Annotated in this window: 219 protein-coding genes, 2 tRNA genes, 1 other RNA gene, 3 pseudogenes and 3 riboswitches (2 of these 228 running past the window's edge); of the genes and pseudogenes, 122 read left to right on the top strand and 103 right to left on the bottom strand. The window is 75.3% G+C overall.

What is annotated here, in order from left to right:
• Both JIG38_RS07155 and JIG38_RS07160 read right to left on the bottom strand, forming a co-directional pair.
• Window positions 1–1,780: the 5' portion of a (Fe-S)-binding protein gene (locus JIG38_RS07155; RefSeq protein ID WP_199423081.1), read on the bottom strand. The gene continues 635 nt to the left of window position 1, outside the view; the window shows 1,780 of its 2,415 coding nt (coding positions 1–1,780); its start codon is at window positions 1,778–1,780; its stop codon lies beyond the left edge, outside the window.
• Between the two features lie 66 nt (window positions 1,781–1,846).
• Window positions 1,847–2,368 (bottom strand): mycothiol transferase, encoded by a 522-nt coding sequence (locus JIG38_RS07160; protein WP_199423082.1) that lies wholly within the window; start codon window positions 2,366–2,368, stop codon window positions 1,847–1,849.
• A gap of 299 nt (window positions 2,369–2,667) precedes the next feature.
• Here JIG38_RS07160 and JIG38_RS07165 point away from each other — a divergent pair, with 299 nt between their 5' ends.
• Genes JIG38_RS07165 through mnhG form a run of 6 tightly spaced genes read left to right on the top strand, consistent with a single transcriptional unit; the run spans window position 2,668 to window position 9,304 of the window.
• The gene (locus tag JIG38_RS07165; protein ID WP_199423083.1) at window positions 2,668–5,829 is read left to right on the top strand and encodes a Na+/H+ antiporter subunit A; all 3,162 of its coding nucleotides are present in this window, start codon (window positions 2,668–2,670) and stop codon (window positions 5,827–5,829) included.
• Complete coding sequence (locus JIG38_RS07170) at window positions 5,826–6,368, top strand: Na(+)/H(+) antiporter subunit C (RefSeq protein ID WP_199423084.1); 543 nt, start codon at window positions 5,826–5,828, stop codon at window positions 6,366–6,368. Before JIG38_RS07165 ends, JIG38_RS07170 begins: the two co-directional genes overlap by 4 nt.
• Entirely contained in the window at window positions 6,365–7,957 is a 1,593-nt protein-coding gene (locus JIG38_RS07175) for a Na+/H+ antiporter subunit D (RefSeq protein WP_199423085.1), read from the top strand. Before JIG38_RS07170 ends, JIG38_RS07175 begins: the two co-directional genes overlap by 4 nt.
• Window positions 7,954–8,547, top strand: a complete 594-nt coding sequence (locus tag JIG38_RS07180; protein ID WP_199423086.1) for a Na+/H+ antiporter subunit E — start codon at window positions 7,954–7,956, stop codon at window positions 8,545–8,547. The genes JIG38_RS07175 and JIG38_RS07180 overlap by 4 nt, the downstream gene beginning before the upstream one ends.
• Window positions 8,544–8,933: an MrpF/PhaF family protein gene (locus JIG38_RS07185; protein WP_199423087.1), complete on the top strand. Its 390-nt coding sequence runs from the start codon at window positions 8,544–8,546 to the stop codon at window positions 8,931–8,933. The genes JIG38_RS07180 and JIG38_RS07185 overlap by 4 nt, the downstream gene beginning before the upstream one ends.
• Window positions 8,930–9,304, top strand: coding sequence for a monovalent cation/H(+) antiporter subunit G (gene mnhG, locus JIG38_RS07190; protein WP_199423088.1), 375 nt, complete (start codon window positions 8,930–8,932; stop codon window positions 9,302–9,304). The genes JIG38_RS07185 and mnhG overlap by 4 nt, the downstream gene beginning before the upstream one ends.
• Window positions 9,305–9,344: 40 nt before the next feature.
• Here mnhG and JIG38_RS07195 read toward each other — a convergent pair whose 3' ends face one another.
• The 3 genes from JIG38_RS07195 to JIG38_RS07205 form a co-directional block, all read right to left on the bottom strand.
• Window positions 9,345–9,596: a DUF4235 domain-containing protein gene (locus tag JIG38_RS07195; protein WP_199423089.1), complete on the bottom strand. Its 252-nt coding sequence runs from the start codon at window positions 9,594–9,596 to the stop codon at window positions 9,345–9,347.
• Window positions 9,597–9,682: 86 nt separating this feature from the next.
• Entirely contained in the window at window positions 9,683–10,975 is a 1,293-nt protein-coding gene (locus JIG38_RS07200) for a cation:proton antiporter (protein ID WP_199423090.1), read from the bottom strand.
• 48 nt (window positions 10,976–11,023) lie between these two features.
• A complete protein-coding gene (locus JIG38_RS07205) occupies window positions 11,024–11,461 on the bottom strand; it encodes a hypothetical protein (protein ID WP_199423091.1) in 438 nt (145 codons plus the stop codon).
• An 89-nt stretch (window positions 11,462–11,550) separates the two neighbouring features.
• A riboswitch (TPP riboswitch) is annotated at window positions 11,551–11,669 on the top strand.
• A 79-nt stretch (window positions 11,670–11,748) separates the two neighbouring features.
• Here JIG38_RS07205 and JIG38_RS07210 point away from each other — a divergent pair.
• Genes JIG38_RS07210 through JIG38_RS07220 form a run of 3 tightly spaced genes read left to right on the top strand, consistent with a single transcriptional unit; the run spans window position 11,749 to window position 15,729 of the window.
• Window positions 11,749–12,858 carry a thiamine ABC transporter substrate-binding protein gene (locus tag JIG38_RS07210; RefSeq protein WP_199423092.1) on the top strand — a complete coding sequence of 370 codons (1,110 nt, stop codon included), beginning with the start codon at window positions 11,749–11,751 and terminating at the stop codon, window positions 12,856–12,858.
• 37 nt (window positions 12,859–12,895) lie between these two features.
• Window positions 12,896–14,581 carry an ABC transporter permease gene (locus tag JIG38_RS07215; RefSeq protein WP_199423093.1) on the top strand — a complete coding sequence of 562 codons (1,686 nt, stop codon included), beginning with the start codon at window positions 12,896–12,898 and terminating at the stop codon, window positions 14,579–14,581.
• On the top strand, window positions 14,578–15,729 hold the full coding sequence (locus tag JIG38_RS07220) for an ABC transporter ATP-binding protein (protein WP_199423094.1): 1,152 nt from the start codon (window positions 14,578–14,580) through the stop codon (window positions 15,727–15,729). The genes JIG38_RS07215 and JIG38_RS07220 overlap by 4 nt, the downstream gene beginning before the upstream one ends.
• A 96-nt stretch (window positions 15,730–15,825) precedes the next feature.
• Here the strand turns inward: JIG38_RS07220 and JIG38_RS07225 are convergent, their stop codons facing one another.
• The 3 genes from JIG38_RS07225 to JIG38_RS07235 form a co-directional block, all read right to left on the bottom strand.
• Window positions 15,826–16,347 (bottom strand): DUF1990 domain-containing protein, encoded by a 522-nt coding sequence (locus JIG38_RS07225; protein WP_307844658.1) that lies wholly within the window; start codon window positions 16,345–16,347, stop codon window positions 15,826–15,828.
• 147 nt (window positions 16,348–16,494) lie between these two features.
• Window positions 16,495–17,595, bottom strand: coding sequence for a GNAT family N-acetyltransferase (locus JIG38_RS07230; protein WP_199423095.1), 1,101 nt, complete (start codon window positions 17,593–17,595; stop codon window positions 16,495–16,497).
• Window positions 17,592–17,957, bottom strand: coding sequence for a GNAT family N-acetyltransferase (locus tag JIG38_RS07235; RefSeq protein WP_199423096.1), 366 nt, complete (start codon window positions 17,955–17,957; stop codon window positions 17,592–17,594). Before JIG38_RS07235 ends, JIG38_RS07230 begins: the two co-directional genes overlap by 4 nt.
• Before the next feature lie 199 nt (window positions 17,958–18,156).
• On the opposite strand from JIG38_RS07235, the gene JIG38_RS07240 reads away from it, so the two are divergent.
• Entirely contained in the window at window positions 18,157–18,894 is a 738-nt protein-coding gene (locus tag JIG38_RS07240) for an SRPBCC family protein (protein WP_199423097.1), read from the top strand.
• 55 nt (window positions 18,895–18,949) lie between these two features.
• Here JIG38_RS07240 and JIG38_RS07245 read toward each other — a convergent pair whose 3' ends face one another.
• Window positions 18,950–19,816 carry an LLM class flavin-dependent oxidoreductase gene (locus JIG38_RS07245; RefSeq protein WP_199423098.1) on the bottom strand — a complete coding sequence of 289 codons (867 nt, stop codon included), beginning with the start codon at window positions 19,814–19,816 and terminating at the stop codon, window positions 18,950–18,952.
• A gap of 231 nt (window positions 19,817–20,047) precedes the next feature.
• Between JIG38_RS07245 and JIG38_RS07250 the strand changes: the two genes are divergently transcribed.
• The 3 genes from JIG38_RS07250 to JIG38_RS07260 all read left to right on the top strand — a co-directional run bounded on the left by JIG38_RS07250 (window position 20,048) and on the right by JIG38_RS07260 (window position 22,964).
• A complete protein-coding gene (locus JIG38_RS07250) occupies window positions 20,048–21,277 on the top strand; it encodes an SPFH domain-containing protein (RefSeq protein WP_199423099.1) in 1,230 nt (409 codons plus the stop codon).
• A 186-nt stretch (window positions 21,278–21,463) separates the two neighbouring features.
• Window positions 21,464–22,621, top strand: a complete 1,158-nt coding sequence (locus JIG38_RS07255) for a TFIIB-type zinc ribbon-containing protein (RefSeq protein WP_307844660.1) — start codon at window positions 21,464–21,466, stop codon at window positions 22,619–22,621.
• A gap of 13 nt (window positions 22,622–22,634) precedes the next feature.
• On the top strand, window positions 22,635–22,964 hold the full coding sequence (locus JIG38_RS07260; protein ID WP_199423100.1) for a hypothetical protein: 330 nt from the start codon (window positions 22,635–22,637) through the stop codon (window positions 22,962–22,964).
• Between the two features lie 25 nt (window positions 22,965–22,989).
• On the opposite strand, the gene JIG38_RS07265 is transcribed toward JIG38_RS07260, so the two are convergent.
• The 6 genes from JIG38_RS07265 to JIG38_RS07290 all read right to left on the bottom strand — a co-directional run bounded on the left by JIG38_RS07265 (window position 22,990) and on the right by JIG38_RS07290 (window position 28,155).
• Window positions 22,990–23,976, bottom strand: coding sequence for a hypothetical protein (locus JIG38_RS07265; RefSeq protein ID WP_199423101.1), 987 nt, complete (start codon window positions 23,974–23,976; stop codon window positions 22,990–22,992).
• A 93-nt stretch (window positions 23,977–24,069) separates the two neighbouring features.
• Window positions 24,070–25,338, bottom strand: coding sequence for an RNA polymerase sigma factor (locus JIG38_RS07270; protein WP_307844662.1), 1,269 nt, complete (start codon window positions 25,336–25,338; stop codon window positions 24,070–24,072).
• Window positions 25,335–25,685, bottom strand: a complete 351-nt coding sequence (locus JIG38_RS20955) for a YciI family protein (RefSeq protein WP_199423102.1) — start codon at window positions 25,683–25,685, stop codon at window positions 25,335–25,337. The genes JIG38_RS07270 and JIG38_RS20955 overlap by 4 nt, the downstream gene beginning before the upstream one ends.
• Window positions 25,682–26,083, bottom strand: coding sequence for a YciI family protein (locus JIG38_RS07280; protein WP_199423103.1), 402 nt, complete (start codon window positions 26,081–26,083; stop codon window positions 25,682–25,684). Before JIG38_RS07280 ends, JIG38_RS20955 begins: the two co-directional genes overlap by 4 nt.
• Before the next feature lie 97 nt (window positions 26,084–26,180).
• Window positions 26,181–27,422 (bottom strand): sensor domain-containing phosphodiesterase, encoded by a 1,242-nt coding sequence (locus JIG38_RS20960; protein ID WP_199423104.1) that lies wholly within the window; start codon window positions 27,420–27,422, stop codon window positions 26,181–26,183.
• 133 nt (window positions 27,423–27,555) lie between these two features.
• Window positions 27,556–28,155 (bottom strand): YdeI/OmpD-associated family protein, encoded by a 600-nt coding sequence (locus tag JIG38_RS07290; RefSeq protein ID WP_199423105.1) that lies wholly within the window; start codon window positions 28,153–28,155, stop codon window positions 27,556–27,558.
• Between the two features lie 214 nt (window positions 28,156–28,369).
• Between JIG38_RS07290 and JIG38_RS07295 the strand changes: the two genes are divergently transcribed.
• The gene (locus tag JIG38_RS07295) at window positions 28,370–29,578 is read left to right on the top strand and encodes a VOC family protein (protein WP_233404603.1); all 1,209 of its coding nucleotides are present in this window, start codon (window positions 28,370–28,372) and stop codon (window positions 29,576–29,578) included.
• A gap of 103 nt (window positions 29,579–29,681) precedes the next feature.
• Window positions 29,682–30,608, top strand: a complete 927-nt coding sequence (locus tag JIG38_RS07300) for a DUF7916 family protein (protein ID WP_199423106.1) — start codon at window positions 29,682–29,684, stop codon at window positions 30,606–30,608.
• Between the two features lie 30 nt (window positions 30,609–30,638).
• On the opposite strand, the gene JIG38_RS07305 is transcribed toward JIG38_RS07300, so the two are convergent.
• Window positions 30,639–32,381 (bottom strand): lipase family protein, encoded by a 1,743-nt coding sequence (locus JIG38_RS07305; RefSeq protein ID WP_199423107.1) that lies wholly within the window; start codon window positions 32,379–32,381, stop codon window positions 30,639–30,641.
• A gap of 167 nt (window positions 32,382–32,548) precedes the next feature.
• Here JIG38_RS07305 and JIG38_RS07310 point away from each other — a divergent pair, with 167 nt between their 5' ends.
• The gene (locus JIG38_RS07310) at window positions 32,549–32,986 is read left to right on the top strand and encodes a VOC family protein (protein WP_199423108.1); all 438 of its coding nucleotides are present in this window, start codon (window positions 32,549–32,551) and stop codon (window positions 32,984–32,986) included.
• 16 nt (window positions 32,987–33,002) lie between these two features.
• On the opposite strand, the gene JIG38_RS07315 is transcribed toward JIG38_RS07310, so the two are convergent.
• From JIG38_RS07315 to JIG38_RS07330, 4 genes are all read right to left on the bottom strand, one after another.
• Window positions 33,003–34,682, bottom strand: coding sequence for a cutinase family protein (locus JIG38_RS07315; RefSeq protein ID WP_199423109.1), 1,680 nt, complete (start codon window positions 34,680–34,682; stop codon window positions 33,003–33,005).
• Between the two features lie 255 nt (window positions 34,683–34,937).
• Complete coding sequence (locus tag JIG38_RS07320) at window positions 34,938–35,762, bottom strand: ABC transporter permease (protein ID WP_199423110.1); 825 nt, start codon at window positions 35,760–35,762, stop codon at window positions 34,938–34,940.
• Entirely contained in the window at window positions 35,759–36,829 is a 1,071-nt protein-coding gene (locus JIG38_RS07325; RefSeq protein ID WP_199423111.1) for an ATP-binding cassette domain-containing protein, read from the bottom strand. The genes JIG38_RS07320 and JIG38_RS07325 overlap by 4 nt, the downstream gene beginning before the upstream one ends.
• A gap of 186 nt (window positions 36,830–37,015) precedes the next feature.
• Window positions 37,016–37,669 (bottom strand): PadR family transcriptional regulator, encoded by a 654-nt coding sequence (locus JIG38_RS07330; RefSeq protein ID WP_199423112.1) that lies wholly within the window; start codon window positions 37,667–37,669, stop codon window positions 37,016–37,018.
• A gap of 133 nt (window positions 37,670–37,802) precedes the next feature.
• Between JIG38_RS07330 and JIG38_RS21225 the strand changes: the two are divergent.
• From JIG38_RS21225 to JIG38_RS07345, 4 genes and pseudogenes are all read left to right on the top strand, one after another.
• Window positions 37,803–38,738 (top strand): annotated as a pseudogene (locus JIG38_RS21225) (DUF4118 domain-containing protein); the annotation flags it as partial.
• A 146-nt stretch (window positions 38,739–38,884) separates the two neighbouring features.
• Window positions 38,885–39,235, top strand: a complete 351-nt coding sequence (locus JIG38_RS21230) for a sensor histidine kinase (protein WP_372419877.1) — start codon at window positions 38,885–38,887, stop codon at window positions 39,233–39,235.
• Complete coding sequence (locus tag JIG38_RS07340) at window positions 39,232–39,933, top strand: response regulator (protein WP_199423114.1); 702 nt, start codon at window positions 39,232–39,234, stop codon at window positions 39,931–39,933. The genes JIG38_RS21230 and JIG38_RS07340 overlap by 4 nt, the downstream gene beginning before the upstream one ends.
• A gap of 150 nt (window positions 39,934–40,083) precedes the next feature.
• A complete protein-coding gene (locus JIG38_RS07345) occupies window positions 40,084–41,520 on the top strand; it encodes a TrkH family potassium uptake protein (protein ID WP_307844663.1) in 1,437 nt (478 codons plus the stop codon).
• A gap of 11 nt (window positions 41,521–41,531) precedes the next feature.
• On the opposite strand, the gene JIG38_RS07350 is transcribed toward JIG38_RS07345, so the two are convergent.
• Entirely contained in the window at window positions 41,532–41,936 is a 405-nt protein-coding gene (locus tag JIG38_RS07350) for a DUF6069 family protein (RefSeq protein WP_199423115.1), read from the bottom strand.
• A gap of 107 nt (window positions 41,937–42,043) precedes the next feature.
• On the opposite strand from JIG38_RS07350, the gene JIG38_RS07355 reads away from it, so the two are divergent.
• Window positions 42,044–42,499, top strand: a complete 456-nt coding sequence (locus tag JIG38_RS07355) for a MarR family winged helix-turn-helix transcriptional regulator (RefSeq protein WP_199423116.1) — start codon at window positions 42,044–42,046, stop codon at window positions 42,497–42,499.
• Between the two features lie 88 nt (window positions 42,500–42,587).
• Entirely contained in the window at window positions 42,588–43,343 is a 756-nt protein-coding gene (locus JIG38_RS07360; protein ID WP_199423117.1) for a DinB family protein, read from the top strand.
• A gap of 8 nt (window positions 43,344–43,351) precedes the next feature.
• Here JIG38_RS07360 and JIG38_RS07365 read toward each other — a convergent pair whose 3' ends face one another.
• Window positions 43,352–43,825 (bottom strand): type II toxin-antitoxin system RatA family toxin, encoded by a 474-nt coding sequence (locus JIG38_RS07365; RefSeq protein WP_199423118.1) that lies wholly within the window; start codon window positions 43,823–43,825, stop codon window positions 43,352–43,354.
• Window positions 43,826–43,982: 157 nt separating this feature from the next.
• On the opposite strand from JIG38_RS07365, the gene JIG38_RS07370 reads away from it, so the two are divergent.
• A complete protein-coding gene (locus tag JIG38_RS07370; protein WP_199423119.1) occupies window positions 43,983–45,005 on the top strand; it encodes a zinc-dependent alcohol dehydrogenase family protein in 1,023 nt (340 codons plus the stop codon).
• Between the two features lie 23 nt (window positions 45,006–45,028).
• Here JIG38_RS07370 and JIG38_RS07375 read toward each other — a convergent pair whose 3' ends face one another.
• The 6 genes from JIG38_RS07375 to JIG38_RS07400 all read right to left on the bottom strand — a co-directional run bounded on the left by JIG38_RS07375 (window position 45,029) and on the right by JIG38_RS07400 (window position 50,118).
• Window positions 45,029–45,670, bottom strand: coding sequence for a winged helix-turn-helix transcriptional regulator (locus tag JIG38_RS07375; RefSeq protein WP_199423120.1), 642 nt, complete (start codon window positions 45,668–45,670; stop codon window positions 45,029–45,031).
• Window positions 45,671–45,676: 6 nt separating this feature from the next.
• Window positions 45,677–46,111 carry a VOC family protein gene (locus JIG38_RS07380; protein WP_199423121.1) on the bottom strand — a complete coding sequence of 145 codons (435 nt, stop codon included), beginning with the start codon at window positions 46,109–46,111 and terminating at the stop codon, window positions 45,677–45,679.
• 141 nt (window positions 46,112–46,252) lie between these two features.
• A complete protein-coding gene (locus tag JIG38_RS07385) occupies window positions 46,253–47,908 on the bottom strand; it encodes a tetratricopeptide repeat protein (RefSeq protein WP_199423122.1) in 1,656 nt (551 codons plus the stop codon).
• 248 nt (window positions 47,909–48,156) lie between these two features.
• On the bottom strand, window positions 48,157–49,143 hold the full coding sequence (locus JIG38_RS07390) for an aldo/keto reductase (protein WP_199423123.1): 987 nt from the start codon (window positions 49,141–49,143) through the stop codon (window positions 48,157–48,159).
• 70 nt (window positions 49,144–49,213) lie between these two features.
• The gene (locus JIG38_RS07395; RefSeq protein ID WP_199423124.1) at window positions 49,214–49,738 is read right to left on the bottom strand and encodes a GXWXG domain-containing protein; all 525 of its coding nucleotides are present in this window, start codon (window positions 49,736–49,738) and stop codon (window positions 49,214–49,216) included.
• A complete protein-coding gene (locus tag JIG38_RS07400) occupies window positions 49,735–50,118 on the bottom strand; it encodes a hypothetical protein (RefSeq protein WP_199423125.1) in 384 nt (127 codons plus the stop codon). Before JIG38_RS07400 ends, JIG38_RS07395 begins: the two co-directional genes overlap by 4 nt.
• Before the next feature lie 142 nt (window positions 50,119–50,260).
• Between JIG38_RS07400 and JIG38_RS07405 the strand changes: the two genes are divergently transcribed.
• Window positions 50,261–51,130 (top strand): AraC family transcriptional regulator, encoded by an 870-nt coding sequence (locus tag JIG38_RS07405; protein ID WP_199423126.1) that lies wholly within the window; start codon window positions 50,261–50,263, stop codon window positions 51,128–51,130.
• Window positions 51,131–51,191: 61 nt separating this feature from the next.
• On the opposite strand, the gene JIG38_RS07410 is transcribed toward JIG38_RS07405, so the two are convergent.
• Complete coding sequence (locus JIG38_RS07410) at window positions 51,192–52,121, bottom strand: fructosamine kinase family protein (protein WP_199423127.1); 930 nt, start codon at window positions 52,119–52,121, stop codon at window positions 51,192–51,194.
• 327 nt (window positions 52,122–52,448) lie between these two features.
• Between JIG38_RS07410 and JIG38_RS07415 the strand changes: the two genes are divergently transcribed.
• Genes JIG38_RS07415 through JIG38_RS07425 form a run of 3 tightly spaced genes read left to right on the top strand, consistent with a single transcriptional unit; the run spans window position 52,449 to window position 55,308 of the window.
• On the top strand, window positions 52,449–53,348 hold the full coding sequence (locus JIG38_RS07415; protein ID WP_199423128.1) for a CPBP family intramembrane glutamic endopeptidase: 900 nt from the start codon (window positions 52,449–52,451) through the stop codon (window positions 53,346–53,348).
• A gap of 5 nt (window positions 53,349–53,353) precedes the next feature.
• Window positions 53,354–54,625 (top strand): sensor histidine kinase, encoded by a 1,272-nt coding sequence (locus JIG38_RS07420; RefSeq protein WP_199423129.1) that lies wholly within the window; start codon window positions 53,354–53,356, stop codon window positions 54,623–54,625.
• On the top strand, window positions 54,622–55,308 hold the full coding sequence (locus tag JIG38_RS07425) for a response regulator (RefSeq protein WP_199423130.1): 687 nt from the start codon (window positions 54,622–54,624) through the stop codon (window positions 55,306–55,308). Before JIG38_RS07420 ends, JIG38_RS07425 begins: the two co-directional genes overlap by 4 nt.
• A 66-nt stretch (window positions 55,309–55,374) precedes the next feature.
• On the opposite strand, the gene JIG38_RS07430 is transcribed toward JIG38_RS07425, so the two are convergent.
• Window positions 55,375–56,544: an FAD-dependent oxidoreductase gene (locus tag JIG38_RS07430; RefSeq protein WP_199423131.1), complete on the bottom strand. Its 1,170-nt coding sequence runs from the start codon at window positions 56,542–56,544 to the stop codon at window positions 55,375–55,377.
• Between the two features lie 60 nt (window positions 56,545–56,604).
• Between JIG38_RS07430 and JIG38_RS07435 the strand changes: the two genes are divergently transcribed.
• From JIG38_RS07435 to JIG38_RS07485, 11 genes are all read left to right on the top strand, one after another.
• Window positions 56,605–57,198 (top strand): TetR/AcrR family transcriptional regulator, encoded by a 594-nt coding sequence (locus tag JIG38_RS07435; RefSeq protein WP_199423132.1) that lies wholly within the window; start codon window positions 56,605–56,607, stop codon window positions 57,196–57,198.
• Between the two features lie 92 nt (window positions 57,199–57,290).
• Entirely contained in the window at window positions 57,291–58,307 is a 1,017-nt protein-coding gene (locus JIG38_RS20965; RefSeq protein WP_199423133.1) for a cold-shock protein, read from the top strand.
• A 128-nt stretch (window positions 58,308–58,435) separates the two neighbouring features.
• The gene (locus tag JIG38_RS07445; protein WP_199423134.1) at window positions 58,436–60,052 is read left to right on the top strand and encodes a hypothetical protein; all 1,617 of its coding nucleotides are present in this window, start codon (window positions 58,436–58,438) and stop codon (window positions 60,050–60,052) included.
• Window position 60,053: 1 nt separating this feature from the next.
• The gene (locus tag JIG38_RS07450) at window positions 60,054–62,060 is read left to right on the top strand and encodes a hypothetical protein (protein ID WP_199423135.1); all 2,007 of its coding nucleotides are present in this window, start codon (window positions 60,054–60,056) and stop codon (window positions 62,058–62,060) included.
• A gap of 4 nt (window positions 62,061–62,064) precedes the next feature.
• Entirely contained in the window at window positions 62,065–63,387 is a 1,323-nt protein-coding gene (locus JIG38_RS07455; protein ID WP_199423136.1) for a hypothetical protein, read from the top strand.
• A gap of 115 nt (window positions 63,388–63,502) precedes the next feature.
• Complete coding sequence (locus tag JIG38_RS07460) at window positions 63,503–64,075, top strand: hypothetical protein (protein ID WP_199423137.1); 573 nt, start codon at window positions 63,503–63,505, stop codon at window positions 64,073–64,075.
• Window positions 64,076–64,246: 171 nt separating this feature from the next.
• Window positions 64,247–66,112: a molecular chaperone DnaK gene (dnaK, locus tag JIG38_RS07465; RefSeq protein ID WP_199423138.1), complete on the top strand. Its 1,866-nt coding sequence runs from the start codon at window positions 64,247–64,249 to the stop codon at window positions 66,110–66,112.
• On the top strand, window positions 66,109–66,744 hold the full coding sequence (grpE, locus tag JIG38_RS07470; RefSeq protein WP_199423139.1) for a nucleotide exchange factor GrpE: 636 nt from the start codon (window positions 66,109–66,111) through the stop codon (window positions 66,742–66,744). Before dnaK ends, grpE begins: the two co-directional genes overlap by 4 nt.
• A gap of 43 nt (window positions 66,745–66,787) precedes the next feature.
• Complete coding sequence (locus tag JIG38_RS07475; protein WP_199423140.1) at window positions 66,788–67,795, top strand: DnaJ C-terminal domain-containing protein; 1,008 nt, start codon at window positions 66,788–66,790, stop codon at window positions 67,793–67,795.
• Between the two features lie 58 nt (window positions 67,796–67,853).
• Complete coding sequence (locus JIG38_RS07480; RefSeq protein ID WP_307844664.1) at window positions 67,854–68,282, top strand: heat shock protein transcriptional repressor HspR; 429 nt, start codon at window positions 67,854–67,856, stop codon at window positions 68,280–68,282.
• Window positions 68,283–68,373: 91 nt separating this feature from the next.
• Complete coding sequence (locus JIG38_RS07485) at window positions 68,374–69,006, top strand: hypothetical protein (RefSeq protein WP_199423141.1); 633 nt, start codon at window positions 68,374–68,376, stop codon at window positions 69,004–69,006.
• A 97-nt stretch (window positions 69,007–69,103) separates the two neighbouring features.
• On the opposite strand, the gene JIG38_RS07490 is transcribed toward JIG38_RS07485, so the two are convergent.
• Window positions 69,104–69,871 (bottom strand): hypothetical protein, encoded by a 768-nt coding sequence (locus JIG38_RS07490; protein WP_307844665.1) that lies wholly within the window; start codon window positions 69,869–69,871, stop codon window positions 69,104–69,106.
• Between the two features lie 269 nt (window positions 69,872–70,140).
• On the opposite strand from JIG38_RS07490, the gene JIG38_RS07495 reads away from it, so the two are divergent.
• Window positions 70,141–74,043, top strand: coding sequence for a sigma-70 family RNA polymerase sigma factor (locus JIG38_RS07495; protein WP_199423142.1), 3,903 nt, complete (start codon window positions 70,141–70,143; stop codon window positions 74,041–74,043).
• Between the two features lie 23 nt (window positions 74,044–74,066).
• On the opposite strand, the gene JIG38_RS07500 is transcribed toward JIG38_RS07495, so the two are convergent.
• Window positions 74,067–74,813 (bottom strand): SDR family oxidoreductase, encoded by a 747-nt coding sequence (locus JIG38_RS07500; RefSeq protein WP_199423143.1) that lies wholly within the window; start codon window positions 74,811–74,813, stop codon window positions 74,067–74,069.
• 108 nt (window positions 74,814–74,921) lie between these two features.
• Between JIG38_RS07500 and JIG38_RS07505 the strand changes: the two genes are divergently transcribed.
• Window positions 74,922–75,512: a DUF2238 domain-containing protein gene (locus JIG38_RS07505; protein WP_199423144.1), complete on the top strand. Its 591-nt coding sequence runs from the start codon at window positions 74,922–74,924 to the stop codon at window positions 75,510–75,512.
• Here the strand turns inward: JIG38_RS07505 and JIG38_RS07510 are convergent.
• Entirely contained in the window at window positions 75,445–76,188 is a 744-nt protein-coding gene (locus tag JIG38_RS07510; protein ID WP_199423145.1) for a glycosyltransferase family 2 protein, read from the bottom strand. The genes JIG38_RS07505 and JIG38_RS07510 overlap by 68 nt on opposite strands.
• 185 nt (window positions 76,189–76,373) lie before the next feature.
• Between JIG38_RS07510 and idi the strand changes: the two genes are divergently transcribed.
• The 10 genes from idi to JIG38_RS07560 all read left to right on the top strand — a co-directional run bounded on the left by idi (window position 76,374) and on the right by JIG38_RS07560 (window position 85,560).
• Window positions 76,374–76,910 (top strand): isopentenyl-diphosphate Delta-isomerase, encoded by a 537-nt coding sequence (idi, locus tag JIG38_RS07515; RefSeq protein WP_199423146.1) that lies wholly within the window; start codon window positions 76,374–76,376, stop codon window positions 76,908–76,910.
• The gene (locus JIG38_RS07520; RefSeq protein ID WP_199423147.1) at window positions 76,907–78,169 is read left to right on the top strand and encodes a polyprenyl synthetase family protein; all 1,263 of its coding nucleotides are present in this window, start codon (window positions 76,907–76,909) and stop codon (window positions 78,167–78,169) included. Before idi ends, JIG38_RS07520 begins: the two co-directional genes overlap by 4 nt.
• On the top strand, window positions 78,166–79,032 hold the full coding sequence (locus JIG38_RS07525) for a phytoene/squalene synthase family protein (RefSeq protein WP_199423148.1): 867 nt from the start codon (window positions 78,166–78,168) through the stop codon (window positions 79,030–79,032). Before JIG38_RS07520 ends, JIG38_RS07525 begins: the two co-directional genes overlap by 4 nt.
• A gap of 5 nt (window positions 79,033–79,037) precedes the next feature.
• Window positions 79,038–80,870, top strand: coding sequence for a phytoene desaturase family protein (crtI, locus tag JIG38_RS07530; RefSeq protein WP_199423314.1), 1,833 nt, complete (start codon window positions 79,038–79,040; stop codon window positions 80,868–80,870).
• On the top strand, window positions 80,867–81,220 hold the full coding sequence (locus JIG38_RS07535) for a lycopene cyclase domain-containing protein (protein ID WP_199423149.1): 354 nt from the start codon (window positions 80,867–80,869) through the stop codon (window positions 81,218–81,220). The genes crtI and JIG38_RS07535 overlap by 4 nt, the downstream gene beginning before the upstream one ends.
• The gene (locus JIG38_RS07540) at window positions 81,217–81,582 is read left to right on the top strand and encodes a lycopene cyclase domain-containing protein (protein WP_199423150.1); all 366 of its coding nucleotides are present in this window, start codon (window positions 81,217–81,219) and stop codon (window positions 81,580–81,582) included. Before JIG38_RS07535 ends, JIG38_RS07540 begins: the two co-directional genes overlap by 4 nt.
• Before the next feature lie 5 nt (window positions 81,583–81,587).
• The gene (locus JIG38_RS07545) at window positions 81,588–82,493 is read left to right on the top strand and encodes a prenyltransferase (RefSeq protein ID WP_199423151.1); all 906 of its coding nucleotides are present in this window, start codon (window positions 81,588–81,590) and stop codon (window positions 82,491–82,493) included.
• Between the two features lie 512 nt (window positions 82,494–83,005).
• Window positions 83,006–83,983, top strand: coding sequence for a methionine ABC transporter ATP-binding protein (locus tag JIG38_RS07550; protein ID WP_199423152.1), 978 nt, complete (start codon window positions 83,006–83,008; stop codon window positions 83,981–83,983).
• Entirely contained in the window at window positions 83,983–84,654 is a 672-nt protein-coding gene (locus JIG38_RS07555) for a methionine ABC transporter permease (RefSeq protein WP_199423153.1), read from the top strand. The genes JIG38_RS07550 and JIG38_RS07555 overlap by 1 nt, the downstream gene beginning before the upstream one ends.
• A 60-nt stretch (window positions 84,655–84,714) precedes the next feature.
• A complete protein-coding gene (locus JIG38_RS07560) occupies window positions 84,715–85,560 on the top strand; it encodes a MetQ/NlpA family ABC transporter substrate-binding protein (RefSeq protein WP_199423154.1) in 846 nt (281 codons plus the stop codon).
• A 74-nt stretch (window positions 85,561–85,634) separates the two neighbouring features.
• On the opposite strand, the gene JIG38_RS07565 is transcribed toward JIG38_RS07560, so the two are convergent.
• The 5 genes from JIG38_RS07565 to upp all read right to left on the bottom strand — a co-directional run bounded on the left by JIG38_RS07565 (window position 85,635) and on the right by upp (window position 92,450).
• The gene (locus JIG38_RS07565) at window positions 85,635–86,285 is read right to left on the bottom strand and encodes a hypothetical protein (protein ID WP_199423155.1); all 651 of its coding nucleotides are present in this window, start codon (window positions 86,283–86,285) and stop codon (window positions 85,635–85,637) included.
• Between the two features lie 89 nt (window positions 86,286–86,374).
• On the bottom strand, window positions 86,375–87,385 hold the full coding sequence (locus tag JIG38_RS07570) for a ribonucleotide-diphosphate reductase subunit beta (RefSeq protein ID WP_199423156.1): 1,011 nt from the start codon (window positions 87,383–87,385) through the stop codon (window positions 86,375–86,377).
• 93 nt (window positions 87,386–87,478) lie between these two features.
• Window positions 87,479–90,430: a ribonucleoside-diphosphate reductase subunit alpha gene (locus JIG38_RS07575; protein WP_199423157.1), complete on the bottom strand. Its 2,952-nt coding sequence runs from the start codon at window positions 90,428–90,430 to the stop codon at window positions 87,479–87,481.
• A 116-nt stretch (window positions 90,431–90,546) separates the two neighbouring features.
• A riboswitch (cobalamin riboswitch) is annotated at window positions 90,547–90,756 on the bottom strand.
• Window positions 90,757–90,947: 191 nt separating this feature from the next.
• Window positions 90,948–91,586 carry a winged helix-turn-helix domain-containing protein gene (locus JIG38_RS07580; protein ID WP_199423158.1) on the bottom strand — a complete coding sequence of 213 codons (639 nt, stop codon included), beginning with the start codon at window positions 91,584–91,586 and terminating at the stop codon, window positions 90,948–90,950.
• Between the two features lie 228 nt (window positions 91,587–91,814).
• Window positions 91,815–92,450, bottom strand: a complete 636-nt coding sequence (gene upp / locus JIG38_RS07585; protein ID WP_199423159.1) for a uracil phosphoribosyltransferase — start codon at window positions 92,448–92,450, stop codon at window positions 91,815–91,817.
• Window positions 92,451–92,680: 230 nt separating this feature from the next.
• Between upp and tadA the strand changes: the two genes are divergently transcribed.
• Window positions 92,681–93,112: a tRNA adenosine(34) deaminase TadA gene (gene tadA, locus JIG38_RS07590; RefSeq protein ID WP_199423315.1), complete on the top strand. Its 432-nt coding sequence runs from the start codon at window positions 92,681–92,683 to the stop codon at window positions 93,110–93,112.
• 22 nt (window positions 93,113–93,134) lie between these two features.
• Here tadA and JIG38_RS07595 read toward each other — a convergent pair whose 3' ends face one another.
• The gene (locus JIG38_RS07595; RefSeq protein ID WP_199423160.1) at window positions 93,135–94,013 is read right to left on the bottom strand and encodes an NAD-dependent protein deacetylase; all 879 of its coding nucleotides are present in this window, start codon (window positions 94,011–94,013) and stop codon (window positions 93,135–93,137) included.
• Between the two features lie 119 nt (window positions 94,014–94,132).
• Between JIG38_RS07595 and JIG38_RS07600 the strand changes: the two genes are divergently transcribed.
• The 5 genes from JIG38_RS07600 to JIG38_RS07620 all read left to right on the top strand — a co-directional run bounded on the left by JIG38_RS07600 (window position 94,133) and on the right by JIG38_RS07620 (window position 97,263).
• Window positions 94,133–94,474 (top strand): ArsR/SmtB family transcription factor, encoded by a 342-nt coding sequence (locus JIG38_RS07600; protein WP_199423161.1) that lies wholly within the window; start codon window positions 94,133–94,135, stop codon window positions 94,472–94,474.
• Window positions 94,471–94,752 carry a hypothetical protein gene (locus tag JIG38_RS07605; RefSeq protein WP_199423162.1) on the top strand — a complete coding sequence of 94 codons (282 nt, stop codon included), beginning with the start codon at window positions 94,471–94,473 and terminating at the stop codon, window positions 94,750–94,752. Before JIG38_RS07600 ends, JIG38_RS07605 begins: the two co-directional genes overlap by 4 nt.
• Before the next feature lie 41 nt (window positions 94,753–94,793).
• Entirely contained in the window at window positions 94,794–95,843 is a 1,050-nt protein-coding gene (locus JIG38_RS07610; RefSeq protein ID WP_199423163.1) for an NAD(P)-dependent alcohol dehydrogenase, read from the top strand.
• Between the two features lie 54 nt (window positions 95,844–95,897).
• Window positions 95,898–95,987 (top strand) — tRNA-Ser (locus JIG38_RS07615).
• 187 nt (window positions 95,988–96,174) lie between these two features.
• Window positions 96,175–97,263 carry a ScyD/ScyE family protein gene (locus JIG38_RS07620; RefSeq protein ID WP_199423164.1) on the top strand — a complete coding sequence of 363 codons (1,089 nt, stop codon included), beginning with the start codon at window positions 96,175–96,177 and terminating at the stop codon, window positions 97,261–97,263.
• Here JIG38_RS07620 and JIG38_RS07625 read toward each other — a convergent pair.
• Together JIG38_RS07625 and trhA are read right to left on the bottom strand one after the other, a co-directional pair.
• Window positions 97,241–98,032: a DUF8692 domain-containing protein gene (locus JIG38_RS07625; RefSeq protein ID WP_199423165.1), complete on the bottom strand. Its 792-nt coding sequence runs from the start codon at window positions 98,030–98,032 to the stop codon at window positions 97,241–97,243. The genes JIG38_RS07620 and JIG38_RS07625 overlap by 23 nt on opposite strands.
• A 91-nt stretch (window positions 98,033–98,123) precedes the next feature.
• Complete coding sequence (gene trhA, locus JIG38_RS07630; protein WP_199423166.1) at window positions 98,124–98,801, bottom strand: PAQR family membrane homeostasis protein TrhA; 678 nt, start codon at window positions 98,799–98,801, stop codon at window positions 98,124–98,126.
• Window positions 98,802–98,941: 140 nt separating this feature from the next.
• On the opposite strand from trhA, the gene JIG38_RS07635 reads away from it, so the two are divergent.
• Window positions 98,942–99,577 (top strand): malonic semialdehyde reductase, encoded by a 636-nt coding sequence (locus JIG38_RS07635; protein WP_199423167.1) that lies wholly within the window; start codon window positions 98,942–98,944, stop codon window positions 99,575–99,577.
• 56 nt (window positions 99,578–99,633) lie between these two features.
• Window positions 99,634–100,518, top strand: coding sequence for a hypothetical protein (locus JIG38_RS07640; RefSeq protein ID WP_199423168.1), 885 nt, complete (start codon window positions 99,634–99,636; stop codon window positions 100,516–100,518).
• Between the two features lie 12 nt (window positions 100,519–100,530).
• Here JIG38_RS07640 and crcB read toward each other — a convergent pair whose 3' ends face one another.
• Both crcB and JIG38_RS07650 read right to left on the bottom strand, forming a co-directional pair.
• A complete protein-coding gene (gene crcB, locus JIG38_RS07645; protein WP_199423169.1) occupies window positions 100,531–100,902 on the bottom strand; it encodes a fluoride efflux transporter CrcB in 372 nt (123 codons plus the stop codon).
• On the bottom strand, window positions 100,899–101,339 hold the full coding sequence (locus JIG38_RS07650) for a fluoride efflux transporter FluC (protein WP_307844668.1): 441 nt from the start codon (window positions 101,337–101,339) through the stop codon (window positions 100,899–100,901). Before JIG38_RS07650 ends, crcB begins: the two co-directional genes overlap by 4 nt.
• Before the next feature lie 97 nt (window positions 101,340–101,436).
• Between JIG38_RS07650 and JIG38_RS07655 the strand changes: the two genes are divergently transcribed.
• From JIG38_RS07655 to JIG38_RS07680, 6 genes are all read left to right on the top strand, one after another.
• Window positions 101,437–102,117, top strand: coding sequence for a TetR/AcrR family transcriptional regulator (locus JIG38_RS07655; RefSeq protein WP_199423171.1), 681 nt, complete (start codon window positions 101,437–101,439; stop codon window positions 102,115–102,117).
• Between the two features lie 34 nt (window positions 102,118–102,151).
• The gene (locus JIG38_RS07660) at window positions 102,152–103,099 is read left to right on the top strand and encodes an ABC transporter ATP-binding protein (protein ID WP_199423172.1); all 948 of its coding nucleotides are present in this window, start codon (window positions 102,152–102,154) and stop codon (window positions 103,097–103,099) included.
• Window positions 103,096–104,763 carry an ABC transporter permease gene (locus JIG38_RS07665; RefSeq protein WP_199423173.1) on the top strand — a complete coding sequence of 556 codons (1,668 nt, stop codon included), beginning with the start codon at window positions 103,096–103,098 and terminating at the stop codon, window positions 104,761–104,763. Before JIG38_RS07660 ends, JIG38_RS07665 begins: the two co-directional genes overlap by 4 nt.
• A gap of 67 nt (window positions 104,764–104,830) precedes the next feature.
• Window positions 104,831–105,418, top strand: a complete 588-nt coding sequence (locus JIG38_RS07670; protein ID WP_199423174.1) for a TetR/AcrR family transcriptional regulator — start codon at window positions 104,831–104,833, stop codon at window positions 105,416–105,418.
• On the top strand, window positions 105,408–106,196 hold the full coding sequence (locus JIG38_RS07675; RefSeq protein ID WP_307844670.1) for an ABC transporter ATP-binding protein: 789 nt from the start codon (window positions 105,408–105,410) through the stop codon (window positions 106,194–106,196). The genes JIG38_RS07670 and JIG38_RS07675 overlap by 11 nt, the downstream gene beginning before the upstream one ends.
• Window positions 106,193–106,966 carry an ABC transporter permease gene (locus JIG38_RS07680; RefSeq protein WP_199423176.1) on the top strand — a complete coding sequence of 258 codons (774 nt, stop codon included), beginning with the start codon at window positions 106,193–106,195 and terminating at the stop codon, window positions 106,964–106,966. The genes JIG38_RS07675 and JIG38_RS07680 overlap by 4 nt, the downstream gene beginning before the upstream one ends.
• Before the next feature lie 7 nt (window positions 106,967–106,973).
• Here JIG38_RS07680 and nhaA read toward each other — a convergent pair whose 3' ends face one another.
• Window positions 106,974–108,320 carry a Na+/H+ antiporter NhaA gene (gene nhaA / locus JIG38_RS07685; protein ID WP_199423177.1) on the bottom strand — a complete coding sequence of 449 codons (1,347 nt, stop codon included), beginning with the start codon at window positions 108,318–108,320 and terminating at the stop codon, window positions 106,974–106,976.
• A 224-nt stretch (window positions 108,321–108,544) separates the two neighbouring features.
• Window positions 108,545–108,654: riboswitch (SAM riboswitch) on the top strand.
• A gap of 199 nt (window positions 108,655–108,853) precedes the next feature.
• On the opposite strand from nhaA, the gene JIG38_RS07690 reads away from it, so the two are divergent.
• The 6 genes from JIG38_RS07690 to arsM all read left to right on the top strand — a co-directional run bounded on the left by JIG38_RS07690 (window position 108,854) and on the right by arsM (window position 114,660).
• Complete coding sequence (locus tag JIG38_RS07690) at window positions 108,854–109,915, top strand: methionine ABC transporter ATP-binding protein (RefSeq protein WP_199423179.1); 1,062 nt, start codon at window positions 108,854–108,856, stop codon at window positions 109,913–109,915.
• Entirely contained in the window at window positions 109,912–110,685 is a 774-nt protein-coding gene (locus JIG38_RS07695; protein WP_199423180.1) for a methionine ABC transporter permease, read from the top strand. Before JIG38_RS07690 ends, JIG38_RS07695 begins: the two co-directional genes overlap by 4 nt.
• A gap of 104 nt (window positions 110,686–110,789) precedes the next feature.
• On the top strand, window positions 110,790–111,740 hold the full coding sequence (locus JIG38_RS07700; RefSeq protein WP_199423181.1) for a MetQ/NlpA family ABC transporter substrate-binding protein: 951 nt from the start codon (window positions 110,790–110,792) through the stop codon (window positions 111,738–111,740).
• A gap of 35 nt (window positions 111,741–111,775) precedes the next feature.
• A complete protein-coding gene (locus JIG38_RS07705) occupies window positions 111,776–113,236 on the top strand; it encodes an LLM class flavin-dependent oxidoreductase (protein WP_307844674.1) in 1,461 nt (486 codons plus the stop codon).
• A gap of 102 nt (window positions 113,237–113,338) precedes the next feature.
• Window positions 113,339–113,746 (top strand): SRPBCC family protein, encoded by a 408-nt coding sequence (locus JIG38_RS07710; protein ID WP_199423183.1) that lies wholly within the window; start codon window positions 113,339–113,341, stop codon window positions 113,744–113,746.
• A 146-nt stretch (window positions 113,747–113,892) separates the two neighbouring features.
• A complete protein-coding gene (gene arsM / locus JIG38_RS07715) occupies window positions 113,893–114,660 on the top strand; it encodes an arsenite methyltransferase (RefSeq protein WP_199423185.1) in 768 nt (255 codons plus the stop codon).
• Window positions 114,661–114,695: 35 nt separating this feature from the next.
• Here arsM and uvsE read toward each other — a convergent pair whose 3' ends face one another.
• Window positions 114,696–115,682, bottom strand: a complete 987-nt coding sequence (uvsE, locus tag JIG38_RS07720; RefSeq protein WP_199423186.1) for a UV DNA damage repair endonuclease UvsE — start codon at window positions 115,680–115,682, stop codon at window positions 114,696–114,698.
• 68 nt (window positions 115,683–115,750) lie between these two features.
• Here uvsE and JIG38_RS07725 point away from each other — a divergent pair, with 68 nt between their 5' ends.
• The 4 genes from JIG38_RS07725 (at window position 115,751) to JIG38_RS07740 (ending at window position 120,146) form a co-directional block, all read left to right on the top strand.
• A complete protein-coding gene (locus JIG38_RS07725) occupies window positions 115,751–116,767 on the top strand; it encodes an Fpg/Nei family DNA glycosylase (protein ID WP_199423187.1) in 1,017 nt (338 codons plus the stop codon).
• A 48-nt stretch (window positions 116,768–116,815) separates the two neighbouring features.
• The gene (locus JIG38_RS07730) at window positions 116,816–117,766 is read left to right on the top strand and encodes a GNAT family N-acetyltransferase (protein WP_199423188.1); all 951 of its coding nucleotides are present in this window, start codon (window positions 116,816–116,818) and stop codon (window positions 117,764–117,766) included.
• 52 nt (window positions 117,767–117,818) lie between these two features.
• Window positions 117,819–118,586, top strand: a complete 768-nt coding sequence (gene fabI / locus JIG38_RS07735; RefSeq protein WP_199423189.1) for an enoyl-ACP reductase FabI — start codon at window positions 117,819–117,821, stop codon at window positions 118,584–118,586.
• Window positions 118,587–118,691: 105 nt separating this feature from the next.
• Window positions 118,692–120,146 carry a beta/alpha barrel domain-containing protein gene (locus tag JIG38_RS07740; protein WP_199423190.1) on the top strand — a complete coding sequence of 485 codons (1,455 nt, stop codon included), beginning with the start codon at window positions 118,692–118,694 and terminating at the stop codon, window positions 120,144–120,146.
• 27 nt (window positions 120,147–120,173) lie between these two features.
• On the opposite strand, the gene JIG38_RS07745 is transcribed toward JIG38_RS07740, so the two are convergent.
• Together JIG38_RS07745 and folE are read right to left on the bottom strand one after the other, a co-directional pair.
• Window positions 120,174–121,403 carry an NAD(P)/FAD-dependent oxidoreductase gene (locus JIG38_RS07745; protein ID WP_199423191.1) on the bottom strand — a complete coding sequence of 410 codons (1,230 nt, stop codon included), beginning with the start codon at window positions 121,401–121,403 and terminating at the stop codon, window positions 120,174–120,176.
• Window positions 121,400–122,053, bottom strand: a complete 654-nt coding sequence (folE, locus tag JIG38_RS07750) for a GTP cyclohydrolase I FolE (protein WP_307844675.1) — start codon at window positions 122,051–122,053, stop codon at window positions 121,400–121,402. Before folE ends, JIG38_RS07745 begins: the two co-directional genes overlap by 4 nt.
• 88 nt (window positions 122,054–122,141) lie before the next feature.
• On the opposite strand from folE, the gene JIG38_RS07755 reads away from it, so the two are divergent.
• Window positions 122,142–122,864, top strand: a complete 723-nt coding sequence (locus JIG38_RS07755; protein WP_199423192.1) for a helix-turn-helix transcriptional regulator — start codon at window positions 122,142–122,144, stop codon at window positions 122,862–122,864.
• Window positions 122,865–122,888: 24 nt separating this feature from the next.
• Window positions 122,889–123,845: an LLM class F420-dependent oxidoreductase gene (locus JIG38_RS07760; protein ID WP_199423193.1), complete on the top strand. Its 957-nt coding sequence runs from the start codon at window positions 122,889–122,891 to the stop codon at window positions 123,843–123,845.
• Here JIG38_RS07760 and JIG38_RS07765 read toward each other — a convergent pair.
• Together JIG38_RS07765 and JIG38_RS07770 are read right to left on the bottom strand one after the other, a co-directional pair.
• Complete coding sequence (locus JIG38_RS07765) at window positions 123,830–125,167, bottom strand: glycosyltransferase 87 family protein (protein WP_199423195.1); 1,338 nt, start codon at window positions 125,165–125,167, stop codon at window positions 123,830–123,832. The genes JIG38_RS07760 and JIG38_RS07765 overlap by 16 nt on opposite strands.
• A complete protein-coding gene (locus tag JIG38_RS07770; RefSeq protein ID WP_199423197.1) occupies window positions 125,122–125,652 on the bottom strand; it encodes a DUF4190 domain-containing protein in 531 nt (176 codons plus the stop codon). Before JIG38_RS07770 ends, JIG38_RS07765 begins: the two co-directional genes overlap by 46 nt.
• A gap of 188 nt (window positions 125,653–125,840) precedes the next feature.
• On the opposite strand from JIG38_RS07770, the gene JIG38_RS07775 reads away from it, so the two are divergent.
• Window positions 125,841–127,175 (top strand): uracil-xanthine permease family protein, encoded by a 1,335-nt coding sequence (locus JIG38_RS07775; protein WP_199423198.1) that lies wholly within the window; start codon window positions 125,841–125,843, stop codon window positions 127,173–127,175.
• 38 nt (window positions 127,176–127,213) lie between these two features.
• On the opposite strand, the gene JIG38_RS07780 is transcribed toward JIG38_RS07775, so the two are convergent.
• The 8 genes from JIG38_RS07780 to JIG38_RS07810 all read right to left on the bottom strand — a co-directional run bounded on the left by JIG38_RS07780 (window position 127,214) and on the right by JIG38_RS07810 (window position 133,578).
• Window positions 127,214–127,837, bottom strand: coding sequence for a GNAT family N-acetyltransferase (locus JIG38_RS07780; protein ID WP_199423199.1), 624 nt, complete (start codon window positions 127,835–127,837; stop codon window positions 127,214–127,216).
• A 6-nt stretch (window positions 127,838–127,843) separates the two neighbouring features.
• Window positions 127,844–128,518, bottom strand: coding sequence for a LytR C-terminal domain-containing protein (locus JIG38_RS07785; protein ID WP_199423200.1), 675 nt, complete (start codon window positions 128,516–128,518; stop codon window positions 127,844–127,846).
• Window positions 128,518–128,817 carry a type II toxin-antitoxin system VapB family antitoxin gene (locus JIG38_RS07790; RefSeq protein ID WP_199423201.1) on the bottom strand — a complete coding sequence of 100 codons (300 nt, stop codon included), beginning with the start codon at window positions 128,815–128,817 and terminating at the stop codon, window positions 128,518–128,520. Before JIG38_RS07790 ends, JIG38_RS07785 begins: the two co-directional genes overlap by 1 nt.
• A complete protein-coding gene (locus tag JIG38_RS07795; RefSeq protein WP_199423202.1) occupies window positions 128,814–129,554 on the bottom strand; it encodes a DedA family protein in 741 nt (246 codons plus the stop codon). Before JIG38_RS07795 ends, JIG38_RS07790 begins: the two co-directional genes overlap by 4 nt.
• 2 nt (window positions 129,555–129,556) lie before the next feature.
• The gene (locus tag JIG38_RS07800; RefSeq protein WP_199423203.1) at window positions 129,557–130,414 is read right to left on the bottom strand and encodes an ABC transporter permease subunit; all 858 of its coding nucleotides are present in this window, start codon (window positions 130,412–130,414) and stop codon (window positions 129,557–129,559) included.
• Window positions 130,411–131,457, bottom strand: a complete 1,047-nt coding sequence (locus JIG38_RS20115) for an ABC transporter ATP-binding protein (RefSeq protein WP_307844677.1) — start codon at window positions 131,455–131,457, stop codon at window positions 130,411–130,413. Before JIG38_RS20115 ends, JIG38_RS07800 begins: the two co-directional genes overlap by 4 nt.
• Window positions 131,458–131,459: 2 nt before the next feature.
• Window positions 131,460–132,476, bottom strand: a complete 1,017-nt coding sequence (locus JIG38_RS20120) for a hypothetical protein (protein WP_233404605.1) — start codon at window positions 132,474–132,476, stop codon at window positions 131,460–131,462.
• 100 nt (window positions 132,477–132,576) lie between these two features.
• Window positions 132,577–133,578 carry a DMT family transporter gene (locus JIG38_RS07810; RefSeq protein ID WP_307844678.1) on the bottom strand — a complete coding sequence of 334 codons (1,002 nt, stop codon included), beginning with the start codon at window positions 133,576–133,578 and terminating at the stop codon, window positions 132,577–132,579.
• A gap of 147 nt (window positions 133,579–133,725) precedes the next feature.
• On the opposite strand from JIG38_RS07810, the gene JIG38_RS07815 reads away from it, so the two are divergent.
• Window positions 133,726–134,286, top strand: coding sequence for a gluconokinase (locus JIG38_RS07815; protein ID WP_372419876.1), 561 nt, complete (start codon window positions 133,726–133,728; stop codon window positions 134,284–134,286).
• A gap of 25 nt (window positions 134,287–134,311) precedes the next feature.
• Here JIG38_RS07815 and JIG38_RS07820 read toward each other — a convergent pair whose 3' ends face one another.
• Complete coding sequence (locus tag JIG38_RS07820) at window positions 134,312–135,454, bottom strand: ADP-ribosylglycohydrolase family protein (RefSeq protein WP_199423204.1); 1,143 nt, start codon at window positions 135,452–135,454, stop codon at window positions 134,312–134,314.
• A gap of 145 nt (window positions 135,455–135,599) precedes the next feature.
• On the opposite strand from JIG38_RS07820, the gene JIG38_RS07825 reads away from it, so the two are divergent.
• The 4 genes from JIG38_RS07825 (at window position 135,600) to JIG38_RS07840 (ending at window position 140,841) form a co-directional block, all read left to right on the top strand.
• Window positions 135,600–136,481, top strand: coding sequence for an ABC transporter ATP-binding protein (locus tag JIG38_RS07825; protein ID WP_307844717.1), 882 nt, complete (start codon window positions 135,600–135,602; stop codon window positions 136,479–136,481).
• Window positions 136,482–136,550: 69 nt separating this feature from the next.
• The gene (locus JIG38_RS07830) at window positions 136,551–137,537 is read left to right on the top strand and encodes an ABC transporter substrate-binding protein (RefSeq protein ID WP_199423206.1); all 987 of its coding nucleotides are present in this window, start codon (window positions 136,551–136,553) and stop codon (window positions 137,535–137,537) included.
• Window positions 137,538–137,548: 11 nt separating this feature from the next.
• Window positions 137,549–139,666: an iron ABC transporter permease gene (locus tag JIG38_RS07835; RefSeq protein ID WP_199423322.1), complete on the top strand. Its 2,118-nt coding sequence runs from the start codon at window positions 137,549–137,551 to the stop codon at window positions 139,664–139,666.
• Between the two features lie 50 nt (window positions 139,667–139,716).
• Window positions 139,717–140,841, top strand: a complete 1,125-nt coding sequence (locus JIG38_RS07840) for a TolB-like translocation protein (protein ID WP_199423207.1) — start codon at window positions 139,717–139,719, stop codon at window positions 140,839–140,841.
• A gap of 198 nt (window positions 140,842–141,039) precedes the next feature.
• Here the strand turns inward: JIG38_RS07840 and JIG38_RS07845 are convergent, their stop codons facing one another.
• Window positions 141,040–141,336 (bottom strand): DUF4287 domain-containing protein, encoded by a 297-nt coding sequence (locus tag JIG38_RS07845; protein WP_199423208.1) that lies wholly within the window; start codon window positions 141,334–141,336, stop codon window positions 141,040–141,042.
• 47 nt (window positions 141,337–141,383) lie between these two features.
• On the opposite strand from JIG38_RS07845, the gene JIG38_RS21235 reads away from it, so the two are divergent.
• Window positions 141,384–142,106 (top strand): RHS repeat-associated core domain-containing protein, encoded by a 723-nt coding sequence (locus JIG38_RS21235; RefSeq protein WP_199423209.1) that lies wholly within the window; start codon window positions 141,384–141,386, stop codon window positions 142,104–142,106.
• Window positions 142,107–142,194: 88 nt separating this feature from the next.
• Complete coding sequence (locus JIG38_RS07855; protein WP_199423210.1) at window positions 142,195–142,578, top strand: hypothetical protein; 384 nt, start codon at window positions 142,195–142,197, stop codon at window positions 142,576–142,578.
• Between the two features lie 585 nt (window positions 142,579–143,163).
• Here the strand turns inward: JIG38_RS07855 and JIG38_RS07860 are convergent.
• From JIG38_RS07860 to JIG38_RS07870, 3 genes are all read right to left on the bottom strand, one after another.
• Complete coding sequence (locus JIG38_RS07860) at window positions 143,164–143,457, bottom strand: DUF4287 domain-containing protein (RefSeq protein ID WP_199423211.1); 294 nt, start codon at window positions 143,455–143,457, stop codon at window positions 143,164–143,166.
• Window positions 143,458–143,530: 73 nt separating this feature from the next.
• On the bottom strand, window positions 143,531–144,178 hold the full coding sequence (locus tag JIG38_RS07865; RefSeq protein WP_307844681.1) for a GyrI-like domain-containing protein: 648 nt from the start codon (window positions 144,176–144,178) through the stop codon (window positions 143,531–143,533).
• Window positions 144,175–144,834 (bottom strand): dihydrofolate reductase family protein, encoded by a 660-nt coding sequence (locus JIG38_RS07870; protein WP_199423212.1) that lies wholly within the window; start codon window positions 144,832–144,834, stop codon window positions 144,175–144,177. The genes JIG38_RS07865 and JIG38_RS07870 overlap by 4 nt, the downstream gene beginning before the upstream one ends.
• A gap of 140 nt (window positions 144,835–144,974) precedes the next feature.
• Between JIG38_RS07870 and JIG38_RS07875 the strand changes: the two genes are divergently transcribed.
• Both JIG38_RS07875 and JIG38_RS07880 read left to right on the top strand, forming a co-directional pair.
• Window positions 144,975–145,502: a DUF488 domain-containing protein gene (locus tag JIG38_RS07875; RefSeq protein ID WP_199423213.1), complete on the top strand. Its 528-nt coding sequence runs from the start codon at window positions 144,975–144,977 to the stop codon at window positions 145,500–145,502.
• 106 nt (window positions 145,503–145,608) lie between these two features.
• Window positions 145,609–146,451 (top strand): phytanoyl-CoA dioxygenase family protein, encoded by an 843-nt coding sequence (locus JIG38_RS07880; RefSeq protein ID WP_199423214.1) that lies wholly within the window; start codon window positions 145,609–145,611, stop codon window positions 146,449–146,451.
• 16 nt (window positions 146,452–146,467) lie between these two features.
• On the opposite strand, the gene JIG38_RS07885 is transcribed toward JIG38_RS07880, so the two are convergent.
• Genes JIG38_RS07885 through JIG38_RS07895 form a run of 3 tightly spaced genes read right to left on the bottom strand, consistent with a single transcriptional unit; the run spans window position 146,468 to window position 149,239 of the window.
• Window positions 146,468–147,340, bottom strand: a complete 873-nt coding sequence (locus JIG38_RS07885; protein WP_199423215.1) for an ABC transporter permease — start codon at window positions 147,338–147,340, stop codon at window positions 146,468–146,470.
• Window positions 147,333–148,181 carry an ABC transporter permease gene (locus JIG38_RS07890; RefSeq protein WP_199423216.1) on the bottom strand — a complete coding sequence of 283 codons (849 nt, stop codon included), beginning with the start codon at window positions 148,179–148,181 and terminating at the stop codon, window positions 147,333–147,335. Before JIG38_RS07890 ends, JIG38_RS07885 begins: the two co-directional genes overlap by 8 nt.
• Entirely contained in the window at window positions 148,178–149,239 is a 1,062-nt protein-coding gene (locus tag JIG38_RS07895) for an ABC transporter ATP-binding protein (RefSeq protein WP_199423217.1), read from the bottom strand. The genes JIG38_RS07890 and JIG38_RS07895 overlap by 4 nt, the downstream gene beginning before the upstream one ends.
• A 160-nt stretch (window positions 149,240–149,399) precedes the next feature.
• On the opposite strand from JIG38_RS07895, the gene JIG38_RS07900 reads away from it, so the two are divergent.
• Window positions 149,400–151,685, top strand: a complete 2,286-nt coding sequence (locus JIG38_RS07900) for a carbon starvation CstA family protein (protein WP_199423218.1) — start codon at window positions 149,400–149,402, stop codon at window positions 151,683–151,685.
• A complete protein-coding gene (locus tag JIG38_RS07905) occupies window positions 151,682–151,897 on the top strand; it encodes a YbdD/YjiX family protein (protein ID WP_199423219.1) in 216 nt (71 codons plus the stop codon). Before JIG38_RS07900 ends, JIG38_RS07905 begins: the two co-directional genes overlap by 4 nt.
• Here JIG38_RS07905 and JIG38_RS07910 read toward each other — a convergent pair.
• The 4 genes from JIG38_RS07910 to JIG38_RS07925 are packed head-to-tail and all read right to left on the bottom strand — an operon-like array spanning window position 151,824 to window position 157,701.
• Window positions 151,824–152,549, bottom strand: coding sequence for an ATP-binding cassette domain-containing protein (locus tag JIG38_RS07910; protein ID WP_199423220.1), 726 nt, complete (start codon window positions 152,547–152,549; stop codon window positions 151,824–151,826). The two genes, JIG38_RS07905 and JIG38_RS07910, sit on opposite strands and share 74 nt — an antisense overlap.
• 4 nt (window positions 152,550–152,553) lie before the next feature.
• Window positions 152,554–153,393 (bottom strand): ABC transporter permease, encoded by an 840-nt coding sequence (locus tag JIG38_RS07915; RefSeq protein ID WP_307844682.1) that lies wholly within the window; start codon window positions 153,391–153,393, stop codon window positions 152,554–152,556.
• Window positions 153,368–154,438, bottom strand: coding sequence for an ABC transporter substrate-binding protein (locus JIG38_RS07920; RefSeq protein ID WP_233404606.1), 1,071 nt, complete (start codon window positions 154,436–154,438; stop codon window positions 153,368–153,370). The genes JIG38_RS07915 and JIG38_RS07920 overlap by 26 nt, the downstream gene beginning before the upstream one ends.
• A complete protein-coding gene (locus JIG38_RS07925) occupies window positions 154,435–157,701 on the bottom strand; it encodes an FAD-dependent oxidoreductase (RefSeq protein ID WP_307844683.1) in 3,267 nt (1,088 codons plus the stop codon). The genes JIG38_RS07920 and JIG38_RS07925 overlap by 4 nt, the downstream gene beginning before the upstream one ends.
• Before the next feature lie 251 nt (window positions 157,702–157,952).
• Here JIG38_RS07925 and JIG38_RS07930 point away from each other — a divergent pair.
• The 3 genes and pseudogenes from JIG38_RS07930 to JIG38_RS07935 all read left to right on the top strand — a co-directional run.
• Window positions 157,953–159,149 (top strand): annotated as a pseudogene (locus tag JIG38_RS07930) (PAS domain-containing protein); the annotation flags it as partial.
• A gap of 152 nt (window positions 159,150–159,301) precedes the next feature.
• Window positions 159,302–159,418 (top strand): annotated as a pseudogene (locus JIG38_RS21240) (diguanylate cyclase domain-containing protein); the annotation flags it as partial.
• A 45-nt stretch (window positions 159,419–159,463) separates the two neighbouring features.
• Window positions 159,464–159,784: an EAL domain-containing protein gene (locus JIG38_RS07935; RefSeq protein WP_199423222.1), complete on the top strand. Its 321-nt coding sequence runs from the start codon at window positions 159,464–159,466 to the stop codon at window positions 159,782–159,784.
• A 17-nt stretch (window positions 159,785–159,801) separates the two neighbouring features.
• Here the strand turns inward: JIG38_RS07935 and JIG38_RS07940 are convergent, their stop codons facing one another.
• Window positions 159,802–160,671: a formate/nitrite transporter family protein gene (locus tag JIG38_RS07940; protein WP_199423223.1), complete on the bottom strand. Its 870-nt coding sequence runs from the start codon at window positions 160,669–160,671 to the stop codon at window positions 159,802–159,804.
• 96 nt (window positions 160,672–160,767) lie between these two features.
• Between JIG38_RS07940 and JIG38_RS07945 the strand changes: the two genes are divergently transcribed.
• The gene (locus tag JIG38_RS07945) at window positions 160,768–161,607 is read left to right on the top strand and encodes a sulfurtransferase (protein WP_199423224.1); all 840 of its coding nucleotides are present in this window, start codon (window positions 160,768–160,770) and stop codon (window positions 161,605–161,607) included.
• A gap of 82 nt (window positions 161,608–161,689) precedes the next feature.
• On the opposite strand, the gene JIG38_RS07950 is transcribed toward JIG38_RS07945, so the two are convergent.
• Entirely contained in the window at window positions 161,690–162,448 is a 759-nt protein-coding gene (locus tag JIG38_RS07950) for a class I SAM-dependent methyltransferase (RefSeq protein WP_199423225.1), read from the bottom strand.
• 78 nt (window positions 162,449–162,526) lie between these two features.
• On the opposite strand from JIG38_RS07950, the gene JIG38_RS07955 reads away from it, so the two are divergent.
• Window positions 162,527–163,375, top strand: coding sequence for an LmeA family phospholipid-binding protein (locus JIG38_RS07955; protein WP_233404607.1), 849 nt, complete (start codon window positions 162,527–162,529; stop codon window positions 163,373–163,375).
• Between the two features lie 19 nt (window positions 163,376–163,394).
• On the opposite strand, the gene JIG38_RS07960 is transcribed toward JIG38_RS07955, so the two are convergent.
• The 3 genes from JIG38_RS07960 to JIG38_RS07970 all read right to left on the bottom strand — a co-directional run bounded on the left by JIG38_RS07960 (window position 163,395) and on the right by JIG38_RS07970 (window position 165,979).
• Window positions 163,395–164,039: an NADPH-dependent F420 reductase gene (locus JIG38_RS07960; RefSeq protein ID WP_199423226.1), complete on the bottom strand. Its 645-nt coding sequence runs from the start codon at window positions 164,037–164,039 to the stop codon at window positions 163,395–163,397.
• Window positions 164,040–164,074: 35 nt separating this feature from the next.
• Entirely contained in the window at window positions 164,075–165,340 is a 1,266-nt protein-coding gene (locus tag JIG38_RS20970) for a glycoside hydrolase family 26 protein (protein ID WP_199423227.1), read from the bottom strand.
• Window positions 165,341–165,439: 99 nt separating this feature from the next.
• Entirely contained in the window at window positions 165,440–165,979 is a 540-nt protein-coding gene (locus JIG38_RS07970) for a hypothetical protein (protein ID WP_199423228.1), read from the bottom strand.
• A gap of 111 nt (window positions 165,980–166,090) precedes the next feature.
• On the opposite strand from JIG38_RS07970, the gene JIG38_RS07975 reads away from it, so the two are divergent.
• From JIG38_RS07975 to JIG38_RS07985, 3 genes are all read left to right on the top strand, one after another.
• A complete protein-coding gene (locus JIG38_RS07975) occupies window positions 166,091–166,783 on the top strand; it encodes a response regulator transcription factor (protein WP_199423229.1) in 693 nt (230 codons plus the stop codon).
• The gene (locus tag JIG38_RS07980) at window positions 166,780–168,108 is read left to right on the top strand and encodes a sensor histidine kinase (RefSeq protein WP_199423230.1); all 1,329 of its coding nucleotides are present in this window, start codon (window positions 166,780–166,782) and stop codon (window positions 168,106–168,108) included. The genes JIG38_RS07975 and JIG38_RS07980 overlap by 4 nt, the downstream gene beginning before the upstream one ends.
• A 98-nt stretch (window positions 168,109–168,206) precedes the next feature.
• Window positions 168,207–168,752 carry a hypothetical protein gene (locus JIG38_RS07985; protein ID WP_199423231.1) on the top strand — a complete coding sequence of 182 codons (546 nt, stop codon included), beginning with the start codon at window positions 168,207–168,209 and terminating at the stop codon, window positions 168,750–168,752.
• A 3-nt stretch (window positions 168,753–168,755) separates the two neighbouring features.
• Here JIG38_RS07985 and JIG38_RS07990 read toward each other — a convergent pair whose 3' ends face one another.
• Both JIG38_RS07990 and JIG38_RS07995 read right to left on the bottom strand, forming a co-directional pair.
• On the bottom strand, window positions 168,756–169,568 hold the full coding sequence (locus tag JIG38_RS07990) for a hypothetical protein (protein ID WP_199423232.1): 813 nt from the start codon (window positions 169,566–169,568) through the stop codon (window positions 168,756–168,758).
• Window positions 169,565–169,747, bottom strand: coding sequence for a hypothetical protein (locus tag JIG38_RS07995; protein WP_199423233.1), 183 nt, complete (start codon window positions 169,745–169,747; stop codon window positions 169,565–169,567). The genes JIG38_RS07990 and JIG38_RS07995 overlap by 4 nt, the downstream gene beginning before the upstream one ends.
• Before the next feature lie 192 nt (window positions 169,748–169,939).
• Between JIG38_RS07995 and JIG38_RS08000 the strand changes: the two genes are divergently transcribed.
• Window positions 169,940–170,332 (top strand): hypothetical protein, encoded by a 393-nt coding sequence (locus JIG38_RS08000; protein ID WP_199423234.1) that lies wholly within the window; start codon window positions 169,940–169,942, stop codon window positions 170,330–170,332.
• A gap of 111 nt (window positions 170,333–170,443) precedes the next feature.
• On the opposite strand, the gene JIG38_RS08005 is transcribed toward JIG38_RS08000, so the two are convergent.
• Together JIG38_RS08005 and JIG38_RS08010 are read right to left on the bottom strand one after the other, a co-directional pair.
• Window positions 170,444–172,750, bottom strand: a complete 2,307-nt coding sequence (locus tag JIG38_RS08005; RefSeq protein WP_307844685.1) for an exo-beta-d-1,3/1,6-glucosidase — start codon at window positions 172,748–172,750, stop codon at window positions 170,444–170,446.
• A 175-nt stretch (window positions 172,751–172,925) separates the two neighbouring features.
• Entirely contained in the window at window positions 172,926–173,372 is a 447-nt protein-coding gene (locus tag JIG38_RS08010; protein WP_199423235.1) for a ScoMcrA-related endonuclease, read from the bottom strand.
• 133 nt (window positions 173,373–173,505) lie between these two features.
• Here JIG38_RS08010 and JIG38_RS08015 point away from each other — a divergent pair, with 133 nt between their 5' ends.
• On the top strand, window positions 173,506–174,744 hold the full coding sequence (locus tag JIG38_RS08015; protein ID WP_307844686.1) for a BaiN/RdsA family NAD(P)/FAD-dependent oxidoreductase: 1,239 nt from the start codon (window positions 173,506–173,508) through the stop codon (window positions 174,742–174,744).
• Between the two features lie 27 nt (window positions 174,745–174,771).
• Here the strand turns inward: JIG38_RS08015 and JIG38_RS08020 are convergent, their stop codons facing one another.
• From JIG38_RS08020 to JIG38_RS08075, 13 genes are all read right to left on the bottom strand, one after another.
• Complete coding sequence (locus tag JIG38_RS08020; protein WP_199423236.1) at window positions 174,772–175,794, bottom strand: LLM class flavin-dependent oxidoreductase; 1,023 nt, start codon at window positions 175,792–175,794, stop codon at window positions 174,772–174,774.
• 7 nt (window positions 175,795–175,801) lie between these two features.
• Window positions 175,802–176,152 carry a Dabb family protein gene (locus tag JIG38_RS08025; protein ID WP_199423237.1) on the bottom strand — a complete coding sequence of 117 codons (351 nt, stop codon included), beginning with the start codon at window positions 176,150–176,152 and terminating at the stop codon, window positions 175,802–175,804.
• Window positions 176,152–177,423: a glycoside hydrolase family 32 protein gene (locus tag JIG38_RS08030; RefSeq protein ID WP_199423238.1), complete on the bottom strand. Its 1,272-nt coding sequence runs from the start codon at window positions 177,421–177,423 to the stop codon at window positions 176,152–176,154. The genes JIG38_RS08025 and JIG38_RS08030 overlap by 1 nt, the downstream gene beginning before the upstream one ends.
• 23 nt (window positions 177,424–177,446) lie before the next feature.
• The gene (locus JIG38_RS08035) at window positions 177,447–178,493 is read right to left on the bottom strand and encodes a LacI family DNA-binding transcriptional regulator (RefSeq protein ID WP_199423330.1); all 1,047 of its coding nucleotides are present in this window, start codon (window positions 178,491–178,493) and stop codon (window positions 177,447–177,449) included.
• A 37-nt stretch (window positions 178,494–178,530) separates the two neighbouring features.
• Window positions 178,531–179,925: a NosD domain-containing protein gene (locus JIG38_RS08040; RefSeq protein WP_199423239.1), complete on the bottom strand. Its 1,395-nt coding sequence runs from the start codon at window positions 179,923–179,925 to the stop codon at window positions 178,531–178,533.
• 29 nt (window positions 179,926–179,954) lie between these two features.
• The gene (locus JIG38_RS08045; RefSeq protein WP_199423240.1) at window positions 179,955–180,794 is read right to left on the bottom strand and encodes a carbohydrate ABC transporter permease; all 840 of its coding nucleotides are present in this window, start codon (window positions 180,792–180,794) and stop codon (window positions 179,955–179,957) included.
• Window positions 180,791–181,642: a carbohydrate ABC transporter permease gene (locus JIG38_RS08050; RefSeq protein ID WP_199423241.1), complete on the bottom strand. Its 852-nt coding sequence runs from the start codon at window positions 181,640–181,642 to the stop codon at window positions 180,791–180,793. Before JIG38_RS08050 ends, JIG38_RS08045 begins: the two co-directional genes overlap by 4 nt.
• Before the next feature lie 222 nt (window positions 181,643–181,864).
• Window positions 181,865–183,244, bottom strand: a complete 1,380-nt coding sequence (locus JIG38_RS08055) for an ABC transporter substrate-binding protein (protein WP_307844690.1) — start codon at window positions 183,242–183,244, stop codon at window positions 181,865–181,867.
• Between the two features lie 157 nt (window positions 183,245–183,401).
• A complete protein-coding gene (locus tag JIG38_RS08060; protein ID WP_199423242.1) occupies window positions 183,402–183,674 on the bottom strand; it encodes a metal-sensitive transcriptional regulator in 273 nt (90 codons plus the stop codon).
• Window positions 183,675–183,727: 53 nt separating this feature from the next.
• Window positions 183,728–184,123: a DUF302 domain-containing protein gene (locus JIG38_RS08065; protein WP_199423243.1), complete on the bottom strand. Its 396-nt coding sequence runs from the start codon at window positions 184,121–184,123 to the stop codon at window positions 183,728–183,730.
• Between the two features lie 10 nt (window positions 184,124–184,133).
• Window positions 184,134–184,250: a DUF8730 family Cys-rich protein gene (locus tag JIG38_RS21275; protein WP_504739348.1), complete on the bottom strand. Its 117-nt coding sequence runs from the start codon at window positions 184,248–184,250 to the stop codon at window positions 184,134–184,136.
• Between the two features lie 55 nt (window positions 184,251–184,305).
• Complete coding sequence (locus tag JIG38_RS08070; RefSeq protein WP_199423244.1) at window positions 184,306–184,668, bottom strand: rhodanese-like domain-containing protein; 363 nt, start codon at window positions 184,666–184,668, stop codon at window positions 184,306–184,308.
• Window positions 184,665–186,383, bottom strand: a complete 1,719-nt coding sequence (locus JIG38_RS08075; RefSeq protein ID WP_199423245.1) for an FAD-dependent oxidoreductase — start codon at window positions 186,381–186,383, stop codon at window positions 184,665–184,667. The genes JIG38_RS08070 and JIG38_RS08075 overlap by 4 nt, the downstream gene beginning before the upstream one ends.
• 101 nt (window positions 186,384–186,484) lie before the next feature.
• On the opposite strand from JIG38_RS08075, the gene JIG38_RS08080 reads away from it, so the two are divergent.
• Window positions 186,485–189,229 carry a cation-translocating P-type ATPase gene (locus JIG38_RS08080; protein WP_199423246.1) on the top strand — a complete coding sequence of 915 codons (2,745 nt, stop codon included), beginning with the start codon at window positions 186,485–186,487 and terminating at the stop codon, window positions 189,227–189,229.
• Here JIG38_RS08080 and JIG38_RS08085 read toward each other — a convergent pair.
• The gene (locus tag JIG38_RS08085) at window positions 189,226–189,408 is read right to left on the bottom strand and encodes a hypothetical protein (protein ID WP_199423247.1); all 183 of its coding nucleotides are present in this window, start codon (window positions 189,406–189,408) and stop codon (window positions 189,226–189,228) included. The genes JIG38_RS08080 and JIG38_RS08085 overlap by 4 nt on opposite strands.
• Before the next feature lie 152 nt (window positions 189,409–189,560).
• A tRNA-Ser gene (locus JIG38_RS08090) sits at window positions 189,561–189,645 on the bottom strand.
• A gap of 274 nt (window positions 189,646–189,919) precedes the next feature.
• Here JIG38_RS08090 and JIG38_RS08095 point away from each other — a divergent pair.
• On the top strand, window positions 189,920–195,421 hold the full coding sequence (locus JIG38_RS08095; protein WP_199423248.1) for a LamG-like jellyroll fold domain-containing protein: 5,502 nt from the start codon (window positions 189,920–189,922) through the stop codon (window positions 195,419–195,421).
• 132 nt (window positions 195,422–195,553) lie between these two features.
• Here the strand turns inward: JIG38_RS08095 and JIG38_RS08100 are convergent, their stop codons facing one another.
• Entirely contained in the window at window positions 195,554–195,781 is a 228-nt protein-coding gene (locus JIG38_RS08100) for a tautomerase family protein (RefSeq protein WP_199423249.1), read from the bottom strand.
• A 58-nt stretch (window positions 195,782–195,839) separates the two neighbouring features.
• Window positions 195,840–196,670 carry an IclR family transcriptional regulator gene (locus JIG38_RS08105; RefSeq protein WP_199423250.1) on the bottom strand — a complete coding sequence of 277 codons (831 nt, stop codon included), beginning with the start codon at window positions 196,668–196,670 and terminating at the stop codon, window positions 195,840–195,842.
• Between the two features lie 123 nt (window positions 196,671–196,793).
• Here JIG38_RS08105 and kduI point away from each other — a divergent pair, with 123 nt between their 5' ends.
• The 9 genes from kduI to JIG38_RS08150 all read left to right on the top strand — a co-directional run bounded on the left by kduI (window position 196,794) and on the right by JIG38_RS08150 (window position 207,251).
• Complete coding sequence (gene kduI / locus JIG38_RS08110) at window positions 196,794–197,642, top strand: 5-dehydro-4-deoxy-D-glucuronate isomerase (protein WP_199423251.1); 849 nt, start codon at window positions 196,794–196,796, stop codon at window positions 197,640–197,642.
• A 62-nt stretch (window positions 197,643–197,704) separates the two neighbouring features.
• Window positions 197,705–198,466: an SDR family oxidoreductase gene (locus tag JIG38_RS08115; RefSeq protein WP_199423332.1), complete on the top strand. Its 762-nt coding sequence runs from the start codon at window positions 197,705–197,707 to the stop codon at window positions 198,464–198,466.
• An 82-nt stretch (window positions 198,467–198,548) separates the two neighbouring features.
• Window positions 198,549–199,685 (top strand): sugar ABC transporter substrate-binding protein, encoded by a 1,137-nt coding sequence (locus JIG38_RS08120; protein ID WP_199423252.1) that lies wholly within the window; start codon window positions 198,549–198,551, stop codon window positions 199,683–199,685.
• A 158-nt stretch (window positions 199,686–199,843) separates the two neighbouring features.
• Window positions 199,844–200,785 (top strand): ABC transporter permease, encoded by a 942-nt coding sequence (locus JIG38_RS08125; RefSeq protein WP_307844692.1) that lies wholly within the window; start codon window positions 199,844–199,846, stop codon window positions 200,783–200,785.
• Complete coding sequence (locus JIG38_RS08130) at window positions 200,782–202,326, top strand: sugar ABC transporter ATP-binding protein (protein ID WP_307844694.1); 1,545 nt, start codon at window positions 200,782–200,784, stop codon at window positions 202,324–202,326. The genes JIG38_RS08125 and JIG38_RS08130 overlap by 4 nt, the downstream gene beginning before the upstream one ends.
• A complete protein-coding gene (locus JIG38_RS08135; RefSeq protein ID WP_199423253.1) occupies window positions 202,323–203,333 on the top strand; it encodes an ABC transporter permease in 1,011 nt (336 codons plus the stop codon). The genes JIG38_RS08130 and JIG38_RS08135 overlap by 4 nt, the downstream gene beginning before the upstream one ends.
• Before the next feature lie 64 nt (window positions 203,334–203,397).
• Window positions 203,398–204,897, top strand: coding sequence for an aldehyde dehydrogenase family protein (locus JIG38_RS08140; protein ID WP_307844695.1), 1,500 nt, complete (start codon window positions 203,398–203,400; stop codon window positions 204,895–204,897).
• Window positions 204,898–204,942: 45 nt separating this feature from the next.
• On the top strand, window positions 204,943–205,602 hold the full coding sequence (locus JIG38_RS08145) for a YcnI family protein (protein WP_199423254.1): 660 nt from the start codon (window positions 204,943–204,945) through the stop codon (window positions 205,600–205,602).
• Window positions 205,599–207,251 (top strand): copper resistance CopC/CopD family protein, encoded by a 1,653-nt coding sequence (locus JIG38_RS08150; RefSeq protein ID WP_199423255.1) that lies wholly within the window; start codon window positions 205,599–205,601, stop codon window positions 207,249–207,251. The genes JIG38_RS08145 and JIG38_RS08150 overlap by 4 nt, the downstream gene beginning before the upstream one ends.
• A gap of 9 nt (window positions 207,252–207,260) precedes the next feature.
• Here JIG38_RS08150 and JIG38_RS08155 read toward each other — a convergent pair whose 3' ends face one another.
• On the bottom strand, window positions 207,261–207,662 hold the full coding sequence (locus JIG38_RS08155; protein WP_199423256.1) for a VOC family protein: 402 nt from the start codon (window positions 207,660–207,662) through the stop codon (window positions 207,261–207,263).
• Window positions 207,644–207,946, bottom strand: coding sequence for an ArsR/SmtB family transcription factor (locus JIG38_RS08160; protein WP_199423257.1), 303 nt, complete (start codon window positions 207,944–207,946; stop codon window positions 207,644–207,646). The genes JIG38_RS08155 and JIG38_RS08160 overlap by 19 nt, the downstream gene beginning before the upstream one ends.
• 93 nt (window positions 207,947–208,039) lie before the next feature.
• Here JIG38_RS08160 and ffs point away from each other — a divergent pair.
• The 3 genes from ffs (at window position 208,040) to JIG38_RS08175 (ending at window position 210,435) form a co-directional block, all read left to right on the top strand.
• An RNA gene (gene ffs, locus JIG38_RS08165) (signal recognition particle sRNA small type) lies at window positions 208,040–208,136 on the top strand.
• Between the two features lie 134 nt (window positions 208,137–208,270).
• Window positions 208,271–209,062, top strand: coding sequence for an ABC transporter ATP-binding protein (locus JIG38_RS08170; protein ID WP_199423258.1), 792 nt, complete (start codon window positions 208,271–208,273; stop codon window positions 209,060–209,062).
• Window positions 209,059–210,435, top strand: coding sequence for an FtsX-like permease family protein (locus tag JIG38_RS08175; protein ID WP_199423259.1), 1,377 nt, complete (start codon window positions 209,059–209,061; stop codon window positions 210,433–210,435). Before JIG38_RS08170 ends, JIG38_RS08175 begins: the two co-directional genes overlap by 4 nt.
• Before the next feature lie 61 nt (window positions 210,436–210,496).
• Here the strand turns inward: JIG38_RS08175 and JIG38_RS08180 are convergent, their stop codons facing one another.
• The 3 genes from JIG38_RS08180 to JIG38_RS08190 all read right to left on the bottom strand — a co-directional run bounded on the left by JIG38_RS08180 (window position 210,497) and on the right by JIG38_RS08190 (window position 212,624).
• Window positions 210,497–211,327, bottom strand: coding sequence for a MerR family transcriptional regulator (locus tag JIG38_RS08180; RefSeq protein WP_233404681.1), 831 nt, complete (start codon window positions 211,325–211,327; stop codon window positions 210,497–210,499).
• A gap of 62 nt (window positions 211,328–211,389) precedes the next feature.
• Window positions 211,390–212,073, bottom strand: coding sequence for a DUF6766 family protein (locus JIG38_RS08185; RefSeq protein WP_199423261.1), 684 nt, complete (start codon window positions 212,071–212,073; stop codon window positions 211,390–211,392).
• Between the two features lie 83 nt (window positions 212,074–212,156).
• Complete coding sequence (locus JIG38_RS08190; RefSeq protein ID WP_199423262.1) at window positions 212,157–212,624, bottom strand: hypothetical protein; 468 nt, start codon at window positions 212,622–212,624, stop codon at window positions 212,157–212,159.
• Window positions 212,625–212,779: 155 nt separating this feature from the next.
• Between JIG38_RS08190 and JIG38_RS08195 the strand changes: the two genes are divergently transcribed.
• Entirely contained in the window at window positions 212,780–215,347 is a 2,568-nt protein-coding gene (locus JIG38_RS08195; RefSeq protein WP_199423263.1) for a DNA polymerase III subunit gamma and tau, read from the top strand.
• Between the two features lie 23 nt (window positions 215,348–215,370).
• Window positions 215,371–215,844, top strand: coding sequence for a P-loop nucleotide/nucleoside kinase family protein (locus JIG38_RS08200; protein ID WP_199423336.1), 474 nt, complete (start codon window positions 215,371–215,373; stop codon window positions 215,842–215,844).
• Window positions 215,845–215,847: 3 nt separating this feature from the next.
• On the opposite strand, the gene JIG38_RS08205 is transcribed toward JIG38_RS08200, so the two are convergent.
• Window positions 215,848–216,255 (bottom strand): MerR family transcriptional regulator, encoded by a 408-nt coding sequence (locus JIG38_RS08205; RefSeq protein ID WP_199423264.1) that lies wholly within the window; start codon window positions 216,253–216,255, stop codon window positions 215,848–215,850.
• A 96-nt stretch (window positions 216,256–216,351) separates the two neighbouring features.
• Between JIG38_RS08205 and JIG38_RS08210 the strand changes: the two genes are divergently transcribed.
• Genes JIG38_RS08210 through JIG38_RS08220 form a run of 3 tightly spaced genes read left to right on the top strand, consistent with a single transcriptional unit; the run spans window position 216,352 to window position 218,809 of the window.
• Window positions 216,352–217,587, top strand: coding sequence for an MFS transporter (locus tag JIG38_RS08210; RefSeq protein ID WP_199423265.1), 1,236 nt, complete (start codon window positions 216,352–216,354; stop codon window positions 217,585–217,587).
• A 9-nt stretch (window positions 217,588–217,596) separates the two neighbouring features.
• Window positions 217,597–218,196, top strand: coding sequence for a recombination mediator RecR (gene recR / locus JIG38_RS08215; protein WP_199423266.1), 600 nt, complete (start codon window positions 217,597–217,599; stop codon window positions 218,194–218,196).
• Complete coding sequence (locus JIG38_RS08220) at window positions 218,189–218,809, top strand: DUF5063 domain-containing protein (protein WP_307844700.1); 621 nt, start codon at window positions 218,189–218,191, stop codon at window positions 218,807–218,809. Before recR ends, JIG38_RS08220 begins: the two co-directional genes overlap by 8 nt.
• A 41-nt stretch (window positions 218,810–218,850) precedes the next feature.
• Here JIG38_RS08220 and JIG38_RS08225 read toward each other — a convergent pair whose 3' ends face one another.
• A complete protein-coding gene (locus JIG38_RS08225; protein WP_199423268.1) occupies window positions 218,851–219,351 on the bottom strand; it encodes an SSI family serine proteinase inhibitor in 501 nt (166 codons plus the stop codon).
• A gap of 166 nt (window positions 219,352–219,517) precedes the next feature.
• Here JIG38_RS08225 and JIG38_RS08230 point away from each other — a divergent pair, with 166 nt between their 5' ends.
• The 4 genes from JIG38_RS08230 to JIG38_RS08245 all read left to right on the top strand — a co-directional run bounded on the left by JIG38_RS08230 (window position 219,518) and on the right by JIG38_RS08245 (window position 224,457).
• On the top strand, window positions 219,518–220,801 hold the full coding sequence (locus JIG38_RS08230; protein ID WP_199423269.1) for an aspartate kinase: 1,284 nt from the start codon (window positions 219,518–219,520) through the stop codon (window positions 220,799–220,801).
• A gap of 2 nt (window positions 220,802–220,803) precedes the next feature.
• The gene (locus JIG38_RS08235) at window positions 220,804–221,877 is read left to right on the top strand and encodes an aspartate-semialdehyde dehydrogenase (protein ID WP_199423270.1); all 1,074 of its coding nucleotides are present in this window, start codon (window positions 220,804–220,806) and stop codon (window positions 221,875–221,877) included.
• Window positions 221,878–222,244: 367 nt separating this feature from the next.
• The gene (locus tag JIG38_RS20975) at window positions 222,245–223,714 is read left to right on the top strand and encodes a prealbumin-like fold domain-containing protein (protein ID WP_199423271.1); all 1,470 of its coding nucleotides are present in this window, start codon (window positions 222,245–222,247) and stop codon (window positions 223,712–223,714) included.
• A gap of 2 nt (window positions 223,715–223,716) precedes the next feature.
• Window positions 223,717–224,457, top strand: coding sequence for a GNAT family N-acetyltransferase (locus JIG38_RS08245; RefSeq protein ID WP_199423272.1), 741 nt, complete (start codon window positions 223,717–223,719; stop codon window positions 224,455–224,457).
• Window positions 224,458–224,512: 55 nt separating this feature from the next.
• Here JIG38_RS08245 and JIG38_RS08250 read toward each other — a convergent pair whose 3' ends face one another.
• On the bottom strand, window positions 224,513–224,887 hold the full coding sequence (locus tag JIG38_RS08250) for a DUF3592 domain-containing protein (RefSeq protein WP_199423273.1): 375 nt from the start codon (window positions 224,885–224,887) through the stop codon (window positions 224,513–224,515).
• Between the two features lie 122 nt (window positions 224,888–225,009).
• Between JIG38_RS08250 and JIG38_RS08255 the strand changes: the two genes are divergently transcribed.
• Window positions 225,010–225,257: the 5' portion of a GntR family transcriptional regulator gene (locus JIG38_RS08255; RefSeq protein ID WP_199423274.1), read on the top strand. It continues 157 nt past the right edge of the window; 248 of the gene's 405 nt are visible here — the first part of the coding sequence; the start codon lies at window positions 225,010–225,012; its stop codon lies beyond the right edge, outside the window.

A 225,257-nucleotide genomic window follows, 5' to 3' on the forward strand; every position in this document is an offset into this window, starting at 1 on the left:
CCTGCGCGAGCATCTGGAAGAGGAACTCGTTGCCCGCGCGGCGCGCCGGGTCACCCGTGCAGGACTCGCCGTCGCCCAGCACGGCGAAGCTCACGCCCGCGAGGTCGAGCAGCTCGGCGACCGCGCGCGTGGTCTTCTTCGCCCGGTCCTCGTACGCGCCGGCGCAGCCGACCCAGAACAGGTAGTCGACCTCGGACGCGTCCTCGACGTCGCGCCCGACGACCGGCACCGCGAACGGCAGGCCCTTCGCCCAGTCGAGCCGCTGGCGCGCGGGCAGGCCCCACGGGTTCGACTGCCGCTCGAGCTTGGTGAACATCGGGCCGAGCTCGTCGGGGAACGCCGACTCCATGAGCACCTGGTTGCGCCGCAGGTCGACGACGTGGTCGACGTGCTCGATGTCGACCGGGCACTGCTGCACGCACGCGCCGCACATCGTGCAGTCCCACAGCGCCTGCGGGTCGACGACGTCGCCCACGAGGGAGAGGACGTCGAGGTCGGCGTGGGCGTCGGGGGCGGGCGTCGGCGCGGCGCCCAGTGCCCACGGCACGGGCACGTGGCCTGTGGTCGCGGTGTGCCCGGCGGGCTCGGTCGACGCGTTGGCGGCGACCTGGAGCCACGGCGCCGTCGCGTAGGCGTGGTCGCGCAGCGCCGTGACGACGAGCTTGGGCGAGAGCGGTTTGCCCGTGTTCCACGCGGGGCACTGCTCCTGGCAGCGCCCGCACTCGGTGCACGTCGAGAAGTCGAGCAGGCCCTTCCACGTGAAGTCCTCGATGCGCCCGACGCCGAGCCGCGCGTCCTCGGGCAGCTCGTCGACCTTGTCGAAGTCGACCGCCTCGCCGCCGACGCGCACCGGCGGCAGCGGGCCGAGCGCGGGCCGACCGTCGACCTCGCGCCGCGCCCACACGTTGACCACCGCGAGGAACCGGTGCCACGAGACACCCATCGCCGGCCGACGCCCGACGACGACCATCCACAGCATCGAGGTGAGGATCTTCAGCAGCGCGACGACGACGATGGCGGTGCCGAGCGTGGCGGGGTCCAGCCCGGTGAACCACTGCCCGAACCACGCGGTCAGCGGGAAGTGGATGGTGGGCGGGACGATCGTGACCAACGCGAGCTCGGCCTCGGACGGCAGCGGCTCGTACGCGAACCAGCCGAACGTCGCCTGCTGCACCGCCAGCGCGTACTCGAGCCCGCGCAGCAGCAGCACGCACACGACGACGGCGCCGATGATCGCCTCGACGAAGTACGCCTGGCCGACGTTCGAGCCGAAGAACCGCGACGCGCGGCGCCCGGGCGGCGCCTCGTCGCCCACGGGCGTCGCGACCGCCGCGGACGGCCGGCCCGCGGCGGACCGCCCGCGTCGCGGGTGCTCGCGCTGCCGCACGACGACGAGCACCACGATGCCGAGCAGGCCGAGCCAGGCGAACACCTCGACGAGCCACTCGAACGGCAGGAGGTGCCCGACGACCGGCAGCACGAACGTCGGGTCGACGATCTGGCCGTACGCCGAGACCAGCGTGAGGAAGAGCACCGGGAAGCTGACCATGACGGCCCAGTGCGCGACGCGGACGAACGGGCGGTGCTGGAACCGCCCGTGGCCGAGCACCTCGCGCACCACGAGCCAGGTCCGGCGGCCCGGGTGGTCGGTGCGCCCGGCGGCGGGCCCGCCGCGGCGGACCGTCCGGACGATCGCGCGCAGGCCGAGCGTGAAGACCCACACCCCGACGACCGTCGCGACGAGGGCGAGCAGCAGCGCGACGATCTGGAGCGGGCTCACGGCGCCACGCTAGCCGCTCGGCCGACGCCCGCCCGGGACCGCCGCCGGGTCCCCGCGGGGCGTCCGTCAGGTGCGCAGCAGCAGCCCGCGCACGTAGGCGGCCTGACCCGCGTGCTGGAGGTCGTCCTCGATGACGCTCACCAGCCGGACGGCGAGCGTCACGGGCGGGTCCCACGACGCGTCGACGACGCGCGCGAGGTCGTCGGCCCCGACCCCGGCGACCAGCGCCACCGTCCGCGCGTGGACGGCGTCGTGGTAGCCGAGCAGGAGGTCGGCGGGCGCGCGCACCGCGAGGACGTCCTCGGGGCGCGCGCCGTAGCCCGTCGCGTCGCGCGGCAGGGGCAGGTCGAGGCGCTCGGCCCAGCCCTCGTCGGACCACACCTGGGTGCCGCCGAAGGCGTCCGCGACGTGGTCGTCCTGCACGCGCGTGAGGTGCCACACGAGCCAGGCGACGGTGTTGGCGCCGGGCGCGGGCGGCCGGGCGAGGTCGTCGGTCGAGAGGTCCGCCACCGCGGCGTGCACCGCGTCCCGGACGCGCCCGAACGCGTCCGTGAGCACCTCGGCCGTGGTCACCGTCGTCGTCGTCATGCCGTCGTCCCTCCGTCGTCGGTCACCCGTCGACGCTAGGCCGGGTCCTGGCGCCCCGCGCGCCGGCCGAGGTCCTCGGTCCGCCGTTCGTTTGCCAAGCGTTTGCCCAGCGCGGGGGGACGCCTGAGGCGGCCGGTAGACTGGGCCGCGTCCCGGGGTGCACCGCGCCCCGGGGGCAGGCGGGGCTCCCCGTCACCATCGACCGACACGACCGGCCCCGGCGGGCCTGCCCTCGCGCACCCGCTGCGGGCCTCCTGAACGACCGACCGACCACCCGCCCTGACAGGACGGAGCCGGACGTGCTGCTGCTGCTCGCGGTCCACCTGCTCGTGGCCCTCGGCGCGCCCGCACTGGCCCGGGTGCTCGGCCGACGGGTCTTCCTCGTGCTCGCCCTCGCGCCCGCGTCGGCCGCCGTGTGGGCGCTGAGCCACACGCGGGCCGTCATGGCCGGCGACGGCCCGGTCGAGGTGGTCGAGTGGGTGCCCCAGCTCGGCATGGAGCTGGCGTTCCGGCTCGACACGCTCTCGTGGCTCATGGTGCTGCTGGTCGGCGGGGTCGGCGCGCTCGTGCTCGTCTACTGCTCGGCCTACTTCTCCTCGTCGGCCTCGGGGCTGGGCCGCTTCGGCGCGGTGCTCGTCGCCTTCGCCGGCTCGATGCTCGGCGTCGTCACCACCGACGACATGTTGCTCCTCTACGTGTTCTGGGAGCTCACGACCGTCTTCTCGTACCTGCTCATCGGCCACTACGCGGACCGCAAGGCGTCGCGCCGCGCCGCGATGCAGGCGATCATCGTCACGACCGCGGGCGGCCTCGCGATGCTGGTGGGGATGGTCCTCGTCGGCGAGACCGCAGGGACGTACCGGATCTCCGAGGTCCTCGCCTCCCCGCCCGCCGGCACCGCGGTGACGGTCGCCGTCGTGCTGCTGCTGCTCGGCGCCGTGAGCAAGTCCGCGCTGGTCCCCCTGCACTTCTGGCTGCCGTCGGCGATGGCGGCGCCGACGCCGGTCTCCGCCTACCTCCACGCCGCCGCGATGGTGAAGGCCGGCGTGTACCTCGTCGCGCGCTTCGCCCCCGGCTTCGCCGAGCTCACCGCGTGGCAGGTCGTCGTCCTCGGCCTCGGCAGCTGGACGCTCGTGCACGGCGGCTACCGCGCGCTGCGGCAGTACGACCTCAAGCTCGTGCTCGCCTTCGGCACGGTGAGCCAGCTCGGCCTGCTGATCATGCTCGTCGGGTCGGGGTCCCGGGCCGCTGCTCTCGCCGGCATCGCGATGCTCGGCGCCCACGCGATGTTCAAGGCCTCGCTGTTCCTCACGGTCGGCGTCGTCGACGCCGCGACGGGGACGCGCGACCTGCGCCGCCTCTCGGGCGTCGGCCGCGAGCTGCCGATCACCGCCGCGACCGGCGCGCTCGCGACGGCGTCGATGATCGGCCTCCCGCCGTTCGCCGGCTACGTCGCCAAGGAGGCGGCGCTCGAGGCGCTGCTGCACGACGTCGGCACGGTGCCGGGCGCCCTCGTCGTCGCGGCCATGGTGCTCGGCTCGGCGCTCACGGTCGCCTACGGCCTGCGGTTCTGGTGGGGCGCGTTCGCGCGCAAGCGGCCCGACCGGCCGTCGACGCCGGTGCGCGAGGCGCCCGCCGTCGTGCCCGCGGGCGGCGAGCCGGCGCCGGCCGGCGCGCTCGCCGTCGAGGATCCCGTCACGGTGAGCCGGCCCTCGCTCGTCCTCGTCGTCCCCGCGGCCGTGCTCGCGATGCTCGGTCTCGCGGCGGCGCTCGTCCCGTCCTTCGGCGAGGAGCTGCTCAGCCCGTACGCGGACACGCTCCCCGGCGACCCGGGCCACCTCGTCCTGTGGGCCGGCCCCACGCCCGCGCTCGGGCTGACGGTGGTCATCCTCGCGCTCGGCGGCGCCCTCTTCCTCCGGCGCGCGGCGGTCGAGCGTGCCCAGGCGCGCGTGTCGGTCCCGCTCGAGGCGGACACCGTCTACCGGCGCACCATGCGGCGCCTGGACGACCTCGCCGCCGACGTCACCGCCGTCACGCAGCGAGGCTCGCTGCCCCTGTACCTCGGTACGATCCTCGTCGTCTTCGTCGTGCTCGGCACCGGCGCGCTGCTCACGGGCCCGGTGCTCGACGACCCGGCCGTGCGTGCGTGGGACACGCCCGTCCAGCTCGTCGCGGGCGCCCTCACCGCGGTCTCGGCCGTCCTCGCCGCTCGCGCCCGGCGCCGGCTCAAGGCGGTCGTCCTCGCGGGCGTCAGCGGGTACGGCGTCGGCGCGCTCTTCGTGCTCCACGGCGCGCCGGACCTCGCGCTCACCCAGGTGCTCGTTGAGACCATCACGCTCGTCGTCTTCGTCCTCGTGCTGCGGCGCCTGCCCGCGTACTTCTCCGTGCGCCCGCTCGCGGCGAGCCGCTGGGTCCGGCTCGCGATCGGCGCGGCCGTCGGACTCACCGTGGGGGCCCTCGCCCTCGTCGTCCCCAACGCGCGCGTGCACGTGCCCGTCTCGGTCGACTACCCCGAGGAGGCCTACGTCTACGGCGGCGGCAAGAACATCGTCAACGTCACGCTCGTCGACATCCGCGCGTGGGACACCATGGGCGAGATCTCGGTGCTGCTCGTGGCGGCGACCGGCGTCGCGTCGCTCATCTTCCTCAGCCGGCGCAGCGGCGACGTGCTGCGCACGCGCGACGTCGAGGGCGACCGCCTCGTCTGGGACCGGGGCGGCGACCCCATGGCCGCGCTGCGCCGACGCGGGTTCGCGCACGCGGAGGCCTCGGCGCGCGTGGACGACGACGCCGACGCCGAGGCCGCGGACGGCGGTACGACGGCCCGGCGCCGGCGCGGCCCCGTGGCTCCCGCGCTCGGGGACAACCGTCAGCGCGAGTGGCTGCGCGGCGGCCGCACCCTCGCGCCGCAGCGCCGCTCGGTGATCCTCGAGATCACCACGCGCATGCTCTTCCACTCGATGATCGTCTTCGCGGTCTTCCTGCTGTTCTCGGGCCACAACGCGCCGGGCGGCGGCTTCGCCGCGGGCCTCGTCGTGGGCATCGCGCTCATCGTGCGCTACCTCGCCGGCGGCCGGTACGAGCTCGGCGAGGCCGCCCCCGTCCACCCCGGCCTGCTGCTCGGCTCGGGCCTCTTCCTCTCGGCGGGCGTCGGGCTCGTCGCGATCCTCGCGGGCGGCTCCGTGCTGCAGAGCGTGATCATCGAGTTCACGCTCCCCGTGCTGGGCGCGGTCAAGCTCGTCACGTCCCTCTTCTTCGACGTCGGCGTCTTCCTCGTCGTCATCGGCCTCGTGCTCGACATCCTGCGCAGCCTCGGCGCCGAGATCGACCGGCAGAGCGAGGAGGCCGGCACGGCCGACGTGAGCGACGAGCTCCCCGTCGCGCCGCAGACCCACGGCCTCGCGGCCGAGACCACGACGCTGGCCACCCAGCACGTCCCGACCGGCGGAGGTGGCGCGTGATCGACACCAGTCCCAGCCTCGCGCTCGTCGCGACGATCGTCGTGCTCGTCACGGTCGGCGTGTACCTGCTCCTCGAGCGCAGCCTGTCGCGCGTGCTGCTCGGCGTCATCGTGCTCGGGAACGCGGTGAACCTGCTCTTCCTCGTCGCGGGCGGCCGCGCGGGCGGCGCCCCGATCATCGGCCTGACGCCCGAGGACCGGATGACCGACCCGCTGCCCGAGGCGATGGTGCTCACCGCGATCGTCATCACGCTCGGCATGACGGCGTTCCTGCTCGCGATGGCGTACCGGTCGTGGCAGCTCAACCGCCACGACGAGGTGCAGGACGACCTCGAGGACCGCCGCACGGCGCGCCGCGCCGCCGCCGACCAGGCCGCGTTCGAGGACGCCGACGCCGAGGTCACGACGACCCTCGACGAGGACGCGGCGCTGGTCCGCGACGAGACGGGGCCGGTCGACCAGGGTGCGCTGCACCAGACGCTCGACGAGGCGGCCGCGGCCCGCGGCTCGCACGGCTCGCCGGGGGGTGGGGCGCGGTGAACACGACCGACCTCACCTGGGTGGTCCCGCTGCCCGTCGTCGTGCCGCTGTTCGCGGCCGGCCTGGCGCTCGCGCTGTGGCGCCACGGGCGCGCGCAGGGCGTCATCAGCGTCGTCGCGCTGAGCGCCGTGCTCGTCTCCTCGGTCGTCCTGCTCGGCGCCGTCGACGACGGACCGCTCGTGCTCGACGTCGGCGGCTGGGCGGCGCCCGTGGGGATCGACCTCGTCGCGGACCGGCTCTCGGCGCTCATGCTCACGGTCTCCTCGGCCGTGACCCTCTGCGTCCTGCTCTACTCGCTCGCGCAGGGCGTCGAGGACGGGGACGCCGAGACCCCGATCGCGATCTTCCACCCCACCTACCTGGTGCTCACCGCGGGCGTCGCGAACGCCTTCCTCTCGGGCGACCTCTTCAACCTCTACGTCGGCTTCGAGATCCTGCTGGCGGCGTCGTACGTGCTGATCACGCTCGGCGGCACGGGCGAGCGCATCCGCGCGGGCACCATCTACGTCGTCGTGTCGCTGGCGTCGTCCGTGATCTTCCTGCTCGCGATCGCGCTCGTGTACGCGGCCACGGGCACGGTCAACCTCGCGCAGCTCGCCGAGCGCCTGCCCGAGGTCGACCCGGCGGTCCAGCTCGCGCTCCAGCTGCTGCTCCTGCTCGCCTTCGGCATCAAGGCCGCCGTGTTCCCGCTGTCGGCGTGGCTGCCCGACTCCTACCCGACGGCGCCCGCGCCCGTGACCGCGGTGTTCGCGGGCCTGCTCACCAAGGTCGGCGTGTACGCGGTGATCCGCACGCAGACCCTGCTCTTCCCCGACGGGCGCGCCGACACCCTGCTGCTGTGGGTCGCGCTCGCGACGATGGTGGTCGGCATCCTCGGCGCCGTCGCGCAGAACGACATCAAGCGACTCGTCTCGTTCACGCTGGTCAGCCACATCGGCTACATGATCTTCGGGATCGCGCTGTCGACCGACCAGGGCCTGGCGTCGGCGATCTTCTACGTCGCGCACCACATCACGGTGCAGACGACGCTCTTCCTCGTCGTGGGCCTCGTCGAGCGGCGCGGCGGCTCGACCTCGCTCGACGACCTCGGCGGGCTCGCGAAGATCGCGCCCCTGCTCGCCGTCCTCTTCTTCGTGCCCGCCATGAACCTCGCGGGCATCCCGCCGTTCTCCGGCTTCCTCGGCAAGGCGGGGCTGCTCCAGGCCGGCGTCGACGTCGGCACCCCGCTCGCGTACGCGCTCGTGGGGGCCGCGGCGCTGACGTCGCTGCTCACGCTCTACGCGATCGTCAAGGCGTGGAACAAGGCGTTCTGGCAGACGGCGCCCGTGACGCCGCCCGCGACGCGCCTGCCCGCCGGCATGGTCGGCCCGGCCGCGGCGCTCGTCGTCGTGGGCGTGGGCCTCACCGTGGTCGCCGGGCCGCTGTTCGCGTACACCGAGCGGGCCGCCGCGACCCTGCGGGACCCGGCGCAGTACGTCCAGGCGGTCCTGCCCGACGGCGCGCGCGGCGAGGGCCAGTCCGCCGACGTCGCCGAGGAGGCCGGGGCCGGTGCCGAGGCCGAGGACGCGACCGAGGGGGACGACCGGTGAGCCTGCACCCGCGCCGGCGCAGCACCGGCGTGCCGTTCGTCGCCGTGGCGTGGCTCACGGCCGTGTGGGTGCTCCTGTGGGGCGACCTCAGCTGGGCCAACGTGCTGTCCGGCGCCCTCGTCGCCGTCGTCGCGCTGCGCCTGCTCCGGATGCCGCGCGTCGAGTTCCACGGGCACGTGCACGTGCCGGCGCTGCTCTACCTCGTGCACCGCTTCGTGGTCGACCTCGTGGTCGCGAGCGCGCAGGTCGCGTGGCTCGCGCTCGACCCGCGGCGCACCCCGCGCAGCGCGGTCATCGCGGTCCAGCTCCGCAGCCACTCGGACCTGTACCTGACCCTCACGGCGCAGCTGTGCTCGCTGGTGCCCGGGTCCGTCGTCGTCGAGGCGCACCGCATCTCGGGGATGCTCTACGTGCACGTGCTCGACGTCGACTCGGTGGGCGGCGTCGACGGCGCGCGGCAGCACGTGCTCGACACCGAGTCCCGGGTGCTGCGCGCCCTCGCGTCCGACGAGGAGCTCGACCAGGTCGACCTGCCGCGCCGGCCGCAGCCCCGGGCCGTCCAGGCCGCCACCACGGGAGGTGAGCGATGACCGTCGTCGTCCTCGTGTGCGGCGCGCTGCTCGGCGCCGCCGCGGTGCTCGCGCTCGTCCGCGCCGAGAAGGGCCCGAGCATGCTCGACCGCGCCATCGCGCTCGACATCCTCACGGGGGCCCTCGTCGGCGCCATCGCCCTCGAGGCCGCGTGGTCGCGACGCATCGACACGGTGCCGATCCTCGTCGTGCTCGCGCTCGTGGGCTTCGTGGCGTCCGTGACCGTCGCGCGGTTCGCCGCCGTCGAGCCCGAGGGCGAGGGCCGCATCCTCACGCGCGACGAGCTCGCGGCGCTCGAGAACGAGCGGATCGAGGCCGACGACGCCCAGCGCCGATCGGTCGACGAGGAGCACCACGGCGGGCTCGCGCACGGGGAGGTCTCGTGAGCGCCTCCACGTGGACGACCGTGCTCGACGTGCTCGCGGCGCTGTGCCTGCTCGGCGGCTCGCTGCTCGCCTTCTCGGCCGGCGTCGGCCTCCTGCGGTTCCCGGACCTGCTCGCGCGCATGCACACGGCCGCCAAGCCGCAGGTGCTCGGCCTCGTCCTGCTCATGCTGGGTCTCGGGCTGCGGCTGCGCGACGGGCACGTGCTCTGGATGCTCGTGCTCGTGGTGCTGTTCCAGATGCTCACGTCACCCGTCGCGGCGCACATGGTCTCGCGCGCCGGCTACCGGACGGGCAAGGTCCGCAACGAGCTGCTCGTCGTCGACGAGCTGACGCGGGACATGGAGGCCGCCGACCGCGCCGAGCGCGAGTGAGTCGCGGCGCGACGGCGGCCGTGGCCGTGCGTGCGGGGGTCTACTTGATGAGCTTGGCGGTGCCGCGGGCGGCGAACACGCGCGCGAGCGCGACGATGGCGCCCGTGATCGCGGCGGCCGCGAGCACCTCGCCGAAGCGGGCGTCGCCCGGGTCCTCCGCCTTCGGCGGCTTGTGACCGAGGACCTTGCTCCACCCACGGTCGATGACCTGGTTGGCGAGCCACGCCGCGCCCAGGGCGATCGCCAGCCCCGCGCCCTTGGCGACGAGGGTCTCCTTCTCGGACTCGCGCACGCTTCCTCCTGTGATGATCGATCCTGCGGCCACGCTAGTGCCGCGGCGGCGCGACCGCGACGTGCGGCGGTGCGCCGGCGCGGGCGTCAGACGGCGGTGTGGGCGACGTCGCCGTCACCCTGCTCCGCGCGCCTCTCGCGGGCGCGGTCGAGCCGGGCCATGACCGGCGTCGCCGCGACGCCGTGGACCACGATCGAGCCGAGGACGACGAGGCCGACGACGGCCCAGAGGCGCTCGGCGTCCGGGAAGTCGCCGTGCTCCAGCGCGTACGCCACGTAGAAGAGCGACCCGACGCCCCGGACGCCGAAGAAGGCGATGACGCCCCGCTCGCGCCGCCCGGTCCGGCCGCGGGCCAGCCCGACGAGCCCGGTCAGGGGCCGGACCACGAGCAGGAACACCAGGGCGAACGCGACCTCGACCCAGCCGACGTCGTCGAAGAGGCCGCGCGCGACCGCCCCGCCGAGCAGCACGACGACGGCGACGGTGAGCAGGCGCTCGACCTGCTCGACGAACGAGTGCAGCACGCCGTGGTACTCGTCGTGCCGCTCGACGGCGCGCAGCGCGACGGCGCACACGAACACCGCGACGAAGCCGTAGCCCTCCGCGAGCTCCACGGCTCCGTAGGCGAGGAAGGTCGCCGCGAGCGCGACGAAGCCCTGGGCGTGCTCGCTGAGGTGCCGACGGCGCGCGAAGCCGGAGAAGAAGAGCCGACCGAGCGCCCAGCCCACGGCCGCGCCCACGAGCACGCCGACGGCGATCCGCCACAGGACGTCCACCAGCACCCAGCCGCCCAGCCAGCCGCCGAGCGCCGGGCCGGCGACGCTGATCGCGATAGCGGCGTAGGTGAAGGGGAAGGCGAGCCCGTCGTTGAGGCCGGCCTCCGCCGTGAGGGCGAAGCGCGCCTCGTCGTCGTCCTGGCCCGGCTCCGCGGTCGGCTCGCTGACCTGCACCTCGGACGCCAGCACCGGGTCGGTCGGGGCGACCGCGGCCGCGAGCAGGACCGCCGAGGCGACCCCGAGCCCGAGCATCGACCAGCCGAGCAGGCCGACCGCGAGGATCGAGAGCGGCATCGTGATGCCGAGCAGCCGCCACGTGGTGCCCCAGCGCCGCCAGCCCAGGGGCCGGTTGATCGCCAGCCCCGCACCCATGAGCGAGACGACGACGCACACCTCGGTGAGATGGAGCGCGACGGGGTGGTGCGCGACAGGGTCCGGGTCCGGCAGGGCGGGCAGCAGCGTGAACGCGAGGATGCTGAAGCCGAGGAACACGGCCGGCATCGAGACCGGCGCGCGGTGGAGTGCGCGCGGCAGGACGGCGGCGGCCAGGGTGGCCACGCCGATCGCCGCGAAGACGGCGCCACCACCGTCGAAGGCGATCACGGCGTCACGCTAGGTCACCGCGGCGTTCCCGGCCCGGCGAGCGCCGGATCAGGTCGGCTCGACCCAGAGGTAGACGTCCTGGCCGGCCCCGTGCGCGGCCGCGACGAGGCCCGTGATCTCACGGACGAGCGGCAGCAGGTCCTCGCCCTCGGCGCTCATCTCCTCCGACGCGGCCCACGCCTCGGCGACCTCGCCCGGCGCGTCCGGGTCCTCGGGCTCGTCGAGCTGCGCGAGCACCTCGCACAGGAAGGGCGGGAGGCGGAAGAGGAGCTCGTGGTCGAGGTCGACCTCGGCGACCTCGAGGTCGCCGCTGCCGAAGCGCACCGCCTTCGCCGCGATCTCGCCGAGCACCTCGAGGTCGACGGGAGTCAGGGCGACGTCGAGCGCCGACGTCGCGTCGTCGGGCTCGTCGCCCGCGTCGAGGGCGTCCGCGCGGGCGAGCGCCTCCGCGTGGGTCCCGGCGAAGAGCTGTGCGACGAGCGACATGGTCGTCCTCCGTGGGTGGCGGGGCCCGGTGCCGTGAGCGTATCCAGCCGCGCGCGACCTGTCCCGGCCGCCGACGGCGGTAGGCTCGCCCCGAACGACAGGGGAGCGTCGCCGGGAGACCGGGCACGGACGCTGAGAGTGCGGGTGACCGCAGACCCTCGAACCTGATCCGGGTGATGCCGGCGTAGGGAGTCGGGACGTCTTCGACGTCGGCCGCGTCGTCCACGGGTGCGCTCGCGCCCGCGGCGGCGGGGTGGCGTCCCCCTCCTGCCACCAGAGGAGGAGCCATGGCGAGAACCCTCGCCGACCACCAGCGCACGGGCCGTCGCCGGCTCGCGCCCGTCGCCGTGCTCGCGCTGCTGCCGCTCGCCGCGTGCTCGGCCATCGGCGCCGACGACGACGCCGAGCCCGGCCGCTCACCCGACGCCGGGGCGTCGCCGGGCGGCACCGTCGTCCTCGTCACGCACGACTCGTTCGCGCTGAGCGACGAGACGATCGCGGCGTTCGAGGAGGAGACGGGCCTCACGCTCGAGACCCGCGCGCCCGGCGACGGCGGCGCGCTCGTCAACCAGCTGATCCTCACGAAGGACGCCCCGCTGGGCGACGTCGTCTACGGGATCGACAGCACCTTCGCGAGCCGCGCGGTCGCCGAGGGCGTCCTCGAGCCGTACGAGAGCCCGGCCGAGCCCGCCGACGCCGCGCAGTACGCCGTCGACGACGACCACCACCTCACCGCGGTCGACGTGGGCGACGTGTGCATCAACGTCGACCACGAGTGGTTCGCGGAGCAGGGGCTGGCCGAGCCGACGACGCTCGAGCAGCTGGCGGATCCCGCCTACCGGGACCTGCTGGTCGTGACGAACCCCGCGACGTCGTCGCCCGGGCTCGCCTTCCTCCTCGCGACCGTCGCGCGCTTCGGCGAGGACGGCTGGGCCGACTACTGGACGGCCCTGCGCGCCAACGGGGTCAAGGTCGTCTCGGGCTGGTCGGACGCGTACTACGTCGACTTCTCCGGCCCCTCGAGCGAGGGCGACCGCCCGCTCGCGCTGAGCTACGCGTCGTCGCCGCCGTACGAGGTGGCCGAGGGCGCGGAGACGGCCCCGACGGGCGCGCTGCTGGACACGTGCTTCCGCCAGGTCGAGTACGCGGGCGTGCTCGCGGGCGCGGCGAACCCCGAGGGCGCGCAGCAGGTCGTCGACTGGCTGCTCAGCCCGGAGGTCCAGGCGGACATCCCCGAGAGCATGTACGTCTACCCCGTCGACGGCGGCGTCGAGCTGCCGGAGTCGTGGGCGGCGTTCGCACCGCGCCCCGACGAGCCGCTCACGCTCGAGCCGGACATGATCAGCGAGAACCGGGACGCGTGGATCGCGAGGTGGACCGACGTCGTCCTGGGCTGAGACCACCACGCGGGGCCGGGCAGGGGGAGGACCCGCGATGGGGGCGGCGCGCCGGTGGCTGGCCTGGGGGCTGGCCGCCGGCGTCCCGCTGCTCTTCCTCGCGCTGTTCTTCGCCTACCCCGTCGCGGCGCTGCTCCGGCTGGGGTTCGTCGGCGAGGGCGGCCTCGACCTCTCGGGCTTCGGGGAGGTGCTCGGGCGCCCGCGGACGTGGCGGATCGTCGGGCTGACCCTCGCGCAGTCGGTCGTGGGGACCGCGCTCGCGCTCGTGCTGGGGCTTCCCGTCGCGCACCTGCTCCACCGGCGCGACTTCCCGGGCCGCCGCGCGCTGCGCGCGTTCGTCGTCGTGCCCTTCGTGCTGCCGACCGTCGTCGTGGGCGTCGCGTTCCGCTCGGTGCTCGCGCCGCACGGGCCGCTCGGGTTCCTCGGGATCGACGGCACGTTCTCGGCCGTCGTCGCGGCGCTGGTGTTCTTCAACCTCGCGGTCGTCGTCCGCACCGTGGGGGGCTTCTGGGCGGGCCTGGACCCGCGCGCCGAGCAGGCCGCGCGCGCCCTCGGCGCGTCGCCGTGGCGCGCGTTCGTCCACGTCACGCTGCCCGCGCTGACGCCCGCGCTCGCGTCCGCGGCCGCCATCGTCTTCCTCTTCTGCGCGACGGCGTTCGGCGTCGTCCTCGTGCTCGGCGGCGCGCGCTACGGCACGGTCGAGACCGAGATCTGGGTGCAGACCACCCAGTTCCTCGACCTGCGCGCCGCCGCGGTGCTCTCGGTGCTCCAGCTCGTGGTCGTCGCCGGCTGCCTGCTGCTCGCCGGCCGTGCGCGCTCGTCGCGCGAGCGGGCGCTGCAGCTCACGGCCGACCCGCGCGTCGCGCTGCCGCGCCCCGCGCTGCGCGGCCCGGGACGCAGCGCGGGCGACGTCGTCGCGGTCGCGGTCACCGCCCTCGTCGTGGGGGTGCTGCTCGTCCTCCCGCTCGCGACCGTCGTCGTGCGGTCGCTGCGCACCGCCGACGGGTGGGGGCTCGGCAACTACGTCGCGCTCGGCACCACCGGCGGGCGGAACGCGCTGAGCGTCACGGTGTGGGAGGCCGCGCTGACGTCGGTGCGGATCGCGCTGGACGCGACGGTGATCGCTGTCGTCGTCGGCGGGCTCGTCGCCCTCGTCGCGTCGCGGCGACCGCGCGGCGCCGGCACCCGCCGGGCCGTCCGGCTGCTCGACGCGCTGTTCATGCTGCCCCTCGGGGTCTCGGCCGTGACCGTCGGGTTCGGGTTCCTCGTGGCGCTCGACCGGCCGTGGGGGCTCGACCTCGACCTGCGCGGCTCGGCGGTGCTCATCCCGGTGGCCCAGGCGGTCGTCGCGACGCCGCTCGTGGTGCGTACGGTGCTGCCCGTGCTCCGCGCGATCGACACCCGCCTCCACGAGGCCGCCGGCGTGCTCGGCGCGGCGCCCGCGGGCGTGCTGCGTCACGTCGACTGGCCCATCGCGGCGCGCTCGCTCGGCGTCGCGGTCGGGTTCGCGTTCGCCGTGAGTCTCGGCGAGTTCGGCGCCACGTCCTTCCTCGCGCGGCCCGAGCGGCCCACGCTGCCCGTCGTGATCTTCCGGCTGCTCGGGCGACCGGGCGCCGACAACCTCGGCATGGCGCTCGCGGCCGCGGTGCTCCTCGGGCTCATGACGGCCGTGGTCATGGGCCTCGCGGAGCGGCTGCGGCCCGGCGGGCAGGGCGAGCTGTGAGCGCGCCGGAGCGGGCGGGCGGGGCGGGCCTGGAGGTGCGCGACGTCGTCGTGCACTACCGGGACGACGACGGCTCGGTCGCGACCGCCGTCGACCACCTCGACCTCGACGTCGCGCCCGGGGAGGTCGTCGCGCTGCTCGGGCCGTCGGGCAGCGGCAAGTCGAGCCTGCTGCGCGCGGTCGCCGGGCTCGAGCCGGTGTCGTCCGGCACGGTCCGCTGGGGCGGCGAGGACCTCGCGGGCGTGCCCGTGCACCGACGCGGGTTCGGGCTCATGTTCCAGGACGGGCAGCTGTTCCCGCACCGCGACGTCGCGCGGAACGTGGCGTTCGGGCTCGAGATGGCGGGGGTGCCGCGCCCCGAGCGACGCGCGCGGGTCGCGGAGCTGCTCGAGCTCGTCGGCCTCGTCGGCTTCGACCGGCGCGAGGTCGCGACGCTGTCGGGCGGCGAGCGGCAGCGGGTCGCGCTCGCGCGGTCGCTCGCGCCGCGCCCCCGGCTGCTGCTGCTCGACGAGCCGCTCTCGGCGCTCGACCGGTCGCTGCGCGAGCGGCTCGCGACCGAGGTCCGCGCGGCCCTCACGGCCACCGGCACGACGGCGGTCTTCGTGACGCACGACCACGACGAGGCCTTCGCGGTCGCCGACCGGATCGCGGTCATGGACGCGGGCCGGCTCCTCCAGGTGGCCGCACCGGTCGTCCTGTGGCACCGCCCGGCGAGCCGGCGGGTCGCCGAGTTCCTCGGGTACGAGGCCTTCGTCGGGGTCGACTCGGCCGTGGGCGGCGCGCTGCGCGCGGCCGGGGTCGGGGGCGGCGTCGTCGGGGGTGACCCCGCGGCGGACGCGCCCGGGGGTGCGGCGGACGGGCCAGGTGGTCCGGCGGACGGGCCCGGGGGCCGGGCGGGCGAGGGCGCGGGGACGTTCGCGCTCGGCCCGGGCTCGCTCGAGCGCGCCGACGACGGACCGCTGCACGGCCGGGTGGTGAGCGCCGGCTTCGGCCGCGGCGTCACCGAGGTCGTCGTCGACGTCGAGGGGGCGGGACGCGTGACGGTCGTCGAGCCGAGCTCGCTCGCGGCCGCGGCGTCGGCGCTCCCGGCGCCGGGCACCCGGGTGCGGCTGCGCCCGGTCCCCGCCGCGGTCGTCGTCGTGCCGTAGCCTCCGCCCCCCTCCGCGAGTCCGTCCTCCCGGGGCGGGGGCGTCCTGTCGCGAGGACGCCGTCGCCGCTGCTGGACGTGCGGGCGGGCGGTCGCGTCAGGCGACGCGGACGGCGAGGTAGCGGCGGGTGATCGCGCGCTGGACGGCGACCGTCACCGGCCCGCCCAGGCGGGAGTACCAGCGCACCGACCGCCAGAACGCGCGGATCTCGAGGCGGACGACGTCGTCGCCGTCGATGGTCACGACGAACGCCTCCTCGCCCTGCTCGGGGTGACCCGCGAGCGTGCCGTACGCGAAGCCGCGGCGGTCGGGCTCGTCGACGACGGCGACGACGCGGTCGAGCGCACGCACCCGCAGCGGTCCGAGCGGCAGCGCGACCTCGACGTCGACCCCGACGGCGGCGCGAGGTGCGCGCGCGTCGACGAGCAGGCCCGCGCGCCGGTGCATCTCGAACCGCAGGACGGCGTCGGCGTGCCGCTCGAGTACCGCGCGGCCGTGTCCGACGACGGCGCTCGCGCGCGTGTGGTGGTAGCCGGCCGGGAGCGGCCCGGCGAGCGAGGCGCCCACCTCGGCGTAGGTCAGCGGCAGCGCGGCGAGGTCGCGCGGCGGGCGGGTCACCCGGCGATCGTCCCGCGCGCCGGAGCCGCCCGCGCGGCGGGCAGGCCGCCGTGCCGCGGAGGGTTCGGGTCGGCATGTGTGCCGAACCTTCCGCGCCGGACGCCGGCCCCTGACCGGGACGGCTCCTCGGGGCGCCGCGACCGGCGGTCAGGGGAGGCGGCGCTGCCACATCGCGCAGACGCCGCGCGGGCGGAACCCCAGCGCCACGTTGATCGCGAGCATGACGGCGTTCTCCTCGGCGTTCCAGGTGTGGACCCGGCGTGCGGTGGGTCGGTGCTCGGCGAGCTCGCGCAGGAGCGCCGTCTTGACCAGCATCCCGAGGCGCCGGCCGCGGTGCTCGCGCAGCACCAGGGTGTCCTCCTGGTGCACGACCTCCGGCTGGTCGAGCGGGAGCTTGACCAGCGTGAACGCCGCGAGGGTGGCCGTCGCGACGTGCTCGGCGACCACCGTGAGCACGCCGTGCCGTGCCGCGGCGGCGTCGTCCTCGAACGACCGCACGCGCGCGGCGTCCCACGGGTCCTCGTCCACCTCCAGGCCCGCGACGGGGACGTCCGTGCTCATCCGCGTGAAGAGCGTCCCGACCTGGTCGAGCCACCGGTCCGGCGTGCGGTCGACGAAGGTGTGGAGCCGGTAGCCGGTGCCCGCGCGCGCGGCGGCGTCGGCGTGCAGCCGCCCGAGCAGCCCGGGGTCGAGCGGGAGCTCGAGGACGCTGTAGCGCTCGGCCTGCTCGAGCGCGTACCCGCGCCGCAGCGCGAAGGCGGCCGACGCGTCGTCGGCGGCGATGCGACCGCTGCCCGTCGGCGGCTCGAGGGCGGTGCCGCCGGGCGGCGGCTCGCCGCGGTGGTCGCTCGACACGATGACCGCCGTGCGGCCGTCGCGCGCCGCGAGCTCCTCCGCCGCCGCGACCAGCGCGGCGCCCGCGCCCTGCCGCCGCCGCTCGGGCCGGACGAGGGTCTCGAGGTAGGCGGTCCGCGTGTCCCGGGGCAGCACGACCCCGGCCGTCCCGACGACGTCGTCCGGCGACGTCGGGTCGACGCCCTCGGGCACGACGACGAGCTGGTGGCGCGCCGCGTACCGCTGGTTGCGCAGGTAGGTGAGGCAGTGCTGCGGGGTGTAGGCGAGGTCGTCGTGTCCCCAGGTGGCACGCTCGGCCGCGCTCGAGATCTCGGCGACGGCGTGGATGCCCCAGGCGTCGTCGGCGTCGAGCGACGCGGGCACCGGGACGCGGTGCACCGCCCAGCCGGTCACGGCGCGGTCCCGCCGTCCGGCGAGGACGGGGCGCGCAGGCCGACGCAGTCGAGGCCCCAGAACACGTCGGGGACGACGACGGTGCCGGTCATCCACGGCTCGTGCGCGGCGAGCGCGACAGCCTGGAACGCGGCGGGCGGGATCCGCAGCGACGGGCGGCGCAGCCCCAGCGACGCGCCGGCCACGAAGCCGCGCGGCCCGTAGTAGCCGGGGTCGCCCTCGAGCACGACGAGCGGTACGCCGCGCGCGTCGGCCGTGCGCACGCGGGCGACGTGCGCGCCGTCCGGCCCGAACGCCGCCGTCGTGGTGGCGCGGACGGCGTCGGCGTCGTCCGGCCGCTCGGTCCTCGTGCGGTGACCCATGGGTGACAGCCTCCCCCGCGCGAGGGCGCGCGCCCACTGCTTTCCGCGCCCGACGGCGCCCGAGGGCCGGCGAGGCGGCCGTCGCGGCGGACCGGCGTCGGGTGCGCGCCGTGCGGCGTGGTGCCATGCTCGGACGCGGCGCCCCCGCGCCCGACGCTCCGCCTCTCCGCCGACCCACCCGCACCTGCCCGGAGGTCCGATGGCAACCGAACGCGTGCTCGTCGACACGCACGTCGCGGCGTCGCCCGACGACGTCTGGGCGTCCCTGCGCGACCCCGCGCTCGTCGCCCGGTGGTTCGGCTGGGACTACGACGGCCTCGAGGCCGAGATCACCCAGATCTTCGGCGAGGGCGCCACGGCGGACGACGCCGCCCGCACGCTCACGTGGGAGGACGGCGACCGGTTCGAGGTCGCGCCCGAGGACGAGGGCACGCGGCTGCGCGTGACGCGCTCGCACCACGGCGTCACCGGCGAGTTCGACGGCGCGTTCGACCCGGTCGACGAGGGCTGGATCACGTTCGCGCAGCAGCTCCGGTTCGCGCTCGAGCGCCACCCCGGCCAGGACCGGCGCACCGTCTCCGCGCACGGACTCGACCTCGGCCCGCACGACTCCCCGCTGCTCAGCCGCCTCGGTCTGCGCCTGCTCGGGGACGACCCCGTGGGCGGCGCGTACGAGGTGCGCCGCGAGGACGGCACCACGTTCTCGGGCGAGGTCTTCTTCCAGACGGATCTCCAGATCGGCCTCACCGTCGCCGAGGAGGACGACGCGCTGCTCGTGGTCGCGCGCACGCCGCCCGCGTCGGCGCCCCCGGACGGCGAGGTCATGCTCGTGCTCAGCCTCTACGGCGCCGACGCCGAGCGGGCGGCGGACGCCGAGCGCCGGTGGACGTCGTGGTGGACGGGCCCCGACACGGACGGCGCCGCCGGCGAGGCGTAGCGGCGGAGCGGCCCCGGGACCGCGCGCACCGGTCCGCCCGCGGGCCCGCGCCCGGTCAGGGGCCCGCGAGGATGCGTCCGCGCATCTGCTCCGCGGGCAACGGCTGCCCGGCGCTCCAGCCGTAGCGCCACGGGAGGACGTTCTCCTGCCACCACGTGCCGCCCGCGTCCGCGTGCGGACCAGCGGCGTCGGCGGTGCGCCCGGGCTCGCTCTCGCCGGGCACGACGAGGTCGAACGGTCCGGCGCCCGGGTCCCGCTGCGCGGCGACGGCGGCGTGGACGTCGCGCGTGTCCTGGACGGTCCAGGGGCCGTCGGCGCGCATGGGGACGACGCCGTCCCAGCGCGCCGCCCGGCGGAACGGCCGGGTGCCCGGCCAGGTCCCCGCGACCCACACGGGGATGCGCGGCCGCTGCACGGGCGGCGGGTGGAGGCGCGCGCTGAACGGCTGGTCCGCCGTGCCCGCGACGCGGTAGTGCTCCCCGCGGTGCTCGACCGGTTCCCCCGACCACAGCCGCGCGAGCAGGTCCAGGTGCTCGTCGAGCATGCGGCCGCGCGTCGGCAGGTCCGGCTCCTCGCCGAGGAAGTCCCACTCGTAGGGGAAGCCGCCCATGCCGACGCCGAGCACCGCGCGCCCGCCGCTGAGCCGGTCGAGCGTCACCGTCTCGCGCGCGAGCTTCACCGGTCGGCGCCGGGGCAGCGGCGTGACGAGCGTCCCGAGCCGGATCCGGGACGTCCGGTCCGCCGCGACCGCGAGCGCCATCCACGGGTCGACGACGTCGACGGGGCCCGGGTCCCAGGCGAGCAGGTGGTCCCAGAGGAAGAACCCGTCCCAGCCCGCCTCCTCGGCGTCGACCGCCCAACGCGCGAGCAGGTCGACGTCGACCCCGGGGCCGAAGTTGGGGACCGTCACGCAGAAGCGCATGGTCCACGGTCGCACCGGCCACCGACACGCGCAGGGCGGGGGCCGCGCGGCGCCGGCCCGGGCGGCCGACGAGGACACCCGGCGTTCGGGTGACTGTGCCGAACCCCTCACGGGAGCGGGCCGCCGGTCAGTAGAGTGCGCCCGACGGCGCCGTGGCGAGAGCCCGGAGCCGGCCCGAGCACCGCTGTCCTGCGGCGGCGCGGCCCCGCACGCGATGACGTGGAGGATCCGATGGGATTCATCAAGGCCTTCTCCGGAGCCCTCGGCGGCATGCTCGCCGACCAGTGGAAGGACTTCCTGGCGCCCCCGCCGGGCCTCGCGCCGACGGCCGCGATCTTCCCGGCGGTGCCCCAGGGCCAGAACGCCGGCCGCGGGTCGAACACGCAGGGCTCGGCGCACATCATCACCAACGGCAGCCGCATCCTCGTCCCCGAGGGCTACGGCCTGCTCACGTTCCAGGACGGCCAGCTCACCGGCTTCGTCGCCGAGCCGGGGGGCTTCATCTTCACGTCGCAGGACCCGAACTCGCGCTCGATCTTCGCGGGCGACGGGCTCAGCCCGACCGTGATGGCGTCCTGGGAGCGGTTCAAGTTCGGCGGCCAGCCGGGCTCGCAGCAGCTCGCGTTCTACGTCAACCTCAAGGAGATCCCGAACAACCGCTTCGGCACGCAGTCGGAGATCTACTGGGACGACGCGTACCTCGGCGCCCAGGTCGGCGCCGTGACGCGCGGGTCCTACTCGCTGCGCATCGTCGACCCGATCCTGCTGGTCAAGCAGTTCGTCCCGCTGACGTACCTCAGCGCGACGCCGCGGGTCTTCGACTTCACCGACCTCGACAACGACGCGGCCAGCCAGCTCTTCAACGAGGTGGTCGGCTCGCTCGCGGCCGCGTTCTCGAACTACACGAACGACCCGAGCAAGGGGAACCGCATCGCGCGGATCCAGGGCGACTCGATCGGCTTCGCGCAGTCCCTCGCGTTCGCCGTCGAGGAGAACTACCAGTGGACGACGGCGCGCGGCCTCACCATCGTCAAGGTCGTCCTCCAGGCGATCGAGTACGACGAGGACACGCGCGCGCTGCTCAGCGACGTCAAGAAGGCGGACGCGCTCGGCGGTTCCCGGGGCAACTCCTTCATGCAGCAGGCGGCCGCGCGCGGCTTCCAGGCGGCCGGCGAGAACGGTGGCGGCGGCGCGGGCATGGCCGTGCTCGGGATGGGCGTCGGCGCGACGGGCGCCGCGGCGTCCGGCCTGCAGCAGCCGAGCACGCCCCCGGCCTTCCAGCAGGCGCAGCAGGCTCAGCAGCAGACGCCGTCGGACACGCCTCCGCCGCCCCCGCCGCCGCCCGCGGCGCCGGCCGAGGACCCGGTGGCCAAGCTCACGCAGCTCAAGGCGATGCTCGACCAGGACCTCATCACGCAGGCGGACTACGACGCCGCCAAGGCCAAGGTCCTCGGCCTCTAGGACCTGGACATGGACCACCTCGACCGGGCGGGAGGGACGGCGCCGCCGACCCCTCCGCCGCCCCCGCCACCGCCGCCGCCTCCGGGCGGCGCCGCGTACCCTCCGCCGCCCCCGCCGACGTCGGGCGCGCCCGTCGCGCTGCCGGGGTTCCCGCCGCCACCGCCGCCACCGCCCGGCCCGCAGGTCGTGCGAACCGACGCGGGCGCGAAGGACGGCCTCACGCGGTGCGAGCGCTGCGGGTCGACCGAGATCGGGCTCAACCCGGCGACGGGCAACCTGCGCTGCGCGTACTGCCGGCACGAGTGGCGGAGCGTGAGCGCGCTCGAGCAGTTCGGCCTCGACGGGGAGATCGGCGCGCTCACGGGGGTCGTCATCGGCTCCGGGTCGGCGGACATCATCCCGTCGACGGCCGAGGTCCTCACGTTCCGGTGCACGGCATGCGGGGCGGAGGTGGTGGTCGACACGAACGAGAGCACCCAGGCGCGCTGCCACTGGTGCCGCAACACGCTCTCGATGAACCAGCAGATCCCCAACGGCGCGGTGCCCGACATGGTGCTGCCGTTCAAGCTGCCCAAGGCCGAGGCGGTCGAGCGGATCGGGGCCTTCGTGCGCAAGCGGCAGTTCTTCGCGCACCCGCGGTTCAAGCGCGAGTTCGACCCGACCAACGTCATGGGCGTCTACCTGCCCTACATGGTCGTGGACATCAACGCGCACGCGTCGATGCAGGGCCAGGGCGAGCACGAGACGCGGTCGTACACGGTCAAGCAGGGCGACCGGCAGGTGCGCCGCTACGACGCCGACCTCTACGACGTCGCGCGCGAGTTCGACATCCACATCGACGACCTCACGGTCGAGTCCTCGCGCGAGCGGCTCGACCGGCGCACGTCGGTCAACTCGAACAACATCATCAACACGATCCTGCCGTTCGACGTCGAGAACGGCGTCCGCTACGACTCCAACTACCTGCGCGGCTTCGCGTCGGAGAAGCGCGACACGAACGTCGGGGACCTCACGCCGCTCGCGACGGTCCAGGCGCAGGACATCGCGCGCCACCAGGCCAACGAGACGCTCGCGTTCTACGACCGCGGCGTGCGCTGGGACCACGAGCGCGTCGACGTCGTCGGGCAGCGGTGGGTGTCGGCGTACCTGCCCGTGTGGCTGTACAGCTACCACCAGACGAAGTCCGGCGGCCGGTCGTTCCTGCACTACGTCGCGGTCAACGCGCGCACCGGCGAGACCATGGGCAGCGTCCCGATCAACCAGCCCAAGCTCCTGGCCGTCGCCGCGGTGGTGCAGGTCGTCGGCACGGTCCTGTTCGGCGTCGTCATGCTGCTCGGCGGCTGAGGGAGGGGTCGAGATGCACCTGCACGCGCTCACCGTCGTCACCGAGGTCCTGGCGTCCGGCTCGTCCGGCGACGACGGGACCAACATCGCGTGGCTGCTGCTCCTCGCGGGCCCGCTGTTCTACGGCGTCATGTACCTGCGCTACCGCAACGCCGACAAGCGTCACAAGCACGAGAGCGAGACCCGTGCCTCGATGCACGACGTGCGGGCGGCGGACCACTACAACCGCTCGCTCCAGGGCCTCTCGGACTCGCGCATGAAGGGCGCCAACAACCGCGCCGTGCGCGGCGCGCAGACCACCGGCGGGGTCGCCGGGATGATCGGCGGGATCATCCAGGACTGAGGCCCGGCGGAGTGCCGAAGGTAGGTCAGGGCAGCTCTCGCCGCGCCGGAGCAGGACGGTCGGGCGGCGCCGCGGCTCGGTTCCGTCCGGGACCCGTCCGCCGAGTGATCAGGCGCTGCGCCGCGATGCCCGCGGCGGCGACGGCCAGGGCCACGAGCAGCCGCGGCACGACCAGGTCGGGCGCGGACGCCGCCGCTCGGAAGACACCCAGCCCGTAGTCGACCATCTCCGTCGGGTACGGCAGCAGCACCCGTGAGCCCACTGCCGCGGTCACCGCGGTGAGGGCAGCAGGAACGAGCCAGAGCAGGGTCAGAGCGGCGACGGCGGCGACCACCCGCGCGCGCGTGCCGAGCCCTCCCCAGCCGATCGTCGCGCCGACGAGCGTCGCGGGGAGCCAGGGGAGGAGGGTGACCAGGACCGACGTCATGAGCCCACCGGGGGGCGTTCCGAGCGGCACCAGGAGGGCCGACAGCCAGGGCATGACGAGGAGTGCCGCGATGCTCAGCCCGATCACCGCTCCGGCGCGAGGCGGCGCGGAGACGAGCCAGAGCACCCCCAGCCCGGTGAGGAGTGCCATGCCCACCACGCCGACCAGTGCCGCGACGTAGAGCGTCGAGGCGGTGCGCTCCGTCAGCCCGGCGGCGACGGTCATGACGGCCTGCACCGCGGCGACGAGATGAACGCCCAGCACGCCGCCACCGACGGCGAGCGCCGCCCGGCGAGGACGACGCCGCCCGATCACCCTCAGCGTGATGCCCCCCACGCCGTACGCCAGCACGAGCAGGCTGAGGATCTCCACGACGAGGTACTGGTTCAGCGGCAGCAGCGCGATCGGCATGTCCTCGGGGCGGGTCTCGACCGCCCACAGGTTCTGCAGCGGGAGGTGCATGCCGGTGACCAGCCAGGGCAGCAGCGCGAGCAGCGCGAACCCTGCGCCGATGCCGAGGCAGGCGAGGTGGCTCAGGCGTGAGACGGGCGGCGCGGGTGCGGGTGCGGTGTCCTCCGTGATCACGGGGGGACCCTAGCCGCCCGGGGGGGCGTCGCGTCGTGAGACGGAACGCCGCTCGTGGACCGACAGGCGTGCCCGAGGCGTCGTCGTGCCCGGTCAGGCGCGGCGGTCGGCGTCGTCCTCGGCGAGCGCGGCTGCCGCGCGGGCCTCGAGGTGGCGGCGCTCGGTGTCGCTGCGGACGAGCTCGAGCGCGCGGCCGAACGCCTGCGCCGCCTCCGGGCGCCGCCCGAGCCGCAGCAGCAGCTCGCCACGCACGGCCGGCAGGCGGTGGTGGTGCGGGAGCGCCTCGTCCAGCCCGTCGAGCAGCGCGAGGCCGGCCGCGGGGCCCGCGGCCTCGGCGACGGCGACCGCGCGCGCGAGCCGCACGACGGGCGAGCCGGTGTGCGCCTCGAGCGCCGCGTAGTGGGCCGCGACGACGGTCCAGCGGGTGTCCGCGGGTGTCGCCGCTGTCGCGTGCTCGGCCGCGACGAGCGCCTGGAGCCGGTACTCCTCGGCGAGGCCGGACGCGGGCGGCAGGCTGCCCAGGACGTCGAGGCCCGCAGCGATCTCGTCCCGGCGCCAGAGCGACCTGTCCTGCTCCGGGAGCAGCACGAGGCCGCCCTCGGCGTCGAGCCGCGCGTCGCGCCGCGAGTGCTGGAGCAGCAGCAGCGCGAGCAGCGCGCGCACGACGGCGCGTCCGGGCAGCTGCGCGTCGAGCAGCCGGACGAGCCGGATCGCCTCGTCGCCGAGGTCGACGCGCAGCCCGCGGTCCCGCGGGCCGGGGTGGTAGCCCGCGGTGAAGACGAGGTAGAGCACGGTCGCGACGACGTCGAGCCGCTCGTCGAGCCGCTCGGGCGGGGGCGTGACGAACGGGATGCCCGCGGTCGCGAGGCGCTTCTTGGCGCGGGTGAGGCGGGCGGCCGCCGTCGTCTCCTGGAGCAGGAGCAGCGCCGCGAGGTCCGGCACGTCGAGGCCGACGACGAAGCGGAGGGTGAGGGCGACGCGGGCGTCGGGCGCGAGCGCCGGGTGACAGCACGTGAAGATGAGGCGGAGCCGCTCGTCGGCCAGGTGCGCGCCCGGGTCCGTGGTCGCGGCCGCCTGCGCGCGCAGGTCGGCGTCGACCACCATGACCGGCACCTTGCGACGGTGCACGGCCTCGGTGCGCAGCACGTCGAGGGCGCGCCGGCGCGCGGCGGTGAGCAGCCAAGCACCCGGCGAGGCGGGCACGCCCGACCGCGGCCACGTGCGCGCGGCCGCGGCGAACGCGTCCGCGACGGCGTCCTCGGCGAGGTCCGGCCGCGCGGTCTGCCCGACCATGAGCGCGACGAGCCGGCCCCAGTGCTCGCGCCAGGCGAGCTCCAGGGCCGGCGTCGCGTCGTGGGTCACGCGTCGGTCATGTCCGCGACGGGGCGGATCTCGATCGTGTACTCGGGCAGCAGCCGGACCCACTCCGTCACCGCGTCGAGGTCCGGCGCCTCGACGAGGTAGAACCCGCCGAGCTGCTCGGTCGTCTCGGCGAACGGGCCCTCGGTCACGTCGACGTGCTCGCCCCGGCGCCGCACCCTCGTCGCCGACGCGACGCCGACGAGCGCCTCGCCGCCGAGGATTGCGCCGCCGCCCGCGGGCACGGCGGCCGAGAAGGCGTCGTGCTGCGTGAAGTACTCGGCCTGCTCCGCGGGGCTCGCGTCCCGCCACACGGTCTCGTCCTGGTAGAGGAGGACGACGAACCTCACGACGCCGCCTCGGCGCCGGCGAGGGCGGCGTCGGGCTGCTCGCTCGACGGCACGACGGGCCGGATCTCGACCGCGCCGGTGCCGACCAGCATCGCGGCGAGCTCCGCGAGGTCGCGCACGTCCGCGGTGCGGACCTGGTAGAAGCCCCCGAGCTGCTCGACCGTCTCGGTGAACGGCCCCTCGGTGACCTGGACGGCGTCGCCGCTCCGCCGGACGACGAGCGACGTCTCGCTGAGGCGCAGCTCGGCGCCGCCGACGATCTCGTGGCCGCGCTCGGCGCACAGCCGCGAGAACTCTCCGTGCTCGCGGTACGCCTCGGCGATCGCCGCCTCGTCCGCGTCCCGCCAGCCGGCCTCGTCGCCGTGCAGCAGCAGCACGTACTCCTGGGTGGTGGTCATGGGTCCTCCCGGTCTCCGACGACGCCCCTGCGGCCCCGTCGGAAGCATGACGCGCGAGGGGTGCGGAAATCGACAGCCCAGGAGGACGGGTTCGCGGTCAGCCGGCGGGCAGCGGGGCGCGGACCGCGGCCGACGTCGCAGCGGTGCGCTGCGCCGGCACGCCGGGCGCGAGCGGCCCGAGGTCCTCGAGCGGTCCGGGCCGGCCGAAGAACCAGCCCTGCGCCTCGTCGACGCCGAGGGCGCGCAGCTCCGCGACGTCGGCCGCGGTCTCGACGCCCTCCGCGACGACCCCGGTTCCGTGGCCGTGCGCGAACGTCACGAGCGCCGCGACGAGCGTGCGCAGGACGGGGTCCGCGGACAGGCCGTCGACGATGCTCCGGTCGAGCTTGATGACGTCCGGCGCGCACAGGACGATGTGCCGCAGCGAGGAGAAGCCCGCGCCGACGTCGTCGATCGCGAGCCGCATGCCCGCGGCGCGCGGTCCGGCGAGCGCCGCCCGGAGCGCCTCGTAGTCCTCGACGGGGTCGTGCTCGGAGAGCTCGAGGACGACCCGGTCGAGCGGGAGGCGCGCGAGCAGGCGGGCGCACGCCGGCGTGAGCAGCGTCTGGGGCGAGACGTTGAGCGCGAGGTGCCCGTCGAGGCGGTCGAGGTGGTCGACGGCGCGCTCGAGTGCGAGGAGCTCGAGGCGGTCGCCGAGGCCGACGTCGTGCGCCTCGGCGAAGACGACGTCGGGCGTAGTGCCCCAGGCCGCGGGGAAGCGGCTCAGTGCCTCCGCGCCCGTGCGCAGGCCGGACGCGAGGTCGACGATCGGCTGGAGGACGACGGTCGGGCCGCCCGCCGCCATCATCGGCAGCAGGCGCGTCTCGATGGCCTCGCGCCGCTCGCGCTCGACGACGCCGGGCTCGATGATCATCGCCGCGGCCGAGGCCAGGACCTTGAGCAGGGCGGCGTCGCGGGCCGAGAGGTCGCGGTCGGGCGTGAGGCCCGCGGCGCAGAAGGTGCCGTAGAGGCGGCCGTCGCTGAGCGTCACGGGTGCGGAGAGGTAGCTGCGCACGTGCGCGAAGCGGGCGGCCGGGAGGCGCCGCGCCTCGGGGTGGTCGCGGACGTCGGGGATGACGTCGGGCAGGCGGCCGTCGAGGATCGCCTGGCAGAAGCTCGTCGACTGCTTGACGGTCGAGCCCTCGCGGAAGAGGAGCGGGAGCGACGTGTCGACCACCTCGAGGTGCTGGGTGGTGCCGTCGAGGCGCGAGAGGAACGAGACGCTCAGGCCGAGGGCCTCCCGCGCGGTGTGCAGCAGCTCGGCCACCTGGGCCTCCGCCTCCGACCGCTGCCGTGCCACGGCGCACTCCGTCCCGGGCGGCCCCACACCTGCCCTCGGAGCCCTATCGGCCGGCGGGCGGTGCCGGTGAGCCGTCCGGGGACCCGGGTGCCGGGTCGGGCCTCCTCGGACCGGTGCTCGTGCTGGTGCCGGGTCAGGCGCCCTCGGGGCGCCGCTTCTGCGGGTACGGCGTGCGGCCCTCGACCAGCGCGGCGACGAACTCGCGGATCTTGCGCTCGCGCGTCTCGGCGCGCTTGACGTCCCTGACGCGGTAGATGATCGCGAACCGGTTCGCGGACGTGAGCACGTCCCACCACGCCTGCGCGCGCGGCTCCGCGGCGACCGCTGCCGCGAGGTCCGCCGGCACCTCGACGGTGGCCGGGCCCGCGTACGCGGCCTCCCAGCGCCCGTCCGCCTGCGCTGCGCGGACCTGCTCGCGGCCTGCCTCCGTCATGCGGCCCTCGGCCTCCAGCTCACCCACGCGCCGGACGTTGAGCGCCGACCAGCGCGAGCGTGCGCGGCGCGGCGTCATGCGCTGGAACGAGGTCTCGGCGTCGCGCGAGCGCCCCTGCCCGTCGATCCACCCGAAGCACAGCGCCTCGAGCACCGCCTGCTCGTAGGTGAGCGTCGTGACGGTGCCGCCCTTCTTCGTCAGGACGAGCCAGACGCCGTCGGGGTCCGCGTGGTTCTCCTCCAGCCAGGCGCGCCAGGCGGCGGCGTCGGGCACGACCAGCTCGGGCAGCTCGGTGGGCATGGGGCCATCGTGCCGGACGCCACCGACACGACGGCGGCGTGCGCCGGGTCGACCTCGAGGATCCTCGCGAGGAGCGCCGGGGATGTCGCCCGGAGTCCACGGACCTGGGCAGGCCGTGGCCCCCGCCCGCCGGGCGGGTCGATACTGGCGCGGCGTCCCGTGGTGCCCGTGCCGTCCGTGTCAGGGCCACGCCGCCCGGAAGGAGTCGTCCGCGATGAGCTCAGCGTCGAGCACGGGAGCGTCGAGCGCGCACGGGCTGGGCACGGACTGGCGCGTGGTCGACGGCGTCGCGACCGCGTGGTTCGAGGCGTCGTCGCTCGCCGCGGGCGCGGCTCTGGCCGGGCGGGCCCTCGAGCTGGCACCCGACGCCGTGGTCGACGTGCGCGCGACCGGGGTGCGCGTGCGGCTCGACGCCGTCGAGCACGCGGAGGCGGTGTCGGCGGCGGCGCGGGAGACCGGCCTGCGCCCGGACCCCGCCGTGCTGCAGGCGCTGGGCGTCGTCCTCGAGTCCCCGGACCCGTCGACGGTGACGCCGTTCTGGCAGCGCGCGCTCGACTACGCGTCCGGGGAGGAGGGCGTGCTGACCGACCCGCTGGGGCGGGACCCGTCGCTGCGGGTCCGCCGGTCCGGCGAGTCGCGGCCGCTGCGCCAGCGGATCCATCTCGACGTGGTGCGTCCGGCGTCGGCCGTCGAGCAGGCGGACCTGGGCGAGCCGTCCGGGCCGTACGGGGTCCGGCTCGCCGACGCGGACGGCAACGAGGTCGACCTCGTCCCGGGTGACGCGATCGGCGAGGACGCCGGGACGTCCGACTGGCACGCGGTGTTCGGCGCGATGGCCTGCTACCGCGTCGCCTCGCCGGAGCAGCAGCGGGACCTCGCCCTGGCCGCGGCCGTCCTCGCCGACGACGCCGGCTTCCCGCTGCTCGTCGACCTGCGCCCCGGGCTCGTGGTGCTCGACAGCGGCAAGGACCAGGGGGAGGCCGACGCCCACGGTCTCGACGTCGACTTCCCCGCGCTCGCCGCGCGGGTCCAGGCAGCCGCGCGCGAGCTCGGCGCCACCGCGGACCCGGCGCTGCCGCGCCTCGTGCAGCTCTTCCTCGACGCCGCCGACGTCGCGGCGGTGCGCGCGTTCTGGGCCGCGGCGCTCGGGTACGTCCACGACCGCCGTGAGGCGCTGACCGACCTCGTCGACCCGCGGCGGCTCGGGCCCGTGCTCGCGTTCCAGGAGATCGACACGTCCGAGACCGAGCGGCTCCGCCAGCGGAACCGGTTCGAGATCGAGCTCGCCGTGCCGGGCGACGTCGCGCAGGCGCGGGTGGACGCCGCCGTCGCGGCCGGTGGCCGGGTGCTCGACGCGGGCGACGGCCGCTGGTGCGTCGCCGATCCCGAGGGGAACGAGCTGGTGGTGGTCGCGGGAGCCTGACGTCGCTGCTCCCACCGTGCCCGACACCTGCTGTGCCGGATGACCTGCTGTGCCGGATGACCTGCTGTGCCCGACGACCTGCTGTGCCCGACGAAGGAGACCCGTGGTCAAGCGCCTCATCGACACCACCGCCCGCGAGCTGGCCGGCTACGGCCGCGCGGACGTCCTCGCCTCGATCCGGGGCAGCGAGGGCCGCGTGCTCGCCGCGGAGATGATCGCGCCCGCGATGGCCGCGGTGCACGACGTCAGCAACCCTGAGCTCGCCGCGGCCATGGGCGCGGACCTGCTCGTCGTCAACCTGCTCGACGTGCAGTCGCCGGCGGTCTTCGCGATCGACGCGGCCCCGGGCGACGTCGTGCGCGAGATCAAGCGACTCACCGGCCGGCTCGTGGCGGTCAACCTCGAGCCGGTCGACCCGCAGGCCGACCGCGCCACGGACGACGACTTCGGCCCCGGCGAGAAGGGCGGCCGCCTCGCGACGCCGGAGAACGTCGCGGCCGCCGTCGCCCTCGGCGTCGACGCGATCGTGCTCACCGGCAACCCCGGCATGGGCGTCACCAACGACTCGCTCGCGCGCGCCGTGCGGAGCGTCCGCGACGCGGTGGGCGACGCCGTCGTGCTCATGGCCGGGCGCATGCACGCGGCGGGCAGCGTGTCGCAGGCCGGCTCGCGACTGGTCGACGACGCGTCGCTCGAGGGCTTCGTCGCGGCGGGCGCCGACGTCGTCCTGCTGCCCGCGCCCGGGACGGTGCCGGGCTGCCACGAGGCGCTCGTGCGCGGCTGGGTCGACACGGTCCACGCCGCGGGCGCGCTGACGATGACGACGGTCGGCACGTCGCAGGAGGGCGCCGACGTCGACACGATCCGGCGGATCGCGCTCATGGCCAAGATGACCGGCACCGACGTGCACCACCTGGGCGACTGCGGCCTCTTCGGCATCGCGCTCCCCGAGAACCTGATGGCGTACAGCATCGCGATCCGCGGCCGGCGTCACACGTACCGCCGGATGGCGATGTCGCTCGCACGCTGACCCGGGCCGGTCCAGGCCAGCGCGCTGCGTTCAGGCGCAGGTGTCCGCGGCCGGCTCACCCGCGCGCCGGGCGAGCGTCCACGCCACCAGGTCGTCGGTGAGCGGAGACGTGGCGGCCACGAGCGAGAGGTGGTCGAGGCCCTCGTACTCGCGGTAGTCGACGGCCTGGCCCGCGGCGCAGCGGGTCGCGACGAACGCGCGCTGCTGGGCGGGGAGCACGAGCGGGTCCGTCGAGCCCTGGGCGAGGAGCACGGGCACCGGTACGTCGCCGTCGGGGCTGTTCGCCGCGAGCAGCGCGCCCACCTCGCCGTCGAGCACGTCGGGCCGCATGACCTCGTCGGTCATCTGCGACGCCGTCGCGAGCGCGGCGACGACGTCGCGGCCCGTGAAGCACAGGTCCTCGATGCGTCGCACGAGCGGCAGGTAGCCGGGCGTGACGACCTCGCGCAGCTCGACGCCGTCGACGTGCTCCGCCCACGACGCCGCGATGTAGGCCGAGACGAGCTTGCCGATGGCCTCGGCGCGCACGCCCTCCGCGAGGGCCGGCAGGTCGCTCGCGGGTGCGAGCGCTGCGACACCGAGCAGCGGCACGTCGGGCGCGTAGTCCCCCGCGAGCATCCCGGTCCACAGCGCGGCGTGGCCGCCCTGCGAGTGGCCCCAGACGACGACGTCGTGCGTGAGGTCGAGCTCCAGCGAGCGCGCCGCGCGCACGGCGTCGAGGACCGCGTGCGCGGTGTCGGGCCCGACGAGGTAGGGGTGCGGGCCGGCGGTGCCGAGGCCCACGTAGTCGGACAGCACGCCGACCCAGCCCGCGGCGACCATGCGCTCGAGGGCGGCCCCGGCGCCGTCCGCGAACGGCTGCGCCGCGAGGGACGGCGCGCACCGCGGGGTCACGCCCGTGGTGCCGTGCGCGACGGCGAGCACGGGCGCCGGTGCCTCGCCCGCGTCGAGCGGCGCCAGCACGGTGCCGCTCGAGACGGCGGCGCGGCCGTCGCCGTCCGTGGTCGTGTAGAGGATGCGCCACGCGCGCGCGCCGTCCGGCACGCCGGTCGTCAGGGGCTCGCTCCGGATCAGCACGCCGGGCTCGTCGGGCACCGCGAGCGGCGGGGAGTAGAACGCGTCGGGCGCCACCCGGACGTCGCCGCGGTGCACGACGACGGTCCCGACGACGAGCGCGACCGAGACGACGAGCGCGCCGGCCGCGGCGGCCCGCTGCAGCGCCCGCCGCGGTGGGCGGGCGGTCCGCGGCGCACGGCCGAGCACGGCGCGCGCGACCGTGACCAGCCCGGTGAGGACCAGCCAGGCGCCGAGGGCCACGCCGATCGCCCACAGCGACAGGCGGGGCCACACGAGGACCACGCCGGCGAGCGCGACCGACGCGACGGCGAGCGCGATGGCCGTCGGCCGGTCGTCGCGGCGCGAGCCCGTCAGCTCGGCGACCGCCGTGGCGACGAGCCCGATCGCGACGAGCAGGACGAGCACGCGCACGGTCGCCGACGACAGGACGACCGCGAGGACGCCGGCGACGACGAGGACGAGGCCCGTGGCCACGTCGACCCGGCGGTCACGCTGCGGCTCGGGGGCGCGGAGCAGGCGTGCGGTCCCGGCGGCCACCAGGCCGGCCGCGACGAGGAGCACGACGGACGCGACGGACGCGGACGCGCGCGCCAGCAGGGCCGCGCCGAGGCCCGTCATCGCCAGACCGACGACGGGTGCCGCGCGGGGAGGCAGGGCGGAGCCCCGCGACCGCGGAGGCGTCGGCCTCGTCCCCATGGCGCGAGCCTAGGGAGAGGCGCCGCCCCCGCGGGGGGGGGGCCCCCCCCCCCCGGGGGGGGGCGGGGGGGGGGGGGGCGCCCGTGGGCGCGCGCCTGGGGCGCGGCGCCGCCGCGGGGGGGGGGTCCCCCCCCCGCGCGGCGGCGTGCCTCGGTAGCGTGCTGTCCATGCCCATCAGGCTCGACAACGTCGCCATCGCCGTCCGGGACCTCGAGGCGGCGATCGCGTTCTTCACCGACCTCGGCCTGACCGAGCTGGGCCGGGGCGAGGTCAGCGGGGAGTGGGCGGACACGGCCGTGGGCCTCGACGGCAACCACGTCCGGCTCGCGATGCTGCAGACCCCGGACGGCCACGGCCGGCTCGAGCTCTTCGAGTACGTCCACCCCGTCGCGATCGAGACCGAGCCGACCCAGCCCCACGAGATCGGCATGCACCGGGTGGCGTTCGCGGTCGACGACCTCGACGAGGCGCTCGCGATCGCCGCCCGGCACGGGTGCCACCCCCTGCGGGGCGTCGCCCGCTACGAGGACGCCTACCTGCTCACCTACGTCCGCGGTCCCAGCGGCATCCTCGTCATGCTCGCGCAGGAGCTGCAGCCGGGCTGAGCCGGCCCTCTCAGGATCAGGGCCGCGTCGACGTGGACGTGATCTGGATCTCCATCCCGTACGCCGACGTGGCGCAGCCCCAGTCGGCGTTGTAGACCTCGTCTGCGCAGCCGGTCACTCGGAGCCTGGTCGAGTCGAACGTGCTGAGGTTGAGCGCCCCGGATGGCAGCGCGTCACTGGTCAGCGCTGTCGGCGGGCCGGCTGACCACCAGTCGAAGTCGAGGACGGGCACGCCGTTGCTCGCCGAGGGGAACATCACGTTCCACTGGAAGGAGTCGCCCCAGGGCGCGTCGGTCGTCGCGATCGTGAACGGCTCCGTCCACGGGTCGCTGGGGTACGTCGTGGCGTACGTGAGGGACCCGACGGCCAGGCTGACGCCGTAGGGAGCTGCGGTGTACCGGTAGACGCCGGACGTGGCGTCGGTGGGGTCCCAGTGGGTGTCCGGCGTGCTGGCGCGGAAGGTGTACGACCCTGTGACGGGTGTGCCGACCTGGATGTCGTCGGGCAGTACCGGGTCGGTGGGCCCGGGGACCGGATTGCCTTCCTCGTCTTCGGCGACCCAACGGCTCGCCTCGGTGACCGTGCCCTGGAAGTCGACGGTGACGTCACCGGTGGGCGGTGGGGGTGGCGGGTCGACGACGGGCTCCTGGACGCGAAAGCTGACGGTGGCGGGCACCCACACCTTCCACGTGCGCCCTTCGACGGCGACGTGGAGGTCGAACGTGCCCTCGGTCGTCGGCGTGCCGGCGATGCGCCCGGTGACCGGGTCGAGCTGGAGGCCGGGTGGCAGCTCACCGGAGTCGATCCGCCACAGCGGCTCGAACCCTGACACGTACATGGTCGCGTGGAGTGTCACGTCGACCGGCTCGCCAGGACGGACCGTGTAGGCGGCGTCCTGGGGGTACGCGGCGCCGAGGGCGAGCTGCGCGAGGCGCTGGCCGAGGTCGGCACCCTTGCCCCACTGGTAGGCGTTGACGTGGATGTCGATGGCCGTCAGTGGACGCGCGGAGCCGCGAGCGGTGTCGCAGACGAGGTCTCCCCGGTCGCACAGGCTCAGGACCCGTCCGCGCAGCTGGGTGGAGATGTTCGGCGGGTTGCGCAGGAGCATGGTCGTGCGAGCTCCGCTGCTGGGCGTCGCGGTGCCGTACTCGTGCGCGATCCAGCCGGGTGGGCGCTCGCGGTCTCCGCTCGCGACCAGGCCGGCTCCGGCGACGCGAGTAAGGATCGCTGCTGATGCTTCGGGCGAGCTCAGGTACTCCTGGACGACCATCGCGCCCTGGGAGTAGCCAGCCAGGACGAGCGTCTGGCTGGGGCATCGGGCGGCCGCGTTGTCGATGTAGACGTCGAGCAGCTGGACGCCGGTGGTGATGCTGCGGATGTACTCGTCGATGCCGCCGGCGGCCGCGAGCGTCTCGACGGGGGCGGCGGTGTAGTCGAGGGCGTGGTAGTCGACGGTGGGTCGGTGGCCGGCGGCGCTCATCGACATCGCGAAGCCGTAGAGGACGTCGTCGACCTGGGCGCCGTACCCGACGCTCTGACCCGAGCCGCGGACGCCGATGAATCGAACCTGAGCGCACGTGGCGTCGTCGGCTGCGGTGGCGGGTGGTGCGATAGCGGCCACCACGGCCAGTGCGGCTGCCGCAGTGAGGGCAGCGGTGCGGCGGTGGAGGAGGGCCTGGCGCGTTCCTGGACGCATGCGCGTGCTCCCGACTCGGGGCGGGTGGTGCGCCGAGCATGACGGCTCGCCGGTCCGGCCGATAGTCGCAATCGGGTGGTTTGTCCGATCTCGTGGGTCCTGTGCGGCCACCGGGCGGTGCTGCGACCGCGGCGTCAGGCGCGGCCGGGGTCCGGGTGCACGCGCCCCGCCACCGGGGAGGGTGACGGGGCGACGGTGGGTGGTCAGCGATGGGCGCGAGTCCCCGCATGACCACGAGGGGCAGGGGCGCGGCCCTCAGGCGTTCTCGCGCCGGAACGTCGACGTGCCCCACCACACGGCGAGCACGAACATGCCCACCGACCAGAGGATGCCCCAGGTCATCGCCGACGCCCCGAAGTCCCCGGCGAAGGAGGCGCGGACGGCGTCGACGACGTGCCGGATGGGCATGAAGTCGCTGACGTCCTGGAGCCACGTCGGCCCGATCGTCATCGGCAGGAGGATCCCCGACAGCAGGAGCACGGGCATCATCACCATGTTGATGACCGGCGCCATGACGTCCTCCGACTTGGTCGTGAGCGCGAGCGCGTTGGACGCCGCCGCGCACGCGCCGCCCAGCAGCAGCGTGATGGCGACGCCGAGCACGATCCCCGTGCCGGAGGCGCGCATGCCCATGAGGTAGCCGAGGCCGACGAGGATGAGCGCCTGCACGAGCAGCTGCAGGAGGTCGCGGTAGAGGCGCCCGACGAGCAGGGCCGTGCGGCTGGCCGGGGTGACGCGCTCGGCCTCGATGACGCCCTCGCGCCACTCGCCGATGAGGCTGAACCCGGCGAAGAAGGCCCCGAAGATGCCGAGCTGCACGAGCATGCCGGGCACGAAGAACGTGTACGCGTTCGTGGCGCCGAACTGGCCGATGAGCGGCTCGAGCAGGGGGCCGAACAGCAGCAGGTAGAGCACCGGCTGGAGCATCCCGATGATGACCCAGGCGGGGTTGCGCAGGTTCATGCGCAGCTGGCGGCGGAACACGATGAAGCTCTCGCGGAAGAACGACGACGGCGTCCCGCCGCGCACGGCGGCCTCCGCGGTCGCGGCGCCGCGCCGGGGTGCGGTGGTGGTGGTCATCGGACGGCCTCTCCGGTGGTCGGGGTCGAGGGGGTGGCGGCGCCCACGACGGCGGGTTCGCGGTCGCCGTCGTCGGTGCGTCCGGTGGGGTCGGTGGCGGACTCGGCGTCGCGCAGGCTGCGGCCCGTGAGGGTGAGGAAGACGTCGTCGAGCGTCGGCCGGAGGACGCCGATCGACTCGAGCTCGATGCCCGCGCCGTCGAGGTCGCGCAGCAGGCCCTGGAGCGAGCGTCCGGCGTGGGGGACGCGCGCCCGGACGTGGGGCCCGTCGACCTCGACGACGTCGCGGCCCGCGACGAGCGTCCCGAGGCGCTCGGCCGCCCGGGACGCGAGCGACGCGTCCGCGAGCTCGAGGTCCACGAGGTCGCCTGCGACCTGCGACTTGAGGTTGTCCGCGGTGTCGGACGCGACGACCCGGCCGCGGTCGATGATGACGATGCGGTCGGACAGCGCGTCGGCCTCGTCGAGGTAGTGCGTCGTGAGCAGCACGGTCACGCCGAGCCGGTCGCGCAGCCCACGGATGTGCTCCCAGAGGTTCGCGCGCGCCTGCGGGTCGAGACCGGTCGTCGGCTCGTCGAGGAACACGAGGTGGGGCTCGTGGATGAGGCCCATGACGATGTCGAGCCGGCGCTTCTGGCCGCCCGACATGTTCTTGGGCATGCGCGTCCACAGCCCCGGCAGGTCCATCTGCTCGAACAGCTCCTTGCCGCGCTGCTCGACGACGCCGCGGGGCAGGCCGTAGAGCATGCCGTGGTCGACCACCTCGTCCCCGGCACGGGCGCCGCTGAACGCCCCGCCGGCCTGCGAGACGTAGCCGATGCTCCGGCGCACCTGCACCGACTGGTGGACGACGTCGTACCCCGCGACGCGCGCGGTGCCCGCCGTGGGGCGCAGCAGCGTCGTGAGCATGCGCAGGGTCGTCGTCTTGCCCGCGCCGTTGGGGCCGAGGAAGCCCACGACCTCGCCCTCGGCGACGTCCAGGTCGACGCCGTCGACGGCGCGGACCTCGGCCTTCTGCCTCCCTTGTCTGGTCTGGAACGTCTGGACCAGCCCGCGTGCCTCGATCATCGGCCCCTCCGCGATCTATTCAAACTTGAACACCGGCCATGCTGGGTGACGCGCCGCTCGCCTGTCAACGCCGTTGCGGACGGCGGTCGGCCCGCCGTCGTGGATTGACCCGGCTGTCGCCGGGAACTCATCGGGAGGATGCCGCAGGGGTCCGACACTCCCTGACCCCTGCGAGGGGCGACGCCGTCAGACGGCGCGCGAGCGGAGCATCGCCGCGTAGCGGTCGCGGTCGTGCGCCATCTGCCAGCCCGGGTCGTCGGCCGGCGGGGACCACGTCGCCGGCTCGCCCGCGAAGCTGAGCTCGCCACGGCGCACCGCGATCGCGAGGTCCCGGACCCACGTGCGCTCGAGCTCCGCGATGCCGAGCTGGAGCTCGAGCACGCGCGCGACGTGCGGGGGTGAGGCGCCCGCCGCCGTCGCGGCGTGGGCGGCGCGGAGCGCCTCGAGGTGCGCACCCAGCGCGGCGGCGCGCGTCTCGAGGTGCCCGGCGACGACGTCGCGCGCGAACAGCGAGCACATGCTCATCGCGGTGTGGACGGGCAGGGGATCGAGGGGGTCGACGGTCGTCATCGCGTGCTCGAACAGCCGGTCGAGCTCGTCCCGCCCCGACGGCGTCGTCGCGTAGACCGCGACCGTGCGGCCGCCGTCCTCGACGTCCTGGCGCACGAGGTGACCCTGCTTCGTGAGCGTGGCGAGGCTCGAGTAGATCGACCCGGGCAGCACGTGCGCCCAGTCGTCGACGCCCCACGAGAGGAGCTCGCGACGGATCTGGTACCCGTTCACGGGCTCGAACAGGCGCACGGCACCGAGCACCAGGAGCCGGGTCTCCGTCGCCGCCATGCCCGGAGTCTAGGTCGCGTCTCACGAGGGGACCGTCGGGGCGCTCCGGGGCCGCCCGGGCGCGGCCTGGCAGTCTGAGTGCGTGACCACGTGGGCGCCCGACATCGACCCCGCCCGTCGGGCCGTGCCTGGGGTGCGCCGCCGGGGCGCGCTCAGCCGGCGCCGCACCGTCGCGGGGTGGCTGCTCGCGACGCTGGGCCCGGCAGCCCTGACGGCGGCCCTGCTCCGGGAGCGCGACGTCCTCGGGCTCCCCACCGACCTCATGATGTTCTTCACGCTCGTCGTGGTGACGGCGCTGGTCGGTGGCCTCGCGCCGTCGCTGGTCTGCGCGGTCCTCGCGGCGTCGCTGCTCAACTACTTCTTCACGGAGCCGACGGGCGGCCTGACGATCGACGACCCGGAGAACGCCCTCGCGCTCATGGTGTTCGCGCTGGTGGCGGGCGCCGTCGCGTCGGTGGTCGGCCTGGCGGAGCGCCGACGCGCCGACGCGCGGGAAGCCCGTGCCGAGGCGACCGCGCTGGCCGACCTGTCGCGCGCCGTCCTCGCCGGGCGCGACTCGCCCGAGGGCGTGGCCGAGGAGCTGGCCCGCCGCTTCGGCTCCGCTCGGGCGCTCGTCCTCACCCGGTCCGCGGAACCGGGCGGCTGGGCGACCGCGGCGTCCTACCCGCCCGGGGCGCCGGCGGGCTCGGACGTCGCCGGTGCGCGTGACGTCCCGCAGCGTGCGGCGGGCGACGTCCTGCTCGCGCTGCCCGGGCACCGCCTCACGGCCGCGGAGGAACGCGTGCTCACGGCGTTCGCGGAGCAGGCCGCCGTCGTGCTCGACCGTGCCCGCCTGCGTCGCGAGGCCGAGCGGGCGCGCGAGCTCGAGCACCTCGACGCCGCGCGCACGGCCATCCTCGCGGCCGTCTCGCACGACCTGCGCACGCCGCTCGCCGCCGTGCGGGCCGCGGTCGACGGGCTGGGGGCGCACGGCCCCGTGCTCGACGCCGACGACCGCGCCGTGCTGGTCGAGGCGATCGACACCGGCACGGCCCGCCTCGAGCGGCTGATCGACGACCTGCTCGACCTCTCGCGGCTCCGCATGGGCGCCGTGCGCCCTCACGTCGAGGCGGTGAGCCTCGAGGAGGTCATCCCCCGGGCGCTCGAAGGGGTCGACCCGCGGCGCGTCGTCCTCGACCTGCCCGACGACCTGCCGCTCGTGCTCACCGACCCGGCCTGCTCGAGCGCGTCGTCGCCAACCTCGCGTCCAACGCGGCGCAGCACGCCCCCGCCGCCTTCCCGGCGCGGGTCACCGCGGCCGTGCGCGGCGGGTCGATGGTGGTCGCCGTGGTGGACCGTGGACCCGGCCTCCGGGGCGACGAGGTCGAGCGCGCGTTCGCGGCGTTCGAGCGCCTGGGCTCGACCCAGGGCCCGCCCCGCGCGGGTCTCGGGCTGGGGCTCGCGGTCGTCCGCGGGCTCGCCGACACGCTCGGTGCGCACGTCGCGGTGCTCCCGACGCCGGGCGGCGGGCTCACCGTCGAGGTCACGGTGCCGGTGGCGGAGCCGACGCTGACGGAACGCGCGTGAGCGGGCACGCGGACCCGGCCCCCGTCGCGCTCGTCGTCGACGACGACGCCGCCCTCCGGCGCGTCCTGGCGATCCACCTTCGCGCGCACGGCTGGGTACCCCTGCTCGCGCGCGACGGCGACGAGGCGGTCGAGCTGGCGCTGGGCGCCGGTCCGGACGTGGTCCTCCTCGACCTGGGCCTGCCCGACCTCGACGGGCTCGAGGTGATCCGACGCATCCGCGCGAGCTCCACCCTGCCGATCGTGGTGCTCTCGGCGCGTCAGGCAGGGGCCGACAAGGTCGACGCGCTCGACCTCGGCGCCGACGACTACGTGACGAAGCCGTTCGCCGTCGAGGAGCTGCTCGCGCGGATGCGCGCCGCCGTGCGCCGGGCGACGCCGGTCGCGGAGCGCGACGGCGCGGTGGTCCGCGCCGGCGCGCTCCGCATCGATCTCGGCGCGAAGCGCGTGCACCGCGGCGACGACGAGGTGCGTCTGACGCCGACCGAGTGGGCCATGCTCGAGGTGCTCGTGCGGCACCGTGGGCGCGTGGTCAGCGGCCCTCGGCTGCTGCAGGAGGTCTGGGGACCGTCCTACCGGACGGAGGGCCACTACCTGCGCGTCTACGCGGCCCAGCTGCGGCGCAAGCTCGAGGACGACCCAGGTCACCCGGTCCACCTGCTCACGCGTCCCGGCCAGGGCTACCTCTTCGACGCCTGACGGGCCCCCGGCGTCAGGAAAACGTCAAGATCTGCGGTCCGGCGCGCACGGCGCGTCCGCCCGGCCGGCGAGCGGGCGGGAGGGTGGAGCCTCCGAGCCGGCGCGACCCGCGACGGCCCCGTCGACGGAGCCCGACCGATGTCACGTGCCGTGGAGGCGAGGGGCGCGTCGCAGGACGGCACGGCCCGCGCGCCCCGCGACGTCGGCACGGTCGCCGCGCACACCGCGGGCGCGACCCCCGGCGGGTTGCTCCGGCGTCTCGTGCCGGGCATGCGTCGCCGGGCCGGCCTGCTCGTCGTCGCCGGCTTCGCCGGGGCGGTGGTGGTGGGGACGCTCCTGCTCCTGGTGCCGGCCACGGCCACGCGGCCGACCACCGTGCTCGAGGCGCTCTTCACGGCGACGTCGGCCGTGTGCGTCACCGGCCTCGTCGTCGTCGACACGGCGACCCACTGGACGCCGCTCGGTCAGGTGGTCGTGCTGCTGCTGATCCAGGCCGGCGGCCTCGGCATCATGACCCTCGCCACGCTGCTGGGCCTGGTCATCCAGCGCCGCCTCGGCCTCGGCTCGCGCCTCGTCGCCGCGGCGTCCACGCGCTCCGTGGGTACCGGCGAGGTCCGTTCGGTCCTGCTGGGGGTCGCCCGGGTCACGGCTGTGTGCGAGGCGGTCGTCGCCGCCCTGCTCACCGTCCGGTTCGCCGTCGCCTACGACATGCCGTTCGGGACAGCCGTGTGGCAGGGCGTGTTCCACGCGGTCTCGGCGTTCAGCAACGCCGGGTTCGGGCTGTATTCCGACAGCCTCGTCCCGTTCGTGGCCGACCCGTGGATCTGCCTGCCCCTCGTCGGCGCCGTCGTCGTCGGGGGCCTCGGCTTCCCGGTGCTCTTCGAGCTGCGCCGCGAGCACCGTCGGCCCCGCCGGTGGAGCATCCACACCAAAATCACGATGCTCATGACCGCCGTGCTGCTGCTCGGCGGCTGGCTCTTCATGCTCGCCGCGGAGTGGAGCAACCCGGCCACCCTCGGCCCCCTGAGCACCCCCGGCAAGCTGCTCGCGGGCTTCGTCGCGGGGGCGATGCCGCGCACGGCCGGCTTCAACAGCGTCGACGTGGGCGCCATGGACGACGGCACGCTGCTCGGCACCGGCGTGCTCATGTTCATCGGTGGCGGGTCGGCGGGCACCGCGGGCGGCATCAAGGTCACGACCTTCGCCGTCCTGCTCGTGGTCATCTGGTCCGAGCTGCGCGGGGACCCCGACGCGACGATCCTCGACCGGCGCATGACCCCGGCGGTGCAGCGGCAGGCCCTCGCGGTCGCCCTCCTCAGCGTCGCCGCGGTGATCATCCCGACCCTCGTCATGACCGCGACCTCCGACCTGTCGCTCGACGAGGTGCTCTTCGAGGTCGTCTCCGCGCTCGCCACGGTCGGCCTGTCGACGGGCATCACGGCCGAGCTCGCGCCCGCGCACCAGCTCCTCCTCGTCGCGCTCATGTTCGTGGGGCGGCTGGGCCCCGTGAGCCTCGGCGCGGCGCTCGCGGTCCGCGAGCGGCAGCGCCTGTTCCGCCTGCCCGAGGGCGCTCCGCTGGTCGGCTGAGCGCCGACCGGTCAGCGCGCCGCGGCCGGGCGCGTGAGGGTGAACCAGGTCGCCCCGACGACCAGGTGCATGAGCGCGAGGGTCGCCGCCGTCGTCGTCTCGGCGGCCATCGTGAACGGCGCGGCGGTCGAGAGGACGGCGACGACGAGGCCCGCCCAGGCCGCGAACCGGCGGAAGCTCGGTCGACGGCGGGCGACGAGCCCGACGACGACCAGGCCGATCGCGAGCGGGACGACGGTCGAGACCGCGACGGCGACGAGGGAGGCGGGCTGTGCCTGGCCGACGTCGAACGTCGCGCCGAGCGCGTCGCCGGCGAGGAAGACCAGGACGTTGACCACGAGCGCGGCGCCGACGCCGATCGCGGCGCGGGCCGGGGTGATCGTTGCGGGCCGGACGGCCGCGGAGGTGAGGGTCATGTCGGCTCCAGAGTTCGACCGGTCAACAGTTGAGTGGACCAAGCATCGCCACCCTAGGCACCCATGGTTGACCGACTCAACCATGGACCGAGGACTAAGATCACCGCATGACCAGCGCTGCCGAGGGCTTCGACCAGGCGCGACGGGTCGCGCAGCTGCTCATCGGCGCCGCCGAGTGCGCCAAGGCCGACTTCGCGGCGATCGTCGGGGAGCTGGACCTGCCGCCGAACCTCGCGCGCGCCGTCGTCGCGCTGGACGAGCCGACACCCATGCGCGACCTGGCGGACCGGCTCGTGTGCGACCGCTCGTACGTCACGGGGATCGCCGACGGCCTCGAGCAGCGCGGCCTCGTGGAGCGCGTGCCGGGCGTCGACCGCCGCATCAAGCTGTTGTCCCTCACCGCTCGCGGGCGCGACGTGCGCGAGCGCGTCATGGCGGGCGTCGCCGGCGGGAGCGTGCTCCTGACCCGCCTGACGCCCGAGCAGCGCGCGACGCTCGAACCTCTGCTCGAGGCCCTCGTGCAGGGGCAGCGCACGGCCCTGCCGGACGCCGCCGCGTCCTGACGCCCACCGCCGTCGTCCGGTCCCTTCCCGCATGTCGGAGGCCGGGACTAGCGTCGCGCCGACGCGATCGCTCGACGAGGAGCACGACATGGCAGCCTTCGGCCGTTCCGACGACCTGCGCGGTGCGCGCTTCGAGGACGTCGACCTCAGCGGGGCGCGGTTCGTGCGCGCCAACCTCTCCGGCGTCGTGGCACGCGGGGCCGACGTCGCCGGCGCCGACATCGACGCGCCGTGGCTCGTCGAGGCCGGCTCCACCTTCCTCGTCAACGGCGTCGACGTGGCGCCGTTCGTCGACGCCGAGCTCGACCGCCGCTTCCCGGGTCGGTCCCAGCGCCGCGCCGCCGACCCGGCGGGCCTGCGGTCGGCCTGGGCCGCGGTGGAGCGCACCTGGGAGGCGACCACGGCGCGGGTCGCGGCCATGCCGCCGGGCACGCCTGACGTCTCCGTCGACGGCGAGTGGTCCTTCGCGCAGACGCTGCGGCACCTCGTCATGGCGACGGACACGTGGCTGCGGCGGGCGGTGCTCGAGGTGGACCAGCCGTACCACCCGATCGGCCAGCCCAACGCCGAGTACGAGAGCGACGGCAACGACCCGTCGGTGTTCGCGCCCGGCGTCCCCGCCTACGACGACGTGCTGGCGGTCCGTGCCGAGCGGGTCGCGATGGTCCGCGACCACCTCGCCTCCGTGACGCCCGAGGACCTCGCGGGCGAGCGCCGCAACCCGTGGGCGCCCGAGTACCCCGAGAGCGTCCTCTCGTGCCTGCACACCATCCTCGAGGAGGAGTGGGAGCACCACCGCTACGCGGTCCGCGACCTCGACACGATCGAGGCCGGGAAGGCCTGACCGCTCGCTCAGGCGGCGACGGCCGCGAGCACCTCCGGGTCGGCGCAGCCGCGCGCGAACCCGGCGATGCGCCGGTCGACGTCGCGCTGGAGGACGACGCGCCCGACGCGCTCGGCGAGCGGCGCGAGCCACCCGGGCCGGCACGTGAAGCTGTACCGCCACACCGCGCGCGTGCCGGCGCCGTCGGGCAGCGCGGTGAAGCGCCACCCGCCCGCCATGACGGCGAAGAACCACGGGCCTTCGACCATCGTCATGCCGACGTTGGTCGGCGGGTGGTACGAGACGTACTCGCTGACCATCCGCAGTCCGGTCCGGTGGTGGGTGAGCGTCCGCACCCCCTTGGCGGGGACCGTCGCGCCGTCGAGGAACCGCTGCCGGCGGATGAACGGGTCCCAGCGCAGCCGCGTCGCCCCGGTCGTCTGCGAGACGGCGAAGGCGACGTCGGGCGGGACGGGCACGTCCACCGACGACTCGACGATCACCCTGCGACCCTACGATCGCTCGGGGCCCGGCGCCGCCGCCGTGCCCCTGGCGCGCCACCCTCGGGTCGCCGGACGGGCCGAACCCTGATGATCTGACCCGTGGGCCGGTCGACTCGCTCCCCGCCCGCACCCAGAGCACCGATCGAGAGGCACCACCATGCGCGCAGTCGTCATGCACGCCCCGGGCGACGTCCGGGTCGACGAGACCGAGCGGCCGAGGATCGTCGAGCCGACCGACGCGATCCTGCGGATCACCGCGACCTGCATCTGCGGGTCGGACCTGTGGCCCTACCGCGGCGCGGACGCCGTCACGCGGCCCCGCGAGATGGGCCACGAGTACGTCGGCGTCGTGGAGGAGGTCGGCCCCGCCGTGCGGACGGTGGGGGTCGGCGACTTCGTCGTCGGGTCCTTCTTCTCGTCGGACAACACGTGCGAGATCTGCGCGTCGGGCTACCAGACGCACTGCGTGCACCGCGGCCCGGGCGCCGACCCGGGCGCGCAGGCCGAGTACGCCCGCATCCCGCACGCCGACGGGACGCTCGTCGCGACGCCCGGCATGCCCGACGACGACCTGGTCCCCTCGCTGCTCGCAGCCTCGGACGTGCTCGGCACGGGCTGGTTCGCCGCGGTCGCCGCCGAGGTCGGGCCGGGCAGGACGGTCGCCGTCGTGGGCGACGGCGCCGTGGGCCTGCTGGGCGTGCTGGCGGCGAGGCGGCTCGGAGCCGAGCGGGTCATCGCGATGTCCCGGCACGCCGACCGGCAGGCGCTCGCGCGCGAGTTCGGTGCGACCGACGTCGTCACCGAGCGCGGCGACGCGGGCGTCGCACGGATCAAGGAGCTCACCGACGGGCTCGGCGCCCACAGCACCATCGAGGCCGTCGGCACCCAGGAGTCGATGCTCCAGGCGATCCGCTCGACGCGTGCGGGCGGGCACGTGGGGTTCGTCGGCGTCGCCCACGGCGTGGAGCTGCCCGGCAACCTCCTCTTCCGCTCGGGCGTGCACCTGCACGGCGGACCGGCGCCCGTGCGCCGCTTCCTTCCCGAGCTCATCCGCATGATCTGGGACCGCGAGATCGACCCCGGCAGGGTCTTCGACCTCACCCTCCCGATCGAGGAGGCCGCCGAGGGCTACCGGGCGATGGACGAGCGACGCGCGATCAAGGTGCTGCTCACGCTCTGAGCCCGTCCGGCCGGCACCGCGCGTCAGGCCGCGAGGTGGAACGTGCGGGCGAAGCGGTCGAGGAGCGCACCGTCCCCGCCGAGCACCTCGACGACGCCGGTCGCGATCGCCCGGTCGGGCGTCAGGGCGCCGGAGATCACCTGCTGGATCCCGGGCCCGGCCGCGAACGCGACGTCGGCGCGGCCCCCGCCGCGCACGACGTCGAGCGTCGGGCCGTCCACGCGCACGAGCAGCCCGGAGGGGGCGAGCTGCGCGGCGTACGCCGTCTGGGGCAACGCCGCCGCGACCTGCGGGCGGAACGCCGTGCGCAGCGTCACCGCGAGCGCGTCCGCCGTGAGGAGCTGGTCCTCGCGCGGCTCGACGAGCGCCTTGAAGCCCCACGCCCCGAGGGCGAGGACGACGGGCTCCAGCTCGCGGCCGTAGGGCGTCAGCTCGTAGACGATGACGCGCGAGCGCGGCGCGCGGCGCAGGATGCCCGCCTCCTGCAGCTCCTTGAGCCGCGCCGCCAGGATGTTGCTCGGGATGCGGGGGAGCCCCGCGGCGAGCTCGCCGTAGCGGCGCGGCCCGACGAGCAGGTCGCGGACGATGAGCAGGGCCCAGCGCTCACCCACGAGCTCGAGAGCGCGGGTGATGCCGCAGTACTGCCCGTACTCGCGCGCGGCCACGGGCGCTCAGGCCTGCTGCGCTGCGAAGGCCTCGGGGCCGTTCTCGGACGCCGCGGGGTCCATCCAGCCGAACTCGACCAGGTTGCCGTCCGGGTCCGTGAGCTGGCGCTGGTACATGAAGCCGTAGTCCGAGGCCGGGCGCTCCTCCGTGCCGCCGGCGGTGAGTCCGGAGGCGACGGCGGCGTCGACCGCCTCGCGGCTGTCGACGAAGACGGCGAGGGCCGCGGACACCGTCTCGGCGGGGTTGCCGAGGGGGCGGTCGGAGAACGTCTGGAAGTACTCGCGCGTGAGGAGCATGACCGCGCTGTGGTCCTCCTCGACGACGACGCACGCGGCGTTGTGGTCGGTGAACAGCGCGTTGATGCGGAACCCGAGCGCCTCGTAGAAGGCCTTCGCGCGCTCGAGGTCGGTCACCGGCAGGTTGACGAACATCGCGGTCATGGTGGGGCTCCTTCGCCTCCGCTGTGCCTGGGTCGTGCGGACGACCCGACGCTTGCAAAAAACAAGTGCCTCGTCAAGGGCGCGGCAGGGTCGAGGGCCGCCCTCGCGAGGCTGGTCCCGGGGCGCGCGTCGATCGCCGCGTCACCCGCGGTCGGTCAGGGCCCGCACGAGCCCGGCGTCGAGGTCGAGCCACATCGCGACGGCGACCACCGCCGCCACGGCGAGCACGTAGGCCAGCGCCACCGCGAGGTCCACGCCCTGGCGCAGACGCACCCCGCGGTAGGCCCGGCCCGCGGCGGCGACCAGCCCGGCGAGGACCACGACCACCTCGAGGACGGCCACGGCCACCGCGAGGACGGTGCCGGCGGCGCGTCCCTGGTCGGGCGCGACGGCGAGCACCGCGAGCGTGACCGCGACGGTCGCTGCGGGCGCTGCCTCCGCGGTCCGCGCCAGGACGCCGCGGGGACCGGCGCGATCACCGGCTCCCCGGGTCGCGGCGACGACGACCGGGAGGAGGGCGGGGTTCGTCACCGCCAGCCGGGCGTGGGCCGTGAGGAAGGGCAGGGGCGAGAAGCCGACCAGCACCTCGACCCCCGGCTCCCCCCGGTCGCTGCGCGGGACGGTCGCGACGGGGACGTCCTCGAGCCAGCGCCATGCCGCGGCGAGCGCGAGGGCCACCGCAGCACCGCCGAGCGCCACCCGGCCGAGCGTGCTGCCGGTCCACCAGCCCGCGGCCCAGGGCCACGTCGCGAGGGCCACGACCACGACGGTGGCGACGAGGAGGCGCCAGAACGTCACGTCCCGCGCCGTCGCCGGCCGCCGGACCTGGTCGCTCCGCCGCGGGCCGGGCTCCACCATCGCGAGCCGGCCGGAGAGGCTCACGCCGAGCAGGGACACGGCCGTGTCGTCCGCCCCGTCGATCCACACGGGCATCCCGCGCAGCGCGGGCTTGGCGGCCAGCACGACGGCGACGAGGGTCGCGAGCGCCGCGACCGCCCACGGCCATCCGGCGAGCCCGCCGTGGAGCACGAGTCCGACCGCGACCCCGACCCCCACCCCTCGGTACCGCGCGAGCCGCACGCGGGCGAAGGGGTCGAGCACCGTGGTCACCGCCGTGACGGTCTCCCAGTCGCCCAGCTCCCCGCCCCGCTCGACGGCCCGCAGCAGCGCACGGTGCGACTCCTTCCACGCCTGGCGCTGCTGCAGGAGGCCCGCCAGCAGCACGCTCGCCGCCGGGACCCCCGCGGCCTCACCACGCCGGGCGGCGGCCTCCGCGCCCGGCGCGTCGCCCCGGGCGAGGAGCGCCCCGACAAGCCCGACCGTCGCCGCCGGCGCGCCGCGCCGCTCGGCGCGCTCCCACGCGCGGACGGCGTCCGCGTGCTCGCCGCGCGCCTCGTGCAGCTGCGCCAGCACGACGGCGGCGTCCGCCGAGCCGGCCGCGTCGCGCGACGAGGCGCGACCGAGGGCGCGTCGCCACAGCGGGCCCTCGCCCGGGGCTGCGGCCTCGTCGAGGGCCGCGAGGGCGACCGCGGCGAACAGGGAGCCACCGGCGTCGGCGCTGCGGGCGCCCGTGACGTAGGCGTCGAGGTCGCCGTCGCGGCGGTAGTCCGCCCAGGCGACGAGGTAGGCGGCGTCGGCGGACCCGTCCTCCGCCGCGCGCGTCCACGCCTCGTACGCCCCGGCCGGGTCGCCGCGCGCCGTCAGGACCAGACCCAGCTCGTGGCCCGCCGCCGCGGAGCCGTTCTCGACGGCGGCGCGCAGCGCCGCCTCGTGCGCGTCCGACGTGTCCGGCGGCACCAGAAGGTCGGCCGGGACGCGGGACGGCGGCCCCGGGGCGCCCCTGTGCGGCTCGCCCACGGGGGACGAGGGGGCAGCCGGCCCGTCGCCCACGGACGTCATCGGGACCACCCCCCGGCCGAGCGCGCGCGGTCAGGCGGCGTCGCCACCCGGTGGGCGCTGGATGCCGACAAACTACGCCCGCCGTGGAGCGCGATCCAGGGTGTCGCGGCACCCGGGGCGCCTCGCGCGCAGCACCTGGCGTCGGGTCAGCGCCCGACCATCGACATCCCCGTGTCGTCGTACCGGTTCCCCACGACCCCGACGCGCGTCGCCAGGGCGTCGAGGTCGGCGACCTCGTCCGACGACAGGGGCAGCGCGGTGGCGGCGGCGTTCTCCTCCACACGCTCGAGGCGACGCGTCCCCGGGATGGGGACGATCCACGGCCGCTGCGCGAGCAGCCACGCGAGCGCGACCTGGCCCGGCGTCGCCCCCTTGCCGTCCGCCAGAGCGCGCACGTGCGCGACGAGCGCGTCGTTGGCCTCGCGGTTCTCGGGCGTGAACCGCGGGATCGTGGTGCGGATGTCGCCCGCGGCGAACTCCGTCGTCGGCGACACCGTGCCGGTGAGGAAGCCCTTGCCGAGCGGGCTGAACGGCACGAACCCGATGCCCAGCTCGCCGCACACGCCGAGCACCTCGCGCTCGGGGTCCCGGGTCCAGAGGGAGTACTCGGACTGGACCGCCGTGACGGGGTGGACGCCGTGCGCGCGCCGGATGGTCGTGGCGCCCGCCTCGGAGAGCCCGAAGTGGCGCACCTTGCCCGCGGCGACCAGCTCGCCGACCGTCCCCGCCACGTCCTCGATCGGCACGTCCGGGTCGACGCGGTGCTGGTAGAAGAGGTCGATGACGTCGGTGCGCAGGCGGGCGAGGGACGCGTCGGCCACGCGGCGGATCTGCTCGGGCCGCGAGTCGGTCCCCCGGGCGCGCCCGTCGACGATGTCCCAGCCGAACTTCGTCGCGACGACGACGTCGTCCCGCAGCGGCGCGAGCGCCTCGCCCACGAGCTCCTCGTTGACGTACGGGCCGTAGACCTCGGCCGTGTCGACGAAGGTCACCCCGCGCTCGACGGCGCCGCGCAGCACGCCGATCATGTCGTCGCGCGTGCCGGGGTTGGGGCCGTAGCTCTGGGACATGCCCATCGCCCCCAGGCCGATCGCCGAGACCTGCAGGCCCTGGCCGAGCGTACGGACGTGCACGGGTCCTCCTCCGGTGGTGTCCTCTCGACCGTACGCTCGCCTCGTGACGCCCGGCGAGACGGGCGTCCGGTCAGCCCCGCGCCGGCCCGTCGAGGCGGTGCAGGCGGAACAGGAACGGGCGCGCCATCCCGCGCGCATCCATCGCGCCGATCACCGAGCCGTCGTCGTCCCGGCGGAACGCGTCGATGACCGGCAGGTCGTCGTAGACGAGGGCCGCTGACGTGACGCCGTGGAACCGGACCTCGCGCAGCCGCGCGCGCGGCCGGCGCGTGGTGACCCAGGGCCGCACGACGGCGAACGCGCCCGCGGCCGCGGCCGTGCGCAGCAGGGGCGCCGCCCGGAGCACGACGGTGAGCGGCACGAGGCCCGGGTGGACGCTCGCGAGCCCGCGACGCGCGCGGAACACGAGCGGGTGCACGCGGTCATCGTCGTCGAACCGCTTGCCGAACCAGCCCAGGTTCTCGAGCGCCCCGTCGAGCGGGTGGCCGGTCGGCACGCCGGACCCGCGCCACAGCCCGCGGAGCTCGCTGCACTCGACCGGCGGGAGCGCGTCGTACCGCTCGAGCCCGGCAGCGGTGCGACGGGACCGCGTCATGCGTCGAGCCGACGCAGGGCGGCCTTGTACGTCTCCGCGGGCGTGCTGTTGAAGGCGATCGCGGCGCCGGGGGCGTGGCGGTGCACGAGGTTGACGACGCGCTCGAACAGCTCGAGCTGGTCCTCCGGCTCCCGGATGCCGCCGCCGATCACGACGACCTGCCAGGGTCGACGCCGCAGCGCCTCGGTCACCACCGCGTCGACGTCGTCGCTGCCGTCGAGCCCCACGAGGCAGGTCGCCACGCCGATCCCGGCGTCGGCGAAGCGCGCGAGACCCGCCGCCGTCGCGCGCGCGACCGGCTCGGGGTCCCAGGGGCCGGGGACGCGGTACGGGTCCAGGCCGAGGACCAGGACGCGCGGGTCGGGAGTCGTGGTGCCCACCCGCCGACGATAGGCCCGCGTGCCCCGGCACGGGCGCCGCGGGCTCGCGCGAGGCGGCCGACGCCGCCTGATCGCACCGGACCGCCACGGTCGGGTCGTGCCACCCTCGGGCACGTCAGGGTGGACGACGGAAGGGGGTGCCGTGATCGCCTGGCTCAACCGGCTCGTGGACCTCGTGGAGGAGAGCCTCACCGAGGACCTCGACGTCGCGCGTCTCGCCGCGACGCTCGGGACCACGGAGCACCACCTGCGCCGGATGTTCTCCTCGCTGGCCGGGATGCCGCTGTCGGAGTACGTGCGCCGGCGGCGCATGACGGTCGCGGCGGCCGACGTCGTCGCGGGCGGCCAGGACCTGCTGGGCATCGCGGTGCGCCACGGGTACGGCTCGGCCGAGGCCTTCGGCCGGGCGTTCGCGTCCGTGCACGGCGCCGCGCCGGGCCAGGTCCGGCGCGACGGCGGCCCCCTCCGGACCCAACCACGCCTCAGGTTCCGCCTGACCGTCGAAGGAGCACACCCGATGGACGTCCGACTCGTCACCCGACCCGCCTTCCGCCTCGCCGGGCACGCCGCCCGCGTCCCACTCGTCCACGAGGGCGTCAACCCCGCGATCCAGCAGCACGTCGCGTCCCTGCCGCCCGAGGAGCACGCGCGCCTCAAGGCACTGGGCGACGGCGAGCCGCGCGGCCTCCTCGCGGTGAGCGCGGACCTCGACCCGGACCGCCGCGAGGGCACGGAGCTCACCTACCTGCACGGCGTGGCCGTCACCGACGGCGTCGCGGTGCCCGAGGACCTCGATGTCCTGACGGTCGAGGAGGGCGCGTGGGCCGTCTTCCGCGCCGCGGGGCACTACCCGTCCACGCTCCAGCAGGTGTGGGCCGCGACGGCGACGGAGTGGTTCCCCTCCAACCCGTGGCGCCTGCGTCCGGGGCCGGAGGTCGTCGCGGTCCTCGAGCGCGCCGAGGACCTCAGCACCGCCACCGTCGAGCTCTGGCTGCCCGTCGAGCCGGCCTGAGCCACGCGGGCCGTCTCACGGGCGCCCCCTGGCCGCCGGCCCGACCGCCCGGCGGCGCCCGTCAGCCGCGGGTGCGGAAGGGAGCGAGGGTCGCCCGGATGTGGTCCGCCGCGCCCCAGTCGTGGTCGAGCTGCGCGACGACGGCGAGGTGCTGGCGCAGCTGGATGACGGGCATCCGCTCGCGCCAGCCGGCGTCGAGGCCGGTGAGCTCGGCGTAGAGGTCGAAGAACCCCTGCGCCTCGGGCGGCGGCGCGGTCGTCCAGAGGTGGGCGAGGTCGACCTCGGCCCACGTGTAGGAGACGGCGGGGTCGATGAGGGCGGGCCGGCCGTCGTCGGTCGCGAGGACGTTCTGGAACCACAGGTCGCCGTGCGTCAGGCACGCGGGGCGGTCCGGGAGCAGCTCGGGCAGGCGGTCGCAGAGCCGCTCGAGGGCGGCGCGGTCGGCCGCGTCGAGCGCCGCGTCGACGCGCGGCTCGCCGAGCCACCGCAGCAGCCGGTGCCGGGCGAAGAACGTGAACCCGTCGGTCTCCCACGTGTTGACCTGCCGGCGCTGCCCCAGCCACACGTCGCGGTGCCAGCCGAAGCGGTCGTGCGTCGTCGTCGTGTGCAGGTGGGCGAGGTCGTGCGCGAGGCGCGTCCAGAACGCCGCGTCCGCCGGCCGCGGCCGCAGGACCTCGAGCACGAGCAGCTCGGGGCTCGCGAGCACGACGTCGGGTGTCGCGACGCCGTGGGCCCGCAGCGTGGCCAGGCCCTCGGCCTCGGCCGGGAACGCGTCGTCGGACGGCGCCTCGGTGAACGCCTTGACGAACACCGAGGTGCCGTCGGAGCGGCGGGCGACGCCTGCGACCGCCGCGAGGCCGCCGGAGACCGGCTCGACGCCGACCACGTCAGCCAGGCCGACGGCGTGCAGGCGGTCGCGCAGGAGGGTCATGGGGTCGTCCGCCGGGTCGAAGGCGTCGTCGAGCACGGCTCTCCTCTCGTCGGTGCGCATGCTGGCACACGCGCCCGGTGCGCCGGCGGTCGACCCTTCGCTGCGACCGGCTCGCCGGCGTGCAGCGGGCGGGATCGTCGGGTGTCGAGATGTGCGGCGCACGGTGCAGAAGTGACGCAAGGGGCACAGCGGGCGCGGGACGAGGGGTCATCCGCCCCATCTGTCACATGCGCCGCACATCCCGTCGGGGTGCTCGCCCCGTCCCGGGCCCGGGCGCCTCCATCCTTCGATGCAACCTCCGCGGTCCCACCCTTCGCCCGGCGCGACCGGGTGGGGCGCGTTCCTAGCGTCGGGTGACGTCAGACCACACCGACGGAAGGAACCACGATGAGCGTCCTCACCGCTCCGGCGCCCCCGCGGCAGGGGGGCGTGCTCGACGTCGTCCGGCGCCGCCCGATCCTGTCGTTCTTCGTGCTCGCCAACGCCGCCAGCTGGCTCGCCTGGCTGCCGTACATCCTGTCCAACCACGGCCTCGGTGTCTGGGACTTCTGGTTCCCGGGCGGCTCGATCGGCGGCCAGCTGCTCGGCATGCTCCCGGGCGCCTACCTCGGCCCGATCGGCTCGGCGCTCGCCGTCACCGCGATCGCGGACGGCCGCGCGGGCGTCCGGGCGTGGGCGCGCCGGCTGTGGCGGTGGAAGGTCGGGTGGCACTGGTACGTCGGCATCCTCGCGGGCGTCCCCGCGGCGATGGTGCTCAGCGCGCTCGTGTTCTCGGGCGGCGACGTGCAGGTACCGCCCGCGGCGGTGCTCCTCGCCCTCGTCCCCGGGCTGCTCGTGCAGATGGTCACGACCGGGCTCGCGGAGGAGCCGGGCTGGCGCGACTTCGCCCTGCCCCGCGTCCAGCGAGTCCTCGGCGCACCCGGCGCCGCCGTCGTCATCGGCGCCCTGTGGGGCGTGTGGCACCTGCCGCTCTACCTCACCGAGTGGGGCGGCCGGCCGGACGTCTCGTGGTACCGCCCGCTCGAGTTCATCGCGTTCTGCATCGCGTTCAACGTCGTCATGACCTGGGTGTTCAACCGGACCGGGCAGAGCCTGCCGATGGCGATGCTGCTCCACGTGAGCATCAACAACGTCGCGTCGGTCGCCTGGGCCGAGACGTTCCCCGCCATGGACGTCGACACGTTCCAGCACTCGCTGCTGCTCGGCGCGACCGTCGCGGCCGTGATCACGCTCGTCGGCAGCCGCGGACGTCTCGGGTACGTGCCCGAGGTGGCGCGTCTATCGTGACGCCGATGATCGAGCGCCTCGCTCACCGCGGCCGCCGGGCGACCTGGGTCGTCCCGGCGGCCTGCGGGCTGCTCTCGGTCGCGCTCCTGGCCGCCTCGTCGGCCGTCGCGGCGTCCGAGCCGGGCGTGCGCGGCGTCCCCGGGACGGACGACGTCGCCTGGTGGTGGGCGCTCGCCGTCCTCCTCGCGCAGGCGGCGGTCCTCGCGCTGCTGCGCACGCGCCCGCGCGCCGCCCTGCTCGCGGTGGCCACGGGCGTCCCCGCGCTCGCCGTCCTGGGCGACGCGATCGGCGTCGGGCTCGTGGCGGTGGTGGTCGCGACCGCGACGGCGGTGGTCGCCCGGCCGCCCCGAGCGCTCGCCGCGTCGCTGGTCGGCGCGGCCGCGCTCGTCGCGGTCGGGGTGGCCGCGACCGAGCTGCGGCTGGGCGGCGGCGGGTGGCTCGCGCTCGGCGCCGGGCTCCTGCAGGGCGCGGGCGGCGTCGGGCTCCCCGCGCTCCTGGCGTCCGTGGTGGCCGCGCGGCGCGACGCCGTCGCCGCGCTGGCGGAGAGCGTCGAGGCGCAGGAGCGCGCGCGCGACGCGCTCGTCCAGGTCGCCGTCGAGCGCGAGCGGACGGCCATGGCGCGCGAGCTGCACGACATCGCCGCGCACCACCTCTCGGGCATCGCGGTGATGACCGCGGCGATCGGCCGGCAGATCGACGTCGACCCGGCCGGTGCCCAGCTGGCCGTGGCGCAGGTCCGGGAGCAGAGCACGGCCATGCTGCGGGACCTGCGCAACCTCGTGGTGCTGCTGCGCGAGGCCGACGAGCACGAGGACGACCGGGCGACCGTCCGGGTCGAGACGCTCGCCGGCGTCGCCGAGCTGGTCGCCCGCGCCCGGGCGGCGGGGCAGGACGTCACGCTCGAGACGTCCGGCCCGGTGGCGGAGCTCGCGGCCTCGGGCGCGGTCGGACCGCTCGCCCAGCTCGCGGCGTACCGGGTGGTCCAGGAGGCGCTCGCGAACGCGGCCCGGCACGCGCCGGGCGCGCGGTGCGCCGTCACCGTCGACGCGCGCGACGGCAGCCGCGTCGACGTCGTCGTGCGCAACGGCGTGCCCGCGCGCGGGGCCGCGCCCACGCGGTCCGCCGCCCCGGGGTACGGGCTCGTCGGGATGCGCGAGCGCGCCGAGCTCACCGGCGCGACGCTCGGGTACGGCCCCACGGAGGACGGCGGATGGCGGGTCGCGCTCGCGGTCCCCGTCGCCCGGCCCAGCGACCCGAGCGCGAGGGAGACCCGATGACCGACGTGAGCCCCCCGCCCGTGCGCGTGCTCGTCGCCGACGACCAGCCGCTCGTGCGCGCGGGCCTGTCGACGATGCTCGGGACCGAGCCGGGCGTCGAGGTGGTCGGGCAGGCCGCCGACGGCACGACGGCGGTCGAGCTCGCCCGCTCCCTGCGGCCCGACGTCGTCTGCATGGACATCCGCATGCCCGGCACCGACGGCATCACGGCGACGCGCGCGCTGTGCGGCCCCGACGTGCCCAACCCGATCCCGGTGCTCGTCCTGACGACGTTCGACGTCGACGAGTACCTGTTCGGCGCGCTCGAGGCGGGCGCGTCGGGCTTCCTGCTCAAGGACGCGGAGCCGGCGGCGCTCGTCGACGCGGTCCGCTCGGTGGCCGCGGGCCAGGGGACGCTCGCCAACGCGCTCACGCGGCGCGTGCTGCGGGAGCTCGTCAGCCGGCGCCGGACGCAGCCGGTGACCGCGGCCCGCGCGAGCGAGCTCCTCACGCCGCGCGAGCTCGACATCCTCCTGCTGCTCGCGCAGGGCATGTCGAACGAGGAGATCGCGCGCGAGCTGGTCCTCGAGGTGTCGACGGTGAAGTCCCACCTGGCGCGGATGATGCCCAAGCTCAACGTGAGGTCGCGGCTCCAGGCGGTCGTGTGGGCGTACCAGAACGGCGTCGTCGACGTGGGCCGCTGACGACGGCGAGCCGGCGACCCGGTCGACCCTCCCGGCTGAGGGTCCGACGCGGTCGGCCGCTCCGGCTCAGGCCCCGACGCGCGCCTCGGCGGCGGCTCCGCGCGGTGGCCGCCAGCCCATGACACGGTCCGAGCCGCGCAGGGCGAGGCCCGCGGGCGTGAGCCGCACCACGGCGTCGCGAGCGGCGCCGGTGGCGCGGCCGCCGCCCTGGGTCAGCCGGCCCAGCCGCGCCGAGAGCGCGACGAGCGACGACGCGCGCGGCCGCCGCAGCGCGGTGAAGCGCGCGAGCGCGTCCTCCACGCGGCCGCCGTCGGCGAGCACGTGCGCGAGCACGACGGCGTCCTCGAGCGCGAGACCCGCGCCCTGGCCGAGGTTGGGCTCCATCGCGTGCGCGGCGTCGCCGACGAGCACCGTCCTGCCGCGGTGGAACGACGCCGGGACCCGGGGGAGCGCGTCGACGTCGTGCCGCAGGACCGTCGTCGGGTCGACCGCGTCCAGGAGCGCGGGGAGCGGGGCGTGCCACGCACCGAAGCGGCGTCGCAGCTCGGCCAGCTCGGTGGCGCCGTCGTGCGCGTGCCGACCGGCCGGGACGGTCGCCGTCGCGAAGACGTAGACCGCGTCGTCGCCCACCGGGACGACGCCGAAGCGCTCGCGGTGCCCCCAGGTCTCCGACGCCTCGGTGAGCCCGGTGTCCGTGTGCACGACCGCGCGCCACGCCGTGTACCCCGCGTACGACGGCGCCGCGGCGTCGGGCCACGCGGTCGCGCGCGTCCGCGACCGGATGCCGTCGGCGGCCACCACGAGGTCGTGGTCCCCGGCGAGGGAGGTCGCGTCCGCGATGTCCGAGCCGCACCGGACGACGCCCGGACCGACGGCGTCCGCGAGCAGGGCGTGCAGCGCGGAGCGCTCGACCGCGAGCACGGGGGCGCCGTGCCGCTCGGCGAGGCGGGAGGCGGCGAGCCGCGAGAGCGCGCGGCCGTCCGGGCGGAGCACCGCGGACCCGGTCAGCGCGAACGCGCGCTCGCGGACGGCCGCGCGTAGCCCGAGGGCGTCGAGCGCGCGCACCGCGTTGGGTCCGAGCACGAGCCCGGCGCCGAGGGCCGTGAGCCCCGGTGCCCGCTCGTGGACGGTCACGGACCACCCGTCGCGGCCGAGCGCGAGGGCGGTCGCGAGCCCGGCGATGCCCCCGCCCACGACGGCGACGGACCGGGTGCGGGCGGGTCGGGACGGCGTCATGCCGCGACTCTACGGACGTAGAGGATGGGAGCACAACTCTACGGCGGTAGAGTCGCCGACGTGGAGCCCGACCGCCGCCGCCTCATCGCCCGGCACGCGCTCGAGGTGCTCGCGGCCTCGGGAGCGCGCGGCCTCACGCACCGCGCGGTGGACCAGGCCGCGGGCCTGCCGCCCGGGTCGACGTCGTACTACCACCGCACGCGCGCGGCGCTCCTGGACGCGTGCCTGGAGGACCTCGTGCGCCAGGACGAGGCCGAGATCGCCGCACTGGCCCCGGGCCTCGTTGCGGGCGACGAGGAGGGTCTCGCGGCGGTGCTCGCGGCGGTGCTGCACCGCTGGGCCACGGCGGACCGCGCGCGCCAGCTCGGCCGCTACGAGCTCTTCCTCGAGGCGCTGCGGCGGCCGGAGCTCGCGCGCGCCCTGCACGACGGCGGCGTCGCCGTCCGCGCCGCGATCGCGGACGTGCTCGCGGACCTCGGCGTCCGGGACCCGCGGCAGCGCGCCGACTGGCTGGTCGCGGCGGTCGACGGCGTGCTCTTCGAGCGCATCGCCGGCGCGCGGGCGAGCGAGCCCGTCGACGAGAGCACGTTCGTCGGCGTCGCGCGCTGGCTCGCGCACGCGGCGCTCGCGCCGGAGCCGCCGTCCGCCGGGTGAGGCGTCCGGCGCCCGCGGGACCGCGTGGGCCGTGCGCCTCCCGGTCAGGGACACTGGTGCCAGCGATCCGCACACCGACGAGGAGTCACACCGTGCCTGAAGGAACTGTCCGCTGGTTCGACGCCGAGCGGGGGTTCGGCTTCCTCGACCTCGGGGACGGCGCCGAGGACGTCTTCGTGCACGCGTCCGAGATCGTCGGCGACGACGGCCCGCGCGTGCTCCGCGAGGGGCAGACGGTCGAGTTCGAGGTGGGCGAGGGCGACCGCGGCCCCCAGGCGCGTCGCGTCCGCGTCACGGGCGGACCGGCCGCGGGCGGCGCGCTCGGCGTGCTCGGCACCGTGAGCTGGTACGAGCCGACCAAGGGCTACGGCTTCCTGGTGCCCGACGGCGGCGGCGCGGAGATCTTCGTGCACAGCTCGGCGATCGTGGGCGGCGGCGTCATCGCGGAGGGGCAGCGGGTCGCGTTCCTCGTCGTCGACGGCGAGAAGGGGCCGCAGGCGGACCACCTCCTGCCGCTCGGCGCCGAGGCCACGGGGCCCGCCGCCGCCGGGCCCGACGGCGGTGACGGCACCGTGACCTGGTACGACGCCGGCAAGGGCTTCGGTTTCGTGGCGCAGGACGACGGCGGTCCGGACGTCTTCGTCCACGCGCGGTCGCTGACCGGCGGGCTGACCGAGCTGTCCGAGGGCGACCGGGTCACCTTCGAGGTGGCCGAGGGCGACCGGGGGCCCCAGGCCCGCGACGTGCAGCTGGTCGGCGGCGCGCGCCGCCGGGGCGCGCCCGCGGCGTCGGCCCGCGGCCGGTCGGACCGCCCGGACAGGTCGGAGCGCCCGGCCCGGTCGGACCGTCCGGCCTGGTCGGACCGCCCGGCCCGGTCGGACCGTCCGGCGCGCTCGGACCGTCCGGTGCGCGGCGGCGAGGGTGTGGTCGCGCGCTACGACGCGGACCGCGGCTTCGGCTTCATCACCCCGGACTCGGGCGGCGCGGACCTGTTCGTGCACGTCTCGGTCGTGCGGGGCGACGAGGCGCTCCAGGAGGGCGACCGGGTCCGGTTCTCGGTCCGCCAGAGCGACCGGGGACCGCAGGCGGACGGCGTCGAGCTGCTCTGACCGGTGGGTCGGCCTCACGTCCGGGCGGTGGGGGTGCGGCCGGTGAGATCCGGCGGGACGCGCCCCTTGTCCGAGCGAGATGTCCGCTCCTAGCCTGAAGGTCCGGATCCCGGCGCGGGGGGCGCGACATGGGCGAGGGCACGTGGGACGACGAGGTCGCAGGAGACGCCGACGAGGGCGGAGCGGCGCCCGGGCCACCGACGGCTGAACCTGCAGCGCGGTACCGCGCCGCGGTCCACCAGCTCTTCGACAGCGAGGACGTCGTCCGCTCGGCCCTGCGGGACCGGCTGGTCGACGCCACCTCGCAGTCCCTGCAGCTGCGCCAGGAGGCGGCGACCGCGTTCTCGGGCTTCTACCCGAGCCGGGTCTCCGCCGCGGACCGGGAAGCGCTCACCTACCTCGCACCCGGCGACGACCTCATCGGGCTCCTCACCCAGCAGATCGACGACACGCTCCAGGAGCGGCGCGACGCACCGAGCGCCGGCCGGCTGCGCCTGCACCTCACCCCTCGCCTGCGCGCTCTCCTCGACACCACCGACGCGGACGACGAGCGCGCCGGCCGCATCGCGCTCGACGCCATCCTCGAGATCGTGCGCGGCGCCGAGCCCCTGCCGCCCGCGGACCCGGTCGCGGTGTCACGCGCAGCGGCGCGCGCCGACGAGCTCATCGCGGCGATCACCGACGGCGCGCCGCAGCCGGCAGCGCCTCCGCGGGACGACGGCGCAGGACGACCCGCCGGTCCGCCGGGGCCGCCGGGGCCGCCGGTGAACGGGTTCGCCGAGGTGGCCGCGAAGCTCGAGGAGCTGCTCGCGGCGATCCGCACGCCGGAGACCGCCCCAGCCTTCGAGGTGCCGTCCCGGCCCGACCAGGGGTCGGTGCGCGAGGGCGTGAGCACGTTCGAGCTGCGCTCCGGCCCGGCCGACGTCACCAGCTATCACGACTTCACCCACCTCCGGATCGCGTTCCAGGGCGTCTGGACGGAGATCTTCGACGGGCAGCTCGAGGCCGTCGGACGGCAGCTCTACGAGGAGGCGGTCAAGCTCAGGACCTTCGCCGGCCTCGACTCCCAGGCCCAGTCGATCGACACGCTCGACGACCTCAAGCGCCTCATGGAGGAGGTCCGCGACCTCGCGCAGATCACCGTCGACGCCACTCCCAGCGAGGTGCGGCCGCCGACCACGACGAGCACCCCCGTCAGCCAGACCACGAGCGCCGTCGACGTCGCCAAGGAGGTCCTGCTCGGCGGCCCCACGGGCGACCCGCTGGTCGACGCGATCCTCAACCCCGGCGGCGCGATCATCGAGGCGATCGGGAACCTCTTCGCCGGCAAGCAGCAGCTCACCTGGGACTCGTTCCCCGGACCGCTGCCCGTCGGCGGGGACGTCATCACCCTGCGCTTCGAGCCCGAGGCGGTCGAGCCGGGGACCGTCGAGTTCGTGATCGAGAACGGCCCCCAGGCGTGGTGGTGGAAGGGACTCGAGTTCCGGGAGTTCGACACCCGCGGGAACGTCGTCTCGACCTTCCGCATCTCGAACGACCCCCGCGACACGGGCGTGTGGCAGGCGGACAGCTACAACCGGCTGCCGCTCTATACGCCGCAGCTGCAGAACGGGGTCATCGAGTTCCAGAAGGCTGCACCAGGACTCGGTTTCGGCGTCCACACCGGCTACTACCTCCTCGCCGGCCTGCCGGACCGCATGCCGGACCGGATGCGCGCGATCTTCCGCTGGGAGAAGGACTCCTGAGATGCCGACCTCCGACGCACCCGCGGCCGGGACGGGACGATCCCGCCTCGAGCACCTCCTGCGCGACCTCGACGCCATGCTCAAGCAGCCGTACGCGTTCGACGTGTTCGCCACCGACTCGGTGAACTTCGGGGTCCTCACCACCTACCGGCAGACCTGGGAGTCGCAGAGCTACCAGGTCGGTGACCTCGTGTCGACGATCCCGCTGGCCCCGAAGGAGGTCCGGCGCTACACCACCCGCCGGGTGGACAAGCGCACCCGGGCCCAGAAGGAGGTCGACGAGAACCTCCGCACCCAGCGCACCGACACCTCGGACACCGGGCGGGTCGAGTCGGAGATCGTGGACAAGGCCAGCAAGAAGACGAACTTCAGGCTCACCGCGAACGAGAGCTTCGGCAGCGACGAGACGATGAAGGTCACCGCCGAGCAGGTCGTCGGCGGGTCGCAGGAGAAGGAGTCGCAGAACACCAAGCGGGCGTTCCACGAGAGCGTGCGCAAGAGCGCCCAGGAGTACCGGCAGCAGCACCGCACGGAGATCGACACCACGTCGGCCTCGGAGTACGAGGAGACCACCTACCAGGAGATCCAGAACCCGAACGACGAGCTGACGGTCACCTACGTCTTCTACGAGCTGCAGCGGACCTACCGGCTGAGCGAGCGGCTGCACGCCCTGACCCCGGTGGTGCTCGTCGCGAACGACGTGCCGGCCCCGGACGCGATCGACGACTCGTGGCTGGTCGCGCACGACTGGGTGCTCCGCCGCGCGATCCTGGACGACTCGTTCCGTCCCGCCCTCGACTACCTGACGAAGAGCTTCGTGGGGGCCGAGGTGAACATCTCGATCCTGCAGGCGAACGCCGAGGGCCAGAAGAAGGTGGTCGAGTCGATCGGCGAGCAGGTACGCGCGCAGCGTGGCGTGCTGTCCGCGAGCGAGCGGGAGGTGCTCTCGGCCGTCCAGCAGCTGGGCTCGTCGGAGCAGCAGCAGGGGTTCATCGACATCGTCAAGGGCATCTTCGACCCGCTCGGGATCGCCGGCACCTCGGACACCGGTGCGGTGGACGCGGCCGAGCTCATGGTCGACTACGCGAAGGAGGCGCGCGACCGTGCCGACCGGGAGCGGGCCCGGCTGCTCGACCAGTTCACCCTCGCCGTCAGCGCGCTGCAGGTCGCGATCGACAAGCTCTCCACGGCGGTGCGCGAGCACTACGACAACGTCGCGGCCGTCGACCGGCTGCGGGTCCACGTCAAGGAGAACGTCCTGTACTACATGCAGGCCGTCTGGAGCCACGAGCCGCCCGACCAGCGGTACTTCCGCCTCTACGACATCGACGTGCCGATGGTCGAGCTCGCGTCCGACGGCGTGACGGTCGAGGTCAGGCGGGACGCGGGGAGCCTCGCCGACGACCTCCTCGGACGCGAGATCGGCGCCGTGGACCTGCCCCTGCCCGAGACGCAGGTGGTGACCCGCAAGCTCGCCGACGTCGCCGACCTCGACGAGGTGCTCGGGTACAAGGGCAACTACACGATCTTCCCGCTGCGGCAGAACACGTACCTGACCCTGCGGATGATGGAGGACTACCTGGAGGTCGGCGACGACCTCGTGCTGCGGGACCCGGACGAGTTCGCCCAGCTCACCGCGGAGGAGCTCGCCGAGATCGCCGCCGCCCTGCACGAGCGCGACCCGGACCGCTTCGACGAGCTCGTCGACCGGATCCGGGCCGCCCTCGTCGAGAAGGCCGCGTCCCCGCGGACGGGCTCCGACCTCGTCGTCGTGCCGACCACCTCGCTGTACGTCGACGCGCTGGTGGGGACGCACCCTCTGCTGGAGGACTTCAAGCTCATCCACCGCGCCCTCGACGTGAAGAAGGTCCAGGCCGACGTGCGGCACCAGGAGCTGGAGAACCTGCGGCTCGCGCGCCGGCTCTTCGGCGGCAAGGACGACGACCCCGACATCGACAAGAACATCGTCGTCACCGAGGGCGTCGGCGTCGTCGTCGACACGGACTGACCCGGTGGCCGCGCCGGCGGCCCCCGCCCGGCGCCTGGGCACCGTGTGCTGGGACTTCCTCCTCACGCGGCCCGAGCGGAGCGACAAGGGCAAGGGCACCCAGGTCCATCGGGTGATCCGTGAGCAGCTCGTCCGGTGGTTCCGTGACGCCGGCTACGGCGAACGGGTCCCGGTCGGGCTCCCCGACGCGTCGTACGAGCAGTACACGTCGCGCAACCGGGTGATGGCGGGCGGGTCCGGGACGGTCGACCTCGCGTACCGGACGAGGGAGTCGCAGAGCGTCGTCGGCTTCATCGAGATCAAGCCGGCGAACCTCGAGGGGCTGGCCCATGGTGAGGCGCAGGTCGACAACTACGTCGACAAGGCGAACGCGAACGACGCGCTCAAGCGCCGGCTCACGGCCACGGCGTTCCTGCGGCTGCCGCCGTCCGCGATCGACCCGCCGCTGCCGCTCGTCGTCTGGCAGTCGCGGTACTTCGAGGTCCGCTGGTGCGTGCCGGGGCTGATCTTCTACAAGGAGATCCGCACCAAGGACGACGAGGACAAGGAGAAGGAGAAGGAGAAGGAGAAGCGGACGGCGCAGGAGAAGCCCAGGGACAAGGGCGCGCGTTCCGCCGCGGAGGCCCAGCCCGCCGACCCGCGCGCGACGGCGGGCGCCCGGCAGATCGTCCTCCCGAACGGGATCAAGATCGACGTGTTCTACCGACCCTGGCAGGCGCCGTCCTGGATGCCGGCCGAGCTGCGGGACGCCGTGCAGAACGGGACCCTGCGCGACGGCGTCTACCGCGACCTGTACCGGGCCCCCTACCTCCGCGGCTTCTCCAGCAACGTCGTGGTGTACGTGAAGACCACCGCGCTCGGCCGCGAGTACCAGTTCTACCGGGAGTTCCCCACCGACCCGCAGTACTACGAGGACCTCGCGCGGCGGCGTGGCCTGTCGGGGTGGCAGACCCGGCTGGTGCAGTCGACGCTGACGACGACCAACCAGGACATGTGGAGCCTGGTGCGACCCGACCGCGAGGACCCGCGGGACCTCGACACCGCGCGCGACGAGCTGCGCGGGATCTACGACGGGATCCTCCGGCAGGTGTTCGAGGCCAACATCTCGATCCTCGGCACGGGCGTGGCCGCGGGTGCCGTGAACAACGCCGCGCGCAGCGCGGGCGCCTTCCAGCGAGGCACCGCGGGGCGGTCGATCGGGCCGCAGGCGCCCGCCGGGGTGCGCCCCGCGCCGGGCGTCGTGCCTCCGGCCCGGATCCCGGCCCCGGCCGAGAACGCCTACGTCTTCGAGCAGGTGCTCCAGGACCTGCGCATCCACCTGCGGTGACGCGCACGCGCGAACGACCCCCACGGTCCTCGGCGAGGCCCTAGGTTCGGGGAGCGACGCACGCGAGGACGCGCCTCGCGCGTCACGCTCGAGCGAGCCCACCGGAGGGCGCTGCATGGCAACCGACGTCGACGTCCTCCCGTCCCCTCGGCGCGCCGCGCCCCGTCGCCTGCCGCGGCGCGCCGTCGTCGCCGCTCTCGTGGTGCTGGCGCTGACCGTCGCGATCGCCGGCTGGCTCGGCCTGCGCTCCCGTGTCGACCTGCAGCTCACGGGGAGCTCGCTGACGGGGTTCTCGGCGGACACCTTCGTGGCCGAGGATCCTGAGCCGGGCGCCGCGGTCGCCGTGTACAGGCTGCAGAACGACGGGCCCGTCCCCGCGAGGATCGCCGTGTCGGCTGTGAGGCCCCAGGCCACGCTGGCGGTCGACCTCGTGTGGTGGGGGGACGAACCTCAGCCCCCGGCGGACGCCCCGGGCGAGGCGCGCGTGGACCTCGCGCCCGGGGAGTCGGTCGGCGTCAGGCTCGTGCTCGGCGTCGACTGCCACGGGACCCACGGCGACGGCATCGGCTACGGGCCCGGCGCTCTCCCGCTCGACGTGACGGCGCTGGGCCTCACGCGGGAGGTCCTCCTCGACCTCCACCCCCGACCGTTCGTCAGCTCGGAGGTCGCGATCCCCGCGAGCTGCTGAGCGGCGCGCCGACAGCGGCGCCGCGCCCCGACCCGTCGAGGCGGGAACACCCGCGGCCCGGCCGAGGTTGAGTCGGGTGGGCTCAAGTTCGGCGGTCCGGAGTTGCGCGAGCACCTCGCCGCGCGCAGACTTGAGCGCAGCAGGCTCAACACGCGAAGGAAGGCATCTCCCATGGCACGAGCGGTCGGGATCGACCTCGGCACCACCAACTCCGTCGTCTCCGTCCTCGAGGGCGGCGAGCCGACGGTCATCGCGAACGCGGAGGGCTCGCGCACGACGCCGTCCGTGGTCGCCTTCTCCAAGACCGGCGAGGTCCTCGTCGGCGAGGTCGCGAAGCGTCAGGCGGTCACGAACGTCGACCGCACCATCAGCTCCGTCAAGCGCCACATGGGCACGGACTGGAGCGTCGCGATCGACGACAAGAAGTACAACGCGCAGGAGATCTCCGCGCGCGTGCTCGGAAAGCTCAAGCGCGACGCCGAGGAGTACCTGGGCGAGCCGGTGACCGACGCCGTCATCACCGTCCCCGCCTACTTCAACGACGCCGAGCGCCAGGCCACGAAGGACGCCGGCCAGATCGCGGGCCTCAACGTGCTCCGCATCGTCAACGAGCCGACGGCGGCCGCGCTCGCGTACGGCCTGGAGAAGGGCAAGGAGGACGAGCTCATCCTCGTCTTCGACCTCGGCGGCGGCACGTTCGACGTGTCCCTCCTCGAGGTCGGCAAGGACGAGGACGAGTTCTCGACCATCCAGGTCCGCGCGACGCACGGCGACAACCGCCTCGGTGGCGACGACTGGGACAACCGGATCGTCGAGCACCTCATCACCGAGGTGAAGAACACCGCGGGCGTCGACCTGTCCAAGGACAAGATCGCCCTGCAGCGTCTGCGCGAGGCGGCCGAGCAGGCCAAGAAGGAGCTCTCGTCCGCGACGAGCACCAACATCTCGATGCAGTACCTCTCGATGAGCGAGAACGGCCCCATCCACCTGGACTCCAAGCTCACGCGCGCGCAGTTCCAGCAGATGACGGCGGACCTCATCGAGCGCACCAAGGCGCCGTTCAAGCAGGTCATCTCCGACGCCGGCATCACGGTCGCGGACATCGACCACGTCGTCATGGTCGGCGGCTCGACCCGCATGCCCGCCGTGGCCGACGTCGTGCGCGAGCTCACCGGGGGCAAGGAGCCCAACAAGGGCGTCAACCCGGACGAGGTCGTCGCCGTCGGCGCCGCGCTGCAGGCCGGCGTCATCAAGGGTGAGCGCAAGGACGTGCTGCTCATCGACGTCACCCCGCTGAGCCTCGGCATCGAGACCAAGGGCGGCGTGATGACCAAGCTCATCGAGCGCAACACGGCCATCCCGACCAAGCGCAGCGAGATCTTCTCCACGGCCGACGACAACCAGCCGTCCGTGCTCATCCAGGTGTTCCAGGGCGAGCGCGAGTTCGCGCGGGACAACAAGCCGCTCGGCACCTTCGAGCTCACCGGCATCGCGCCCGCCCCGCGCGGCGTGCCGCAGATCGAGGTCACCTTCGACATCGACGCGAACGGCATCGTGCACGTGTCCGCCAAGGACCGCGGCACGGGCAAGGAGCAGAAGATGACGATCACCGGCGGCTCGGCCCTCCCCAAGGAGGACATCGAGCGCATGGTGCGCGAGGCCGAGGAGCACGCCGCCGAGGACAAGAAGCGCCGCGAGGAGGCCGAGGTCCGCAACCAGGCCGAGTCGTTCGCGTACTCGACGGAGAAGGTGCTCGCCGACAACGGCGACAAGGTGCCGGACGACGTCAAGACGCAGGTCACCGAGGCGATCACCGAGCTGCGCACCGCGCTCGCCGGCGACGACGTCGAGGCGATCAAGGCCAAGCAGGCCGCGCTGACCGCCGTGAGCCAGAAGATCGGCGAGGCGATCTACCAGTCCGACGCCGCCGCGGACGGCTCGCCGACGGCCGGCCCGGCCGCCGACGCGCCCGAGGGCGCGCCGCAGGACGAGGACGTCGTCGACGCGGAGATCGTGGACGAGGACGAGAAGAAGTGACCGACCAGCACCAGGCCCCGGGCGGGTCGGGCGACGAGCCCGACCGCCCGCGGTTCACCGACAAGCGCCGCATCGACCCGGAGACGGGCGCGGTCCGCGAGGCCCCGGCCGCGCCGGCCGAGGAGCCGGGCCACGCCGGCCGTCACGCGGCGCCCGCCGACGACGCCCCCGCGCAGACCGACGACGCCGTGGCGGGTGACCCCTCGGGCGCCGAGGCGCTCGCCGCGGAGCGGCTGGCCGACCTGCAGCGCCTCCAGGCGGAGTACGTCAACTACCGCAAGCGCGTCGACCGCGACCGCCTCGTCGCCCGCGACCAGACGGTCGTGGCCATGATCGAGGCGCTCCTCGGCGTGCTCGACGACGTCGAGCTGGCCCGCCAGCACGGCGAGCTCGCCGACGGGCCGTTCGCGTCCATCGCCGAGAAGCTCGAGACGACGCTCGGCCGCTTCGGCTGGGAGCGGTTCGGCGCGACGGGCGAGGCGTTCGACCCGACCGTCCACGAGGCGCTCATGCACGCGCACTCCGACGACGTCACCGAGCCGACCGTCGTCCAGGTGCTCCAGCCGGGTCACCGGGTCGGCGACCGGGTCGTCCGCGCGGCGCGCGTCGCCGTCGCGGAGCCGGGCGCCTGACCGGGAGCAGCGGCAGACCGGGACGATCAGGGAGGAGGGTGCGATGACCGGCCAGGACTGGTTCGAGAAGGACTTCTACGCGACGCTCGGCGTCCCCAAGAACGCGGACGCGGCGGCGATCAAGAAGGCGTACCGCAAGCTGGCGCGCACCCTCCACCCCGACCACAACCCCGACGACGCGTCCGCCGAGGCCCGCTTCAAGGACGTCGGCGAGGCGTACGCCGTGCTGTCCGACCCGGAGCAGCGGCGCCAGTACGACGCGATCCGCGCCATGGCCGGGGGCGGGGCGCGCTTCCAGGCGCCCGGCCGCGGGGGCGCGGGCGCCGGCGGTGCGGCCGGGTTCGAGGACGTCTTCGGCGGCCTCTTCGGCGGCGGCGCGGGTGGGTCCGGCGGCCAGCGCGTGCGCTACACGACGGCCCCCGGCGGCGCCGGCCCGGGTCTGGACGACCTGCTCGGCGGGCTGTTCGGCGGCGGCGCCGCGGGCGGATTCGGCCGCGGCCCCGCCGCGAGCATCGACATCGAGGCGCAGACCACCCTGCCCTTCCGTCAGGCCGTCGCGGGTTCGACGGTCACCCTCACGGTGGACGGGCGGCGGGTCACCGCGCGCATCCCCGCGGGCGTGAAGAACGGTCAGAAGATCCGCCTGCGGGGCAAGGGCCGCGCGGCCGAGCCCGGCGGGCAGCCGGGCGACCTCATCATCGCCGTGCACGTGGAGCCGCACCCGGTCTTCGCGCTCGACGGCAAGGACCTGCGCGTCACGGTCCCCGTCACGTTCGACGAGGCGGTCCTGGGCGCCGACGTCGAGGTCCCGACGCTCGACGGCGCGCCGGTGCGCGTGCGCGTGCCCGCCGGGACGCCGTCCGGCCGCACGCTGCGCGTCCGCGGACGCGGCGTGCCCACGCCGCAGGGCGCGGGCGACCTGCTCGTGAGCGTGCAGGTCGTCGTCCCGCAGCGGCTCTCCGACGAGGCGCGCGAGGCGGTCGCGGCGTTCGCGCGCGCGACCGACGGCGCCGACGTCCGCGCCGAGCTGCGCGCCCGCGCGGCGCAGTAGCCGCGCACCAGGCAGCGGCCGAGCCGAGACCACCGGACGAGGAGCAGAGGAGGCGCCCGTGCCGTCGATCCCGCAGCAGGCGTACGACGCGCCCGCCTTCGTCATCTCGGTCGCGGCCGAGCTCGCCGGCATGCACCCCCAGACGCTGCGGCAGTACGACCGGCTCGGCCTCGTCTCCCCGGGCCGCGCGCCGGGCCGCGGCCGGCGCTACTCGCTGCGCGACATCGCCACGCTGCGCGAGGTCCAGCGGCTGTCCCAGGACGAGGGCGTCAACCTCGCCGGGATCAAGCGCATCCTCGAGCTCGAGAGCCAGGTCGAGCGCCTGGCGGAGCAGGTCGAGCTCCTGCGCTCGATGGCGGACCCCGGGCGGCGCGTGTTCGCCGCCGGGCCCCAGGGCGAGGTCGTCGCGGTCCCACGCGGTCACCGGCCGGCCCGGGTCACCAGCAGCGGCGCGCTCGTGGTCTGGCGCCCGCAGCACCGCGGCTGACCTGCGCTGCGACGGTCGGCACCGCTAGCCTCCTGCTCGCCCTCTCCCGCGCCGACCGGCGCACCGGACGGACCGGCCCGACGGAGGACCAGTGACCGCAGGACCGACGCCCGCAGCACCCGTGCCCCCGGGTCCGCCGCCGCCCGCGGCCGACCCGCTCGTGGTGCGCACCGACCGCCGGCTCGTGGGCCGGCTGGTCTGGCGCGGCAACGTCCCGCTCGTCCTCGCGATGCTGGCCTGCGTCGCCGCGGGGACCGGTCTCGGCGCACTCGCCGGCTCGACGCCCCAGACCGACATGTCGGCCACGCTCGGGGCGCTCATGGGCGCCCTCGGGGCCGCGATCGCCTTCACGGTCGCCCTCAGCGTGTTCCTCTTCGCCTCGGTCCTGCACATGGTCCACCGCGAGGTCGACGTCATGGCGGTGGTTGAGCCGACGGGCCTGCACGTGGCCGTCCCGGGCACGAACGCCGGCTCGGCGTACCTGCCGTGGCACGCGATCGGCTCGGTGACGCCCCGCGGCCGCGGCCGGCGCGCCCGGCTCGTCGTGCGCGCGGTCCCGGGACTGCGCCGTGACCACCCGGGCGCGCGCGGGCTCGAGGACGACCTGCTGTGGCGCTCGCTGCGCTCCCAGGGCCTGACGATCCGCACCGGCACCGCGCTCGTGCCGCACGAGCACGTGCTCGCCGCGGTGCGGCACCTCTCGTCGCCGCGGGGGGAGCGCTGACGCCTCGCCCGTCGAGGGGCCAGGACCACCAGAGCGGGGCCGCGCGGTGCGCGACCCCGCTCTCGCGTGGGGGGATGCTGGTGACTCGGGAGCCGCGTCAGCGACGCAGCTGGTGGAGGAGGTCGACGGACTGCTCGTGCGTCTCGGGCAGCGGCTCGATCCAGATCCGCGGCGGCTGGCGCAGCAGGTCGGCGATCTGCAGGCGCGCGGCGTGGTCGTTGACCTGGTCGCGCATGCGTCGGACCGCCTCGCCCAGGTCCCCGTCGCGCGCGATGAGGACGGCGAACGCGCCGCCGCCCAGCGCGGCCATCGGGTGGCCGGCGGGGAGCGCCGAGGACAGCGCCCGGCCCATCGCGGCCGAACGGGCCATGCGGCGCCAGGGCGGCAGGTCCTCGGTCGCGACGTCGACGAGGACGAGGCAGTGGCTCACGTGCGCCTGGTGGCCGTACCGGCGCGCCGCGCCGTACGTCTCGCCCATCCGGACGCCGAGGTACTCCAGCGTCGGCAGGCCAGACTCGGGGTCGATGCAGGAGACCTGGACCGGGAGCGACTCGACGGCGCCGGACCATCCCTCGCACAGGGCCCGGACGACGTCCATGCCGGGCTCGCGCCCGAGGATCTCGTAGACGAGGCGCACGTCGTCGAGCGTCTCCGCGATGCCGACGCCGGCCGCGCCGCGCACCTCGCCGAGGCGGGCGGCCGCGGCAGCGGTGCACGCGCCGGAGGCCAGCGCCTCGGTGAAGGCGTCGACGGCGGGGTGGTACCAGTCGCCCGGGCGCAGCCAGACCTGCTCGACCGTGCGGGCGCGCCACTGCTCGCGCAGGGTCGCCGCCCAGGCGTCGCGCATCTGATCCGTGGTCGTCACACCGGATGAGAGCGCGTCCCACGACGGCCATGACGCGACTTCGGGGACCAGTTTTCGCGACGCTCCCGCGCGCCCTCGCGCGTCATCTCGCGCGAGGGCTTCAGAACCGGTCCGGACGCGCCGATGTCACCCGGAGGGACCAGTGGGCGTTTGACCGCCTGTGAGACGCTGGATCTCGGGACCGCCCACCCCCGACGGCCCCCGCCCGCAGGTCAGGGCACCCGGCAGGGGCACCACCCGCAGGACCACGAGCGACGGCAGGAGGTCAGGTGACGATCAGCAGCGCCTGGGACCTCTCCAGCGACGCCGAGCTCATCACCGCCGTCCGCAGCGGCGACGCGTCCGCCTTCGGCGTCCTCTACGAGCGCCACGTCGGCGCCGCGCGCGCCGTCGCCCGGCAGTACTCGAACCGGGCGGCCGACGCCGAGGACGCGGTCTCCGACGCCTTCTCGCGCGTGTTCTCCGCGATCCAGGGCGGCGGCGGGCCCGACGTCGCCTTCCGTGCGTACCTCTTCACGGTCCTGCGGCGTGTCGCGATGGAGCGCGTCGAGGCCGGGCGTCGCGCCGTCGCGACCGACGACGTCGAGACCTTCGAGGCGGCGGTCGGCTCGGCCGAGTCCACCGAGGAGCCCGCGCTCGCGGGCTTCGAGCGGGGCGTCGTCTCGCGCGCCTACTCGTCGCTCCCGGAGCGGTGGCAGGCCGTGCTCTGGTACACCGAGGTCGAGGAGCTCGGCCCGGCGGAGATCGCGCCCATCCTCGGCCTCACGGCCAACGGCGTCGCCGCGCTCGCCTACCGCGCCCGCGAGGGCCTGCGCCAGGCGTACCTGCAGCAGCACCTCGCCGCTCCCGAGGACGAGGCCTGCACGATCATCAACAAGAAGCTCGGCGCCTATGTGCGCGGCGGGCTCGCGAAGCGCGAGACGCTCCTCGTCGAGAGCCACCTCGAGGAGTGCGGCACGTGCCGCGCGCTCGTGCTCGAGCTGGGCGACGTCAACCACGGCATGCGCCTGGTCGTCGCGCCGCTCGTGCTCGGCGCGGTCGCCGCGGCGGTGCTGCACGGCGTCGGCTTCGGCGGCGCGGCGGGTGCCGCGGGAGCCGCGGCGGTGGCCGCGGGCTCGGGCGTCGCGGGTACCGCGGGATCGGGTGCCGCGGGTTCGGGCGCCGCAGGTGCGGCCGGGTCCGGCGCCGCCGGATCGGGGGCCGCGAGCGGCCTCACGGCCGTCGGCAGCGGCGTCGCGTCCACGGCGTCGACGGCGGCGACGGTCGGCGCGGCGTCGGCGGCCGGTGCGGGCACGACGGCGGCTGCGGGCGTGGCCGCCTCCGGTCTGGTCGCCGCGGGCGTCGGCGTCGCGAGCACCGCCGGGGCGCCCTCGGCGAGCGCCGCGGCACTCCCGGCCGCCCCCGGCCTGGTCGCGGCGCCGGCCGCCGTCCCCGTCGCCGCCGGTGCGGGCACCGCCGCCGCGGGCACCGCCGCCGCGGCCACGGGCGGCGGGGTCGCCGCCCTGCTGGCCGCCGTGCCGGTCGGTGCGCTGGGTGTCGCCGCGGCGGGCGTCGTCGTCGCGGCCGCGGTCGGTGTCGCGGGCGTGCTCGGCGTCTTCTCCTCCGAGGACGAGCCCGGCGAGCCGCAGGCGATCGAGGCCCCGAGCGAGCCCGCGCCGACGGCGGACGACGAGGCCGCGGGCGGTACCGACGAGGACGGGCCGACCGTGACCCCCGGGACGACCGACGGGGCGACCGACGACGCGACGACCGACGGCACGGGCGGGGCGCCCGCGGACGGGACGGCCGGCGGGACGACGTCGGGCGCCGTGGCGAGCGGCGCCGGCGACACGCCGGCGGACCCCGGCACGACGAACCCGCCGCCGGCCGCGGGACAGGGCACGGACCCCACCCCCGGTCCCGCGCCGGAGCCCCAGCCCGAGCCGGTCCCGCCGCCCAGCATCAGCGTCCTCGCGCTCCCCGAGGTGACGTTCACCGCGGGCGTCCCGGAGATCGTCGAGGTCGAGGTCGCGAACACCGGTGGCGACTACGCCGGCGCCGTCCGCACCGAGCTCTCCTTCGGACCCGACGTCGCGTGGTCCCTCACCGAGGTCCCGGGCGAGGTCGGCGGCGGCGGCAACGCGCGCACGGCGACCGCGGACTCGGCGTGGGTGTGCGGACCCGCCGACGCGACGACGGCGCAGTGCGTGCGCGACGGCCTCCCGGCCGGTGCCACGAGCGTGCTCGCGGTGTCGGTCGTCGTCGTCGACGACGAGCTCGACGGCGCCGCCGACCTGAGCGTCGGCATCCGCACCTGGGCGCCCGACCTCGGCGACCCGCCGGCGTACACCGCCCTGCCCGCGCACCTCGCGTCCGCTCCCGGCGCGCTCTCCCTGGCGAGCCCCGCGGCGCCCGCCGAGATCGTCGCCGGCGCACCCGCCACCGTGACCGTCCCCGTGGGCAACCCGGGCCGCACGTCGCTCAGCGGCGTCACGGCCACCGTGGGCCTGCCCACGCAGGTCTCCGCCTCGGTCGCCCCCGGCAGCCCGTGGGCGTGCGCGCCCTCGGCCGCCGTCGTGACCGCGCTGGACTGCACGCTCGACCGCCTGCCCCGCGGCGGGACGGTCCCGCTCACGCTCGACCTCGCCGCCGACACGGCGCTGCGGAACGTGGCGCGCACCGCCGCCGTGACCGCCTCGGTCCGCGCCCCGGGTGTCGCCTCGCCCCCCGACGTCGAGGCGTCCGGCATCGTCGTGCGCTCGGCGCCCGCGTCCTACACGCTCCAGCTCGTGGGGGAGGCCGCGCGGCCCGCAGCCGTGGACGCCACCCTGCGCCTGACGAACGTCGGCGGCACCGACGGCTACCCGACCGTCTCGGTCGAGCTGCCTGCGGGGACCACCCTCGCCCCGACGAGCACGGGCTGGACGTGCGCGGCGGACGGGTCGCGCACCTGCACGCTCGACCCGCGCGTGCCCGCGGACGCCGGCGCCGTGCTGCCTACGCTCCACCTCGTCGCACCGCCCGGGCGCGTGCCGAGCGGCACCTACCCGCTGCCCGTGACGATCACCGAGGGCGGCGAGACCCGGACCTTCGCGCACGAGGTCCGCGTGGTCCAGGCGCAGCCCGACCTGCGGAGCGCGTCACGCCTCACGGCGCCCGAGGCGCTCGTCGGCGACGCCACGGGCGAGGTCACGGTCGAGCTCGTCAACATCGGCGGCACCGACGTCACCGACACCCTCACGGTCACGCTGCCCGAGGGCGCTGCCGCGGTGTCCACCGAGGGCTGGACCGTCCGCGGCAGCACCCTCGAGCGCCCCGTGACCGTGCTCGCCACGGGCGCGACGACGGTCGTGCTCCCGGTGCGGAGCGTCGTCGTCGACGGCCAGGTGACGGGCGTCGTCCGGGCCGCCGTCCGCGACTTCTCGGCCACGGCGAGCGTGCTCCTCGCGTCCGCGCCGGCGGACGTCCAGGTCGCCACCGGCGTCACGCCGACGACGCTCGCCGTCGGGGCCACGGCCACGGCGACGGTCGACCTGCACAACACGGGCGGCACGACGTCCGAGGTCACGGCGGTCGTCACCCTGCCGGCGGGCACCTCGACGACGGGCGCGGGCTGGGCCTGCACGACCTCGGGCGCGCGGGTGTGCGAGACGACGGCCGCGCTCGCGCCGGGCGCCCGGCAGCAGCTCACGCTCCCCGTGCGCAACGACGGCTCCGGCACGACGACGCGGACGGGGGCGCTCGGCGTCGTCGTGCACCGCGAGGGCCAGGACGACGTCACGCGCACGCACACGCTGACCCTTCAGGCGCCGGTGACGTCCGCGACCCTCGCGGGCAGCGCGCAGACCTTCGTCCAGGGCCAGACAGGCACGGTCTCGTGGACCGTGACCAACACCGGCACGGTCCCGCTCAGCGGGCTGCGACTCGACGTGCTGCAGGACCGGCCGGTCCAGTGGGTCCCGGGCTTCGAGGCCGACAGCTGGCTCTGCGCCCCGGGCGGCCCCGCGGACGCCGACGCCCGCTGCGCCCACCTCGGCACGCTCGCCCCGGGCCGGTCGACGACCGTGCGCGTGAGCATGCAGTCCCCCGCGCACACCGAGGGCGCCGCGCCGCTCCCCGTGCGCGCGCGCCTCACGGGCGGCGGCGCCGCGGAGACCGTCGCCGAGCTCGGGCTGATCGTCGTCCGCCGCTGACCGCTCGGGCGAGCCGCCGCGGCCTAGTCGTCCGCGCGGTGCCGGCCGCGTGGCCGCTGCGTCGCGTGCGCCTCGGCCTCGGCCTGCACGGCGTGCGCCGAGCCGTCGCCCGCCTCGCCCCGGGCGGCCGCCTGCACGGCGGCGTCGACGAGGTCCTCGCCGGACGTGAGCTCGAGCGTCAGCCCGGCGGTGGCCGGCTCGTCGAGCAGCGCCACGAGCACCGCGGCGACGTCGTCACGGCTCACGCGTCCGGGCTCGACGGACGTCTCGAGCCGCACGAGGCCCGTCGCCGGGTCGTCCGTGAGCGCGCCCGGGCGCAGGACGGTCCAGTCGAGGCCCCGCCGGCGCAGGTCCGCCTCGCTCGCCGCCTTGGCGCGCAGGTACGCGCCGAAGACGTCGTCGGACGCGCGCTCGGGGTGGTCGGCCCCCATCGCGGAGACGAGCACGTAGCGGGCGACGCCCGCGTGCTCGGCCGCGTCGGCCAGGAGCGCGGCGGCGCCGCGGTCCACCGTGTCCTTGCGCGCCGCGCCCGAGCCCGGCCCCGCGCCGGCAGCGAAGACCACGGCGTCCGCCCCCTGGAGCGCGGGCACGAGCTCGCGGGCCGCGACGTGCTCGAGGTCGAGCACGGTCGCGCCGCCGCCGGCGGCCTCGACGTCGGCCGTGTGGTCCGGGTTGCGGACCAGGCCGACCACCTCGTCGCCGCGCTCGGCGAGCCGGCGGGTGAGCAGGAGGGCGACGGCGCCGTGGCCGCCCGCGATGACGGTGCGCATGTCGGCCACGCTAGGGCGGCGTCCCCGCCGCCGCACCCGCGGGCCGACGCCGGCGGCGGCCGCCCGCCAGCCCGGGCGGCCCGCCCCGGGCGCACCTACAGTGACGCCATGCCGCAGGAGCGAGCCCGGGCCGTGCCGGCCGACGTCGTGCGGCTCCTCGGCGTGCTGAGCCTCGTCGTCGCCGTGGTCTGGCGCGGCCCGGTCGACGCGGCGCTCTTCGCGCTCGTCCTGGGCGGGCTCGCGGTCCCGCGCGTGCTGGGCGTGCCGCAGCCGCTCGACGTCGCCTACGGCGCGTTCCTCCTCGTGGCGGCGTGGTTCGGGGCGCTCGACGTCTACCAGGCCGTGTGGTGGACGGATCTCGCGCTGCACCTCGTCGCGACCGGCCTCGCCGCGGCCGTCGCGTGGTTCGCGCTGCTGCGCCGGGGCGCGGTGGCCGACCCGCGCGACGCCGCCGGTCCGCGCGGCGTGGTCGTCGTGACGACCTCGCTCGGCCTCGCCCTGAGCGTCGCGTGGGAGGTCGCGGAGTACCTCGGCAACAAGCACATCGACCCGACCATCTACGTCGCGTACGCGGACACGATCGAGGACATGGCGATCGGCGGGCTCGGCTCGGCGCTCGCGGGTGCGGGGATCAGCGCGTGGGCGCGCCGCCGAGCCGCTCGGCCCACCGCCGCCACGGCGGCGTCCGTGCCCAGCTGAGCCGGAGCGTCGCGAAGGCGCGGGCGAAGCGGCGCCGCGTCTGGCGCGCGCCCACGAGCGAGCGGCCCGAGACCCGCACGCGGAGGTTGCGGTCGTAGCGGATGCGGGCGTGCGGCCCGAGCGCGAACGCGAGGTCGACGTCGTCGTGCAGCTCGGGGTCGCGGTGCACGAGCGGGCGGGCCCGGAGCCACGCCTCGCGCCGCAGCGCCATCGCCGAGCCCCACAGGGGCGGGTGCGCCATGGCCGCGTGCATGAGCACGTAGTAGGCGGTGAGGTAGAGCCGGCCGACGACGGCGGCGCGCACCGGCCCCACGTCGTAGAACGTGCCGGTCCCGGTGAGGGCGTCGAGCTGCGGGTCGTCCGCGAAGGCGGCCGCGACGCGCTCGAGCCAGTCGCGGGGCGGCACGGTGTCGGCGTCGCACCGGACGATGACGTCGCCGGTCGCCGCGTCGTAGCCCGTGCTCGCCGCGGCGGGGATGCCGGGTTCCGGCTCGGGCACGACGCGCGCGCCGGCGGCGAGGGCGACGGCCGCGCTGTCGTCCACCGACCCGTTGTCGACGACGACGACCTCGTGCGCCGGGAGCGTCTGCGCCGCGAGCGCGGCGAGGCAGCGGCGCAGTGCGGGGGCGTCGTCGCGCACCGGGATGACGACGGACAGCGCGGGTCGGTCCGGCACGTCTCGTCCTCCTCTGGCCGGGGCGCCTCCCGTGCCGCACCATGGGGCGACCGGTTCTCGCCGGGACGAAGATCCCGTCGCAGGATATGCTCAGCATACTGAGTATTTCCGCCCGACCGGCGCGAGCCGGGCCGCGACGCCGTCCGGGGCGCCGCCGGCAGTGCCACGAGGGGGAGGGGCCCCGCATGACGACCGTCGAGACCGTCATCCTGCTCGACGACGACGGCACGCGCCTGGGCACGGCCGACAAGGCCACGGTGCACACGGCGCAGACGCCGCTGCACCTGGCGTTCTCGTGCCACGTGCTCGGGCCCGACGGGTCGGTGCTCGTGACGCGCCGCGCGCTCGCCAAGAAGACGTGGCCGGGCGTGTGGACCAACAGCGTGTGCGGGCACCCGGCCCCGGGCGAGGAGATCGCGGACGCCGTCCGGCGGCGGGCGGCGTTCGAGCTGGGCCTCGAGCTCGCCGACCTCGAGCTCGTGGTGCCCGACTTCCGGTACCGCGCGACGGACGCGTCGGGCGTCGTCGAGAACGAGATCTGCCCCATCTACACCGCGCGCGCGGTCGGTGAGGTCCGGCCGAACCCCGACGAGGTGATGGACCACGCGTGGGTCACGCCCGACGCGCTGCGCCGCGCGGTGGAGGCGGCGCCCTGGGCGCTCAGCCCGTGGCTCGTCAGCTCGGCACCCGTGCTGCCGCTCCTCGCCGGGTCCCGGCCGTGACCGCCGTCGGCGCGCGGCCCCACCTCGCCGGGGGCGTGCTCACGACGCGCTCGCCGTCGACGTCCACGGACCTCGGCGACGCCCGACGCGCGGCGGGCGGCGCCGCCCGGGCCGAGGCGCCCACGACGGCGGCCGCGCCGGTCCCTGCGTCCGCCGCCGCGTCCGACCCCCACGGCCTCGCGGTCGAGGCCCAGGTCGACCGCCTGCTCGACCGCGTGCTCGACGACGCCGCACGCCGCGCCGCGCCCTTCGGGCCGTCCTACGTCCGGCTCTGGGCCGAGATCGCGCGCAGCGTGCGCGGGGGCAAGCGGTTCCGCTCGGCGATCGTGGTCCGGATCCACGCCGGACTGGGCGGTGACCAGCCCGAGGCCGCCGTGTGCGTGGGCGCGGGCTTCGAGATGCTGCACACCGCGTTCCTCGTCCACGACGACCTCATCGACCAGGACAGCGTGCGCCGCGGCGAGCCCAACCTCGCGGCCACCATGCGCGCCGAGGCGCTCGACGGCGGCCACCCCGCCGTGCCCGCCGAGCGGTGGTCGCAGGCGGCCGCCGTCCTCGCGGGCGACCTCGCGCTGAGCCAGGCGCACCGCCTCATCGGCGGGGCGGACCTTCCCACCGGCCGCCGCGACGCGCTGCGGGACCTGCTCGACGAGGTCGTCCTCGTGTCGGCGGGCGGCGAGCTCGCCGACACCGCCTACGGCCTCGGCCTCCAGGACCCGACGCTCGAGGAGTCCCTGCGGGTCGCCGAGTCCAAGACGGCCATGTACTCGTTCCGCGCACCGCTGCGCGCGGGCGCCGTCCTCGCGGGCGCGGGCGCGGACGTCCAGGCGGAGCTCGACGACGCGGGCCGCCTGCTCGGTCGCGCCTTCCAGCTCGTCGACGACCTGCTCGGCGTCTTCGCGCCCGAGGTCGAGACGGGCAAGAGCAACCTCAGCGACCTGCGCGAGGGCAAGCGGACGCCCCTCATGCTCCACGCGCGCTCGATGCCCGTGTGGGCGGAGCTCGCCGACCACGTCGGCCGGCCCGACCTCGACCAGGCGACCGCGGCGCGCCTGCGCCGCGCGCTCGCGCGGTCCGTCGCGCCGGCCATGGTGTCCGACGCGGTGCGCGCCGACCTCGCCACCGTCCGGACGCGTGCCGAGCAGGGCGCGCTCCCGGCGGGGGCGGGCGCCGTCGTCACCTCGGTCGCCGCGCAGATCGACCGCGCGCTGGGCGACGTCGGGCGGCACATCGCTGACGCGCGGAGCCTGCCCGCATGAGCGCACGCCTGACCCTGTACGACGCCGTGGCCGAGCGCGCCGCGGGCGTCGTCGTCCGGGAGTACTCGACGAGCTTCGGGCTCGCGACGCGCCTCCTGTCGGAGCCCGCGCGCACGCGCATCCGCAACGTCTACGCGCTCGTCCGGCTCGCCGACGAGGTGGTCGACGGCGCGGCGACCGAGGCCGGCGCCGACGGTGCCGCGGCGGCGCTCCTCGACGACCTCGAGCGCGAGACCGAGCGCGCGACGGCGACGGGCTACAGCACCAACGTCCTCGTCCACGCGTTCGCTCGGACGGCGCGGGAGGCCGGGATCGGCGCCGATCTCACGCGGCCGTTCTTCGCCTCGATGCGCACCGACCTGCACCGCACCGCGCACGACGCCGAGAGCCTGCGCGCGTACGTCTACGGCTCGGCCGAGGTGGTCGGCCTCATGTGCCTGCGCGTCTTCCTCCTCGACGTGCCCGCCGAGGCGCGCGAGCGCGACTACGCGCGTCTGACGCCTGGCGCGCGCGCGCTCGGTGCCGCCTTCCAGAAGATCAACTTCCTGCGCGACCTGGCCGACGACAGCGAGCGGCTCGGCCGCAGCTACTTCGTCGACGTGGACCCCGCGCGGCTCACCGAGGCGCAGAAGGCCGAGATCCTCGCGGACATCGACGGCGACCTGCGCCTCGCGGCGCAGGCGCTGCCCGGGCTGCCGCCGTCGGCGCGCCGGGCGGTCGCGCTGGCGTCCGGGCTGTTCACCGAGCTCACGCGCCGCCTCGAGCGCACGCCCGCCACGGAACTGACGCGCGTGCGCGTCCGCGTGCCGGGCCCGGTCAAGGCGCGCGTCGCGGCCGGCGCGCTCCGGTCGGCGGCCCGGTGAGCGCCGTGGGCGCCGCCCGCGCGGCGGGCGGCAGCGACGCGGCCCTCGGCGGCCGGGCGTCGCGCGTCGTCGTCGTCGGGGCGGGGATCGCCGGCCTCGCGACCGCCGCCCTGCTCGCGCACGAGGGCCGCGAGGTCACGGTGCTCGAGGCGCGCGACGTCGTCGGCGGGCGCGCGGGGTCGTGGGCGTCGGAGGGGTTCCGGTTCGACACGGGCCCGTCCTGGTACCTCATGCCCGAGGTCTTCGACCACTTCTTCCGGCTCCTGGGGACGTCGGCGGACGAGCAGCTCGACCTCGTCCGGCTCGACCCGGGCTACCGCGTGCTCTTCGAGCGCCGGGGCCGCCTCGACGTCGCGGCCGACCGCGCGACCAACGTCGCGCGCTTCGAGGCCGTCGAGCCCGGTGCGGGCGCGGCGCTCGAGGCGTACCTCGACGTCGCCGAGGACACGTACGCGATGGCGCTGCGCCACTTCCTCTACACGACGTACGCGTCGCTGCGGCCGCTCGCGCACCCCGACGTCGTGGCGCGGCTGCCGCGGCTCGCGGCGCTGCTCACGCGCTCGCTCGAGCAGCACGTCGGCGCGCGCTTCCGCGACCCGCGCCTGCGCCAGGTGCTCGGGTACCCAGCGGTGTTCCTCGGCGCGGCGCCGCGGATCACCCCCTCGATGTACCACCTCATGAGCCGGCTCGACCTCGCCGACGGCGTCCTCTACCCGCAGGGCGGCTTCGCGCGGCTCATCGAGGCGATCCACGACCTCGCCGTCGGCGCCGGCGCCGAGGTCCGGACCGGGGCGCGCGTCACCGCGATCACGACCGAGCCGACGCCCGCGGCGCCCGGGTCCCGGTCGCGGGGCGCCGCGGCGCGCGCGGCCGCGGCCCGCGCGTCCGGCGCGCGCGGCCGAGCGCGCGCCACCGGCGTGCGCTGGACCGACGCGGACGGCGAGCACTGGCTCCCCGCCGACGTCGTCGTCTCGACCGCCGACCTGCACCACACCGAGACCGCGCTGCTGCCGCCCGACCTGCGCTCGCACTCGCGGCGCTGGTGGGACCGTCGCGTGCCCGGCCCGAGCGCCGTGCTCGTCTACCTCGGCGTGCGCGGGGAGCTGCCCGAGCTCGAGCACCACACGCTGCTCTTCACCGAGGACTGGCAGCAGGGGTTCGACCGGATCTTCCCGCGGCGCGGCCCCGCCGGGCTGCGTCGCGCGCCGCGGTCGGACGTCGCCACCGACCGGCCCGGGGCGGCCGGCGTGCGCGGGGTGCCCGATCCCGTCTCGCTCTACGTGTGCCGCCCGAGCGCGACCGACCCCGACGTCGCCCCGCCCGGCGCGGAGAACCTCTTCGTCCTGGTGCCCGTGCCGCCCGACCCCGACCTCGGTCGCGGCGGCGTCGACGGCGCGGGTGACGCCTGGGTCGAGGCCGTCGCCGACGCCGCGATCGCCCAGGTCGCGCGGTGGGCCGACGTGCCGGACCTCGCCGAGCGCGTCGTCGTGCGCCGCACGGTGGGTCCGGCGGACTTCGCCGAGGACCTGGGCACGTGGCGCGGCACCGCGCTCGGGCCGGCGCACACGCTCGCGCAGAGCGCGATGTTCCGGGCGGGCAACGCGTCGCGGCGGGTGGACGGCCTGCTGCACGCGGGCGGGTCCGTGGTGCCCGGCATCGGGCTGCCGATGTGCCTCATCAGCGCGGAGCTCGTGGTCAAGCGGCTGCGCGGCGACACGTCGACGGGTCCGCTGCCGGTGCCGCTCGTGCCCGCCGCCGCGCCGCCGTCGGCCGGCCGGACGGACGCGGCCGCACCGGCGGACGCGGCCGCACCGGCGGTCGGTACGGTCACCGCATGAGCCTCGCGTACGCCGGTGCGCTGCTGGTCTCGATCGGCGGCATGGTCGTGCTCGACCACCGCCACCGGCTCTTCTTCTTCGCCGACGCGCGCCGCGCCGCCGTCGTGCTCGCTGCCGGGGTCGCGTTCCTCGCCGCGTGGGACCTCGTGGGCGTGGCGATCGGCATCTTCTTCCGCGGCACGACGCCGTTCATGACCGGCCTGCTGCTCGCGCCCGAGTTCCCGGTCGAGGAGCTCGGGTTCCTCACCCTGCTGTGCTACCTCACGATGAACCTCTACGTCGCGTTCTCGCGGTGGCTCGCGGGCCGGGACCGGGAGCGCGGAGGCGCACCGGCGGAGGCCGGTCGGTGACGTACCTGCTGCTCGTCGTCCTGTTCGCCGGCGCGGCGGCCGCGGTGGTCGCCGTCGCGCACGTGCGGGGCGTCCGGCCGTCGCTCCGCGCGGTCGCCTGGTCGTTCGCGGTCCTCGCCGTCATGACGATCGTGTTCGACAACCTCATGATCGCCGCGGGGCTGTTCGAGTTCGCCGACGCGCACCTCGTGGGGCTGCGGTTCTGGCGGGCGCCGGTCGAGGACCTCGGCTACCCGCTCGCCGTCGTGCTGCTGCTGCCGGCGCTGTGGCACCTGCTCGGCCGGCGCGCGGGCCGGGCCGGGGCCGATGCCGCGGCCGCGAGCGAGGCGGGCGACGCCCGCGGACCGGGTGCGGGACGATGACCACCATGGACGCGCCCACGGGACCCGTGACGCCGGCGGCGGGGCAGCGCGGCGGGACGCTCCGCCAGCTGGTCCTCGCGTCGCGGCCGCTGAGCTGGGTCAACACCGCGTACCCGTTCGCGGCCGCGTACGTCATGGCGACGCGCGACGTCGACCTGCGGCTGGTGCTCGGCACGATCTTCTTTCTCGTCCCCTACAACCTGCTCATGTACGGCGTGAACGACGTCTTCGACTACGAGTCGGACCTCGCGAACCCGCGCAAGGGTGGCGTCGAGGGCGCGCTCCTCGACCGGCGCGTGCACCGGACGACACTCCTGGCCGCGACGCTGCTGCCCGTGCCCTTCGTGGCATACCTCGTCGCGGTCGGGTCGCCGGCGTCGTGGGCGGTGCTCGCGGTCTCGCTCTTCGCGGTGCTGGCGTACTCCGTGCCGGGGCTGCGGTTCAAGGAGCGGCCGGTCCTCGACTCGCTGACCTCGAGCACGCACTTCGTCTCGCCCGCGCTCTACGGGCTCGTGCTCGCGGGCGAGCCGATCGGCCGCGGCGCGTGGCTGGTGCTCGCGGCCTTCTTCCTGTGGGGCGCGGCGAGCCAGGCCTTCGGCGCGGTGCAGGACATCCCGCCGGACCGCGCCGCCGGCATCGGCTCGGTGGCGACGGTGCTCGGAGCGCGCACGACGGTGCGCCTCGCGATCGCGCTGTACCTGGCGGGCGGCGCGCTGATGCTCGCGACGCCGTTCCCCGGGCCGCTCGCCGCGCTGCTCGTGCTGCCGTACGTCGTCGTCGTGTGGCCGTTCCGCTCGGTCCGGGACGCGGACGCCGAGGTCGCCAACCGCGGGTGGCGCCGGTTCCTCGGCGTCAACTACGCGGTCGGCTTCCTGGTGACGATGCTCCTCATCTGGACCGCCCGCCTCTGACCCGGGCCCCCCGCCCGCCCGCGGCCGCCGGGCCGCCCCACCGACCCCAGCGCGGAGCCCCGTGCCACGGCGCGCCGGCGTGTCGCGGCACGCGACTCCACACTCGTGACACGGCGCTCCGCGGAGGGGCACGGCGCTCCGCAGCGGGCACGAGGCTCCGCGCATGAGAGGTGTGACGGGGCGCGGTTCGAGCTCCGGAGCAAGGGGTGATCATCCTCATCGTGAGACCCGAGCCCACGACGATGCGGGACGGCGCGCGCGTGCGTGGTGTAATCGTCCTATGACCGCCCTCGACACCTTCAGCACCTGCGCGGCGATGCCCGCGGTGCGAATGTGCCGTCGGGCCATGTGTCGCCGCTGAGCGACCCTCCGGCGCCCGCGCCCCACGCCTGACCCCACGCTGACCGCCCCGCGCGGTCACGCCCCGCGTGCCACGCACGCACCCAGCCCCGCACCGCCGCCACCGGGACGACCCGGCGCGGCGCGTCCCTGCCGTGCCCCCGGAGGACCCCGTGATCGAGCTGTCCGGCCTGCGCAAGGTGTACCCCGCCGCCGGTGGTGACGTCGTCGCGCTCGACGGCATCGACCTCGTGGTCGAGAAGGGCGCGGTGCACGGCATCGTCGGCCGGTCCGGAGCGGGCAAGTCCACGCTCGTCCGCTGCCTCACGGGCCTCGAGCGGCCGACGTCGGGCTCGGTGACCGTGGACGGCCGCGAGATCTCGGCGCTGCCCGAGGCGCGGCTGCGCGAGGCGCGGCGCGCGATGGGCATGGTGTTCCAGCACGTCAACCTGCTCGACTCGCGCACGGTCGCGGCGAACGTCGCCTACCCGCTCGAGGTCGCCGGCGTCCCGCGTGCCCGGCGCGCCGAGCGCGTGGCCGAGCTGCTCGACCTCGTCGGCCTCGGCGACCGCGGCCGCGCCTACCCGTCGCAGCTCTCGGGCGGTCAGCGCCAGCGCGTCGGGATCGCCCGCGCGCTCGCGACCGAGCCGCACGTGCTGCTCTGCGACGAGCCGACGTCGGCCCTCGACAGCACGACGACGCGGCAGATCCTGTCCTTCATCCGTGACCTGCGGGACCGGCTCGGCATCACCGTGGTGATCATCACGCACGAGATGAGCGTGGTCCGTGAGGTCTGCGACAGCGTGACCCTGCTCGAGCACGGCCGCGTGGTGCAGAGCGGGCGACTCGGCGACGTCGTCACGGAGGCCGGCTCGCCGCTGTCCGAGGCGCTCATCCCCGTCCCCGACCTCCCGCCGGACGACACCCGGCGCCTCGTCGAGGTCACCTACGCGACGACCAGCGTCCCCACGCACCGCGCGCTCGCGGCGGTGGCGGCGCTCGGTGACGACGTCGACGTCGTCGCCGGGACGATCGAGACGCTCGCGGGCCTGCGGGTCGGGCGCCTCCAGCTCGACCTGCCGCACGGCCGCGTCGTCCCGGTCCTCGCCGCGCTGCGCGGCGCCGGCCTCGACGCGCGAGAGGTGGCGTGATGCTCACCGGACTCCTGGACAACCCCGTCCTCACGCAGGCCGTCCCTGAGGCGACCCTCGAGACGCTCCAGATGGTCGGGCTCTCGGCACTCGTCACGGCCGTCGTCGGCCTGCCGCTCGGGCTGCTGCTGCACGCCGTCGCGCCCGCCGGCCTGCGGCCGCTCCGCCTCGTGCGCGGACCGCTGGGGCTGCTCGTCAACATCGGGCGCTCGCTGCCCTTCATCATCCTCGCCATCGCGCTGCTGCCGTTCACGCGCGCGCTCGTCGGGACGAGCCTCGGGTGGCAGGCCGCCGTCGTGCCGCTGAGCATCGGTGCGATCCCGTTCTTCGCGCGGCTCGTCGAGACGGCCGTGCGCGAGGTGGACCCGGGCAAGGTCGAGGCCGCCCAGGTCATGGGCTCGAGCCGCGGCCGCGTGCTCGTCCAGGTGCTCGTGCGCGAGGCGCTGCCGAGCATCGTCGCCGGCTTCACCGCGACCGTCATCGCGCTCGTCGCGTACTCGGCGATGGCCGGCGCGATCGGCGGCGGCGGCCTCGGCTTCCTCGCCATCAGCTACGGCTACCAGCGCTTCGACACGACCGTGATGGTCGTGTGCGTCGTCGTCATCGTGCTCATCGTCCAGGCGGTCCAGGTGGTCGGCGACGTCGTCGCGCGGCGCCTCGACCACCGCTGACCCCCACCCCGACCTCCCGGCCGCCGACCGGCCGCCGGGCCGCACCACGAGGAGAGACCCATGAACCGCACCGTCCGCACCGCAGCCGTCCTGTCCGCCACGGCCCTGGTGATGGCGGGCTGCTCGACGGGCGGGGGTGACGCGGACGCGACGTCGTCGCCCGCCGCCGACGAGAACGGCATCACGACGCTCACCGTCGGCGCGAGCCCCGTGCCGCACGGCGAGATCCTCGAGTTCGTCGACGCCGAGCTCGCCGAGGCCGCGGGCCTGGACCTCGAGATCGTCGCGTTCGACGACTACGTGCTGCCGAACACCGCGCTCGCCGAGGGCGACCTCGACGCCAACTACTTCCAGCACCTGCCGTACTTCGAGTCGCAGGTCGCCGAGCAGGGCTTCGAGTTCGACCACTTCGACGGCGTCCACATCGAGCCCTACGGCGTGTACTCCGAGACGCTCGAGTCGATCGACGACCTGCCCGAGGGCGGCGTCGTGGGCATCACCAACGACCCGGGCAACCAGGCGCGCGCGCTCGACCTGCTCGAGGAGGCCGGGGTCATCACGCTCGCCGCGACCGACGGCGACCCGACGCTCTTCGACATCGCCGAGAACCCCAAGGCCCTCGAGTTCATCGAGACGGCGCCCGAGCAGCTGGTCCGCTCGCTGCAGGACGTCGACGCCGCGATCATCAACGGCAACTACGCGCTCGAGGCCGGCCTCAACCCGGCCGAGGACTCGATCCTGCTCGAGTCGGGCGAGGACAACCCGTACGCGAACTTCCTGGCGGTGCGCAGCGAGGACAAGGAGAACGAGGCCCTCGCGACCCTCGACGAGCTGCTCCGCTCGGACGAGGTCCGCGCGTTCATCGAGGAGCGCTGGCCGGCCGGCGAGGTCATCCCCGCCTTCTGACCCCTCCCGCGAGCTGGAGCGTTCCGGCCCGACACGCCCGCGTGTCACGGCCGGGACGCTCCAGCTCGCGTCGGTCAGGGGGTGGCGGCGAAGGACCAGGACGCGATCGGCAGGCCGAGCGGCTCGCTGTGCCGGAACACGCCCTCGGTCCCCGGGGCGTCGATGGTGAGGGTCACGGTCGCCGTCTCACCTGCCGTGACGATCCTCGTCCGCGGCATCTCGTCGGCCGCGGGCTGCTGCGGGTCGAAGAATCCTCCGGCGCGGCGGCCGTCGGGCAGCTCGACCGTGTGGTCGGAGCGGTAGAGGAAGTAGTCCTCGATCGCCTCGACGTCGAGCGTGAAGGTCAGCGCGTGCACGGGTGACCCGTCGGACAGCGGCTCGAGGCCCGCGCGCGCCGTGACGCCGGTGAGGGTCACGTACGCGACCGGCTTCTCGACCTGGTCCGCGGTGCCCACGTAGAACGCCACGGCCGTGTCGCCGACCTCGAGCTCCTGCTGGCTCGGGAACGACACGAGACCGCCGTCGGTGCTCGGCATCGAGCCGTCCTCGTCGGGCACGGGCGGGTGGCGGGGGTCCGCCTCGGCCGTCGGCGACGGCGTCGGCGTGGCCGACGGGGTGTCGGCCGCCGGGCTCCGGGTCGGCCCGTCGTCGGGCGTCGACGGCGAGCAGCCGACGAGCAGTGCGCCGACGGCGACGGCCGCGGCGAGGCGTGCGAGACGTGACATGGTGCCCCCTGGTTCCCGGAGCACGGTACCCGGCGGCGGCGCGGCGTCGGGCCGCGCCACCGCCAGGGGCGTGCCGGTCGGCGGCTCGCTCAGCGGGCCGTGGACGCGCTCGCGTTGACCTCGTAGCTCGTGTTGGTCGCCTCGAAGAAGTTGACCAGCTGGAGCGTGTCGTTCGCCGTCGCCATCCACTTGGCCGGGTTGCTGACCTTGTAGTGCGGCTCGAAGCCGAGCTCCTCGAGGCGCCGGTCCGCGAGGTACTGCACGTACTGGTTCACGTAGTCGGCGTTGAGGCCGAGGATCCCGTTCGGCAGCAGGTCCCGGTTGTACTGCTCCTCCATCGTCACGGCGTCGAGCACCATCTGGCGGATCTCGTCGGCGAACTCCGGCGTCTGCAGGTCCTCGTTCTCCTCGAGCACGGTGAGGATGAGGTTGATCCCGAACTTGAGGTGCAGCGACTCGTCCCGCACGATCCAGTCGATGAGGCTGCCGAAGTTCCGCAGCAGGTTCCGCTGCCGGAAGCTCAGCGCGACCATGAAGCCCGAGTAGAACCAGATGCCCTCGAGGATGATGTTGTAGGCCACGAGGTTGCGGACGAAGTCGCGCTTGCCCTCGGTCGTCGTGATGTCGAGCGTCTGCTCCGTCATGCGGCGGATGTAGTGGACCTCGAACTCCTCCTTGGCCGCCATCGAGGGCACGCTCACGTGCGAGTCGTACGCCTGCCCGCGGTCGATCGGGAACGTCTCGAGGACGTACTCGAACGACATGCAGTGGTTCGCCTCCTCCCACATCTGCTTGGCGAGGTAGAGGTGCGCCTCGGGGGCGTTGATGTACGGGTAGACACCGAACGCGAGCGCCTTGTTCACGAGCAGCTCGTTGGGGTTGAAGTAGGACATGAGGAACGTGACGGCGTGCTTCTCCTCGTCGGTCATGCGCGCGAAGTCCGCGAGGTCCTCGCCGAGCTGGATCTCGTTGGGGAACCACGTGTTCGCGACGGCCTGGTCGTAGAGGTCCATGGCCCACTGGTAGCGGACGGGCTTGAGCAGCAGCCCCTCGGAGATGCCGGTGCCGAGGATGCGGTGCGTAGTCGTGTCGGTGCTCATGGTGGTGCTCCTTGCTGAGGTCGTGGGGTCGGGGCGCGTGGGGTGAAGGGTTCGTCGCGTCGAGCGCGACGAACCCTTCACGCGACGCTCAGATCACTGGCAGGACTCGCACTGGAGCCGCTCCATCGGGTCCACCGGGCACGCCACGCCGCCGACGACGTCGCTCGCGTCGTCGAGCGCGATGAGGCTCGCGCTCGCGGGGAGCGAGGGCACGGCGGAGCCGGCGAACGGGTCGGGACCGGCGACCGCGGCGACGGCCGCGGGTGCACGGGAGCTGTCGACCCCGGCGGAACCAGCGACCTCGGCGGAACGAGCGACCTCGGCGGGGGCGCCGGGCGCGCTGGAACCAGCGACCTCGGCGGGGGCCTCCGGTTCGGACGCTCGGATGCGAGCGTCCGTGCGGACGGCACCGAAACCAACCCCTCCACCTGCACGGATGCTCGCCTCGACGCTGGCGGGCGCGGGCGCGGGCGCGGGCGCGGGTGAGAGTGCGGTCGTGGCGGTGGCCGGGGAGGCAGCGACGGTCGACGCGGGCGCGGGCGCGGGCGCGGGCGTCGTCGTCGGCGTCGGCGTCGTCGTCGTGCGGCCGAAGCCGAAGCCGCGGCGCGGGGCGGACGACGTCGGCGCCGGACCGGCCGCAGCCGCTGTCGGGCGGGCCTCGGCCTTGTTGACGCGCACGGTCGACTGCTCGGCGGTGTGGCGCGGCTTCATGTGCAGGTAGTACGTCGTCTTGACGCCCCGCTCCCAGGCCGCCTGGTAGAGCGCGGCCATCTCGCCGACGTCGCGCGACGCGAGGTAGATGTTCCGGCTGATCGCCTGGTCGACCCACTTCTGCGCGCGCGCCGCGACCTCCACGAAGGCGAACGGCGAGAGCTGGAACGACGTCCGGTACACCTCGACGAGGTGCTCGGGCACGCCCGGGATCTGCGAGAGGTCGCCCTGCGCAGCCAGCAGGTCGTCGCGCACGTGCTCCCAGAGGCCGAGCGCCTGGAGGTCGCGCACGAGGTTGCGGTTGACCTCGAGGAACTTCCCGGACGACGTCGCCCGGCTGAAGATCTGCGAGAACTGCGGGTCGAGGCCCGGCGTCGTCCCGGCGACGAGGCCGATCGACGCCGTCGGCGCGATCGCCATGAGCGTCGCGTTCCGCATGCCGCCGGCGACCTTGGTGCGCAGGGCGTCCCAGTCGAGGCGCGTGGTGCGGTCGACGGCGACGGGCACGCCGCGGTCCTCCTGGAGGCGGGCGATCGTGTCGATCGGGACGAGCCCCTGCGACCAGCCCGAGCCCGCGAAGTTCGGGTACGCGCCGCGCTCGCGCGCGAGGTCGGCGCTCGCGTCGATGGCGTGGAAGCTGATGAACTCGGTGAGCCGGTCGACGAGCTCGTAGGACTCCTCGGACTCGTACGCGTAGCCCAGGCGCTCGGTGACGTCGGTGAAGCCCATGATCCCGAGGCCCACGGCGCGGTTCTCGCGGTTGGCCTTCTCGGACTCGCCGACCGAGGACAGCGTGATGTCGACGAGGTTGTCGAGCTGGCGCACGGCGAGCCGCGCGGACTCACGCAGGCGGTCCCAGTCGATCTCGCCGTCGACCAGGTGCGTCGAGAGGTTGATCGACGCGAGGTTGCACACCGCGATGGTGTCCCGGTCCTGCGGCAGCGTGATCTCGGTGCACAGGTTGGACAGGTGGATCGTCCCGGTGTTGTCGTTGAGCGCCCGGGAGTTGATCGTGTCCTTCCAGGTGAGCCACGGGTGCGACGTCGTCTGGAGGCTGATGAGCATGGCCGTCCACTGCTCGCGCGCCTTCATCCGGCGGAACCGCGGCAGGCGGCCGGCGAGCGCCTCGCGCACGTAGTGGCCGTACCGCTCGGAGAACTCGCGCCCGACGAGCTCGACGAGGTCGGGCGTGTCGGCCGGGTCGAACAGGTACCAGTCGTCGTCGGCCGCGACGCGCTTCATGAACTCGTCCGAGATCCAGACCGCGGTGTTGGCCGTGCGCGTGCGGCGGTAGGGGTCGCCCGAGTTCTGCCGCAGGTCGAGGAACTGCGCGAAGTCGAGGTGCCAGTTCTCCATGTAGAAGCACAGGGCACCAAACTTCTTGCCGCCGCGGGAGACCGCGCGCAGCGTCGAGTCGATGGTGTGCATGAAGGGGATCGGCCCGGTCGACGTCGTGTTGTTCGAGCGGATGGGCGAGCCCTCGGACCGGAGCTTGGAGACGGACAGGCCGATGCCGCCCGTGCCCTTGGTGAGCCACATGACGTTCCGCACGGACGTCGCGATGTGCTCGATGTCGTCGTCCATCTGCATGACGAAGCAGTTGCTCAGCTGCGGGTAGGACGTGCCGGCGTTGACGAGCGTCGATCCCGCGGGCAGGTAGTCGAGGCGCGCGATGCGCTCGTAGAACCCGATCGCGGCCGCGGTCGGGTCGGCCTCGTTGAGGCTCAGGCCCATGGAGACGCGCATCCAGAAGTACTGCGGCACCTCGAGCGGCCGGCCGTGCCGGTCGTTGATCATGTACCGGTTCCGCATGGTGATGGTGCCGGTGTAGCGGAGCAGCTCGTCGTGGTGGTGGTCGAGCGCCGCGGCGATGGCGTCGAGGTCGAAGTGCGTCACGAGGCGCGGGTCGAGCAGGCCGAGCTCGACCGCGTCGCGCACGTAGCCCGGGAAGCGGGCCTGGTGCAGGAGCGCGAGCTCGAGGTCGGACTCGTAGGTGCCGAGCACGCGCTTGTAGAGGACCTTGCGCGCGAGCCGGGCGGCGACGACGTCGAAGTCCGGGTCGTCCTTGACGTTCTGCACGGCGACCGAGATGGCGGCCTCGTCGAGCTGCTCGGTCGTGATGCCGTCGAAGAGGGTGATGGCGAGCTCGCTGGCGACCTGCGTGACCTTGGAGATCTGGTCGGGCAGGCCGATCGCGGCGCGCTCGATCGCACGGTTGATCATGTCGGCGTCGTACGGCTCGCGGCTGCCGTCGCGCTTGGTGACGTGGATGCCCGTGCGCGCGGGCGTCTCGTGCGGCGACGTCGGCGCCGCGGCCAGGTCGGTGAGGGTCATCGTGCTCTCCCAGGTCGAGCTCCGTGGTCCGGAGCCCTGGGTCGACGACGCCGTCACCCGTGCGCGGGCGCGCGTCGGTCGAGCCCTCCCGAGAGGCTCCGCACCTGCGCGCACCGGCGGTACACGCACCGGCGGCAGGTCTTCGGACTCGTGGGCGTCGTGCTCGTGCCTAACAGCCGTCGCTTCCCAGGCCCTGACTGCAGGCCCAGTGCTTGATGACGGCGGTCGTTCCCACTCACCGCTGCGGGGCAGTCCCGGAGTCGAACCGGGTTCCCTCTTGCCTCACCCGGGTGGATCCCGGGTGAACCGTCGGCTCGATGAGCGTAGCGCCCGGGAGGGGGTGGGACACAAGATGTAGTGCCGCCTGTCTCATTTCCGCCGACATCTAGGCCCGGCGCCGTGAGGACGGTCGGCACGACGAACGCCGCCGGCCTGTGGCCGACGGCGTTCGCGTACGGAGATGCGCTGCCGGGTCGTGGACGAGCCCCCTGATCACACGACCCGGCAGCGCGGGTCCTCAGCCAGCATCCCCCGAGCCGACGAGGACGATCTCGGGTGCGGGATCACAGCGATACCCGACACCCCGGACGGTGACGATCTGCAGGCAGCCCCCCAGCTTCTCCCGCAGCCGTCGCACATGGACGTCGATGGTGCGCGTGCCGGTCTCCGGGCCGCCCCGCCACACCGTGGCGAGGAGCTCGCCGCGCGGCACGGCGCGGTGCGGCGACCGGAGCAGGTACTCCAGCAGCGCGAACTCGGTGTAGGTCAGCGGCACGGGGCGGCCGCCGACGGTCAGCTCCCGCGCGTCCGAGTCGAGCACCACGCGCTCGCGCGGCGCGGCCGGCAGGCTCCACGCGGCCTGGGCGCGCTCGCTCGCGCTGGGCACCGCGGAGCGCGGGTCCTCGAACGTCTCGCGGAAGCGGGCGACGACGTCGCGGCGGCCACCCCGCCCGCCGAGGTCGATCGCGGTGTGCAGGGTGGCGTCCGGCGCCAGCCGCGCGACGAGCTCGACCACGGCCTCGGCGATGTCGGCCACCAGGGCGCGACCCGCGACGCCGGTGTCGGGCACGTCGAGGTACAGGGCGAAGGCGGGCTCCGCGTGCTCGGGGGTCGCGCCCGGGACCGGGCGGCCCGCAGCGGCGGACCCTCCAGTCATAGGGAACGCGACAGCAGTCATAGGAAGAGTGTGACCGTGAATGCCCAGACCACCAAGCCCCCTGCTGCGGTCGTCTCGGATCATGGACACATCTCACCCGCTCGGTCGCACCGGGAGATGACGGGAGGGTGATGTGCGCGTGAACACCGCTGTGACAACGCGCGCGACCCGCGTGTCACACGCCGGCGGCCGGGCGAGGCGCTCCGCCCTCCGGGCGGCGCGGTGGCGTCAGACCAGGCCGTAGAGGCGGTCGCCCGCGTCGCCGAGACCCGGGACGATGTAGGCCTTCTCGTTGAGCCGCTCGTCGACGGCGGCGACGACGATCGTCACGTCGGCGCGGTCGCCCACGTGCTCCTCGACGAGCTTGAGGCCCTCGGGCGCCGCGAGCAGGCAGATGCACGTGACGTCGCGCGCGCCGCGCTCGAACAGGTAGTCGATGCTCGCGACCAGCGTGCCGCCCGTGGCGAGCATCGGGTCGAGGACGAAGCACTGGCGGCCGGACAGGTCGTCGGGCAGGCGGTTGGCGTACGTGATCGCCTGGAGCGTCTCCTCGTCGCGCTGGAGACCGAGGAAGCCGACCTCCGCCGTCGGGAGCAGGCGGGTCATCCCGTCGAGCATGCCGAGGCCGGCGCGCAGGATCGGGACGACCAGCGGCCGCGGCTCGGCGAGGTGGGTGCCCGTGGTGGTCGCGACGGGGGTCGTGATCTCGACCGGCTCGGTGCGCACGTCCCGCGTCGCCTCGTAGGCCAGGAGGGTCACGAGCTCGTCGACGAGGAGCCGGAACGTCGGGGACGCCGTGTCCTTGTCCCGCAGGACGGTGAGCTTGTGGGAGACGAGCGGGTGGTCCGCGACGTGCAGGCGCATGAGTGCACCGTACCGGTGGGCGGCCGCCGCGACGGCGGGACCGGCGGGCGCCGCCCTCCGCCGCGACGGGATGTGCGGCGCATGTGACGCGTGGGGCGAGCGTGCACCGGAGGCGCCCGTCCGAGGGCACGCACGTCGCAGGTGTCACGTGCGCCGCACGTCCTGCGCCGCGCCGGCCCGTGGGCCGGTCGGCTAGCGTCCGGGGCGTGGCGGCGATCGACGCGATGCTCATGGAGGTGGCCCTCGAGGAGGCCCGCCTCGCGCTCCCGACCGGTGACGTGCCCGTGGGCGCGGTCGTCGTCGACGCGGACGGCGTCGTCGTCGGGCGCGGGCGCAACGCGCGGGAGGCGACGGGGGACCCGACCGCCCACGCCGAGGTCCTCGCGCTGCGCGAGGCGGCCGCGACGCTCGGGCGGTGGCGGCTCGACGACTGCACGCTGGTCGTGACGCTCGAGCCGTGCGCGATGTGCGCCGGCGCGGTCGTCCTGGCGCGGGTCCCGCGGCTCGTCCTCGGCGCCTGGGACCCCAAGGCCGGCGCCACGGGCTCGGTGCACGACCTCGTGCGCGACCGTCGCCTCAACCACCGCGTCGAGGTGGTCGGCGGGGTCCTCGAGGCCGAGTGCGCCGCCCTGCTCCGCGACTTCTTCGCCGACCGCCGCTGACGGCGCGTCGCGCGCCCGCTGCTCAGACGTCCGGGAGCTGGTCCGCGAGGGTGGTCAGCGTCTCGGACGTGCCCGCGTCGACACGGAGGTCGGCGAGGTCGTCGCCCCGCGTCACGCCGCGGTTGACGATCACGACCGGCACCCCGCGCACCCGCGCCGCGTGCCGGACGAACCGCAGCCCCGACATGACCGTGAGCGACGAGCCCGCGACGAGCAGCGCGGCGGCCTCGTCGACCAGCGCGAACGCCCGGTCGACCCGCTCGCGCGGCACGTTCTCGCCGAAGTACACGATGTCCGGCTTGAGCATGCCGCCGCAGCGCTCGCAGTCCGCGACGACGAAGCCCTCGGTCGACTCGATGACGGCGTCGGCGTCGGGAGCGATCTCGACGTCGGCGACGGCGCCCACCGCCTCGGCGAAGCCCGGGTTGAGCGCCTCGAGGCGCCCGGCGACGTGGTCGCGCGCGTACCGGGCGCCGCACGCGAGGCACACGACCTCGGCGTACGTGCCGTGCAGGTCGATGACCCGCCTGCTCCCCGCCTCCTGGTGCAGGCGGTCGACGTTCTGCGTGATGACGCCGACGACGACGCCGCGCGCCTCGAGCGCCGCGAGCGCGCGGTGGCCCGCGTTCGGCGTCGTGCGGTGGACGTGCCGCCAGCCGACGTGGTTGCGGGCCCAGTAGGTCCGGCGGAACGCCGGGTCCGAGACGAACTGCTGGTACGTCATCGGCCGGCGCGGCGGGGAGTCCGGGCCGCGGTAGTCGGGGATGCCCGAGTCCGTCGAGACGCCCGCGCCCGTGAGGACGGCCAGGCGGTGGCCTCGCAGCAGCCGGACGGCGTGCTCGGCGTGGCCGACGGGCGCCGAGGGCGGCGTCGTCGGGCGGTGGTCGACACGAGCATGCACCCGTCCACGGTACGTGGCGTCCCGAGACGACGCTGCCCGCGGACCCCTTGTGCGACGGGTCGCGTCGGGTCTACCTTGCACCCGTAAGAAGAACCTGACACCTCAAGGACGGACCTGACATGCCGCGCACCGGGGACGAGCTGGTCGTCCTCCTCGGCGCGCTCGCGAACCCGATCCGCCTGCGCATCGTGGCCACGCTCGCGGGCGGCCGGGACTACGTCAGCCACCTCGCGCGGGAGATCGGCATCAGCCGCCCCCTGCTCCACATGCACCTCCAGCGGCTCGAGGCCGCCGGCGTCGTCGTCGGCCGGCTCGAGCTCTCCGCCGACGGCAAGGCGATGAAGTTCTACGAGCTCGCCGACCTCGACGTCCACCTCACCGCCGCCACGCTCGCCGAGGCGGCCCGCACCCTCACCCCGCCGGAGCCCGACGCGGGTCCCGCACCGAAGGAGCACTCGTGAAGAACGACAAGCACGACCCCACCGGCCCCGAGATCGCGGCCTTCCTCGGCTTCCTCGCGACCGGGCTCGTCGTCGTCATCACCGGCGTCGCCGCGTACCTCGAGCTGCGCAAGGCGAAGATCGCGGCGCAGCAGGACGAAGACCTGCGCCAGCTCGTCCACCGCTACGAGCGGCTCGCCGAGACGACGCTCGACGCCCAGCAGCGCGCCGCGACCGAGGTCGCCGACCTCCGCGCCCGCACGACGTCGATCGAGCAGCTGCTGAGGACCGTCGAGTGAGCGCCGACGCCGAGGCCCCCACTATGCCCACGGTGCCCCCGGTGCCCGCTGTGCCCGCTGTGCCCGTGGTGAACGCGGTGCCGCGTGCCGACGCGACCGTGCCCAGCACCATGACCGCCGTCGTGCAGGACCGGTACGGCCGGCAGGACGTGCTCGAGGTCCGCGAGGTCCCCGTGCCCGAGCCCGGCCCCGGCCAGGTGCTCGTCGAGGTGGTCGCGACCTCGCTCAACGCGGCGGACTGGCACATCATGGCCGGCCTGCCGTACGTCGCCCGGCTCGCGGTCGGCCCGCTCCGGCCGGCGTCGCGCGTCCAGGGCCGCGACGTCGCGGGCCGCGTCCGCGCGGTCGGCGCGGGCGTCACGGCCGTCCGGGTCGGGGACGACGTCGTCGGCCGCCCCGGCGTGCGCGACCTCGACGGCGGCGGCTTCGCGCAGTACGCGATCGCGAGGCCCGAGCGCCTCGTCCCCAAGCCGCCCACCCTCTCGTTCGAGGACGCGGCCGCGATCCCGCTCGCGGCGAGCACGGCGCTGCTCGGCCTGCGCGAGGGCGACGTCGGCGCCGCGACGCGCGTGCTCGTCAACGGCTCCTCGGGCGGCGTCGGCACCTTCGCGGTCCAGCTCGCGGTCGCGCTCGGCGCCGAGGTCACGGGCGTCTGCAGCACGCGCAACGTCGAGCTCGTGCGCTCCCTCGGCGCGCACCACGTCGTCGACTACACCAGAGGTGACGTCACGCGCCGCGGCGAGCGCTACGACGTCGTCCTCGACATGGTGGGCACCGCCTCGGTGCACGCGCTGCGCCGCGTCGTCACGCCCGACGGCGTCCTGGTGCTGGGCGGTGGCGGCAAGGGCCGCTGGCTCGAGCCGATGCCGACGATCGCCGAGGCGCACCTGCGGCGCGCGGTGCTGCGCCAGCGCGTCCGGCCGATGTCCGAGGCCGCGACGCACGAGGACCTCGCAGAGCTCGTCACCATGGCCGGGGACGGCCGGCTGCGCCCCGTCGTGGAGCGCGTGCTGCCCCTGACCCAGGCGCGCGAGGCGATGCGGCACCTGCTCGAGGACCACGCGCGGGGGAAGATCGTCCTGGTCCCCTGACGCGACGGGGCCGATTCGTTGCCTGCCCCGCCGACCGGGTATCCTCACCGGCGAGGTAGCGTGTCCGAGCGGCCTAAGGAGCACGCCTCGAAAGCGTGTGTGGGTGAAAGTCCACCGTGGGTTCAAATCCCACCGCTACCGCCAGCAGTGCTGCAGGACCAGCAGCGACCGAGACCCCTTCGCCGAGCCCGCCGCTCGCGGAGGGGTCTTGTCGTCGCCAGGGGACGTGCGGGTGCGAACCTCGACAGCGCTTGATCATCGGCGCAGAGTGGGACAAATCGGGCGCCCGCCGGCGTCCGCATCCCCCGCATGGTTCTCGAGGAGGAGAACGATGAGGAACGTCCCCAGGTCTGCCGTCCCCCTCGTGTCGAGCGCGCTCGTGCTCGCCGCGGCCGTCCCTGCCGCCGCGTCGGCACCGACGCGCTACCCGCCGTCGCACGATCCCGTGGTCGTCGCGAGCGGGCTCGTCGGCCCGCTGAGCTTCGACGTCACGGCGCGGGGCGACCTCTACGTCGGCCAGTCGTTCGCCGGGATCCTCACCCACGTCACCAAGGAGGGTGAGCGGCACGACCTCGTGTCCGTCGCGCCCGCGGGCGTGGGCGCCGTGTCCGAGGAGCGCGGCACGGTGACCTGGGCCGAGCGCGAGGCCGAGGGCTTCGCCGTGACCAGCTCCGTGCTCGTGCGGCGCGCACCCGACGGCACGACGACGGAGGTGGACCTCCTCGCGTACGAGGCCGCCGCCAACCCGGACGCGGTGAACACCTACGGGATCCAGGGGCTCGACGCGGCGTGCGCCGCCACCATCCCCGCCGAGCTGGCGCCGTTCCTGCTGCCGTACCAGGGGCAGGTCGACACCAACGCCTACAGCTCGGTCACCTCGGGCGGGACGACCTACGTCGCCGACGCGGGCGCCAACGCGATCTTCGCGGTGTCCGCCTCGGGCGAGGTCTCGACCGTCGCGGTGCTCCCGCCGACCGTCATCCCGATCACCGAGGAGATCGCGGCCGCCCAGGGCTTCGACCCCTGCGTCGCGGGGCACGACTTCTGGGCGGAGCCCGTCCCGACCGACGTGGAGCTCGGGCGCCACGGCACGCTGTACGTCACGTCGCTGCCGGGCGGCGCGGAGGACGACAGCCTGGGCGCCAACGGCGCGGTCTACCGGGTCTCGCCGGGCGGGGACGTCGAGCTCGTCGCGCGCGGCTTCCTCGGCGCGACGAACCTCGCCGTCGCTCCCTCCGGGACGATCTACGTGACCGAGCTGTTCGCCGGCCGGCTCTCGGCCGTGTCGCGGTCCGGGGAGGTGTCGACGGTCACCGAGCTCGTCGAGCCGGCCGCCGTCGAGTGGGCGCGCGGCAGGCTCTACGTCGCGACCCAGGTGTTCGGCGACGGCACGATCGTCACGCTGTCGCCGCGCGGCTGACGGGGTCCCCGGCCGGGACCGCGGGGGCGGGCCTCGCCACGGCGAGCTCGTCCTCGCGGTACCGGCCGATCGCGTAGAGGAGCGTCGCGACGCCCAGCATCTCGAGCAGCTCCTCGAGGGTCGCGACCGCGACGTACGCGGACGACCCCTCGAGCCCGCCGCTCCAGAGCACCGCGCCGACCATCTCGATCCCGACGCTCCCGCCGACGTAGAGCGCGCCCGCGAGGAGCAGGAGGCCCAGCGTCCGGCGCGGCAGCGACCGGAGGAAGGGCACCAGCACGCCGAGCAGCACGAGGACGAGCGGCACGGCGACGAGCACCCAGGAGAAGAACAGCGCCCCGGTCAGCTCGAACCGCTCGCTCAGGGGGCCCATCGCACGCTCGTGCAGGCGCAGCGCCTCGTCGGCCGAGAGGTACACGAACGCCGCGGCGAGCAGCCGCCAGTACCCGGTCCGACGCCGGCCGGCCCGCCTCGCGTCGCCGCCGACCGTCCACAGCGCCACGCCCGTCCCGGCCAGGAGCACGGACTGGAACCACGTGGGCACGGTGCGCTCGTTGTCGACGTCGGTCAGGCCGACGAGGAACCCCAGCGCGCCGCCGACGCCGTCCGTCGTCGCGAGCAGCACCTGCCCGGCGACGCTCACCAGGGCGAGCGCGACCATGACCGGGACGAGGACGCGCAGCACGGTGCGGGGGCTCACGACGAGGCGCACCCCGGGCTCCGCCGCGGACGGTGCGGGCCGGGTGCGGTCGGAGGCGGCGTCGTCCATGACGTGACCTTAGGTGAACACGGGGTGAACCGGGAGGAAACGGGCGGTACGCCCCCCGTCCGGGTGAACGCCGGGGCGGGCGTGCCGGGGGCTACGCCGGGAGCACGTAGAGGTACATGAGCAGGTAGTGGAGCGTGGCCGCGACGACGACCAGCACGTGCCAGATCTCGTGGAACCCGAGCACGCCCGGCACCGGGTTCGGTCGCTCCACGACGAAGACGACGAAGCCGGTGCTGTAGACCAGGCCGCCCGCGGCCATGAGGGCGTAGGCGCCGAACGGCAGCGGCACGCCCGCCCCCGCGAGCAGCACGGGGATCCACCCGAGCACGATGTACAGCGTGCTGGTGAGGTGCTTGGGCAGGTCGCGCCGCACCGAGCGCAGGACGATCCCGGCGGCGGCGATCGCCCAGACGCTCCCCAGGACCGTCCAGCCGTACGTGTTCCGGAAGAGCACGAGCACGAGCGGCGTCACCGAGCCGGCGATGAGCAGGAAGACCGAGTCGTAGTCGAGGGTGCGCAGCACCTCGTTGACCCGCGGGCCGCGGTCGATGCCGTGGTGCAGCGTGCTCGAGCCGAAGAGCATGAGCACCGAGACGCCGTAGACGGCGAAGCCGACGATCTTCCACGGGTCGCCCTGGGCGGCGGCCTGAGTGACGAGGAGGGCCGCGCCGACGAGCGCGAAGCACGTGGCCGCGAGGTGCGAGACGGTGTTGACCCGCTCGTCGGTGACGTGGACGCTGCCGTCCCTGCTCAGTGCGGTCGGTGCCACTGCTGCCTTCCCGGTGCCGTCCGCCGCGCGTGCGGACGCGGCGGTGCCTGCCCGGCCGAGCCTAGAGGCACGGGCCGGGGTGACCGAGCACACAGCCCCGCGGCGGAACACCGCGGGGCCGCCGCCCGGTTGCCGCCCCCGTGACCGCGATCGACGCCACCGACACCCTCGCCCCCGACGCGCCGTCCGCCGAGGCCGCCGACGTGCTCGACGAGCTCTTCGTCCGGCGACGCACGCCGCGCTCCTTCGCGCCGCGCCCGGTGACGGACGACCAGGTCGCCGCGGTGCTCGACGCTGTGCGGTGGGGGCCGACGGCGTTCAACTCCTCGCCCCTGCGGGTGCTGCTCGTCCGCAGCCCCGAGGCGCGCGAGCGCCTCGCCGCGCACATGGCCCCCGCCAACCGGGACCGCGTCCTCGCCGCGCCGCTGAGCGTCGTCGTCGCCTCCGACACCGACTTCCACGAGCGGCTCGACGTGCTCGCGCCGCACATGGCCGGCGCGCGCGAGCGGTTCGACGCCGACGCGGCCGCGCGCGAGCGCCTCGCGCGGGACAACGCCTGGCTGCAGGCGGGCTACCTCGTCGTCGCCCTGCGCGGCGTGGGGCTCGAGGTCGGCCCGATGTCCGGCATGGACGCCGCCGGCGTCGACGCCGAGTTCTTCGCCGGCAGCGGGCGGCGCGCCCTCATGGTGCTCAACCTCGGCTGGCCCGCCGACGAGGCCCCCGCGCACCCGCGCGCGCCCCGGCTCGCCTTCGACGACGTCGCCGAGGTCGCCTAGCCCATCCGGTCCAGCCGCGGGCCGGACGCCCGGCCGCGGCGGGGGATGATGGGGGCGTGACGACGCCGGAGCTCGACCAGTTCGGGCCGTGGGTGCTGCCGGTCCGCGGACCGCACGACGTGCCGCGGCTGTACGCCGCCGAGCCCGTCGACTGGGACGCCGTCGAGCTCGGGCTCAAGGTCCCGCGCTCGATCCACCGGCGCGACGCGACGCCGGACATGGACCTCTACGACGCCCTGCTGCTCGTCGACCGCACGGGGCTGACGGTGCTGCGGCGACGGCACACGGGTCCCGGCTACGACCGGCTCGCCGTCCGGCACGCCGACGTGCTCGCGCTCGAGAGCAGCACCGACATGCTCGACGGGCGGCTGGCCCTGCACACCGGGTCCGGCACGGTCGAGGTGCCGTACAACGGCTCGCAGGCGGGCGTCGTCGAGGACCTGCTCGCGGTCCTGCGCCTCCACGCGTTCGGTGCCGCGACGGGCGTCCCGCGGGATGCCCCCGACCTCGACCGGGGGGCCGCCGGACCGGCCGACATCGCGCTGGTCACGGCCTACCTCGAGCTCGTCGGCGCGGGCGTCGCGGTCGACCGGGTCGCGGCGGTGCCCCGCGGACGCGTCCGCCGGCGGGGTGGCGCGATCGTGCGTCCGGCCGACCTCGTGCTGCCCGTCACGCGGCACGCGGCCGTCGTCGCCGTCGGGCCGCGCGAGCTGCACGTGCTGCACCGGCGCGAGTGGCTGACGACGAAGCGCACGCCCGTCCACTCCCTCGCGCACCTCGTGCTGGCGCGCGACGGCCGCGCGCCGCTCGCGACCGAGGCGCACGCGGGGCTCGACGGCGTCGTCGTCGTGCGCGGCCGGACCCCCACGCTCGCCCTGCCCGACGGCGACGCGCTGCGCCTCCTGCTCGACGCGAGCCGCGCACCCGCGGTGACGGACTGACGTCCGCGCGGCTCAGGCGAGCGCGGCCATGAGCGCGACGCCCGCCGCGGCGGCCGCGAGCGTCGCGGCGAGCGACCCGAGCGCGTTGAGCACCGCGCGGCGCACCTCGCCCTCCTGCACGAGGCGCACCGTCTCGACCATCGCGGTGGAGAAGGTCGTGTACCCGCCGCAGAAGCCGACCGCCGCGACCGCGTAGGCGTCCGCGGCGAGGTCGTGGAACGCCACCGCGCCGGTGAGCAGGCCGAGGAGCAGCGAGCCGGTGACGTTGACGACGAAGGTCGCGAACGGGAAGGGGCCGCCGCTGCGGCTGCGCACGTGCCCGTCGACGACGAAGCGCGTCGCGGCGCCGACCCCGCCCGCGAGCGCGACGAGGAGCGCGGTCACGAGCCCGCCCCCGCCGGGCCGCCGGCGCGCGGACGGGCGAGCCGCGCACCCAGCCGGATGCCGGCGACCGCCGCCCCGAGCCCGAGGGCGAGCGACGCGGCCGCGTAGAGCCCGGCGACGCCCGCAGCGCCGGCGGCCAGCAGCCGCTCGAGCTCGATCGCGAGGCTGCTGAACGTCGTGAAGCCGCCCAGCGCGCCCGTGCCGAGGCCCAGGCGCAGCAGCCGGCCGCGCGGGCTCTCCGCACCGCGCCGGACGAGGGTCTCGGCGAGCACGCCGAGCAGGAGGGACCCGATGACGTTCTCCAGCAGCGTCGCCGTGGGGAAGCCTGACGCGGCCGGGGCGACGACGCCCGAGACGCCGTAGCGCGCGGCCGTGCCGAGCGCCCCGCCGACGGCGACGAGCAGGACGAGACGCGCGTCCTGGTGCGGAGCCCTCACGCGACGCACCTGCCCTCCGAGTCGGTCGCGGGCGCAGTCTACGAGGCGGGACCTGGGACCCTTGCTCCCGGCTGAACGCGTGTTTAGCATACTGACCATGCGTTCAGCACCGCCGCGCCAGGACGACGTCACCGCCCGCGCGCGCATCCGCGACGCGGCCGTCCTCGAGTTCGCGACGCACGGCTTCGGTGTGAGCCTCCGCGCGATCGCCGAGCGCGCCGACGTCAGCGCGGCGCTGATCCTCCACCACTTCGGGTCCAAGGCCGGGCTCCAGGCCGAGTGCGACGCCTGGGTGCTCGCGGACATCCGCGAGCGCAAGGAGAAGGTGACCGTCGGCGGCTCCGCGGGCGACGTCCTGCTCGCCCTCGCGTCCATGGACGAGACGGCGCCGCTCGTCGGCTACGCGCTGCGCAGCCTGCAGGCCGGCGGCGGCATCGCCCGTGCCTTCGTCGACCACTTCGCCGAGGACGCCGAGGCGTACCTGCGTGCGGGCGTCGCCGCCGGCACGGTCAAGCCCTCCGCGGACGAGGCGGCGCGCGCCCGCCTCCTCACCCTCCAGGGCTTCGGCGCGCTCCTGCTGGACCTCCGCCTGCACCCGCCGCGCGACCCGTCGGACCTCGCCGCCGTGCTGCGCGAGCACCTGGGCCGCTCCGGCCTGCCCGCGCTCGAGCTCTACACCCAGGGCCTGCTGACGGACCGCCGCATGCTCGACGAGTACCTGCTCTACGTCGGCGACCCGCCGCGGTCGGCCGGTGCCGCCGGGCACTCGCCGTCCTGATCCTCGTCCTGACCCACAGAACCCAGGTGACCCCATGTCCGCTCCGACCATCGACGTCCACCGCCTCACCAAGCGCTTCGGCACGACCACGGCCCTCGACGGGCTCGACCTCGTCGTCGAGCCCGGGGAGGTGCACGGCTTCCTCGGCCCCAACGGTGCCGGGAAGTCCACGACCATCCGCGTGCTGCTCGGGCTGCTGCGCGCCGACGCCGGCTCCGCGCGGCTCTTCGGCGCCGACCCCTGGGCGGACGCCGTCGCCCTCCACCGCCGCCTCGCCTACGTCCCCGGGGACGTCACGCTCTGGCCCACCCTCACCGGCGGCGAGGCGATCGACCTCCTCGCGGCGCTGCGCGGCGGCATCCGTCCCGCGCGCCGGGCCGAGCTGCTCGAGCGCTTCGACCTCGACCCGACCAAGAAGGCCCGCACCTACTCCAAGGGCAACCGGCAGAAGGTGGCCCTCGTCGCCGCGCTCGCGAGCGACGTCGAGCTCCTCGTGCTCGACGAGCCCACCTCGGGTCTCGACCCGCTCATGGAGCGCGTCTTCCAGGAGTGCGTGCGCGAGCTCCGGGCCACGGGCGTGACGGTCCTGCTCTCGTCCCACCTCCTCGCCGAGGTCGAGAAGCTGTGCGACCGCGTGACGATCATCCGGCTCGGCCGCACGGTCCAGACGGGCTCGCTCGAGGACCTGCGCCACCTCACGCGCAGCACGGTGACCGCGGTCTTCGGGCCCGACGCCGACCTCGCCGACCTCGCGCTCGTGCCCGGCACGGCCGACGTCGTGCAGGACGGGCCGCGCGTCCGGCTCATGGCCGACGCGTCGGCGCTCGCCGACGTCATGGCCTTCCTCGCAGCGCGCGGCCTCACGGGCCTCGAGGTCCACCCGCCGACGCTCGAGGAGCTCTTCGTCCACCACTACGGCGACGCGGCGCCCGCACCGGCGGCCGCGGGTGCGCCGGCCGGCACCTCGGCGAGCTCGCGGTGAGCGCGCCGACCCGCACCGCGGCGGCCCGCCCTGCCGCACCGCCGCCCGGCGGCGAGCGCGCCGCGCGCCTCGAGCCCTTCCGCGGCACGCGCCGTCTCGTGCGGTTCGCGCTGCGGCGCGACCGGGTCCGGCTGGCCGTGTGGACGCTCTCGATCAGCGGCCTCGTCGCGTACTTCGGCGCCGCGCTGCCCGTCGTCTACCCGGACGCGGCGGCGTACCAGACGCGTGCCGCGATCATGCGCGACCCGTCCGGTGCCTTCATGACGGGGCCCGGGTACGGGCTCGACGACTACGACCTCGGCACGATGTTCGCCAACGAGATGGTCGGCATGTTCGCGGTGGCCGTCGGTCTCATGTCGATCTTCCTCGTCGTGCGCCACACCCGGGCCGAGGAGGAGACCGGCCGCGCGGAGCTGGTGCGCTCGGGCGTCGTCGGGCGGCGTGCGCACCTCACGGCGGCGCTCGTCCACCTCGTCGTCGCGAACGCGGTCGTCGCGGGCGTCCTGCTGGCCGCGATGGCCTCGGTCGGCCTGGGCGGTCCGGACGCCGTCGCCGTCGTGGTGGGGATCGCGCTCGTGGGGCTGACGTTCGGCGGCGTCGCGGCCGTGACGGCGCAGGTCGCCGAGCACGCCCGCGCCGCCTCGGGCCTCGCGGGGGCCGTCCTGGGCCTGGCCTACGTCCTGCGCGGGATGGGCGACGCCCAGCAGGCGGGAGGCAGCGCGCTGTCGTGGTCCTCGCCGATCGGCTGGGCGCAGCAGACCCGGGCCTTCGTGGACCTGCGCTGGTGGCCGCTCGTCCTGTGCCTCGTCACGGCGGCCGCGCTCGTCGCCGTCGCGCACGTGCTGTCGGAGCGGCGCGACGTCGGCGCCGGCCTGTTGCGGGCGCGGTCCGGCCGCGCGCACGCGCGTCGCGGGCTGCTGAGCCCGGTGGGGCTCGCCGTCCGGACGCAGCGCGCGGAGGTCGCGGGCTGGGCCGTCGGGCTGCTCGTGTTCGGCGTCCTCACCGGGTCGATGGGGCAGGCGATCGTGGACGGCTTCGAGTCGCAGCCCGAGCTCGCGGCCGTCTTCGGCGCCGCGGGCGGCGGCGACCTGCTCCGGGGGACGCTCTCGGCGTTCCTGGGCTTCTTCGCCATGGCCGTCGCCGTCTACGCCGTCGTCTCGGTCAACCGCCTGGGGCGCGAGGAGGACGCCGGCCGCACCGCCGCGGTGCTTGCGACGGCGGTCAGCCGGCCCCGCTGGCTGGCGAGCCAGCTGCTCGTCACCGCGGGCGCGGCGACGCTGCTCCTGCTCGTCGCGGGAGCGAGCCTCGGCGCGGGTGCGGGCGGCTCGGTGGGCGACGGCGACCTCGCGGGCGCGCTCACCCTGGGGAGCCTCGCGCACCTGCCCGTCGTGCTCGGCTTCGCGGGCCTCGCGGCGCTGGCTCACGGCCTCCGCGCCGGGACGTGGTGGGTGTGGGCGCTGCTCGTCGCCTCGATCGTCGTGGGCCTCTACGGGCCGCTGCTCAACCTGCCCGACGTCGTCCTGGACGCCGCCCCGTTCGGCCTCGTCCCCGCGGTGCCGGGGGAGGCGTGGTCGGCGCCGCCGCTGGTCGCCCTCAGCGCGGTCGCCGCCGGGCTGGCCGCGCTCGGCGCGGTGGGGCTGAGGAGGCGCGACCTGGTGGCCTGACGAGGTGGCCCGACGGCGGTGACCGGCGACGGTGGACGGTGTCGACGTTAGTGACTAACATCGACGCATGACGTCCCGGGCGGAGGCGACGCGGGAGCGGCTGCGGCGCAGCGCGCTCGCGCTGTTCGTCGAGCGCGGGTTCGACGCGGTCACCGTCGTCGACGTCGCCGCGGCCGCCGGGGTCTCGCACATGACCTTCTTCCGGCACTTCGCCACCAAGGAGGACGTGCTCCTCGACGACCCGTACGACGAGGTCATCGTCGACGCGGTGCTCGCGCAGGACGCGCGGCTGCCCGCGCTCGAGCAGGTGCGACTCGGCTTCCTCGCGGCGTGGGGCGCCCTGCCCGAGCCGGCGGCCGACGAGACACGCGCCCGGGTGCGCCTGGTCGCGGGGCACCCGGCGCTGCGCGCCCGCGCGTGGGAGAACAACCGGCGCACGGGCGACCTGGTGGTCGCCGCGCTCGTCGACCGCGGCGTGCCGCCCGTCGACGCCCGGGTGGCGGCGGGGGCGTGCCTCGGCGCGCTGCTCGAGGCGCTCCTCGCCTGGGGCGCCGCGGACCCGGACGAGCCCCTGGGCCCGCTGGTCCGCCACGCGCTCGGTCTCCTCGGCGGGGACCGTCGGTCGGGAGGCGACGGTGCGGGCCGTGGTGACTGAGCACGCAGCCCCGGCGGGCGCCGGGGTCGTGCCCCGCGCCACGCTCCTCGAGCTGCGGGCGGTCCGGCGCGCCTTCGGCGACGTGCCCGCGGTCGACGGCGTCGACCTCACGGTGCGCGCGGGGGAGATCCACGCCCTGGTCGGGCTCAACGGCGCCGGGAAGACGACGCTCATGCGACTCGCGCTGGGCATGCTGCGCCCGGCGGACGGGCGCGCCCTCGTCGCCGTCGACGACGCCGGCGCCGTCGACGCGTGGCGCGCCCCACCGCGCGTCTGGCGCGGCGTCGGTCACCTCGTCGAGACCCCGTTCGCGTACCCCGAGCTCACGGTGCGGGAGACCGTCGTCGCGGCGGCGCGGCTGCGCGGGCTCGCGCCGCACCCGGCGCAGCGGGCGGCCGAGGACGTCGTCGCCGAGCTCGCGCTCGGGCAGTGGGCGGACCGGCGCGCGACGACGCTCTCGCTGGGCAACCGTCAGCGCCTCGGCCTCGCGTGCGCGTGGGTGCACCGACCGAGGCTGCTGGTCCTGGACGAGCCGACCACGGGCCTCGACCCCTCCGGCGTCCTCGTCGTCCGGCGCTGGCTCGCGTCCACCGCCGCCGCCGGCACGGGCGTGCTCGTGTCGAGCCACCACCTCGACGAGGTCGCGCGGCTCGCCGACCGGATCACCGTGGTGCACCGCGGGCGCGTGATCGGCGGGCTCGAGCCGCACGGCGCCGACCTCGAGCGCGCGTTCTTCGCCATGGTCTACGCGGCCGAGGGTCTGGAGGCGGCGCGGTGAGCCGCTCGCCCGCCTGGGACCTCGAGGTGCTCAAGCTCCGTCGCTCGTCGGTCGCGCGGACCGCGGCCCTCGTGCTCGTGCTCGGCACGACGTCCATGGCCGCGGTGTTCACCGCCGTCGGGCTCGCCGGCGGCGACAGCCAGATGGCGCTCAAGGTGCGCCCGATGCTCCAGGGCGAGGGGTGGGTCGCCTACCTGGGGCTGCTGGCCCAGGTGCTGTCCGTCGCGATGCTGCTGTGCGCCGGCGTCGTCGTCTCGTGGTCCGTCGGGCGCGAGTTCGCCGACGGCACGATCGCGTGCCTGCTCGCGCTGCCCACGCCACCGCGCGCCGTGCTGGTCGCGAAGCTGGGGTCGGTCCTGCTCGGCGCCGCGGCGAGCACCGTCGCGGCCGTCGCCCTCGCCCTGCCGCTCGGCGCGCTCGCGGGTCTCGGCCCGCCGGGGGCGGAGGCGGTCGGCCCCGCGCTGCGGGCGGTCGCCGTCGGGCTCCTGGGCGCCGTGCTCGTCCTCCCGCTCGCGTTCGTCGCGAGCGCGCGGCGCGGCTACCTCCCGGGCGTCGGGGCGCTGCTCGGCGTGGTCGTCGTGACCCAGGTGGCCACGGTGGCGGGCGCCGGGGCGTGGTTCCCGTGGGCGGCGCCCGGGCTGTGGGCCGGGATGGGCGGCGCCGCCGCGGCCGGCGCGGTCACCCCCCTCCAGCTGCTGCTGGCCCTGCCGGTGGGCGCGGCCGGCGCCGTCGCCGCGGCCCGCTGGTGGTCGCGCGCCGAGCTGCGCTGACGGCTGGTCAGCGGTCGCGGCCGTGCTCGAAGACGTCCGGCACGCCGTCGGCGTCGGCGTCGACCGCCTCGAGCTCGGCGACGGTGCGGTAGTGCCGGTTGCGCGAGCGCAGGAGCGCGGCTGCCAGCAGCGCCGCGAGCACCGAGCCCGTGAGGACGCCGACGGTCACGTGCTCGGTGCCCTCCTCGGACGTGAAGGCGAGCTCGCTGATGAGCAGCGACACGGTGAAGCCGATGCCGCCGAGCAGCGCGACGCCGAGCACGTCCAGCCAGCGGAGCGACGCGTCGAGCGTGGCCCGCGTGAAGCGCGCCACGAGCCACGTCGTGCCGAAGATGCCGAGCGCCTTGCCGACGACGAGCCCGGCGATGACGCCGAGCGCGATCCGGTCGGCGAGGGACTCGCGCAGCCCGTCGAGCCCGCCGACCGTGACCCCGGCCGCGAAGAACGCGAACACGGGCACGGCGAACCCGGCGGAGACCGGCCGCCACCGGTGCTCGAAGTGCTCGGCGAGGCCGGGGCCGGCGTCCGGGCCGCCGGCCCGCTCGCTGCGCAGGACCGGCACGGTGAAGCCGAGGAGCACGCCCGCGACCGTGGCGTGGACGCCCGACTCGTGCATGAGCGCCCAGGCGGTGACGGCGAGCGGGAGCAGCAGCCACCACGAGCGGATGCGGCGCTGGACGGCGACGGCGAACAGGGCGATCACGACGACGGCCGCCCCCAGCGCGGGCCACGCGACCTCGTCCGTGTAGAAGATCGCGATCACCGTGACCGCGAGCAGGTCGTCGACGACGGCGAGCGTGAGCAGGAAGGTGCGCAGCGCCGCGGGCAGGTGCGTGCCGATGACGGCGAGCACCGCGAGCGCGAACGCGATGTCCGTCGCCGTCGGGATCGCCCAGCCGCGGAGCGCCTCGCCGCCGGCGCTCGAGGCGACCGCGACGTACACCGCGGCGGGGGCGGCCATGCCGCCGATCGCGGCGAGGATGGGCAGCGCGGCCCGGCGCGGGTCGCGCAGGTCGCCCGCCACGAACTCGCGCTTGAGCTCGAGGCCCACGACGAAGAAGAAGATCGCGAGCAGCCCGTCGGCGGCCCACGTGCCCAGCGAGAGGTCCAGGTGGAGGCTCGCGGGACCCACGCGCAGGTCGCGCAGCGCGGCGTACGAGTCCGCGGCCGGGGAGTTCGCCCAGACGAGCGCCGCCACGGTCGCGACCAGCAGCAGCGCCCCGCCGACCGTCTCCTTGCGGAGGATCTCGGTGATCCGGCGGGTCTCGCTCCACGAGCCGCGGCCGAGCATGGTCGACGGCGGTCGCGCCCCCGCGGGCGGGGTCGTGGCGGCGGGCGGGCCGGGCTGCGGCATGGGTGACCTCCGGGGTCGTCGACGTCGTTGCCGACCAGACTTCCCGGCGCACCTGGGTCGACCGTACCCGGGCGGGAGGGCGCTCGCCCGGCCGCCCGGCTCGTGGGACCGCACGTCCGTGGGGCGCGCCGGGGGTGCGTCGCGGGCCCGCGCGGCACGCTCGTGCCGGTCCACCCCTCGGACACCATTGACGCGGCATGTGAGACGCCCTAGTTTCTGGAGCAGGTCATGAGCGCCAGCGCGAAGCCCCGGCTCGCTGGCCGGCAACCCTCCTCGTCGTGGGGTGCTCCGGGTGAGGACCAGACCCGTGCGACCGCACCGGTAAGGACGACCAGGAGGACCCTCGTGCGAATGTGCTGCTGTCGTCACTGACGGCGCACCACCCGGTGCGCCACCCCGCGCACCCGCACGCAGGACTCCCTGCACCACGCCCATGACCCGCCCCGGCGGTCGGCGGAGCGGCGCTGCGCAGCCCCATCCCGCCTCGCCGAGCGCGCGCTGCCACGCGCCTCGGCACCCCCACCGGAGAACCCATGATCGAGCTCCGCCGGCTCACCAAGACCTACGGCGACGGCGCGCACCGCACCACGGTGCTCGACCGTCTCGACCTCACCGTCGCCGACCGCGAGATCGCGGCCGTCGTCGGCCCCAGCGGCGCGGGGAAGAGCACCCTCGCCGCGTGCGTCACCCTGCTCGAGCCGCCCACCTCGGGCACCGTCGTCGTCGGCGGGCGCGAGCTCTCCCAGCTCGACGAGCGCGGCCTGCGCGACGCGCGCCGCCAGATCGGCACCATCTTCCAGTCGGACGGCCTGCTCTCGCGCCGCACGGCGGCAGAGAACGTCGAGCTGCCGCTGCGGTACCTCGGCGTCACGCCCGCGGACCGCCGCCGGCGCGTCGCGGAGCTGCTGGACCGCGTCGGCCTGAGCACCCGGGCCGGCCACTACCCGCACCAGCTCTCGGGCGGCCAGCGCCAGCGCGTCGGGATCGCCCGCGCGCTCGCGCTGCGGCCGCGCGTGCTGCTCTCGGACGAGGCGACCTCGGGCCTCGACCCCGAGGCGACCGCGTCCGTCGTGCGGCTCCTCAAGGACCTGCGCGACGACCTCGGCCTGTCGATCCTCTTCATCACGCACGAGATGGAGGTGGTGCTCGACCTCGCCGACTCGGTCGCCCGGCTCGACCACGGACGCATCGTCGAGCAGGGCCGCGTCGTGGACCTGCTCCGCGACCCGGGCTCGCCGCTGGGGCGCGCGCTCCTGCCGCGCCGCGCGCACGGCACCGGGCACGACGGCGCCGTGTGGTCCGTCTCGTACGCGAGCGCGGACGTGCCCGCGGACTGGATCGCGCGGGCCGGCGCGGCGCTCGGCGCCGACGTCGCCCTGCTCGGCGCCTCGATCGGCGCCGTCGACGGCCACGTCGTCGGACACGCGACGGTCGCGGTGCCGGGGGACGTCGAGGGCACGCGTGTCGTCGCGGTCCTCGCCCACCTCGGGCTGCACACCGTGCCGGGTGGGGAGGAGCCGTCGGCGCAGGCCGACGTCGCACCTGCCGCGGGCTCGGCGCGTCCCACCGAGCGCGAGCTGGAGCCCGTCGCATGAGCGCGCCGTCCTCGCTCCCGGTCCTGCGCCTGCCCACCGCGGGCGACACCCCCCTCCCCGAGATCCCGGCGCTGATCCTGCCGGCGCTCGGCGAGACGCTGCTCATGGTCGGCATCGTCATGGCGGTCGTCGTGCTCGTCGGCGTCCCGCTCGGCGTCCTGCTGCACAACCTCGCCCCGGGCGGGCTCGTCGAGCGGCCCGCGCTGCACCAGACGCTCGGCTGGGTCGTGAGCGTCGGGCGCTCGCTGCCGTTCCTCATCCTCATGGCCGCGCTCGTGCCCGTGACGCGCTTCCTCACGGGGACGAACATCGGGATCGCGGCCGCCGTCGTGCCCATGTCCCTCGCCGGGATCGCGTTCTTCGCGCGGATCGTCGAGAACTCGCTGCGCTCGGTGCCGCCCTCGCTCGTCCGCGTGGCGAAGGCCTCGGGTGCCTCGCCCGTGCAGATCGTGACGTCCGTGCAGCTCTCCGAGGCGCTGCCGTCGATCATCGGGGGCCTGACGATCAACACCATCGCGATGATCGAGTACTCGGCGATCGCGGGGACCATCGGCGCGGGCGGCATCGGGTACGTCGCCGTGACGTACGGCTACCAGCGCTTCGACCACGCGGTGATGCTCGCGACGATCGTCGTCCTCGTGACGCTCGTCGCGCTCGTCCAGCTGCTCGGCGACGGGCTCGTCCGCGCCGCGACGCCGCACGCGCGCCGCCGCACCCGCAGGGCGGGCCGCACCGGTCCCGCCCGCCGGACCGCGGAGGTCGCCGCCTGACCCAGCCGCGCACGGAACCCCTGCAGGACCACCCGGGACCCACGGCGCTGCCACGCCGCCCGGGACGCACCACCCCCACCACCACGCACCCAGGAGTCACTGCCATGACCACCACCCAGACCGACGCCACCCGCACCGACGGGCCGGGCGACCACGACGGGCACGACCACGACGGGCACGACCACGGCTTCGAGATCACGCGCCGGCGCCGCTGGCCGTGGATCGCCGGGGGCGCGGTCGTCGTCGTCGCGGCCGCCGCGGCGATCGTCGTCCCGCGCCTCGGCGGCGCGGCGAGCCCCAACGAGATCGCGGGCGCGACGCTCTACGTCGCGACCGCCGAGGGCAACGCGCGCGAGCAGGCGCTCGTCGAGTTCGTCGCCGAGGAGGTCGCGCCCGACTACGGCATCACCGTCGAGTTCAAGGGCCTCGCGGACAGCAACACGATCAACCGCGCCGTGAACGACGGCGAGGTCGCCGCGACCGTGTACCAGCACAAGCTCTGGCTGGGCCAGGTGCTCGAGGCCAACCCCGACTTCGAGGAGACGGCGGCGACGCCCGTGTTCCGCTGGGGCTTCGGCCTGTGGTCGGAGAAGTGGGACTCGGTCGAGGAGATCCCCGACGGGGCGACCATCTCGCTGTACTCGGACCCGGCCAACGAGGCGCAGGGCCTGTGGGTCCTCGAGCGGGCGGGCCTCATCACGCTCGACCCGGCGGTCGACAAGTGGACGGCGACCCAGGACGACGTCGTCGAGAACCCGAAGAACCTGGAGTTCGTGCTGCTCGACTTCGGTGCGCAGTCCCGCGCCCTGCCCGACCTCGACGCCGCCGTCGGCTACACCGAGTACTACATCGCCGCCAAGATCCCGCTCGAGCAGCAGATCTTCGCCCCGCCGGCGCCCGACGAGTTCGCGGGCCAGCTCACCGTCGGCACGCGGTGGATCGACGAGCCCAACATCCAGAACCTCATCAAGGCGTTCCAGGACCCGCGCGTCCAGGAGTACCTGGCCACCGACCCCGAGGTGCAGGGCGTCCTGCTCCCGCTCGACGCCGAGTGACCCGCACCGCACGACCGACCGAGAAGGAGACCCTCGTGAGCGAGACCCCCGAGAAGAAGCGCATCGTCCTCAACGCGTTCGACATGACGTGCGTGACCCACCAGGCCGCGGGCACGTGGCGCCACCCGGACAGCCGCGCGTGGGACTACAACACGCTCGAGTACTGGACCGAGCTCGCGCAGCTCCTCGAGCGCGGGAAGTTCGACTCGCTGTTCATCGCCGACGTCGTGGGCGTGTACGACGTCTACCGCGGCACGGTCGCAGGCTCGCTCACGGACGCCGTCCAGGTCCCGGTGAACGACCCGTTCCTCCAGGTCCCGGCGATGGCCGCGGTCACCGAGCACCTCGGCTTCGGCATCACGAGCGCCCTGACCTACGAGCAGCCCTACGCGCTCGCCCGGAAGTTCTCGACGCTCGACCACCTGACGAAGGGCCGCGTGGCCTGGAACGTCGTCACGGGCTACCTCAACAGCGCGGCGATCAACCTCGGCTTCGACAAGCAGATGAGCCACGACGCGCGGTACGACCTCGCGGACGAGTTCCTCGACGTGACCTACAAGCTGTGGGAGGGCAGCTGGGACGACGACGCCGTCGTGCGCGACAAGGAGCGCGGGGTCTTCACCGACCCGACGAAGGTGCACCCCATCGGCCACCGGGGCGAGTTCTACTCCGTGCCCGGCATCCACCTGTCGGAGCCCAGCCCGCAGCGCACCCCGGTGATCTTCCAGGCCGGCGCGTCGCCGCGCGGCCGGGGCTTCGCCGCGAAGCACGGCGAGGGGGTCTTCATCAGCCCCGGCACCATCGCCCAGGCGCGCGAGACCACCGACGACATCCGCGACCGCGCCGAGGCGCTCGGCCGCTCGCGCGACTCGGTGAAGATCTTCACGCTCATCACCGTGATCACGGCCGAGACGGACGAGGCGGCGCAGGCGAAGTTCGAGGACTACCTGCGCTACGCCAACCCCGAGGGCGCGCTGTCGCTCTACGGCGGGTGGACCGGCGTCGACTTCTCCGAGTACGACCCGGACCAGCCGCTCGTCGAGGTCGAGAACGACTCGCTGCGCTCGGCGCTGCAGATGCTCACGACGATCGACCCCGACCGCGCGTGGACGCCGCTCGACATCGTCACCAAGCGCAGCATCGGCGGCCTCGGCCCGGTGCTCGTCGGCTCGGTCGAGCGCGTCGCCGACGAGCTCGAGCGCTGGGTCGACGAGGGCGGCATCGACGGCTTCAACTTCGCGTACGCGATCACGCCCGGCACGTTCGAGGACCTCGTCGAGCTCGTGGTCCCCGAGCTGCAGCGGCGCGGGCGCGCTCGCACCGAGTACGAGGGCTCGACGCTGCGCGAGAACCTCTTCGGCGAGGGGCACGTGTACGCCGAGGACACGCACCCCGCCCGGCAGTACCACGGCGCCTTCACCGGCGGCGCGAGCGCCGCGGACGGCACCAAGGAGTCGAAGATCTCCGACCACCTCGCGCAGACCGCGCTGGTCTGAGCGCACGCACGACGGCGCCCGTCGTCCCCCCGCGGGGCGGCGGGCGTCGTCGCGCACGACGTGCGCCTTGTGGTGCCGCACCGACGCGGCGAGACTCCGCGCATGGCGCAGCCCACCCAGCCCACCGAGTACGTGGCCGTGACGATCGAGCGGCCGGCCCGCGAGGTCTACGCCTACGCGAGCGACCCCGCGCACCTCTCGGCGTGGGCGGCGGGCCTGGCCGCGACGCTCGAGGAGGTCGACGGGCGCTGGGTCGCGGACACGCCGGACGGGCGGATGTCGGTCGCGTTCGCGCCGGCGAACCCGTTCGGGGTGGCCGACCACGTGATCACGCTGCCGGGCGGCGAGGTGGTCGAGGTGCCGATGCGCGTCGTGCCCAACGGCGACGGGTGCGACGTCGTCTTCTCGCTCCGGCGGCCGCCGACGATGACGGACGACGAGCTGGCGCGCGACCGCGCCGCCGTGCAGGCCGACCTCGACACGCTCAAGCGACTGCTCGAGGCGCGCTGACCGGGCGGGCCGAGGCCAGCGGGGAGCGCCGGTCGGGTCCGCGAGCGCCTCCAGGGAAAGATCGATGCAGGTCGATATTGACAAGCGTCGATCATTCCTCCACGCTCCTCACATCGACGTCCGTCGATATGACACGAGGAGGAACCATGGACCAGGACATCCGCGAGCAGGTCCGGGCGCGCTACGCCCTCGCCGCCGTGCAGGGCACGGGTGACGCGGGGTGCTGCGGCGGGTCGGACGGCTGCTGCGACGGCACCGACGTCGTCGTCGACGAGCGCTTCGGCGCCGGCCTCTACGGCGCCGAGGACGCCGCGGCCGTGCCCGCCGAGGCGCTGGCCGCGTCGCTGGGCTGCGGCAACCCGCTCGTCGTGGCGGAGCTGCGTGAGGGCGAGCGCGTGCTCGACCTGGGCTCCGGCGGCGGGATCGACGTCCTGCTCTCGGCCCGCCGCGTCGGCGAGTCCGGCTTCGCCTACGGCGTCGACATGACCGACGAGATGCTCGAGCTCGCGCGAGCCAACGCGGAGCGCGCGGGCGCGACCAACGTCGAGTTCCGCAAGGGCACCATCGAGGACCTGCCGCTCGACGACGCGACGGTCGACGTCGTCGTCTCCAACTGCGTGGTCAACCTCTCGACCGACAAGCCGGCCGTCCTCGCCGAGGCGTTCCGCGTGCTCGTGCCCGGGGGGCGCGTGGGCATCTCCGACGTGGTCGCCGAGGACCACCTCACGCCCGCCCAGCGCGCCGAGCGCGGGTCCTACGTCGGGTGCATCGCCGGCGCCCTGTCGCGCACCGAGTACCTCGAGGGGCTCGCGGCCGCGGGCTTCGTGGACGCGGTCGTCGAGCCGACGCACGCCGTCGCGGACGGCATGCACGGCGCGATCGTGCGCGCGCGCAAGCCCGTCGCCGCGGGCTGACAGCCCCGCGCGGCGGCGCCGAGGAGCACGGGCGGTCAGGTGCGCGTGCGCTCCTCGGCCGCCGCGACCTCCGGGAACAGCCGGGCGAGCGCGGCGCGCGCGTGGGCGACGGCGAGGTCCTTGGCCTTCGCCTCGAGCATGACGTCGAGAGGTCCGGGCGCCGCGCGCAGCAGGTCGACGAGGTCCCAGGGGGCGACGAAGTCGGCGTGCGGCGTGAGCCGCGGGGTCACGGGCACGCGCTCGACCCGGCGCGTGCCCGCGGGTCGGCGCTCGCTGATCTCGAGGTCGAGGCGCGGGCTCGACAGGTGCACCTTGGGGCGCACGTCGGCGGGCCACGTGGCGTACGCGGCCCGCAGCGCCTCCGCGGGCGGGACCTCGACCGACTCGGGCGACGTGCGGTGGTGGTGGTGGTCGTAGGCGATGCGGACGCCCGTGCGCCGGTGCAGCTCGAGCACGTCCGTGACGCCGAACGGGCCGTCGTCGTTCTCGAGCGCGAGGCGCGCCCGCGCGCGGTCCGACAGCCGCTCGTAGGCGCGCGCCCACCGGTCGAGCGCGGACGGCCGGTCCCCGTAGAGCCCGCCCACGTGCACGACGACGGCCGCCTCGGGGCCCTGGCCGAGCGCGTCGAGGAGCGCGGTGTCCATCTCGAGGTCGGCCGACGCGCGTGCGACGAGGTCCGGGTCGGCGGAGTTGATGACCGTGTACTGGCCGGGGTGCGTGGAGAGCCGCAGCCCGAGCGAGCGGGCGCGGTCGCCGAGCGCGGCGAGCTGGTCGGCGCACGCGTCGAGCTGGCGGCGGTAGTGCAGGTCCGGCAGGTCGGGGTGGGTGCCGTAGGGGATCGTCCCGCTCGAGAGGCGGAACATGCGCACGTCGATCCGCTCGAGGTGGTCGAAGGCAGGACCGAGCAGCTCGAGCGACCGCGACAGGTGCGGCCCGGACTGCCACCGCCGCATGTCCGACGTCGCGAGCCCGCCGGCCCCCAGGATCTTCACGGCGAAGCCGAGCCGGTAGGGGTGGGTCACCGGACCATCGTCAGGGCAGGCGCCCGCTCCCGCCTGCCGACGTCGGAGCGCTGACGTAGCCTCGGGCGGTGCCCGAAGGTCATACCGTCCACCGGATCGCCCGCCAGTTCGACGCCGACCTCGTGGGTCACCGCCTGGCGGTCAGCTCCCCCCAGGGACGCTTCGCGGAGGGCGCGGCGCTGCTCGACGGCGCCGAGCTGACGACGTCGGCGGCGCTCGGCAAGCACCTGTTCCTCGGCTTCGGCTCCGACCCGGACGGGCGGGGCGTGCTGCCCGGCGCCGCGGTCGTCGCTGAGCGCTGGCTGCACGTCCACCTCGGCCTCTACGGCGCGTGGGACTTCCACGGGCGCGTCTCGCCGCTGGGCGACGGCGGCCCGGTCGCGTCCCTCGGCGCGCCGCGGCGGCGCGCGGTCCGCATGGGCGAGGGCGAGCGCGCGCTCCCGGGCGACGGCGGTGGCGGAGCCGAGGTCGCCGAGGAGCCCGAGGAACGGTTGCTCGAGGAGCCCGACGCCCCCTTCCCGCCCGCGCCGGTCGGCCAGGTCCGGGTGCGCCTCGCGGCGCCGGAGACGGTCGCCGACCTGCGCGGCGCGATCACGTGCGAGGTCCTCACGCCCGACGACGTCGCCGGCATCGTCGCGAAGGCCGGCCCGGACCCGCGCGTCGACGCGTGGCCCGACCCGCAGGGCCGGTTCGTCGAGGCGGTCCGCCGGCGCAAGGTCGCCGTCGGGCAGCTGCTCATGGACCAGGCGGTCGTCAGCGGGATCGGCAACATCTACCGCGCCGAGCTGCTGTTCCGTGCGCACCTCGAGCCGCACACGCCCGGCGCGCAGGTCCCCGCCGAGGTGCTCGAGGGCCTCTGGCAGGACTGGGTCGCGCTGCTCGACGACGGCGTCCGGGTCGGGGCGATGCTCACGCGCGAGGACCTCGCCGACGAGGCCGCGCGCGCCGCGGCGCTCGCCGACCCGACCCTCCGGCACGCGGTCTACGGGCGCGCGGGCGAGCCGTGCCTGCGCTGCGGCGCGATGGTGCTGCGCGAGGACATGGCCACCCGCACGCTCTACTGGTGCCCGGGCTGCCAGGTGTGAGGTGGGAATGAGGTGGGCCGCCGCCCGGACCTGGTGTGGGATCGCGGCATGACGGTCGTCCTGGGCAGGCCCGGCGTGGTGGACCTCGGCGCCGTCGTGCGCGCGCTGGGCAGCTGGCAGCGAGACGACGGCCCGGTCCAGCTGCACCCGGGCGACGTCGGGTGGTTCGGACGGTTCGGCGCGGACGCTACCGCCGCCGCACTGCGCACGTGGAGCCGTGACGGGAGGGCCCTCGCGGTCGGCCTGCTCGACGGCGAGCGGCTGCTCCGGCTCGCGGTCGCGCCGGGGGCCGAGGACGACGAGGAGCTCGCGCGGCACCTGGCCGACGACGTCGCGCACCCGGAGCGCGGCGTGCTGCCCGCGGGCGAGGTCGACGTCGAGGCGCGGTGCGGCGGGGCGCTGGTCGCCCGGCTGCGCGCCGCCGGATGGAGCGACGGCGAGCCGTGGACGCCCCTCGTCCGCGGCCTCGCAGGGCCGGTCGAGGACCCGGGCCTGCACATCGAGACGGTCGCAGCCGACCGTGCTCCGGCCTGGGCGGCGGTGCAGGCCGCGGCGTTCGGCCGGCCGGCGCCCGCGGTCGAGCGGTGGCACGCGATGGCCGACGGCCCGGCGTTCGCCGACGCGCGGTGCCTGCTCGCCCACGACCGCGACGGCGCCGCGGTCGCGGCGGCCACCGTGTGGTCGGCCGGGCCGGGCCGGCCGGGCCTCCTCGAGCCGATGGGCGTCCACCCCGACCACCGGCGGCGCGGCCACGGTGTCGCGATGACGCTCGCCGCGGCGGCCGCCCTCCGGGCACTGGGCGCGTCGAGCGTCGTGGTCTGCACACCGAGCGCGAACGTCGCCGCCGTCGCGACCTACCGGGCCGCCGGCTTCGTGGAGCTGCCCGCCGTGCGGGACGTGCACCGTGGCCCGGCGCGCCCGCCGTTGTCGCCACCGGACAACGCGGGCGCCGGAACTCGTGACGGCGACGCGCCCTCGGCCCCCGAGCCGCTCGGCTAGCGTCGGCGCGCCGCACCCGTCGCGGCCCCCCACCAGCCTGGACGGAGCCCCAATGGGTCTGCTCGACGGCAAGAACCTTCTCGTCACCGGCGTCCTCACCGAGGGCTCGATCGCGTTCCACGTGGCGCGGCTCGCGCAGGAGCAGGGCGCTCGGGTCGTGCTCACCTCCTTCGGGCGGCAGCTGCGGATCACCCAGGCGATGGCGCGGCGCCTGCCCGTCGAGGCGCCGGTGGGGGAGCTCGACGTGACCTCGACGGGCGACCTCGCCGCGCTCGCGGGCCGGGTCGGCGAGCACGTCGACCGGCTCGACGGCGTCGTGCACTCGGTCGGCTTCGCGCCCCAGTCCGTGCTCGGCGGGCGCTTCCTCGAGGCGGGGTGGGAGGACGTCGCGACGGCCCTGCACGTGTCGGCCTACTCGCTCCAGGCGCTCGCGGTCGCCGCCGCGCCGCTGATGGGGCGCGGCTCGTCGGTCGTCGGCCTCACGTTCGACGCGCGCTACGCGTGGCCGGTCTACGACTGGATGGGCGTCGCGAAGGCCGCGCTCGAGGCGACGTCGCGCTACCTCGCGCGCGACCTGGGGCCGCGCGGCGTCCGCGCGAACCTCGTCGCGGCCGGCCCGGTCCGCACGACCGCGGCCACGCACATCCCGGGCTTCGAGGAGATCGAGAGCGGCTGGTCCGCGCGCGCGCCGCTCGGCTGGGACGTCCGCGACCCCGAGCCGACCGCGCGCGCCGTCGTCGCCCTGCTGTCCGACTGGTTCCCCGCGACCACGGGCGAGGTCGTGCACGTCGACGGCGGGTTCCACGCGGTCGGGACCTGAGCCGACGTCGCCCGCCAGGGACGAAGGTCCGCCTCCCACCAGGGGCGGCGCACGAGACTTACGGCCGCGTAGGTTACGCATCCGTAGGTCGTCGGGAGACCCTTCATGGCCGCAGCGCCGGCACGTCCGACCCGCTCGACCCCCGCGGCGGCGATCCGCCCGCACGTCATCCAGGGCGGCATGGGCGTCGCCGTGTCGTCGTGGCCGCTCGCCCGCGCGGTGTCGCTCGCGGGGCAGCTCGGCGTCGTCTCGGGCACCGCGCTCGACGTCGTGACCGCCCGGCGCCTGCAGGACGGCGACGTCGGCGGGCACCTGCGCCGCGCGCTCGCCCACTTCCCGGTGCCCGCGATGGCGGCGCGCGTGGTCGAGCGGTACTTCCGTCCCGACGCACGGCCGCCGGGGCTGCCCTACCTGCCCGTGCCCAAGCTGGGGCTGCGACCGTCCGCCCGCGCGACGGAGCTGTCCGTCGTCGCGTCGTTCGCCGAGGTCTGGCTCGCCAAGGAGGGGCACACGCGCGCGGTCGGGATCAACCTGCTCGAGAAGATCCAGATGGCGACGCCGAGCGCGGTCCTCGGGGCGATGCTCGCAGGCGTCGACGTCGTGCTCATGGGTGCGGGCATCCCGGCGCAGATGCCCCGGCTGCTCGACCGGCTGGCCCGGCGGGAACCCGCTTCCGTCGACGTGCGCGTCGACGGCGCGACCACCGGCTACGAGGTCGGCGTCGACCCGCAGGCATTCACCGGCGCGCACGACGAGCCGCTGCACCGCCCGATGTTCCTCGCGGTCATCGCCGCGCACGTGCTGGCCGTCCACCTCGCGCGGGACGCCGCCACGGCGCCCGACGGCTTCGTCGTCGAGGGCCACCGCGCGGGCGGGCACAACGCGCCCGCGCGCGGCCGTCCGGTCCTCACCGACGACGGCCAGCCCGTCTTCGGCCCGCGGGACGACGCCGACCTGGCCGCGGTCGCCGCCGTGGGTCTGCCGTTCTGGATCGGCGGCGGCCAGGGCGCGCCCGGGCAGGTGCGACGCGCACGCGAGGCGGGCGCCGTCGGCGTGCAGGTCGGCTCCCTCTTCGCGCTCGCCGAGGAGTCCGGCCTCGACCCTGACCTGCGCGGGCGCGCGCTCGCGGACCTCGCGGCGGGCACGCTCGAGGTGCGCACCGACCCCCGCGCGTCGCCCACCGGGTTCCCCTTCAAGGTCGCCCGGCTCGCCGGCACCCAGTCGGACCCGGAGGTCCACGCGGCGCGCGAGCGGCTGTGCGACGTCGGCCACCTGCGGGTCCCGTTCGAGCGCGCGCCGGGGTCCGTCGGCTACCGCTGCCCGGGCGAACCGCTCGCCGCGTACGTCGAGAAGGGCGGCGACGTGGCCGACACCGAGGGCCGCACCTGCCTGTGCAACGGCCTCCTCGCCGACGTCGGCCTCGCCCAGACGCGCCGCGACGGCTACGTGGAGCCGGCCCTCGTCACGCTCGGCAGCGACCTCGACGGGGCGCGGGACCTCGCCCTCCGGCACCCCGCGGGCTGGACCGCCGCCGACGTCGTCGACCACCTGCTCGCCTGACCCGCCCGAGGTCCCGCCCTCGCGCGGCTACAGCCGGTCGAGGGGGACGTCCCCGGCCAGGTGTGCCCGGTCGACCCGGCGGCCGGAGACGACGAGCTCCTCGATCTGCTCCGAGACGTCCCACACGTTGATGTTCGCGCCGGCGAGCACGCGCCCGTCGCGCAGCCAGAACGCGATCAGCTCGCGCGACGCGAGGTCGCCGCGCAGGACGACGTCGTCGTAGCCGTCCGGGCCGACGTGGCCGACGTACTCCATCCCGAGGTCGTACTGGTCGGTGAAGAAGAAGGGCAGCCGGCGGTCGGGCTCGCTCCGGCCGAGGATCGTCCGTGCGGCGGTCTCGCCGTGCCGCACGGCCGTCGCCCAGTGCTCGACCCGCACGCGTGTGCGGAGCACGGGGTGCCACGCGTGCGCGATGTCTCCGGCCGCGAGCACGCGCGGGTCGCTCGTGCGCAGCAGCTCGTCGACGACGACGCCGTTCGCGACCTCGAGCCCCGCGGCCTCGGCGAGCGCGGTGCGCGGCACCACCCCCACGCCGACGACGACGACGTCCGCGGGCACCGTGCTGCCGTCGCCGAGCGTGACGCCCGTGACCCGCTCGTCGCCGGCGAGCGCCGTCGCCTGCACGTCCGTGCGCACGTCGACCCCGTGGTCCCGGTGCAGCGCCGTGAGCAGGGGTGCGACCTCTGGTCCCAGCACGCGCAGGAGGGGCATCGGGCCCGCCTCGAGCACGGTCACCTCGCCACCCCGCTCCCGGGCGACGGCCGCGACCTCGAGCCCGATCCACCCGCCGCCCACGACGACGACGCGTGCGCCGGGCACGAGCGCGTCGCGCAGGCGGTCCGCGTCGTCGACCGTGCGCAGGGTGTGGACGCCGGACAGGTCCGCGCCGGGCACGGCCAGCCGGCGCGGCTCGGCCCCCGTCGCGAGCACGAGGTGGTCCCACCGGAGGTCCTCACCGTCGGCGAGGCGCACGGTCGCCGACGCGCGGTCGACGGCCGTCACGCGCGTCGCCCGGCGCAGGTCGACGTCGTGCTCGGCGTACCAGGCCTCGGGCTGCAGCGTGGCGGTGTCGGTGGGAGCGCCCGCGTCGTCGACGTCGGTCCCGCGCAGGCGACCCTTGGACAGGGGTGGCCGCTGGTAGGGCAGGTGCGGCTCGTCGCCCACGAGCACGACGCGGCCGTCGTACCCCTCGGCGCGCAGGGTCTGCGCGACCGTCGCGCCGGCCACGCTCGCGCCCACGACCACGGTGACGCTCATCGCGGACCGCCCGACGGCGCTGCGAGCGCGAGGAACTCGGCGCGCGACCGTGCGTCGTCGCGCAGCGTCCCGAGGAGCGCGGACGTCACGGTCGTGGCGTCGGCCGCACGCACGCCGCGCAGCGACATGCACTGGTGGTCCGCCTCGACGACGACGCCCACGCCGCGCGGCTCGAGCGTCTCCCACAGCCAGCGCGCCACCTGCTGCGTGAGGCGCTCCTGGACCTGCGGCCTGCGCGCGAACAGCTCGACGACGCGCGCGAGCTTGGACAGCCCGAGGATGCGCTCGCCCGGCAGGTAGCCGACGTGCGCGACACCCGTGAACGGCAGCAGGTGGTGCTCGCACACGGACTGCACCGGCAGCGACCGCGCCACGACGAGCTCGTCGTAGCCCTCGTCGTTGGGGAACGTCGTGAGGTCGAACGGGCGCGGCGTGAGCATCTCGGCGTAGGCGCGGGCCATGCGGGCCGGGCTCTCGGTGCGCGACTCGTCGTCGAGGTCGACGCCGAGCGCGACGAGGAAGGCGCGGGCCGCGTCCTCCGCGGCGTCGAGGTCGACCGCCGTCGTCGGCGCGACGCGCAGGTGGCGCGGCGTCGCGCCGGTGCCGCCCCGGGCGTCGTCGCGCGGCACGGTGAGCGTGGAGAGGGTCACGGCGACCTCCGAGGTCTTGAGGAGAACATCGTTGACGTTAGACGCGCCCCGCTCTTCCGTCAATGGTCGTCTCCGTTAGAGTTCAGCCATGACGGACCAGCCGGACCCGGGGCCGGGCGCCTCCACCGCGGACCTCGCCCGCGCGGGCGCGCTGGCCGAGCCCGTGCGCCGGACGCTCTTCGACTGCGTCGTCCGCCTCGGCCGCGCGGCGAGCCGCGAGGAGGTCGCGGCGGCGGCGGGCGTCCCCGTCCACACGGCGAAGTTCCACCTCGACAAGCTCGTCGAGCACGGCCTGCTCGACGTCGAGTTCCGGCGGCTGACGGGGCGCACCGGCCCGGGCGCCGGACGTCCGGCCAAGCTCTACCGGCGCTCCGCGCGCGAGGTGCAGGTGTCGCTCCCGACCCGGCGCTACGACCTCGCGGGCTCCGTGCTGGCGACGGCGGTCGAGTCCGCCGCGCGGTCGGGCGCGCCCGTGATGGCCGAGCTTGCGCGCGCGGCGCGCGGCGCGGGCACCGGCCTCGGGGAGGCGGCGCTCGCCCGGGGAGGCGAGGGTGCCGGCCCGCGCGCCGCGCTCCTCGCCGCGCTCGCCGACGTCGGCTACGACCCGGCCGAGGAGGGCGCTGACGTCGTGCTGCGCAGCTGCCCGTTCCACGCGCTCGTCGCCGACCACACCGCGCTCGTGTGCGGCATGAACACCGAGCTCCTCGCCGCCGCCGCGGCGGCCTCCGGCGCGGACGTCACCGCGCGGCTCGAGCCGGTGCCGGGCCGGTGCTGCGTGGTGCTCGGCCCGCAGGCGACGTCGGCGGGCTGACCGGTCCGCTGGCAGGCTGGGCGGATGGATCTGCGCATCTTCACCGAGCCCCAGCAGGGCGCCTCCTACGACGACCTCCTGCGCGTGGCCCAGGCCACCGAGCGCCTGGGGTTCGACGGCTTCTTCCGCTCCGACCACTACCTCACGATGGGCGGCGACGGCCTGCCGGGCCCCACCGACGCCTGGACCACGCTCGCCGGCCTCGCGCGGGAGACGAGCCGCCTGCGCGTCGGCACGCTCGTCTCGTCCGCGACCTTCCGGCACCCGGGGATCCTGGCGATCCAGGTCGCCCAGGTCGACCAGATGTCCGGCGGCCGGGTCGAGCTCGGCCTCGGGGCGGGCTGGTTCGCGCAGGAGCACGCGGCCTACGGCATCCCCTTCCCCGAGAAGCGCTTCGGCCTCCTCACCGAGCAGCTCGAGGTCGTCACCGGCCTGTGGCGCACGCCCGAGGGTGAGCGCTTCGACCACGCGGGCGCGCACTACACGCTCACCGACTCGCCCGCGCTGCCCAAGCCCGTCCAGGAGGTCGCCGTCGCGGACGGCCGCCGCGTCCCCGGCGCGGGGGTCCCGGTGATCGTCGGCGGCAAGGGCCCGCGCCGCACTCCCGCGCTCGCGGCACGGTTCGCGTCCGAGTTCAACGCGTCGTTCCCCGAGATCGACGAGATCGCCGCGATGTTCGCGCGGGTCCGCGCGGCGTGCGAGGAGATCGGCCGTGCCCCGGACGACCTCGTGTACTCGGCCGCGCTCGTCCTGTGCGTCGGCGCCGACGAGGCCGAGGTCGCGCGCCGCGCCGCGGCGATCGGGCGCGAGCCCGCGGAGCTGCGCGAGCACGGCGTCGCCGGCACGGTGAGCGAGGCCGTCGACCGGATCGGCGCGCTCGCGGACGCGGGCGTCGAGCGGCTCTACCTCCAGGTGCTCGACCTCGCCGACCTCGACCACCTCGAGCTGGTCGCCGCCGAGGTCGCTCAGCCGCGCGCCTGAGCCCGGCCCGCCCGGCCGGTCGTCGCCGGCCGGGCGGCCACCGCGCGCGCCGTGCCCCAGACCGCGCACGCGAGCACCGCGAGGAGCAGCCCGTTGCGGGCGTCGAGGATCAGGGCCATGCCGCCGTCGCCCTCGAGCAGCGGGAGGTAGCCCCACGGGAACACCGCCTGCGTGAGCCCCGCCGCGGCGAGGACCAGGCCCGCGGCCGCGTGCCACCAGCGCGGTCTGGACCACGCCCCGGCCCGCACGGCGAGCAGGACAGCGACGGGCGGCGCGAACCACGTGAGGAACTGCGGTGAGCCGACCTTGTTCGCGACCACGAGCACCGCCACGAGCAGGAGCGAGGCGGGCAGCAGCGCGGCGGGCGCGGTGCCCCGGCGCCGCGCGACCAGCAGCACGGCCGCCACGACGGCGACCGCCACCGGCAGGACGACGTCGAGCGCGCGCGCGACCTCGGCCGTGCCCGGGCCGACGACCTCGTAGGTCACGAGCTCCTCGTTGAGCCGGACGGCGACGTCGGGCCGGTGCAGCGCGCCGACGAGGGTCGCGGCGACCGACTCGACCTGGAGGCCCCGCTCGCCCTGCGTGGTGAGGAAGTCGAGGACCCGCGGCAGGCCGCCGCCCAGCGCCACCGCGCCGACGACGACGGCGCACACCGCGGCCGCCGGGACGACGACGTCGCGCCACGGGCGTCGCGCCGCGGCCGCGAGCGGGAGCACGAGCGCGCCCGGCGCCACCTTGATCCACGCGCCGGCCGTGAGGAGCGCCGCCGCGAGCCGCGTGCCCCCGGGCGTCGCGGCGCGAGCGGACGACGGCGACGCCGCGAGCAGGGCGAGCACGGTCAGCGGCGCGACCACCGCGTCGATCCGCCCCATCGCGACGGGCCCCAGCAGGAGGAGGAACGCGAGCCACCACCATGCGCCGCGCGCGCCGAGCCGGCCGTGCCCTCGGTGCCGCACGAGCGCGACGACGGCCGCCGCGTCGAGCGCCGTGACGAGCAGGCACCAGCCGATCGCGTAGCCCGGGTTCGTCGTGGCGCCCAGCGCGGGCAGCAGCATGGGCAGCACGGCGCCCGCGGGGTAGACGAACGGGTCGTCGAGCACCGGCCAGCGGCCGGTCTCGAGGCCCTGGTACATCCACCACCGGTAGAGGTCGACGTCGTGGAAGGCCTGCGACGGCAGCACGACGACGCCCAGGTACGCGAGCCAGGCGTGCACGGCCGCGAAGGCCGCGGCGAGCGCGAGGTGGCGGCGCCGGGCGCCGCCCGCCCGGCCGCTCAGCTGTACGAGGTCGCGCCGATGGTGGCGAACATCGTGCCCCACACGAGCACGAAGAACAGGCCGCCCAGCACGCCGAGGCCGATGCCGATCCAGCCGAGGATCACGCCCCACGTCGCGAGCGAGGAGCCCTCCTCGCCGGTCCGCGCGATCTCCTTCTTCGCCATCATGCCGGTGATCACGGCGACGATGGAGCCGACGAAGAAGAGCACGGTGAGGCCGCAGATGCCCGCGACGAGCGAGACCACGGCCATGGTGTTGTTCGGCCGCGACGCCACCGGCGGGTAGCCCGCGTAGCCGTACTGGTCGCCGTAGGCCGTCGTCGACGGCCCCTGCGCGTACGACGACGGGTAGCCCTGCTGCGGGTAGCCCTGCTGGGGGTAGCCCTGCTGGGGGTAGCCCTGCTGGGCGTACGGCTGCTGGGCGTACGGCTGCTGGCCGGGCGTCGCGTACGGGTCCGGCTGCGCGGCGGAGTCACCCGGGCCCGGTGCCCCGGTGGGCTCGCTGGGCGGGGGTGTGGGCTGGCTCATGGCTCATCCTCGGCTCGGGCGGTCGGTGCGCAGGTCAGGCCCCGTGGACCAGGCGACACCTACCCGGCCAGCATGGCACAGCAGCACGTGGAGACGGGCCCCGTCGGCGGGCCGCGGTCGCTAGCATGCGGCTGGCCCCGCGGCGCTCCCTGCGCCCTGCGGCGAGGCCGTCGGCGGAGGAGAACCACATGGCCCTGGGTTGGCGCGTGCACGGCGACGGACGTCGGGTCGGACCGGGCGCCGTCGTCGCCCCCGACGAGAGGCTCAGCTGGCCGCGGACCATCGGCATCGGCATGCAGCACGTCGTGGCGATGTTCGGCGCGACGTTCCTCGTCCCGATCATCACGGGCCTGCCGCCCGCGACGACGCTCTTCTTCTCGGCCGTCGGCACCGCGCTCTTCCTGCTCCTCACGGGCAACCGCCTGCCGAGCTACCTGGGCTCGAGCTTCGCGTTCCTCGCCCCCATCGCCGCGGCCCAGGCCGAGGGCGGCACGGCCGTCGCGCTCGGCGGCGTCCTGCTCACCGGCGTGCTCCTCGCGCTCGTCGGCCTCGTCGTGCACGTCGCGGGGTCGCGGTGGATCGACGTCGTCATGCCGCCCGTCGTGACGGGCACGATCGTCGCGCTCATCGGGCTCAACCTCGCGCCCGTCGCGCGCGACAGCTTCCAGGCCGCGCCGCTCACGGCGCTCGTCACGCTGCTCGCGATCGTGCTCATCACGGTCCTCTTCCGGGGCATCCTCGGCCGCCTCGCGATCCTCCTGGGCGTGCTGGTCGGCTACCTCGTGGCCGTGCTGCGCGACGAGGTCGACTTCACGGGCGTCGGCGACGCCGCCTGGGTCGGCCTGCCCGACTTCACCGCGCCGTCCTTCGACCTGTCCGTGCTCGGCCTCTTCGCCCCCGTCGTCTTCGTGCTCGTGGCCGAGAACGTGGGCCACGTGAAGTCGGTCGCCGCCATGACGGGCCGCGACCTCGACCCGCTCCTGGGCCGCGCCCTCCTCGCCGACGGCGTCGCGACGACGCTCGCGGGCGCCGGCGGCGGATCCGGGACCACGACGTACGCCGAGAACATCGGCGTCATGGCCGCGACGCGCGTGTACTCGACCGCGGCCTACTGGGTGGCCGCGGCGACCGCGCTGCTCCTCAGCCTCTCGCCCAAGTTCGGCGCGCTCATCGCGACCATCCCCGCGGGCGTCCTCGGCGGGGCCACGACCGTCCTCTACGGGATGATCGGCATCCTCGGCGCGCGCATCTGGGTGCAGAACCGCGTGAACTTCTCGGACCCGGTCAACCTCACGACGGCCGCCGTCGCGCTCGTCATCGGCATCGCGAACTTCACGTGGGCCGCGGGCGACGTCGCCTTCGGCGGGATCGCGCTGGGCACCGCGGCCGCGATCGGCATCTACCACCTCATGCGGTCCGTGGCCCGGTGGCGCGGGACGAGCGAGGAGGCCGCGACGCCGGCCTCCGTGCCCGGCGGCGCCGAGCTCGAGGACCGGCGACCCGAGGTGACCGAGCACCGCTGACGCGACGACGACGGCGGCGGGCGCGCCCGGGGCTGCGGCTAGAGGCGCAGGCCCAGCAGCGCGCCGCCGTCGTCCTCCTCGAGGACCTCGAACCCGAGGTGCTCGTAGAACGCGCGCGCGTTCGCGTTGCGCGAGCTGACGCCCAGGTGGACGCCCGGGACGCCCCGCTCGCGCAGCGCGTCGAAGAGTCGTTCGAGGAGGGCGCGGCCCCAGCCCCCGCCCTGCGCCTCGGGCAGCAGGTCGACGTGGAGGTGCGCCGGGTAGGCCGCGACCACGTCGGCGGCCTCGCGGCGCGGCTCGTGCAGCAGCTGCACGAGGCCGGCGTCGGGGGAGTCCGCGGGGACGCTCCCGCGCGGGAACCGCTCGCGCAGCGCGGGCCACCAGTGCTCCTCGCACGCGTCCTCGAACGCGGCGGTGTCCGCGGCGCCGAGGACGTAGCCGACCGGGACGTCGTCGGGCCCGGCCACGACCCAGGCGAGGTCGGGGCTCAGCAGCAGGTACGGCCGGAGCCAGATGTCGGCCAGCAGCTCCGGGTGCGCGAACCGGGGGCGCGCGTCGCCCCCGGCGTCGCCCGTGCGGACGCAGACGTCGTCGAGCGCGGCGGCGTCGGACGCGCGCGCGGCGCGCAGGTGCAGTGCGGGCACGGCGGTCGGCGGGGCCATCCGCCGTCAGCCCTCGGGAGCGGGCTCGCCCTCGACGGCCGGGGCCGCCGTCGGCGTCGGCGCGGGGAGGGCGGCGGCGCGCGCCTCCTCGAGCGGCACGCAGCCCTCGACCGGGCTGAGCGGCACCGCGAGGTCGAGCACGACCGCGGCCGGGTCGACGAGCGTCGAGAACTGCTCGCCGAGCACGAGGTCGATCGCCGTCTCGGCCCGCTGGTCCATGACGAGCACGGGCGTGGGGACGTGCGCGGCGAGCGTGTAGGCGCTCTGCAGGCCGGCCTCGCCGAAGACGATCTGCGCCGAGCCGGGGAGCCGCGCGGGGTAGTTGCCCGCCGTCGGGACGACGAAGCCGCGCGTGCTCAGGGCGCTGCTCGTCTCTCCCGCGAGGCCCGAGCGACCGGCGCCGTTGTAGACGTTGACGGAGATCGCGGTGTACTGGATCGGGAGCATGCCCTCGGGCGGGCACGGCGGCGGCGGGAGCGTGCTGGCGGCGTCGTCGGCCGGGGGCGAGCTGAACTCGCGGTCGAGGAACGGCGCGGAGACCACGCCGGTGTAGACGGCCGCCGAGCCGACGCCGGCGACCACCAGGCCCGCGATGAGCGAGCCGAAGACCACCGCCTGACGCTCGTGCGTCCGCCGGCGACGCAGCCGCCGCTCGCGCTCTGCGGCGGTGAGCTCCTCCATCAGTCCTCCAGGACGAGCACGCGCGCGTGCAGGATCGGCCGCTGCTGGAGCGCGGCGCGGACGGCCCGGTGCAGGCCGTCCTCGAGGTACATGACGCCCTTCCACTGCACGACGTGCGCGAAGAGGTCGCCGTAGAAGGTCGAGTCCTCCGAGAGGAGGTTGTCGAGGTTGAGCGTCCGCTTGGTCGTCACCAGGTCGTCGAGGCGGACCTGGCGGGGCGGCACCTCCGCCCACTGCTTGGGCGTGGTGAGGCCATGGTCCGGGTACGGGCGTCCGTCGCCCACGGCCTTGAAGATCACAGTCCGAGTCTAGTCGGGGCGGGCGACGCTGCTCGTCCGTCCGCGGTCGGACGTCGTGCGACCGGGTCGTCCCCTCGCCCGCCCACCCCTGCCGCGCCGACCGGCACGGGCGGGCGAGGAAGGCGCGGCGCGGCGCGGTCCCGTACGCGCAGCAGCACGCGGAGCACGGCGTCGACCAGGGTCCCGACGACGAGGCCGACGGCCACCCCCGCGAGCACGCCCAGGAGCGGGTGGTGCTCGGCCAGCGCGCGCCCGGCACCGACGCCGAGCGCGACGGAGGACGCCGACCACGTGACCGCGGCGACGGCCGTGACCAGGGTGAACCGGCGTCGGGAGTACCCGACGCTGCCCGCGGTGAGGTTGGCGGCGACGCGGCCGACCGGGACGAACCGCGCGCCGACGAGGAACGCCGCGCCCCGCTGCTCGAGCGCCGCCGCAGCCCAGGCGAGCGCCTGCCGGGCCCGCGGCGTGCGCAGGAGCCGGACCCGTTCGACCGGCACGCGGCGGCCGACCGCGTAGGCGAGCTGGTCCCCGGCGAAGGCGCCAAGCGCGGCGACCGCGACGAGCACGCGGAGGTCGGGCGACCCGGTCGACGCGGCCAGCGCGGCCAGGGCGATCACGACCGACTCGCTCGGTACGGGCGGCACGAGGCCGTCCGCGGTCACGGCCGCCAGGAGCACCACGAGGGCCCAGGGCGAGTCGGCGAGCGCGGCTGCCCAGGCCTCGAGGCCCGGCACGCTCAGAGGTCCTTGCGGGCGAAGGAGAGCGCGGCCAGGGCCCAGACCATCGCGACCCACACAGCCGCCCACGCCAGGTAGGCGAGCGTCAGGGGTGCCTGGCTAAGGAAGGGGAAGCCGTCCATCTCGGGTCCGAACTGCGCGACGGCGGCCGAGTCCTGGAAGGCGTGCATGGCGCCGCGCCACAGCCCGTCGGTCGGCAGGAGCATGCGCGAGACGGTGCCGACCCGCTCGACGCCCTCGTTGCCGAGCGCCTGCCCGACGCCGCCGACGACGCCCGCGACCCAGGTCGCGCCGAACAGTCCGACGGCGACCACGCCGGAGGCCATGGGCGACACGACGGTCGAGAGCAGCAGGCTGAGCGTCAGCAGGACGACGGTCTGGAAGGCCAGGAGCGCGAGCGCGACGACGGGCTGCGGCGGCCAGTAGTCGACCGTCCACAGGACGACGAGGCACTGGGCGAGCCCCGCGAGCACGACGAAGCCGGTGCCGAACGCGACGAGCCCGAGCCACTTGCCGAGCAGCACCGCGTGGCGCCGGACGGGCCGGGCGAGGACGGACAGCGCGATGCCGGACTCGGTCTCGCCCGCGACCGTCGGTCCGGCGAGGAACGCCGTGCCCAGCGCCGCGATGAGGCTGAACCCGAACATCACGAGGTTGAGCACCTGGGACGCGGCGAGCCGCGCCTGCCCGCTCGTGAGCGTGCCGAACTCGGACTCGGCCGCGAGGCGCGAGAAGCCCCACGCGCTGAGCAGCAGCAGGACGAGCGTGAGGCCGGCGAGCGCGAGCACCACGCGGCGGCGCGACGCCTCGCGGAGCGTGAGGCCGGCGACGGTGAGGGCGGTGCGCAGCGAGGTCATCGTGCCCCCCGGGGGTGCTCGTGCCCGACGGCGGCCTCGGCCTCGGTCGCGGCCGACGCGGCGTCGGCGCGCTCCGCGGAGCCGGCGCGCAGGATCCCCAGGAGGCGGTCCTCGAGGCTGATCCGGCCCGGCTCGACCGCGTGCACGCGCGCGCCGAGCGCGACGAGCGCGCCGACGAGGTCGGGCACGGTGCCGTCCTCGTCGGCCGCGGGGAGCTCGACGGTGAACCACGCGCCGTCGCGCACGACGGCGCCCGTCGCCGCGAGCCTCTGCTCCGCGGCGGGCGTCACGTCGGTGAGGTGGAGGCGCAGCTCGCGCCGGCCGAGCAGCTCGGCGAGCGAGCCCTCCGCCGCGACGCGCCCACGGTCGAGGATGACGACGCGGTCGCACACGCGCTCGACCTCGCCGATGAGGTGGGAGTTGAGCAGCACGGCGACGCCCTGCGCGCGCAGGTCGAGCACGACGTCCCGGACGTCCGCGCGCCCGAGCGGGTCGAGCGCGCTCGTCGGCTCGTCGAGCACGACGAGCTCGGGGCGGGCCACGAGCGCGACGGCGAGCCCGAGGCGCTGCTGCATGCCCTTGGAGAAGCCGCCGACGCGGTCGTGCTCGCGGTCGGCGAGGCCGACGCGCGCGAGCCGCTCGCGCTGCTCCGTGTTGGGCACGGCGAGTCCCGCGAGCCGGACGTGCAGCGCGAGCACCTCGCCCGCGCTGAGCCACGGCTGGTAGCGGAAGAGCTCGGGCAGGTAGCCGACGCGCGCCCGGGCGGCGGGCTCGGCCGACGCGCGGCCGAGCAGCAGCGCCTCGCCCGCGTCCGGCCGGACGAGCCCGAGCAGCATCTTGATGACGGTCGTCTTCCCGGCGCCGTTGGGGCCGAGCAGGCCGACGACCTCGCCGCGGCCGACCTCGAGCGCGACGTCGGCGACGGCCTCGCGCCGGCCGTACCGCTTGCGCAGGCCCGAGCACCAGATCGCGGGCGACGGGGGCAGGTCCGCGACGAGGCGCGCGGCGGCCTCCCGCGCGTCGCGGGCGGGCTCGGCGGCCACGGTCAGCGCAGGCCCCGGGCGACGGACAGGACCTCGTCGGCGCCGACGGCGCCCGCGACGACCGTGACCACCCCGTCCTCGACCCACACCACGGCCGCCATCGTGCGGTCGTGCGCCTCGAGCACGGTCGCGGGGGCGCCGCCGACCTCGGCGGACGACGACGCGACGCGGTCGGCCGGCACGGGGATGGGGAGGGTGGAGCCGTCGCCGGCGAACGTGCGCAGCTGCGCCGCGACGTCGTCGGGCACCCCGGGCAGGGAGAGCAGGTAGTCGCGCGCCGTCGCGAAGGACACCCCGGACGACGTCGCCGACGGCGCGACCGCGCGCGCCACGAGGAAGGACGGCACGCCCGCGTCGTGCGACCACGTCTGCACGACGCCCGGCCCGGCGACCAGGCGCACCTGGCTCCCGTCGAGCCCGGGCGGCGGGGGCGGCAGGGCGACGCCCTGGTCGGCCGCGGCCTGCGCGGCGCGCTCGGCGGTGAAGGTGAAGGTCGCGGTGACCTCGCCGCCGACGGCGACCGCCGGCTCGCCCTCGACCCCGCGGGGCAGGTCGGACACCTCGGGCGCGTCCAGCCCGGTCTCCGCCTCGGCCGCCGCGAGGTCCGCGACCTCGTGGGGCTCGGCGTCGCCCGTGACCTCGATCTCGCCGTAGGCGCTGAGGTCGGGCAGGGCGACGAGGTCGTCCGGAGAGAACGCGATCGGCGCGACCTCCTCGGTGCGGAAGACGGGCAGCCAGTCGTTGGCCGCGGCGGCGCCGGCCCCGGCGAGGACCGCACCGACGGCGACCGCGGCCACGACCGGCCGGCGCACGAGGGAGCGGAGCGCGCCGCCGCGGGTCGTGGGCGAGGAGGGACCGGGGGCCGCGCCGGACGCGGCGCCATCGGTGTGGCCCCCACTGAGGCTCGCGAGGCGGTCGAGGCACGCCGGGCATCCCGCGACGTGGTCGCGCTCGGCGAACCCCACGCCGCCGGGCGCGGTGAGCACTCGGCGCAGGACGCCGTCCTCGGGATGACGCATCGGTCCACCTCCACAGGCAGGGCCGGCCGAGCGGCCGGGGAAGCCCTGCGCTATCGAGTCTCGGCCCCTTCCTATCGAAAGTCAATAGGCGCGTCGGGGTTCACCCGGCCGCGCGGCGGATCGCGAGGCGGGGCCGGCGGGTCACCCACACCCCCACCAGGCACAGTGCCCCGCCCACGAACGCGAGCGGCGGCGGCACCTCGTCGAGCAGCACCCAGCCGAGCACGACGGCGATCGGCGGCACGAGGTAGGTGGTCGAGCCGAGCCGGCCGGCGTCGCTGCGGGCGAGCGCGTAGGCCCACGTCGTGAACGCGATCGCCGTCGGGAACAGGCCGAGGTAGACGACGCCCGCGAGGGTGCTCGGCGGCGCCGCGCGCAGGTCCGCGACGAGCGCGGGCGCGAACGGCAGGCACGCGACCGCGCCCACCGTGCACGCGACCCACGTGACCTGGAGCGCCGACAGCCTTCCGAGCAGCGGCTTCTGGCGGATCACCGCCACGGCGTACGCGACCGCGGCGAGGACGCACAGCACGACGCCCCACACGTCCGCACGCTCGCCGGTCGACGTCGCGACGCCGATGACGACGACGCCCGCGAAGCCGATCACGCTGCCCACGAGCAGGGGGCGGGGGAAGCCCTCGCCGAGGCTCAGCCCGGCGAGCACCGCGAGCAGCACGGGGCCGACGTTGACGAGCATCGCGGCCGTGCCCGCGTCGACGCGCTGCTCCGCCGCGTTGAGCGCGATGTTGTAGACGCCGAACCACAGCAGCCCGACGGCGACGAGGCGCGGCCAGTGCTCGCGCGCGGGCCAGGGCGTGCGCTGGAGCAGCAGCGGCAGGCCGAGGGCGAGACTCCCCACGGCGAGGCGGCCGAGCGTGAGCGCGCCGGGCCCGACGTCGGCGCCGACGTCCCGGATCGCGACGAACGCGGACGCCCAGAGCAGGACCGTGACGCCGATCGCGAGGAGCGGCAGCGTGCGGTGGCGCGACGTGGGCGGCGTCGTGGCAGGCGCCGCAGCCGCCGTCGGGCCGGGGCCGGCCACCGGGCCGGGGACGGCGTCGGTCGGCAGGGGGGCGGGGTCGGGGGTGCGGGTCGCGCTCACCCCCCGACGCTAGGGGCGCGGCGGGCCCCGTGGCTCGCGGGATCCTGCCAACGTGGTGCGAGGTCCTGCCACGCGCCGGCGTCGGCCCCGCGGCGGACGCCCTGGACGCCGGTGGACGACGGCGCGGGGCTCGGCCACAGTGGGCGCGTGACGGACGCAGCGCAGGGCGGGACCGACGCGGGCGAGCGCGTGCAGCACCTCGTGATCATGGGCGTCGCCGGCTCCGGCAAGACGACGCTCGCGACCCTCCTCGAGCGGCGTCTAGGCTGGCCCTACGCCGAGGCGGACGAGTTCCACCCGCAGGCCAACATCGACAAGATGTCGGCGGGCACCCCGCTCGACGACGACGACCGCGGCCCGTGGCTCGGGGCGATCCGCGACTGGCTCACCGCGCAGACGCGCGCCGGCCGCAGCTCGCTCGTCACGTGCTCGGCGCTCAAGGCGAGCTACCGCGACGTGCTGCGCGCGGCGGAGGGCGACGTGCACTTCGTCCACCTCACGGCGCCACCCGAGCTCATCGAGGAGCGCATGACCCGCCGCACCGGCCACTTCATGCCGCCGACGCTGCTCCCGTCGCAGCTCCGGACCCTCCAGCCCCTGGGTGACGGCGAGGACGGCGTGACGATCGTCGTCGACGTCCCGCCCGAGGAGGTCGCCGACCGCACCGTCGCGGCGTTCGGTCTGCGCCCGGCACGCCCGCAGGGCTGACCCTCCCGGGGCGCCCGCCCGCAGGTCAGGACGGCGGGTAGCGCGTGAGCCAGGCCTTGGCGGCCTCGCCGTCCGACCCGGCGAGCGGGGCGCCGCCGACCTGCGTGACGAGGTCGCTCGCGAGCTGGTCGGCCACGTGCCCGACGTCGAGCCGCGCGACGGCGTCCGCGGGCAGGCCCTCGAGGCCGTGCGCGGCGCCCAGCAGCGCCATCGTCACGGCGGCCCCCGCGGCGGCGGCGGCGGGCTGCGGGTCGTCGATGACGGCCTGGAGCGCGTCGGCGACCTGGTCGCGCTCGGGGTGCTCGAGCGCGCCGCGCAGCCCGTCGGTGAGCGCGCGCAGCGCCGACCGCGGGCCGGACGGCACGCCGTGGCTGATGTCCTCCGCCGTGCGCGCGTGCGGCGGCAGCTGGTCCGCGACCGCTCGCAGCGCGACGCGCGCCCGGACGACGTCGTCGGCGTGCGGGACGCCCTGGTAGACGAGCGAGAGGTCGGCGGGCTCGGCGACGGTCTGGATGCGGCCGGTGAGCAGCGTGTGCGCGAGGGTGCGCGTGAGCGCGACCGCGAGCACCTGGCCGACGAGGCCGTGGGAGTAGGCCGCGACGTCGCGCGCGGTCTCGGCGACCCGCAGCCCGACCGACGGCGTGCCCGGCTCGGCGTCCGGCCCGGGCGGGGCCATCGCGACCGCGAGGAGCGCGACGGGCAGCGTCCGCGCGAGGACGAGGTCCCCGATGCTGTCGGAGGTGTCGTACCCCGGCCGCGGGTCCAGCGCGGCGCCGAGCGAGAGCGCCGCCTCGATGGCCGGGGCGGAGCCGCGTCCACCGCGGAGCAGGCTGAGCTCGGAGAGCCAGCCGTCGGGCCACTGGCCCGGCTCGGCCGCCTCGCGGTAGGCCACGACGCCCGGCAGGTCGTCCCGGCGGGCGCGGTGCGCGAGCCGTGCGGTCGCGTGCCAGAGCGCCTCGGGCACGCCGCCCGGCAGGCCGGTGAGCTGCTGGCGCACGAGCGCGCGCACCACGCCCTCGGTGCTCGCGAGGAAGAGCATGCTCGGGGTCCCCGCGACGAGGGTCGCGCGGTGCGGCTCCGGCGCACGGCCGATGGCGTCGCCGAGGCAGTAGCCGACGACGAGCCCGCGCACGCGGCTGCGGACGTCCGGCCAGTCGAGCTCCCCCATGGCACCTCCCTCCCCGAACCTAGCGGAGCGGGGCGCTCCGTCGGCACAAGGGACCTAGGTCCTGGGGCCGTGCCCGGTCCCACCTTCCGGGGTGGACCGGCTTTGCGCGTCGGACTTAGGTATGGCTAACCTCACGCTCGTGAGCCTGAGCCCCCTGGACGTCAGACCGGACGTGACCGCGCGCGGCACGGTCGCGCTCGAGGGCGCGGACCTCCACCTGGCCTACGGCGAGGTCGACGTCGTGCGCGGTGCCGAGCTCGTGCTGCGCGCCGGGGAGGTCACCGCGCTCGTCGGGCCGAACGGCAGCGGCAAGTCGACGCTCCTGCGCTCGCTCGCGCGCCTCCACCGGCCGACGTCGGGCACGGTCCGGCTCCCGCGCGAGGACGCGCCGGACGAGGACGCCTTCGCCCTGCACCCCAAGGACTTCGCGCGCCGGGTCACGCTGCTGTCGCAGAGCCGGCCGACGCCGGGCGGGGTCACCGTCGCGGAGGTCGTCGAGTACGGCCGCCACCCGCACCGCGGGCGCTGGCGCGCGGGCGACCCCGACGGCGCGCGCGCCGTCGCGTGGGCGATGACCGTGACGGGGGTCGTCGCGATGGCGGGGCGCGCCGTCGACGAGCTGTCCGGCGGCGAGCTCCAGCGCGTGTGGCTCGCGTCGTGCCTCGCGCAGGACACGGGCGTGCTGCTGCTCGACGAGCCCACCAACCACCTCGACCTGCGCTACCAGGTCGAGATCCTCGACCTCGTGCGCGACCTCGCGGACGACCACGGCGTCGCTGTCGGCGTCGTGCTGCACGACCTCGACCAGGCGGCCGCCGTCGCCGACACGGTCGCGCTGCTCGACCGCGGTCGCGTGGTCGGCACCGGCGCCGCGGCCGAGGTCCTCACCGGACCCGCGCTGACCCAGACCTACGGCATCCGGATCGACGTCACCACCGACCCCGCCTCGGGTCGCGTCCGCACGCACCCCGTGGGCCGGCACGCCGACCGTCGGCCCCGCGCGACCACCGCTCACGCCGCGCGCTGAGGCCTCGACCACCACCCGCAGTCCCCACCCACCCGCGGCCCCTTCCCACCCACCCACCGAGAGACACCCATGCGCACACCTCGCTTCGCCCTGCCCGCAGCCGCCCTGCTCGTCGCCTCGCTCGCGGCGTGCGGGACCACCGAGGCGCCCGAGACCGACACCGCGGAGGCGACGTCCGCGGCGTCGGATGCGGGCCCCGTGACCGTCACCGACGACCGCGGCGAGGTCACGCTCGACGCGCCCGCCGAGCGCGTCGTCTCCCTCGAGTGGGGCCTCACGGAGAACCTGCTGAGCCTGGGCGTCGAGCCGATCGGGCAGGCCGACGTCGCGGGCTACAACACGTGGGCGACGGTCGAGCCGCTCGACCCGTCCGTGGCCGACGTCGGCTTCCGCGGCGAGCCGAGCCTCGATGCCATCGCGGCGCTCGAGCCCGACCTCGTCGTCACGACGACGGACCTGCCCGAGAACGTCATCGAGCAGCTCGCCGAGTCCTACCCCGTCGTCGCGCTGCGGGGGTCCGACGCGTCCGACCCGCTCGCGCACATGCGCCGCACGGTCGAGGTGCTCGGCGCCGCGACCGGCCACGACGACGAGGCCGCGCAGCTGCTCGCCGACTTCGACGCGACGCTCGAGGAGGGCGCCGCGGCGCTCGCCGAGGCGGGCCTCGAGGGTGCGTCCTTCACGATGGCGGACGGCTGGGACGACAACGGCGTCGTGTCGATCCGCATGTACACGCCCGGCTCCTACCTCGGTGGGATCGCGGCCGAGCTCGGGCTCGAGAACGCCTGGACGGGTGAGGGCGACCCCGACTACGGCCTCGCGTCGACCGACGTCGAGGGCCTCACCAGCCTGGGCGACGTGCACTTCCTCTACGCGGCGAACGACTCCGAGGCCGACCCGTTCGCCGAGGGCCTCGCGGGCAACGCCATCTGGCAGCAGCTGCCGTTCGTCACCGCCGGCACGGTGCACCGCATCCCCGACGGCATCTGGATGTTCGGCGGCCCGGCCTCGGGCGAGGCCTTCGTCGACGCCGCGGTCGCCGCGCTGACGGAGTGAGCGTGGCCGTCCTGGAGCGCGGTGCCCACGGTGCCCTCGGTGCCCGCGGGGAGGCGCCGGCCGCCGACGCCGCCCCGGTGCGCCGCCTCCAGGTCGGTGCGGTCCTCCTGGTCGCGCTCGCCGTCGTCGTCGTGCTGGGGGTCGTCGACCTCACGCTCGGCACGTCCGACGTCGGCGCGGGCGACCTGCTGCGGCTGCTGACCGGTGGCGCCTCGGGCGCCGACCAGCAGGCGCTCGCCGTGCTCGTCGCGTCGCGGCTGCCGCGCGTCGTGACCGGGCTGGTCGTCGGGCTCGCGCTCGGCGTCGCGGGCGGCGTGCTGCAGTCCGTCGCGCGCAACCCGCTCGCCTCGCCCGACACGTTGGCCGTGAACGCGGGCGGCCACCTCGCGGTGGTCGCCGCGGCCGCGGCCGGGGTGAGCCTCCCGCTCGCCGTCAACGGCCTGCTCGCGTTCGTGGGCGGGCTCGCGGCCGCGGGGCTCGTCCTCGCGATCTCGCGCGGCGGGGCGACCGGCCCCACCCGCCTCGTGCTCGCGGGCTCGGCGACGATGCTCGCGCTCAGCTCGGTGACGATGCTGCTCCTGCTCCTGTTCGCGCAGGAGACGGCGGGCCTGTTCGCGTGGGGCTCGGGCTCGATCGTGCAGTCCGACGGGCGCACCGTCACGCAGGTCGCCCCGGTCGTCGCGCTCGGCGTCGTGGCGGCGCTCGTGCTCGGGCGCCGGCTCGACCTCCTGGGCCTCGGCGACGACGCCGCGACCGTGCTCGGGCTCGACGTGCGCCGCACGCGCGTCGTCGCGGTCCTCGTCGCGGTCCTGCTCTCGGCGGCCGCCGTCACGGTGGCGGGGCCCGTGGGCTTCGTCGGCCTGTGCGCGCCGGTCGTCGCGCGGCTCCTCGCGCGGGTCGTGCCCGGCCTGCACCGGCACCGCGTGCTGCTCCTCCTCGCGGGCCTCGTCGGCTGCGCCGTCGTGCTCGGCGCGGACATCCTGCTGCGCCTGCTCATCCCCGGCACCGCGGGCGTCGCGGTGCCCACCGGCGTCGTCACGACGCTCTTCGGCGCGGTTGTGCTCGTGTGGCTCGCGCGCCGCCTGCGCGACGACGCCCGCCCGACGACGGCGTCCGCGGGCACCGGAGCGCCGCGCTCGCGCCGCCGCGTGGTCGCCACCACGGCGGTGCTCGCGGCGCTCGTCGTCGGGGCGCTGGTCGCGGGCCTGCTGCTCGGGGACCGCCTGCTGCTCACGGGCGACGTCGTCAACTGGCTGCGCGGCGTCTCCGGCCAGGGCGTGACGTTCGTGCTCGACCAGCGCGTGCCGCGCGTCGTGGCTGCGCTCGTCGCCGGCACCGCGCTCGGCCTGTCCGGTGCGGTGGTCCAGGCCGTGTGCCGCAACCCGCTCGCCGAGCCGCACCTCCTCGGCATCACGGGCGGCGCGGGCGTGGGCGCCGTGCTCACGCTCGTGCTGGTGCCGGGCGCGAGCCTGTGGGCGGTCACGGGTTCGGCCTCGGTGTCGGCGCTCGCGGCGTTCGCGCTGGTCTACGCCCTCGCGTACCGGCGGGGGCTGAGCTCCGACCGGCTCGTGCTCGTCGGGATCGGCGTCGCCGCGGTGACGACCGCGCTCCTCACCCTGATCGTGGTGGTGACGAGCCCGTGGAACACGGTCATGGCGCTCACGTGGCTCTCGGGGTCGACGTACGGCCGCTCGCTCGAGCAGAGCTACCCCGTGATCGCGGCACTCGTCGTCGTGGTGCCGGTGCTCGTCGCCGCGCGGCGCGAGCTCGACCTCGTCGCGCTCGACGACGACACCCCGCGCGTGCTCGGGGTCGGCCTCGGCCGGACCCGGCTCGTGCTGCTCGCGTGTGCGGCGCTGCTCGCGGCCGCGGCCGTGTCCGCGGTCGGGGTGGTCGGGTTCGTCGGTCTCGTCGCGCCGCACCTCGCGCGCGGGCTCGTCGGGTCGGCGCACCGCCGGATGGTGCCGGCCGCAGCGCTGCTCGGCGTGCTGCTCGTCAGCGTCGCCGACACGCTCGGCCGCACGATCATCGCGCCCGGCCAGATCCCGGCCGGGCTGGTCACCGCGATGATCGGCGCGCCGTACCTCGTGTGGCTCCTGTGGCGGACTCGGCGGTCGGTCGGCCTCTGACGCCCGGCCGGCCGGTGTCTCGCCGCGCGGGCTGGGCCTAGCCTCCTGCCATGGGCTCCGAGGCGACGCCGCGACGCCGCAGCCATCGCCGGGGCGTCCTGCTGACGGCAGGCCTCGCGGCGCTCGGCGCGCTCGCCACAGGGTGCACGCCCGACGCCGGCATGGACGAGCCCGACCACCCGCTCGGGCTCGTCCCGTGCGGCGACGCTCCCTACGTCGCCGTCTTCGCCGGCCAGACCGAGCGGCACCTCGCTCACGAGCTGCCCGGGTCGACGCCGTCGAGCGACGTCTACGGTCTGCGCGCCGACGGCACCGTCGAGCAGGTGACGGACGACTACGGCACGTACGAGGCGGTGCTCTCTCCGGACGCGTCGACGATCTACGCCGCCGGCCGGCCCGTGCCTCACGGCGAGACCGAGCAGCTCGTTGCGATCGACGTCAGCACCGGCGCGCGCGAGCTGCTCGCGGAGGGCGCCGCCTTCGCGGCCCCGGCCGCCGTGGGCGAGCTGCCCGGCCTGGCGCTGATCGCGTGGACGGGGCGGACGGCGGACGGAGCCGCCGACCCCGTCCCCGCACGGCTCGACCCCGAGGGGTCGCGCGGCCTCGAGCCTCTGACGTCGCCGTGGAGCACGCCAGGCGGCTGGTACGACGCCGCGTGGTCCCCGAGCGGGCGACTGCTCGCCTACCTCACGGGGTCCCCGCCCCTCACGCCGGAGGTGGACCAGGTCGCGGAGGTCGTCGTGCTCGACGTCCAGAGCGGTGCTGTCGAGGTCGTCGCCTCGTGGCGCGGCGGCCCCAGCCCGCAGTACCTGGACTGGTCGCCGGACGAGAGCCGCCTCGTGACCACGGTGACGACTCCGCTCGCGCCCGGCCGCTTCGCGCGCGACGTGGTCGAGGTCGACCTCGCGACCGGAGAGCGCGCGACACTGCGCGAGGACAACGGCGAGCGCCACGTCTACGCCTCGCGCGACGGCGCGGCGCTGCTCACGCTGCGACAGCCGCAGGAGGACGCCACCGACGCCGTGCTCGTCCGCCTGCTCGCGCGCGCGGACGACGGGACCGCCGTCACGGTCAGGGAGCTCCCGCTCGCTCTCGGAGAGGGCGTCGACGAGGGTGCCGACGAGCGCGTCGTGGGCGCTCTCGATCTCGCGGTCGCCGACTGCGCCCTGCCCTGACGCCTACGCGGTCGGCCTCGTCGCCCTACCGTCGAGCCAGAGGGTGTCGGTCTCGTCGCGGTGCACGCCGTCGGTGACGACGTGGCACCGCCGGATGCTCCCGGCCGCGGCGCTGCTCGGCGTGCTGCTCGCCGATCGCCTGGAAGCGATCCGGCGGCCGGACACTGGATCGGCTTCCAGAAGTCAGCGGGTTGTGCGTCAGGTCGACGCGGGCTTGGTCGCCCTGCCGTCGAGCCAGAGGGTGTCGGTCTCGTCGCGGTGCACGCCGTCGGTGCCGACGTGCTTGGTGCTGATCTGCGGGCCCTTTGAGATCACGTGCCACAGCGCCATGGCGTGCCCACGACCCAGGCCGTAGTCCTCAGCCAGCCACGCGACGACGCCGCCGGCCTTGGCCCCCGGGGCGTCGAGACCCTTCTCGTGCGCGATCGCCACGAGCTCACGCGGCGTGAGGCCGGTCCTGTCCTCGATCGTGTCGAGATAGGCCTGGAAGGACATGGAGGGTGCTCCTGGAGTGGTCGGCGCCCGGACGCGGGCGGGTCCCCGTGCCCGCGACGGCCGCAGCAGCGACCGTCGCCGGCGTCTGGTTCTCGACGTACGACGAATTCGGCAGCGACCGACTGCACATCGGACAAGCCCCCACCGGCACGGCTCCCACTCGATACGGTTGGCTGGGCGCGCACGAGCGGTCCACCCGCACCCTCGGCGACCTCACCCTCATGGGCGTCCGGCTCTACATGCCCACGACTGGCCGCTTTCTCTCCGTCGATCCGATCCTGGGCGGAAACACCACTCCGTATGCTTATCCTCAGGATCCGTTGAGTGCTTACGACTTGGATGGGCGGCGAGCCCACCATAAGCCCGGCCTGGTGAATCCGTGCTGGTGCGCAAGTGGCCGAGTCGCCAGTTACCGAGGCGTTGGCGGGGCCAGCGGAAATTTGCCGTTGCGGCCCGCTCCAATTCGGCGCTCGGATGCTGTCCTCATGAGGGAGAGTGGCAATTCGATGAATCGCCACATCCGCGGGACTCGGGAGTACAATGAGCGCGTTGCGTCAGGCAGGACGCCCTCAGTATTTAAGGACAGGCGATGGCAAGCGGTCGCGACCGACCTCGCGTTGAGGAAAGGGGTGCCGACGGTTGGTCGAGGCAGCGAAGTGCGATACACGTATAATACGGGAGCGGTGATCGGCTACAGCCCGCAGGGTAGACCGCTCACAAGCGTTACCGTCAGCCTCTCTAGGACGGGATATCATGCGTGGCCACACTGAATCGGTGCTTCGTGTTGCGGACGCGTTTCTCCAACTGGCCATAGGTCCGCCTGTCGAGGGGATGGGCAGACTCGAGATCCCACTCGACATGGCAGCGAGCGGCGTGTTCGACTGGTTCGTCCCGCTGCTTGAAACAGTCGGGCCAACGCGAATCGAGACGGACCGGGAGCGAGGGCCGTCCTGCGTCTACACGGTCGAGACGCGCTCAAAGGAGGCGGCTGTCTGCTATCTATCAACCGTTCTGCCTTGGGCGGTAGTGCTCCGCTGGAATGCTGACCTAACGTTCGGCGGCTTTGGTTCCCTTGCCGCCTCCGACGCAGATGTTGCGCGTCTGTGTGCGATCATGTCGGCTGCGGGTTTCAATGTCGTTGGAGAGTTCGAATGTTCCCAAGTCTCGCCCTACGCCAATTTGCAGGGCGGGAACCTTACGTATTTTGAACTCGTTTTTGACGAGGAAACGCACTGGGCCTGACCCACAGCGACGGGGGCCGCGGCGTCGGGCCGACTTGTAGAGCCTTCGACTCACGCAGAGCCCCTCCCCGGCGCGAGGCGACGGAGCAATCAGTACAGGACCGTTCGCCGTAGGCGCTTACCGGGCCGAGCACGAGTAGGAGCGACGCTATGCCCCGCGTTGCGCTGAAGGGCAAGCGGGTGCTGGTTGACCTCAGCATGGTCGAGAGGGCCGCACTGTTCTGTCGCACTCCTGTGGTGATCGCGACTAAGTGCATTATGCGCATGGAACTTGCGCGGATGCCGGGTCGATACGTGCTCGACGAGCTAGTTGGTCTCGGTTTCGCGGCCGCCGGCGCGCCACTCCCGGACGTCTTTGCGGCGTCCCAACGGAGCCAAGGCGCTGGTGTGGATTGCGTCGAGCACGGCCGCGGGCTTCGGCGTTGTCATCAGCAGCGCTCGAGACGCGACTGGGCTCGAACGCGTCGTTCGAGCCGTGACGCCAAGCTGAGCACTTTGACGCGGCCGGTCGGGTTAAGGTGCCGCCGATAAGTGCCGTCATGGCGACGAGGCTCGAGCGTCGGGCCTGCAGCTCCATCTCGGACGGTCACGACCCAGGCTTGGTCGCCCTGCCGTCGAGCCAGAGGGTGTCGGTCTCGTCGCGGTGCACGCCGTCGGTGCTGACGTGCTTGGTGCTGATCTGGGGGCCCTTCGAGATCACGTGCCACAGCGCCATTGCGTGGCCGCGGCCCAGGCCGTAGTCCTCCGCCAACCACGCAACGACGCCGCCGGCCTTGGCGCCCGGGGCGTCGAGGCCCTTCTCGTGCGCGATCGCCACGAGCTCGCGCGGCGTGAGGCCGGTCTTGTCCTCGATCGTGTCGAGATAGGCCTGGAAGGACATGGGGCTGCTCCTCGGGTCGTCGGTGCGCGCTGACACCAGCGCGGTGGTGTGGCGGCGGTGCTGCAGACCGGGCTCAGGCCCCGGACTCATCGCCCTGGCGGCGGACGGGCTGGCGCAGGATCGTGCGGAGCTTCTCGGGCGCCGTCCGGCGCGGGTCGCTGAGGTAGATCTCGTGGTGCCTGCCGGTCATGACGAGGCCGTGTTCGGGCACGAAGCGGTCGTGCAGGTCGGCGAGCACCGGGCCCTCGTCGTCGAAGGACCCGACGTGCAGCGTCTGGGCGCACAGGCCCTCGTCGAGCTCCTCGAGCCGCACCCGGTCCACGGCGACCTCGGGCTTCTTCCGTGCGACGTCGGCCCGCGCGGCGTCCACGTGCTCGGTGCCGAGCCAGTCCGGCACCAGGAGCAGGAGCGTCCACGACCACGCGTTCGTGTCGCGTCGCGTCGTGAAGGCGGCCGGGTCGTCCGCCCACCACAGACCCTCGAGCGGCGGCACGACGTAGTCGCGGCCGAGCTCCCGCTTGCTCGCGAACTTCAGCGTGTAGGCGAGCGGGTAGAGCGCCTCGAGCGCCGCGGTGTAGTCCGGCGAGGTGTTGGGGTCGCCCTGCCCGTCCGCCGCGAGGTACCGCATCGACGGCACCTCGACCAGGCGGATCTCGCCGCGTCGGGCCGCGTAGGAGTCCAGGGTCCGCTTGAGGTCCGTCGCGGCGGCGGCCGTGCTCACGGCGTCGCCCGCACGAGCCGGACGTGCGTCACGCGGGTCGAGCTCACCATCTCGGCGACCTCCATGCCGTGCGGGCCGCCGTCGAGCCGGTCGAAGAGGCGCTCACCCCCGCCGAGCAGCACGGGCGCGATCGCCAGGTGCATCTCGTCGACCAGCCCGGCGCGCAGGCACTGCTGGAGCACCTGGACCCCGCCGCCGATGCGGACGTCGAGCCCGCCGGCGGCCGCGACGGCCTGCTCGACCGCGGCCTCGACGCCGTCGGTGACGAAGTGGAAGGTCGTGCCGCCCGCCATCTCGAGCGGCGCGCGCTCGTGGTGGGTCACCACGAAGACGGGGTGGTGGTACGGCGGGATGTCGCCCCACCAGCCCGTCCACTCCTCGTCCGGCCACGGCCCGCGCACGGGGCCGAACATGTTGCGGCCGATGACGGTCGCCCCCACCTCGTCGTCGCCCAGGCGCGCGAACTCGTCGTCGAGTCCCTCCTCGGGCGGCCCGTCCGAGCGGTCGCCGTACGTCCGGCGGAACGTCGCGGTCTCGAAGATCCACTCGTGCAGGCGCTCGCCGCCCGTGCCGAGGGGGTGCTCGAGGTCCTGGTCGGGCCCGGCGGCGTAGCCGTCGAGCGACATCGTCATGTTGTGCACGCGGATCCGCGTCACGCCCGCCTCCCTCGCCGTGGCCGCAGCCAATCAGGTGGACGGTGCCACGTGTGCGAGCACCGCGTCCACGGCTCTCGAGCCTCGACGCGGCAGCGGTGCCCGGGCGGGAACCGAGGGGCGCTCCGTGGCACGCTGGCCGGATGACGGCGCCGCTGCTGACCTTCGGGCACGGCACCCTGGCGCAGGACGCGATCGCCGCGGTGCTGCGCGGTGCGGGCGTCGAGCGGCTCGTCGACGTGCGCCGGTTCCCGGGCAGCCGCCGCCACCCGCACGTCGCGAGCGACGCGATGGCGCAGTGGCTGCCCGACGCCGGCGTCGCCTACCGCTGGGAGCCCCGCCTCGGCGGGCGCCGCCGCTCCGACCCGGAGGAGGCCGACGTCGACCCGTGGTGGCAGGTGGACGCGTTCCGCGCGTACGCGGCGCACACCCGCACGGACGACTTCCGCGAGGCGCTCGGCGAGGTGCTCGCGGGTGCGGCCGAGGCGCGCACCGCGGTGATGTGCAGCGAGACGGTGTGGTGGCGGTGCCACCGGCGGCTGATCTCGGACGTCGTCGTGCTGCTGCACGACGTCCCTGTGCAGCACCTCGGCCACGACGGCCGCCTAGCGCCGCACCGTCCCTCGGCCGGGGCGCGCGTCACGGACCGCGGCCTCGTCTACGACGGCTGACGGCTGACGGCTGACGGCTGACGGCTGACGGCCGGCGGGATGTCGTCTCTTGCTGCTGCGCGGCGCCGCACGCACACTGGCCGGACCCTGCGACGCTGGAGGCACCGTGGCCAACGACCAGAGCACGACGACCGGCGCGATCGACCCGGGGCCGATCGTCGAGGCGCTCTACACCGACGGGATCACCGCGCTCCGCGGTGCCTTCCCGGTCGAGTGGGCGGACCGGATGGCCGAGGACGTCGAGGCGGCGTTCCAGGAGGCACGCAGCCGTCCGGACGGCGCCGTCGGGCGCGGGCCGAACCGCTGGTACGTCGAGATCCACCCCGAGCAGCTGCGCGGCTTCGTCGACCTGGTCACGCACCCGTGGGTGACGACGACCTGCCGCGCGGTGCTCGGCGACGACTACGAGATCGTCGAGGTGGGGTTCGACACCCCCTACCCGGGGGCCGTCGACCAGCCGTGGCACCGCGACTTCCCGATGCCCGAGGAGACGCGCCGCGACCGCCGGCTCACGTCGCTCGCCTTCAACCTCACCTGCGTCGACACGACCGAGGACATGGGGCCGTTCGAGATCGCGCCCGGCACCCAGTGGGACGACAGCCCGGAGTTCGAGCACGGCATGTTCCCCCCGAAGAGCCACTACGACCGGTATCGGTCGCTCGCGGTCCGCAAGATGCCGCAGCGGGGTGACATCTCGGTCCGGTCCGCCCTGACGATCCACCGGGGCACGACGAACCACTCGCAGCGGGCCCGTCCGGTCCTCGTGCTCGGCGTCGACGCGCCGGGGGCGGGCAACGCGGAGCACCACGACCTCGCGGTGACGCACGGCTACTGGGCGGCCCTGCCGCAGGCGGTCCGCGATCACCTGCGCTGCCCCGTCGTCGACGAGCTGACACCGATCACGCAGAAGCACACCATCGAGGGGCTCGTCATGGGCGACGCCGAGTGAGTGCGCCGTCGCCGGCTCAGGCCCCGGCCGACTCGTAGCGGCGCAGCCCCCGGCGGAACAGCCAGATCCCCATGCCCACGCAGTAGGCGGCGACGAGCGGCGTGAGCAGCCCGACCCACGCCGACGTGCCGTGCCCGAGCACCGCGGCGGCGGGGAAGAACGACACGAACGCGAACGGCAGGACGAACGTGATGACGGCGCGGATCCCGAGCGCGTAGATCGTGATCGGGAACCGCGCGAGCTCGCCGAGCGAGTGCAGCGAGAACGCGAACGTCGAGAAGGGCGCGTTGATCCAGAACGCCGAGGCGTTCGAGGCGAGGTTGAGCCCGATCTTCACGGCGATCCCGCTGAGCAGCAGCACGAGGGCCAGCACGACCTTGCCGACGCTCCACGCGACGTCGACCTGCTGCACGGCCGCGACCAGCAGGGCGATGCCCATGGTGATGTTGCCCAGCCCGTTGAGGCCGACGTCGATGCTCATGACTTGGAGCACGGGCGAGAACGGGCGCAGGAGCACGCGGTCGAGCTCGCCCTGGTTGACCAGCCACGCGAGCCGCCAGGTGCCCTCGAAGAACAGCGAGCCCACGCCCTCGGCCAGGTAGACCATCGCGTAGACGATGACGATCTCCCAGAAGCCCCACCCGTTGATGTCGGGGATGCGGCGGAAGACCGTCCAGAGGAACACGAGCCCGACGCCCTGCGTGAGCACCGCGGCGAGCATGAGGATCCAGAAGTCGGCCTCGTACTCCATGACCGAGCGGATCTTCGCGCCGAGGCTGCGTCGGTAGAGCCAGAGGGCGCGGCGTACCGGCCCACGCACGACGGCGGGCCGGTCGGCCACCGCGGCCGACGGCGGGATCCCGGTCCGGGCCGGGCGCGGCTCAGCCACCGTGCACCGTCAGCCGGCGCGACGCGGCCCGCCACGCGGCGCGCGCCGCCCACCACAGGACGACGGTCCAGCCGAGCTGCGCCCCCAGGCGCCACCACAGCTCGGCGCCCTCGAGGCGGCCGAGGTAGACCATCGCGGGCGTGTAGGCCATCGCCTGGAACGGCAGCACCTCGGCGACCAGCCGCAGCCAGTCCGGGAAGAAGACGAGCGGCACCATGGCGCCCGAGAAGAGCTGCTGGAGCGCCATCCGCGCCCAGTTGACGCCCATGTAGCTCTGCGTCCAGAAGCACAGCAGGCCGCTCATGTAGACGACCGAGAACTTCAGCGGCACGACGGCGGCCATGCTCACCGCGAAGAGGGCCAGGCGGTCGGGCGGGGGGACGGGCACGCCGCCGAACACGAGCAGCGCCCCCGTGACGACGACGACGCACGCGACGACCTCGAACGCCGCGAACCCGAGCGTCTCCGCGAGGCGGGCGCGCTGGTAGTCCACGGGCTTCGTCAGGTCGACCGCGACGGCGCCGTCCTGGATGCGCAGCGCCATGCGCCAGTCCGTGTACGTCGAGACGACGGTCCCCGACACGAAGCCGACGAGCAGGTACGCCTTCATGTCCGGCCACGCGAACCCGAGCGCGCTGCCGTCCTCGCGCAGGATCGTGCGCCACAGGTAGAGCAGCGAGAGCAGCAGGAACATGCTGCCGAGCAGGCCGAGGAAGAACTGGAGCCGGTAGGCGAGCAGGCTCTTGAACGCGGCCGCGGCCATCGCCCGGTAGGCGCGCAGCGGGACGTGGGCACCGGCCGGGCGCGCCGGAGCCGACGGCGCCTCGACGACCGCGCTCACGACGACGCCGTGCGGGCCGGCCCCGGCGCGTCCGCGGGCGGCGCCGCGTCGCCGTGCTCGAGCTCGAGCTCGCCGAGGTAGACCTTGCGGATGACGTCCTCGATCGCGGGCTCCTGGATCGCGACGTCCTGGACCTCGGCGGCGCCGAGCACCGCGGTGAGCACCTGGCCCGCGTCGAGCACGAACCGGTCGAAGCGCACCTCGACCTCGCGCTCGTGCTCCCCGGCGGTCACCGTCGCGCCCGGCACCGCGGCGGCGAGCGGGGCGAGCGACGCCAGGGGCTCGCGGAGCTGGAAGGTGATCGCCCGGTCCCGCGCGTAGCGGTCCGTCACGGCCGCGAGCGGGCCGTCGAAGATGGTGCGGCCGCCGTCGATGATGACGATGCGCCGGCAGATGTCCTGGATGTCGCCGAGGTCGTGCGTCGTGAGCATGACCGTGGTGCCGCCGTCGACGAGCTCCTTGACGAAGGCCCGGACCCGGTCCTTGACCGAGATGTCGAGGCCGATCGTCGGCTCGTCGAGGTAGACGATCCGCGGGTCGTGCAGCAGCGCGGCCGCGAGGTCCGCCCGCATGCGCTGGCCGAGCGACAGCTTGCGCGCCATCTGCGGCAGGAACTCGCCGATGCCGAGGATCGCGTCGAACCGCTCGAGCCGCTCGCGGTACTCGCGCTCGCCGAGGCCGTACATGTCCCTCAGCAGGCCGAGCGACTCGCGGACCGGCAGGTCCCACCACAGCTGCGTGCGCTGGCCGAAGACGACGCCGATCTGCCGCGCGTTCTCGATCCGGCGCTCGTGCGGCACGAGGCCGCCGACCCGGACCTCGCCGGCCGTCGGCACGAGGATGCCTGTGAGCATCTTGATCGTCGTGGACTTGCCCGCGCCGTTGGGGCCGACGTAGGCGACCGCCTCGCCCGCCTCGATCGACAGGTCCACGTGGTCGACGGCGACCTGCTCGGTGAACCGGCGCTGGACCAGGTGCTTGAGCGAACCGGCGAGACCCGGGTCCTTGTCCGCGCGGCGGAAGACCTTGGTCAGCTGGGTGGCTTCGATGAGTGGCATCGCTCCCGATCGTGCCAGCGCCGGGTGACACGGGTCACCGTCTTTACCGGTCAATCTCACGACGCGGTCGGCCCTCGAGTTGTGGGCGCCGCCGGACGGGTTCATGGTGCTGGGCGGGCCGTGCGCCGGACCGCCGCTGGACCGTCTCGAGGGGGAGATCATGACCGACCGTGCTCGCGCGGGGGAGACGGCGACGCTGCCGGTCCCTCCGCAGGACCCGACCCTGCCGCCCGTCGCGCTGGACGCCGACGTCGTCGAGGCGGAGCACCGCCGCTGGACGCCCGCGCGCATCGCGCTGTGGACGGCGATCGCCCTGCTCGGCGGCGTCGCGTGGGTGGTCCTCGCCGTCGTCCGCGGCGAGACCGTCAACGCGATCTGGTTCGTCTTCGCGGCGGTGTGCACCTACCTCATCGCGTACCGCTTCTACTCGCGCTACATCGAGCGCCACCTGCTGCGCCCGGACGACCGGCGCGCGACGCCCGCCGAGTACAAGGCCGACGGCAAGGACTACGTCGCAACCGACCGGCGCGTCCTCTTCGGCCACCACTTCGCGGCCATCGCCGGCGCCGGGCCGCTCGTCGGGCCCGTGCTCGCGGCGCAGATGGGCTACCTTCCCGGGACGATCTGGATCATCGTCGGCGTCGTGCTCGCGGGCGCCGTCCAGGACTACCTGGTGATGTTCTTCTCGATGCGCCGCGGCGGTCGCTCGCTCGGGCAGATGGCGCGCGACGAGCTCGGCGTCGTCGGCGGCACGGCTGCGCTCCTCGCGACGCTCGTCATCATGATCATCATCGTGGCGATCCTCGCGCTCGTCGTCGTCAACGCGCTCGCCGAGAGCCCGTGGGGCGTCTTCTCGGTCGCCATGACCATCCCCATCGCACTCTTCATGGGCGTCTACCTGCGCTTCCTCCGCCCGGGCAAGGTCACCGAGGTCTCGCTCATCGGCTTCGTCCTGCTGCTCGCGGCCATCGTGGGCGGCGGCGTCATCGCCGACACCGCGTGGGGCGCCGACGTCTTCACGCTCGACAAGGTCTCCATCGCGTGGGGCATCGTCGTCTACGGCTTCGTCGCCGCGATCCTGCCCGTGTGGCTGTTGCTCGCGCCGCGCGACTACCTGTCGACGTTCATGAAGATCGGCACGATCGTCATGCTCGCGGTCGCGATCGTCGTCGTGCGGCCCGTGCTCGAGGTCCCGGCGATCAGCGAGTTCGCGCGCAACGGCCAGGGTCCCGTGGTCGCCGGGTCGCTCTTCCCGTTCCTCTTCGTGACGATCGCGTGCGGCGCGCTGTCCGGGTTCCACGCGCTCATCTCGTCGGGCACCACGCCCAAGCTCGTCGAGAAGGAGCGCCAGACGCGCCTCATCGGCTACGGCGGCATGCTCATGGAGTCGTTCGTCGCGATCATGGCGCTCGTCGCGGCGCTCTCGATCGACCGTGGGATCTACTTCGCGATGAACGCCTCGGGCGCGGCGACCGGCGGCACCGTCGAGGGCGCCGTCGCCTTCGTCAACGGGCTGGGCCTCACGGGCGTCGAGCTCACGCCGGAGATGCTCACGCAGACCGCCGAGGACGTCGGCGAGGAGACGATCGTCTCGCGCACCGGCGGCGCGCCGACCCTGTCCGTGGGCCTCGCGCACATCATGCAGCAGCTCGTCGGGGGCAGCGGGATGATGGCGTTCTGGTACCACTTCGCGATCATGTTCGAGGCGCTGTTCATCCTCACCGCGGTCGACGCCGGCACGCGCGTCGCGCGCTTCATGCTCCAGGACTCGATCGGCAACGTCGTCCCGCGCTTCCGCGACACGTCGTGGCGACCGGGCGCCTGGCTCGCGACGGCGGTCATGGTCGGCGCCTGGGGCGCGGTGCTCCTCATGGGCGTGACGGACCCGCTCGGGGGGATCAACACGCTCTTCCCGCTCTTCGGCATCGCGAACCAGCTGCTCGCCGCGATCGCGCTCGCGGTGTGCATGGCGATCGTCGCCAAGCAGCAGCGCTTCCGGTACCTGTGGGTCGTCGTCCTGCCGCTCGGATTCGCGGCCGCGGTGACGATCACGGCGTCGTTCCAGAAGATCTTCTCGCCCGTCCCGGCCATCGGGTACTTCGCGCAGAACCGCGCGTTCGCCGACGCGCTCGCGGCCGGCGAGACGAGCTTCGGCACCGCGACGAGCGTCGAGGCGATGCGCGCCGTGGTGCGCAACACGATGATCCAGGGCGTGCTGTCGATCGTCTTCGTGACGCTCGCGATCGTCGTCATCCTCACGGCCGCGTGGGCGACCTGGCGCTCCTACCGCTCGGGCCACGCGGCGAGCGCCGAGGACCCGCCGTCGGCGTCGCGGATCTACGCCCCCGCCGGTCTCGTCACGACGCCGCCCGAGAAGGCGCTCGAGGCGCGGTGGCAGGAGCACGAGGCCGCGCACCCGCGCCCGCGGGCGAGGAGCCACGGATGAGCGCGACGACCGCCCGACCCGGCCCCCGTGCGCGGCGGGGGATCGGCTGGTTCCTCCGCGGCCTGCTGGGCGAGGACGCCTACGAGCGGTACCTCGAGCACGAGGCCGCGCACGGCCGGGGCCCGGGCGACCCGGGCGTCATGTCCGCGCGGGAGTTCTGGCGCGACCGGACGGACCGGCAGGACCGGGAGCCGCAGGGCCGCTGCTGCTGACCGGCTCGCGGGCCGTCGGGCGTCCCGCGGTGGCGGCGGCGCGCGAGGCGGGCGTGGCCGGGGAGGGCTCCGATGCGGCGGGCAGCGTCACGAGCCGCGCGCCGAACCACGCGACGTCGTCGGCGTCATGGGTGACGAGGACCGTGGTCCGACGGGCGCAGCGCTCGCGCACGAGGGTGCGGGTGAGCCGCCGCGCGCGCCCGTCGAGGCCCGTGAACGGCTCGTCGAGCACCACGAGGTCGGCGTCGGTGAGCAGTGCGCGCACGACGGCGACGCGCCGGCGCTGCCCGCCCGAGAGCGTCCGGACCGGCGCGGTGAGGTCCGCGCCCGTGAGGCCGGTCGCGACGAGCGCGTCGACGACGTGACCGGTCGGCACGGCGCGCGGCAGCACGAGGCGCACGTTGCCCACGGCGTCGAGGTGCCCGACGAGGCGGTCCTCCTGGAACACGGCCGCCCGCGCGAGCCCGGTCAGGCCCTCGACCGTGCCCGACGTCGGCTCCACGAGGCCGAGCAGCACCCGCGCGAGCGTCGTCTTGCCCGAGCCGTTGGGGCCCATGACGGCCGTCGCGCTCGCGTCCGGCAGGTCGAGGTCGAGCCCGTCGAGCACGGCGCGCCCGCCGAGCTCCACGCCGACCCCGCGTAGCCGGATCACCGGGTCACCTCCGCCCGGGCGGGGCGCCGGCCGAGGGTGCCCCGCCGGGGACCCGCCGCGCGAGCACCACCACGAGCCGCTCGCACGCCATGCCCAGGAGGACGACGACGAGCGTCCACGCGAGCACGTCGGCCGTGCTGAGGAACAGCTTCGCGTCGTAGAGCCGCTCGCCGATGCTGCCGTCCGGCAGACCGATGACCTCGGCCGCGACGCCGCTGCGCCAGGCGAGGCCGACGCCGATCCGGCAGGCCGCGACGAGGAACGGCGCGACCGCGGGGAGGTCGACCGCGCGCACGCGGCGCAGCGCCGGGACGCGGAACACGCGCGCCACCTCGAGCAGCGCGCCGTCGCGCGCGCGGATCCCCGCGAGCACGTTGAGCTGCACGACGGGCAGCACCATGAGCGCGCTGACGACGAGCGCGAGGCGCCCGCTGTCCGCCCAGAGCAGCACCAGGATGATGAAGCTCACGACCGGCGTGCTCCGGACGGCCCCGAGCAGAGGCGCCGTGAGCGCGTCGACGAGCGGCGCCGCCGCGGCCGCGACGGCGAGCAGCGTGCCCGCGACGACGCCGAGCGCGAAGCCGCCCCCGACCCGCAGCGACGTGTGCGCGACGGTGGCCCAGAAGTCCGCCGTCGGCGCGATCTCGCCCAGCCGCACGAGGACGTCCATCGGCCCCACGAGCAGCACGTCGCGACCGACGGCGACGGCCGCGCCCTGCCACACGAGCAGCCAGACGCCGACGGCGAGCGGCGTGCGCCAGCGCCGCCACGGCGACTCCCGTCGCGCCGCCGCGACGGTCACGGCCGGGGCGCCCGCGTCAGGGAGCGAGGTAGAAGTCGTCACCGGGCATGCTCCCCCCGACCGAGGCCGGGTCCGCGGCGTGCAGCACCGCGAGGTAGCCCTCGAGGGCGTCGCGCAGCGCGGCGCCCTCGAGGTGCTCGAGGCCCGACGCCGGGATCGCGGCCTCGGCCACCGCGGGCGACGGCGCGATGCCCGCCGCCACGACGAGCGGCGCGGCGTCGGCCGGGTGGGCCGCGACCCACGCGCCGGACGCCTCGATCTCGTCGAGGACGCCCGCGACGAGGTCGGGGTGCTCCTCGGCGAACGCGCGCCGCACGACGACGACGCTCGTGACGATGCGCGAGTCGGGGTGCACCTGCGCCCACACGTCGGTGAGGCTCAGCGCACGGCGCACCTCGGGGTGCCCGAGCGTGAGAGCGGTCGCGTACGGCTGGGGCAGCACCGCGATCGCGCCGGGCTCGCTCGCGAGCCGCGCCGCGACCTCCGTCGCCTCGCTCGAGAACTCGACCGCGACGTCGACGCCCGGCTCGAGCCCGCTGCCACGCAGGAGGTCGGCGAGGACGTGCTCGGGCGCCGTGCCCTTGCCAGGGCTGAGGACCGTGCGTCCGGCGAGGTCGCCGATCGCGTGCACGGTGTCGCCGTGCTCGAGGACCTCGAGCGTGCCGAGGCTCGACGTCGCCGCGACCTGGATCGCGCCGTCCGTGCCCGCGGTCCGCGCGTGCAGCACCGCCGCGAGGTTCGCGGGCAGCAGGGCGACGTCGACCTCGCCCTGGACGATCCTCGGCACCACCTCGTCGGGCGTCCCGTAGGTCGTCATCGCGTAGTCGTGCGCGGCCGTGCCGGCCTCGACGTCGCGCGCGAGGCCGACGAGCGCCATCGTCGTGGGGCCGCGCAGCGACGCGACGCGCACGGTGGGCTCCACCTCGACGACGGCGGCGACGGCGTCGTCGGGCGTGGGCGCAGGGTCCGGCTGGCCCGCCGCGCCCCCGCAGCCCGCGAGCACGGCCGCGGCGAGCGCGCCCGCCGCGAACGCGGCGACCCCACGCCGTCCGAGCCGCGGGGCGAGCGCCCGCCGGCCCGTGCTCACGGCCGGACCGGGGCGTAGGAGGTGTGCAGCAGCTCGTGCGCGAGCGGCGAGCCGGGCTCGCCGTAGAACTCGTCGTAGAGCCGCAGGAGGTCGGGGTTCTCCTGCGAGCGCCGGTGCTCCGAGCGTCGGTCGATCTCGACGAGCACGCCCTGGCGCTCGGGCAGCTCCGAGGAGCGCTCGGGCAGCGGCTGCCCGGCGCCGTTGATGCACCCGCCGGGGCACGCCATGACCTCGACGAGGTCGTAGCCCACGTCCTCGCCCGCGAGGATGCGCCGCACGAGGCCGTCGACGTTGCCGAGGCCGGAGATCACGGCGACCCGCAGCGTCGCGTCGCCCGCGACGACCGTCGCCTCCTTGAACCCCTCGAGCCCGCGCACCTCGTGGAAGTCGAGCCGCCCGGGCAGGTCGCCCGTGAGGCGCTCGACGGCGAGCCGCAGCGCGGCCTCCGCGACGCCGCCGGACGCCCCGAACAGGACGCCCGCCCCGCTCACCTGCGCGTACGGCGGGTCGAACGCGCCCGGGACGACGTCGGCCGCCTCGAGGCGCAGCGTGTCCGCCATCTCGAGCAGCTCGGTCGTCGTGAGCACGGAGTCGACGTCGGGCCGGCCGTCGCGCGCGAGGCCGGGACGCACCGCCTCGTCCTTCTTCGCGAGGCACGGGACGATCGAGACGACGTGCAGGGTCGCGGGGTCGAGGCCGGCCTGGCGCGCGTAGTGCTGCCGCACCGTCGCGCCCATCATCTGCTGCGGCGACCGGCAGCTCGACAGGTGCGGGATCATCCCCGGCCACCGCCGCTCGACGAGCGACACCCAGCCCGGGCAGCACGACGTGAACAGGGGCATGACGCCGCCGCCGGTGACGCGGCCGAGCAGCTCGGTGGTCTCCTCGAGCACCGTGAGGTCGGCCGCGAACGCGAAGTCGAAGACGCGGTCGAAGCCGACGCGGCGCAGCAGGCCCGCGACGAAGGCCGAGGCGTCGGCGGGCGCGACGCCGTACCGGGCGGCCACCACGGTCCGCACGGCCGGCGCGACGAACCCCACGACGACGGTGCCCGGGTCGTTCATCGCGCGGAAGACGTCCCCCGTGGCGCGGACGTGGTCGAGCGCGCCGCACGGGCACGCGCGCACGCACTGCCCGCACGAGACGCAGTCGGTCGCGCCGAGCGGGAGGTCGTCGAGCGTCCCCACGACGAGTCGCCCGTCGCGCATGCGCAGGTCGAGCACGCCGACGCCCTCGATCTCGGCGCACGCGGCCACGCACAGGCCGCACGCGATGCACTTGTTGGGGTCGCGCACGATGAACGCGTGGTCCCGCTGCACGGGCACGCGCGGCCGGACGTGCAGCGGCGGCAGCCACACGACCCCGGCCGCGGACGCCTCGCGCCGCAGGGGGCACGTGTCGCGGGTCGAGCAGCCGCACTCGAGGCACCGCGCGGCCTCGGCGCGCGCCTGCGCCTCGGTCAGCCCGGTCTCCACCTCGACGAACGACCCGACGCGCTGGGGCACCGGGACCGTGGGCATGACGGTGCGGGGGATGCGCGGCTCGTCCTCCCACTCGTGCCGGTCGAGGTCCTCGAGGGTGCCGCGGCTGCACGCGTAGTCCGTCGCCTCGGGCTCGACCCGGCCCGTGCGGACCAGCTGGTCGATCGCCGACGCGGCGCGCCGTCCCGCCGCGACGGCCTGGATCACCGTCGCTGGCCCGGTCACGCAGTCCCCGCCCGCCAGCACGCCGGGCACGTCCGTCTCGAGCGTGCCGCCGTCGACGCGCACGTCGCCCCAGCGGTCGGTGCCCACGGCTACGTCCCCCGCGAGCCCGCCCGCGACGACCGCGGCGTCGGTGCTCTGCCCGACGGCGCCGATCACGGTGTCGGCGACGAGCACGTGCTCGCTGCCCACGACCGGCACGGGCCGCCGCCGGCCGCTCGCGTCGGGCTCGCCGAGCGCCATGCGCACGCAGTGGACCTCCAGGCGGCCGCCCGCCGCGGCGATGCGCGTCGGCGCGGTGAGGAGCACGAGCTCGACGCCCTCGGCGAGCGCGTCGGCGACCTCGTGCGGCTCGGCGGGCATCTCGTCGCGGCCGCGCCGGTAGACGAGCGTGACGTGGGTCGCGCCGCCGCGCAGCGCGGTGCGCGCGCAGTCCACGGCGGTGTTCCCGCCGCCGACGACGACGGTCGCGCCGAGCGGCACGCGCACGCCGTTCGTCACGTCCTCGAGGTACTCGATCCCGCGGTGCACGCCGGGCAGGTCCTCGCCCTCGACGCGCAGCGGCGTCGGGCGCCACGACCCGATCGCCAGGTAGACGGCGTCGTGGTCGCGGCGCAGGTCCGCGAGGCGCAGCGGCGTCGGGCGCCCCGACCCGATCGCCAGGTAGACGGCGTCGTGGTCGCGGCGCAGGTCCGCGAGGCGCAGGTCGGCGCCGAGCGTGCGCCCGGTGACGATCTCGACGCCCAGCGCGCGCACGACGTCGACGTCGTGGTCGAGCGCGTCCGTCGGGAGCCGGTAGTCGGGGATGCCGTACCGGAGCATGCCGCCGGGGCGGTCCTGCTTCTCGTAGACCGTGACCGCGTGGCCCGCGATCGCGAGGTAGTAGGCCGCGGCGAGGCCGGACGGCCCGGACCCCACGACGGCGACGCGCCTGCCGCTCGGCGGCGCGACCGCGGGCAGCCAGGGCTGCTCGCGCGCGCGGTCCCAGTCGGCTGCGAACCGCTTGACCGCGTTGATGGCGACGGGCTCGTCGACGAGCGACCGGCGGCACGCCTCCTCGCACGGGTGGGGGCACACGCGCCCGCACACCGACGGGAACGGGTTGCGGTCCTTGATGACGCGCAGCGCCGCCTCGTGGTTGCCCTCGGCGACGAGGCGCAGGTAGGTCTGGACATCGACGGAGCCGGGGCACGCGGCGACGCACGGCGCGACGCAGTCGCCGTCGTGGTCGCACAGGAGGGTCTCGAGGCGCGCGGTCCGGTAGGCCTCGATCGCGGGCGTGCTGGTGCGCACGACCATGCCCGGGCGCGCGGGCGTCCGGCACGCCTGGAGGCGGCGCGGCGGCCCGTCGACGTCCTCCACCTCGACCACGCACAGCCCGCACGTGCCGTGGGGCCGGTCGAGCCGGACGTCGTCGCACAACCCCGGCACGTCGACGCCGGCGTCGCGCAGCGCCGCGTGGAGCGTCTGGCCCGGGTGCACCGGGACGGGTCGGCCGTCGGCCGTGAGCGTCGGCAGCGGCGCGTGCGCCGGCTCGCTCGGGGGTGGCTGCCTGTGCACGTCGTCCTCCGTCGGACTCGGTCCCCGCCGCGTCGACGACGCCGGAGCCCGGCGGTCCACGAGACCGACGGTGCGTGCCGACGCTGGCACCTCCACGCTAGGCGCGCGGGTGGAGCACGGCGCCGGACCTCCGACCCAGGCCCTCGGGCCCAGGCGCGGCCGCGCGCCCTCGGCCGAGCGGAGGACCCGAGCGGGCGCTGGCGGGCGGGCGTGGGACCCTGGTGACCGTCGTCGGCGGGGGGGGGGGGCGCATGTCCGCGTGGGGCCTGGTGGTCGCGAAGGTGCTGCTCTACGCCGCCTTCCCGTTCTGCTTCGCGTTCTTCCGCCGGCCCGTGCGCCTCGTGCTCTGCTACGTGTACGTCGCGATGGTGCTGCTCGTGGGCGGCTTCTTCGGCTCGGTCTTCGCCGTCCCGCTCTCGGACCCGGTCACCCTCAGTGCGGGGAGCGTCCTCTACGGCGCGCTGATCCTCACGGCGTTCATGCTGGTCGCCGGCGGCCACGACCCACGGGTCATCCGCAACCTCGTCAAGATCGTGGTCGCGGTCAACGTGTTCAAGATCGCGCTCTTCTCGCTCACCGCGGAGGCGCTGCGCACGCCGGGCGTGGTCAACCGGTTCGGCGTGCTGCCCGAGGTGTTCACGGTCTCGCTGACCGTGGTGCTCGTGGGCGGTCTGCTCATCGTCGCCGAGCTCGCACTCATCGCCGTCGTGCTCGAGGCGGTGAAGTGGCGGGTGCGCGCCCGGGCGGCCCAGGCCGCCCTCCAGGTGCTCCTCTTCGTCGCGGTCCTCGTGCTCGACGGCGTGGTCTTCCCGGTGCTCCTCTTCGTCGCGGTCCTCGTGCTCGACGGCGTGGTCTTCCCGGTGCTCGCCGCGCCGACGTCCCCCGACCTGGGCGCGCTCGTCGCGGGAGGCGTCCAGGCGAAGCTCGTGCTCGCGCTCGCGTACGCGGTGCCCCTCCTCCTCTTCGTCCTGGTCCACGGGCGGCGGCGCGGCGACGAGGTCGGGGAGCCGTTCCGCTTCACCGAGCTGTTCTTCACGCCGCGCGACGACCTCCTGGTCGAGGTGCAGCGCCAGCACCGCGCGCTCGAGGCGGGCACCGAGCGCTACCGCCAGCTCGTCGAGTCCACCGCGGACGCCGTCGTCGCGCTCACGCCGGACGGACGCATCACCAGCTGGAACCCCGCCGCCGCCCGGCTGCACGGCGTCACCGAGGCGGGCGCTCTCGGACGCCACTGGAGCACGCTGCTGCCGCGGCTCGACCGCGCCGAGGTCGACGCGCGCCTGGCGACGGTGCTCGGCGGACGCAAGGTGAGCGACGTCGAGACGGATCTCGACGCGCCCGACGGCGGTCGCACCTACGTCTCGCTGACGATCTCGCCCGTCCGCGACGACGGCCGCGTGGTCGGGGTGTCGGTGTTCGGGCGCGACACCACGGAGCGCCACCGCATGCAGGAGGCCCTCGCGCACCAGGCGCTGCACGACTCGCTCACCGGGCTGCCGAACCGGACCCTCCTCGTGGACCGGCTCGAGCAGGCCCTCGCGGCGGGGCGCGCGCGGGGGCGCCGACGGCCGTCCTGTTCCTCGACCTCGACCAGTTCAAGATGGTCAACGACAGCTCGGGGCACCACGTGGGTGACGAGCTGCTCGTCCTCGTCGCCGAGCGGCTCGGCTCGTCGGTGCGGCCGGGCGACACGGTCGCGCGCCTGGGCGGCGACGAGTTCGTGCTGCTGTGCCCGGGCCTGGACGCCGACGCGGCCCTCGCCGTGGGCCACCGCGTCCTCGACGACTTCGGCACCGGGTACTCCTCCCTCGCCTACCTGCGGCGCCTGCCCGTGGACCGGTTGAAGGTCGACCGCCCGTTCACGCGGGGGGTCGCGGGCTCGTCGGAGGACCTCGCGGTCGTGTCGTCCGTCGTCCAGCTCGCGCGTGCCCTCGGGCTGCGCACGGTCGCCGAGGGGGTCGAGACCGCGGAGCAGCGCGACGTGCTCACGGTCATGGGCTGCGAGACGGCCCAGGGGTACCTCTGGAGCCCGGCCCTGCCGATGGCCGACCTGGCCGCCTGGAGCGCGGCGCGAGCGGGCTGACCTCCGGCGCGACCCGGTCAGGCGGTCGGGCCCCGGCCCGCCGCGTGGCGGCGGAGGTAGGCGGCGTCGTCGTTGACGTAGGCGTAGTACAGGCCGATGAGCAGCCCGCCGCCGAGGAAGTTGCCGAGCAGGGCGATGCCCAGGTTCGCCGCCGCGAGCCCGACGTCGATGCCGTCGCGCAGGCCGACGATCGTGAAGAGGACCGTGTTCGCGACCGAGTGCTCGAGCCCGAGGAACGCGAAGATGAAGACGGACATGATCATGGCGAGGCTGCGCGTGAGGTCGTCCTTGATGATCCCGTTGTAGACCAGCAGCATCGCGACGTTGATGAGGAAGTTGCACAGGATCGCGCGCACCAGGAGGTCGCCCCAGCCCGCCGCGCCCTCCGTGATGTACGCGAGCTTGTGGTCGACCGAGGCGACCATCTCGTCGTGCGGCGCGCCGTCGAGCAGCGTCGAGAACCGCAGGAGCACCGCGACGACGACGCCGCCGAGCAGGTTGCCGAGGTAGCACAGGCCGAGGACGCGCAGGGCCTTGGACCACGACGTCCGGCGGTAGTAGGCGCCGATCGAGACGATCATCATGTTCGACGTCAGGAGCTCGGACTTCGTGTAGTAGATGAAGACGAGCGCCCAGCCGAACGCCAGCGCGCCCGCGATCCGGCCGAGCGGGCGGAGCGTCGAGCCGCCCACGTCGACAGCGTCGAACGCCGCGATGACCGCGTAGTTGGTCGCGTAGAGGACGCCGATGATGAAGCCGGCCATCGCGGCGCGCTGGAGGTAGCGCCGCGCGAGGTCGCCCGACATCGCCGTCTTGGTCTCGAGGGCCTCGAGCGCCGTGCTGATGAAGTGCTTGCCCGGGAAGAGCGCGGCGTGGTCGGCGGCCATGACGCCTAGATTCCCACGGCGCGACCCGCGGCGGACGGCTCGACGTCCCGGGTGGACGCCGCGTCGGTGTGATCCGCGGGCTGGCACTGTGGGGGCATGGACCGCACGCCGCTCGTGGACGCCGCCGCCCTGCTCGCCCGCCTCGGCCAGGACGGGCCGCCGCTGCTGCTCGACGTCCGCTGGACGCTCGCGGGAGCGGACGGCGACGCCTACCGCGCCGGGCACCTGCCCGGGGCCGTCTTCTGCGACCTCGACGCCGACCTCGCGGCGGCGCCCGGGGAGGGCGGCCGTCACCCGCTGCCCGACCCGGAGGACCTCGTCGCGACGCTGCGCCGCCTGGGCGTGGGCCCGTCCCGCGACGTCGTCGTGTACGACGGCGGCTCGGGCGCCGCGGCCGCGCGCGCGTGGTGGGTGCTGCGCTGGGCGGGGCACGACCGGGTCGCGGTCCTCGACGGCGGCCTGCCCGCCTGGGTCGCGGCGGGCGGTCCGCTCGAGGCGGGCGACGTCGCCCCGGTGCCGGCGCCGGACGCCGTCGTGCGGCCCGGCGGGCTGCCGACGGCCGGCGCGGACGACGTGCTCGCGGGCCGGGCCGGCACCCTGCTCGACGCGCGCGCCGCCGAGCGCTACCGCGGCGAGACGGAGCCGATCGACCCGGTCGCCGGGCACGTCCCGGGCGCGCTCTCGCGCCCGACGTCGACCGTCTACGGGCCGGACGGCCGGTTCCTCGCGGCGGCGGAGCTGCGCGAGGTGCTCGCGGTCGATGGTCCCGCGACCGCGTACTGCGGCTCGGGCGTGACGGCGGCGCAGCTCGTGCTCGCCGGGGAGGTCGCGGGCGTGGACCTCGCGCTCTACCCGGGCTCGTGGTCCCACTGGGTCCGCGACCCGTCCCGCCCGGTCGCCACGGGCGCGGACCCGGGGTCCCTCACGACCACCTGAGCGGGAGCACCCACGGCGGAGGGTTCGGCTCGGATGGCGACCCGAACCCTCCGCGGGTCGACCGCACCGGCGCAGGGCGGGCTCAGACCACGCCCACCGCGCACCAGGCCGCGGCCGTGAGGTCGAAGGGCGGCTCGGGGAGCAGCTCCGCGCACCGCCGGCGCAGGGCGTCTCGTGCGTCCGCGTCGAGGCGCGCCACGTACGCGCCGGCCGGACCGACGCCGAGCGTGAACGGCTCCCACCACGCGTCGGCCGACGCGAAGGCGACGTCGACCGCGAGGCGCGACCCCTGGACGTCGCGCAGGCCCGCCTCCTCGAACAGCTCGACGAGGTGTCCCTCGCGGGCGCCGGCGAGCGTCGCCTCCCCCGGGGCGTCCGGGTCGAGGTCGTGCACCGCGTCCCAGAACGTCGTGAGCGGGCTCCCGCCGCCCGCGTGGTCCCACACGCACGCCGCGACGACGCCCCCGGGCCGGGTCACGCGCGCCATCTCGGCGATGCCGCGCACCGGGTCGCTCATGAAGTGCACGACGAGCTGCGCGAGGGCCCGGTCGACGGTGTCGTCGGCGAACGGCAGCGCCTCCGCGACGCCCTCGACCACCTGCACGCCGGGGAAGCGCGCCCGGGTCGCGGCGACGAACGGCGGCGACGGGTCGACCGCGACGACGGCGTCCTCGCCGAGCCGCGCGACGAGCTCGGCGGTGAGCGCCCCCGGGCCGCAGCCGACGTCGGCGGCGCGGTGGCCGGGTCGGACGTCGGCCGCGTCGGCGAGGTGCGCCGCGAGCGGCTCCGAGAAGCGGCCCATGAAGCGCCCGTACGCGTCGGCGGAGACGGCGAAGCTCACCGGGTGAACCTACGCCGCGGGTCGGGTGCCCCGGAAGGCTCCGGTCGCGCGCACGGCCCATCGCGCCAGACTGGCGCGATGGAGCGTGAGGAGCAGCAGCCGGGGCTCGCCGCCCCCGATGGCACGACGGGAGTCGCCGCGGGGCGGGCGGCGGGTACCGCGGGCGACCGAGCCGGCTCGCCGTGCCCGGCCTCGCCGGACCAGGCGGCGCCGGCGCCTGAGCGCCGCGGGCTCAGCCGCCGGACGCTGGACCGGCTCGTGGGTGCGGGCCTCATGCTCGCGGTGCTCGTCGTGGCCGGGGCCGTGCTGCTCTGGGCCGCGACGTCGCCCGCGGGCGCACCGGACGCCGCGGGGCCGGAGCCGGACCCGGCCGCGCCCGGCGAGTCCGTGGACCCGCCCGCCGACCTCGAGCCTGGCGAGATCTGGCTCACCGGGCTCGTGCTCGACGCGGCGACCGTCGCGACGCCCGACGGAGCGCTGCACGACGTCAGCGCCGTCGGTCAGGACGTGCGCACGGGACCCGACGGCCTCGTCGCGGGCGCGATGAGCGTCGACGCGACCGTCCCCTTCGACCTCGTCGCCGAGCAGATCGCCGACGACGTCGTCGTGGGCCCCGCGCCCGACGGCCTCGCCGCGGTGACGCGGGACGTCGAGGTCGCCGGCCGCGTGCTCACGGTCGTCGCCACGGGCACCGTCTCCGTCGAGCAGGGCCTCCTCGTGGTCGAGCCCCGCACGGTCGACGTCGGCGGGCCGGCGTTCCTGTCCGGCGTGCTCGGCGCCCTCGCGCGGCAGCTCGTCACCATCGAGCACGAGATCCAGGGGCTCCCCGAGGGCCTCGTGCTCCGGGAGGTCACCGTGCAGGACGACGGCTTCCGCGCCGAGCTCTCGGGCGAGGACGTGCGCCTGGCGGTCCCGACCGCGGGGTGACCGCCCGGCGCGACGTGCCTCAGGCCCGGGGTGCGCGGACGGCGCCGGCGAGGTCGGCGCGCAGCTCCTCGGCCGTGCGCCGCGGGCCGTAGGCGGGCGTGCCCGGCTCGATGCGCCACGTCTCGGCGAGCGCGTCGACCTCGACCGGGTCGAAGCCGAAGGCGTCGATCAGCCGCGCGACCCGGGCGCGCGCGTCGGCGTCGTCGCCGGCGACCACGAGCGCGCGGCGGTCGGGCGTGCCGGCGGGCTGGGCGTGGCCGGTCAGGGCGGCGGCCTCGATGTGGTTGAACGCCTTGACCACGTGCGACTCCGGCAGGCGCCGCTGGAGGAGCTCGGAGCTGGTGAGCTCCCCGGCGTCGAGCTCGGGGACGTGCCCGTCGCGCTGCCAGTAGTAGTTGGTGGTGTCGACGACGACCTTGCCCGCGAGCGGCTCGACGGGCAGGGCGTCGATCGCGTGCAGGGGCACCGAGACGACGACGACGTCGGCCTCGGCGGCCTCGTCGGGCGTGCCCGCGCGGGCGCGGTCACCCAGCTCGGCGACGAGGTCCACGAGCGTGTGCGGCCCGCGGGAGTTGCTCACGACGACGTCGTGCCCGACGCGCGTGGCGAGGCGCGCGAGCTGGGAGCCGATGGCGCCGGATCCGATGAGTCCGAGGATGGTCATGGACTGCACAACGCCCACCGGCGTGACGCATTCCCTCAGCGGTGCCGCGACCCCGGCGTCGGCGTGGCGGCGGTCTCCAGCGCGGTGGGGTCGGCCGTCGGCGCGTCGGTCACGGGCGCGGCGCCGCCGGTCGCGGGTGCGGCGCCGCCGGTCGCGGGGGCCGTCGCGTCCGGGGCGGGAGACGGCGCGGGCGCGGCGAGGAGCGCGGGTGCGGCGCCGAGGCGCTCGCGCGTGAAGCAGAGCGTCGCGGGGCCGGTCTCGCCGGCCGCCCGCATCGCCGCGAGCGACGTCGTCGGGCTCGAGTCCGCGGCCTCGACCCCGTCGCGCAGCGCGGCCAGCGACGCGGGCTCGGCCGCGATCCGCCAGTCCTGGCGCGAGGCGACGTCGAACCACGTGAGGCCGATGGCCTGCGGCGTCGCCGCGAGGCCGGCGACCATGTCGCCGATCATGGCCGGACGGGCCGCGCCGGGCAGCACGCCCGCCTCGGCGACGTAGAGCGGGCGGCCCGGGGCGACGTCGGCGAGGCGTCGGACGGTCGGGGCGGCCGACGTCGCCCACGTGTCCGACGCCTGGTCGAAGTAGACGCTCAGCCCGACCCAGTCGACGTAGGCGTCCCCGGGGTAGAACGGCGCGACGTCGGCGATCGACGGGCCGTCGAGCGTCGCGGGGGACCAGAGCCACTGCGCGGTGGTCACGCCCTCGGCGGTCATGAGGTCGTGCACGTGGCGGTACGCGGCGACGTAGTCGGCGGGGGTGTTGCCCTGCACGCCGGCCCCCCACGGGTACCAGCTGCCGTTCATCTCGTGCGCGAAGCGGAGCACCACGGGGTACCCGAGCGTGCGCAGCGTCGCGGCCTGCGCGCGGAGGTACGCGTCGTGCTCGCCCGCGGCGATCGCCTGCAGCGAGTAGCGGTTCTCGGTCGGGACGGTCGGGTCCCACGGCTCGAGCGTGATGAGCGGGAGGCGCCCCTCGGCGGCGACGGCCCGCAGCGCCGGCCCGTTGAGCGGGTACCGGAAGGACGTGAAGGTCAGGGCGACGTCGGCGCGCCGGCCGAGCGCCGTCTCGAACGCCGTCAGCGCGACGGTCGAGTTGGGCTGGCCCGGGGTGAACACGCCGAGCCCGAGGCGCGTCGCGCAGCCCGCGGGCAGCGGGGTGGAGGTCGCGGGCACCGCGGGGGTCACGGCCGCCTCCGCGAGCGGGGCGGCGGCGAGGCCGAGCCCGAGCGCGAGGCCGAGCGCGAGCGCGGCACGGACCGCCGTCGTCCGTCGGGTGGTGGTTGCTGCAGCTGCCCCGCGGCGCACGTCCGGCCCTCCGTCCCGGCACCGGGCGTCCGCCGGGCCTGTGGACCCATCGGCCGCGGGCGGGGTCGCGGTGAGGTCGCCACCGGGTGAGATGGGGTGTCAGTCGTCGTGGTCGTCGTCCGACTCGACGGTCTGCGTGGGCACGCCGTCGACGCACGTCGCGCGGAGCTTCGTCTCGAGCTCCCCCTGCCGCAGCTCGACGTCGACCTGATCGGGACCCGCACCGTCGACCTCGACGGTCCAGCCGTCGAGGGGCGTCGCGTAGACGAGCGCGATGGCGGAGCCGTCGCACTGCGCCGCGACCTGGCCGCCGCTCACGTCCCAGACCCGCACCACGGGAGCGGTGGCCGGCGGCGTCGTCGAGCCGGGCGTGGGCGACGCGGTGGGGGTCGACGACGGGGTCGGGGTCGGAGTCGCGGGCGGCTGCGTCGGGGCGGCGCTCGCCTCGGCGAGGGCGGCGGCGACCTCGTGCTGCGTGAGCACGCGGCCGTCGGCGCCGCTCTCCCCGCCGACGGCGGCGACCGCCCACCACGCGACGCCGCCCGCCACGAGGGCCGCGAGCAGCCACAGCGCGACGGCGGCGGCGCGCGGGAGGGCGCGGGGGGTGGCCGGTGTCCCGGTGCGCGCGTCGTCGTCCATGGGTGCATGGTGCCGGACGGCCACCTCAAGGCGACGCCAAGGGGACGACAAGGTCCGGTCCGGGGGCCGTCCCGAGCTCGGCGGCGGGCGCCGATGCCCTAGCGTCGATCCGTGGCCGACGTGCTGATCATCGAGGACGACGCGACGATCCGGACCGCGCTCGTGCGCGCCCTGACGGCGCGCGACCACTCGACCATGACGGCGCCCACCGCCCTCGGCGGCCTGCAGAGCCTCGTCGAGCACCGGCCCGACGTCGTGCTGCTCGACCTCGGCCTGCCGGACCTCGACGGCGCGGCGCTCCTCGCGATGATCCGCGCGGTGAGCACGGTGCCCGTCATCGTCGTGAGCGCGCGCGACGACGGCCCGGCGATCGTCGAGCTGCTCGACGCTGGCGCGGACGACTACCTCACCAAGCCGTTCGCCGCGGACCAGCTCGACGCGCGGATCCGCGCGGTCCTGCGCCGCGCCGATCCCCGGCGCCCCGCGGCGCCGCTGCACGTGGGGGGCCTCGTCGTCGACGCCCGGGCGCGGACGGTGCTGCTCGACGGCCGGCCGCTCGAGCTCAGCCCGAAGGAGTTCGACCTGCTCGAGCACCTCGCCGAGCGCCCGGGCGAGGTCGTCACCAAGCGGGAGCTGCTCGCCGAGGTGTGGAAGCAGCCCTACGGGGGCGCCGACAAGACGGTCGACGTCCACCTCAGCTGGCTGCGCCGCAAGCTCGGCGAGAGCGCCGACCGCCCGCGCTACCTGCACACGGTGCGCGGCGTCGGGGTGAAGCTCGCGCCGCCCGAGCCGGACCGGCCGTGAGACGCCTCCTCGTCCGGTACGGCCTCGCGATGACGTCGGTCGTGCTCGTGGCGTTCCTCGTCCCGCTCGGCCTGCTCGCGCGCTCGCTCGCCGAGGACCGCGCCGTCTCGGCCGCGCGGCAGGAGGCGCAGGGCGTCGCGGCCCTCGCGGGCGGGGTCGCGGGCGACGACGCGAGGCTCGAGGCCGCGCTGCTGCGGGTCAACGCGGGCGAGCGTCGCACGACGGTCTTCCGGCCCGACGGCAGCACCGTCGGGGCGCCGCCGGCGGCGTCCGACCCGTCCGACGCCGTCGCGCTCGCCGCCGCGACGGGCTCCGCCCTCACGGCGCGTGCCGCGGACGGCGTCGAGGTCGTCCTGCCCGTGGTCGACGCCGCGGGGGTCTCGGTCGTGCGCACGGTCGTGCCCGACGCGGAGCTCACCGCGGGCGTGCGCGAGGCGTGGCTCGTCCTCGCCGCGGTCGGCGTCGTCCTGCTCACGGCGGCGGCGCTCGTGGGGGACCGCATCGCCCTGCGCCTCGCACGTTCGGTGAGCGACCTGTCCGCCGTCGCGCAGCGCCTCGGGGCCGGCGACCTCGCGGCGCGCGTCGAGCCGTCGGGGCCGCCCGAGGTCGCGTCCGTCGGCCGGGTGCTCAACGGGCTCGGCGCGCGCGTGGACGGCCTGCTCACCGCCGAGCGCGAGCTCGTCGCCGACCTGTCCCACCGGCTCCGCACGCCCATCACGGCGCTCCGGCTCGACGTCGACTCCCTGCCCGACCCCGACGACCGCGCGCGCTTGGCGGGCCACGTCGAGCAGCTCGTCGAGGCCGTCGACGCCGTGGTGTGGACGGCGCGCCACCCCGCGCACCGGGGCGCCACGGGCAGCTGCGATTCCGCCGTCGTGGTGCGCGAGCGCGCCGCCTTCTGGGGCGTGCTCGCGGTCGACCAGGGGCGGGACCTGGAGGTCGACGTGACGGACGCCGCCCCGGTCGCCGTCGCCCCCGACGAGCTGGGCGCCGCGCTCGACGTGCTGCTCGACAACGTCTTCAGCCACACGCCCGACGGCGCCGCGCTCGCGGTACGCGTCGAGGCCGCGCCCGACGCCGCCGTGCGCGTCGTCGTCGAGGACGCGGGCCCGGGCTTCGACGCCGCGGCGCTGGCCGGGCGCGGGGCGAGCGGTGCGGGGTCGACCGGCCTGGGCCTCGACGTCGCCCGGCGCACGGCCGAGGCGGCGGGCGGCGCCCTCGCGGTGGACCGCGGGCGGCTCGGCGGGGCCCGGGTCGCGATGACGCTGCCCGGTCCCGGTCCGGGCGGTGGGACCGTGCGCGGCGGCGGTGCCGGCCCGCGTTAACCGTTCCTTAGGGGGCGCTTGCCGCGGCCTTCAGGCGGCCGGAGCGACGGTGGTCACCACGACGCGGAGGACGCGTCCCCGATCAGGAGGTACCCCCCATGCGCTGGACCAGCCGCTCGACCCTCATCGCCGCCGGCGCCGTCGTGCTCACGGGCGGCGGCCTCGTCGCCGTCGCGAGCACCATGGACGGCACGACGCCGACCGCCGTGCCGGCCGTCTCCACCCCGAGCCCGAGCGCGACCCCGGACGACAGCCCGTCCGCGAGCCCGTCACCGAGCGTGACGCCGAGCCCGGTCACGAGCCCGTCGGCGGTCCCCTCGCCGAGGCCCTCGGTCGACGACTCCGACGGCCGGGTCGGCGGCGGGCACGGCTCGGACGACGTGAACGACGCGCCCGACGACAGCGACGGCCGCGTGGGTGGCGGGCACGGCTCGGACGACGTGAACGACGCGCCCGACGACAGCGACGGCCGCGTGGGTGGCGGGCGCGGCTCGGACGACGTGAACGACGCGCCCGACGACAGCGACGACCGTGACGACGACGACCGTGACGACGACGACCGTGACGACGACCGCCACGGTGACGACCGTGACGACGACGACCGCCACGGTGACGACGACGGCGGGCGCGGCTCGGACGACTGAGCCTCACGCCGGCGCGGCTGCCGCCTCGATGTCCGCGAGGATCTGCGCGCTCTTGCGCGCCGTGCGCCTGCCGACCGCGCCCAGGGCGACCAGCCCGCCGGCCGCCGCGGCGACCCAGCCGTAGTCCGCCGGCGTCCAGAACTCGCCGCGCGCCGCGCGCTGCTTCGCCCGGACGTCCGCGATCTCGGCGACCTGCGCCTCGTACAGCGCGAGCTCGGCGTCACCCGCCGCGGCCGGCACGGACGGCCACGGGGTCAGGGTCTGCTCCCGGGGCGTCTGCGTGAACGCCGCCGGCGCCAGGAACAGCGCGACGGCGAGCGCCCCGGCACCCACCCGCAACGCCCACAGCCGGACCGAGACCAGCGCCGTCACGCGGAGACGGTGCGCACGGAGCTGCGCGAACGTGGTGGTCCCGACGTCGGTCCCGTCGAGCGCCGGCGGCCGGGGCAGCGCCAGGGACCGGGGCGACGACCCCGACAGGTACCAGGTCGACGCCGCGAGCGACACGGCGAGGAACGCCGGTGCCAGCAGCCCGCGCGCCGGCAGGCCGCCCTGGTCCTCACCGAAGACGAGGGCGAGCGCGCCGGTGTACAGGACGCCCAGCGCCGCGGCCGCCGTCTGCGTCGACGTCGCGGCGGTGCGGTACCGCTCGACCGCGCCGCTCGAGAGCGCGTAGTCCTGCGTCGCGTACTCGGCGAAGGCTGCGAGCCGCGCCGCCCGGTCCCAGTCGGGCAGCCCCGCCGGACCGTCTGCCCCCGGCGGTGCCGGCGGACCCTCGGGCTCGTGGGTCCACGGCCACCGCAGCCGCAGGCTCACGACGTCCGCTCGCCCCCGTCGCCGCCCTCGGGCTCGACAGAGCCCTCGTCATCGTCGGGGGCGGGTCGACCCCAGCCCTCGCCGTCGGGTCGTTCGACGATGTCCGGGTACCAGTCCTTGCCGTCGCCGGGCCGCCCCTCGTCCGGGCGCTCGGTCCGGTCGTCGCTCACGTGCTGCATCGCTCGCCCCCTCTGGTCCGCATCCTCGATGACCGACCGTCCCAGCGTGGTCGCAGCGGGCCGCGCGTGTCCAGAGTGCGCGGCGGTCGTTCGTCGTGACGTGGCGTCGCGCGCAGTCACGCAGCCTCGGCGAGGCGCGCGGCCTGGGCGTCGCCGCGCCCGACGGACGCGTGGGGCTGGGAGGATCGCCGCGTGGACCCGTACCGCTCGCCCGAGAACGTGGCCCGTGCGGCCGCCGCCGTCCGCGCCGCGCACGAGGCCCTCATCGGCCGGGAGCACGACGGCGTGCGCGTGGACTCCGTCTGGCACTACGGCGCGGTCGACCTCCACACGGCTCATCTGGTCGTGTGGATCATGCTCGGCGGCCGGCCCCTGGAGGAGCTGCCGGAGTGGTTCACGATCGGCCCCGACCCCTCGGACCCTGCGAAGGCCAGGGCGGTCGACCCGGCGTGGCTGCACAGCCTGCGTCAGGTCGTCGTCGACGCGTTCGCGGCGCAGGGGTGGCCCGAGCCGGACCGCGTCCACGTCCTCACCGACAGCAGCGACCGCGCGGCGAGCCAGGGCGGCTGGTTCTACTTCAAGTAGCGACTCGGCGGCTTGACGGTCGTCGAGTACGTCCACCTGGCGCGAGAACGTCCTCCGGCGAGGACGTTCTGGCCTCAGGAGGACGTTCTCGGCCGTGCGGGAGGTGCCCGGTCAGTCCGTTGCGACGGTGAACGGGACGCGCGTGAGGTCCTCCGCGCGCGAGGACCGGCCCACCCGCAGCTCGAACGCGCCCGGCTCGACCACGCGCCGCCCGGCCGCGTCGACGATCGTCAGGTCCGCCACCGGGATCTCGACCGTGACGACCTCGGACGCGCCCGGCGCGAGCGTCACCTGGGTGAACGCCTTGAGCTCCTGGTCCGCCCAGCTCGCCGAGGTGACGACGTCGCTGACGTACGCCTGGACGGTCTCGGTCGTCGGCCGCGTGCCCGTGTTCGTGACGGTGACGCGCGCCGTGACCGTGTCGCCGACGCGGACGACGTCGTCGACGAGCTCGACCGGCCCGTACTCGACCGTCGTGTACGACAGGCCCTGGCCGAAGGCGAACGCCGGCTCCTGCGTGAGGTCGGCGTAGCGGTCGCCGTGCTGGCCGCGGATCTGGTTGTAGTACGTGGGCTGCTGGCCGACGTGCCGCGCGAACGAGACCGGCAGTCGTCCCGACGGCTCCGTGAGGCCCAGCAGCACCTCGGCGACCGCGCGCCCGCCCTGCATGCCGGGGTTCGCGACCCAGAGGAGCGCGGCCGCGCCGAGCGCCGACGGCGGCAGCACGAGCGGCTTGGACGCGAGCAGGACGACCACCATCGGCGTGCCCGTCGCGGCGAGCGCGTCGAGCAGCGCGACCTGGCCGCCGACCAGCTCGAGCGTCGCGGTCGAGCGCCCCTCGCCCACCAGCTCGATGCGGTCGCCCACGACGGCGACGACGACGTCGGCGTCCCGCGCCGCGGCGACGGCCTCGGCGACGAGCGCCTCGTCCGGGGCGCACGGCACGACCACGTGCGGGCGAGGCTGGCCGTCGGGGAAGAACTCGCCGCGCGGGTCCGGCTCCTCGGTGAGGATGTCGGCGCCGCGCGCGTGGGTCACGGTCCAGCCCGCCGGCACGTGCCCGCGCAGGCCGTCGAGCACCGTGGTGATCATGTCGCGGGGGTGGCCCTCGGGCAGCCAGTCGGCCTGGCCCGAGCTCCCCGCCCAGTCGCCGAGCTGAGTCTGCGCGTCGTCCGCGAGCGGCCCGACGACGGCGACCCGCCGCGCGCCCTCGATCACCGCGCGCCCGTCGCCGTCGGGCGCCGCGCCCGGGGTGTGCCCGCCCGCGAGCGGCAGCGTGCCGTCGTTGCGCAGCAGGACGAGCGAGCGCCGCGCGACGCGCAGGTTGACCTCGGCGTGCTCGGCGCTGCCCACGAGCGCCGCGATGCGCCCCGGGTCGGGACGCCGCGGGTCCTCGAACAGCCCGAGCTCCAGCTTGAGGGTGAGGATGCGTCCGACGGCGGCGTCGACCTCGGCCTCGGTGAGCATGCCGCGCTCGACGGCCTCGAGCGCGCCCTCGAAGAACTGCGGTGTCGTCATGATCATGTCGTTGCCGGCGCGCACGGCGGCCGCCGCGGCGTGGACCTGGTCGGGCATGATCTTCTGCTCCCACACCATGCGGCCGACGTTGTCCCAGTCGGTCACGAGGGTCCCGGTGTAGCCCCACTCGCCGCGCAGCACGTCGGTGAGCAGCCACTCGTTGATCGTGATGGGCACGCCGTCCGTGGTCTGGTAGCCGAGCATGAACGTCCGGCACCCCTCGCGGGCGACGCGCTCGAACGGCGGCAGGAACCACGAGCGGAGCTTGCGGCGGGAGATGTCCGCCTCGGACGCGTCGCGCCCGCCCTGCGTCTCCGAGTAGCCCGCGAAGTGCTTCGCGGTGGCGAGGATCGCCGTCGGGTCGGCGAGGCCGTCGCCCTGGTAGCCGCGCACCATCGCCGACGCGAGCTCCCCGATGAGCAGCGGGTCCTCGCCGAACGTCTCGTCGACGCGCCCCCACCGCAGGTCCCGCGTGATGCACAGGACGGGCGAGAAGGTCCAGTGGATGCCGGTGGCGGCGGCCTCGTGCGCCGTGACGCGCGCCGCCTCCTCGAGCAGGGAGGCGTCCCACGACGCGGCCATGCCGAGCTGGGTCGGGAAGATCGTCGCGCCCTGCCAGAACGAGTGGCCGTGGATGCAGTCCTCGGCGACGAGCAGGGGGATGCGCAGGCGCGTGCGCCCGGTGAGCTCGTGCGCGCGCAGCACGCGCTCGGGGGAGGCGTGCAGGATCGAGCCGACGTGCAGGTCCGTCACGAGCGCGTCGACGCCCTCGCGCGCGTCGAGCTGGAGCATCTGGCCGACCTTCTCGGGCAGCGTCATGCGCGCCAGGAGGTCCTCGACCCGCCGCGCCACCGGCAGGCTGGGGTCGAGGTAGGGGGCGGTCTGCACGGGTGTGCTCACGGTCGGTCCTCTCGCGACGGCGCCGTCACGGCGGTGCTCGGACCGGCGGGACGAGGGGGGTCGACGTCGAATGCCTACCGGTCGGTCAGTAAGTTAGTACGCGAGCGGTGACACGTGCCAGTAGCCGTCCGGGTGAGCACCTCGGGACGGGCCAGCGCGGCGCCGCTCGGGAGGGTCAGCCGCAGTAGTCGCAGACGCCCGTCGCGGGCAGCGCGGTCGAGCACGTGGGGCAGATGGCGACGGTCGCCTCGCGCGCGGCGGCGGCGCGCGACGGCGTCGCCGGCCGCGGGGCGGTCACGCGCGGGGTGCGGGTGCGCGGCGCCGCGACGCGCGGAGCCGCCGTCGGCGGGCCGGTCACCTCGAAGCCGCGCTTGCGCAGGATCGCGACCGCGTGCGTCATGCCTCCGCTGAACTCGTCCGACGTCGCCAGCCGTCCGGTCGCGTACTTGTGCGCGACTCCGAGCACGGCCTTCGAGTCGTAGCTGCGCCCCTCGTGCACGAGGACGTAGTCGCGTGAGGGCCCGAACCCGTAGAGCGCGAGGAAGTCCTCGCCACCACGCGAGTCGTACTCGGCGATCGCCTGGAGGACGTGGGTCCGCGTGACGGAGGAGAAGGTGGCCACGCCACGAGCCTAACCACCGCGCGCGGGGCGGGCGGCGACGGGTCGGCGGCCTCGGCTACGTTCGCGGGGTGATCCCGAGTCCCGCGGCCGCACCGACGCCGCGACCTGCGGCGGCGCCGTCCGCGGCGGTCCGGTGAGCACGGCCGTCGTCGTCGGCGGGGGCCCGGCGGGGCTCATGGCGGCCGAGCGGCTCGCGTCGACGGGCGTCGCGGTCACGGTGTACGACCGCATGCCGTCGCCCGCGCGCAAGCTCCTGCTCGCCGGCCACGGCGGGCTCAACCTCACGCACTCGGAGGGCCGCGAGCGCTTCCTGCCGCGGTACGGCGAGGCGGCCGACCGCCTCGCGCCGGCGCTCGACGCGTTCGGCCCGGACGACCTCCGCGCGTGGTGCGCGGGGCTCGGCGAGGAGACGTTCGTCGGGACGAGCGGGCGCGTCTTCCCGCGGTCCTTCCGCGCCACGCCGTTGGTGCGCGCGTGGCTCGCGCGGCTCGGCGACCTCGGCGTGCGCATCGAGCGCCGTCGCACGTGGACCGGGTGGGCGCCGGACGGCGCGCTCCGCGTGACGACCGCCGACGGCGCCGTCGAGGAGGTCCGCCCCGACGTGACGGTCCTCGCGCTCGGGGGTGCGTCGTGGCCCCGCCTCGGGTCCGACGGCGGCTGGGTCGGCACCCTCGCCGAGCGCGGGATCGCTGTGACGCCGCTGCGTCCGGCGAACGTCGGGATGTGCGTGACCTGGTCCGTCGGGTACGCCGACCGCTTCGCCGGGAGCCCGCTCAAGCACGTGCGCCTCACGGTCCCGGGAGGGCCCGGGCGGTCGGTCGCCGTCGTGCGCGGCGACGCCATGGTCACGCGCACCGGGATCGAGGGCGGCCCCGTCTACGCGCTCGGCGCCGCGATCCGCGCCGCGCTCGACGCGGACGGCCGGTGCGTGCTCGAGGTCGACCTGCGGCCCGACCAGGGCGCCGACCAGCTCGCGGCGCGGCTCGCCCGGCGGCGGCCGAAGGAGTCGGCGTCGACGTGGCTGCGCCGCGCGCTCGGGCTCGACCCGGTCGCCGTCGCGCTCCTGCGCGAGGCGACCGGCGGCGCGCTGCCCGACGCCCCGGAGGCGCTCGCCGCCCTCGCCAAGGCCGTGCCCGTGGTCGTCACGGCGACCATGCCGATCGACCGGGCGATCTCGACCGCCGGGGGCGTCGAGTGGTCCGAGGTCGACGAGCACCTCATGCTCCGCCGCCTGCCGGGCACGTTCGTCGCGGGCGAGATGCTCGACTGGGAGGCGCCGACGGGCGGCTACCTGCTCCAGGCGTCGTTCGCGACGGGCTTCGTCGCTGCGCAGGGCGCGCTCGGGTGGCTCGCGCGCGACACGCGCGGCTGACCGTGCCCCGCCGGGCGTCGCCGGCCCTCAGCGCCAGCCGAGCCCCGGCGCGACGTGGGTGAGCAGCGACTCGAGCAGGTGGGCGTTGTAGTCGACGCCGAGCTGGTTGGGCACGGTGAGCAGCAGGGTGTCCGCCGCGGCGATCGCCTCGTCCTCGGCGAGCTGCCGGACGAGCACGTCCGGCTCCGCCGCGTAGGTCTTGCCGAACACGGCGCGCAGGTTCGGCTCGATCTGGCCGAACTGGTCGGAGCCGGTGCCCTCGCGGCCGAAGTACATGCGGTCGACGTCGGTCGTGATCGGCATGATGGAGCGGCTCACCGAGACGCGCGGCTCGCGGGCGTGGCCCGCCTCGCGCCACGCGTCCCGGAACACCTCGATCTGCTTGCGCTGCTGGACGTGGAACGGCTCGCCGGACTCGTCCGCCTTGAGCGTCGAGCTCATGAGGTGCATGCCCTTCTCGGCAGTCCACCGGGCGGTGGCGTCCGAGGCGGCGCCCCACCAGATGCGGTCGCGCAGCCCGGGCGAGTGCGGCTCGACGCGCAGGAGCCCCGGCGGGTTGGGGAACATCGGACGCGGGTTCGGCCGCGCGAAGCCCTCGCCCTCGAGCACGTCGAGGAACACCTCGGTGTGCCGGCGCGCCATGGCGGCCTGGTCCTCGCCCTCGGCCGGCGCGTAGCCGAAGTACCGCCAGCCGTCGATCACCTGCTCCGGCGACCCGCGGCTGATGCCGAGCTGGAGCCGGCCGCCCGCGATGAGGTCGGCCGCGCCGGCGTCCTCGGCCATGTACAGGGGGTTCTCGTAGCGCATGTCGATCACGCCCGTGCCGATCTCGATGCGGCTGGTCCGGGCGCCGATCGCCGCGAGCAGCGGGAACGGCGAGGCGAGCTGCCGGGCGAAGTGGTGAACCCGGACGTACGCGCCGTCGGCGCCGAGCTCCTCCGCCGCCACGGCGAGCTCGACGGACTGCAGCAGCGCGTCCGACGCCGAGCGCACCGCGGAGTGCGGCGAGTCCGTCCAGTGGCCGAAGCTGAGGAACCCGATCGTCTTCACGCCTGCGTCAACGCCCCACGACCTCGGGCATTCCCGCGTCGGGCGCCGTCGGAGGGCCGGCCAGGTCGAAGACGAGGACCGTGTCCGCGTGCGTCGTGATGAGGTCCGCGAGCGGCCGGTGCGCGGGGTGCGGGAGGTACGCGTCACGTGCCGCGGCGTCGGTGAAGCGGACGTACAGCCCGTAGTCGTAGCCGCGCTCCAGGTGCTCCGTGCTCACGCTCGGCCCGTGGCTGATCTCGACCACCCCGGGGACGGACTCCCGCACGGTGCGCGCGGCCGCGTCGAGCTGCTCGACCGCGTCGGGCGCCGCGGTCGCCGCCCACCGCAGCAGGACGACGTGGATGATCTGCGGGCCCATCAGCGCAGGCTCCAGACGTCGGCGGAAGCGCCTCCCGCGACGCGGGCCTCCAGCGTGGGGCCGACGCAGGGGATCGGGACCGCCATCGTCCCGCCGGCCGTGAAGATCTCGACCACGGGGCCGTCGAGCAGGATGCGCAGGGACGTGCCGTCGACCGGCATCGTCCAGCTCCCGGCGTCGGTCGTCGCGGTCACGTCGCCGGACGCCACGTGCAGGGCCAGCGCGGCGTCGCCGAGGATGAGCGAGGCGTGCGCGGCGGGGTCGTCCAGACGCAGGACCACGTCGCTGTGCACGTCCACGCGGGCGGCGTCGTCCCTGATGGTCGAGGCGTCACCCTGACGCGCCAGCGCGACCTGAGGGTGCGGAGCGGCGGTCACGCGACCGCCCTCGAGCCGCAGGGCGTGCGGGACGGAGTGGGCGCTGGCCCAGCGCCCCGCGGGGTCGTCGATGCCGCGGAGCCAGTAGACGAGGCCGGGTGCACCGGCGGCGTCCGTGTACGCGGCGCCCGCGTAGTACGACGGTCCGAAGGTGAGCCGGTGCCACGACTCGGCGGTGAACCGCCCGTCGACCAGGTCCCCGACGGCGTAGGCCTCGTAGTGCGGCTCGAACGGCTCCCACACGGAGACAGTGAGCACCCATCGGTCGCCGAGCCGGACCATCTGCGGGCACTCCCACACGGCGCCCGTCCACACCGGCTCGGTCTCGTCGCGGTGCCGGGTGGCCAGGAGTCCGTCGTACGACCACACCTCGAGGTCGTCCGACCGGTAGGTCAGCGCGGCCGCCGTCCCGTCCGTGAACCCCGCACCCAGGAGCATGCGCCAGCACGCGCCGTCGTGGAACACGTACGGGTCCCGGTAGGCCACCGCGTCCAGGTCGGCCGGCAGCTCGGCGACCACGTCCTTCTTCACCCACCCCGTCCAGGCGTCATCGGTGGGGCGCGCCACCCTGACCCTCCCGACCTGGACGTCGTCCAGGTCGACGCTCGTGTAGAAGAGAGCAGCGGGCTGTCCCTCGGGCACCGCGACGCTCCCCGACCAGACGCCGCCGTCGCCGTCGCCCGGCGAGAGCGCGACGGGTCCCTCGGTCCAGTGCAGGAGGTCCTCGCTCGTGGCGTGGCCCCAGTGCTGCTCCGGTCCCCACTCGGTCTGGCCGGGCACGAACTGGAAGAACAGGTGGTAGCGGCCGTCGTGGAACGTGAGGCCCAGGGGATCGTTGATCCAGCCCGCCTGGGTGGTGAAGTGCAGGTGAGGCCTGCCGACGTCGGTGGTCATGGTGGTGGGTGCCTTCTCGTGCGTCACGGGCTCGGCGGCCCGGTGCGGACCGGGGCGACCGACGAGCGGGTCACCAGCGGGCAGGGCAGGCGCAGGGGCTGGCTGCCGCCGTCCGTCGGCGTCCCCGCCAGCTGTGCGGCGAGGCTCTCCACCGCCCAGGCCCCCATCTCGTAGTGGGGCAGGGCGACGGTGGTCAGCCCGGGGAAGAGGCCGCTGGCGATGGGCTGCTGGTCGTCGAACCCGATGACGGACAGGTCCTCGGGGATGCGCAGCCCGCGGTCGTTGAGGGCTCGGTAGACCCCCATGGCCATCCGGTCGTTGTAGCAGAAGATCGCGGTGGGCGGTTCCGCGGCAGCGAGCAGCCGGCTGGCGGACTCGTGCCCCCCGAGCGGCTCGGACTCGGCGTCCGCGATGAGGTCCGGGTCGACGGTCAGTCCTGCGGCCGCCATCCCGGTCAGGTACCCGACGCGGCGCCCGCGCGTGGCCGGCACGTCGTCGGAGTTCCCGGCGAAGGCGATCCTGCGGTGCCCCGCCGCGGCCAGCGCCAGGACGGCGTCGTGCGCGCCCTGCTGCTCGTCCGGGACGACCGACGGCACCTGCCCCGCGCGGTCGCGGGCGCCGATGAGGACGGCGGGGACGGAGCGGAGCTCCGCGGGCGGCGACACGACGTCGTGGTAGACGGTGGCGTAGATGATGCCGTCCACATGACGGTCGAGGAGGGCGTTGACGTCCTCGCGTCGCTCGTCGGCGTCGGCCATGAGCGCCGAGTTGATGATCGCCAGCGTGAGGTTGTGGCGGCTCGCGGCCTCCTGGGCGCCCAGGATGATGCGCCCGGCGTGCGGGGTCGTCGCGATCTCCTCGGTCAGCAGGCCGATCATGCCGGAGGACCGCGTCCGCAGACCCCGGGCCATGCGGTTGGGCCGGTAGTTGAGCCGCGCGGCGACGTCCTGCACGCGCTGCCGGGTCTGAGGGCTGACGCGGACGTGGGGCGTCTCGTTGAGCACGTGCGAGACGGTCGTGATCGAGACGCCGGCCGCCTCAGCCACGTCCTTGAGGCCCACCCTGGACACCACGCTGTCTCCTTCTGCGCTTGCTGACGTCTGGAACCTAGCCTGCGGACGGGTGCGGGGACCCGGGTGGCGCCGGGATGGTCGGTGCCGGCCGGGCCGGGATCGAGGGTGTGGCCCGGAAGGCGTTGACGCCCGTGTCCATGGCCACCTGCGCCTCGTCGCCCGAGTCGAGCACCGTGTTGCCGACGGACGTCGCGTCGACCAGGACCGTGGTGACGGCGAGGCGCCCCGAGGCCGAGGTCGACAGCAGGGCGTCCACCTGCGCCGAGTAGGCGGAGCCGCTCGTCCCGGCACGCACGTCCAGCGCCACCACGTGGTTGGTCGCGACGTAGTTGCCGCTCCCCGAGACGAGGCGCACGATCACCGGCGCCTGCCCCGCGGGGTTGAGCCTCCGGGAGTCGACGACCTCCGAGAAGTGGTTGCCGATGACGGAGTTGTCGTCGCCGGTGACCCGCAGCAGCCCGTACGAGTCGTCCCTGCCGTTGTCCACGCCCTCGAACGGCGCCCACGGCTCGTGGTCGCGCAGGAAGTGGTTCGACGCCACCAGGTTCTCCGAGCAGCCCGACGCGAGCACCACCATCCCCGGGTAGAACGAGTGCAGCCGGTTGTTGGTGACGCTGGACCGCGTGACGCCGGAGAGCTCGACGCTGCTGCTGCCTCGCGGGAACACGTTGTTCGCGGTGATGAGCAACCCGCCGTGGTTCTCCGCGGAGATCGAGCGTCCCGTGAAGCCCGCGCCGATGAGGTTGTCGGTGATCTTGGACGCCTGGCCCCACCCCCGCAGCTCGACGCAGCTGCCGCACTCGGCGATGAAGTTGTCGTGCACGGAGAGCGCGTCGGCATGGTGGACGGTCAGACCGTGCTCCAGGTAGACGAGGCCCATCCCGGTGACCCGGAACGAGTCGTTGGCGCTCGCGACGTAGATCCCCGTCTTGCCGTTCACGTAGGTGTTCTCCGGGTGCCTCCCCGAGCCGTCCGGCTCGAAGTGCAGCCCGTCGATGCAGAAGTTCGCGAACTCGACGGAGCTGATCCGCGGGCTTCCCGCGCGCTCGACGTAGAACGCGGCACCCTCGCTCTCGGCAGCGCCGTCCCGCAGCGGGATGTCGACGAGGACGCGACTGCCTCCCGGCCAGAGCTCGTGGAGGTCGGGCCACTCGCTCTCGGGCACGTTGAACCGGATGCTCGACGACGCGAACCCGTGCCCCGACCCCTCGATCCGGAGGTGGCTGACGTCGACGAGCACCTGCGTCCGGAGGCGGAAGTCGCCGGGCGGGAGGGAGATCACCGCCCCGGGTCGCCCGCCGTCCGCGACGTCGGCGGCCGCCTGGGTGCTCCTGATGTCGGCGATGATGCTGTTGATCACCTCGCCGACGTCCTCGTAGGGGTCCCCGACGGGCCAGGTCGTGACGTCGTAGCGGGTGCTGGTGGTCATCTGCCGCCCTTCGGCGTGTGCGGGGCGGCTCATCCCTTGACCGCGCCGAGCGTGAGGCCGGCGACGATGTGCCGCTGCAGGACGAGGGTGAGGAGGATCACCGGGATCGAGTAGAGGGCCGCGAGGGCCGTCATCGGTCCCCAGTCCAGACCGAACTGGGTCTGGAAGTTCGCGATGACGATCGGAGTCGTCTGCGCCCGCACGGAGGTGAGCAGGAGGGCGAAGAGGAACTCGTTCCAGGAGGCGAGGAACGCGAAGATCGCGGTGACCGCGACGCCGCCCGAGACCACCGGCAGGACGACCCGCCACAGGGCGCCGAGCCGGCTGCACCCGTCGACCTTCGCGGCCTCGTCGAGCTCGTCGGGCACGGCCTCGAAGAAGCTCGCCATGAGCCAGATCGACAGCGGCAGCGCGATCGTCGTGTGCGCGATGGCGAGGCCCGTCGGGGTGTCGGTGAGCCGCAGGGCCGAGATGGTGGACATGAGCGGGACGCCGACGGCCACCGGCGGCACCATACGCGTGACGAGCGCCGCCATGATGAAGACCCGGCCGGCCCGCGTCCGGAAGCGCGTGATCCCGTACGCGGCCGGCACCGCGAGGACGAGCGTGAGGACGGTCGCGATCGTCGCCGTCGACAGGCTGTTGAGGAACGACGGCACGACGCCGGTGCGGGTGAGGGCGTCGCCGTAGTTCTCGGTCGTCCACTCGGGCGGCAGCACCGTCGGCGGCACCGCGAGGGTCGCGAAGGGCGTCTTGAACGACGTCAGGAGCAGGTAGACGAACGGGAAGCCGTAGAGGACGACGACCGACACCAGCAGGGCCCACAGCAGCGCACGCGTCGGCGCGCGCCGGGCCTCGAGGCCGGTCACCGGTCCGCCCCCGGCCGCCAGATGAGCCCGACGGCGACGGTCGCCACCGCGAGCATCGCGAGCAGGTACAGCGTGCCCATCGCGCTCGCCAGGCCGGGCTCACCGAACCGGATCATCGTCTGGTAGATGAGCAGGCTCAGGGTCTGCGACGCGTTCTGCGGGCCGCCGCCGGTCTGGATGAGGATGATGTCGAAGGCCTTCGCGGCGTCGATGCCTCGGACGATGAGCGCGACGGCGATCACCGGGCGCAGCAGCGGCAGGATGATCCGGACCAGCAGGGTCCCGGCGCGGGCGCCGTCGATGCGGGCCGCCTCGATGACGTCGCCCGGGATGTTCTGGAGCCCGGCGAAGAGCACCAGCGTCATGAACGACGTCGTCAGCCAGACGTCCGGGACCGCGACCGCCCACAGCACGACGCCGGGGTCGCTGAGCCAGCCGATGTCGCTCGGGGAGTCGAGCAGCCCGACCCGGAAGAGCAGGTGGTTGACGATCCCGGAGCTGTCGATGAGGAGGAACCGCCACAGCAGGCCGGCCACCACCGGCGCGATCATGAGCGGGTAGAGGAACACGGTCCGCAGGAGCGCCGAGCGGCGGCCGAGCATCGTGAACAGCAGCGCGGTGCCGAGGCCCAGGACGAACTCGGCCGTCACGACGATCGCCGTGTACCCGACGGTCCGCAGCGCCGCTCCCCGGAACGCCTCGCCGCCGAGGGCGCTCGCGTAGTTGGCGAGGCCCACGAACTCCCGCGGGCCGCCCTGCATCGGTGAGATGTCGTAGAAGCTGTCGAGGACGAGCCGCAGGAGCGGCCAGGCGACGAACGCCGCGAGGAACAGCGCTGCGGGGGCCATGAGCAGCACCGCGTAGCGGCGGTCGTCCAGCCCTCGCCGACGACAGCGCCGGAGGGGGACGGCCGCCTCCGGTGGGGCGGGATGGGGGCCGGTGACCGGCCGGGTCTGCAGACGCACGACGAGCTCTCCCTGTCGGACCGGGCGGGGCCCGGTCGAGCGGGTGGGGTGGGACCGGTGGCCGGCCGGGCCGGGGGGGACCGGCCGGCCACCGGGACTTCGGGATCAGCCGAGGATGTCCTCGACCTGCGCCTTGGCCTCGTCCAGCAGCTGCTGGGTGTCGCCGCCGTCGACGGCCTTCTGCACGAGCGGCACGAGGACCGTGTCGACGATCTGCTGCCACTTCTCGGTGGCCGGTCGCGGCATGGTGCCGTCCGCCTCGAGGCTGTCGATGAGGGCCCGGAGGTTCTCGTGCCCCTCGTCGCCGGCCATGCTCTCCAGGGCCGGCTTCGTCGCCGCCAGGCCGAGGGCGGTGTCCAGACCCAGCTCGTTGTTCTCGAGCGCGAACCGGACGAACTCCGTCGCGAGCTCGGACTTCTCCGTGGCCGTCGGGACGGACAGGTACCACGCGCCGGGGACCGCGCCCAGGCCGCCGGGCCCTTCCGGCATCGGCACGACGCCGACCTTGCCGTGGACGGGGGAGTCCTCCGGCGTCTGGGTGTAGGCGTGGGCCCAGAACCGGGTCATGGCCGTCTGCCCCTGGTAGAAGAGGTTCTGGGCCTCGGCCCAGTCGATCTGCGCCGCACCCGCGGGTGCGTGACCGGCCACGAGCGGCGCGACGTAGAAGTCCAGCGCCTCCTTGTGCGCGGCGTCGTCGACGATGACGTTCCCGTCCGCGTCCACGACCATGCCGTCGGCCCCGGCCTGGAGCACGGTGGCGAGCCACTCCGTCTCGACCGCGCCCTTGACGTCCGTGCCGTAGAGGTCGGTCGCGCCGTCGCCGTCGACGTCCCGCGTGAAGAACTCCGCGACGTCGAGGTACTGCTCCCACGTCTGCGGCGGCGTCAGCGCGTAGCCGTACCGCGCCTGGAACGCCGTCTGCTCCGCCGGGTCCTCGAGGAGGTCGGTGCGGTAGAAGAGCACCTGCGCGTTCGTCCAGACCGGCACGCCGACGAACCGGCCGTCGACCTGCGCCTCCTCGACGAGGGCGGGGAAGAGGTCCGCCTGGACGTCCTCCGTCATGACGTCGTCGAGCGGCTGCACGCCGTCGGCGAAGGCGCTCAGCCAGATGGCGTCGAGCGCCGCGACGTCGAAGGAGACGTTGCCGGACGACAGCTCGCTCGAGAGGCGGTCGTAGAGGCCGTCGTACGGGAGCTCGACGAAGGTCACCGCCGTGCCCGTCTCCTCGGTGAACTTCTCCGCCACGGGCTCGAGCTCGGCCTTGCCGCCGCCCTCGACCAGGACCGTGAGCGCCTCGGACGAGCCGCCGTCGTCGCCCGTCGTCGCGTCGTCCGCGGGGGCCGCGCCCCCGGCGCCGCACGCCGCCAGCGCGAGGGTCCCGGTCACGGAGAGCGTCAGCAGCGCCGGGACGCGGCGGCGTCCCGTGCCGGTGGTGTCAAGCCTGGACAGCGTCATCGCCACGACTCCCTTGTCTGCGGTGCGCACCGGTGAGGACGGTGCCAAAACGTTAAGGCTAAACGTTTGTGCACACCGTAGGGTCGCCGGGATCCGCTGTCAACGAGCAGCGCCCCGGGCGGTGACGAGCCCCCCGCCCGGGGCCGAGTGGCGTGCGCCCGCGGCGTGTCCCGCGCGACGAGCCGTCCTACGCCAGGGAGAGGAAGAGCTTCTCGAGCTTGGCGACGTCGAGCGTCGGCTCGCCGTCCGCGTCCTCGGGCTGGGTGAGGCACTGCTTCATGCCGGACGCGATGATCGCGAACCCGGCGCGGTCGAGCGCCTTGGAGACGGCCGAGAGCTGGGTGACGACGTCCTCGCAGTCCTTGCCCTCGTCGAGCATGCGGACGACGCCGGCCAGCTGGCCCTGGGCGCGCTTGAGGCGGTTGACGACCTTGGTCATCTCGTCGGGGTCGAGCTTCACGGCGTCCTCCTGGGTGGGGGCCGACCCGCGAGGGGCGACCGGGTCGGGGTGGGTCAGGCCGGGCCGACGGCGGCGAGCGCGGCCCGCAGGCGCGCCGCGGCGTCCTCGGCGACCGGCCGCAGCGCGTCGTTGCCGGTGACCTCGACCATCACGGCCGGGTCGAGCGCCTCGACGACGACGCCCCCGCCGTCGCCGTCGCGCACGACGACGTTGCACGGCAGGAGGAGCCCGATGCTCTGCTCCGCCTGGAGCGCCGCGTGGGCGAGGGCCGGGTTGCAGGCGCCGAGGACGACCTGGCGGGGGACGTCGACGTCGAGCTTGGCCTTGAGCGTCGCGGCCAGGTCGAGCTCGGTGAGGACGCCGAAGCCCTGGTCGGCGAGCGCGGCGCGGACGGCGGCGACGGTCGCGTAGAAACCGCCGTCGACGGTGGCGCTGATCCCGTACGTCATCGCGTCCTCCTCAGCGACAGGTGCACTGCTGGCTCGTGGGCACGTCGGCCATGACGGCGTCGACGTGCATGCCGCAGCCGGTCCAGGTGACCTTGCCGCAGCTGCTGCAACGGATGGGGCTGCACATGGTGGTTCTCCTCGGTCGTCCGGGTGGTGGCGGGTCGGGGGGCAGGGGGGTCGGGTCAGCGCCGGACGGCGCCGCCGGCCGCCTGCCAGGCGCCGATGCCGCCGGACAGGCTCGTGGCCTGGAGCCCGAGCCCGCGCAGCTGCGTCGCCGCGGTGCGCGAGCGCATGCCGGACGCGCACATGACGACGACGGGGGCGTCCTTCCGAAGGCGGCGCGGGGCGTCGGCGACGCTCGCCAGCGGGACGTGGACTGCCTGGGGTGCGTGGCCGGCGTTCCACTCCGAGCGCTCACGGACGTCGAGCAGGCTCGCGCCGTCGCGGACGAGCTGGAGGGCCGTGGGGCCGTCGACCGTGGGGCGCAGGGCTCCGTCGTCGTCGGTGCGGCCGAGGAGGCGGGCGAGGGTGTCGCGCAGGCTCATGCGTGGGCTCCTTCGAGGGTGCGGCTCAGGTCCGGGCGGGCGGTGGTGAGGCTGATCCAGCCGCCCGAGAGGTTGCGGGCGTCGAGGCCCGCGGCGAGCAGGACGCGCGTGGCGATGTAGGAGCGCACGCCGCTCGCGCAGTGGACGGCGACGGGGCGTCCGTCGGCGGCGGCGCGGACCTCGTCGAGCCGCTCGCGCAGCTCGGTGTGCGGGACGTTGAGGGCCTCGAGGAGGTGCCCGCGCTCGAACTCCGACCGCGAGCGCACGTCGAGCACGAGGCTCGTCGCGCGGACCTCGTCGAGGTCGGCCGCCCGCCACTGCGGCATCGTGCCGTCGAGCACGTTCTGGGCGACGAATCCGAGCATGTTGACGGGGTCCTTCGCGGAGCCGTAGGGCGGCGCGTAGGAGAGCTCGAGCTCGGCGAGGTCGTCCGCGGTCATGCCGGCGCGCAGCGCGGTCGCGAGCACGTCGATGCGCTTGTCGACGCCGGCGCGTCCGACGCCCTGGGCGCCCAGCAGCCGGCCGTCGGGCGCGAAGCTCGCGACCAGGTGCACCTGCTCGGCACCCGGGAAGTAGCCGGCGTGGTGGCCGGCGTGGATCCGGACGACCTCGTGCTCGACCCCGGCGCGCTCGAGCGCCGCCTGGCTCGCGCCGGTGACGGCCGCGGTGAGCCCGAAGACGCGGACGATCGCCGTGCCGAGCACGCTCGCCTGGGGCGTGGTGCGCCGGCCGAGCATGGCGTCCGCGGCGCGGCGGCCCTGCCGGTTGGCGGGCCCGGCGAGCGGCACGGGCCCGACGGCGCCCGTGACGGCGTGCGTCACCTCGACCGCGTCGCCGACCGCCCAGATGTGCGGGTCGGACGTGCGCTGGTCGGCGTCGACCCGGATCGCGCCGCGCTCGCCGAGGTCGAGGCCGGCGTCGCGCGCCAGGTCGCTCGCGGGGCGCACGCCGACGTTGACGACGACGACGTCGGCGGTCAGCCGGGTCCCGTCGGACAGGGTCACGACGGCGGCGCCGTCCTCGTCCGTGATCGCGCTCGCCGAGACGCCCAGGTGCAGACCGACGTCGTGCGCCCGGAGCTCGTCCGCGAGCAGCGGGGCGAGCTCGGCGTCGAGCGGGGGCAGCACGTGGTCGGCGAGCTCGACGAGCTCGACCTGCAGGCGGCGCGCGTGGAGCGCCTCGACGGCCTCGAGCCCGATGAACCCGGCACCGACGACGACGGCGCGCCGCGGGCCGTCCGCGGGGAGCGCGGCGACGCGAGCCGTCAGGGCGTCGAGGTCGGGGATGGTGCGCAGCGCGTGCACGGCGGGGTGGTCGAGCCCGTCGACGGGCGGCCGGACGGCGACCGCGCCGGGAGCGAGCAGGAGGGCGTCGTACTCGAGCGCGTAGGTCTCCGTGGCGGTCTCCACGGTGACCGCGCGCGCGGCCCGGTCGATCCGGGTGACACGGCTGTCCGTGCGCACGTCGAGCGCGAGCGCGGCGCGCAGCGACTCGGGCGTGTGCAGCAGCAGGGCGTCCCGCCGCTCGATCTCCCCGGACAGGTGGTACGGGAGGCCGCAGTTCGCGAAGGAGACGTACCCGGACTGCTCGAGGACGACGATCTCGGCGCTCTCGTCGAGGCGGCGGGCGCGTGCGGCGGCGCTCATGCCGCCCGCGACACCGCCCACGACGACGACGCGACGCGGCCGGTCGGTGGACGAGGCGTTGCTGTGCATGGCACGACGATACCCCCGGGGGTATCGCTTGTCAGGTCCGACGGCCTGTGAGACGCCTCACGCGGGCCACACTGGACCCGACGCCGCACGGAGGGACACCCATGACGACCGCCGCCCCCGACCGCCCGCAGGGGACGGGAGAGCGCGCGCCCTGGGCGCGGCCCGGCCCCGAGGTTCTGCGCTCCGTGGACGGTGAGCCGTCCGGGCTGACGGCGAGCGAGGCGGCCGCGCGCCTCGAGCGGGACGGCCGCAACGAGCTCCCGGCGCCGCCCGAGCCGTCGGTGCTCGCGCGCCTGCTCCGGCAGTACGCCGACGTGCTCATCTACATCCTCGTCGCGTCGGCGGTCCTCAAGGCGCTCACGGGCGACTGGGTTGACGTCGCCGTCATCGTCGCCGTGGTGGTCGCGACGGGGCTCATCGGGTTCGTCCAGGAGGGCCGCGCGGCGAGCGCGCTCGCGGGCCTGCGCGCGATGCAGTCGCTCGCCGCCCAGGTGCAGCGTGACGGCACCTGGGGCGTCGTCGACGCCGCGGAGCTCGTGGTCGGCGACGTGGTGCGCGTGCGCAGCGGCGACCGCGTGCCGGCGGACGTCCGCCTGCTCTCCGCGACGCGCCTGCAGGTCGACGAGTCCGCGCTCACGGGCGAGTCCGTCGCGGCGGGCAAGGACCCAGAGCCGGTCGAACCCGACGCGGGCATCGGCGACCGCACGCCCATGCTCTACTCCGGGACGATCGTCACCGCGGGGAGCGGCGTCGGCGTCGTCGTCGCGACCGGCGGCGGCACCGAGATCGGGCGCATCTCCGACCTCGTCGCCGAGCAGACCCCGACGGACACGCCGCTCGCGCGGCAGATGGACCGCCTCGGCTGGCAGCTCTCGGTGGGCATCCTCGTGCTCGCCGTGGTGATGCTGCTCGTGGGCCGCCTGGTCCACGGCCTGGACGTCGACGCGCTGATCTCGGCGGCCATCGGCTTCGCGGTCGCGGCCGTGCCCGAGGGCCTGCCCGCGCTCGTCACGATCACGCTGGCGCTGGGCGTGCAGCAGATGGCCCGCCGCCGCGCGATCACGCGGCGGATGGAGGCGGTCGAGACGCTCGGGTCCACGACGACGATCTGCTCGGACAAGACCGGCACCCTGACGCAGAACGAGATGACGGCCCGGACCGTGGTCACCGCGGCCGGGACGTACGCCGTCGAGGGCGCAGGCTACGACCCGACCGGCCGCGTGCTGACGGCCGACGGCGAGACGGCCGACCTCGACGACCACCCCGACCTCGCGGCCCTCGTCATCGCCCTCGCGTGCGCGAACGACGCCCACGTCGAGCGGGTCGGCGACGCCTGGCGGGTCGTGGGCGCGCCCACCGAGGGCGCGCTCGACGTGCTCGCCGCCAAGGCCGGCGCGCCCCGCGAGGTGACCCGGGTCGCCGCGGTGCCCTTCGAGTCGGCGCACAAGTTCGCCGCGACGCTCGACGAGGTCCCCGACGCGTCCGCCCCCGGCGGCACGGCGCGGCGCGTGCACGTCGTGGGCGCTCCCGGACCCCTGCTCGACCGCAGCGCGACCGAGCGGGGTGCGGCGGGCGACGTCGTGCCGCTGGACCGCGCCGCGTGGGGAGCGCGCATCGACGCGCTCTCGGACCAGGGGCTGCGCGTGCTCGCCGCGGCGACGCGCCCGGCCCGGGCGGGCGACGACCTGGTGCTCGAGGACCTCGACGACGGGCTCACGTTCCTCGGCGTCGTCGGGATCGTGGACCCGCCGCGCCCCGAGGCCACGGCCGCCGTCGCCGAGGCCCACGCCGCCGGCATCCGGGTCACGATGATCACCGGGGATCACCGCGGGACCGCGACCGCGATCGCGCGCGAGCTCGGCATCGCGCCCGCCGACGGCGAGGTGCGCGCGCTCACGGGCGCCGAGCTCGAGGCCATGGACGACGCCGCCCTGCGCGACGTCGTGCGGGACGTGCACGTCTACGCGCGCACGTCGCCCGAGCACAAGCTGCGGATCGTCACCGCGCTGCAGTCCCACGGCGAGGTCGTGGCGATGACCGGCGACGGCGTCAACGACGCGCCGTCGATCACACGGGCGGACGTCGGCGTCGCGATGGGGATCAAGGGCACGGAGGCGACCAAGGAGGCCGCCGACATCGTCCTCGCGGACGACAACTTCGCGACCATCGAGCGCGCGGTCGAGGAGGGTCGGCGGATCTACGACAACATCCGCAAGGCCGTCGTCTTCCTCCTGCCCACCAACGGTGCGCAGTCGCTCGTCGTCCTCACCGCGGTCCTCGCCGGCATCGCGCTCCCGCTGTCGCCGGTGCAGATCCTGTGGATCAACCTCGCCACCGCGCTCACGCTGTCGCTCACGCTCGCGGGCGAGCCGGCCGAGCCGGGCATCATGCGGCGCGCGCCTCGGGCGGCCGGCGAGCAGGTGCTCTCGCGGAGCGCGGTCGCCGTCATCGCGGCCGCCTCGCTCGTCCTCGGTGCGGCGACGCTGCTGGTCTACATGCTCGAGCGGGACCGCACCGGGGACGTCGCCGTGGCGCAGACGGCCGCCGTCATGATGCTCGCGCTCGGGCAGCTCGCCTTCCTGCTCAACTGCCGCCTGCTCAACGGCTCCGCGTTCACCGTTCGCGTGCTCACGGGCAACCGGGGGCTGTGGGTCTCGGCCGGTGCGCTGCTCGCCCTCCAGCTACTCTTCACGTACACGCCGGCGATGAACGCCTGGTTCGGCTCCGCCCCGCTGGGGGCGTTCAGCTGGGGTCTGACGGCGGGGATGGCCGTGCTGGTCTTCGTGGTGATCGAGGCGGCGAAGGCGACGATCCGCGCGGTCGTCGGTCGCAGGCGCGCCGGCTAGTCCTGGTCCGTGGCCGACGCGGTCGTCGGCTCGGCGACCCGTCGCCGGTTCCGCTCGGTGATCGCCTGGCTGATCAGGAGCAGCACCATCCCGCTGAACGTCCACCAGTTGCCGACGACGGCGGCGACCGCGCCGATGACGACGACGGCGACGATCAGGGCGATCCGCGGACCAGGCACGGACCGACGGTGCCACGTCAGCCCGGACGGGACCAGGGACCTGCATCCCTCGCGCCGACGGCGTGGCGCCCTGCGTCGCACCGCTGGGTGTGACGAAGGGCCCGCCACCCACATCGCTGCAGGTCGCGGGCCCTTCGTCGTCGAGCTCGGTGCGGAGGATGGGGGATTCGAACCCCCGAGGGTGTTACCCCAACACGCTTTCCAAGCGTGCGCCATAGGCCACTAGGCGAATCCTCCTGGCCGCACGAGGATACCGGAGGTCCGCGCCGGCGCCGAACGGGCTCCGCTCGCCGCGAGGGCACCCACCGGAACCCGTCCCGATCGCCCGCACGCACCTGCCTGCGGTCGCGTACGCGCGCTCGTGCGGTTCGCCTACGTGAACGCGCTCCACAAAAAGTTCACTAATCTGGACATGGTTCTTGACTCTGGATCGATCACGCTTCTACGGTCGGCGCGGTAGAGGGGCCGGGCAGCGCCGCCCGCCTCCCGTCGCGACGATGCGAGGATCGCCATGATCAAGAGCCGCACACCGCTCGACGTCCGTGCCCGTGCCCGTGAGCTGCCGAGGCGGTGGGGAGCCCTCGCGCTCGCGCTGGTGCTCGCCCTGCCGCTGCTCGCGGTCCCGCTGGCCTCGCCCGCTGCGGCCGCGGCCGCCGACGACGGCGTGCTCCGGGTGCTCCTCTTCTACAAGGACAACTTCCACGCGTCGCACGTGCAGGCGCGCCAGGCGGTCCGCGACCTGGTCACCGAGCTCGGCGGCGCCTACGGCCAGCCCGTCGAGATCGAGGAGACCCAGGACCCGGGCGCCTTCACGGCCGCGAACCTCGCGACCAAGGACACGCTCGTCTTCGCGCAGACCGGTGGGGTCCTCTTCAACGACGCCCAGCGCACCGCGCTCGAGGACTACATCCGCGGCGGCGGCGGCTACGTCGGCCTGCACTACGCGGGCTGGTCGGTCGGCCAGAGCGAGCACGACGTCAACCCGTTCTACGCGCGCCTCGTCGGCGCGATGTCCGAGGGCCACCCGGAGGCGCCCGCGCTGCGCCCCGGCCGCGTCGTCGTCAAGGACGCCGGCCACCCGCTCACGCAGGGCCTGCCCGCCGAGTTCACGCGCACCGACGAGTGGTACGACTGGACGGTCAACCCCGCGCCGGACGTGCGCACCCTCCTCGTCGCCGACGAGGCCTCCTACGCGACGGACGCCACGGGCGGCCGCCAGGGCACGACGCACCCCATCACGTGGTGCCAGCAGATCGACGCGGGACGCTCCTGGTACACGGGCATGGGCCATGCGGCCGAGGCCTACGCCGAGCCCGTCATCCGCACGCAGATGCGCCACGGCCTCGCGTACACCGCGGGCCTGCTGCCCGCCGACTGCTCGCCGCCGGTCAAGGGCGAGACGGGCGCGTGGAGCGACGTCACGCCGTGGCCGCTCGTCCCGATCAACGCGGCGCTGACCTCCGACGGCCGCGTGCAGTCCTTCGGCAGCGTCGCGACCGGCTGCACCGACGCCAACCCCTACGACTGGACCGGCAACACCTGCGTCGCGCAGGGCGGCCAGTTCGAGATCGACGTGTGGGACCCGGCCGAGCCGCGCACGCTGACCAACCTGCGCGACGGGATCGTCCCCAACACCACGTACACGGACCTCTTCTGCGCGATGCAGGTCCAGGACCCGCACCGCCACTCGACGATGACGGTCGGGGGTGACGACGGCCTGGGCGACTACAACGACCCGGTCAACGGCGCCGTCGGGGTCACCAGCTACTCGACCAACAACGGGCTGCAGACCGAGGCGCCCATGGTCTTCCCGCGCTGGTACCCGACCGGCACCACCATGCCCAACGGCGACATCGTGGTGCAGGGCGGCAGCGTGCGCGGCGTCGCCGGGCCGGGCGTGCACACGCCCGAGATCCGCACGGCCGACGAGGGCTCAGGCTGGCGCGCGCTGACCGGCGCCACGAGCTCGGTCGCCTACGGCGACGGCGGCACGGACCACCCCGGGCAGGACGAGAACCGCTGGTGGTACCCGCGTGCCTTCGTCGCCCCGGGCAGCGGCACGCTCTTCACCATCACCGGCACGCAGATGTACGAGCTCGACCCCGCGGGTGACGGCACGCTCACGCTCCGCGGCACCCTGCCGGCGGCCGTCGCGGACCAGGGCGCGCTCGGCCGCCCGGTCGGCGCGACGTCGACGGCGACCATGTACCGCCCCGGCAAGATCCTCCAGGTCGGCGGCGGCTGGTGGGCCAACGGCGGTGGCCCCGACGGGGCGCGCGGCGGCTTCACCGTCGACGTCACGGGCGGCACCGCGAACCCGGTCATCGCCCCGACGCAGCCCATGCAATACCAGCGCCACTGGGCGACGTCCACGGTCCTGCCCGACGGCGACGTGCTCGTCACGGGCGGCGGCCGCGAGAACAACGGCCGCGACGACACCGTGACCAACCCCGAGATCTGGGACCCGGAGACGGGCGAGTGGACCACGGTCGAGGTGCCGCACGAGCACGCGCGGCTCTACCACTCCACCGCGCTCCTGCTCCCCGACGGCCGCGTGATGATGGGCGGCGGCGGCACGCCCGGCCCGCGCAACTACACCGACGTCGAGTTCTACTCGCCCGCTTACCTCTTCGACGGCGACGAGCCCGCCGAGCGGCCGACCATCACCGACGTGCCGAAGGAGATCGGCTACGCGGGCACGTTCGACGTCGCGACGTCGGCCGAGGTCTCGCGCGTGACCCTCGTGCGCAACGGGTCCGTCACCCACGGGTTCAACAACGACCAGAACTTCCAGGACCTCGAGTTCGCGCAGACCGGCCCCGGCACGGTGACCATCACCGCGCCGCCGGACGGCACCTACGCGCCCCCCGGCGCCTACATGCTGTTCGTCTTCGACGCGGACGGCACGCCCTCGGTGGCCTCGATCCTCACGATCGACCCCGAGGTGCCCATGGACACCCGGACGCCGCAGGTCGTCGACCAGTTCGAGTACCCGCGGGTCCCGACCGAGTGGCGCGGCGGCAACCCGCCCGCCGTCGTCGACGTCGCGGCGGGCACGGGCCGCATGGCGCCGTGGACCGTGGGCGGCGCGGTGCAGCTCGTCCGCGCGGCGGCCGCGAGCAACGGCGGCCTCGGCGCCGTCGGCTACCACCTCGCGCTCGGCGCGGCGGGCTCGGTCGAGCGCACGCTGACCGGCCTCGACCCGGGCCGGGAGTACCGGATCTCGCTGCGGTATGCCCGCGACAGCCGGTCCGCCGGCACGGGCGACGCGGCCGCACGGCTCGCCGTCGGCTCGCTCGACACGACGCTCGCCGCCACCGCGGCGGCGAACCCGTCGCAGAGCTCGCGGGCGGTCACCTTCGGGACGTTCGTCGGCACCTTCACGCCGGACGCACGCACCGAGACGCTCACGCTCGCCGCACCGGGCACGGGCGCGGGCCTCGTCGTCGACGACCTCGTGGTCATCAGCCAGGACCCGAGCAGCGCCGACGTCCCCGTCCGCTACACCTTCGACGAGGGCACGGGCACGACGGCGGCCAACACCGGCACCGACGGCGCGACCGGCCCGGCGACCCTCACGGGTGCGACCGGCTGGACCGGACCCGAGGGCGGCGCGCTCGGCTCGGGCGTCGACCTGCCCGGTGGCGCGCAGGAGAACGTCGTGGACCTGCCGGACAGCCTGCTCGTGGGCGCCGAGGACTTCACGGTGTCCCTGTGGGCCAACCCGGACGCACTCAACAACTGGACGGCCCTGCTCCAGATCGGCAACGGCCTGGGCAACGCGGGCAGCTACTTCCAGCTCCAGTCGCAGACGCAGACCGCGGGCAACACCGGCCTCGCCGCCACGTTCAAGGACGACGGCGTCGGCTCGCCCGAGGAGCGCGTGCTCGACGGCGCCGCGGACCCGGACCTCGTGCCCGGGCGCTGGAACCACGTCGCGTTCACTCGCGAGGGGTCCGTGGGCGTGCTCTACCTCAACGGCGTCGAGGTCGCCCGGCGCGGCGACCTGACGATCTCGCTCGCCGACCTCGGCCCGACGACGAACAACTGGCTCGGTCGCAACGGCTACCCGGACGCCCCGTTCGCCGGGTCGATGGACGACGTGCGCGCCTACCGCTCGGCGTTGACGCCGGACGCCATCGCGGCGATGTACGCCGAGGGCTCGGCCGTGCGGACCGCCGTCACGGTGACGGCCACGCCGGACTCGCCCGCGCCGTTCGGCGAGGACGTCACGGTCTCGGCCGCCGTCTCGCCCGCCTCGGGTACAGCGGCGCCCGTGGGCACCGCGCAGCTCGTCGTGGACGGCGTCGCCGTCGGCGGCCCGGTCGCGCTCGACGCCCACGGGGAGGCCACCTTCCCGGCCCTCGTCGACCCGCGGCCCGGGACGCACACCTTCGAGGTGCGCTACGTCGCCGCCGAGGGCTTCCGCGACGCGACCGGCTCGACGTCCTACGACGTCAGTCGGCCGCCGCCCCCGCCCGGCGTGCCCGTCCACTACCGGTTCGACGAGACGTCCGGACGGACGGCGGCGAACTCCGGCACGGACGCGACCGTGGGCGCCGCGACCCTCGTCGGCGGGGCGGCCTTCGCGCCGGGCGGGCAGCTCGCCGGTGCGGTGGACCTGCCGGGCGGCGGGGGCGACTACGTCGACCTGCCGGACGACCTCGCGATGTCCCTCACGGACGAGTTCACGGTGTCGCTGTGGGCGCGCCCCGACCAGCTGCGGAGCTGGACGCCGATCTTCCAGATCGGCAACGGCACGGACACGTTCTTCCTGCTCCAGTCCCAGACGCAGGCGCTGCCGGGCGGGTCCGGCCTCGCCGCGACCTTCAAGGCGCCGGGCAACCCGACGCAGGAGCGGCTCGTGCTGGGCGGCGACGCCGACCCGACCCCGGACGAGCTCGCGGTCGGCCGCCTCAACCACGTCGTGTTCACGATGAGCGGCTCGACGGGCCGGCTCTACCTCGACGGCGTCCTCGTGGGCGAGCGGACGAACTTCACGCTCGGCATCGACGACGTCGGCGTCGGCGGCGCGACCGTCGACAACTACGTGGGCAACAACGACTACCCCGACCCGACGTTCGACGGCCTCGTCGACGACGTCCGGATCTACGGGTACGAGCTGTCGCCCGCGCAGGTGACGGAGCTGTTCGAGGGCGAGCCGGAGCCGGTCAACACCGCGCCGGTCGCGGCGGTCGACCAGTACGCGACCGACGAGGGCACGCCGCTCACCGTCGCGGCCCCGGGCGTCCTCGCCAACGACACGGACGTCGACGACGACCCGCTGACCGCGGTCGCCGTCAGCCAGCCGATCAACGGCACGGTCACGCTGGCCCCGGACGGCTCGTTCACCTACACCCCGGACCCGGCGTTCAGCGGGACGGACCTGTTCACCTACACCGCGCACGACGGCGTCGCGCCCTCCGAGCCCGTCCGCGTGACGGTCCTCGTGCGGCGGGCCCCGCCGCCGGCCACGACGACGCTCACGGCCGAGGTCGACGGCGTCGTCCACGGCCAGGTCGCGACGGTCGGCGTGGGCATCGCCCCGGCGACGGCGACGGGTGACGTGACGGTCCGCAAGGGGTCGACGGTCCTCGGCGCCGCGACCCTGGCGGCGGGCGCCGCCTCGGTCGCCCTGCCGGCGGCGTCGCTGGTCCCGGGCACCCACCTCCTCACGGTGAGCTACCCCGGGGACGCGCGGCACACGGCGTCGACCACGTACGCCCTGCTGCAGGTCGAGAAGGCGACCCCGACGATGACCGTGGGGCAGGTGCAGAGGACCGGGCGCGACGTCACGGTCACGGTGTCGCTGGCCGCACCCGGGGGCGTCCCGGTGACCGGGACCGTGGAGGCGCGGATCCGGCGCGGCGCCACCGTCAGCGGGACGCTCGCGAACGGGTCCGTCGTGCTCACGCTCCCGCGGACCACCCGCTCGGGGACGATGGACGTCGTCTACCTCGGCAGCCCCCTGGCGAACCCGGTGACGACCACGGTGACGTTCACGGTCCGGTAGCGGCCCAGCACGCGTGCGGGCCCGGAGGGCGTCCTCCGGGCCCGCACTCGTCCGCCCGGTTGCGAATCGGGCGTGAAGGGTTCGTCACGCCTGGCGCGACGAACCCTTCACACAGCCCGCCGGGGCCGGCCGTCAGGCCTGGTCGGCGAGCGCGGCGACGACGCCGGCGCGGCTGTCGTCCTCGCTCGCGAGCACGCCGCCGTTGGCGACGACGTCGGGCGTGATCTCGGAGAAGACCATCCGGACGTCCTGGCGGCGCGCGCCGAGGATCTCGACCGCGCTGTCGGCGACGGCCTCGGCGAACGCGCGGCGCTGCTCGACGGTGCGGCCCTTGAGGAGCTCGACGGTGATGTTCGGCATGGCGGGTGCCTCTCGGACGGCGGTGGGGTCGTCGCGACGGCCGGCGGCCGCGCGGGGGTCAGAGCGTCGCGGTGGCGCGGAGCAGGAGCTCGACGATCTCCTCCTCGCGTCCGTCGCCCAGCCGGACGACGGGCACGGAGATGCTGATCGCGTCGCGCGTCCCGGTGCGGCCGCGCAGGGCGACGCCGAAGCAGCGCAGGCCGACCGTGGCCTCCTCGTCGTCGATCGCGTACCCGCGGCGGCGGACCTGCTCGAGGTCCTCCATGAGCCGCGCGGGGTCGGTGATCGTCTTGGGGGTCACGGCCTGGAGCTGCTCGGGCAGGTGCGCGAGCGCGCGGTCCGGCGGCATCTCCGCGAGGAGCGCCTTGCCGAGCGAGACCGCGTGGACCGGCAGCCGGCGCCCGACGGACGAGAAGAGGCGCAGCGGGTGGATCGACTCGCGCTTGGCGAGGTAGACGACGTCGCTGCCCTCGAGGCGGCCGAGGTGCACGGTCTCGCCCGTGCGCGCGGCGAGCTGGTCGAGGACGGCGGCGGTCTGCCGCACCACCGCGTCGCCGTCGACGTACGCGGAGCCCGCGAGCAGCGAGCGCAGGCCGAGGCCGTAGAGCGTGCCGGTGGCGTCCGTCTCGAGCCAGCCGCGCCACTGCATGGTCCGCAGGAGGGCGTGCATGCTGCTCTTCGGCACGTGCAGGTGCGCGGCGAGGTCGCGCAGGTTGAGGGGGCCCTCGGTCGCGAGGGTCTCGAGCACCTCGAGGACGCGCGCGGCCGACTTGACCGGGCGGTACTCGTCGGAGCCGTCGTCGCCGGCGTCCGGCTCCTCCGGCTCGGCGGCCGACGCCGCCCAGGCGTCCGTGGCTCTCGTCCTGGTACGACCGACACCCGCTGCCATGCGTCCACGCTAGCAGATGGCGTTCGCATACTTGACACGCGTTCGGTGTGCTGATTCAGTCAGGTCACCACCCGGTACTGAGTTCACAGTTGTGAACGGTCCGGCGACGAAGGGACTTCCCGCATGACGCCCGACGCCCCCGCGACGCTCGACGTCCGCCACGCCAGCGCCCCCGGGTCGTGCGAGACCGCGACCACCGCGGAGCTGCGCGAGCGCTTCGTGGTCTCGGGCCTGTTCGTCCCGGGCGAGGTCCGCGGGACGTACACCCACCACGACCGCCTGGTCGTCGCGGGCGCCACGCCGGCCGGCGACGCCGTCCTGCCCCTCGCGCTCGCCGACGACGGCCCGGTGGGCCCCGGCCCGGCCCTCGCGCACCGCGAGCTCGGCATCGTCAACCTCGGCGACGAGGGTGACGTGCTCGTCGACGGCGAGCCGCACCGCCTCGGCCGGCTCGACGCCGTCTTCGTCCCGCGCGGGCACGACGTCGCCTTCCGCGGCGAGGGCGCCCGCTTCTACCTCGTGTCCGCCACCGCGCACGCCGACGGCGAGGTCGGCGTCTTCCGCCGGTCCGAGGTCGAGCCCGTCGAGCTCGGCGACCAGGCGGGCGCGAGCCGACGCAGCCTCTACCGCTACGTGTGGGGCCCGGGCGGGCACCCGTCGAGCCAGCTCCAGCTGGGTGTCACCGTGATCGCCGAGGGCTCGGTCTGGAACACCATGCCGCCGCACCTGCACGAGCGCCGTACCGAGGTCTACTGCTACACGGGCCTCGGGTCGGGCGCGCGCGTGCTGCACGTGCTCGGCGAGCCCGGCCGCACGCGCCACGTCTGGCTCGAGGACGGCGAGGCCGTCATCAGCCCGCCGTGGTCCGTCCACGCGGGCGCCGGCACGGGCTCCTACGCGTTCGTGTGGGCGATGGCGGGCGAGAACCGCGAGTACACGGACCTGGCGCCGGTCGCGCTGGGTGACCTGTGAACGCCGTCGTGACCGCGGCCTCCGGGACCGGCGCCGCCGGCCCCGACGCCACCGACCCGTCCGTGCTCCCGGGCCTCGCCGCCTTCTCGCTCGTCGGCCGCCGGGCGCTCGTCACGGGCGCGGGCCGCGGCATCGGCCGCGCGCTCGCCCTGGGCCTCGCCGGCGCGGGCGCCGAGGTGGTCCTCGCGGGCCGGCCCGGCAGCTGCGGCGACACGCTCGCCGAGCTGGGCGCGCGCGGCGCCGTCGCGAGCGCGGTGGAGATCGACCTCGCGCACCCGGCCGAGATCGGCCCGCGCCTGCTCGACGCGCTCCCCGGCCCGGTCGACGTGCTCGTCAACAACGCGGGCACGATCACGCGCGACGACGCCGTCGAGATCGACCTGGCCGCGTGGAACGAGGTGCTCGACGTCAACCTCACCTCGCTCTTCCAGCTCACGCGGACCGTCGCGGTGCCCATGCTCGAGCGCGGCGCCGGCAAGGTCATCAACGTCGCGAGCCTCCTGTCCTTCCAGGGCGGGCTGCGCGTCGCGTCGTACGCGGCGAGCAAGCACGCCGTCGCCGGGCTGACGCGCGCGCTCGCCAACGAGTGGGCCGGCGCGGGCGTCCAGGTCAACGCGATCGCCCCCGGGTACATCGAGACCGACAACACGGCGCTCATCCGCGAGGACGAGGCGCGCCGCCGCAGCATCGACGACCGCATCCCCGCGGGGCGCTGGGGCCGGCCCGACGACCTCGTCGGCGCCACGGTCTTCCTCGCGTCGCGCGCGTCGGACTACGTCCACGGGCACGTGCTCGTCGTCGACGGGGGATGGATGGCCAGGTAGCAGGGGCAGCAGGGGGTCCGCGCAGGTCGGGCCGAGGGCAGCAGCCACGGTCTTGAGGTTCATCAATGGAGAGGAACTCGTCATGGCAGCACGGAGGAGCCGGGCCGGCGTCCCGGCGGTGGTCGGCGGCGTCCTGGGGGCGCTGCTCCTGGCCGGGTGCAGCGGCACCGCCAACGGGAGCGAGGGCACCGAGGGCACCGAGGGCACCGAGGACGGCACGGACACCGCGGCCGAGGGTGGCGCGTGCGCGCCCGAGGACGTCGTCCTCGTCGGCCAGGTACGCAACCAGACCAACCCCTACGAGGCGGCGTGGCTCGAGGGCGGCGACGCCTTCGCCGAGTCCGTCGGCCTCGAGCAGCAGACGCTCACCTACGACGGCGACTCCCAGCAGCAGCAGGAGCAGATCCGTCAGGTCCTCGCTGCGGGCGACATGTCCTGCACCGTCATCAACGCCCTGCCCAACGGCGACAGCGACACGACGCCGATCGTCGCCGCAGCCGACGAGGCCGGGGCGTGGCTCGTGACGCAGTGGAACAAGCCGGCCGACCTCGACCCGGCCGAGTACGACCGCTGGATCGCGCACCTCACCTACGACGGCCAGGAGTCGGGCTACCAGATCGCCAAGGCGATCTTCGAGGAGATGGGCGGCAGCGGCGGCGTCGTCGCGCTCCAGGGCATCCTCGACACGGCCGCGGCCCAGGACCGGTTCGCCGGCCTGCAGCGCGCGCTCGAGGAGTACCCGGACATCGAGCTGCTCGACGAGCAGACGGCGGACTTCGACCGGGCGACCGCGCTCGAGGTCACGCGCACGCTCCTCACGCAGCACGGCGACGCCATCGGCGGCGTGTGGGCGGCGAACGACGACATGGCGCTCGGCGCGCTCCAGGCCCTCGAGGCCGCGGGCGTCGACGGCGTGGCCGTCGCGGGCATCGACGCGGTGCCCGAGGCGCTCGACGCGATCGCCGACGGCTCGATGACCGCCACGGTCTCGAGCGACGGCCCGTGGCAGGGGGCCATCGGCCTCGCGATGGGCTACTGCGCCGCGACGGGCGAGCTCGACGTCGCCTCCGTGGACGCGGACGACCGGGCGTTCTACGCCGAGCAGTTCCTCATCACGGCCGACAACGTCGCCGAGTTCTCGGACCCCGAGCTCGACCTCGACGAGCTGTCCTGCGACTCGCTGTTCAGCCGCGCGACCGGGCCCATCGCCGGTTCGTGATGTCCGGCGACGTGACACCGCTCACCACGACGCGCTCCTCGGCGCCGGCGCCCCTCGCGGGTGCGCCGGCCCGGGGGGCGGGTGGTGACGCCCCGCCCCCGGCTGCGGGCGCCGGGCCTTCGACCCGCGGGGCGCGCCCCACGCGCAGCGCCGACCTCGTGCAGACCTGGGCGTCCCTGGCGGCGCTCGCCGTCCTGCTCGTCGTGTTCTCGGTCCTGAGCCCGCAGTTCCGCACGGTCGGCAACCTGCAGCAGATCGTCGACGCGGCCGCCGTGCTGGCCGTGCTCGCGACCGGCATCACCTTCGTGCTCCTGCTCGGCGCCATCGACCTCAGCATCCCCGGCGTCGTCGGCGCGTGCGCGATGACCGTGTCGCTGCTCGTCGCGAACTCGCGGACCGGGCTGGACCTCGGGCTGCTCGGCGTCGCGCTCACCGTCGCGCTGGGCGCGGCGTTCGGCCTGCTCTCCGGCGTGGTCTCGAGCCGGCTGCGCATCCCGACGTTCATGACGACGCTCGGGATCTCCGCGATCGGGCTCGGCGTCGCGACGATCCTCTTCGCGGGCCGGCGGCCCGTCGTCCTCGACGAGTCCCTGAGCGCCTGGGCCACCGGTCGGGTCGCCGGCTTCAGCGTCCTCAGCCTCGTCGCGATCGCGGCGGTCGCCGTCGGATGGGCCGTCCAGCGCTGGACGCGGATCGGTCGGCACGCGGTCGCCATCGGCGGCGCGGAGGACATCGTCGCGCTGTCCGGCGTGCGCGTCGCGCGGTACAAGACGCTCGCGTTCGCCGTCGCCGGCGCGTTCTACGGGCTCGGCGCCGTCATGGTGACCGCGCGGCTGGGCTCGGGCGTCGTCGAGGCGGGGGCGGGGCTCGACTTCGCCGCCATCACGGCGGCCGTCATCGGCGGGACGCTCCTCTCGGGCGGCCGCGGCGGCGTGCTGCAGTCCATGATCGGCGTGGTCGTGCTCACCGTGCTCGCGAACGGGCTCATCCTCGCGGGCGTCAGCCCGTACGTGCAGCAGGCCGTCCAGGGCGTCGTCGTGGTGGTCGCGGTCGCGGCCGCGACGTGGCCCGTCCGTCACCGGCTGGGAGTGGTCAAGTGAACGGTCCCGAGGCCGCCGTCGGCGCGCCCGTCCTGCCTGTGCTCGCCGTGCGCGGGGTGACCAAGCGGTACCCGGGCGTCGTCGCGCTCGACGGCATGGAGCTCGAGGTCCGCCCGCACGAGGTCGTGGGGCTGATCGGCGAGAACGGCGCCGGCAAGTCGACGCTGCTCAAGACGCTCGTCGGTCTCGCGCAGCCCGACGAGGGCCACCTCGAGGTGCGCGGCGAGCGCGTGCGCCTGCGCGGCGTCGCGCACGCCGCGTCGGTCGGCATCGGCATGGTCTTCCAGGAGCAGTCCTTGGTGCCCAACATCACGGTCGCCGAGAACATCCTGCTCGGCGCCGAGGGCGCGGCGGTCCGCGGCGGGCTGTTCCGGTGGCGGCGCATGGCTGCGCTCGCCCAGGTGCAGCTCGACAAGATCGGCTCGTCGGTCTCGCCGCTCGCGCGCACGGACAGCCTCACGTTCGCCGAGCGCCAGATGGTCGAGGTCGCCAAGGTCCTCGCGCTCGAGGAGCGCACCGCCCACGAGCCGGTCGTGCTGCTCGACGAGCCGACCAGCGTGCTCGAGCGCGAGGAGGTCGAGACCCTGTTCCGCCAGGTCCGCCGGCTCCGCGAGCGCGCGTCGGTGGTCTTCGTCTCGCACCGCCTCGACGAGGTGCTCGAGATCTCCGACCGCGTCTACGTGCTGCGCAACGGCCGCGTGGTCGCCGAGGTGGTGCCCGGCGAGGTCGACGCGACCGCGCTGCACCACCTGCTCATCGGGCGCGAGTCGACGCACAGCCACTACCACGACGAGGCCCAGGCGGACCCGGCCGAGGGCGTCCGGCTCCGGGTCCGCGACCTCGAGACGACGCGCTGCCGCAAGGTCTCCTTCGAGGTCCGCGCGGGCGAGGTGCTCGGCGTCGCGGGCGTGCAGGGCTCGGGGCGCGAGGAGCTGTGCCGCGCGCTGTTCGGCGCCCTGCCGGGCACGCGCGGCCAGGTCACGCTCGACGGCCGGCCCGTCCGGCTCGACTCGCCGCGCAGCGCCGTGCTCGCCGGCATCGGCTACGTGCCGTCGGAGCGGCGGACCGAGGGCGTCGTCGGCGCGATGTCGGTCAGGGAGAACCTGTCCATGGCCCACGTGGGCGCGGTGTGCCGCGGGCCACTCCTCGACGGTCACCGCGAGCGTGAGCTCGTCGACACGTGGATCCGCCGGCTCGCGATCCGCACGCCGTCCGGCGACTCCGCGATCGGCGGGCTCTCGGGCGGCAACCAGCAGAAGGTCGTGCTCGCGCGCTGGCTGGTCTCGCCGGACCTGCGCCTGCTCATCCTCGACCACCCCACCCGCGGGCTCGACGTCGGCGCCAAGTCCGAGGTCTACGAGCTCATCCGCGAGCTCGCCGCGTCGGGCTGCGCCGTGCTCCTGCTGTCCGACACCCTCGAGGAGGTGCTCGCGATGAGCCACCGCGTGCTCGTCATGAAGGACGGCGAGATCACCGGCTGCCTGGACGCCGCGCGCGGCGCCAAGCCCGACCCCGTCGCGATCATGGAGGTGATGGTGTGACCGGCGCCGTCGTGGAGACGCTCCCGCCGAGCGGCCGGCCGGGGGAGCCGACGTCGACCGCCCGCGCGGGCCGCTCGCGCCGTGAGGTCGCCCTGCTCGTCATGCCGTCCGTCGTGCTCGTCCTCCTCCTGCTCGCGCTCGCGACGCGGAACCCGGACCTGCTCGCGCCCGACAGCCTGCTCGCGATCGCCGACAGCGCCGCGCCGCTCACGGTGCTCGCGGTCGGCGTCACGCTCGTCATCCTCTGCGGGGGCATCGACCTGTCGATCGCCGCGCTCGCGGCGCTCTCGTCGGTCCTGCTCGCGCTCTGGATCCCGTCGATGGGCGCGGCCGCGGCGCTGCCGGTGGTCGCGGTCGCGACCCTCGCGGGCGCGGTCCAGGGGCTCGTGCACGTCCTGGCGAAGGTCAACTCCTTCATCGTCACGCTCGGCGGGCTCGCCCTGTGGTCCGGCCTCGCGCTCGTCATCTCGGGCGCGCGGACCGTGCCCGTCTCGGACCTCGGCGCGGTCCGGTGGGCGTTCACCGATGTCGCCGGCGTGCCGAGCGCGGTGCTCGTCGCGCTCGGCCTCGTCGCCGTGCTCGGCGCGGTCCTGCGGTTCACGCCCGCCGGCCGCTGGGTGCGCGCCGTCGGGCACGCCGAGCAGGCCGCCCGGCTCACGGGCATCCCCGTCGACGCCGTCAAGGTCGCGGTGTTCGCGGCGTCCGGGGCGTGCGCGGGGCTCGCGGGCGTCCTGCTCGTGGCGCGCACCTACAGCGGCGCCCCGAGCCTGGGCGCGACGCTCCTCCTCCCCGCCGTGGCCGCCGTCGTCGTCGGCGGGACCGCCATCACCGGCGGGCACGGCGGCATCGCGCGGACCGTCGTCGGCGCGCTCATCGTCATCGTCCTGCGCGTCGGGCTCTCGCTCGTCGGGGTCGACGCCGGCATCGAGTCCGTCATCTACGGCGTGCTGACCATCGGCGCCGTCGCCCTGACCATCGACCGCGCCAAGGTGGGTGTGCTCAAGTGACGCGCGCCCTCCCGCTGCACCCGCCCCACCGTCAGTACCGACCGAACCCGAACCGGAGAACACCGTGACGTCCACCGCCCTGTCCCGCACCGACCTCCTGCCCGGCGTGCAGGCCTTCCTGTCCTCCGAGCGGCGGCTGCTCATCGGCGACGAGTGGGTCCCGGCCGCGTCGGGGCGCACGTTCGCGACCCTCGACCCGGCCACCGGCGAGGCGCTCGTCGAGGTCGCGCACGGCGACGCCGTCGACGTCGAGCGCGCGGTCGCCGCGGCGAAGGCCGCGTTCGAGCCGGGCTCCGCCTGGCGCCGCACGACGCCGCGTCAGCGCGCGCGCCTCCTGTGGCGCGCGGCCGAGCTCGTCGACCAGCACGCCGACGAGCTCGCGCAGCTCGAGACGCTCGACAACGGCAAGCCGCTCGCGAGCTCGCTGGGCGACGTCGGCGTCGCGGCCGAGCTCTTCCGCTACTTCGCGGGCTGGGCGACGAAGATCGAGGGCACCACCATCCCCATGTCGGTCGAGGGGAAGAGCTATCTCGCCTACACGGTGCGCGAGCCCGTCGGCGTGGTCGGCGCGATCGTGCCGTGGAACTTCCCGCTGACGATGGCGTGCTTCAAGGTCATCCCCTCGCTCACCGCGGGCAACACCGTGGTGCTCAAGCCGGCCGAGCAGACGCCGCTCACGGCCCTGCGCCTCGGCGAGCTGCTGCTCGAGGCGGGCTTCCCGCCCGGCGCGGTCAACGTCGTCACGGGTTTCGGGGAGGCCGGCGCCGCGCTCGTCGAGCACCCGGACGTCGACAAGGTCGCGTTCACCGGCTCGACGGCGACCGGCAAGCGCATCGTCCAGGCCGCCGCGGGCAACCTCAAGAAGGTGTCCCTCGAGCTGGGCGGCAAGGCGCCCAACATCATCTTCGCCGACGCCGACCTCCCGGCCGCGATCGCGGGCTCCGCGCACGCGGGCTTCTTCAACCAGGGCCAGTGCTGCGTCAACGGCTCGCGCCTCTACGTCCAGCGCGACGTCTACGACGAGGTGGTCGAGGGGATCGCCCGCATCGCGCGCGACATCACGATCGGCAGCGGCTTCGACCCGAGCACCGACATGGGCCCGCTCATCACCGCCGAGCAGCAGTCCATGGTCCTCGGCCACGTCGAGCGCAGCATGGCCGATGGCGCCACGGCGGTCGCGGGCGGGGCGCGCGGCATCGACCAGGGGTTCTTCATGCAGCCGACGCTGCTCACGGGCGTCGGCGAGGACTGGCCGATGCAGCGGCTCGAGGTCTTCGGCCCGGTCGTCACGGCGACGCCGTTCGAGTCCGAGAACGAGGTCCTCCGCCTGGCCAACGACACGCGCTACGGCCTCGCCGCGGGCGTCTGGACGCGCGACGCCGGGCGTGCGCACCGCGTCGGCCACGCCCTGCGCGCCGGCACGGTGTGGCTCAACACGTGGCACGCCGACGACGTCGTGCTGCCGCGCGGCGGCTTCAAGGAGTCGGGCTGGGGCCGCGAGCTCGGGTCGTTCGGGCTCGACGACTTCACCGAGCTCAAGACCGTCATCTCCGACATCGGCTGAGCCCGCGCGCGCCGGGCAGCCGGCGCGCGCGGCGAGGGGAGCACCGTGCGAGGGAGCACGTCCGCCCGCCGGGGCGCGGTCGCCGCGATCGTCGCGGTGGCCGTGCTCGGCCCGGCCGCGCCCGCGGCGGCCCACGTGACGATCGAGGCCTCGACGACGGCGGCGGGCGCGACCGCGGTCCTCACGCTCACCGTGCCCCACGGCTGCGACGGGTCGCCGACGACGGCGGTCACGGTGCGCGTGCCCGACGAGGTCACCGCGGTGACACCGAGCGGGACGACCGCGTGGGCCACGGAGGTGCGCGCGGAGGCGGACGCGACGCTCGTCACCTACCGCGCCGCGTCGCCGCTGCCCGACGGCGAGCACGCCGTGCTCGAGCTCGGCGTGCGGCTCCCGGACGCCGAGGGCACGACCCTCGCGTTCCCGACCGTGCAGACGTGCGAGCAGGGCGAGGTGGCGTGGATCGAGGTCGCCGCCGCGGGCGCGAGCGCCGACGGGCTCGCGCGTCCGGCGCCCACGCTCGTGCTGACGGCACGCGACCCGGCCGCGCCGCCGCCTGCGGTCCCGACCGCTGCGCCCGGGACGTCGGCGTCCACCCCGACCGACGGGACCGCGGCTCCCGTCGCCGCAGCCGCGGGCGTGACGGCGCTGCTCGGGGCCGTCCTCGGCGGTGGTGCGCTCGTGCGACGGCGCCACCGGCCGTGAGGTCGGTCGCGGCCCGGCGCCTGGGCGGCGCCGTCGTCGTCGCGGCGGCGCTCGCGCTCGTCGTCGTCGGCGCCGGTCCGGCGGGCGCCCACGCCACGCTGCTCGGCACCGACCCCGCCCCCGGCGCCGTCCTCGAGGCCGCACCCGAGCGCGTCACCTTCACCTTCGACGAGGACGTCGTCGCGGTGCCCGCCGGCGTGCAGGTGCTCGACGCGCGGGGGGAGGTGGTCGCGTCGGCGGCGTCCGTCGCGGGCGCGCGGCTCGACGTCGACCTCACCGGACCCGTGGGCGACGGGACGCTCGTGGTCGTCTGGCGCGTCGTCTCCGCGGACGGCCACCCCCTCGGAGGGTCCCTGACCTTCTCGGTCGGCGCCCCGAGCACGACCGCGCCCGACGTCGCCGCGGACCCGGGCGGGCCGACGCGCGCCCCGCCCGTCCTCGCCGCCGCCCGCGCGGGCGGCTACGTCGGCCTGCTGCTCGCCGTGGGCCTCGTCGCGTTCGCGATCCTGGCCCTCGCCGCGACGCCCGACGCCGGCCGCGCCCGGCGCCGCGTCGTCGTGAGCGCGCGCGGCGCCGCCGCCCTCGCCGCAGCCGGGTGGCTCGTCGCCCTCCCGCTCACCGCGTCCTACCAGCTCGGCCGGCCGTCGTCCGTGACGGCACCGGTGTGGGCCGCGCTCGCGGCCGCGCAGTACGGCGTCGCGGCAGCCGTCGTGCTCGGGGTGGCGGCCTCCGTCGCGCTCCTGGGTGGCGGGGCGCCGGCGGGCCCCCGGGCGGCCGCGGCGCTCGTCGCCGCGACGGTGGCGGCGGGCGCCCCCGCGCTCACGGGCCACACGCGCGCGGCGAGCCCCGAGGCGCTCGTCGTCGGCGTCGACGTGCTGCACCTGCTCGCCGCGGCGGTGTGGCTCGGCGGGCTGGTCGGCCTCGTGCTCGCGCTCACGGCGCTACCGGCGCGCGGGTCGGCCGTGGTTGCGGTGCTCGCGCGGTTCTCCGCGTCCGCCGCCGGGCTGCTCGCGCTCCTCGTCGCGAGCGGGGGCCTGCTCGCGTGGCGGGTCGCGGGGTCGTGGGCCGCGCTCGTCGGGACGGGGTACGGGCGGCTGCTGCTGCTCAAGGTCGGCATCGCGGCGGTCGCCGTCGGCGTCGCGGCGTGGAACCGGTTCGTCCTGCTCCCGCGCGTGCAGGCGCCGGTCCGCGGGGCGGACCCGCGCGCGGGCCGCCGCCTCGTCGCGCGCTCGGTCGGCGCCGAGGCGGCGCTGCTCGTCGGCGTCGTGCTCGTCACGGGCGTGCTGGTCGACACGAGCCCCGAGGAGCCCGCGGGGTCCGTCGCCGTCGCGCCCGTGGCGGCGCGCAGCACCGAGCTCGGGGACGTGGTGGTCGCCGCCGACGTCACGCCCGGCGTGCCCGGGCCGACGACCGTGACGATCCGGCTCGAGCACCCCGACGGCGGGCCGGCCGAGGGGGTCCAGTCGCTGAGCGCGCGGCTGTCGTCCGACACGGTCGACCTCGGCGACGTGCCGCTGACGTTCGTCGGCCCGGGCACCTACGCCGCGCCCGTCGTGCTGCCCGCGCCCGGGACCTGGCGGCTGCAGGTGTCCGTGCGGCGCGGCGAGTTCGACAACCCGGTGACGACGCTCGAGCTCGTCGTGGGCTGAGCCGGCCCGTCAGGCGCCGGGGGCGTGCATCTGCGCGAGCTGGATGAGGTTGCCGCACGTGTCGTCCAGCACGGCCGTCGTCACCGGGCCCATGTCCACAGGCTCCTGCGTGAAGCGGACGCCCAGGCCCACGAGGCGCTCGTGCTCCGCCCGGACGTCCGTCACGCCGAACGACGTGAACGGGATCCCGTCCGCCACGAGGGCGTCGCGGAACGGGGCGACGGCGGGGTGCTCGGACGGCTCGAGCGAGATCTCGGGACCCTCGGGCTGCTCGGGGGAGCCGACCGTGAGCCAGCTGTGCTCGCCCAACGGGATCTCGGTCCGCTTCTCGAACCCGAGGACGTCGGTGTAGAAGCGCAGTGCCTTCTCCTGGTCGTCGACGAAGACGCTCATCACGGTGATGCGGGGCATGGCGGACCTGCCTTCCGGTGGGGCCATCGCTCGGTGATGGCGGTGAGGGGTGACGTGTCGACGTGGTGGAACGTGTAGCGGCCCTCGCGGTGGACCGTGACGAGGCCCGCCTGCTCGAGCACGGCGATGTGCTGGGACACCGCCTGGCGCGACGACGTCAGGCCGTGCCGCGCGACGAGCCGCGTGCACAGCTCGAAGAGCGTCTGGCCGTCGTGCTCGACGAGCTCGTCGAGGATCGCCCGCCGCGTCCCGTCGGCGAGCGCCTTGAAGACGGCGTCGTCCATGGGTCGACGATAGGCAAGCGAATGCTTGCATGTCAATGGATCGGGATGGACGGCGGGCGGACCGGGTGGGTCGTGGGCTGCGTTAGGCTGGTCCACGACCCCTCGTACGGCGTCACCCCGCTGAACTCCCCCAGGGCCGGAAGGCAGCAAGGGCAGGTGGGCTCTGGCGGGTGTGCGGGGGGTCCTCGCTTGCCCGGGCGCACGCGCGCGGGCCGTGCGTGCGACCCAGGTCGGACGACGCGCCGCCCACGGTCGCACGGGGCGCCCGTCACGAGGGTCCCGTCGGGCGACGCGCCGCGCCCGCCGCCCGGCGACGCTGGTCCCATGACCGTGCCGCCGCCTCCGCCCCCGCCCGCCGCGTCCCTCGCACCCGCACCGCCCCCGGCCCTCGTCGGCCACGCGACCCCCGGCGCTGCGCCGGTCGGTCCGCCGGCGTCCCCCGGGGCGCCCCGCGCCGCGCGCCTCAGCGCGCGCGGCCTGGTCAAGACCTTCGGCACGACGACGGCGCTCGCGGGCGTCGACGTCGACCTCGCCGCGGGGGAGTCGCTCGCGGTCATGGGCCCGTCGGGCTCGGGCAAGTCGACGCTGCTGCACTGCCTCGCGGGCATCCTCCCGCCCGACCACGGCGAGGTCACGCTCGAGGGCCGCGCGGTCGGCGCGCTCTCGGACCGCGAGCGGTCCCTGCTGCGCCGCGCGCACTACGGCTTCGTGTTCCAGTTCGGCCAGCTGCTGCCCGAGCTGCCCGCCGAGGAGAACGTCGCCCTCCCGCCCATGCTGCTCGGCGCCCCGCGCGCCCGCGCGCTCGCCGACGCGCGCCAGTGGCTCGTCGCGCTCGGCCTCGGGGGCATGGAGCGCCGCCGGCCGGGTGAGCTGTCGGGGGGTCAGGCGCAGCGCGTCGCCGTCGCGCGCGCGCTCATCACGGGGCCCGACGTCGTCTTCGCCGACGAGCCGACCGGTGCGCTCGACCAGGCGACCGGCGCCGACGTCATGCGCGTGCTCACCGAGGCGACCCGCGCCGCCGGCGCCTCGCTCGTCGTCGTCACCCACGACGAGAACGTCGCGCGGTGGTGCTCGCGCCGGATCGAGGTCCGCGACGGCCGGGTCGTGGCCTCGTGAGGACGGTCTGGGCCCTCGCGCACGGTCCGCTGCGCGGGGCGCCGGGACGCGCGCGGGGCCGCGCGGGCGCCCGCCTCACGCCGGGCGTCCTCGCGGTCGTGGGCTTCGCGGTGACGACGGCGTTCGCCCTGAGCGTCGTCGGAGGGCTCCTGGGCTTCACGGGACGGGCCGAGGACCCCACGTCCGCGCTCATGGCCGACCTCGCGCCGACCTACGTGACGCTCGCGTGGATCGCCGTCGTGCTCCTCGTCGTGCCGCTCGTGACGCTGGGCGCGGGCGCCGCGCGGCTCGGCGTCGCGCGTCGCGACGCGCGCCTCGCGACGCTGCGCCTCCTCGGCGCGACGGGCGGCGAGGTCGTCGCGCTCACCGTGCTCGAGACCGCGCGCCAGGGCCTCGTCGGCGCCGCCGTCGGCGTCGTCGGCTACGGCCTGCTGCTGCCGGTGTTCTCCAGCATCCCCTTCATGGGGCAGGCGTTCAGCGCCGGCGAGCTGTGGGTCGGGCTGCCGGCGATCGGCATCGCGCTCGCCGCCGTGCCGCTCGTCGCAGCGCTGAGCGCGGCCGTGTCGCTGCGCCGCGTCGTGGTGACGCCGCTGGGCGTCGCACGCCGCACGACGCCGCCCGGCCTGCGCTGGGTGCGCGGGATCGCCGTCGTGCTCGCGGTGGTGGCGTTCGCCGCCGTCGCGAAGCTCAACCTCGGCATGGAGGGGGCGGTCGTCACCGTCGTCCTGCTCGGGCTGCTGGGCCTGGTCCTCGGCGCGATCAACCTCGCGGGCCCGTGGCTCATCGGCCTCATGGCCCGGCTCATGGTGCGGCGCGCGTCGACGCCCGCACGCCTGCTCGCGGGTCGTCGCCTGCTCGACGACCCGCGGGCGGCCTGGCGGGTCGTCGCCGGGCTCGGCCTGGGCGGCTTCGTCGCGGGCATCGTGTCCGTGCTGCCGGCGGTCGCGCAGTCCGACGGCGACCCCGCGAGCGACCTCCTCGCGCAGGACATGCTGACGGGCGGCATCCTCACGCTCTCCATCGCGTTCGTCGTCGCGGCGGCGTCGGCGGGGATCGCGCAGGCGGCGTCGGTGCTCGACCGGCGCCAGGAGTACGCGCTCCAGCACCTCGCCGGTGTGCCGGCCGAGCTCTTCGACGCGGTGCGCCGCCGGGTCGTGATCGCCCCGCTCGTGCTCGTGGCCGGGACGTCGGCGGCGGTCGGCCTGGGCGTGCTGCTGCCGCTCTTCGGGCCGGCGCTCGTCACGGCGCCGCAGGGACTGGTCGTGCTCGTGCTCTGCCTGCTGCTCGGCGGGCTGCTCGTGGTGGGCGCAGCCGAGACGAGCCGCCCGCTCCTGCGCGCCGTGCTGCGCGAGACGGACGTCCGCCCTGGCTGAGCGGGCGGCACGCGCGCGCCTCGCGGCGGGACGACCGGAGACGTCGTCCCGCCGCGCGCGGTCAGGCGTCGGCGACCGGCAGGCACACCTCGGTGACCCAGTCCGCCGGGTCCGGGGCGTCCATCGGGCCGACGCGGTAGACGTTGAACATCGGGCCGGCGAGGCGCAGGCCCTGCTCGCCGGTGTACCGGCCGAGGGCCTCGGTCGCGGCGCCCATGCCGTCGTAGGAGCCGTGCAGCGTCGCGACGGCGACGCTCGTCTGCGGGACCTCGACGCAGCGCACGCCGTCGACAGCGTCGAACGGCCCGGCGACGTCGAGCTGCACCTCCACGTCGGCGTCGTGCTCGACGTACTCGTCGTCGTGGAAGACGGCGACCGAGCGCGCGTCGGGCGCGGGCGCGACGCCGGCCCGGCCGAGCCCGGCCATGAGGCGCTGCCAGAGCAGCCCTTCGTCGGCGTAGGTCGGGATCGTGCCGCGCACCGACGCGACCGTCCGCGCGGGGAGAGTGGTGGTGGTGACCGGGATGGACATCGTGACCTCCAGCTGGGTGATGAGGTGGTCCACCTCCCTGATCCGGGCGTGGATCCCGGCGGCGTCGTCGACCAGGCGGATGCGCTGCCGCTCGAGGACCGCGCGCAGCGCCGACGGGTCGTCGACGTGCGGCATGACACCGCCCATCTCCGCGACGCCCACGCCGGCGTCCCGCAGCACCCGGACCCAGTGCGCGAGACGCAGCAGGTCGGGCGCGTAGGAGCGGAAGCCGGTCCAGGGGTCGACGCGGGTCGGGTGCAGGACGTCGTGGTCGTCGTAGTAGCGGAGCATGCGGATGCTCAGCTGCGACAGGCGCGAGAACTCGCCGATGGTCAGCAGGCGCTCGCCGGTGGGAGGCATGGTCACACGCCACTCTCTGACACCGTGGTAGACGCAAGAAGGGGCTTACGGCCTTCGCGCACTCAGCCCTCGACGCCCGTGGTCTCGTGCGACGACCCGACCGGCTTCGACTCGGGTGAGCCGCGCTCGCGCAGGTAGATGGCCAGCACCACCATGCTCGCCACGGCGAGGAACTCCGACTGCCAGTTCTGGAACGTGCGGTTCCAGAACTCCGGCAGGCCGAGGTACTGCGTCCAGGTCACGGTGTCCTCGAGCTCGCGCAGCCGCGCCTCGTTGTACGCGGTCGCGCCCGTGATCGACTGCGCGAGCCACGAGAGCGCGAACAGCGTGCCCATGACGAGGCTCAGCGAGTGCGAGTAGACGGACAGCCGCCACCCGCGCACGCGCGCCCACGCGGGGGAGTCCGGCGTCGAGTGCTCCGCGACCTTCTGCTTCTCGTCGGACTCCCGCCCGACGTCCTCGACCTTCTTGGACTCGGGGGACCCCTTCTGCACGAGCCACACGGTCGCGAAGAGGAACAGCAGGAACTGCAGGTACTCCGACTGCCAGTTCTCCGCGACGTCGACCGCGAACACCGACGACGTCAGGTACTGGCCGAGCGTGACCGGCTCCAGCCCGGCGCCGCGCTGCTCCTCGTTGAAGTACGCGAGGCCGGTGAGCGCCTGGCCCACGAGGGTGAGGACGAAGAGCGTCCCGAAGAACAGGGTGAGGCCCTGGTCGCGGAGCAGGGTGCGCAGGCGGCTCATCGCTGCAGCAGCCCGAGCGCGACGAAGTACGCGAGGCCCAGCAGGGCCCAGCCGACGAGGACCACGAACATGACGCGCACGGCTCAGCCCCTCTCGATCGAGCACTCGTACGGCTGGTCCGTCCGGGGCGTGCAGCCCGCGGCGGTCACGAGCCACGTGTCGCCGCTGAGCGTGAGGAACACGGTGTCGCCGTCGAGCCGGACCTGGGCCTGGCGGCCGTACGCGTGGGTCTCCTGCGCCGCGCTCCCGGCGGCCTGGGCGACGTCCTCGGCGACGTCGGGCTCGAGGACGGCCTCCTCGCATGCGCTCGACCACTCGCTCTCGAGGCCCTGGACGGCGGACGGCGCGAGCAGGGTGCACGCCGCGGCGCCGTCGCCGTCGGCCACGGCGGTCGCGAAGGCCTCGGCGACGGCGGCGGCGGCGGGAGCGTCCGGGGCGGCCGCGCAGCCGGCGACGAGCGCGAGGACCGTGGCCGCCCCGGCGACCCTGCGCGCGGCCTGGCCGCTCACGCCGCCGGCCGTGCGGCGGGTCGTGGGCCCGAAGGTGGTCATGGACGCACCGTAGCGACGGCCCGACGCGGTCGCCCTTCGAGGTGGGGGGACCTCCCGGGCCTCGGTACGCCCCCGCGCAGGCCGTCCGCCCGGGCCGTCCACGGGACGCCGACGGCGGTCCCGCCGTGTCGGCGGCGGCGTCTACGCTCGGTGCCGTGAGCACAGCCCTCTACCGCCGCTACCGGCCCGACACCTTCACCGAGGTGATCGGCCAGGAGCACGTGACGGAGCCGCTCATGCAGGCGCTCAAGGCCGACAAGGTGACGCACGCCTACCTGTTCTCGGGCCCGCGCGGCTGCGGCAAGACGACGTCGGCACGCATCCTCGCGCGCTGCCTCAACTGCGCCGAGGGCCCGACGCCGAACCCGTGCGGGCGGTGCGAGTCCTGCCGCGAGCTGGGGCGCGGCGGCCCGGGCAGCCTCGACGTCGTCGAGATCGACGCGGCGAGCCACGGCGGCGTGGACGACGCGCGCGACCTGCGCGAGCGCGCGACCTTCGCGCCGGCCCGCGACCGGTTCAAGATCTTCATCCTCGACGAGGCCCACATGGTCACGTCGCAGGGCTTCAACGCGCTCCTCAAGATCGTCGAGGAGCCCCCGCCGCACATCAAGTTCATCTTCGCGACCACCGAGCCGGACAAGGTCATCGGCACCATCCGCTCGCGCACGCACCACTACCCGTTCCGGCTCGTCGGGCCCGCGACCCTCCAGCCCTACCTCCAGGAGCTGTGCGACACCGAGGGCGTCACGGTCGGCTCGGGCGTGCTGCCGCTCGTCGTCCGCGCGGGCGGCGGCTCGGTGCGCGACTCCCTCTCGGTGCTCGACCAGCTCGTCGCGGGCGCGGACGAGGGCGGCATCGACTACGAGCGCGCGGTCGCGCTCCTCGGCTACACGCACGCTGCCCTGCTCGACGACGTCGTCGACGCGGTCGCCGCGCGGGACGGCGCGAGCGCGTTCCGGGTGGTCGAGCGGGTCATCGCGTCCGGCCACGAGCCGCGGCGCTTCGTCGAGGACCTGCTCGAGCGCCTGCGCGACCTCATCGTCATCGCCGCGGCCGGCGAGTCCGCGCAGGCCGTGCTGCGGGACCTGCCCGCCGACCAGCTCGAGCGCATGCGCTCGCAGGCGTCGGTGCTCGGCCCGGCCGAGCTGTCGCGCTCGGCCGACCTCGTCAACGCCGCGCTCACCGAGATGACCGGCGCGACGTCGCCGCGCCTGCACCTCGAGCTCCTCGTCGCACGCCTCCTCCTGCCCGCGGCCGACGACGGCGCGCTGGGCCTGGGCGCGCGGCTCGACCGCGTCGAGCGGCAGGTCGCGTCCGGGGTCCCCGCGGGAGCCGTCCACGCCGCGCCCGGCGCGGTCGTGGGCAGCGTCACCCCGGCGCCGGCCGTGCGGACCGCGCCGGCGGCACCGGCCGCTCCGGTGGCGACGTCCGTGCCCCCCGAAGTGCCCGCCGCCCCGACCACGCCCGCCGCGCCGACGCCCCCCTCGCAGCCCGGCGCCCCGGCCGAGCCGGTGCCGTCCGAGCCTGCGGCGCCCGGACCGTCCGGCCCGTCGGTGCCGTCGCGGCCCTCCGCCCCGACGGTCCCTTCGACGCCGTCCGAGCCCGTCGTGCCCGCGCGCCCGTCGGAGCCCGTCGTCCCCGCGGTGCCGAGCGAGCCCTCACGACCGGTGGACCCGACCGAGCCGGACGAGCCCGACGTGCCCGACGAGCCGGACGAGACGGTCCCCGCAGGGCCCGACGGGCCGGTCCCCGCAGAGCCCGGCGCCGCGGCGCCGGACGAGCGTCGGCCGTCGGAGCCGTCGGAGCCCGACGTCCCCGCGACGAGCGAGCCGTCGGCGGCCGACGCCGGCGGCGGAGCTGTGCCGCCCGCGGCTCCCGCGGCTCCCGCGGCGGTCGCGGCGCCGGGCGTCGACGCCGAGACCGTGCGCCGCCGCTGGCCGGAGGTGCTCCAGACCCTGCGCGGCCTGCGCATGGCGACGTGGGTCCTCGTCAGCCAGAACGCCCAGGTCGGCGAGGTCACGGCGGACCGCCTCGCGCTCGCGTTCACCACGCCGCAGCTCGCGACGACCTTCCGCAGCGGGCCGCACCCCGAGAACGTGCAGCGCGCGCTGCACGAGACGCTCGGCCTGACCGTGCGCGTCGAGACCACGCTCGCCGAGAGCGCGTCGGCCGCGCCGACCGCGGCCGGTCCCGCCGCGGCCGCGGAGCCGGCGCCCTCGGCCGCACCGAGCCGCATCTCGACCGCGGCCGCCGAGGCGTCGTGGGACAGCCCGGCCGCGACGCCGCCACCCGCCGAGCGCGACGCCCCCCGCGGGCGCACGGGCGACGCCGGCCCGCCGCACGGCGCGCGGGCCGCGGGGGCGCCGGCCGCGTCGCAGGGCACCGCGCGAGAGAGTGCGGGTCGCCCCGGGGCGCGACCCGACGGGCGCCCGGCCGGCACGCCCGCGTCCGACGGCGTCCCGGACGGCCCCGAGCCGGACCCCGAGCCGGAGCCGCCGCTCCCGAGCGGCGGGGGCCGCCGACCGCCCCTGCGCGTCCCGGAGGGCGCGGGTCCGCGCGTGCAGCAGGACCGTCAGGCGCCCCGGCGCCGCCCCGAGGACGACGGCGCCGACGCGAGCCCCGACGACCCGGACCTGCTGTCCACGGGCCTCGTGGGCGCCCCGCTCGTCGCCCAGATGCTCGGCGGCAGCGTCATCGACGAGATCCTCGAGGACCCGCGCTGACCCGCACGAGCCGTGTCGTGCTCATGTGCGGCCCGGCCGGCTCGGGCAAGTCGACCTACGCGCGCGAGCTCGAGCGCGCGGGCATGGTGCGGCTGTCGTTCGACGTCGAGCTCTGGCACCGCGGCGTCAGGACCATGCCGCCCCCGGACGACCTCCGGGCCGAGGTCGAGGCCCAGCTGCGCGCGCGCCTGCTCGAGCTCGTCGCAGCCGGACGCGACGTCGTCCTCGACTTCTCCTTCTGGTCGCGGCGCATGCGCGACGACTACCGCGCCCTGCTGGCGCCCGCCGGCGTCGTGCCCGAGACGGTGTACCTCGCGACCGACCGGGACACCGCGCTGTCCCGCGTGAGCGCGCGCACCGGGAGCCACGCGGACGACTACGCGCTCCACCCGGACCTCGCCGCGCAGTACGTCGAGGGCTTCGAGCCGCCGACACCCGACGAGGGCCCGCTCGAGGTGGTGCGCACGCCGCAGGCGTCCCCGGACGCGCCGGCCTAGCGGTCAGGACACCTGGGCGGGGGCGGCCGGCTCGGCCGCGCCGCGCGCGAGCGCCGCGTGCTCGGTGCGCTCGAGGAACGCGTGGATCGTGGTCCGGCTCCGGCTCAGGCACGCGATCCGCGCGTCGAGGTCGCGCAGCTCGTCGGCGAGCATCTCGGCGACCGCGAGCGGGCAGGACTCGGCGAGCGCGTCGGACTCGGCGGCCTCGAGGTCGAGCACGACCTTGATGAGGCGCGTCGGCATGCCGGACCGGACGAGCAGCGCGACGCGCTCGACGCGCGCGACGTCCTCCTCGGCGTAGGTGCGGTACGTGTTGGCCGAGCGCCCGGGCGCGAGGAGACCCTGCTGCTCGTAGTAGCGCAGCAGGCGGGTCGAGACGCCCGTCCGCTCGGACAGCTCGCCGATCTTCACGTCCGGCCCCCTCGTCACGTCCCGCCCCGCCCGGCGCGCGCCGGGCGGCGCGCACCCCTTGACCTTGACACTGATGTCAAAGTCTACGGTCCGGACATGGACACGGACACCCCCACCACCCCGCGCGCGACGGCGGCCGCCGCACCCGCGGTGGGCCTGCCGTGGCCGAGCCTGCTCGTGCTCGGCGCGGCGACGTTCCTCGTGGTCACGGGCGAGATGCTGCCGACGGCCGTGCTCCCCCAGATGAGCGCGGACCTCGGCGTGCCGCCCGCGCGGACGGGGCTGCTGGTCTCGCTCTGGGCGGCGACCGTGGTCGTCCTCAGCTTCCCGCTGGTCCGCCTCACGCGACGCTGGGAGCGGCGCCGCGTCATCGCGGGCGCGCTCGCGGTCTTCGGCGTCGCGAGCGTGCTCACGGCGCTCGCAGACTCCTTCGCGGCGGCAGCGGCGGCGCGGGTCCTGGGTGCCGCGACCACCGGTCTGCTCTGGGCGGTCGTCAACGCGCACACCGCGGCGGTCGCCGGCGAGCGGCACCTCGCGCGGGCGGTCGCCGTCGTCCTCGGCGGGGCCACGCTGGGCACGGTGGTCGGCGTGCCGGCCGTCAACGTGGTCGCGCGCGTCGCCGACTGGCGGATCGGCTTCGTCGCGCTCGGCGTCGCGGCCGCCGCGCTCGCCGTGGCGATCCCCCGCGTCGTCGCCCCCGCCGACGACGTCGTCGGCAGCCCCGCCCCGGACGCGCGCGGCGCCCGAGCCCTCGGGCCGGTCGTCGCGGTCACCGCCCTCGTCGGGCTCGTGCTCGTCGGCCACTTCGCGGCGTTCACGTTCGTCACGACGCTCGTCGACGGCACCGCGGCGCACGTGCCGGGCGGCGTGAGCGGCGTCCTCCTCCTCTTCGGCGTGGTCTCGGCCCTCGGCGTCGCGCTGGTCGGCCGCGTGCCGGACGCGCGCACCGCGGCAGCGCTCGCGGCCGCGACGTCCCTCGTCGCCGTCGCGCTGCTCGGGCTCACCGTGCTCGGCGCGCACCCGGCGCTCGGCCTCGGCGTCGTCGTGCTCTGGGCGCTGAGCACCGGGGCGCTCCCCCCGCTCGCGCAGACGACCATCCTGCGCCTCGCGGGGCCAGGCCTGCGCGCCACGGCCGCGACGCTCATCCCCGTGACGTTCAACCTGGGGATCGCCGTGGGGGCCGCGCTCGGCAGCGCCGCGACGGCCCGGCTGGGCGCCGAGGGCGTCCCGGCGCCGGCCGCGGCGGTCGTCGTCGTCGCGGGGGTCGGCCTCGCCGCGACGGCGCGACGGGACGCGCGCGCCCGCCGCTCGCGGCCCGCCCGCACGCCGTAGGGTGGAGACGTGTACGAGGGCGCGGTCCAGGACCTGATCGACGAGCTCGGGCGGCTGCCCGGGGTCGGTCCGAAGAGCGCCCAGCGCATCGCGTTCCACCTCCTCGCCGCGGACCCGGCCGACGTCCGGCGCCTCGCCGACGCGCTCACCGAGGTCAAGGCGCGCGTCCAGTTCTGCGCCGTGTGCGGCAACGTCTCGCAGGAGGAGCTGTGCCGGGTCTGCCGCGACCCGCGCCGCTCGGTCACGACCATCTGCGTCGTCGAGGAGCCCAAGGACGTCGTCGCCATCGAGCGCACGCGGGAGTTCCGCGGGCGGTACCACGTGCTCGGCGGCGCCATCAACCCGATCGACAACGTGGGTCCCGACGACCTGCGCATCAAGGAGCTCATGAGCCGCCTCGCGGACGGGACGGTCACCGAGGTCATCCTCGCGACCGACCCGAACGTCGAGGGCGAGGCGACGGCGACCTATCTCGCGCGGCTGCTGGTCCCCATGGGCCTGACGGTCACGCGCCTCGCCTCCGGCCTGCCGGTCGGCGGAGACCTGGAGTACGCCGATGAGGTCACGCTGGGGCGGGCCTTCGAAGGACGGAGGCGCATCAGTGCCTGACCAGCCCGAGCTCCCGACGCAGCCCGGTCCGGAGGACCGCGCCGACGTCCCCGCCAACGCGCCCGCGGACCTGCGCGACGTCGCGGACCAGGTCGCGCGCGAGTCCCGCGCCTTCCTCACCACCGTCACCGAGGTCGCGGCGAACAACAACCCCGACGCGGCGATCGCGCTCCTCCTGCTCGCGGTGTCCGACGTGCTCGCGGGCGGCGCGCGCCTGGGCGCGATGGTCGACGTCGTGCCGGCCGAGCGGTTCGAGCCCGACCTCGGGCCCGACCCGGACCTCGACCCCCTGCGCGCCGCGCTCGAGAACGTGCTCGACGGCATCGACGACTACTCCGAGGTCGACGACCCGGTGCTCGGCGGCGAGGTCGTGACGTCGACGGTCTCGGGCGACCTCGTGCTCGTCGCCGAGGCGCTCGCGCAGGGCCTGCGCCACTACGAGGCGGGCCGCGTCATCGAGGCGCTGTGGTGGTGGCAGTACTCCTACCTGTCGAGCTGGGGCGACCGCGCGTCCGCCGTGCTGCGCGTGCTCCAGGCCGTCCTCGCGCACCTGCGCCTCGACGTGGACGACGACGTCGCCGCGGAGGCGGAGTTCCAGGCGCTCCACCCCTGAGCGGCGCGCGCACGGACTGACCCGCGGCGCGTGGGCGCCGGCTACACGCCGCCGACGCTGCCCAGCAGGGGTGCCAGGGCGTCCCAGCGGCCGATCTCGCAGCCGTTCGTGCGCGAGAACCGGGCGCTCACGGGTGCCCCGTCCACCGTGCCCTCGACCGTCGCGACCTGCGGGCCGCCGTACTGCTCGGTGCACATCTCGTCGCGCGGCGGCGCCTCGAACGCCGTGGGCCCGGCGAGGGCCAGGGCCGCGCACGCGGCGGCGGCGTCCGGGTGGTCGCCGCCCGGCGGCTCGCACGTGAGCGTCAGGGTGCGGCTCGTGCCCGAGCCCGTCTCGTCGAGCGTGATGGTGAGCTCTGCGCCGACCGCGGCGGGCGTCGCGCGGGACGGCGTCGGGCTCGACGTCGGGCTCGACGGCGGCGCGGTGGGCGAGGGGTCCGCTCCGGCGGGGGACGACGGTGCGCCGCCGGGCTCGCCGGACGTCGTCGCGCACGCGCCGAGCAGCAGCGCCGCAGCCGCGATCGGGATCATCCGGGTCCGCATGCTCCACCACCTCCGCGTCCCATCCTCTCAGCCCGGATGCCGGACGCCCCGACGTCCGACAGATGAGCCGGATCTATGCTTCGACGGCCCGGGCCGCGTCCCCACGCCGCCGGGCGCACCCCCTGCTCGTCCCTGGAACGCCCGACCTCGACCCCGGAGCTCCACCGTGGCCCTCATCGTGCAGAAGTACGGCGGGTCGTCCGTCTCGGACGCCACCGCCATCAAGCGCGTGGCCAAGCGCATCGCGGAGGCGCGGCGCGCGGGCGACGACGTGGTCGTGGTGGTCTCCGCGATGGGCGACACGACGGACGAGCTCATCGACCTGGCCAACGAGATCTCGCCGATGCCGCCGTCGCGCGAGATGGACATCCTGCTGACGGCGGGCGAGCGCATCTCGATGTCGCTCCTCGCGATGGCGATCGCGAACCTCGGCGTCGAGGCGCAGTCGTTCACGGGCCAGCAGGCGGGCGTCATCACGGACGACGCGCACGGCCGCGCGCGGATCATCGACGTCAAGGCGAGCCGCATCCGCCAGGCGCTCGACGCGGGCAACGTCGCGATCGTCGCGGGCTTCCAGGGCGTCACCGAGCACACCAACGACGTCACGACGCTCGGCCGCGGCGGCTCGGACACGACCGCCGTGGCGATCGCGGCAGCGGTCGGCGCCGACGTCTGCGAGATCTACACCGACGTCGACGGCGTGTTCACCGCGGACCCGCGCATCGTGCCGAGCGCGCGCAAGCTCGACCGCATCACCTACGAGGAGATGCTCGACATGGCGGCGAGCGGCGCGAAGGTGCTCATGCTCCGATGCGTCGAGTACGCGCGCCGGAACAAGGTGGTGATCCACGTGCGTTCCTCGTTCTCGGGGCACACGGGCACGCTCGTCACCGACCAGCCTGCTGAACCTGCCGAGGGAGAGGGACCCATGGAGCAGCCGATCATCTCCGGCGTCGCGCACGACCGGAGCGAGGCCAAGGTCACGGTCGTCGGCGTCCCTGACGTCCCGGGCACGGCGGCCCAGATCTTCGAGACCGTGGCCGCCGCGGGCGTGAACATCGACATGATCGTCCAGAACGTGTCGGCCGCCTCGACGGGCCTCACGGACATCTCCTTCACGCTCCCGGCGACCGACGGCCAGCGCGCGACGGCGGCGCTCGGCGCGGCCCAGCAGCAGATCGGGTTCGCGTCGCTCCAGTACGACGACACGATCGGCAAGCTCTCGCTCATCGGCGCGGGCATGAAGTCGCACCCGGGCGTCTCCGCCAAGCTCTTCGGGGCCCTGCGCGACGCCGGCATCAACATCGAGATGATCTCGACGTCGGAGATCCGCGTCTCGGTCGTGACGCGGGCCGACCAGCTCGACGACGCGGTGCGCGCCGTGCACACCGCGTTCGACCTCGACTCCGCCGACGGCGAGGCCGTCGTCTACGGCGGGACAGGACGGTAGCCATGACCGAGCACACCGCACCCACCGCAGGCCTGCGCGTCGCCGTCGTCGGCGCGACCGGGCAGGTCGGCACCGTCATGCGCCGCCTGCTCGAGGAGCGCGACTTCCCGGTCGCGTCGATCCGCTTCTTCGCGTCCGCGCGCTCGGCCGGCACGACGCTGCCGTGGCGCGGCACCGACGTCGTCGTCGAGGACACGGCGACCGCCGACCTCGCCGGCATCGACGTCGCGCTCTTCTCCGCGGGCGGGGCGACGTCGAAGGAGCACGCGCCGCGGTTCGCTGCGGCGGGCGCCCTCGTCATCGACAACTCGTCCGCCTGGCGGCGGGACCCCGACGTCCCGCTCGTGGTGAGCGAGGTCAACCCCGGTGCGATCGCGCACGCGGTCAAGGGCATCATCGCCAACCCGAACTGCACGACGATGGCCGCGATGCCCGTGCTCAAGCCCCTGCACGACGAGGCGGGCCTCGTGCGCCTGGTCGTCTCGACCTACCAGGCGGTCTCGGGCGGCGGGCTCAAGGGCGTCGCCGAGCTCGAGTCCCAGGTCCAGGCGCTCGCGGGCGCCGACGTCGCCGCGCTCACGCACGACGGCGCCGCCGTCGAGCTGCCCGAGCCCAGCCTGTACCAGCGGCCGATCGCGTTCAACGTCCTCCCGCTCGCGGGCGCGGTCGTCGACGACGGCTCGCTCGAGACGGACGAGGAGCAGAAGCTCCGCAACGAGAGCCGCAAGATCCTCGACATCCCCGACCTGCGCGTGGCGGGCACGTGCGTGCGCGTCCCGGTGTTCACGGGCCACTCGCTCTCGATCAACGCGGAGTTCGCGCGGCCGATCACGGTCGAGCGCGCGACCGAGCTGCTCGCGGCGGCTCCCGGCGTCGAGCTCAGCGAGATCCCGACGCCGCTCCAGGCCGCGGGCCAGGACCCGAGTTACGTGGGCCGCATCCGCGCCGACCAGAGCGTCGACGAGGGCCATGGCCTCGTGCTCTTCGTGAGCAACGACAACCTGCGCAAGGGTGCGGCGCTCAACGCGGTCCAGATCGCCGAGCTCGTCGCGGCGCAGCGGCTCGCCGCCGTCTGACACGGTCGCCGGCGGTCCACGCGCCCCGACGGACGCTCGTGCACGCCACCGCGTGAAGGGTTGGTCGCGGCCGGCGCGACGAAGCCTTCACGGCGGGCCCGGACCGTCGCGGGTCGGCCGGCGGGACGTCGGTGACCGGGGTCTTGCGCAGGACGCCCTGCGTCCTCCGGGCCGCCCGGTCCCCCGCGCGTCTCGGTGGGTGGAGATTGCCCGGTCGGTGCCGGGTGAAGTCCCCGCACGTGGGCAGGGCCGATCGGGCGACGGGTGCTCGTGGGACGACCGTCGCCCGTCGAAGATCGTCGGAGCGGCTCCCCCCGGCCGCGGCTCCCCGGCCGGCCACCCACCGGCGCCGACAGACAGGCTCCCCGTGCGCACCTCGCGACCCCGGCACGCCCCCGTCCGCCCCCGCTCGACCCGCCCCGCGCGCGCGACCGCCCTGGTCGCGCTCGGCACGGTCGCCCTGGTCGGTGCGGCCCCCGCCGCCGCGATCGCCGCGGACGAAGCGGCGCCCGAGCCCGCCCCGGCCGACGCCGGCACGGACGCGCTCGCGCTCCCCGCCGAGGTGCAGGAGGACCAGGTCGTCCTCCCGTCGCAGGACGCCACCCCGGCGCCCGAGGCGCCCTCGGCCGCCGAGCCGACGTCGCCCGCCGAGCCCGCAGCGCCGGCGGACGCCGCCGACGCGCCTGCGGCCGGCCCTGCCGCCGTCGACCCGGCCGCGCAGGCGTCGACGGCCGACCCGGTCGCGGGCCCCGCGGTCTCGGCGGCGGACCCGGCGTCCTCGGACCTCACGCCCGACCCCGCCGCCGACCCGGCCCTGCACCCGGCCGCCGACCCCGACGCCGAGCCCGCGGACGAGCTCCTCGTCGAGGACCCCGAGGTCCCCGTCGAGGAGCCCTGCGTGACGCTCGAGTCGTGCTTCGGCACCGGCAAGTGGGTGCCCGGCCCCGCGGTGATGACGGCGGGTGTCACCGCGGCCGACGGCGCCCCGCTCGCGGGCGCGGTCCTCGAGATCGACGTCGTCGGCACGACGCCGGAGCCGGAGTGGACCGGCACGACCGACGCGTCGGGCGACGTGGCCGGCGGCTACCAGCTGGCGCCCTTCGCCTCCGCGACGGTCCGGATCGTGTCCGCGCCCGAGGGCGCGATGCTCACGGGCGTCACGTCGCAGTCGTTCGGGCCGTGCAGCGTGCCGTTCCTGTCGGGCGGCATGTGCACCTACCACTTCGACGCCGAGGTCGCCGCGGCCTACCGCGTCCTCGACCTCAGCGTCGTCACGACGTCCGGCGAGCCCGTCGAGGGCGCGACCTTCGAGCTCTGGGGACCGCCCGCCTCGCTCCCGGTCACCGACCTCGCGCTGCGGACCGCGGCCGCCCCGGCCCCCCTGGCCCACCTCGCGACGGCGACGTCGGGCGCGGCCGGCCGGCTGACCTTCGGCCCGGTGGCGCCCGGCGGGTACGAGCTGCGCGCGACCCACGTGCCGGCCGGCCTCCAGCTCCCGGTGGGCGCGATCCCTCTGACCGTGGCCGCCGTCGGGACGGTCGCCGAGGCGGACGTCGCGCTGGTCGTCCCCGTCTCCCTGCTCGCCGCCCCGGCGCCCGTGGTGACGCCGCCCGTGGCCGAGCCGGCGCCGGTGGTCGTGCCCGTCGCGGCCCCGGTCGAGGTGGTCGCCCCCGCCGCGCCGACCGCCGCGCCCGCTCGCCCGTCGGCTCCCGTGCGGTCCGCCGCGCTCGCCGCGACCGGGGCGGAGCCCGCGGGTCTCGTGGCCGTCGCGGCCGCGTTCCTCGCGCTCGGTGCCGCGGCGACCGCGGCCGCGCGCCGCGTGTCCCGCCGGGCCTGACGGTGGCCCCGCGACCGGGCCGGGTCCCCGTGTGGTGGCTGCGCTCCGAGCGTGCCGCCGCCGACCCGGTCGCGGGCGGCCGGACCGTCGTCGTGCACGCGGTCGCGACCGACGAGCGCCCCGACCGCGCCGTGGTCGACGTCGGGGACCTCCCGCCCGGCCGCGCCGCGAGCGCCGGCCGGCTCGCACGCCTCGAGATGCGTGCGGACACGCTCCAGCTGCTCCGGGTCGAGGCGCTCGGTGAGGCCGCGCTGCCCGAGCGCCGCGGGCCCGGCCTCGTGCTCGTGGAGCGGGTGCTGCGCGACGCCCCGGTGCGCGCCGAGCTCATGGCCTTCCTGCACGACGACGTCGCGCGCCGCGCCGAGGCGCTCGGGGTCGTGGTGCGTGAGGGGACCGTGCTGACCGCGGCCGACGCGGCACGGCTCGGCCTCGTGTCGACCGACCAGGTGGGCGCCGTCGGCTGGCGCGCGGGTACCGGCCAGGTGCTCGAGATCTACGTCGACCCCGCGCACCGCCGGCGCCGCGTCGCGACCCTCCTGCTGATCGCGGCCGAGGGCGCCGCCGCGGCGCGCGGCTGGCCGCGCCTGTGGGGCGGTGGGGTGCGGACCGCGCTGGGGGAGGCCATGCTCGCGCGCCTGCGCTGGGGCGTGGGCCGGCTCCAGCCGCTCACGGCGGTCGCGCCACCGATGACGCCCGCCGACGCCGCCGGCGTCCCGCGGCGCACCCTCGTCCCGTCGGACTGACGCGGACGCCTGCGGCCGCCTCGGGCGGACGCCGCCGACGCCGCCGGGCGAGGTCTCAGGCCGCCAGGCGGAGGAACGCCAGCAGCGCGAGGGTGCCCATCGCGACGAAGGCCCAGCCGTAGGTCGTGGCGGCGCCGCCAGCGCCGAGAGACACGTCCTGAGGGTGGGCCGGGTTCACGTGCACGGTGACCGGGTCGCCCACCTGCGGGCCGCGCAGCCCGCCGATCGGACCGGCCGAGAGCCGCGCCCGGAGGCGCGCGCCGTCGGGTCCCGGGTACTCGACGGTCACGCGGGTCGGCGTCGTCATCCACGACCGGTCGACGATGCGGCCGGCGACCGGGACGCGGTGCGGCGAGCGGGCCGACCGGATCATCGCGACGCCGCCGCCGACGAGCAGGAGGCCGAGCACGGCGAGGGGTGCGAAGAACACGCGCGGACCCTAGCCCGTCGGGAGCGCCGTCGTGCGCGCGTCCGCACCCTTGCGCTCCGAGCTGGTCCTGTGGTTCATTACTCATGTAATGAACCACAGAAGGCGACGGGGAGGAGAGGACCGTGTTCGACGGACGTGACCCGATCTACCTCCAGATCGCCGACCAGATCCGCGGTGACGTCCTCGACGGCACCCTCCGGGAGGAGGAGCAGGTCATGTCCACGACGCAGTACGCGACGACGTTCCGGATCAACCCGGCGACAGCGGCCAAGGCCTTCACGGAGCTCGTCGACGAGGGCGTGCTCTACAAGCGGCGCGGCGTCGGCATGTTCGTGTCGCCCGGCGCCCGCGAGCGGCTCGTCGCCGGGCG

This window comes from Actinotalea solisilvae (assembly GCF_016464425.1).
In the GTDB taxonomy this organism is placed as follows: Bacteria; Actinomycetota; Actinomycetes; order Actinomycetales; family Cellulomonadaceae; genus Actinotalea; species Actinotalea solisilvae.

Excerpts from the sequence above, each read along its gene's own strand:
- JIG38_RS07160 (WP_199423082.1), bottom strand. The coding sequence starts at position 2,368 with ATGACGACGACGACGGTGACCACGGCCGAGGTGCTCACGGACGCGTTC.
- JIG38_RS07185 (WP_199423087.1), top strand. The coding sequence starts at position 8,544 with ATGACCGTCGTCGTCCTCGTGTGCGGCGCGCTGCTCGGCGCCGCCGCG.
- JIG38_RS07205 (WP_199423091.1), bottom strand. The coding sequence starts at position 11,461 with ATGTCGCTCGTCGCACAGCTCTTCGCCGGGACCCACGCGGAGGCGCTC.
- JIG38_RS07210 (WP_199423092.1), top strand. The coding sequence starts at position 11,749 with ATGGCGAGAACCCTCGCCGACCACCAGCGCACGGGCCGTCGCCGGCTC.
- JIG38_RS07215 (WP_199423093.1), top strand. The coding sequence starts at position 12,896 with ATGGGGGCGGCGCGCCGGTGGCTGGCCTGGGGGCTGGCCGCCGGCGTC.
- JIG38_RS07235 (WP_199423096.1), bottom strand. The coding sequence starts at position 17,957 with ATGGGTCACCGCACGAGGACCGAGCGGCCGGACGACGCCGACGCCGTC.
- JIG38_RS07240 (WP_199423097.1), top strand. The coding sequence starts at position 18,157 with ATGGCAACCGAACGCGTGCTCGTCGACACGCACGTCGCGGCGTCGCCC.
- JIG38_RS07245 (WP_199423098.1), bottom strand. The coding sequence starts at position 19,816 with ATGCGCTTCTGCGTGACGGTCCCCAACTTCGGCCCCGGGGTCGACGTC.
- JIG38_RS07250 (WP_199423099.1), top strand. The coding sequence starts at position 20,048 with ATGGGATTCATCAAGGCCTTCTCCGGAGCCCTCGGCGGCATGCTCGCC.
- JIG38_RS07260 (WP_199423100.1), top strand. The coding sequence starts at position 22,635 with ATGCACCTGCACGCGCTCACCGTCGTCACCGAGGTCCTGGCGTCCGGC.
- JIG38_RS07280 (WP_199423103.1), bottom strand. The coding sequence starts at position 26,083 with ATGACCACCACCCAGGAGTACGTGCTGCTGCTGCACGGCGACGAGGCC.
- JIG38_RS07290 (WP_199423105.1), bottom strand. The coding sequence starts at position 28,155 with ATGCCCACCGAGCTGCCCGAGCTGGTCGTGCCCGACGCCGCCGCCTGG.
- JIG38_RS07295 (WP_233404603.1), top strand. The coding sequence starts at position 28,370 with ATGAGCTCAGCGTCGAGCACGGGAGCGTCGAGCGCGCACGGGCTGGGC.
- JIG38_RS07305 (WP_199423107.1), bottom strand. The coding sequence starts at position 32,381 with ATGGGGACGAGGCCGACGCCTCCGCGGTCGCGGGGCTCCGCCCTGCCT.
- JIG38_RS07310 (WP_199423108.1), top strand. The coding sequence starts at position 32,549 with ATGCCCATCAGGCTCGACAACGTCGCCATCGCCGTCCGGGACCTCGAG.
- JIG38_RS07315 (WP_199423109.1), bottom strand. The coding sequence starts at position 34,682 with ATGCGTCCAGGAACGCGCCAGGCCCTCCTCCACCGCCGCACCGCTGCC.
- JIG38_RS07320 (WP_199423110.1), bottom strand. The coding sequence starts at position 35,762 with ATGACCACCACCACCGCACCCCGGCGCGGCGCCGCGACCGCGGAGGCC.
- JIG38_RS07325 (WP_199423111.1), bottom strand. The coding sequence starts at position 36,829 with ATGATCGAGGCACGCGGGCTGGTCCAGACGTTCCAGACCAGACAAGGG.
- JIG38_RS07330 (WP_199423112.1), bottom strand. The coding sequence starts at position 37,669 with ATGGCGGCGACGGAGACCCGGCTCCTGGTGCTCGGTGCCGTGCGCCTG.
- JIG38_RS07350 (WP_199423115.1), bottom strand. The coding sequence starts at position 41,936 with ATGACCCTCACCTCCGCGGCCGTCCGGCCCGCAACGATCACCCCGGCC.
- JIG38_RS07355 (WP_199423116.1), top strand. The coding sequence starts at position 42,044 with ATGACCAGCGCTGCCGAGGGCTTCGACCAGGCGCGACGGGTCGCGCAG.
- JIG38_RS07360 (WP_199423117.1), top strand. The coding sequence starts at position 42,588 with ATGGCAGCCTTCGGCCGTTCCGACGACCTGCGCGGTGCGCGCTTCGAG.
- JIG38_RS07370 (WP_199423119.1), top strand. The coding sequence starts at position 43,983 with ATGCGCGCAGTCGTCATGCACGCCCCGGGCGACGTCCGGGTCGACGAG.
- JIG38_RS07380 (WP_199423121.1), bottom strand. The coding sequence starts at position 46,111 with ATGACCGCGATGTTCGTCAACCTGCCGGTGACCGACCTCGAGCGCGCG.
- JIG38_RS07395 (WP_199423124.1), bottom strand. The coding sequence starts at position 49,738 with ATGACGCGGTCCCGTCGCACCGCTGCCGGGCTCGAGCGGTACGACGCG.
- JIG38_RS07410 (WP_199423127.1), bottom strand. The coding sequence starts at position 52,121 with ATGCGCACCGACGAGAGGAGAGCCGTGCTCGACGACGCCTTCGACCCG.
- JIG38_RS07415 (WP_199423128.1), top strand. The coding sequence starts at position 52,449 with ATGAGCGTCCTCACCGCTCCGGCGCCCCCGCGGCAGGGGGGCGTGCTC.
- JIG38_RS07420 (WP_199423129.1), top strand. The coding sequence starts at position 53,354 with ATGATCGAGCGCCTCGCTCACCGCGGCCGCCGGGCGACCTGGGTCGTC.
- JIG38_RS07425 (WP_199423130.1), top strand. The coding sequence starts at position 54,622 with ATGACCGACGTGAGCCCCCCGCCCGTGCGCGTGCTCGTCGCCGACGAC.
- JIG38_RS07430 (WP_199423131.1), bottom strand. The coding sequence starts at position 56,544 with ATGACGCCGTCCCGACCCGCCCGCACCCGGTCCGTCGCCGTCGTGGGC.
- JIG38_RS07445 (WP_199423134.1), top strand. The coding sequence starts at position 58,436 with ATGGGCGAGGGCACGTGGGACGACGAGGTCGCAGGAGACGCCGACGAG.
- JIG38_RS07450 (WP_199423135.1), top strand. The coding sequence starts at position 60,054 with ATGCCGACCTCCGACGCACCCGCGGCCGGGACGGGACGATCCCGCCTC.
- JIG38_RS07460 (WP_199423137.1), top strand. The coding sequence starts at position 63,503 with ATGGCAACCGACGTCGACGTCCTCCCGTCCCCTCGGCGCGCCGCGCCC.
- dnaK (WP_199423138.1), top strand. The coding sequence starts at position 64,247 with ATGGCACGAGCGGTCGGGATCGACCTCGGCACCACCAACTCCGTCGTC.
- JIG38_RS07475 (WP_199423140.1), top strand. The coding sequence starts at position 66,788 with ATGACCGGCCAGGACTGGTTCGAGAAGGACTTCTACGCGACGCTCGGC.
- JIG38_RS07500 (WP_199423143.1), bottom strand. The coding sequence starts at position 74,813 with ATGCGCACCGTCATCGCGGGCGGCCACGGCGCCGTCGCCCTCCTGCTC.
- JIG38_RS07505 (WP_199423144.1), top strand. The coding sequence starts at position 74,922 with ATGCCGCAGGAGCGAGCCCGGGCCGTGCCGGCCGACGTCGTGCGGCTC.
- idi (WP_199423146.1), top strand. The coding sequence starts at position 76,374 with ATGACGACCGTCGAGACCGTCATCCTGCTCGACGACGACGGCACGCGC.
- JIG38_RS07525 (WP_199423148.1), top strand. The coding sequence starts at position 78,166 with ATGAGCGCACGCCTGACCCTGTACGACGCCGTGGCCGAGCGCGCCGCG.
- JIG38_RS07535 (WP_199423149.1), top strand. The coding sequence starts at position 80,867 with ATGAGCCTCGCGTACGCCGGTGCGCTGCTGGTCTCGATCGGCGGCATG.
- JIG38_RS07545 (WP_199423151.1), top strand. The coding sequence starts at position 81,588 with ATGGACGCGCCCACGGGACCCGTGACGCCGGCGGCGGGGCAGCGCGGC.
- JIG38_RS07555 (WP_199423153.1), top strand. The coding sequence starts at position 83,983 with ATGCTCACCGGACTCCTGGACAACCCCGTCCTCACGCAGGCCGTCCCT.
- JIG38_RS07560 (WP_199423154.1), top strand. The coding sequence starts at position 84,715 with ATGAACCGCACCGTCCGCACCGCAGCCGTCCTGTCCGCCACGGCCCTG.
- JIG38_RS07565 (WP_199423155.1), bottom strand. The coding sequence starts at position 86,285 with ATGTCACGTCTCGCACGCCTCGCCGCGGCCGTCGCCGTCGGCGCACTG.
- JIG38_RS07570 (WP_199423156.1), bottom strand. The coding sequence starts at position 87,385 with ATGAGCACCGACACGACTACGCACCGCATCCTCGGCACCGGCATCTCC.
- JIG38_RS07575 (WP_199423157.1), bottom strand. The coding sequence starts at position 90,430 with ATGACCCTCACCGACCTGGCCGCGGCGCCGACGTCGCCGCACGAGACG.
- JIG38_RS07580 (WP_199423158.1), bottom strand. The coding sequence starts at position 91,586 with ATGACTGGAGGGTCCGCCGCTGCGGGCCGCCCGGTCCCGGGCGCGACC.
- upp (WP_199423159.1), bottom strand. The coding sequence starts at position 92,450 with ATGCGCCTGCACGTCGCGGACCACCCGCTCGTCTCCCACAAGCTCACC.
- tadA (WP_199423315.1), top strand. The coding sequence starts at position 92,681 with ATGGAGGTGGCCCTCGAGGAGGCCCGCCTCGCGCTCCCGACCGGTGAC.
- JIG38_RS07600 (WP_199423161.1), top strand. The coding sequence starts at position 94,133 with ATGCCGCGCACCGGGGACGAGCTGGTCGTCCTCCTCGGCGCGCTCGCG.
- JIG38_RS07620 (WP_199423164.1), top strand. The coding sequence starts at position 96,175 with ATGAGGAACGTCCCCAGGTCTGCCGTCCCCCTCGTGTCGAGCGCGCTC.
- JIG38_RS07625 (WP_199423165.1), bottom strand. The coding sequence starts at position 98,032 with ATGGACGACGCCGCCTCCGACCGCACCCGGCCCGCACCGTCCGCGGCG.
- JIG38_RS07655 (WP_199423171.1), top strand. The coding sequence starts at position 101,437 with ATGCGTTCAGCACCGCCGCGCCAGGACGACGTCACCGCCCGCGCGCGC.
- JIG38_RS07660 (WP_199423172.1), top strand. The coding sequence starts at position 102,152 with ATGTCCGCTCCGACCATCGACGTCCACCGCCTCACCAAGCGCTTCGGC.
- JIG38_RS07670 (WP_199423174.1), top strand. The coding sequence starts at position 104,831 with ATGACGTCCCGGGCGGAGGCGACGCGGGAGCGGCTGCGGCGCAGCGCG.
- nhaA (WP_199423177.1), bottom strand. The coding sequence starts at position 108,320 with ATGCCGCAGCCCGGCCCGCCCGCCGCCACGACCCCGCCCGCGGGGGCG.
- JIG38_RS07690 (WP_199423179.1), top strand. The coding sequence starts at position 108,854 with ATGATCGAGCTCCGCCGGCTCACCAAGACCTACGGCGACGGCGCGCAC.
- JIG38_RS07695 (WP_199423180.1), top strand. The coding sequence starts at position 109,912 with ATGAGCGCGCCGTCCTCGCTCCCGGTCCTGCGCCTGCCCACCGCGGGC.
- JIG38_RS07700 (WP_199423181.1), top strand. The coding sequence starts at position 110,790 with ATGACCACCACCCAGACCGACGCCACCCGCACCGACGGGCCGGGCGAC.
- JIG38_RS07710 (WP_199423183.1), top strand. The coding sequence starts at position 113,339 with ATGGCGCAGCCCACCCAGCCCACCGAGTACGTGGCCGTGACGATCGAG.
- arsM (WP_199423185.1), top strand. The coding sequence starts at position 113,893 with ATGGACCAGGACATCCGCGAGCAGGTCCGGGCGCGCTACGCCCTCGCC.
- JIG38_RS07730 (WP_199423188.1), top strand. The coding sequence starts at position 116,816 with ATGACGGTCGTCCTGGGCAGGCCCGGCGTGGTGGACCTCGGCGCCGTC.
- fabI (WP_199423189.1), top strand. The coding sequence starts at position 117,819 with ATGGGTCTGCTCGACGGCAAGAACCTTCTCGTCACCGGCGTCCTCACC.
- JIG38_RS07740 (WP_199423190.1), top strand. The coding sequence starts at position 118,692 with ATGGCCGCAGCGCCGGCACGTCCGACCCGCTCGACCCCCGCGGCGGCG.
- JIG38_RS07745 (WP_199423191.1), bottom strand. The coding sequence starts at position 121,403 with ATGAGCGTCACCGTGGTCGTGGGCGCGAGCGTGGCCGGCGCGACGGTC.
- JIG38_RS07755 (WP_199423192.1), top strand. The coding sequence starts at position 122,142 with ATGACGGACCAGCCGGACCCGGGGCCGGGCGCCTCCACCGCGGACCTC.
- JIG38_RS07760 (WP_199423193.1), top strand. The coding sequence starts at position 122,889 with ATGGATCTGCGCATCTTCACCGAGCCCCAGCAGGGCGCCTCCTACGAC.
- JIG38_RS07770 (WP_199423197.1), bottom strand. The coding sequence starts at position 125,652 with ATGAGCCAGCCCACACCCCCGCCCAGCGAGCCCACCGGGGCACCGGGC.
- JIG38_RS07775 (WP_199423198.1), top strand. The coding sequence starts at position 125,841 with ATGGCCCTGGGTTGGCGCGTGCACGGCGACGGACGTCGGGTCGGACCG.
- JIG38_RS07780 (WP_199423199.1), bottom strand. The coding sequence starts at position 127,837 with ATGGCCCCGCCGACCGCCGTGCCCGCACTGCACCTGCGCGCCGCGCGC.
- JIG38_RS07785 (WP_199423200.1), bottom strand. The coding sequence starts at position 128,518 with ATGGAGGAGCTCACCGCCGCAGAGCGCGAGCGGCGGCTGCGTCGCCGG.
- JIG38_RS07800 (WP_199423203.1), bottom strand. The coding sequence starts at position 130,414 with ATGACCTCGCTGCGCACCGCCCTCACCGTCGCCGGCCTCACGCTCCGC.
- JIG38_RS20120 (WP_233404605.1), bottom strand. The coding sequence starts at position 132,476 with ATGCGTCATCCCGAGGACGGCGTCCTGCGCCGAGTGCTCACCGCGCCC.
- JIG38_RS07820 (WP_199423204.1), bottom strand. The coding sequence starts at position 135,454 with ATGGGGGAGCTCGACTGGCCGGACGTCCGCAGCCGCGTGCGCGGGCTC.
- JIG38_RS07830 (WP_199423206.1), top strand. The coding sequence starts at position 136,551 with ATGCGCACACCTCGCTTCGCCCTGCCCGCAGCCGCCCTGCTCGTCGCC.
- JIG38_RS07840 (WP_199423207.1), top strand. The coding sequence starts at position 139,717 with ATGGGCTCCGAGGCGACGCCGCGACGCCGCAGCCATCGCCGGGGCGTC.
- JIG38_RS07845 (WP_199423208.1), bottom strand. The coding sequence starts at position 141,336 with ATGTCCTTCCAGGCCTATCTCGACACGATCGAGGACAGGACCGGCCTC.
- JIG38_RS07855 (WP_199423210.1), top strand. The coding sequence starts at position 142,195 with ATGGCAGCGAGCGGCGTGTTCGACTGGTTCGTCCCGCTGCTTGAAACA.
- JIG38_RS07860 (WP_199423211.1), bottom strand. The coding sequence starts at position 143,457 with ATGTCCTTCCAGGCCTATCTCGACACGATCGAGGACAAGACCGGCCTC.
- JIG38_RS07875 (WP_199423213.1), top strand. The coding sequence starts at position 144,975 with ATGACGGCGCCGCTGCTGACCTTCGGGCACGGCACCCTGGCGCAGGAC.
- JIG38_RS07895 (WP_199423217.1), bottom strand. The coding sequence starts at position 149,239 with ATGCCACTCATCGAAGCCACCCAGCTGACCAAGGTCTTCCGCCGCGCG.
- JIG38_RS07900 (WP_199423218.1), top strand. The coding sequence starts at position 149,400 with ATGACCGACCGTGCTCGCGCGGGGGAGACGGCGACGCTGCCGGTCCCT.
- JIG38_RS07905 (WP_199423219.1), top strand. The coding sequence starts at position 151,682 with ATGAGCGCGACGACCGCCCGACCCGGCCCCCGTGCGCGGCGGGGGATC.
- JIG38_RS07940 (WP_199423223.1), bottom strand. The coding sequence starts at position 160,671 with ATGGCCGCCGACCACGCCGCGCTCTTCCCGGGCAAGCACTTCATCAGC.
- JIG38_RS07945 (WP_199423224.1), top strand. The coding sequence starts at position 160,768 with ATGGACCGCACGCCGCTCGTGGACGCCGCCGCCCTGCTCGCCCGCCTC.
- JIG38_RS07955 (WP_233404607.1), top strand. The coding sequence starts at position 162,527 with ATGGAGCGTGAGGAGCAGCAGCCGGGGCTCGCCGCCCCCGATGGCACG.
- JIG38_RS07960 (WP_199423226.1), bottom strand. The coding sequence starts at position 164,039 with ATGACCATCCTCGGACTCATCGGATCCGGCGCCATCGGCTCCCAGCTC.
- JIG38_RS07970 (WP_199423228.1), bottom strand. The coding sequence starts at position 165,979 with ATGGACGACGACGCGCGCACCGGGACACCGGCCACCCCCCGCGCCCTC.
- JIG38_RS07985 (WP_199423231.1), top strand. The coding sequence starts at position 168,207 with ATGCGCTGGACCAGCCGCTCGACCCTCATCGCCGCCGGCGCCGTCGTG.
- JIG38_RS07995 (WP_199423233.1), bottom strand. The coding sequence starts at position 169,747 with ATGCAGCACGTGAGCGACGACCGGACCGAGCGCCCGGACGAGGGGCGG.
- JIG38_RS08025 (WP_199423237.1), bottom strand. The coding sequence starts at position 176,152 with ATGGGCCCGCAGATCATCCACGTCGTCCTGCTGCGGTGGGCGGCGACC.
- JIG38_RS08030 (WP_199423238.1), bottom strand. The coding sequence starts at position 177,423 with ATGACCACCGACGTCGGCAGGCCTCACCTGCACTTCACCACCCAGGCG.
- JIG38_RS08040 (WP_199423239.1), bottom strand. The coding sequence starts at position 179,925 with ATGACCACCAGCACCCGCTACGACGTCACGACCTGGCCCGTCGGGGAC.
- JIG38_RS08050 (WP_199423241.1), bottom strand. The coding sequence starts at position 181,642 with ATGGCCCCCGCAGCGCTGTTCCTCGCGGCGTTCGTCGCCTGGCCGCTC.
- JIG38_RS08065 (WP_199423243.1), bottom strand. The coding sequence starts at position 184,123 with ATGACGTACGGGATCAGCGCCACCGTCGACGGCGGTTTCTACGCGACC.
- JIG38_RS21275 (WP_504739348.1), bottom strand. The coding sequence starts at position 184,250 with ATGTGCAGCCCCATCCGTTGCAGCAGCTGCGGCAAGGTCACCTGGACC.
- JIG38_RS08070 (WP_199423244.1), bottom strand. The coding sequence starts at position 184,668 with ATGAGCCTGCGCGACACCCTCGCCCGCCTCCTCGGCCGCACCGACGAC.
- JIG38_RS08075 (WP_199423245.1), bottom strand. The coding sequence starts at position 186,383 with ATGCACAGCAACGCCTCGTCCACCGACCGGCCGCGTCGCGTCGTCGTC.
- JIG38_RS08080 (WP_199423246.1), top strand. The coding sequence starts at position 186,485 with ATGACGACCGCCGCCCCCGACCGCCCGCAGGGGACGGGAGAGCGCGCG.
- JIG38_RS08095 (WP_199423248.1), top strand. The coding sequence starts at position 189,920 with ATGATCAAGAGCCGCACACCGCTCGACGTCCGTGCCCGTGCCCGTGAG.
- JIG38_RS08100 (WP_199423249.1), bottom strand. The coding sequence starts at position 195,781 with ATGCCGAACATCACCGTCGAGCTCCTCAAGGGCCGCACCGTCGAGCAG.
- JIG38_RS08105 (WP_199423250.1), bottom strand. The coding sequence starts at position 196,670 with ATGGCAGCGGGTGTCGGTCGTACCAGGACGAGAGCCACGGACGCCTGG.
- kduI (WP_199423251.1), top strand. The coding sequence starts at position 196,794 with ATGACGCCCGACGCCCCCGCGACGCTCGACGTCCGCCACGCCAGCGCC.
- JIG38_RS08120 (WP_199423252.1), top strand. The coding sequence starts at position 198,549 with ATGGCAGCACGGAGGAGCCGGGCCGGCGTCCCGGCGGTGGTCGGCGGC.
- JIG38_RS08155 (WP_199423256.1), bottom strand. The coding sequence starts at position 207,662 with ATGCCCCGCATCACCGTGATGAGCGTCTTCGTCGACGACCAGGAGAAG.
- JIG38_RS08160 (WP_199423257.1), bottom strand. The coding sequence starts at position 207,946 with ATGGACGACGCCGTCTTCAAGGCGCTCGCCGACGGGACGCGGCGGGCG.
- JIG38_RS08170 (WP_199423258.1), top strand. The coding sequence starts at position 208,271 with ATGACCGTGCCGCCGCCTCCGCCCCCGCCCGCCGCGTCCCTCGCACCC.
- JIG38_RS08180 (WP_233404681.1), bottom strand. The coding sequence starts at position 211,327 with ATGCCTCCCACCGGCGAGCGCCTGCTGACCATCGGCGAGTTCTCGCGC.
- JIG38_RS08185 (WP_199423261.1), bottom strand. The coding sequence starts at position 212,073 with ATGAGCCGCCTGCGCACCCTGCTCCGCGACCAGGGCCTCACCCTGTTC.
- JIG38_RS08190 (WP_199423262.1), bottom strand. The coding sequence starts at position 212,624 with ATGACCACCTTCGGGCCCACGACCCGCCGCACGGCCGGCGGCGTGAGC.
- JIG38_RS08200 (WP_199423336.1), top strand. The coding sequence starts at position 215,371 with ATGTGCGGCCCGGCCGGCTCGGGCAAGTCGACCTACGCGCGCGAGCTC.
- JIG38_RS08210 (WP_199423265.1), top strand. The coding sequence starts at position 216,352 with ATGGACACGGACACCCCCACCACCCCGCGCGCGACGGCGGCCGCCGCA.
- JIG38_RS08225 (WP_199423268.1), bottom strand. The coding sequence starts at position 219,351 with ATGCGGACCCGGATGATCCCGATCGCGGCTGCGGCGCTGCTGCTCGGC.
- JIG38_RS08235 (WP_199423270.1), top strand. The coding sequence starts at position 220,804 with ATGACCGAGCACACCGCACCCACCGCAGGCCTGCGCGTCGCCGTCGTC.